The organism is Brachybacterium kimchii (genome assembly GCF_023373525.1).
Lineage (GTDB): Bacteria > Actinomycetota > Actinomycetes > Actinomycetales > Dermabacteraceae > Brachybacterium > Brachybacterium kimchii.
The window spans coordinates 2,438,454-2,669,139 of record NZ_CP097218.1 but is presented as its reverse complement, the minus strand read 5'-3'; the positions used below and the strand labels follow the sequence as shown (position 1 = coordinate 2,669,139).

The 230,686-nt window shown below is 71.3% G+C and carries 183 protein-coding genes, 2 tRNA genes, 3 rRNA genes and 1 other RNA gene (2 of these 189 only partly in view); 102 read left to right on the top strand and 87 right to left on the bottom strand.

From position 1 onward, the window contains the following. Together M4486_RS12280 and M4486_RS12275 are read left to right on the top strand one after the other, a co-directional pair. On the top strand, nt 1-200 hold the 3' end of the coding sequence (locus M4486_RS12280) for a methionine ABC transporter permease (RefSeq protein WP_249477482.1). The gene continues 496 nt to the left of window position 1, outside the view; 200 of the gene's 696 nt are visible here — the last part of the coding sequence; its start codon lies beyond the left edge, outside the window; it ends in the stop codon at nt 198-200. A gap of 79 nt (nt 201-279) precedes the next feature. Then, the gene (locus M4486_RS12275; RefSeq protein ID WP_228356446.1) at nt 280-1,131 is read left to right on the top strand and encodes a MetQ/NlpA family ABC transporter substrate-binding protein; all 852 of its coding nucleotides are present in this window, start codon (nt 280-282) and stop codon (nt 1,129-1,131) included. Nucleotides 1,132-1,367: 236 nt separating this feature from the next. On the opposite strand, the gene M4486_RS12270 is transcribed toward M4486_RS12275, so the two are convergent. Then, nucleotides 1,368-3,632 carry a S9 family peptidase gene (locus M4486_RS12270; RefSeq protein ID WP_249477480.1) on the bottom strand — a complete coding sequence of 755 codons (2,265 nt, stop codon included), beginning with the start codon at nt 3,630-3,632 and terminating at the stop codon, nt 1,368-1,370. Nucleotides 3,633-3,725: 93 nt separating this feature from the next. Here M4486_RS12270 and M4486_RS12265 point away from each other — a divergent pair. Together M4486_RS12265 and M4486_RS12260 are read left to right on the top strand one after the other, a co-directional pair. Continuing rightward, a tRNA-Ser gene (locus M4486_RS12265) sits at nt 3,726-3,811 on the top strand. A gap of 153 nt (nt 3,812-3,964) precedes the next feature. Then, entirely contained in the window at nt 3,965-5,362 is a 1,398-nt protein-coding gene (locus M4486_RS12260) for an FAD-dependent oxidoreductase (RefSeq protein WP_249477479.1), read from the top strand. A gap of 51 nt (nt 5,363-5,413) precedes the next feature. On the opposite strand, the gene M4486_RS12255 is transcribed toward M4486_RS12260, so the two are convergent. The 4 genes from M4486_RS12255 to M4486_RS12240 form a co-directional block, all read right to left on the bottom strand. Next, entirely contained in the window at nt 5,414-5,962 is a 549-nt protein-coding gene (locus tag M4486_RS12255; RefSeq protein ID WP_249477478.1) for an NYN domain-containing protein, read from the bottom strand. A 179-nt stretch (nt 5,963-6,141) separates the two neighbouring features. Further along, nucleotides 6,142-7,053, bottom strand: coding sequence for a carbohydrate ABC transporter permease (locus M4486_RS12250; protein WP_249477477.1), 912 nt, complete (start codon nt 7,051-7,053; stop codon nt 6,142-6,144). After that, nucleotides 7,050-7,952 (bottom strand): carbohydrate ABC transporter permease, encoded by a 903-nt coding sequence (locus M4486_RS12245; RefSeq protein ID WP_249477476.1) that lies wholly within the window; start codon nt 7,950-7,952, stop codon nt 7,050-7,052. The genes M4486_RS12250 and M4486_RS12245 overlap by 4 nt, the downstream gene beginning before the upstream one ends. Before the next feature lie 13 nt (nt 7,953-7,965). Beyond that, entirely contained in the window at nt 7,966-9,249 is a 1,284-nt protein-coding gene (locus tag M4486_RS12240) for an ABC transporter substrate-binding protein (RefSeq protein WP_249477475.1), read from the bottom strand. Between the two features lie 324 nt (nt 9,250-9,573). Between M4486_RS12240 and ptsP the strand changes: the two genes are divergently transcribed. Then, on the top strand, nt 9,574-11,292 hold the full coding sequence (gene ptsP, locus M4486_RS12235; RefSeq protein WP_249477474.1) for a phosphoenolpyruvate--protein phosphotransferase: 1,719 nt from the start codon (nt 9,574-9,576) through the stop codon (nt 11,290-11,292). 124 nt (nt 11,293-11,416) lie between these two features. Here ptsP and M4486_RS12230 read toward each other — a convergent pair whose 3' ends face one another. The 4 genes from M4486_RS12230 to M4486_RS12215 all read right to left on the bottom strand — a co-directional run bounded on the left by M4486_RS12230 (nt 11,417) and on the right by M4486_RS12215 (nt 15,887). After that, entirely contained in the window at nt 11,417-11,689 is a 273-nt protein-coding gene (locus M4486_RS12230; protein WP_152353681.1) for an HPr family phosphocarrier protein, read from the bottom strand. Nucleotides 11,690-11,861: 172 nt separating this feature from the next. Further along, nucleotides 11,862-13,013 (bottom strand): mannitol-1-phosphate 5-dehydrogenase, encoded by a 1,152-nt coding sequence (locus tag M4486_RS12225; protein ID WP_249477473.1) that lies wholly within the window; start codon nt 13,011-13,013, stop codon nt 11,862-11,864. A 6-nt stretch (nt 13,014-13,019) separates the two neighbouring features. After that, complete coding sequence (locus M4486_RS12220; RefSeq protein ID WP_249477472.1) at nt 13,020-15,236, bottom strand: PTS sugar transporter subunit IIA; 2,217 nt, start codon at nt 15,234-15,236, stop codon at nt 13,020-13,022. A 123-nt stretch (nt 15,237-15,359) separates the two neighbouring features. Beyond that, nucleotides 15,360-15,887: a GtrA family protein gene (locus M4486_RS12215; protein WP_249477471.1), complete on the bottom strand. Its 528-nt coding sequence runs from the start codon at nt 15,885-15,887 to the stop codon at nt 15,360-15,362. A 98-nt stretch (nt 15,888-15,985) separates the two neighbouring features. On the opposite strand from M4486_RS12215, the gene M4486_RS12210 reads away from it, so the two are divergent. Next, complete coding sequence (locus M4486_RS12210; RefSeq protein ID WP_249477470.1) at nt 15,986-16,789, top strand: hydroxymethylpyrimidine/phosphomethylpyrimidine kinase; 804 nt, start codon at nt 15,986-15,988, stop codon at nt 16,787-16,789. Between the two features lie 22 nt (nt 16,790-16,811). On the opposite strand, the gene M4486_RS12205 is transcribed toward M4486_RS12210, so the two are convergent. From M4486_RS12205 to M4486_RS12185, 5 genes are all read right to left on the bottom strand, one after another. Beyond that, on the bottom strand, nt 16,812-17,825 hold the full coding sequence (locus M4486_RS12205; protein ID WP_249477469.1) for a D-cysteine desulfhydrase family protein: 1,014 nt from the start codon (nt 17,823-17,825) through the stop codon (nt 16,812-16,814). Nucleotides 17,826-17,827: 2 nt separating this feature from the next. Continuing rightward, nucleotides 17,828-19,174, bottom strand: coding sequence for a dicarboxylate/amino acid:cation symporter (locus M4486_RS12200; protein ID WP_249477467.1), 1,347 nt, complete (start codon nt 19,172-19,174; stop codon nt 17,828-17,830). Between the two features lie 77 nt (nt 19,175-19,251). Next, nucleotides 19,252-20,778, bottom strand: coding sequence for a sulfatase family protein (locus tag M4486_RS12195; protein WP_249477465.1), 1,527 nt, complete (start codon nt 20,776-20,778; stop codon nt 19,252-19,254). Continuing rightward, nucleotides 20,775-22,223: a sugar porter family MFS transporter gene (locus M4486_RS12190; protein ID WP_249477463.1), complete on the bottom strand. Its 1,449-nt coding sequence runs from the start codon at nt 22,221-22,223 to the stop codon at nt 20,775-20,777. Before M4486_RS12190 ends, M4486_RS12195 begins: the two co-directional genes overlap by 4 nt. After that, a complete protein-coding gene (locus M4486_RS12185) occupies nt 22,220-22,837 on the bottom strand; it encodes a PadR family transcriptional regulator (protein WP_249477461.1) in 618 nt (205 codons plus the stop codon). Before M4486_RS12185 ends, M4486_RS12190 begins: the two co-directional genes overlap by 4 nt. 286 nt (nt 22,838-23,123) lie before the next feature. On the opposite strand from M4486_RS12185, the gene M4486_RS12180 reads away from it, so the two are divergent. The 9 genes from M4486_RS12180 (at nt 23,124) to M4486_RS12140 (ending at nt 30,668) form a co-directional block, all read left to right on the top strand. Next, nucleotides 23,124-23,894, top strand: a complete 771-nt coding sequence (locus M4486_RS12180; RefSeq protein WP_283257921.1) for an amino acid ABC transporter ATP-binding protein — start codon at nt 23,124-23,126, stop codon at nt 23,892-23,894. Nucleotides 23,895-23,949: 55 nt separating this feature from the next. Further along, nucleotides 23,950-24,924 (top strand): glutamate ABC transporter substrate-binding protein, encoded by a 975-nt coding sequence (locus tag M4486_RS12175; RefSeq protein ID WP_249477459.1) that lies wholly within the window; start codon nt 23,950-23,952, stop codon nt 24,922-24,924. 49 nt (nt 24,925-24,973) lie between these two features. Further along, nucleotides 24,974-25,666, top strand: coding sequence for an amino acid ABC transporter permease (locus tag M4486_RS12170; RefSeq protein WP_249477458.1), 693 nt, complete (start codon nt 24,974-24,976; stop codon nt 25,664-25,666). Further along, entirely contained in the window at nt 25,663-26,505 is an 843-nt protein-coding gene (locus M4486_RS12165) for an amino acid ABC transporter permease (protein WP_249477457.1), read from the top strand. The genes M4486_RS12170 and M4486_RS12165 overlap by 4 nt, the downstream gene beginning before the upstream one ends. 94 nt (nt 26,506-26,599) lie before the next feature. Beyond that, a complete protein-coding gene (locus M4486_RS12160; RefSeq protein ID WP_249477456.1) occupies nt 26,600-27,424 on the top strand; it encodes an ABC transporter ATP-binding protein in 825 nt (274 codons plus the stop codon). Continuing rightward, entirely contained in the window at nt 27,421-28,071 is a 651-nt protein-coding gene (locus tag M4486_RS12155; RefSeq protein WP_249477455.1) for an ABC transporter permease, read from the top strand. Before M4486_RS12160 ends, M4486_RS12155 begins: the two co-directional genes overlap by 4 nt. Further along, nucleotides 28,068-28,733, top strand: a complete 666-nt coding sequence (locus M4486_RS12150) for an ABC transporter permease (protein ID WP_249477454.1) — start codon at nt 28,068-28,070, stop codon at nt 28,731-28,733. The genes M4486_RS12155 and M4486_RS12150 overlap by 4 nt, the downstream gene beginning before the upstream one ends. A 46-nt stretch (nt 28,734-28,779) precedes the next feature. Continuing rightward, entirely contained in the window at nt 28,780-29,772 is a 993-nt protein-coding gene (locus M4486_RS12145; protein ID WP_249477453.1) for an ABC transporter substrate-binding protein, read from the top strand. Next, on the top strand, nt 29,769-30,668 hold the full coding sequence (locus tag M4486_RS12140) for an SDR family oxidoreductase (RefSeq protein ID WP_249477451.1): 900 nt from the start codon (nt 29,769-29,771) through the stop codon (nt 30,666-30,668). Before M4486_RS12145 ends, M4486_RS12140 begins: the two co-directional genes overlap by 4 nt. Nucleotides 30,669-30,699: 31 nt before the next feature. On the opposite strand, the gene M4486_RS12135 is transcribed toward M4486_RS12140, so the two are convergent. Together M4486_RS12135 and M4486_RS12130 are read right to left on the bottom strand one after the other, a co-directional pair. Further along, complete coding sequence (locus M4486_RS12135) at nt 30,700-31,644, bottom strand: SMP-30/gluconolactonase/LRE family protein (RefSeq protein WP_249477450.1); 945 nt, start codon at nt 31,642-31,644, stop codon at nt 30,700-30,702. 34 nt (nt 31,645-31,678) lie between these two features. After that, nucleotides 31,679-33,031 (bottom strand): MFS transporter, encoded by a 1,353-nt coding sequence (locus M4486_RS12130; RefSeq protein ID WP_249477448.1) that lies wholly within the window; start codon nt 33,029-33,031, stop codon nt 31,679-31,681. 640 nt (nt 33,032-33,671) lie between these two features. Here M4486_RS12130 and M4486_RS12125 point away from each other — a divergent pair. Further along, nucleotides 33,672-35,573 (top strand): HNH endonuclease signature motif containing protein, encoded by a 1,902-nt coding sequence (locus M4486_RS12125; protein ID WP_249477446.1) that lies wholly within the window; start codon nt 33,672-33,674, stop codon nt 35,571-35,573. A 229-nt stretch (nt 35,574-35,802) separates the two neighbouring features. Continuing rightward, complete coding sequence (locus M4486_RS12120; RefSeq protein ID WP_152354650.1) at nt 35,803-36,273, top strand: SRPBCC family protein; 471 nt, start codon at nt 35,803-35,805, stop codon at nt 36,271-36,273. An 86-nt stretch (nt 36,274-36,359) separates the two neighbouring features. Here the strand turns inward: M4486_RS12120 and M4486_RS12115 are convergent, their stop codons facing one another. Beyond that, on the bottom strand, nt 36,360-37,319 hold the full coding sequence (locus M4486_RS12115; protein WP_249477444.1) for a sugar-binding transcriptional regulator: 960 nt from the start codon (nt 37,317-37,319) through the stop codon (nt 36,360-36,362). Nucleotides 37,320-37,511: 192 nt separating this feature from the next. Here M4486_RS12115 and M4486_RS12110 point away from each other — a divergent pair, with 192 nt between their 5' ends. The 3 genes from M4486_RS12110 to glpK all read left to right on the top strand — a co-directional run bounded on the left by M4486_RS12110 (nt 37,512) and on the right by glpK (nt 41,688). Beyond that, nucleotides 37,512-39,248 carry a glycerol-3-phosphate dehydrogenase/oxidase gene (locus M4486_RS12110; RefSeq protein WP_249477442.1) on the top strand — a complete coding sequence of 579 codons (1,737 nt, stop codon included), beginning with the start codon at nt 37,512-37,514 and terminating at the stop codon, nt 39,246-39,248. A gap of 114 nt (nt 39,249-39,362) precedes the next feature. Beyond that, the gene (locus tag M4486_RS12105) at nt 39,363-40,085 is read left to right on the top strand and encodes an MIP/aquaporin family protein (protein ID WP_249481126.1); all 723 of its coding nucleotides are present in this window, start codon (nt 39,363-39,365) and stop codon (nt 40,083-40,085) included. A 67-nt stretch (nt 40,086-40,152) separates the two neighbouring features. Continuing rightward, complete coding sequence (gene glpK / locus M4486_RS12100) at nt 40,153-41,688, top strand: glycerol kinase GlpK (RefSeq protein ID WP_249477440.1); 1,536 nt, start codon at nt 40,153-40,155, stop codon at nt 41,686-41,688. 94 nt (nt 41,689-41,782) lie between these two features. Here the strand turns inward: glpK and M4486_RS12095 are convergent, their stop codons facing one another. Together M4486_RS12095 and M4486_RS12090 are read right to left on the bottom strand one after the other, a co-directional pair. Further along, nucleotides 41,783-43,228 carry an N-acetylmuramoyl-L-alanine amidase gene (locus M4486_RS12095; RefSeq protein ID WP_249477438.1) on the bottom strand — a complete coding sequence of 482 codons (1,446 nt, stop codon included), beginning with the start codon at nt 43,226-43,228 and terminating at the stop codon, nt 41,783-41,785. A gap of 100 nt (nt 43,229-43,328) precedes the next feature. Continuing rightward, nucleotides 43,329-44,822, bottom strand: a complete 1,494-nt coding sequence (locus M4486_RS12090) for an FGGY-family carbohydrate kinase (RefSeq protein WP_249477437.1) — start codon at nt 44,820-44,822, stop codon at nt 43,329-43,331. 163 nt (nt 44,823-44,985) lie between these two features. On the opposite strand from M4486_RS12090, the gene M4486_RS12085 reads away from it, so the two are divergent. The 13 genes from M4486_RS12085 (at nt 44,986) to putP (ending at nt 60,542) form a co-directional block, all read left to right on the top strand. After that, nucleotides 44,986-45,924 (top strand): sugar-binding transcriptional regulator, encoded by a 939-nt coding sequence (locus tag M4486_RS12085; protein WP_249477436.1) that lies wholly within the window; start codon nt 44,986-44,988, stop codon nt 45,922-45,924. Nucleotides 45,925-46,044: 120 nt separating this feature from the next. After that, nucleotides 46,045-47,133 (top strand): zinc-binding dehydrogenase, encoded by a 1,089-nt coding sequence (locus M4486_RS12080; protein ID WP_283257920.1) that lies wholly within the window; start codon nt 46,045-46,047, stop codon nt 47,131-47,133. 208 nt (nt 47,134-47,341) lie between these two features. Continuing rightward, nucleotides 47,342-48,007: a DUF2291 domain-containing protein gene (locus tag M4486_RS12075; RefSeq protein ID WP_249477433.1), complete on the top strand. Its 666-nt coding sequence runs from the start codon at nt 47,342-47,344 to the stop codon at nt 48,005-48,007. Then, a complete protein-coding gene (locus tag M4486_RS12070; protein ID WP_249477431.1) occupies nt 48,007-49,563 on the top strand; it encodes a sugar ABC transporter ATP-binding protein in 1,557 nt (518 codons plus the stop codon). Before M4486_RS12075 ends, M4486_RS12070 begins: the two co-directional genes overlap by 1 nt. 76 nt (nt 49,564-49,639) lie before the next feature. Beyond that, nucleotides 49,640-50,854 carry an ABC transporter permease gene (locus M4486_RS12065; RefSeq protein WP_249477430.1) on the top strand — a complete coding sequence of 405 codons (1,215 nt, stop codon included), beginning with the start codon at nt 49,640-49,642 and terminating at the stop codon, nt 50,852-50,854. Nucleotides 50,855-50,919: 65 nt separating this feature from the next. Beyond that, entirely contained in the window at nt 50,920-51,915 is a 996-nt protein-coding gene (locus M4486_RS12060) for a D-ribose ABC transporter substrate-binding protein (RefSeq protein WP_200503303.1), read from the top strand. A 173-nt stretch (nt 51,916-52,088) separates the two neighbouring features. Further along, entirely contained in the window at nt 52,089-53,435 is a 1,347-nt protein-coding gene (locus M4486_RS12055; RefSeq protein WP_249477429.1) for an RbtT/DalT/CsbX family MFS transporter, read from the top strand. Between the two features lie 51 nt (nt 53,436-53,486). Then, the gene (locus M4486_RS12050) at nt 53,487-54,269 is read left to right on the top strand and encodes an SDR family oxidoreductase (protein ID WP_249477428.1); all 783 of its coding nucleotides are present in this window, start codon (nt 53,487-53,489) and stop codon (nt 54,267-54,269) included. A 68-nt stretch (nt 54,270-54,337) separates the two neighbouring features. Then, nucleotides 54,338-56,053, top strand: coding sequence for a dihydroxyacetone kinase family protein (locus tag M4486_RS12045; protein WP_249477427.1), 1,716 nt, complete (start codon nt 54,338-54,340; stop codon nt 56,051-56,053). Nucleotides 56,054-56,185: 132 nt separating this feature from the next. After that, nucleotides 56,186-56,656 carry a ribose-5-phosphate isomerase gene (locus M4486_RS12040; protein ID WP_249477426.1) on the top strand — a complete coding sequence of 157 codons (471 nt, stop codon included), beginning with the start codon at nt 56,186-56,188 and terminating at the stop codon, nt 56,654-56,656. 277 nt (nt 56,657-56,933) lie between these two features. Continuing rightward, nucleotides 56,934-58,313, top strand: coding sequence for an MFS transporter (locus tag M4486_RS12035; protein WP_249477425.1), 1,380 nt, complete (start codon nt 56,934-56,936; stop codon nt 58,311-58,313). Between the two features lie 10 nt (nt 58,314-58,323). Continuing rightward, a complete protein-coding gene (locus M4486_RS12030; RefSeq protein WP_249477424.1) occupies nt 58,324-58,806 on the top strand; it encodes an NUDIX domain-containing protein in 483 nt (160 codons plus the stop codon). Nucleotides 58,807-58,973: 167 nt separating this feature from the next. Further along, nucleotides 58,974-60,542: a sodium/proline symporter PutP gene (gene putP / locus M4486_RS12025; RefSeq protein WP_249481125.1), complete on the top strand. Its 1,569-nt coding sequence runs from the start codon at nt 58,974-58,976 to the stop codon at nt 60,540-60,542. 115 nt (nt 60,543-60,657) lie between these two features. Here the strand turns inward: putP and M4486_RS12020 are convergent, their stop codons facing one another. Both M4486_RS12020 and M4486_RS12015 read right to left on the bottom strand, forming a co-directional pair. Further along, nucleotides 60,658-61,593, bottom strand: coding sequence for an alpha/beta fold hydrolase (locus tag M4486_RS12020; protein ID WP_249477423.1), 936 nt, complete (start codon nt 61,591-61,593; stop codon nt 60,658-60,660). 67 nt (nt 61,594-61,660) lie between these two features. After that, nucleotides 61,661-61,906: a hypothetical protein gene (locus M4486_RS12015; RefSeq protein ID WP_249477422.1), complete on the bottom strand. Its 246-nt coding sequence runs from the start codon at nt 61,904-61,906 to the stop codon at nt 61,661-61,663. Nucleotides 61,907-62,044: 138 nt separating this feature from the next. On the opposite strand from M4486_RS12015, the gene M4486_RS12010 reads away from it, so the two are divergent. From M4486_RS12010 to M4486_RS11950, 13 genes are all read left to right on the top strand, one after another. Further along, nucleotides 62,045-64,315 (top strand): glycosyltransferase family 39 protein, encoded by a 2,271-nt coding sequence (locus M4486_RS12010; RefSeq protein ID WP_249477421.1) that lies wholly within the window; start codon nt 62,045-62,047, stop codon nt 64,313-64,315. After that, nucleotides 64,312-65,673: a bifunctional glycosyltransferase family 2/GtrA family protein gene (locus M4486_RS12005; protein WP_249477420.1), complete on the top strand. Its 1,362-nt coding sequence runs from the start codon at nt 64,312-64,314 to the stop codon at nt 65,671-65,673. The genes M4486_RS12010 and M4486_RS12005 overlap by 4 nt, the downstream gene beginning before the upstream one ends. Nucleotides 65,674-66,152: 479 nt before the next feature. After that, nucleotides 66,153-67,673, top strand: a 16S ribosomal RNA gene (locus M4486_RS12000). A gap of 365 nt (nt 67,674-68,038) precedes the next feature. Further along, a 23S ribosomal RNA gene (locus M4486_RS11995) occupies nt 68,039-71,106 on the top strand. Between the two features lie 114 nt (nt 71,107-71,220). Beyond that, nucleotides 71,221-71,337 (top strand): 5S ribosomal RNA (gene rrf / locus M4486_RS11990). The 16S, 23S and 5S rRNA genes sit together here, the layout of an rRNA operon. Before the next feature lie 514 nt (nt 71,338-71,851). Then, nucleotides 71,852-73,156, top strand: a complete 1,305-nt coding sequence (locus M4486_RS11985; RefSeq protein ID WP_249477419.1) for an extracellular solute-binding protein — start codon at nt 71,852-71,854, stop codon at nt 73,154-73,156. A gap of 381 nt (nt 73,157-73,537) precedes the next feature. Then, the gene (locus M4486_RS11980; RefSeq protein WP_249477418.1) at nt 73,538-74,839 is read left to right on the top strand and encodes an ABC transporter substrate-binding protein; all 1,302 of its coding nucleotides are present in this window, start codon (nt 73,538-73,540) and stop codon (nt 74,837-74,839) included. A 47-nt stretch (nt 74,840-74,886) separates the two neighbouring features. Continuing rightward, nucleotides 74,887-75,825, top strand: a complete 939-nt coding sequence (locus tag M4486_RS11975) for a carbohydrate ABC transporter permease (RefSeq protein WP_249477416.1) — start codon at nt 74,887-74,889, stop codon at nt 75,823-75,825. Next, nucleotides 75,818-76,774, top strand: a complete 957-nt coding sequence (locus M4486_RS11970) for a carbohydrate ABC transporter permease (RefSeq protein WP_249477415.1) — start codon at nt 75,818-75,820, stop codon at nt 76,772-76,774. Before M4486_RS11975 ends, M4486_RS11970 begins: the two co-directional genes overlap by 8 nt. 58 nt (nt 76,775-76,832) lie before the next feature. Next, nucleotides 76,833-78,191 carry a Gfo/Idh/MocA family protein gene (locus M4486_RS11965; RefSeq protein ID WP_249477413.1) on the top strand — a complete coding sequence of 453 codons (1,359 nt, stop codon included), beginning with the start codon at nt 76,833-76,835 and terminating at the stop codon, nt 78,189-78,191. Continuing rightward, a complete protein-coding gene (locus tag M4486_RS11960) occupies nt 78,188-79,462 on the top strand; it encodes a Gfo/Idh/MocA family protein (RefSeq protein ID WP_249477412.1) in 1,275 nt (424 codons plus the stop codon). The genes M4486_RS11965 and M4486_RS11960 overlap by 4 nt, the downstream gene beginning before the upstream one ends. Next, complete coding sequence (locus tag M4486_RS11955; RefSeq protein ID WP_249477410.1) at nt 79,459-80,934, top strand: tagaturonate epimerase family protein; 1,476 nt, start codon at nt 79,459-79,461, stop codon at nt 80,932-80,934. Before M4486_RS11960 ends, M4486_RS11955 begins: the two co-directional genes overlap by 4 nt. An 11-nt stretch (nt 80,935-80,945) precedes the next feature. Continuing rightward, nucleotides 80,946-83,627 carry a glycosyl hydrolase gene (locus M4486_RS11950; RefSeq protein WP_249477409.1) on the top strand — a complete coding sequence of 894 codons (2,682 nt, stop codon included), beginning with the start codon at nt 80,946-80,948 and terminating at the stop codon, nt 83,625-83,627. Nucleotides 83,628-83,639: 12 nt separating this feature from the next. Here M4486_RS11950 and M4486_RS11945 read toward each other — a convergent pair whose 3' ends face one another. Beyond that, on the bottom strand, nt 83,640-84,962 hold the full coding sequence (locus M4486_RS11945) for a mannitol dehydrogenase family protein (RefSeq protein WP_249477407.1): 1,323 nt from the start codon (nt 84,960-84,962) through the stop codon (nt 83,640-83,642). A gap of 73 nt (nt 84,963-85,035) precedes the next feature. Further along, nucleotides 85,036-86,463 (bottom strand): glucuronate isomerase, encoded by a 1,428-nt coding sequence (gene uxaC / locus M4486_RS11940; protein ID WP_249477406.1) that lies wholly within the window; start codon nt 86,461-86,463, stop codon nt 85,036-85,038. Between the two features lie 264 nt (nt 86,464-86,727). On the opposite strand from uxaC, the gene M4486_RS11935 reads away from it, so the two are divergent. Continuing rightward, the gene (locus M4486_RS11935; protein WP_249477405.1) at nt 86,728-87,720 is read left to right on the top strand and encodes a LacI family DNA-binding transcriptional regulator; all 993 of its coding nucleotides are present in this window, start codon (nt 86,728-86,730) and stop codon (nt 87,718-87,720) included. On the opposite strand, the gene M4486_RS11930 is transcribed toward M4486_RS11935, so the two are convergent. Beyond that, nucleotides 87,708-90,023 (bottom strand): alpha-L-rhamnosidase, encoded by a 2,316-nt coding sequence (locus tag M4486_RS11930; protein WP_249477404.1) that lies wholly within the window; start codon nt 90,021-90,023, stop codon nt 87,708-87,710. The two genes, M4486_RS11935 and M4486_RS11930, sit on opposite strands and share 13 nt — an antisense overlap. A 171-nt stretch (nt 90,024-90,194) precedes the next feature. On the opposite strand from M4486_RS11930, the gene M4486_RS11925 reads away from it, so the two are divergent. Continuing rightward, nucleotides 90,195-91,238: a LacI family DNA-binding transcriptional regulator gene (locus M4486_RS11925; RefSeq protein WP_249477402.1), complete on the top strand. Its 1,044-nt coding sequence runs from the start codon at nt 90,195-90,197 to the stop codon at nt 91,236-91,238. Between the two features lie 88 nt (nt 91,239-91,326). Then, nucleotides 91,327-91,899 (top strand): hypothetical protein, encoded by a 573-nt coding sequence (locus M4486_RS11920; protein WP_249477400.1) that lies wholly within the window; start codon nt 91,327-91,329, stop codon nt 91,897-91,899. 7 nt (nt 91,900-91,906) lie between these two features. Here the strand turns inward: M4486_RS11920 and M4486_RS11915 are convergent, their stop codons facing one another. The 5 genes from M4486_RS11915 to M4486_RS11895 all read right to left on the bottom strand — a co-directional run bounded on the left by M4486_RS11915 (nt 91,907) and on the right by M4486_RS11895 (nt 99,625). Further along, a complete protein-coding gene (locus tag M4486_RS11915; RefSeq protein ID WP_249477398.1) occupies nt 91,907-93,502 on the bottom strand; it encodes a rhamnulokinase in 1,596 nt (531 codons plus the stop codon). Nucleotides 93,503-93,519: 17 nt separating this feature from the next. Beyond that, nucleotides 93,520-95,562 (bottom strand): bifunctional aldolase/short-chain dehydrogenase, encoded by a 2,043-nt coding sequence (locus M4486_RS11910; protein ID WP_249477397.1) that lies wholly within the window; start codon nt 95,560-95,562, stop codon nt 93,520-93,522. 58 nt (nt 95,563-95,620) lie between these two features. Then, complete coding sequence (gene rhaI / locus M4486_RS11905) at nt 95,621-96,799, bottom strand: L-rhamnose isomerase (protein ID WP_249477395.1); 1,179 nt, start codon at nt 96,797-96,799, stop codon at nt 95,621-95,623. 101 nt (nt 96,800-96,900) lie between these two features. Beyond that, entirely contained in the window at nt 96,901-98,241 is a 1,341-nt protein-coding gene (locus M4486_RS11900; RefSeq protein WP_249477394.1) for an MFS transporter, read from the bottom strand. A gap of 43 nt (nt 98,242-98,284) precedes the next feature. Continuing rightward, on the bottom strand, nt 98,285-99,625 hold the full coding sequence (locus M4486_RS11895) for an MFS transporter (protein WP_249477392.1): 1,341 nt from the start codon (nt 99,623-99,625) through the stop codon (nt 98,285-98,287). 206 nt (nt 99,626-99,831) lie between these two features. On the opposite strand from M4486_RS11895, the gene M4486_RS11890 reads away from it, so the two are divergent. After that, on the top strand, nt 99,832-100,761 hold the full coding sequence (locus M4486_RS11890; protein ID WP_249477391.1) for a dienelactone hydrolase family protein: 930 nt from the start codon (nt 99,832-99,834) through the stop codon (nt 100,759-100,761). Between the two features lie 201 nt (nt 100,762-100,962). After that, on the top strand, nt 100,963-101,937 hold the full coding sequence (locus M4486_RS11885) for an alpha/beta hydrolase (RefSeq protein WP_249477390.1): 975 nt from the start codon (nt 100,963-100,965) through the stop codon (nt 101,935-101,937). A 44-nt stretch (nt 101,938-101,981) separates the two neighbouring features. Here M4486_RS11885 and M4486_RS11880 read toward each other — a convergent pair whose 3' ends face one another. The 4 genes from M4486_RS11880 to M4486_RS11865 are packed head-to-tail and all read right to left on the bottom strand — an operon-like array spanning nt 101,982 to nt 105,810. After that, nucleotides 101,982-102,617, bottom strand: coding sequence for a hypothetical protein (locus M4486_RS11880; protein ID WP_249477389.1), 636 nt, complete (start codon nt 102,615-102,617; stop codon nt 101,982-101,984). Beyond that, nucleotides 102,614-103,549 (bottom strand): carbohydrate ABC transporter permease, encoded by a 936-nt coding sequence (locus tag M4486_RS11875; RefSeq protein ID WP_249477387.1) that lies wholly within the window; start codon nt 103,547-103,549, stop codon nt 102,614-102,616. The genes M4486_RS11880 and M4486_RS11875 overlap by 4 nt, the downstream gene beginning before the upstream one ends. Further along, nucleotides 103,539-104,495 (bottom strand): carbohydrate ABC transporter permease, encoded by a 957-nt coding sequence (locus M4486_RS11870; protein ID WP_249477386.1) that lies wholly within the window; start codon nt 104,493-104,495, stop codon nt 103,539-103,541. The genes M4486_RS11875 and M4486_RS11870 overlap by 11 nt, the downstream gene beginning before the upstream one ends. Before the next feature lie 10 nt (nt 104,496-104,505). Continuing rightward, on the bottom strand, nt 104,506-105,810 hold the full coding sequence (locus M4486_RS11865; protein WP_249477385.1) for an extracellular solute-binding protein: 1,305 nt from the start codon (nt 105,808-105,810) through the stop codon (nt 104,506-104,508). A gap of 289 nt (nt 105,811-106,099) precedes the next feature. Here M4486_RS11865 and M4486_RS11860 point away from each other — a divergent pair, with 289 nt between their 5' ends. After that, nucleotides 106,100-106,951 carry a sugar phosphate isomerase/epimerase family protein gene (locus tag M4486_RS11860; protein ID WP_249477384.1) on the top strand — a complete coding sequence of 284 codons (852 nt, stop codon included), beginning with the start codon at nt 106,100-106,102 and terminating at the stop codon, nt 106,949-106,951. On the opposite strand, the gene M4486_RS11855 is transcribed toward M4486_RS11860, so the two are convergent. Continuing rightward, nucleotides 106,863-108,341 (bottom strand): APC family permease, encoded by a 1,479-nt coding sequence (locus M4486_RS11855; RefSeq protein WP_249477383.1) that lies wholly within the window; start codon nt 108,339-108,341, stop codon nt 106,863-106,865. The two genes, M4486_RS11860 and M4486_RS11855, sit on opposite strands and share 89 nt — an antisense overlap. Before the next feature lie 118 nt (nt 108,342-108,459). Here M4486_RS11855 and M4486_RS11850 point away from each other — a divergent pair, with 118 nt between their 5' ends. Further along, entirely contained in the window at nt 108,460-110,808 is a 2,349-nt protein-coding gene (locus tag M4486_RS11850; protein WP_249477382.1) for a glycoside hydrolase family 3 C-terminal domain-containing protein, read from the top strand. A gap of 40 nt (nt 110,809-110,848) precedes the next feature. On the opposite strand, the gene M4486_RS11845 is transcribed toward M4486_RS11850, so the two are convergent. Further along, nucleotides 110,849-111,841 carry a hydroxyacid dehydrogenase gene (locus tag M4486_RS11845; RefSeq protein WP_249477381.1) on the bottom strand — a complete coding sequence of 331 codons (993 nt, stop codon included), beginning with the start codon at nt 111,839-111,841 and terminating at the stop codon, nt 110,849-110,851. Nucleotides 111,842-112,024: 183 nt separating this feature from the next. Between M4486_RS11845 and M4486_RS11840 the strand changes: the two genes are divergently transcribed. Continuing rightward, nucleotides 112,025-113,452 carry an MFS transporter gene (locus tag M4486_RS11840; protein WP_249477380.1) on the top strand — a complete coding sequence of 476 codons (1,428 nt, stop codon included), beginning with the start codon at nt 112,025-112,027 and terminating at the stop codon, nt 113,450-113,452. 22 nt (nt 113,453-113,474) lie between these two features. Here M4486_RS11840 and M4486_RS11835 read toward each other — a convergent pair whose 3' ends face one another. From M4486_RS11835 to M4486_RS11805, 7 genes are all read right to left on the bottom strand, one after another. Next, nucleotides 113,475-114,257, bottom strand: a complete 783-nt coding sequence (locus tag M4486_RS11835; RefSeq protein ID WP_249477379.1) for a sugar phosphate isomerase/epimerase family protein — start codon at nt 114,255-114,257, stop codon at nt 113,475-113,477. Next, nucleotides 114,254-115,285 (bottom strand): Sir2 family NAD-dependent protein deacetylase, encoded by a 1,032-nt coding sequence (locus tag M4486_RS11830; protein WP_249477378.1) that lies wholly within the window; start codon nt 115,283-115,285, stop codon nt 114,254-114,256. The genes M4486_RS11835 and M4486_RS11830 overlap by 4 nt, the downstream gene beginning before the upstream one ends. Next, entirely contained in the window at nt 115,282-116,406 is a 1,125-nt protein-coding gene (locus M4486_RS11825) for a hypothetical protein (protein ID WP_249477377.1), read from the bottom strand. Before M4486_RS11825 ends, M4486_RS11830 begins: the two co-directional genes overlap by 4 nt. Next, on the bottom strand, nt 116,399-117,262 hold the full coding sequence (locus tag M4486_RS11820; protein WP_249477376.1) for an SMP-30/gluconolactonase/LRE family protein: 864 nt from the start codon (nt 117,260-117,262) through the stop codon (nt 116,399-116,401). The genes M4486_RS11825 and M4486_RS11820 overlap by 8 nt, the downstream gene beginning before the upstream one ends. Before the next feature lie 115 nt (nt 117,263-117,377). Further along, nucleotides 117,378-118,085 (bottom strand): CE1759 family FMN reductase, encoded by a 708-nt coding sequence (locus tag M4486_RS11815; RefSeq protein WP_249477374.1) that lies wholly within the window; start codon nt 118,083-118,085, stop codon nt 117,378-117,380. 76 nt (nt 118,086-118,161) lie between these two features. Beyond that, nucleotides 118,162-119,316, bottom strand: a complete 1,155-nt coding sequence (locus M4486_RS11810) for an LLM class flavin-dependent oxidoreductase (RefSeq protein WP_249477373.1) — start codon at nt 119,314-119,316, stop codon at nt 118,162-118,164. Nucleotides 119,317-119,625: 309 nt separating this feature from the next. Then, nucleotides 119,626-120,531, bottom strand: a complete 906-nt coding sequence (locus M4486_RS11805) for a hypothetical protein (protein ID WP_249477372.1) — start codon at nt 120,529-120,531, stop codon at nt 119,626-119,628. Between the two features lie 279 nt (nt 120,532-120,810). On the opposite strand from M4486_RS11805, the gene M4486_RS11800 reads away from it, so the two are divergent. Further along, nucleotides 120,811-122,871 (top strand): S9 family peptidase, encoded by a 2,061-nt coding sequence (locus tag M4486_RS11800; RefSeq protein WP_249477371.1) that lies wholly within the window; start codon nt 120,811-120,813, stop codon nt 122,869-122,871. A gap of 311 nt (nt 122,872-123,182) precedes the next feature. After that, entirely contained in the window at nt 123,183-124,064 is an 882-nt protein-coding gene (locus tag M4486_RS11795) for a sugar phosphate isomerase/epimerase family protein (protein WP_249477370.1), read from the top strand. Nucleotides 124,065-124,115: 51 nt separating this feature from the next. Here M4486_RS11795 and M4486_RS11790 read toward each other — a convergent pair whose 3' ends face one another. Then, nucleotides 124,116-124,622 carry an OsmC family protein gene (locus M4486_RS11790; protein WP_249477368.1) on the bottom strand — a complete coding sequence of 169 codons (507 nt, stop codon included), beginning with the start codon at nt 124,620-124,622 and terminating at the stop codon, nt 124,116-124,118. Nucleotides 124,623-124,729: 107 nt separating this feature from the next. Next, entirely contained in the window at nt 124,730-126,013 is a 1,284-nt protein-coding gene (locus tag M4486_RS11785) for an acyl-CoA dehydrogenase family protein (RefSeq protein ID WP_249477367.1), read from the bottom strand. 490 nt (nt 126,014-126,503) lie between these two features. Here M4486_RS11785 and M4486_RS11780 point away from each other — a divergent pair, with 490 nt between their 5' ends. Next, complete coding sequence (locus M4486_RS11780; RefSeq protein WP_249477366.1) at nt 126,504-126,989, top strand: cysteine dioxygenase family protein; 486 nt, start codon at nt 126,504-126,506, stop codon at nt 126,987-126,989. A 98-nt stretch (nt 126,990-127,087) separates the two neighbouring features. On the opposite strand, the gene M4486_RS11775 is transcribed toward M4486_RS11780, so the two are convergent. From M4486_RS11775 to M4486_RS11760, 4 genes are all read right to left on the bottom strand, one after another. Then, nucleotides 127,088-127,513, bottom strand: coding sequence for a HEAT repeat domain-containing protein (locus M4486_RS11775; RefSeq protein ID WP_249477365.1), 426 nt, complete (start codon nt 127,511-127,513; stop codon nt 127,088-127,090). Nucleotides 127,514-127,585: 72 nt separating this feature from the next. Further along, nucleotides 127,586-127,673 (bottom strand) — tRNA-Ser (locus M4486_RS11770). A 130-nt stretch (nt 127,674-127,803) separates the two neighbouring features. After that, nucleotides 127,804-127,914, bottom strand: a complete 111-nt coding sequence (locus tag M4486_RS11765; RefSeq protein ID WP_152352549.1) for a methionine/alanine import family NSS transporter small subunit — start codon at nt 127,912-127,914, stop codon at nt 127,804-127,806. Then, complete coding sequence (locus M4486_RS11760) at nt 127,914-129,779, bottom strand: sodium-dependent transporter (RefSeq protein ID WP_249477364.1); 1,866 nt, start codon at nt 129,777-129,779, stop codon at nt 127,914-127,916. The genes M4486_RS11765 and M4486_RS11760 overlap by 1 nt, the downstream gene beginning before the upstream one ends. 255 nt (nt 129,780-130,034) lie before the next feature. Here M4486_RS11760 and M4486_RS11755 point away from each other — a divergent pair, with 255 nt between their 5' ends. The 5 genes from M4486_RS11755 (at nt 130,035) to M4486_RS11735 (ending at nt 135,166) form a co-directional block, all read left to right on the top strand. Next, on the top strand, nt 130,035-131,453 hold the full coding sequence (locus tag M4486_RS11755; RefSeq protein ID WP_249477363.1) for a M20 family metallopeptidase: 1,419 nt from the start codon (nt 130,035-130,037) through the stop codon (nt 131,451-131,453). 103 nt (nt 131,454-131,556) lie between these two features. Continuing rightward, the gene (locus M4486_RS11750) at nt 131,557-133,203 is read left to right on the top strand and encodes an AbgT family transporter (protein ID WP_249477361.1); all 1,647 of its coding nucleotides are present in this window, start codon (nt 131,557-131,559) and stop codon (nt 133,201-133,203) included. Nucleotides 133,204-133,207: 4 nt separating this feature from the next. Then, nucleotides 133,208-133,708: a CidA/LrgA family protein gene (locus M4486_RS11745; RefSeq protein WP_249477359.1), complete on the top strand. Its 501-nt coding sequence runs from the start codon at nt 133,208-133,210 to the stop codon at nt 133,706-133,708. Next, nucleotides 133,705-134,415 (top strand): LrgB family protein, encoded by a 711-nt coding sequence (locus M4486_RS11740; RefSeq protein ID WP_249477358.1) that lies wholly within the window; start codon nt 133,705-133,707, stop codon nt 134,413-134,415. Before M4486_RS11745 ends, M4486_RS11740 begins: the two co-directional genes overlap by 4 nt. An 85-nt stretch (nt 134,416-134,500) precedes the next feature. Then, nucleotides 134,501-135,166 carry a MerR family transcriptional regulator gene (locus M4486_RS11735; RefSeq protein ID WP_249477357.1) on the top strand — a complete coding sequence of 222 codons (666 nt, stop codon included), beginning with the start codon at nt 134,501-134,503 and terminating at the stop codon, nt 135,164-135,166. 76 nt (nt 135,167-135,242) lie between these two features. Here M4486_RS11735 and M4486_RS11730 read toward each other — a convergent pair whose 3' ends face one another. Next, complete coding sequence (locus M4486_RS11730; protein WP_429798299.1) at nt 135,243-135,794, bottom strand: DUF779 domain-containing protein; 552 nt, start codon at nt 135,792-135,794, stop codon at nt 135,243-135,245. 270 nt (nt 135,795-136,064) lie between these two features. After that, entirely contained in the window at nt 136,065-137,588 is a 1,524-nt protein-coding gene (gene exaC / locus M4486_RS11725; RefSeq protein ID WP_249477355.1) for an acetaldehyde dehydrogenase ExaC, read from the bottom strand. 219 nt (nt 137,589-137,807) lie between these two features. Here exaC and ffs point away from each other — a divergent pair. The 5 genes from ffs (at nt 137,808) to M4486_RS11700 (ending at nt 143,665) form a co-directional block, all read left to right on the top strand. Further along, an RNA gene (gene ffs / locus M4486_RS11720) (signal recognition particle sRNA small type) lies at nt 137,808-137,904 on the top strand. A gap of 108 nt (nt 137,905-138,012) precedes the next feature. Then, complete coding sequence (locus M4486_RS11715) at nt 138,013-139,161, top strand: FAD-dependent monooxygenase (RefSeq protein ID WP_249477354.1); 1,149 nt, start codon at nt 138,013-138,015, stop codon at nt 139,159-139,161. A 155-nt stretch (nt 139,162-139,316) separates the two neighbouring features. Next, complete coding sequence (locus M4486_RS11710; protein ID WP_249477352.1) at nt 139,317-140,867, top strand: alanine/glycine:cation symporter family protein; 1,551 nt, start codon at nt 139,317-139,319, stop codon at nt 140,865-140,867. Nucleotides 140,868-141,041: 174 nt separating this feature from the next. Beyond that, complete coding sequence (locus tag M4486_RS11705) at nt 141,042-142,508, top strand: TIGR01777 family oxidoreductase (protein ID WP_249477351.1); 1,467 nt, start codon at nt 141,042-141,044, stop codon at nt 142,506-142,508. A gap of 38 nt (nt 142,509-142,546) precedes the next feature. Further along, nucleotides 142,547-143,665, top strand: a complete 1,119-nt coding sequence (locus M4486_RS11700; RefSeq protein ID WP_249477350.1) for a hypothetical protein — start codon at nt 142,547-142,549, stop codon at nt 143,663-143,665. 51 nt (nt 143,666-143,716) lie between these two features. On the opposite strand, the gene M4486_RS11695 is transcribed toward M4486_RS11700, so the two are convergent. Together M4486_RS11695 and M4486_RS11690 are read right to left on the bottom strand one after the other, a co-directional pair. Continuing rightward, nucleotides 143,717-145,567, bottom strand: coding sequence for a Na+/H+ antiporter (locus M4486_RS11695; protein ID WP_249477349.1), 1,851 nt, complete (start codon nt 145,565-145,567; stop codon nt 143,717-143,719). 34 nt (nt 145,568-145,601) lie between these two features. Further along, nucleotides 145,602-147,071 carry an MFS transporter gene (locus tag M4486_RS11690; RefSeq protein WP_249477348.1) on the bottom strand — a complete coding sequence of 490 codons (1,470 nt, stop codon included), beginning with the start codon at nt 147,069-147,071 and terminating at the stop codon, nt 145,602-145,604. Between the two features lie 210 nt (nt 147,072-147,281). Here M4486_RS11690 and M4486_RS11685 point away from each other — a divergent pair, with 210 nt between their 5' ends. Beyond that, complete coding sequence (locus M4486_RS11685; protein ID WP_249477347.1) at nt 147,282-147,902, top strand: TetR/AcrR family transcriptional regulator; 621 nt, start codon at nt 147,282-147,284, stop codon at nt 147,900-147,902. Between the two features lie 94 nt (nt 147,903-147,996). Next, nucleotides 147,997-151,407, top strand: a complete 3,411-nt coding sequence (locus tag M4486_RS11680; protein ID WP_249477346.1) for a DNA polymerase III subunit gamma and tau — start codon at nt 147,997-147,999, stop codon at nt 151,405-151,407. A gap of 9 nt (nt 151,408-151,416) precedes the next feature. On the opposite strand, the gene M4486_RS11675 is transcribed toward M4486_RS11680, so the two are convergent. Continuing rightward, complete coding sequence (locus M4486_RS11675) at nt 151,417-151,935, bottom strand: GyrI-like domain-containing protein (protein WP_249477345.1); 519 nt, start codon at nt 151,933-151,935, stop codon at nt 151,417-151,419. 108 nt (nt 151,936-152,043) lie between these two features. On the opposite strand from M4486_RS11675, the gene recR reads away from it, so the two are divergent. Beyond that, nucleotides 152,044-152,637 (top strand): recombination mediator RecR, encoded by a 594-nt coding sequence (recR, locus tag M4486_RS11670; RefSeq protein WP_249477344.1) that lies wholly within the window; start codon nt 152,044-152,046, stop codon nt 152,635-152,637. A gap of 10 nt (nt 152,638-152,647) precedes the next feature. Continuing rightward, on the top strand, nt 152,648-154,426 hold the full coding sequence (locus tag M4486_RS11665) for a hypothetical protein (protein WP_249477343.1): 1,779 nt from the start codon (nt 152,648-152,650) through the stop codon (nt 154,424-154,426). Nucleotides 154,427-154,505: 79 nt separating this feature from the next. Here M4486_RS11665 and M4486_RS11660 read toward each other — a convergent pair whose 3' ends face one another. Further along, entirely contained in the window at nt 154,506-155,681 is a 1,176-nt protein-coding gene (locus M4486_RS11660) for an ABC transporter permease (protein ID WP_249477342.1), read from the bottom strand. Then, nucleotides 155,678-156,835 (bottom strand): ATP-binding cassette domain-containing protein, encoded by a 1,158-nt coding sequence (locus M4486_RS11655; protein ID WP_249477341.1) that lies wholly within the window; start codon nt 156,833-156,835, stop codon nt 155,678-155,680. Before M4486_RS11655 ends, M4486_RS11660 begins: the two co-directional genes overlap by 4 nt. Before the next feature lie 566 nt (nt 156,836-157,401). Between M4486_RS11655 and M4486_RS11650 the strand changes: the two genes are divergently transcribed. The 4 genes from M4486_RS11650 (at nt 157,402) to M4486_RS11635 (ending at nt 162,269) form a co-directional block, all read left to right on the top strand. Then, entirely contained in the window at nt 157,402-159,462 is a 2,061-nt protein-coding gene (locus M4486_RS11650) for an NAD(+) synthase (RefSeq protein ID WP_283257980.1), read from the top strand. 142 nt (nt 159,463-159,604) lie between these two features. Beyond that, nucleotides 159,605-160,561, top strand: a complete 957-nt coding sequence (locus tag M4486_RS11645; RefSeq protein ID WP_249477340.1) for a metal ABC transporter solute-binding protein, Zn/Mn family — start codon at nt 159,605-159,607, stop codon at nt 160,559-160,561. Further along, the gene (locus M4486_RS11640) at nt 160,558-161,421 is read left to right on the top strand and encodes a metal ABC transporter ATP-binding protein (RefSeq protein WP_249477339.1); all 864 of its coding nucleotides are present in this window, start codon (nt 160,558-160,560) and stop codon (nt 161,419-161,421) included. Before M4486_RS11645 ends, M4486_RS11640 begins: the two co-directional genes overlap by 4 nt. Further along, nucleotides 161,418-162,269 (top strand): metal ABC transporter permease, encoded by an 852-nt coding sequence (locus tag M4486_RS11635; protein WP_249477338.1) that lies wholly within the window; start codon nt 161,418-161,420, stop codon nt 162,267-162,269. Before M4486_RS11640 ends, M4486_RS11635 begins: the two co-directional genes overlap by 4 nt. A 60-nt stretch (nt 162,270-162,329) precedes the next feature. Here M4486_RS11635 and M4486_RS11630 read toward each other — a convergent pair whose 3' ends face one another. Both M4486_RS11630 and map read right to left on the bottom strand, forming a co-directional pair. Continuing rightward, a complete protein-coding gene (locus M4486_RS11630; RefSeq protein ID WP_249481122.1) occupies nt 162,330-164,852 on the bottom strand; it encodes a family 78 glycoside hydrolase catalytic domain in 2,523 nt (840 codons plus the stop codon). Nucleotides 164,853-164,927: 75 nt separating this feature from the next. Next, on the bottom strand, nt 164,928-165,713 hold the full coding sequence (gene map, locus M4486_RS11625; protein WP_249477337.1) for a type I methionyl aminopeptidase: 786 nt from the start codon (nt 165,711-165,713) through the stop codon (nt 164,928-164,930). Nucleotides 165,714-166,091: 378 nt separating this feature from the next. On the opposite strand from map, the gene M4486_RS11620 reads away from it, so the two are divergent. Further along, nucleotides 166,092-166,769, top strand: a complete 678-nt coding sequence (locus M4486_RS11620) for a DedA family protein (protein WP_249477336.1) — start codon at nt 166,092-166,094, stop codon at nt 166,767-166,769. Nucleotides 166,770-166,855: 86 nt separating this feature from the next. Here M4486_RS11620 and M4486_RS11615 read toward each other — a convergent pair whose 3' ends face one another. The 5 genes from M4486_RS11615 to M4486_RS11595 are packed head-to-tail and all read right to left on the bottom strand — an operon-like array spanning nt 166,856 to nt 173,398. Beyond that, on the bottom strand, nt 166,856-168,055 hold the full coding sequence (locus tag M4486_RS11615; RefSeq protein ID WP_249477335.1) for a glycoside hydrolase family 1 protein: 1,200 nt from the start codon (nt 168,053-168,055) through the stop codon (nt 166,856-166,858). A gap of 24 nt (nt 168,056-168,079) precedes the next feature. Continuing rightward, nucleotides 168,080-169,828, bottom strand: coding sequence for an ABC transporter ATP-binding protein (locus M4486_RS11610; protein ID WP_249477334.1), 1,749 nt, complete (start codon nt 169,826-169,828; stop codon nt 168,080-168,082). Beyond that, on the bottom strand, nt 169,825-170,751 hold the full coding sequence (locus M4486_RS11605) for an ABC transporter permease (RefSeq protein WP_249477333.1): 927 nt from the start codon (nt 170,749-170,751) through the stop codon (nt 169,825-169,827). The genes M4486_RS11610 and M4486_RS11605 overlap by 4 nt, the downstream gene beginning before the upstream one ends. Then, nucleotides 170,748-171,728: an ABC transporter permease gene (locus tag M4486_RS11600; protein ID WP_249477332.1), complete on the bottom strand. Its 981-nt coding sequence runs from the start codon at nt 171,726-171,728 to the stop codon at nt 170,748-170,750. The genes M4486_RS11605 and M4486_RS11600 overlap by 4 nt, the downstream gene beginning before the upstream one ends. Then, nucleotides 171,725-173,398: an ABC transporter substrate-binding protein gene (locus M4486_RS11595; RefSeq protein ID WP_249477331.1), complete on the bottom strand. Its 1,674-nt coding sequence runs from the start codon at nt 173,396-173,398 to the stop codon at nt 171,725-171,727. The genes M4486_RS11600 and M4486_RS11595 overlap by 4 nt, the downstream gene beginning before the upstream one ends. Nucleotides 173,399-173,757: 359 nt before the next feature. On the opposite strand from M4486_RS11595, the gene M4486_RS11590 reads away from it, so the two are divergent. Continuing rightward, a complete protein-coding gene (locus M4486_RS11590; protein ID WP_249477330.1) occupies nt 173,758-175,086 on the top strand; it encodes an Nramp family divalent metal transporter in 1,329 nt (442 codons plus the stop codon). A 49-nt stretch (nt 175,087-175,135) separates the two neighbouring features. Continuing rightward, complete coding sequence (locus M4486_RS11585) at nt 175,136-175,819, top strand: metal-dependent transcriptional regulator (protein WP_249477329.1); 684 nt, start codon at nt 175,136-175,138, stop codon at nt 175,817-175,819. 20 nt (nt 175,820-175,839) lie between these two features. On the opposite strand, the gene M4486_RS11580 is transcribed toward M4486_RS11585, so the two are convergent. After that, on the bottom strand, nt 175,840-176,925 hold the full coding sequence (locus M4486_RS11580) for a LacI family DNA-binding transcriptional regulator (protein WP_249477328.1): 1,086 nt from the start codon (nt 176,923-176,925) through the stop codon (nt 175,840-175,842). Nucleotides 176,926-177,135: 210 nt separating this feature from the next. On the opposite strand from M4486_RS11580, the gene M4486_RS11575 reads away from it, so the two are divergent. The 3 genes from M4486_RS11575 (at nt 177,136) to M4486_RS11565 (ending at nt 180,635) form a co-directional block, all read left to right on the top strand. Continuing rightward, nucleotides 177,136-177,348, top strand: coding sequence for a heavy-metal-associated domain-containing protein (locus M4486_RS11575; protein WP_249477327.1), 213 nt, complete (start codon nt 177,136-177,138; stop codon nt 177,346-177,348). 130 nt (nt 177,349-177,478) lie between these two features. Continuing rightward, nucleotides 177,479-179,884 carry a heavy metal translocating P-type ATPase gene (locus M4486_RS11570; RefSeq protein WP_283257919.1) on the top strand — a complete coding sequence of 802 codons (2,406 nt, stop codon included), beginning with the start codon at nt 177,479-177,481 and terminating at the stop codon, nt 179,882-179,884. 211 nt (nt 179,885-180,095) lie between these two features. After that, a complete protein-coding gene (locus tag M4486_RS11565) occupies nt 180,096-180,635 on the top strand; it encodes a type 1 glutamine amidotransferase domain-containing protein (RefSeq protein ID WP_249477326.1) in 540 nt (179 codons plus the stop codon). 457 nt (nt 180,636-181,092) lie between these two features. Here the strand turns inward: M4486_RS11565 and M4486_RS11560 are convergent, their stop codons facing one another. The 4 genes from M4486_RS11560 to M4486_RS11545 all read right to left on the bottom strand — a co-directional run bounded on the left by M4486_RS11560 (nt 181,093) and on the right by M4486_RS11545 (nt 185,523). Continuing rightward, entirely contained in the window at nt 181,093-182,016 is a 924-nt protein-coding gene (locus M4486_RS11560) for a hypothetical protein (protein ID WP_249477325.1), read from the bottom strand. 184 nt (nt 182,017-182,200) lie between these two features. Beyond that, nucleotides 182,201-183,127, bottom strand: a complete 927-nt coding sequence (locus M4486_RS11555; RefSeq protein WP_249477324.1) for a carbohydrate ABC transporter permease — start codon at nt 183,125-183,127, stop codon at nt 182,201-182,203. Continuing rightward, nucleotides 183,124-184,089: a carbohydrate ABC transporter permease gene (locus M4486_RS11550; protein WP_249477323.1), complete on the bottom strand. Its 966-nt coding sequence runs from the start codon at nt 184,087-184,089 to the stop codon at nt 183,124-183,126. Before M4486_RS11550 ends, M4486_RS11555 begins: the two co-directional genes overlap by 4 nt. A 3-nt stretch (nt 184,090-184,092) precedes the next feature. Then, nucleotides 184,093-185,523: an ABC transporter substrate-binding protein gene (locus M4486_RS11545; RefSeq protein WP_249477322.1), complete on the bottom strand. Its 1,431-nt coding sequence runs from the start codon at nt 185,521-185,523 to the stop codon at nt 184,093-184,095. 320 nt (nt 185,524-185,843) lie between these two features. Here M4486_RS11545 and M4486_RS11540 point away from each other — a divergent pair, with 320 nt between their 5' ends. Next, nucleotides 185,844-186,773, top strand: a complete 930-nt coding sequence (locus M4486_RS11540) for a sugar-binding transcriptional regulator (RefSeq protein WP_249477321.1) — start codon at nt 185,844-185,846, stop codon at nt 186,771-186,773. A gap of 77 nt (nt 186,774-186,850) precedes the next feature. Then, nucleotides 186,851-188,428, top strand: coding sequence for a mannitol dehydrogenase family protein (locus tag M4486_RS11535; protein ID WP_249477320.1), 1,578 nt, complete (start codon nt 186,851-186,853; stop codon nt 188,426-188,428). 63 nt (nt 188,429-188,491) lie between these two features. Here the strand turns inward: M4486_RS11535 and M4486_RS11530 are convergent, their stop codons facing one another. The 5 genes from M4486_RS11530 to M4486_RS11510 form a co-directional block, all read right to left on the bottom strand. Beyond that, the gene (locus M4486_RS11530; RefSeq protein ID WP_249477319.1) at nt 188,492-189,667 is read right to left on the bottom strand and encodes a low temperature requirement protein A; all 1,176 of its coding nucleotides are present in this window, start codon (nt 189,665-189,667) and stop codon (nt 188,492-188,494) included. 187 nt (nt 189,668-189,854) lie between these two features. Further along, complete coding sequence (locus M4486_RS11525) at nt 189,855-190,517, bottom strand: response regulator (protein WP_249477318.1); 663 nt, start codon at nt 190,515-190,517, stop codon at nt 189,855-189,857. Further along, nucleotides 190,514-191,800, bottom strand: coding sequence for a sensor histidine kinase (locus tag M4486_RS11520; protein WP_249477317.1), 1,287 nt, complete (start codon nt 191,798-191,800; stop codon nt 190,514-190,516). Before M4486_RS11520 ends, M4486_RS11525 begins: the two co-directional genes overlap by 4 nt. Then, a complete protein-coding gene (locus M4486_RS11515) occupies nt 191,797-192,708 on the bottom strand; it encodes a CPBP family intramembrane glutamic endopeptidase (protein ID WP_249477314.1) in 912 nt (303 codons plus the stop codon). Before M4486_RS11515 ends, M4486_RS11520 begins: the two co-directional genes overlap by 4 nt. Nucleotides 192,709-192,915: 207 nt before the next feature. Continuing rightward, nucleotides 192,916-193,521: a TetR/AcrR family transcriptional regulator gene (locus M4486_RS11510; protein WP_249477312.1), complete on the bottom strand. Its 606-nt coding sequence runs from the start codon at nt 193,519-193,521 to the stop codon at nt 192,916-192,918. Between the two features lie 40 nt (nt 193,522-193,561). Between M4486_RS11510 and M4486_RS11505 the strand changes: the two genes are divergently transcribed. The 3 genes from M4486_RS11505 to M4486_RS11495 all read left to right on the top strand — a co-directional run bounded on the left by M4486_RS11505 (nt 193,562) and on the right by M4486_RS11495 (nt 195,592). Next, complete coding sequence (locus M4486_RS11505; RefSeq protein WP_249477311.1) at nt 193,562-194,449, top strand: SDR family NAD(P)-dependent oxidoreductase; 888 nt, start codon at nt 193,562-193,564, stop codon at nt 194,447-194,449. After that, nucleotides 194,446-194,889, top strand: a complete 444-nt coding sequence (locus M4486_RS11500; RefSeq protein ID WP_249477310.1) for a carboxymuconolactone decarboxylase family protein — start codon at nt 194,446-194,448, stop codon at nt 194,887-194,889. Before M4486_RS11505 ends, M4486_RS11500 begins: the two co-directional genes overlap by 4 nt. Nucleotides 194,890-195,043: 154 nt before the next feature. Then, a complete protein-coding gene (locus M4486_RS11495) occupies nt 195,044-195,592 on the top strand; it encodes a transglutaminase-like domain-containing protein (protein ID WP_249477309.1) in 549 nt (182 codons plus the stop codon). 79 nt (nt 195,593-195,671) lie between these two features. Here M4486_RS11495 and M4486_RS11490 read toward each other — a convergent pair whose 3' ends face one another. After that, nucleotides 195,672-196,901 (bottom strand): MFS transporter, encoded by a 1,230-nt coding sequence (locus M4486_RS11490; RefSeq protein WP_249477308.1) that lies wholly within the window; start codon nt 196,899-196,901, stop codon nt 195,672-195,674. Nucleotides 196,902-197,059: 158 nt separating this feature from the next. After that, complete coding sequence (locus M4486_RS11485) at nt 197,060-197,476, bottom strand: hypothetical protein (protein ID WP_249477306.1); 417 nt, start codon at nt 197,474-197,476, stop codon at nt 197,060-197,062. A 537-nt stretch (nt 197,477-198,013) separates the two neighbouring features. Here M4486_RS11485 and M4486_RS11480 point away from each other — a divergent pair. Further along, nucleotides 198,014-198,919: a hypothetical protein gene (locus M4486_RS11480; protein ID WP_249477305.1), complete on the top strand. Its 906-nt coding sequence runs from the start codon at nt 198,014-198,016 to the stop codon at nt 198,917-198,919. 219 nt (nt 198,920-199,138) lie between these two features. Here the strand turns inward: M4486_RS11480 and M4486_RS11475 are convergent, their stop codons facing one another. After that, complete coding sequence (locus M4486_RS11475; RefSeq protein WP_249477304.1) at nt 199,139-200,461, bottom strand: hypothetical protein; 1,323 nt, start codon at nt 200,459-200,461, stop codon at nt 199,139-199,141. Between the two features lie 33 nt (nt 200,462-200,494). Then, nucleotides 200,495-200,752, bottom strand: a complete 258-nt coding sequence (locus M4486_RS11470; protein ID WP_249477303.1) for a hypothetical protein — start codon at nt 200,750-200,752, stop codon at nt 200,495-200,497. Between the two features lie 406 nt (nt 200,753-201,158). Here M4486_RS11470 and M4486_RS11465 point away from each other — a divergent pair, with 406 nt between their 5' ends. Together M4486_RS11465 and M4486_RS11460 are read left to right on the top strand one after the other, a co-directional pair. Beyond that, a complete protein-coding gene (locus M4486_RS11465; protein WP_249477301.1) occupies nt 201,159-201,497 on the top strand; it encodes a hypothetical protein in 339 nt (112 codons plus the stop codon). Nucleotides 201,498-201,879: 382 nt separating this feature from the next. Then, nucleotides 201,880-202,245, top strand: a complete 366-nt coding sequence (locus tag M4486_RS11460) for an IS3 family transposase (protein WP_249477300.1) — start codon at nt 201,880-201,882, stop codon at nt 202,243-202,245. A 634-nt stretch (nt 202,246-202,879) separates the two neighbouring features. Here M4486_RS11460 and M4486_RS19925 read toward each other — a convergent pair. From M4486_RS19925 to M4486_RS19915, 4 genes are all read right to left on the bottom strand, one after another. Then, entirely contained in the window at nt 202,880-203,584 is a 705-nt protein-coding gene (locus M4486_RS19925) for a phosphotransferase enzyme family protein (RefSeq protein WP_429798298.1), read from the bottom strand. 136 nt (nt 203,585-203,720) lie between these two features. Beyond that, nucleotides 203,721-204,230 carry an aspartate racemase/maleate isomerase family protein gene (locus M4486_RS19920; RefSeq protein ID WP_429798344.1) on the bottom strand — a complete coding sequence of 170 codons (510 nt, stop codon included), beginning with the start codon at nt 204,228-204,230 and terminating at the stop codon, nt 203,721-203,723. A 480-nt stretch (nt 204,231-204,710) separates the two neighbouring features. Next, entirely contained in the window at nt 204,711-205,445 is a 735-nt protein-coding gene (locus M4486_RS11455; RefSeq protein ID WP_249477299.1) for a class I SAM-dependent methyltransferase, read from the bottom strand. Nucleotides 205,446-205,996: 551 nt separating this feature from the next. Continuing rightward, a complete protein-coding gene (locus M4486_RS19915; protein ID WP_429798297.1) occupies nt 205,997-206,494 on the bottom strand; it encodes a GNAT family N-acetyltransferase in 498 nt (165 codons plus the stop codon). 264 nt (nt 206,495-206,758) lie between these two features. Between M4486_RS19915 and M4486_RS11450 the strand changes: the two genes are divergently transcribed. From M4486_RS11450 to M4486_RS11430, 5 genes are all read left to right on the top strand, one after another. Next, a complete protein-coding gene (locus M4486_RS11450; protein ID WP_249477298.1) occupies nt 206,759-207,637 on the top strand; it encodes an aminoglycoside phosphotransferase family protein in 879 nt (292 codons plus the stop codon). A gap of 174 nt (nt 207,638-207,811) precedes the next feature. Then, nucleotides 207,812-208,894: an erythromycin esterase family protein gene (locus M4486_RS11445; RefSeq protein ID WP_249477297.1), complete on the top strand. Its 1,083-nt coding sequence runs from the start codon at nt 207,812-207,814 to the stop codon at nt 208,892-208,894. A 349-nt stretch (nt 208,895-209,243) separates the two neighbouring features. Continuing rightward, nucleotides 209,244-209,747: a YdcF family protein gene (locus tag M4486_RS11440; protein ID WP_249477296.1), complete on the top strand. Its 504-nt coding sequence runs from the start codon at nt 209,244-209,246 to the stop codon at nt 209,745-209,747. Nucleotides 209,748-210,425: 678 nt separating this feature from the next. After that, nucleotides 210,426-211,790 (top strand): aspartate kinase, encoded by a 1,365-nt coding sequence (locus M4486_RS11435; RefSeq protein WP_249477294.1) that lies wholly within the window; start codon nt 210,426-210,428, stop codon nt 211,788-211,790. Further along, nucleotides 211,787-212,950, top strand: a complete 1,164-nt coding sequence (locus M4486_RS11430) for an aspartate-semialdehyde dehydrogenase (protein WP_283257918.1) — start codon at nt 211,787-211,789, stop codon at nt 212,948-212,950. The genes M4486_RS11435 and M4486_RS11430 overlap by 4 nt, the downstream gene beginning before the upstream one ends. Nucleotides 212,951-213,154: 204 nt before the next feature. Here the strand turns inward: M4486_RS11430 and M4486_RS11425 are convergent, their stop codons facing one another. Both M4486_RS11425 and M4486_RS11420 read right to left on the bottom strand, forming a co-directional pair. Continuing rightward, nucleotides 213,155-213,631 carry a pentapeptide repeat-containing protein gene (locus M4486_RS11425; RefSeq protein ID WP_249477292.1) on the bottom strand — a complete coding sequence of 159 codons (477 nt, stop codon included), beginning with the start codon at nt 213,629-213,631 and terminating at the stop codon, nt 213,155-213,157. 256 nt (nt 213,632-213,887) lie between these two features. Continuing rightward, entirely contained in the window at nt 213,888-215,000 is a 1,113-nt protein-coding gene (locus tag M4486_RS11420; protein ID WP_249477290.1) for an adenosine deaminase, read from the bottom strand. Between the two features lie 283 nt (nt 215,001-215,283). Between M4486_RS11420 and M4486_RS11415 the strand changes: the two genes are divergently transcribed. After that, entirely contained in the window at nt 215,284-216,669 is a 1,386-nt protein-coding gene (locus tag M4486_RS11415) for an arginine deiminase (RefSeq protein WP_249477288.1), read from the top strand. Between the two features lie 43 nt (nt 216,670-216,712). Here M4486_RS11415 and M4486_RS11410 read toward each other — a convergent pair whose 3' ends face one another. Further along, nucleotides 216,713-218,068: a UDP-glucose dehydrogenase family protein gene (locus M4486_RS11410; RefSeq protein WP_283257917.1), complete on the bottom strand. Its 1,356-nt coding sequence runs from the start codon at nt 218,066-218,068 to the stop codon at nt 216,713-216,715. 301 nt (nt 218,069-218,369) lie between these two features. Here M4486_RS11410 and M4486_RS11405 point away from each other — a divergent pair, with 301 nt between their 5' ends. The 3 genes from M4486_RS11405 to M4486_RS11395 are packed head-to-tail and all read left to right on the top strand — an operon-like array spanning nt 218,370 to nt 219,992. Next, complete coding sequence (locus M4486_RS11405; RefSeq protein ID WP_249477285.1) at nt 218,370-218,993, top strand: RNA polymerase sigma factor; 624 nt, start codon at nt 218,370-218,372, stop codon at nt 218,991-218,993. Then, complete coding sequence (locus M4486_RS11400; RefSeq protein ID WP_249477284.1) at nt 218,990-219,598, top strand: Asp23/Gls24 family envelope stress response protein; 609 nt, start codon at nt 218,990-218,992, stop codon at nt 219,596-219,598. Before M4486_RS11405 ends, M4486_RS11400 begins: the two co-directional genes overlap by 4 nt. Continuing rightward, complete coding sequence (locus M4486_RS11395) at nt 219,588-219,992, top strand: hypothetical protein (protein WP_249477283.1); 405 nt, start codon at nt 219,588-219,590, stop codon at nt 219,990-219,992. Before M4486_RS11400 ends, M4486_RS11395 begins: the two co-directional genes overlap by 11 nt. A gap of 359 nt (nt 219,993-220,351) precedes the next feature. Here the strand turns inward: M4486_RS11395 and M4486_RS11390 are convergent, their stop codons facing one another. Further along, nucleotides 220,352-221,740, bottom strand: coding sequence for a hypothetical protein (locus M4486_RS11390; RefSeq protein ID WP_249477282.1), 1,389 nt, complete (start codon nt 221,738-221,740; stop codon nt 220,352-220,354). A 431-nt stretch (nt 221,741-222,171) separates the two neighbouring features. On the opposite strand from M4486_RS11390, the gene M4486_RS11385 reads away from it, so the two are divergent. The 3 genes from M4486_RS11385 to M4486_RS11375 are packed head-to-tail and all read left to right on the top strand — an operon-like array spanning nt 222,172 to nt 227,289. Continuing rightward, nucleotides 222,172-223,278: an AAA family ATPase gene (locus M4486_RS11385; RefSeq protein WP_249477281.1), complete on the top strand. Its 1,107-nt coding sequence runs from the start codon at nt 222,172-222,174 to the stop codon at nt 223,276-223,278. Nucleotides 223,279-223,288: 10 nt separating this feature from the next. Further along, entirely contained in the window at nt 223,289-224,641 is a 1,353-nt protein-coding gene (locus tag M4486_RS11380) for a DUF58 domain-containing protein (protein ID WP_249477280.1), read from the top strand. Continuing rightward, on the top strand, nt 224,638-227,289 hold the full coding sequence (locus M4486_RS11375) for a transglutaminase TgpA family protein (RefSeq protein ID WP_249477279.1): 2,652 nt from the start codon (nt 224,638-224,640) through the stop codon (nt 227,287-227,289). Before M4486_RS11380 ends, M4486_RS11375 begins: the two co-directional genes overlap by 4 nt. A 29-nt stretch (nt 227,290-227,318) precedes the next feature. Here the strand turns inward: M4486_RS11375 and M4486_RS11370 are convergent, their stop codons facing one another. Next, a complete protein-coding gene (locus M4486_RS11370; protein ID WP_249477278.1) occupies nt 227,319-227,708 on the bottom strand; it encodes a nuclear transport factor 2 family protein in 390 nt (129 codons plus the stop codon). After that, a complete protein-coding gene (locus tag M4486_RS11365) occupies nt 227,705-228,433 on the bottom strand; it encodes a hypothetical protein (protein ID WP_249477277.1) in 729 nt (242 codons plus the stop codon). The genes M4486_RS11370 and M4486_RS11365 overlap by 4 nt, the downstream gene beginning before the upstream one ends. A gap of 53 nt (nt 228,434-228,486) precedes the next feature. On the opposite strand from M4486_RS11365, the gene M4486_RS11360 reads away from it, so the two are divergent. Continuing rightward, on the top strand, nt 228,487-228,945 hold the full coding sequence (locus tag M4486_RS11360) for a MarR family winged helix-turn-helix transcriptional regulator (protein WP_249477276.1): 459 nt from the start codon (nt 228,487-228,489) through the stop codon (nt 228,943-228,945). Between the two features lie 63 nt (nt 228,946-229,008). Here the strand turns inward: M4486_RS11360 and M4486_RS11355 are convergent, their stop codons facing one another. Further along, nucleotides 229,009-230,686: the 3' portion of a sulfatase family protein gene (locus M4486_RS11355; RefSeq protein ID WP_249477275.1), read on the bottom strand. The gene runs 11 nt beyond the window's last position; 1,678 of the gene's 1,689 nt are visible here — the last part of the coding sequence; the start codon falls outside the window, past its right edge; it ends in the stop codon at nt 229,009-229,011.

Here is a 230,686-nt window from a genome sequence, read left to right as displayed (position 1 = left end):
CCGTGATCGGCTACACCGCGATGGCGGGCGCCGTGGGAGGCAAGGGCCTGGGAGACCTCGCGAACCGCATGGGCTACCAGTCCTACGACAACGTCGTGATGATCTCGACCGTCGTCGTCCTGATCGTCATCGTGATCCTCGTGCAGTCGCTGGGCTCGGTGCTCGCCCGCGCGGTCGACCACCGCGCCCGCAACGTCTGAGCCCCGCCCCGAGAGCTCCCTCTCGCCCTTCCGCGTCCTTCCGCCCCACCACTCCGTTCCACTCCCCGAGGAGATCCCCATGTCGCATCTGACCCGCCGCTCCCTGTTCGCCTCCGGCGCCGGCCTCGCCGCGCTCTCGATCACCGGCTGCGGCCTGGTGGGCGGGGGCTCCGACGGCCCCGAGGAGAAGGACGGGGTGACGACGATCAAGATCGGCGCCTCACCCAAGCCCCACCAGGAGATCCTGGAGTTCGTCAGCAAGAACCTCGCCGAGGACGCGAACCTGAAGCTCGACATCACGCCCTACACGGACTACCAGATCCCGAACCAGGCGCTGAACGACGGCGACATCGACGCGAACTACTACCAGAACCAGCCGTTCCTGGACTCGCAGGAGAAGGAGAAGGGCTACGACTTCTTCGCCTTCAAGGGCGTGCACATCGAGCCCCTGGGCCTGTACTCCGAGAAGATCACGAAGCTCGACGAGCTGAAGGACGGCGACGAGATCGCGATCGCCAACGACCCCACCAACCGCGGCCGTGGCCTGGGCCTGCTCGCCGAGGCGGGGCTGATCACCCTCAAGGACGGCGTCGAGGTCACCGACGCGACCACCAAGGACGTCGCCGAGAACCCGCAGAAGCTGAAGTTCACCGAGATCGAGGCCGCCCAGATCCCGCGCACCCTGGGCGACTTCGCGGCGGGCGTCGTCAACGGCAACTACGCGATCGAGTCGGGTCTCAAGCCCTCCGAGGACTCGATCGTGCTCGAGAAGAGCGACGCGGAGAACCCCTACGCGAACTTCGTCGTGGTGCGCACCGAGGAGAAGGACAACGCGGCGCTGAAGAAGCTCGACGAGCTCCTGCACTCCGACAAGGTCAAGGACTTCATCACCACCACGTACACCGACGGCTCGGTCATCCCGGCCTTCTGACCGGGCGGGGCCCGACGGACGATCGGCGTCCGTCGGACCACGAAGTCGGCGTCGTCGGAGCCGCTCGACGGGGCACATGCTCATGGCCAGGTTCTATGACAGAAAGTCCGGCTTCCTGTCATAGAACCTGGCCATCGGCCGTTCGGGCCGCCGGGCCGCCGGGCCGCCGGGCCGCCGGGACGACGGGACGGCGGGCCGCCGGCCTGACCGGCAGGCCCGCCGGGCCGGCCGGGCCCTCAGATCCGCGCGGTCGCGCCGATCTGGTCGAGCAGCCAGGCGAGCTCGTCGGCCCGCTGCTCCCACTTCGCGTAGCGGCCCGAGCGCCCGCCGTGCCCGGCGACCATCTCGCAGCGGAACACGATCGGCCGCTCGCCCTGGTCGCTGGTCACGGTCTCGCGCAGGCGCGCCACCCACTTCGCGGGCTCGACGAAGAACACGCGGGTGTCGTTCAGCGAGGTGGAGGCGAAGATCGCCGGGTACTCGACCTCGCGCACGTTCTCGTACGGCGAGTACGACTTCATGTACGCGTAGACCTCGGGGTCGTGCAGCGGGTCGCCCCACTCCTCCCACTCGCCGACGGTGAGCGGCAGCGAGGGATCCAGGATCGTGGTGAGCGCGTCCACGAAGGGCACGCCCGCGATGATCGCCCGGAAGCGCTCGGGGGCGAGGTTCGCGATCGCGCCCATGAGCAGGCCGCCCGCGCTGCGCCCCTCCGCGGAGAGGCGGTCCGGCGCGACCCAGCCCGCGTCGACGAGGTGCGCGGCGCAGTCGACGAAGTCGGTGAAGGTGTTGCGCTTCTCGAGCAGCTTGCCGTGCTCGTACCAGGGCCTGCCCATCTCGCCGCCGCCGCGCACATGGGCCACGGCGACCACGAGACCGCGGTCCAGGAGGGACAGCCGGGTGGGCACGAACGACGGGTCCATGGACGCCTCGTAGGAGCCGTAGCCGTAGAGGTAGCCGGGATTCGTGCCGTCGGGCGCGGCCTCCCGGCGGGCCGCCAGCGAGATCGGGATCGCGGTGCCGTCGGCCGCTCGCGCCCACAGGCGCTTCTCGACGTAGAGCTTCGGGTCGTAGCCCGGGACCGGGGTGCGGCGGAGGACCTCGTGCTCGCGGGTGCGCACGTCGACCTGGGCGACCGTCGACGGGGTGAGCAGGCTCGTGAGCTGGTAGCGCAGGAGCTGCTCGTCGAACTGGTGGTTCGCCAGCAGGAACACGGTGTCGAGCTCGCCGCCGTGGGAGACGTCCCAGGCCTCCTCGACGGCCCAGGCGTGCGCCGCCGCGTCGGCGTCAGCATCCGAGCCCGAGCCCGAGCCCGCGTCGGCCTCCGCGCCCGTGCCCGCGCCCACCGTCTCGCGCCGGGGGATCACGCGCACCGCGGCGAGCCCGCCGCTGCGCAGCTCGAGGGCGGCGAAGCCCGCGAAGGCGTCCACGGACTCGAGGCGCTCGCCGTCGGCGGCCTCGAGGATCGTGGTCCAGGCTCCCGGGTCCTCGAGCGGTGCGGTCGCGAGCGCGAAACCGGGCACGCCGTCGTTGTGGACCACCAGCAGGTGGTCCCCGGCGGGCTCGAGCGAGTACTCGATCCCGGGCCGGCGCCCGCCGGCGGGCCGGGGCGCCGAGGTGGGATCGGAGAGGTCCAGGAGCCAGCCCTCGCTGGTGGTGGTCGAGGCGGCCTCGATGATCAGCGTGGAGCCGTCGCGCGAGGTCCCGAACCCGATCGTGAAGCGCTCGTCGGCCTCCTCGAGCACCAGCTGGTCCTCCTGCGCGTCGGTCCCCAGGCGGTGACGCCAGATCTGGTGCTGGCGCCAGGCGTCGTCCACCCCCGCGTAGAACAGCCACTGCTCGTCGGTCGAGAACGCGAGCCCGTAGCCGGCGCCGCGCACTGCCTCGTCGATCACCTCGCCGCCGGCGCCGCCGCGGCGAAGGTCCGTGACCACGACGTCGAAGCGCTCGTCGCCGCGCACATCGGTGCTGAAGGCGAGCAGGTCCTGGCTGGGGGAGGGGCGCATGCCGCCGAGGGAGAAGAACTCCCGACCGTCCGCGAGTGACTGCGCGTCGAGGATCACCTGCTCGCCGGGCAGCAGCACGCCGGGCTCGACGGCGGGGACGCCGCCCGCACCGCGCGGCAGCTCCGGGCCCTCGGCGACGCGCGTATGCCGCGGGTAGTCCTCGCCCTCGGTGGTGCGGGTGAGGTACCACCAGTCACCGCGGCGCACGGGGACGGACTGGTCCGTCTCCTGGGTGTGGCCGACGAACTCGGAGACGAGCTCGGTGCGCAGCGCCGACAGGTGGGCCGTGCGCGCGTCCGCATAGGCGTTCTCGGCCTCGAGGTGGGCGATGACCTCCGGGTCCTCCTTGTCGCGCAGCCACTCGAAGGGATCGCTCACGGTGTCGCCGTGGTGGGTGCGGTCCGTCGGCCGATGCGCGGGGCGGGGCGACTGGGGCGCGGACGGCGCCGGATCAGCGGGCGGCTGGGAGGGAGTCGTGGCATCGGTGCTCGTCATCCCGTCGAGGGTAGTGCCTGCGCCGGTGAACTGGATCGCACGTCGGCCCCCGCGGTTTGCCCGTCGTTCATGGCCCTGCGTAGAATCGCTGGCGGTAGCGTGTCCGAGCGGCCGAAGGTGCATCACTCGAAATGATGTGTGGTTAATAGCCACCGCGGGTTCAAATCCCGCCGCTACCGCCCTTGATCCGGAGTCCTTCCGGGTCCCGAAGGCCCCCGCCGGTCCCGGCGGGGGCCTTCGTGCTCTCCTGCACTCCCTCGATGGCACGGGAGTAGCGTCGTCGCAGGCCCCTGCGTCGGGACCGCTCGCCGCACCATCCCGGGAGGAACCCCATGACCGCACCGCGCACCCTGACTGCCGACCTGCTCGTCCTGGGCTGGGGGAAGGGAGGCAAGACGCTCGCCGCGAGCACGGCCGCCGCCGGCCGCCGCGTCGTGATGGTCGAGCAGTCCTCCCTGATGTATGGCGGGACCTGCATCAACATCGGCTGCGTGCCCACGAAGACCCTCGTGCACGCCGCCGACGAGCGTCGCGAGGGCGACGATCCCCAGGAGTACTTCGACCGGGCCGTGAGCACGCGCGATGCGCTCATCGGGAAGCTGAACGACGTCAACCTGCACATGCTCGCCGACCATGACACCGTGACGATCGTGGACGGCCGCGCCCGCTTCGTCGGGCCCCGTGAGGTCGAGGTGGCGCCCTCCGCAGGCGGCGCGGGCCTCGCCGAGCACCTGCTGATCAGCGCCGAGACCGTCATCGTGAACACCGGCGCCGAGCCCGCCCTGCCCGCAGTGCCCGGCATCGACGGGCCGCGCATCCACACCTCCACCTCGCTGCAGCACGTGGAGCCCTTCCCGCGCCGCCTCGCCGTGATCGGCGCGGGCCCGATCGGCCTCGAGTTCGCCTCGATGTTCCGCAGCTTCGGCAGCGAGGTCACCGTCATCGCCCGCGGCGAGCGGATCCTGCCCGACGAGGACGACGACGTCGCGGACGCGGTGCGCGAGGTGCTCGAGCACGAGGGCATCACGATCCTCACCGGCACCTCCGTCAGCGAGTACGTCGACGGCCCGGACGGGGTCGCGCTGCAGGGCACGGACGACGGGAACGGCGCACCTCTCGTGGCCGACGCGGTCCTGGTCGCCACCGGCAGGCGGCCCGCCACCGCGGACCTGGGCCTCGAGCAGGCGGGCATCGAGGTCGACGAGCACGGCGCCGTCGTCGTCGACGACCAGCTGCGCACGAGCGCCGAGGGCGTGTTCGCGATGGGAGACGTCCACGGGCACGGGCAGCAGACCTACCTCTCCCTCGACGACAGCCGCATCGTGGCGTCCGCGCTCACGGGCGACGGCTCGCGTCGGCTCTCGGACCGCGTCGCGGTGCCGTCGACGACCTTCCTCACGCCTCCGCTGTCGGCCGTGGGTCTGACCGAGCACGAGGCCCGCGAGGCCAGCCACGAGGTCCGCACGGTGCTCGCGCCCGTCGCGGGGATCAAGGCGATGCCCCGCCCCAAGACGCTCGGGGACGCCCGTGGCGTGATCAAGGTCGTCGTGGACGCGCAGACCGATCTCGTGCTGGGGGCGCGCCTGTTCCACGTCGACTCCCAGGAGGTCGTGAACCTCGTGGCCCTCGCGATGCGCGCGGGCATCACGGCCACGCAGCTGCGCGACGGGATCTGGACGCACCCGTCCTCGACCGAGGCGCTCAACGAGGTGCTCGGCCGGCTCTCCTGAGGCGCGGTCGTGTGAGCAGGGGGCGGCGTCGGCCGCCCGTGACGCCCGGGGTCAGATGAACTCGTACGGGTCGAACTCGTCGATCTCGATGACGCGCACGCGCGGCAGCGGGCTGGTGAACGTCCCGGCGTCGAACTCGAGGTCGAGGATCTCCACGCGCGGCACCTGCCGCAGGTCGGAGGCCATGAACTCGCGGAAGCCGACGACCGCGAGGCGCCGCTCCTCGTCCTCCGAGAGGTCGCGCATCTGGTCCACGAAGTCGCGGTCGTGGCTGACCAGGGCCACGTCGGCCGCACGGTCCTTGAGGGCGGTGAGGGTGCGCTGGATGGCGATGTCCACGACCTTGCCGTCGCCGCGCAGCGGGATCGGCGTGTAGCCCATGGCGAGCAGCGCCTGCACGAAGCTCGCGGGAAGGTCGCTCGCGACCGCCAGGAAGAACAGCCCGTGGGTGGGCTCGGCCCAGTGCTCCTGGATGAAGCTCAGCAGCGTGTTCCAGCGCGGCCTCTCCTCGGGGTGCGGGCGGCGCCCGAGGACCGAGAGGCCCAACGTGGCGTCGATGTTCTCGCCGTCGACGAGGAGGTAGGAGCTGCGTTCATCCATGGTGGCGAGCCTATCGGTCGTGGCCGGGTGGTCGGGCGCAGGTCCGACGGGGTCGACGGCGGGCGCGGGTCCGACGGGAGTCTGCGCGGCCGGATGCGGGGGAGCGGCCGGATGCTGGGCAGCGGCGGGTGCCGGCGCGGGCGGTCCCGCCGGGCTCTCCGCTCGTCGTCCCATGCCGCTCAGCCCTTCACCGAGCCGGACATGAGACCGGCGATGAAGTAGCGCGAGAGAAGCACATAGACCACGAGGGTGGGCAGCGAGGCGAGCAGCGCGCCCGCCATCGAGACCCCGTAGTCGGTGAGCAGCGCGCCGTTGGCCAGGTTGTTCAGGGCGAGGGTGACCGGCCCGTTGCGCGGGGTCGAGAAGAACACCGCGAACAGGAAGTCGTTCCAGGCGCTCGTGAACTGCCAGATCCCCACGACCACGAAGCCGGGGATCGCGATCGGCAGCGCGACCGAGGAGAAGGTGCGCAGCATGCCCGCGCCGTCCACGGTCGCGGCCTCGATGAGCTCGTGCGGGATCGTCTCGAAGTAGTTGCGGAAGATCAGGGTGGTGATGGGGATGCCGAAGACCACGTGCAGCAGGATCAGCGAGGGGATGCCGTTGGGGATCTCGGTCGCGAGCACCAGCTGCAGCAGGGGGATCATCACCGCCTGGTAGGGCAGGAACATCCCGAACAGGATGAGAGTGAAGACGATGTCGGCCCCCGGGAAGCGCCACCGCGAGAGGACGAAGCCGTTCAGACAGCCCAGCACCGAGGAGATGATCGTCGAGGGGATGACCAGCGAGAGGCTCCGGCCCAGCGCCGGGGCGAGCGCCGTCCATGCCCGTTGCCAGTTCTCGAAGGTCCAGGTGTGCGGGAGCGCCCAGGCCCGCGCGGGGCTCGCGTCACCGCCGGTCTTGAAGCTCGTGATGACCAGCACGTACACCGGGATCAGCACGAACAGCACGCCCAGCAGGATGACGAGGTAGCGCAGGGTGCGGCCGACGGGCGTGGGCCGGGTGCCCGGGGCGCCGCGGCCGCGGGAGGCGAGCGGGGAGCTCTCGCCGAGCGGCGCGGCGCTCGGCGGCGCGGACGTCGTGGTGTTCATCGGGTGCGCTCCCGGTGCTGCTGGATCAGGTAGGGGACGATGAGGATCGCGATGAACGCGAGCAGCACCGTGCCCACGGCCGCCGCGTTGGCGTAGTCGAAGCTCGACTTGAACACGTACATGTCCACCGCGGGCACCTTGGTCTGGTAGTTCGCGGGCTTCGAGATCGACATGATGAGGTCGAAGGACTTCAGCGACATGTGCGCGATGATGACGATCGCGCTCATGAGCACCGGCGTGAGCTGCGGGAAGATCACGTGGCGGTACATCTGCAGGCTGCTCGCGCCGTCCATGCGGGCGGCCTCGCGCAGATCGTCGGGCACCCCGCGGAAGCCCGCGAGGAACAGCGCCATGACGTAGCCCGAGAGCTGCCAGATCGCGGGGATCGCGATCGCGGCGATGCCGAAGGTGACCTGGTTCCACCAGGGGTTCTCGAGCACGTCGAGGCCGACCATCTGGAACAGGCGGTTCAGGCCCGTCGCACTGTCGCCCTGGTTCGAGTTCAGCAGCCATCGCCACACCACGCCCGAGGCGACGAAGGAGATCGCCATCGGGAACAGGTACACGGTCTGGAAGACGCGGCCGCCCGGCAGCGGCCGCTCCAGCAGCCACGCCCACACGAAGCCCACGATCATCGCGCCCACGAGGAACACGGCCGTGAACAGCACCAGGTTCCACAGCGAGTGCTGGAACTGCGGGCTCTTGAACAGGGCGACGTAGTTCTCGAGGAACACGAAGGAGACGTCCTTGCGGCCGTTCGCCTGCGCGGCCGTGTGGTTGTCGGTCATCGACGTCCACAGGTTCCTCGCGATGAGCACGTAGACGAAGACGCCCACCAGCACCAGCGAGGGGGAGATGAGCAGCAGCGGCGGTCCGTACCGGCGCACGCGGGATCGCATCGAGCTCCGTGCCTCAGCTCGCGTACTTGTCGGCCGCCGCGACCAGCGCCTTCTGGTAGGCCGCGAGGTCGGAGGCGCCCGTGGTGAACTGGCTGGTGGCGTCCGAGAGATCGTTGAGCCAGGCCACCGGGACCGCGGCGCCGTGGGCGATCGACGGGGAGATCGCGTCCTCGGCGAAGGACTTCAGGGCCGTCTGCGAGTAGGTGCCGAACTGGGACTCGTCGACATCGGTGCGCGCGGGGATCGAGCCCTTGGCGAGGTTGAAGGCGAGCTGGCCGTCCTTCGAGGAGAGGGTGTCGAGCCAGGCCTTCGCGCCGTCGGCGTTCGGGGCGCCGACGGGCAGGGTGAAGGAGTCGGCGAGGAAGCCGAAGATCTTCTCCTTGCCGGGCAGCGGGAAGTACGTGTAGTCCTCGCCGTCCTTGAGCTTCGCCTGCTGGAACGCGGCCTCCGCCCAGTCGCCCATCACGTTGTAGGCGGCCTTGCCGTCGATCAGCTGCTGGGTCGCGTCGGGCCAGTCCAGGGAGTCGCGGTCGCTGTTCGTGTACCCCATCATCTTCTGGAACGCCTCGAGCGAGGAGGTCACGGCGGCGTCGTCCCAGGCGGTCTTCCCGTCGAACAGCCCGTTGTACTTCTCGGAGCCGAGCTCGGACATGAGGATGGCCTCGAGCAGGTTCACCTGGCACCAGGTGGTGCCGACGGACAGCGCGGTCACGCCCGCGCCCTTCGCCTTCTCGAGGTCGGCGAGGAAGTCGTCGACGCTGCCCGGGGCCTTCTTCGTGTCGATCCCCGCCTTCTCGAGCACCTTCGCGTTCGCCCACACCACGTTCGAGCGGTGGATGTTCGAGGGGATCGAGTAGATCTTCCCCTCGACCGTCAGGCGGTCCACGAGGTCCTTCGGGAAGGCATCGGTGAGCTTGTACTCGTCGTAGAGGCCGGAGACGTCCTCGATCTGTGCGGCGTCGATGTAGTCCTGGAGCTCGGCGCCCGCGTGGGCCTGGAAGGTGTCCGGCGGGTCGCTCGCCTGGAGGCGCGACTGCAGCATGTCCTTCGCTGCGGAGCCCGCGCCGCCCGCGACCGCCCCGTTGACGAACGTGAAGTCCGAGTGCTGCTCCCCGAAGACCTTGACCAGGGCGTCGAGGCCGGCCTTCTCGGAGCCGGAGGCCCACCAGGTGAAGACCTCGACGTCGGTGCCGCCGTCGCCGCCGGAACCGGAATCGCCTCCCGAGCCGCAGGCGGCGAGCGCGCCGACACCGAGGGCGGTGGAGGAGAGGGCGAGGAAACGTCTGCGATCCAACATGTTCTTCTCCTTCGAAGACACGGGATGGGGGTGGGGAGCTGCAGCGGGAGGGGGAGTGCGCAGCGGGGTGGGGCGGGTGCCCGCTCGACGTCGAGCCGACGTCTCGACTCTAGGACAGTCCTGGTCGCGGTGGGGTCGGGACCGGCCGACCGTGACCGCTTCGTGACGGCGTCCGCCCCGGTCCTCGGGCCCGTGCCCGCCCCGCTCCACGGGCTCCCGCGGGGAGCGTCCACGGCTCCGCGCACGCCCCGCCGGGCACGTAGCATGAGGTGATCCAGCGCGCCCGATACCTCCCCCACGGGCCCATCACAGAGGGAGTCCGAGATGTCCCAGTACACAGGTGTGGCGGTCAGCCCCGGCCGCGTCGTCGGCACGGTCCGGACGATGGCGCCGCCGGTCGCGGAGCCGCCCGTCGGCGAGAAGATCCCCGAGGGCGCGGATCCGCAGGCCGAGGCCGCGCGCATCGCCGAGGCCGCTGCGAGTGTGCAGAAGGCGCTCACGCATCGCGCCGAGCACGCACCGGGCGACGGGAAGGCCGTGCTCGAGGCGACCGCGCAGATGGCGGCCGACCCCTCCCTCACCCAGACCGCGCAGGGCTTCGTGCTCGCCGGCGGAGCCTCCGCGGCGCGCGCCGTGTGGGAGGCCGGCGACCAGGTCGCCTCGATGCTCGAGGGCCTGGGCGGATACATGGCCGAGCGCGCGGCCGACGTCAAGGACGTGCGCGGCCGGATCGTCGCCGAGCTGCGCGGCGAGCAGGCCCCCGGCATCCCCGATGTCGAGGAGCCCTTCGTGCTCACGGCGACCGATCTCGCCCCGGCGGACACCGCGACCCTTGACCCCGCGCTGGTGATGGCCCTGGTGACCTCGGACGGCGGCCCCCAGTCGCACACCGCGATCCTCGCGCGTCAGCTGGGCCTGCCCGCGATCGTCGCCGCCAAGGGCGTGCTCGACATCGCCGACGGCACCGAGGTGTTCGTCGACGCCGGCTTCGGCACCATCACCGACGACGTCACCGACGAGCACCGGCGCTTCGCCGAGGCCTGGACCGAGCTGCAGAAGAACCCGCTGACCTACGAGGGCGGCGGGATCGAGCTCACCGACGGCACCCGCATGCAGCTGCTGGCCAACATCGGCGGCGCGAAGGACGCGAAGGCCGCGGCCGCGGCGCATGCCGACGGCGTGGGCCTGTTCCGCACCGAGTTCCTGTTCCTGGACCGCGAGGACGAGCCGACCGTCGAGGAGCAGACGAAGGCCTACCTCGAGGCCTTCGCGTCGTTCCCCGGCAAGAAGGTCGTGGTGCGCACGATCGACGCGGGCGCCGACAAGCCCCTGCCCTTCCTCACCGACACCGACGAGCCGAACCCCGCGCTCGGCGTGCGGGCCTATCGCACCTCGTGGGAGAAGCGCTCGGTGCTGACGAACCAGCTCGACGCCATCTCCGCCGCCGCGAAGCAGAGCGACGCGAAGGTGTGGGTGATGGCCCCGATGATCTCGACCACCGAGGACACCGAGGACTTCGTGGGCCTGTGCCGCGAGCGCGACCTCGCCCCGGCCGGGATCATGGTCGAGACGCCCTCGGCCGCGGTCACCGCGGACCGGCAGCTGGCCGCGTGCGACTTCGCCTCGATCGGCACCAACGACCTCACCCAGTACACGATGGCCGCCGACCGCATGCTCGGCACCCTCGCCCACCTGAACAACCCGTGGCAGCCGGCGGTGCTCACCCTCGTGAAGGCCACCTGCGACGGCGCCCGCGCGGCGGGCGGCGACCCCGAGGCCTTCGGCGAGAGCGCCGCGAAGCCGGTGGGCGTGTGCGGCGAGGCCGCGGGCGACCCGGGTCTCGCGGTCGTGCTCGTGGGCCTGGGCGTCAACAGCCTCTCGATGACCCCGCGCTCCCTGCCGGCGGTCGCGAAGGTGCTCTCCACGGTCTCCCTCGAGCAGGCGAAGCAGCTCGCGACCGCCGCCGTCTCCGCGCGCACCGCGGACGACGCCCGCGATGCCGTCCGCGCCGGCCTCCCCATCCTGGGAGAGCTCGGCCTCTGACGCGGACGCCCGCCCGCGCGCCCGCGGGGGCGAAGATATGAGGGCCACGAACCAGGATCGGTGAGATCCGGTTCGTGGCCCTCATATCTTGTGGGACCACGGGCCGACGGGGCCCGCCGCGGGATCACTCCTCGGCGTCGAGATCCTTCTCGAGGAGCGCGGCGAGCGCCGCGACGGACTCGTCGGCGCCGTCGCCCTCGGCGCGCAGGGTCACCTCGTCGCCGTGGCCGGCGCCGAGGGTCATGAGCATGAGGATGCTCGACGCCTGGACGGCGTTGCCGCCGGCCTTCTCGATGGTGACGGTCGCGGGCTGCTCGCCGGCGGCCTTCGAGAAGATGGCCGCCGGGCGCGCGTGGAGCCCGGAGGCGCTGGCGATGGTGACGGTGCGCTCTGCCATGGTTCAGCCTTTCGATGGACCGCCGCACGGGGCGGCGGCGCGGGGCGCGGACGGGTCTGCCCGCGCGCTGGATCGGGAGTACTCAGGGACGATATCGGACGCCGATGGGCGATGTCCTGGAGCCGGACGCCCGCCGGACGCCCACGGGATGCCCAGGGGCTCGCCCGCCTGGTCAGAGCACGGACTGCCTCTCGGCGATCCTCTCCTTGACCTGCGAGTGCAGCGGATGCTCGGGCTCGAGCCCGGTGATCTCGGCGGTCGCGCCGTCGGCGTCCTGGGTGCGCAGGATCTCCTGCAGCCGGTCCGCCTCCTCGTCGCCCTCCGGAGTGAAGGCGAGCGCGGCGGCGAAGGAGTCCAGGAGACCCTGGGCGGCCATGTCGCGCTCGGCGAGCTCGGCGGCGGGGCCGACGATGCGGTCGTGCCGGGAGAGCTTGCGCAGGGGCGCGCGGCCCACGCGCTCGACGGGATCGGGCAGGGCGCGGTTGTGGAAGCGCCCGAGCACCTTGGTCGCGTAGTCCTGCTGCGTCTGCGCGTCGAAGCCGTGCTTGGCGATGAGCAGCTCGGAGGTCTCGGCGAGCACCTCGCGGACCTTGGCCTCGACGGCCGGGTCCTCGATGGCGTCGGCGATGGTCGCGTGACCGGCCCTCCAGCCGTGCCACGCGGTGGTGGCGTGGCCGGTGTTGACCGTGAACAGCTTCCGCTCGATGTACGGGGCGAGGTCGTCCACCCAGGTCACGCCCGGGATGTCGGGCACGTTCCCGTCGAAGGGCGTGCGGTCCACGGCCCACTCGTGGAAGTCCTCGACGGTGACGTCGAGGCCCGCGGCAGGGTCCTGGACGGGCACGATCCGGTCCACGGCGGTGTTCGCGAACAGCGCCCGGGCGTCGAGGTCGTCGCCCTCGTAGTTCTTCCGGATCTCCTCCTCGAGGGCGTCCGTCGCGTTGATCGCGTTCTCGCAGGCCATCACGGCGACGCGGGGTGCGCCGGCCGGGCGCGCGGCGATACCGGCGGCGATCGCCGGCGCCACGAACCGCAGGATGTGCACGCCCACGGCCGTGGTGACCACGTCGGCGGAGGCGATCTCACCGGTGAGGGACTCGACGTCCTTCCCCGAGTTGATGGCGCGGAAGCCGTCGACGACGGTCTCCGTCGGGTGCTGGCCGACGGTCCGCACCGTGTAGGAGTCCGCGGCTTCGAGGGAATCGATGAGGGCGTCGGCGACGTCCGCGAAGACGACCTCGTACCCGGCCTCGTGGAGCAGCAGCCCCACGAAGCCGCGGCCGATGTTGCCGGCGCCGAAATGCACTGCCTTCTTGCTGGCCATACCGGATCAGTCCTTGTCCTCGGAGAAGATGTCCAGGATCTCCTGCGCGGTGGTGGCCTTCTCGAGGCGCTCCACCTGCGCGGGGTCGGAGAACGTCATGGCGACGTTCTGCAGCAGGGCGAGGTGCTCGTTGCCCACGCCCGCGATGCCCACGACGAAGGTCACGGGGTTGCCGTTCCAGTCGATCCCGTTCGGGTAGCGCACGAACGACATGGCCGAGCGGGAGATCGACTCCTTCGCCTCGTTCGTGCCGTGGGGGATCGCCAGGCCGTTGCCCATGAACGTCGAGACGGTCGCCTCGCGATCGTGCATCGCGCTCACGTACTCGGTGTCGACCGCGCCGGCGCGGACCAGCAGGCCGCCGGCCTCGTCGATCGCGGCGTCGGCCGAACCGGCGCTGCCGTCGAGCACGATCGAGGACGCCGAGAGGATCTCGGGGCCCTGATCGGCCGACGCGGCGTCGCTCGACGACGGCTCCTGGGCGGGCTCGGCGCGGTGCGTGTTCGCGGAGGCCGCTGCGGCCCCAGCGCCGGCGCCCGCGGCTGTTCCGGCCCCGGTCGCGGCGACGGCACCGCCGGTGCCAGCATCCCCGGCAGTCCCAGCGGAGGCGGCGTCGGACCCGGCCTGATCACCGGCGGAGTCGTCGGCCTCTGCGGCATCGGGGTTGTTGCGCTGCTCGACGAGCTCGACGACCTCGTCGTAGCGCGGCGAGTTCATGAACTGGTCGACGCTCACCTGGATCGCCGAGCCGGTGCGCTGGCGGGCGCGGTCGGTGAGCTCCTTCTGCGTCACCACCACGTCCCACTCGTCGTTCAGGCTCGAGATCGCCTTGTTGGTGACCTCGACGTCGTCGAAGCCGGCGGCGCGCACCTTCTTGCGCAGCACCGTCGCGCCCATCGCCGAGGAGCCCATGCCCGCATCGCAGGCGAACACGATCCGCTGGATCGGGCCGGTGTGCGACGAATCGTCGGCAGCCGCCGCTGCGCCTGCCGCGCCGCCCGCCGCGGCAGCGCCGGTGAGCGCACCGGCGACGGAGGACTTCTTGCCCTTCATCTGCTCCATCTTCGCGGTGGCCGAGGCGATGTCGCCGTCGTCCTGCTTGCCGATCTTCAGGAACAGCATGGAGAGCACGAAGCTCACCGCGGCCGCGCCCAGCACTGCCAGGGAGATGCCCAGATAGGAGTCCCGCGCGGCCACGCCGAAGATCGCGAAGATCGATCCCGGCGAGGCCGGGGCGATGAGTCCGGTGCCGAAGGCGACGTTGATCGCGACGCCGGTCATGCCGCCGCCGATCGCAGCGAGGATCAGGATCGGCTTCATGAGCACGTACGGGAAGTAGATCTCGTGGATGCCGCCGAAGAACTGGATGAGGGCGGCGCCGGGGGCCGAGGCGCGCGCAGCGCCACGACCGAAGAAGGTGTAGGCCAGCAGGATGCCGACGCCCGGGCCGGGGTTCGCCTCGAGGAGGAACAGGACCGACTTGCCGCTCTGCGATGCCTGCGAGAGCCCCAGCGGGGTCAGCACGCCGTGGTTGATCGCGTTGTTGAGGAAGAAGACCTTCGCGGGCTCGATGAGGATCGACACGAGCGGAAGGAGATGCGCGTGCACCAGGGCCTCGACGCCGCTGGAGAGCAGGCTCATCAGGCCGTTCACGAGCGGAGCCAGTCCGAAGAAGCCGATCACCAGCATGATGAAGCCGAAGATGCCGGCCGAGAACATGTTCACGAGCATCTCGAAGCCGGCGGGGATGTGGTCCTGCCACAGCCGGTCGAGCTTCTTCATGAGCCACGCGGCGAGCGGCGCCATGATCATCGCGCCGATGAACATGTGGACCTGGCCCAGCTCGGTGTAGTCGGCGGCGTCCTTGCCTGCGGCGACCCACTGCTTGAGCATCTCGGCGTTGTCCTGGGCGATCAGCCAGTCGGATCCGGCGATCACCCCCATGGTCGCGATGACGCCCACGACGGCGCCCCTGGCCTCGTAGACCATCCGCCCGCCGGTGTTCGCGATGAGCAGCGGCAGCAGATAGTGGATCATCGGCGTCGTCGCGCTCTCGAGAGCGGCGTTCGGGGTCCAGCCGTCAGCGATGAAGAACGCGGTGAGGATGCCCCAGGCGATGAGCGCCGGGATGTTCGGCATCACCATGTTCGACAGCGAGGTGCCGACCTTCTGCAGGGCCACGCGCGGACTGAAACCGCTCTTGGCCTCGGTTGTTGTAGTCATGACTGTCCTCATCGACGCCCCGGGGCGGGAAAGGTCGCAACCCGGGTGGGCGGAGCGGCGTGCCGGTGGAACGCCGAGGCCGACGCGGAGGATGTCCGCCGGTCTGCCTGGATTCTAGGACGGTCAGCGGTCCTGCAGGGAGCCGGTGCGCTCGTCCGAGGCGATGTCGGCGTCCTCGGGCGCCGTCTCGTGGTCGTGCGGGAACACGAATCGCCCATAGGTGAGATATCGGAAGGTGGTCGAGACCACCTGTCCGACGAGCGTGCCGGAGACGTTGTCGGCGAGGGCGGAGTCCAGGCCCAGCACGTACCGCGAGAAGCCGAGGCAGGCGAGCTGCAGGGCCGAGGCGAGCACGTTGAGGCCCACGAACACGAGGATCGAGCGGGCGGTGCGGGGGCTCGGCCGGTCGCGGTAGGTCCAGAGCCGATTGCCCAGGTAGGTGAGGGACGAGGCCGCGACGATCGTGAGCACCTTCGCGCTGATCGGATGCGCGTGCAGCAGTCCGTGCCCCCAGCCGGTCGCGGGGGACCAGAAGACGAGCAGGTTGTAGAGGGCGGCGTCGAACAGGAAGACGAGGCCGCCCACGGTGAGGAACTTCAGGCTCGGACCCAGATGCCGGGCCCAGAGCCCGTCCGATGCTGATCCGGGCACCCCCGCACACTATCGGCCCGGGTCGTAGAGTGGGCGATCGCCCGTTCCCCGTCGGCCGCATCGCACACCGCCGCCGACCCCAGCTCCCGGAGGTCCCCATGGTCCACGTCGCCCTCGCCATCGCCGGCTCCGAGGCCACAGGGGGCGCGGGCGCGCAGACCGACATCAAGACCTTCCACCAGCTCGGAGTCTTCGGCACTGTCACGCTGACCTGCATCGTCAGCTTCGATCCGCAGGACGGCTGGGCGCACCGCTTCGTGTCGATCGACCCGGGGACGATCGCCGACCAGATCGAGTCGAGCACCGCCGTCCACGAGATCGACGCCGTGAAGCTCGGCATGCTCGGCACCCCGGAGACGATCGACGCCGTCGCGGGGGCGCTCGCCGAGCACGACTTCCCGCACGTGGTGCTCGATCCGGTGATGATCTGCAAGGAGGGCGAGGGGGACACCCCCGCCCGCGCCACGGACGACGCGCTGATGGCGAAGATCCTCCCGCGCGCCACCTTCGTCACCCCGAACCTGGGGGAGACCCGGATCCTCGCGGGCACGGGTCCCCTCGACTCCCTCGAGGACCTCACCGCCGCCGCGCGCGCGATCCACGAGCGCTGGGGCGTGACGGTGCTCGCCAAGGGCGGCGTCGAGCTCGCCGGCGAGGACGCCGTCGACGTCTTCGTCGACGACGAGCGCGAGGTCGTCCTGCGCAGCCCGAAGATCGGGGAGCACCGCGTCTCCGGGGCCGGCTGCACGCTCGCCGCGGCCGTCACCGCCGAGCTCGCGAAGGGCGCCGACGCGCTCGACGCCGCGCGCACCGCGAAGCGCGTGGTCACCAGCGCGATCGAGCACCGCCAGCACGGCCGCGCCCCCTTCGACGCCGTCTACCAGGGCTTCTACCGGGGCTGATCCCGCGGGTGCGGCTGCCGGCTCAGGCGAAGGCAGCGGTGCGCGCGAACAGGCCCGGCACCCCGCCGGAGTGCACGAGCACGACCGTCTGCCCGGGACCGAGCTCGCCGCTGCGGATACGGGCCGCCAGCCCTGCCGCGGCCTTGCCCGTGTAGACCGGATCGAGCACCAGGCCCTCGGTGCGCGCGAACAGCCGCAGCGCCTCGACCATGCCGGGCGTGGGCAGCGCGTATCCGGGGCCGACGAAGTCGCCGAGCCCCACGACCTTCTCGCGCGGCACCTCTGGCAGGCCCAGCAGCTGCGTGACCTCCCGGGCGAGCGCTGCGATCTTCGGCTCCTGCTCCTCGCGCGAGCGGCTCACGTTGATGCCGACCACGTCGATCCCGCTGCCCGCCGCGTGCAGTCCGGCGACGAGTCCCGCCTGCATCCCGGCGGAGCCGCTCGGGGTCACGATCTCGTCGACCTCGAGTCCCGCTTCGTCGACCTGGCGCAGCAGCTCGTCGGCCGCATCCACGTACCCGAGCGCGCCCAGGGCGTTGGAGCCCCCGATCGGGATCACGTAGGGGCGGGCGCCGGCGGCCTCGAGCTCCCGGGCGATCTCCTCCATGCGGGCGCCGAGGTCGGCGCCGTGCGGGTGCACCTCCACGGTCTCCGCGCCGAGCAGGTCGAAGAGGAAGCGGTTGCCCGTGTCCTCGGGCGGATTCCCGTCCGGGACGGCCGCGCCGTCGGCCCCCAGGTCCTCCTCGAGCACGAGGTGGCAGGCGAGGCCCTCGACGCGGGAGGCGGCCAGGGTGAGCCGGCAGTGGTTGGACTGCACGCCGCCGGCCGTGACCAGGCAGTCGGCGCCGCGGGCCAGGGCGTCGGCGACGAGGAACTCGAGCTTGCGGGTCTTGTTCCCGCCCAGGGCGAGGCCCAGCAGGTCGTCGCGCTTGACCCAGATCTCCGGCCCGCCCAGCTCGGCGCTCAGGCGCTCCAGGTGCTGCAGCGGCGTGGGGCCGTCGGTGTACCGGCGGCGGGGGAGGGCGGTGAGGTCCATGGTCACTCCGTTCGTGCGCCGGCGAGGTCCGCCGCCAGGGGTTCGGCAGGGTCGTGCTCGTCGTGCTCGTCGGGCTGGTCCATCCAGTCCTTCCCGTCGAGCACCCGCGCCACGAGCATGCTGCTCGCCTGGTCGCCGACGGAGTTCACCGTGGTCGCGGGCGGATCGATGACGGTGCCGATGATCTGGATGATCGGCAGCGCCGCGGCGGGGAAGCCGTAGAGCGTGATGATCATCAGCTCGCCGATGAACCCGCCCGAGGGGATCCCGGCCATCACCATGCCCGAGAGCAGCGCGACGGCGACCGCGATGAGGATGTTCGAGGGTGTGAAGAAGTCCCGCTGGAACACCGCGAACAGGAAGGCGATCTTGAGGATCGCGCTGAGCGAGGAGCCCTCCATGTGGATCGTCGCGCCGATCGGGATGATCGTCTCGCGCACGTCCCGCGGCACGCCGATCCTCTCGCCGGCGCGCAGGTTCGCGGGGATCGCCGCGACCGACGAGGAGGTCCCGAGCGACACCGCCGTGGGCTCCAGGATGTGCGCCCAGAACCGCCTCACGCCGCGCCTGCCCCCGGCGAGGAACGAGTAGAGGGTGAAGGCGATCAGGAAGTAGAGGATCGCGACCGGGTAGTAGACGAGGAAGGCACGCAGGTAGTCGCCCACGAGCTGCGCGCCCAGCTCCCCGATGAGCGCCGCGAAGTAGGCGCCCAGCCCGATGGGGGCGTAGTACATGATGATCGAGGTGAACTTCAGGAACACCTCGGAGCCGGAGCTGAGGAACCGTGAGAACGGCGCGCCCTTCTCCCCGATGCTCGAGGTCGCGATCCCCACGAGCACCGCGAAGACGATGAGCGCGAGCATGTGCTCGGTCGAGAGGATCTTCGAGAAGTCGTCGACCACGAAGGTCTGCACGAGCTGATCGCCGATCGAGCCGACGTCCTCGGTCTTCTCGGGCTGGGTGAGCTCGACCTGCACGCCGTCGGTGGGGCGGAAGATCCCGAGCGCCGCGATCATCAGCAGCGAGGCGATGATGCCGGTCGCGGCGAAGATCGCGAGCATCGCACCGAGGATCTTCCCGAGCCGCTTGGCCGAGGACATGCCCGCGACCGCGGAGGCGATCGAGAAGAACACGAGCGGTACCACGAGCGTGAACATCATGTTCACGAACAGCGTGCCGAAGGGCTTGAGCACGCTCGCGCGCTCGCCGAGGACGAGGCCGATGACCGCGCCGATGACGACGCCGGTGAGGATGGCCAGGGGGAAGCGGTAGCTGCGCAGCAGTCGTCGGGCCCGCGAGGGCGGGGCCGACGACGGGGACGCGGCGGAGCGGGGAACGGAGGAGGGCACGCTGTCATCCTTCCGGGTCCGGCGGACCCTCTCGGCTCCCCGCACCGTATCGGACCCGCGCGCGGGTCGGTCGAGCGTCAGCCGCCCTGCACCTCGTCGAGGTCCGAGCGCGCCGTGTTCACGAGCTCGACGTCGATGTCGGTGACCGCGGCCATCCATTTCGCGAACGAGTGGTCGCCGCGCTCGCGCAGCTGCCGGTGCAGCTCGGTGCCCAGCTCCCGCCGGATGCCCGCGTACACGGGCGAGGTGTACACGTTCGTCATCTCCGAGGGATCCGTGCGCAGGTCGTAGAGCTCGTTGATCGACTCGGGGGAGACCACGAGCTTGAAGTCCCGGGTGCGCAGCATCCGCTGCTGCAGCGGGAAGTGGTGGCCGTGGAACTCGCACACGATGTCCTGGCGCCAGTCGGCGACCTCCTCGCCGCGGGTGAGGTCGACGATCGACCGGCCGTCGAGCTCGTCGGGCGCGTCGATGCCGGCGATCTCGAGGACCGTCGCGGGCAGGTCGAGCAGGGAGACGAACGCGTCGGAGCGGCCGACGGTCGAGACCCCGGGGATGTGCGCGATGAACGGGACGTTGTAGATGTCGTCGTACATCGCGGGGCCTTTGTCGTTCATCCGGTGGGCGCCGGTGAACTCCCCGTGGTCTGCCGTGAACAGCACCGCCGTGTCGTCGAGGACCCCGAGCTCCCGGGCCGCATCGAGGATGCGCCCGATCTCGTGGTCGATCATCGCCACGTACCCCCAGTACACGGCGATGAGCTTGCGCCACTGGTCCGGCGAGAAGGAGGAGGTCGACCAGTAGGTCGCGTAGTTCTGCTGGACCGGTGGCTTCCCGATGAGGGAGTCGCCGAAGCTCTCCGGCAGGGTGACGTCGTCGGGGTCGATGAGGTCGAACCACTCGTCGGGCAGGAAGTAGGGCAGGTGGGGGCCGAAGAAGTGCACGTCCAGGCTGAACGGCTTCCCGTGCTGCGTCCAGTCGGCCGCGTACTCGCGCAGCCGGGCGATGGCCCGATCCGCGAGGAAGCGCTCGAAGGTCGCCTCCTCCGGCTGGTCGAGGCGCGCGGCGAGCACGTGGCCGGGCCGGTCGCCCGGGAGGGTCCCGCGCCAGAGGTCGTGCGCGCGCACGGGCGGATGCCCGTTCTCCTCGAGCCAGGCCACGTACTCCTCGTTGCCGACGGGGTTCTCGGCGCCCCAGAAGGAGTCGTCGTCCATGCCGAAGCAGTCGGGGAGATTCGGGCCCACGTGGTACTTCCCGACCAGGCCGACGTTGTATCCGCGGTCGCGCAGCGCCTGCGTGTATGTCCAGGCGCTGGGGTCCAGGGCCGTCGAGTACGCGATGTTCCACTCGGGGTTCGCGAGCACCTGGTGGGTCACGGGATGCTTCCCGGTGAGCAGGGAGGCGCGGGCCGGGGTGCAGATCGCGGTGGGCGTGAACGCATGGGTGAAGGCGAAGCCCTCCTCGCCCAGGCGGTCCAGATGCGGCGTGCGCGCGTGGGGATTGCCCAGGCAGCCGATCGTGTCCACCCGGTGCTGATCGGTCATGATCACCAGGGCGTTGCGGACGTTCTCCGGGATGCGGCGCTCCGTTCGGGCGGTGCTCATCGGGCGACCTCCCCCATGTCCTCGAGCTGACGTCCGCCGGTCTCGTGCAGGAAGCGCGCCGTGAAGGCGACCGCGAGCACGCCGAACGCGCAGTAGATCCAGTAGGTGCCGGCGGGGGACCAGGCGACCAGGTAGGGGAACAGCAGCACGACCATGAAGTTCACGAAGAAGTCCGCTCCGGAGGCGATGGACATGGCGCCGCCGCGGATCTTGTTCGGGAACATCTCGCCCATGACGATCGAGAAGATCGGGCCCCACGAGGAGGTGAACCCGAGCAGGAAGCAGCACAGGGCGGCGACGGCGAGGAACCCGAGCACGGGGCTGCCGGAGATGTCGTGCACGCCGTCGACCACGGGGGCGACGGTGAACACGGTGGCGACCACGGCGAGGGACAGGAAGATCAGGGTGCCGCCGGCGATGAGCATGCGCTTGCGGCCCACGCGGTCGACCAGCAGGATCCCCGTGGTGACGCCGATGATCTTGAACAGAGTGAGGATCAGGGTCTGCTGGAGCGCGGAGTCCTCGGAGAAGCCGACGGCCTCGAAGAGCGTGTTGGAGTAGAAGAAGATGCCGTTGGTGCCGGTCAGCTGCTGGAAGGCGGCGATCGCGACGCCCACCATGACGAGTCCGCGCCAGTGGGAGCGCAGGATCGCGAGGATCCCCAGCTTCTCCATGCCCTCGCCGAGCGAGCGGCGGATCTCGGCGACGCGCCCCTCGGGCTCCTGGTCGCCGGTGACGCGGCGAAGGACGGCGGCCGCCTCGTCGTCGCGGCCCCGTGAGACCAGCCAGCGCGGGGACTCGGGGATGCGGGCCGTGAACACGATGTAGAAGATCGCCGGGATCAGCAGGCACAGGAACATCCACTGCCACGCCTTGAGGCCGAGGGCGAGCTCCGTCGTGGAGGAGCCTGCCGCCGAGGTCACGGCGACGTTGATGACGCCGGCCAGGAAGAGGCCGAGGATGATCGCGAGCTGTCGGAAGGCGATCAGGCGACCGCGGATCTTCGCGGGTGCGATCTCGGCGACGTAGCCGGGCGCGACGGTGGTCGCGGCGCCGAAGCCGATCCCGCCGATGATCCGGCACAGCAGCAGGAACAGGAAGCCGCCGAGCCACGGGCTGAACGCGCCCAGGATCGCCTCGAACAGCAGGCAGGGGCCGACGAGCACCAGCACCGTGCGGCGGCCGATGCGGTCGGACAGTCGGCCGGCGAAGAGGGCGCCGATGAGGCCGCCGAGGATCCCGGTCGCCCCGGCGAGGCCCTTCGCGAAGGCGCCGAGCTCGAACTCGGTGCCCACGGCGCTGATCGCGCCGTTGAGGACCATGCCCTCGAAGCCGTAGAAGAACGGGCCGAGGGTCGCGATGAGCGCGAGGGACGTCGCGTAGCGCTGGGCGCTGCGCACGGCAGGTGACAGCGGCGTCGTCGCCGCACTGTCCGTGGGGGTCATCGTGTCTCCTGGGAGGTGGGGGTCCGGTCGATGGGGGAGGGGTCGAGCCCTCGGCGCTCGCACTCGCGCACGAGCTCGCGCTCGGTGGTCTCGAGCCAGCCGATGAACAGCGAGGTGGACTGCCAGCCGCGGTCGTGCGTCAGCGCATCGATGCGGGTGAGCCAGTCGCGGTCGATCTCCGGGATCGGCTGTGCCCCCTCGCTGGGGAGCACGGGGTCCTGCTCGGCGGCGCGCTGACGGCGCCGGAAGTCGAGCTCGGTGCGGACGATCGTGAGCGCGTATCGGGGGCCGAGCTGGCCGGCGAAGCTCAGGCGCTGCGTGAACTCGGGGGACATCGGGCGCTCGTCGGGCCGGTACTCGGACGCGGCCCACTGCTCGAGCGCCTCGACGCCCGCGGGCGTCAGGCTGTAGACGGTGGCCGCGGGGGCGTTCTCGCGGGGCTCGACGCGCGTGGAGACCCAGCCGCGGGACTCGATGTCGGCGAGCGCCCGATAGACCGGGGTCATGCTCGTGCCGCGTCCCAGCCAGCGTCCGTCCGTGCGCAGCCACTTGCCGAGGTCGTATCCGCTCGCGGGGCCCCGGGCGAGCAGCCCGAGGATCGTATAGTCCGGCATCCGATGCTCCGCTCTGAGTTCCGGTTCTGGGGCTCGTTCCCCACGGTGCTATCACCAATGTGAAGAGAGACTAGAGGTAGAGCGTGGGGCAGTCAAGAGGAGATCGCGAGATTACTAGTGTCAGAGGGAATAGCGGGCCGCTCGGCTGCCGGGCTCGGTGCTGGGCCGGGAGCTGGGCCCCGTCGGCCCGCGGAGCCCGCGGACCAGGTCCCGCGGCCCCGTCTCCCGCCGTTCACGGATGTGCATCCGCGTGGACAGAATGCCCGGATCAGGGAATGCTTCCGGCATGAGCGAACACAGCCCGGGCAGCCCGTCGGGCGCCGAGCCCGTGATCTCGGTGCGTGGCGTCGACAAGCACTTCGGGGACTTCCAGGCCCTCAAGGACATCGACCTCGACATCCACCGCGGCGAGGTCGTCGCGCTCATCGGGGCCTCCGGCTCGGGCAAGTCCACGCTGTGCCGCTGCATCAACCGTCTGGAGACGATCAGCGGCGGCGAGATCCTCATCGACGGAGAGCCACTCCCAGAGGAGGGTCGGGACCTCGCGCGCCTGCGCAGCGACGTCGGCATGGTCTTCCAGTCCTTCAACCTCTTCCCCCACCTGCGCGCGGTCGACAACGTGACCCTCGGGCCGACGAAGGTCCGCGGGGTCCCCAAGGCCGAGGCCACGAAGGAGGCGATGGACCTGCTGACCCGCGTGGGCCTCGCCGGCAAGGAGCACAGCCTGCCCGCGGCGCTCTCGGGCGGCCAGCAGCAGCGCGTCGCGATCGCCCGCGCCCTCGCGATGAAGCCCAAGGCCATGCTGTTCGACGAGCCCACCTCGGCCCTGGACCCCGAGGTCATCAACGAGGTCCTCGACGTGATGACCGAGCTCGCCGAGGCCGGCATGACGATGCTCGTGGTGACCCACGAGATGGGCTTCGCCCGCCGCGTCTGCGACCGCGTCGTCTTCATGGACGCCGGCGAGATCGTCGAGCAGGGCGAGCCCGAGCAGTTCTTCACCGCCCCCGAGTCCCAGCGCGCCAAGGACTTCCTCTCGAAGATCCTGCCGCACTGATCCCTCGCGCCCGATCCCGCCATCCCCGATCCCGCTCCCGACGAAGGAGAACCCGATGACCTCCACCAGCTTCCGTCCCGCCCGCCGCTCCGTGGTCGCCGCTGCCGCCGCCCTGCCGCTCGGCGCCGCGCTCGCCGCCTGCTCCTCCGACACCGGGGACGCCCCGTCGCTCGGCGGCGGGAGCGACGACGGCGGCGCGAGCTCGGCCTACGACGGGGTCATCGCGGGCGGTCCCGTCGCCGAGGACGCCGACGTGCAGAAGAGCGCCTGGGCGAAGAAGATCAAGGACGCCGGCAAGCTCACCCGCGGCGGCACCACCGCCAACCAGGTGTTCTCCCTCATCGACCCCTCGACGAACAAGGTCACGGGCTTCGACGCGGGAATCACGCAGCTGCTCGCCCGCTACATCCTGGGCGACGGCGGCGAGGAGAAGGTCGACTACGTGGACACCACCGTCGACACCCGCGAGAAGCTCGTCCAGAACAACTCCGTGGACTGCGTGATCGCGACCTACTCGATCACCCCCGAGCGCATGGACCTCATCGACTTCGGCGGCCCCTACTACCTCTCGGGCACCGCCATCCAGGTGCGCACGGAGGACAAGGACTCCATCAAGGGACCCGAGGACCTCACCGGCAAGAAGCTCGTCACCCAGTCGAACTCCACCGGCATCCAGGCCATCGAGGAGCACGTGAAGGACCCCGACGGGAAGCCCGAGACCCTCGCGGACAACGAGTCCTGCGTCGCCGCCCTCAAGCAGAAGCGCGTGGACGCCTACGTGCTCGACCAGGGCGTGCTGCTGGGCAACTCGAAGGCGGACCCGTCGGTCACCGTCGTCGGCGAGCCCTTCACCGAGGACCCCTACGGCATCGGGCTGAACAAGGACGCAGACGGCCTCGACTTCGTCAACGCCTTCCTCCAGGCGATCGAGGACGACGGCACCTGGAAGAAGCTCTACGAGGCCACCATCGGCCAGGTCATCGAGGACGAGACGCCCGAGCCGCCGACCATCGGCGACCTGCCGTCCTGATCCGCGGGGAACCGACGGAGGGCTGACGGAGGAGCGACGGAGGGACGCCATGCAGATCATCCTCGACAACATCCCGCTGCTGCTGCAGGGGATCGGCACCACGATCGCGCTCACGGTGCTGGGGTACGCGTTCGCGCTGGTCCTCGGCACGGCGCTCGCCGTGTGCAGGGTCAGCCCGATCCCGCCGCTGCGCTGGGCGGCCACCGTCTACGTGGAGATCTTCCGCAACATCCCGCTGCTGAGCCTGCTGATCCTGCTGGCCTTCGGCCTGCCCGACGCCGGGGTGCTGCTGCCCTACTTCTGGTGCGGCGTCGCGGGGCTGTCGCTCTCCGGCGCGGCCTTCGTGTGCGAGAACATCCGCTCGGGCATCAACACCGTCCCGATCGGCCACGCCGAGGCCGCCCGCTCGATCGGGCTGGGCTTCTTCGGGGTGCTGCGCTTCGTGGTGCTCCCGCAGGCCTTCCGCACGATGGTCCAGCCGCTCGTGAACGTGTTCATCGCGACCGTCATCGGGTCCTCGTTGTGCGCGGCGATCTCGGTCGTGGAGATCACCTACGTCACCCAGCAGCTGAACATCGCCTCCGCGCAGGCCGTGCTGCTGTTCCTGGTCGCGGGCGCCCTGTACCTCGCGCTCTCGCTGGGAGTGGCCTACCTCGGACGGCGCGTCGAGAGGGCGGTCGCCCCGGGCGGCTCGCGCCCGCTGCGCACCGCCGACCGGCTGCAGGGGGCGGCGCAGGCATGAGCACCACGAGCACCTCCGCCACCCAGGTCCTGTTCGACGCCCCCGGCCCACGGGGCCGTCGGCGGATCCTGCTGATCTCGATCGTCTCCTTGCTCGCGATCCTCGCGCTGATCGCGCTGGGCCTGTGGCAGTTCCAGCGCAACGGCCAGCTCGCGGCCGAGAAGTGGCTGCCCTACCTGCGGCGCGACTACATCGCCTTCCTCGGCAAGGGGCTGCTGGGGACGCTCGAGGCGACGGCCGTCGCCGCCGTCATCGCCTTCCCCTTCGGGCTCGTCCTGGCCCTGGGGCGGATCTCGCGGGCGCGGGCCCTCAGCGCGATCTCCGCGGTGTGGATCGAGTTCTTCCGCGGCATCCCGATGCTGCTGGTGGTCTACGCGTTCCTGCTGGCACTGCCCGCCTACGGCGTGAACCTGCCGCGCTTCTGGATGCTCGTGGTGCCGATGAGCCTGGTGAGCTCCGCGAGCACCGCGGAGGTCTTCCGCGCGGGCATCGGGGCGGTGGACCGCGGCCAGGACGAGGCGTCGTCCGCGATCGGGCTCTCCCGCGGTCAGACCATGCGCTACGTGATCCTGCCGCAGGCCGTGCGCCTCGTGCTGCCGAGCCTGATCCTGGCCCTGGTCAGCCTGCTCAAGGACTCGACCCTCGGCTTCGTGGTGAGCTACAACGAGCTGCAGTTCCAGGGCAAGACGATGGTCTCCATCACCCGCTTCCTGGTGCAGACCTACCTGGTCGTCTCGGTGATCTACATCGTGCTCAACTTCCTGCTCACCAAGGCCGCCGGCCTCCTCGAGCGGCGCATGCGGCGCCGCGCGGCCGAGGGGACCGGACGATCGCGCTGACCGTGTCCCGTTCGCACCGGCCACTGCTGTGGCGTAGTGTCGGGCGCGCACGTCTCGAACATCTGTACGACGACCCCCGCGCTGGGAGGCGGCCGTGATCCGATTCGACCACGTCGGGAAGACCTATCCCGGCGGCACGACCGCCGTGGGGGACTTCTCCCTCACCATCGACTCCCACGCGAGCGTGGTGCTCGTGGGCACCAGCGGCTCCGGCAAGACCACGCTCATGCGGATGGTGAACCGCATGGTCGACCCGACCTCGGGCCGCGTCCTCATCGACGACGAGGACGTCGCGGGCATGGACCCCGTGAAGCTGCGACGCAGCATCGGGTATGTCATGCAGGCCTCCGGGCTGCTCCCGCACCGCACGGTCGCCGAGAACGTCGCGACCGTCCCCCTCCTCGAGGGCGTCTCCAGGCGGCGGTCCCGCTCCCGGGCGCTCGCCCTGCTGGAGATGGTGGGACTCGACCATCGGCTCGGCGACCGCTATCCCTCGCAGCTCTCGGGCGGGCAGCAGCAGCGCGTGGGCGTCGCCCGGGCGCTCGCCTCGGACCCGAACATCCTGCTCATGGACGAGCCCTTCGGGGCCGTCGACCCCATCGTCCGCGCCGAGCTGCAGAAGGAGCTGCTGCGGCTGCAGAGCGAGCTCGGCAAGACCATCCTCTTCGTCACCCACGACATCGACGAGGCCTTCCTCATCGGCGAGCAGGTGGTGATCCTGCGCCCCGGCGGCGAGATCGCCCAGCAGGGCACCCCGGCGGAGATCCTCGCCGACCCGGCCGACGACTTCGTCGAGTCCTTCGTGGGGAGCGGCGTCGGCAAGCGCGCCCTGCACGTGGACGAGGTCAGCGGCCGGCAGGTCGTCCTCGACGCGGGCGACCGGCCCGTCGGCGTGCTGCGCGAGGGATCCGGCTCGTGAGCTGGGTGCTCGCGAACATCCCGCTGCTGGCCGAGCGCCTGCTCGCCCACCTGGGGCAGGCGATCCCGCCGATCGTGCTGGCCTTCGTGCTCGCGATCCCGATCGCGAAGCTCGCGAACTCCCGCGGCTGGCTGCGCGGCGGCCTCACGGGCGGCGCCGGCCTGCTCTACGCGGTGCCCTCGCTGCCGCTGTTCATCGTGCTGCCGATCATCCTGGGCACCGGCATCCGCTCCACGATCAACATCATCGTCGCCCTCACCATCTACGGCCTCGCGCTCATGGTGCCCAGCGCCTCCGAGGCCCTGCGAGCGGTCAGCCGCGACACCCTGCAGTCGGCCACCGCGCAGGGCTATGCGCCGTTCGCGCGGTTCCTCCGGGTCGAGCTGCCGCTCGCCGGTCCGGCCCTGGTCGCGGGGCTGCGCGTGGTCGCGGTCAGCACGGTCTCGCTGGTCACCGTGGGCGGCGTGCTCGGCGTGCCCAGCCTGGGCATGCTGTTCATCGACGGGTTCCAGCGCAGCATCACCGCGGAGATCCTCGCGGGCATCGTGCTCACCGCAGCCCTCGCGATCGCCCTGGACCTGCTGATCATGCTCGGGGGCCGCCTCGCGATGCCCTGGTCCCGCGTGCGCGGGGAGGGGGTCCGATGAGCCAGCTCCTCGAGGCCTTCTCCTGGCTCGCCGACCCCACCCGCTGGTCGGGGACCGACGGCATCCCCACCCGCCTGCTCGAGCACCTCTGGTACACGGCGCTCGGCGTGGTCGTCGCCGCCGTCATCGCGGTGCCGATCGGGCTGTTCGTGGGCCACACGGGCCGCGGCCGCGGGCTCGTCGTCGCACTGAGCGGCGCCGCGCGCGCCCTGCCCACGCTGGGCCTCATCACCCTGTTCGGGCTGTGGCTCGGCATCGGGCTGAGGGCCCCGATCCTCGCGTTCGTGGTCCTCGCGATCCCGTCCCTGCTCGCGGGCGCCTACTCCGCGGTCGAGTCCGTCGACCCGCGCACCGTCGACGCCGCCCGCGCCCAGGGCATGACCGAATGGCAGATCCTCTCCCGCGTCGAGGCGCCCCTCGGGATGCCGCTGCTGATCTCGGGCTTCCGGCTCGCGATCGTGCAGGTCGTCGCGACCGTCATGCTCGCCTCGTACATCGGCAACGGCGGCCTCGGCCGCTTCATCTTCCTGGGTCTCCAGCTGCAGGACTATCCGCAGATGCTCGCGGGGTCCATCCTGGTGGTCGCCCTCGCGCTCGTCCTCGACGTGGCGCTGCGCCTCCTCGAACGCCTCCTCGCGCCGCGCGGAGCCGCCCGGGGCTGAGACCCCGCATCTCCCCGACCTCCGTCCCATCCACCGAGGAGTCTCCATGACCCATCGCCGCCCCCGCCCCGACCGCAGCCCGATCACCGTGACCGGCACCGTCGTCGGCCGCCGCAGCCTCGCCGCCCTCGCGGGCACGGGGATCGTCGCCCTCGGCGCCGCCGCCTGCTCGAACGACGACCCGCTGAAGAGCGACTCGGGCTCCGGCTCGGGATCGGGCGGGTCCGACGGCGGCGGCAGCGGCGAGATCATCGTCGGCTCCCAGCAGTACTACTCGAACGAGATCATCGCCGAGCTCTTCGCCCAGGCCCTCGAGGGCTCGGGCGCGACCGTGAAGCGGCAGTACCAGATCGGCCAGCGCGAGGTCTACGTGCCCGAGCTGCAGAAGGGCACGCTCGACGTGATCCCGGAGTACCTCGGGAACCTGCTGCAGTATCTCGACGAGTCCGCCGCGAAGGGCACGGCCGACGACCTCGCGAAGGGCCTCGAGAAGGCGCTCGACGACGGCCTGCGCGCCCTGCCCTATGCCGAGGCCACCGACCAGGACTCCTACACGGTCACCAAGGACTTCGCCTCGCAGAACTCGCTCAAGGACATCGGCGACCTCGCCGGCATCAGCGACCTGAAGATCGCCGCGAACCCCGAGTTCGAGGAGCGCCCCTACGGCCCCAAGGGCGCGAAGAGCGACTACGGCGTGGACATCACCGTGGTCCCCGTCTCCGACTCCGGCGGCCCGCTCACCCTGAAGTCCCTCATGGACGGCAAGGTGCAGGTCGCGGACCTCTACACCTCCGATCCCGCGATCGTGAAGAACGACCTGGTCCCGCTCGAGGACCCGAAGGTCATGGTGCTGCCCGAGAACGTCGTCCCGATCGTCTCGGACAAGGTGGACGACGACGGCGCCGCCGCCATCAAGAAGGTCACCGACGCGCTCAGCACCGACGAGCTCATCGCGCTGAACACGCGCAGCGTCGACGAGAAGGCCGATTCCGCGACCATCGCGAAGGCCTGGCTCAAGGACAAGGGGATCGCGAAGTGAACGCCCCGGAATCCGGCGTCGACGCCGGCAGCACCCGCAGGATCGGCATCACCGGGGCGAGCGGCCACATCGGCCGACGCGTCGCGCAGATCCTCGCCGAGCAGGGCCGTGCCGGGGATCTCCGGCTCATCGTGCGCGATCCGGCGCGCGCCCCGCGGTTCGCGGACGGCGAGTCGGCAGAGGTGGCCGTGGCTTCCTTCGACGACGCCGCCGCCTGCCGGGAGGCGTTCGCGGGCCTCGACACCCTGCTGCTCGTCTCCGCCGGTGAGTCCGACGACCGCGTCGCGCAGCACCGCACGGCGATCGCCGCGGCGGCCGAGGCGGGTGTGCGCCACCTCGTCTACACCTCGTTCACGGGCGCCTCCGCCGACGCCGAGTTCACGCTCGCCCGGGACCACGGCGCCACCGAGGACGCGATCCGCGAGGCCGCCGGCCGCTCGGGGCTGACGTGGACGTTCCTGCGGGACGACTTCTATCTCGACGTCCTGCAGCCCTGGGCGGGGGAGGACCGCACGCTGCGCGGGCCGGCGGGCGACGGGCGCTGCGCTTTCGTGGCCCGCGAGGACGTCGCCCAGGTCGCCGCCCGTGTGCTCGCCGATCCCGCGGCCTGGGCGGACACCGTCCTCGAGACCACCGGCGGGGAGGCCCTCACGCTGGGCGAGGCCGCCGAGCGCCTGACCGCGGCCACGGGCGAGACGTACCGCTTCGTCGACGAGACGATGGCCGAGGCGCGCGCATCCCGCGCTCCCTACGGCGCCCCGGACTGGCAGGTCGACGCCTGGATCAGCACCTACACGGCGATCGCGTCAGGCGTCCTCGCCCCGGTGAGCGGAGACGTGCAGCAGGTGCTGGGCAGGCCGCCGCTCCGCCTGGAGGACGTGTTCGGAAAGGCCTGACGACGGGCCAGCTGCCAGTGCCGGCCGCGTGTCAGCCGTGCGTCCGCGCGTGGGCGTCGCGGGCCCGCGTGCGGATCCGGTACAGGCTCGTCGAGCCGCAGATGTACAGGGTGTGCCCGTCGGCCCCGCCGAAGCAGCAGTTCGCGACCTTCTCCGGCACGGGGATCTCGCCGAGCCGCGCGCCGTCCGGTGAGAAGACCTGGATGCCCGTCGCCGAGGAGGACCACACGTTCCCGTCCTCGTCCACACGGAAGCCATCGGGAAGACCGGGGCTGACCTCGACGAACGTGCGCCCGTTCTTCGCGTGCCGCCCGCCCAGCACGTCGTAGGCGTGGATCGCGTGCCCGCCGGGGCGCTCGGGGTCCGGGTGGTCGCGGTCGGGCGGGTCGATCGAGGAGTCCGAGACGTACAGGACCGACTCGTCGGGCGAGAACGCGATGCCGTTGGGCGCCTCGACGTCGATGACGACCGGCGTGAGCGACCCGTCGGCCGGATCGAAGTGGAAGACGTACCTGTCCCCGTACTCCTCCTCGCCTGCATGCCCCTCGATCGGCCGTTTGATCCCGTACGAGGGGTCGGTGAACCAGATCGTGCCGTCGGACTTCACGACCACGTCGTTCGGGGAGTTCAGCCGCGCCCGGCCGAAGCGGTCCACGAGGACCTCGGGGGCGTAGGGGGCGGTGTCCGGGTTCTCGGTGGCGCCCGTGCGATCGATCTGCACCGCGCGGCGGCCGTGAGAGCACTCGACGATCGCCCCGTCGGGCCCGACGGTCCGGCCGTTGGTGAACTCGGCCGCGCCCGTGACCTGCCGCGTCACGCCGTCGGCCTCACAGAACTCGAGCACCTGGTTCCCGGGGATGTCGCTGAAGCGCAGCACGCCGCGCACGGCGATCCATGCGGGACCCTCGGTCCACGTGAAGCCGTCGGCGACCTTCTCGAGGTGCGCATCGGGGTCGAAGGGGTCTGAGGCGGTCATGGGGTGGTCTCCTTCAGGGGATCGGGGCGGGTGCTCATGCGGTGCGGGGCGCGTCCGGGATGTCCCGGCGCGCGACGCGGACGGTCTCGGTGATCCGCGCCAGCGGGATGAACCCGAGCAGGCAGATCGCCGCGAGGATGACGTAGTGCCAGGTGAAGCCCAGATGCGTGATGACCACACCGGACACCGCCGAGGCGAAGATCCCGGAGACGCCCAGTGCCACACCGATCATGATGCCCAGCGCCGTGCCGGCGGCCCGCGGCACCGAGTCGACCAGCAGCGCGTAGACCACGGGGAACGGCGCGTTCCGGAACAGCCCCCACGCCAGCAGGATGATCCACGCGGTCATCACGTCGTGGATCAGGATCATCGCGAGCAGCGTCCCCGTCCACCCCAGGATCAGGAAGGCGATCGAGAACTTCCTGCCCAGCCGGTCCGAGAGAGTGCCCCACACGACCTGGCCGATCCAGCCCGTCAGGCCCGAGGCGCCGGAGACCAGGATCGCCTGCGACGTCTCCATCCCGATCCCCTTGAACTGCGTGGTCAGGAACGTGACGACCCCGGCCTCGCCCCACAGGAACAGGAAGCACAGCACCACGGCCCAGCGCACGTTCGCGTGGCGCAGCGCCTCGCGCACGGGGCCCCAGAGCCCGGCCGCGCTGCGGTCCGTCAGCTCGGGCAGCGGGGGAGTCTGCCCCTTCTCCTCGATCTTCCGATAGAGGGTCGCTTGGTTCCGCCGCCTGCCCAGGAACGCCTGGCCGATGATGATCGGGATCCCGAGCAGCGGGATCACCAGGAACGCCGTCGCCCAGTTCCCGGAGCCGAGCACCATCGCGATGAGCGCACCGGCCAGGAACTGCCCGATGGGGAAGCCGGTGTGGTGCACGCCGACGGCGAATCCGCGGTGCTCCTTGGGCCACCACTCCGCGACGATCGCGACGTTCACGGGCTCCGACCCGCCGCGGCTGATGCCCATCGGGATGCGCAGCAGCAGGAAGGCCAGGAAGCTGCCGGCGAGGCCGAAGGTGAGGGCGCCGCCGATGATCGCGAGCAGCATCGCGATGTTCCAGGTCCACGTGCGCCGGTATCCGGAGCCGATGCGGTCGGAGAGGTAGCCGAACACGATGCCGCCGGCCACGAGCCCTGCGAAGTACACCGAGTTGATGAGCCCGGCCTGCTCCGGCGAGAGCCCGAACTCCTGGGAGACCTCGGGCAGAACTGCGGGAAGGATCTGATGATCGACCGAGGTCATGAGGATGGCGACCGTCGTGAGCAGCAGCATCCACCACGAGATCGCAGGTGCGCGCGGCACCAGGCGGTGGGTGCCGGGGTTGACCCCGGCGGCGTCCGCATCGGCGGGTTGGGCCGGACCGTGAGAGGCAGTCATGAGCGCTCCTTCGCACCTCAGGGCCGCGTCGTCGCGGCGTCCCTGCCATGATCGGTCGCCAGTGTGATGTGGATCCTATAGGGAGTCAAGGGTGTCTCGTTGCCGACGGGTGGCGTGGCGGTGGGCTCGGGTGGGTCGTGGGTGCGGTGGGGAGTCGGGGAGTGGGTGGTGAACGGAGGGGACATGCAGGTGACGGTGCGAGCGCGCTCCGAGGCGGGCTTGGAGGTGGGAGGCGTGCGGAGCTATAGGATCGGCCGCTTCTCGATGCGCCGCGGGGCCCGTGGCCTGGCGGGTGGGGTGGGCCTCGCTGTGCCGTGTCGCGGGAGTCGGTGAATCTGCGGGCGGGGTTCACGCATCGGTTCGTCTTCGCGCTCGGGGGCTCCTCTGTGCGGGGAGTGGTTCCTCCACACGGGGGTGTTTTCCACGGGGTTATCCACTGCGGGTGGCGGATGCAGAGGAAGCGGGGAATATCCGCTGGATTATCCACATTCTCGGTCGAGCTCTGGTTTTCGGCGGCGCGGCGGGATAGAATCGGACATATCGAGAGCGAGCGCCAGCGGTTTTATTGGTGAGGTCGACGGGTTCTGCTTTCTGGCCTCTCGAATCAGAGTTATCGCATCGCGCAGTCTCGCGTGGGTCCGTGGAATGCCGGGGAAGGGGGGTGGGTGTCATGAGTGCGGTGGAGCAGCCGGAGTCGCAGGGGCGTCTGGACCTGCCCGGGGAGCCGGCGATCGAGTCGACCTTCTCGATCCTCGATGATCTGGAGAAGATGACCGAGCGTCAGCGCGAGGACATGCATGTCCACACGCCCCGGTTCGTGGCCGCGCCCCCGGAGGGTGTGAGGCCCTTGTTCGTCGTGAAGGAATCCAAGAAGCCGGTGTGCAGGGATGTGGTGGCACGCAGGGTGAAGGCGAGGCCGGATGCGGAGCTGACCGCGCAGGTCCGTGCCCTGTGGGACGAGGGTGTCGATGAGTCCTATGAACTCTCCCGGCGTTTCGTGGCCCTGGCGCCGTTCTGGGCGGGGCGTGAGGACATGGACGCGGACCCGTACGAGGTCGAGCAGCAGGATCTGATGGTCGCTGTGGCGATGCGCTGCACCCGCGGCCAGGCCGCCAAGGCCATCACCGACGCCCACCGGGCCGTGGACCTCCTCCCTCGCTGCACGCAAGCATTGGAGGCGGGGGAGTTTCCGGCGGAATGGTTCCGGACCCTGTTGCGGCGCACCGCGGATTTCACTCCGGCGGAAATGGTGCTGGTGGATGTCACGGTCGCTTCGTGGTGTTTGGCGATCATGCCGAGAGTGTTCACGAAATGCCTCGACCTGCTGGTGACGAAGATTCAGCAGCGGCACCCGAAAGAACCCGAAGAAGTCTCCGCGACCCGCCGTCGCATGGTCCTGGACCCCGGAACTCTCGATGGGGTGGCGTCGTTGCGGATCATCGGCCCGGCCCCGGAGATCAAAGCATTGGGGGGAAAGTTCGATCAGGCGGCTCGTGCGATCCAGAACGCCCAGCGTCACGCCCTGATGGAGGGTACCGAGATCCCGCTGGATCCGGATCGTCGGGTGGAGAACGAGGGCATGCCCCTGTCGCTCAACCTGATCCGCTATCACCTCGCCCATGCCGCGCAGATCGACACCGGCGGCATCACCGTCCCGGAGGCACGGTTCCGGTTGAACGTCCTCGTTCCCTTCCTCACCCTGGTCGGCGGTGACGACGCCCCCGGTGTCCTCGAGGACGGGACGCCGATCCCCGCGCAGATGGCCCGTGAGATCGCCGGGAAGAGCGAGGAATGGTTCCGGGTCCTCACCGATCCGTCATCGGGTGAGTTCTTGCCGCGTCCTGCGGACAAGTACCGGCCCACGGGGGCGATGCTCGAACACCTCCGCCTCCGCGGCCAGTCCTGCGGCGTTCCCGGCTGCGAACGGACTGCGTCCGTGGCCTCCGAGGCGGACCACATCGTGGAGTACAACCATGCGGATCCGGTGTGTGGTGGTCGGACGGCGGTGGAGAACCTGCACTTCTTGTGCTGGTTCCACCACGCGATGAAGACCGCCGGGCGACTCGACCCCGTCCGCGTCGAGGCGGACGAGTCCCCGGGCGGGACCGCGGGCACGGTGTGGGAGATGCAGGAACGCTTCCGCGTGTTCCGCGAGGACGACACCGACCTCCTCACACCCCAGGCCGTCGCACAGCTCGACGCCGTGTGGGACTCGATGCAACGCAGGCAGGATGACTACGAGCAGCGACGCGATGCCGAGGACGGAACCAGTGCAGAGTCGCCGTCTCCCGATCCCGCTCGGTTGGACTCGCCCTGGCCGATCCGGGCCGGTGTCCCGGACCCGTGGCCACGCGTGGACATGGACCACGCCGGCGCCCCCGACCTGGAAGAAGTCCCCGTCGAGAAACCCGTCAGGCGCCGGTACCAACCACTCCCGACGTTCCATTACGACGGCGACATCCCCATCAGCGCCACCACCCGAAGGCCACGCAAACGCCAGGACCCGCCACCCAAGTTCGACCCCGGACCACCACCCTTCTGACCCCCGGCGCGGCCCGCCCTTGCAAGGCATCCAGGTCAGAACCCCATCAGCAGCTCCACCCCCACCCGTAGAGGGGCACACCACCGTGCCCCTCTACATGCGCGCCCGAAAACAGCGACGCCGCAGTTCACCCGCGCCGTCCCCAGCTTGCGCGCCTCGCGCGACCAACGTTCGCCCAGGTCGGCGCCACCCCGTGACATCTCCAGGTGATGGTGGCACGGTGGGGGACATGACCACGAACGAGACCAGCATCTCCGTCAGCCGCACCATCGACGCCCCCGCCGGGGACATCTTCGACCTGCTCTCCCTTCCTGCCCGGCACCACGAGTTCGACGGTTCCGGCTTCGTGCGCAGCGCCGAGGACACAGAGCGCATCACGAAGGTCGGCGAGCAGTTCGTCATGAACATGGAGGGCGAGCACATGGGTGGCGAGTACAAGATGTACAACCACGTCACCGCCTTCGACGACGGCAAGATGATCGGCTGGAAGCCCGCCAACGAGGACGCCAAGGACGACCCGAAGGGCTGGGAGTGGCTCTACACCCTCGAGTCCCAGGGATCCGACTCCACCCTCGTCACCCTCACCTACTCCTGGACCGACGTCACCGACAAGGACCTGCTGAAGATCTTCCCGCTCGTCTCCGAGGAGCAGCTCGAGCAGTCCCTCGCCGACCTCGCGGGCGCCGTCTCCGGGAGCTGATCGACGAGCGCTGATCGCGGAACTCTGATCGCCGAGCGCTGATCACTGCGGTCGACGAGGTCCGGTCCCGATGCGCCGGCTCCGGCTCATCCCAGATGCACGAGCCGGTTCGCCGTCACCTCGTCGACCACCACATCGGTCGCGCAGCCCGCGAGCAGCGCCGCCCTCAGCGGCGCCGCCTTGCGCGGGCCCGCCGCGACCAGCACGCGCCGGGGGATCCGGGCCAGATCCGCAGGGGTCGGCCCGGATCCTCGCGCGTTCAGCGGCACGTCGTCCCAGCTGCCGTCGGCCCGCAGGAACGTCGTGCACACGTCCCCGACCACCCCGTCGGACCGCAGATCGTGCACGTCCCGCGCCGACAGATACCCCGAGGTGTACACGTGGCTGGGGACCTCGGCGTCGAACGCGCCCACGCCGAACACCGCCAAACGGCACCGTGACTGCAGAGCGAGCACTTGGCGCACCGAGCGCTCCCGCCACAGCGCCTCGCGGGTGTCCGGGTAGTCGAAGAACGCCGGCACCGGGAACAGGTGCACGCTCGCGCCCCAGGACGACGCCGCCTGCGCGAGCACTGTCGACACATACCCCAGGCCCGAGCCCTGCGGGTTGATCGCGCCGTTCAGCTGCACGATCGCGAGCCCCGGCACCGGCCGCGCCTCGGCGGCCTCGACGAGCGCCGCGACCGTCGTCCCCCAGGCCATGCCCATCACCGAATCCGGCTGCTGGAGCGACTGCACGAGCGCCGCGCCCTCCGCCGCCACCGCGTCGAGCCGCTCGCGCTCCGTCGACTCCGCGACGGACGGCACCACGTGCACCGCCACCCCGTACGACTGGGCGATCTCCTCCTGCAGGTCGCCCGCCCGCCGCGCGCCGGGCGCGTGCAGGCTCACGCGCACGATCCCCTCGTCGCGCGCGGTCGCGAGCAGACGCGAGACCGTCGAGCGGGAGACGCCCAGGTGCGAGGCGATCGCCTCCATGGTCTGCGTCTGCTGGTAGTACATCCGTGCAGCCTCGAAGGCCGCCGCTCGTCGCGCATCCGCTCTCACCCCGGCAGTCTTGCACATCCGTGCACTCCGGTTGCTCACGGCGCACATCGTCCCGAAGATGGAGACATATCGGCCAGCGGAGCCCGTGCGGCGGCATGCCCTCCCTCCTGGAGCGCTCGCCCAGCTCCCGCCCCGTCGGCCGACGTCCCAGACGTCGTCATCCGATGACGCACAGCTGACGAAGGAGCGCACGTGCCGTCGCAGAACGCCACCACCCTGAACGCCGCGAGCCGCACCGAGAGCCTTGATCGACTCCGGGCCGCCACGGCCGAGAATCCCCTGGACGTGCTCGTCGTGGGCGGAGGCGTGAACGGCGCAGGCGCCGCCTTCGACGCCGCGACCCGCGGTCTGGACGTCGCCGTCGTCGAGGCCCACGACTGGGCCAGCGGCACCTCCTCCCGCTCCTCGAAGCTCATGCACGGCGGCCTGCGCTACCTGCAGATGCTCGACTTCAAGCTCGTCGCCGAGGCCCTGCGCGAGCGCGATCTGCTGCTCACGCGCACCGCCCCGCACCTGGTCAAGCCCATCAGCTTCGTCTTCCCGTTCTTCAAGCGCGTGGTCGAGCGCGCCTTCATCGGCTCCGGCGTCATGCTCTACGACGCCATGCAGTCGATCGGCCGCAAGCGCGCGGTGCCCTTCCACCGCCACCTCAGCCACCGCCGCATGATGAACGTGTTCCCCGCGCTCGACGGCGAGAAGATCGTCGGCGCGCTCGAGTACTACGACGCGCAGGAGGACGACGCGCGCTTCGTGATGATGCTCGTCCGCTCCGCGCTCGAGTACGGGGCGAGCGCCGCGACCTACACGCGCGTCGTCTCCTACCTGCACGAGGGCGACCGCGTGGTCGGCGCCCGTCTGCGCGACGAGGAGACGGGCGAGGAGTTCGACGCCCACGCGCGCGAGACCATCCTCGCCGCGGGCGTGTGGACCGGCGACCAGCAGCACGTCGCGGGCGCGACCACCGGCCTCGAGGTGCTCGCCTCGAAGGGCGTGCACATCACCGTGGCCCGCGACCGCATCCCCGCCGCCCCGGACACCGGGATCATCACGCAGACCGAGAAGTCCGTCCTGTTCATCATCCCGTGGGACGAGTACTGGGTCATCGGCACCACCGACACCCCGTGGAAGGAGGACCCCGCGCACGTCGCGGCGACTTCCGACGACATCGACTACATCATCGAGCACGCCAACGCGGTGCTCGACCACGACCTCACCCGCGACGACGTGGTGGGCACCTACGCCGGGCTGCGCCCCCTGCTGCAGCCCGTCAAGGACGCCGGCGGAGCCTCCACGAAGGTCTCCCGCGAGCACACGGTCATGGAGGTCGAGCCCGGCCTCACCGCGATCGCCGGCGGCAAGTACACGACCTACCGCGTGATGGCCGAGGACGTCGTCGACTTCGCGATCAAGGACGTCTTCCCCGGTCGCCCCTCGATGACGACCGTCGTCCCGCTGATCGGCGCCCAGGGCTTCGAGGGCATCCGCCGCGAGAAGGACGCGATCGCGAAGCAGTACGGCTTCGACGAGCTGCGCACCGATCGCCTGCTCATGCGCTACGGCACCCTGCTGCGCGACGTGCTCGCCCTCATCGACGAGGACTCCTCGCTCGGCGAGCCGCTGAAGGACGCTCCCCGCTACCTGCGGGCCGAGGTCCTCTACGCCGTCCGCGCCGAGGGCGCCCTGCACCTGGCCGACCTCATGCTGCGCCGCACCCGCCTCGACTACGAGGTGCGCGACCGCGGCGCCGCCGCCTCCGAGGAGATCGCCGACATCATGGCCGGCGAGCTCGGCTGGGACCGCGCGACCCGCGACGCCGAGGTCGGCGCCTACCGGGCCTTCGTCGATGCGCGCCTGGCCGGCGAGGCCACCCACTCCGACGCCGAGGCGGCCGCAGCCGTCGCCTCCGCCCAGGAGGTGCCCCGCAGCTGACACCCGGTCGCTGACCGACCACCCCGCGCGCGGTCCCGATGGCCGCGCGCGGGACACCTTCATCTGGCCGCACCGTTGCGGCATCCCACTCGACGAGGAGAATCCATGGGAACCATCGGCACGATCATGATCTACGAGATCATGGGCACCGCGATGCTGACGCTGCTGGGCTGCGGCGTCGTCGCGAACCATACGCTGGCGAAGACGGGCGGCCACGGCGGCGGCCCGCTCATGATCCACTGGGGCTGGGGCCTCGGCGTGTTCGTCGGCGTCTACGCCGCCTACAAGACCGGCGCGCACCTGAACCCCGCCGTCACCATCGGCCTGCTGGTCTCGGGCGCCGGCGAGTACGCGCCCGGCATCCCGATCACGGTGGGCACCACCCTCGCCTACTTCGCGGCGGAGATGATCGGAGCGTTCCTGGGGGCCGTGTTCGTCTGGCTCGCCTATCGCAACCACTACGACCAGACCGAGGACCAGGCGACCGTCCTCGGCACCTTCTCCACGGCCCCCGGCATCCGCAGCTACGGCTGGAACGTGCTCACCGAGATCATCGCGACCTTCGTGCTGGTCTTCATCATCCTGAACTTCGGCAACACGCCGGTCGACCTCGGCCCCCTCGCCGTCGCGCTCCTGGTCGTCGCCATCGGCGCCTCCCTCGGCGGGCCGACGGGATACGCCATCAACCCCGCGCGTGACCTCGGTCCCCGCATCGCCCACGCGCTCGTGCCCATCAAGGGCAAGGGCGGCTCCGACTGGAGCTACGCCTGGGTGCCGATCGTCGGCCCCGTGATCGGCGCGATCATCGCCGGCCTCGTCGTCCAGATGGGATTCTGAGACCGGCTCCCCATGAGCATCCGCACCACTGACACCATCACCGCAGCAAGGGACTGAAGGAGTTTCCGTGACTGACGAGAAGAAGTACATCCTGGCGATCGACCAGGGCACCACCTCGACCCGCGCGATCGTCTTCGACCACGGCGGCCAGATCGTGGCCACCGGGCAGAAGGAGCACGAGCAGATCTTCCCGAAGTCCGGGTGGGTCGAGCACGATCCGGTGGAGATCTGGCGCAACACCCGCGCGGTCGTCGCCGATGCTCTCCAGCAGGCGGAGATCAACCGTCACCAGCTCGCCGCCGTGGGCATCACCAACCAGCGCGAGACCGCGGTGGTCTGGGACAAGAACACCGGCGAGCCCGTCTACAACGCGATCGTCTGGCAGGACACCCGCACGCAGAAGATCTGCAACGAGCTCGCGGGCGACGAGGGCGCCGACAAGTACAAGGAGCGCGTGGGCCTCCCGCTCGCGACCTACTTCTCCGGCCCCAAGGTCAAGTGGATCCTCGACAACGTCGAGGGCGCGCGCGAGAAGGCCGAGGCCGGGGACCTGATCTTCGGCAACACCGACTCGTGGGTCCTGTGGAACCTCACCGGCGGCCAGAACGGCGGCGTGCACGTCACCGACGTCACCAACGCCTCCCGCACGATGCTCATGAACATCGACACCCTCGACTGGAACGAGGACATCGCGAAGGACATGGGCATCCCGCTGTCCATGCTCCCCGAGATCAAGTCCTCCTCCGAGGTCTACGGGTACGGCCGCAAGAACGACCTGCTCATCGACACCCCGATCGCCGGCATCCTCGGCGATCAGCAGGCCGCGACCTTCGGCCAGGCGTGCTTCGAGGTGGGCCAGGCCAAGAACACCTACGGCACCGGCAACTTCATGCTCATCAACACGGGCGAGGAGCTGGTGCGCAGCGAGAACGGGCTGCTCACCACCGTCGCCTACAAGATCGGCGACAGCAAGCCGGTCTACGCGCTCGAGGGCTCGATCGCCGTCACCGGCTCCCTCGTGCAGTGGGTGCGCGACAACCTGGGCCTCATCAAGAGCGCCCCGGAGATCGAGGACCTCGCCAAGAAGGTCGACGACAACGGCGGCTGCTACGTCGTCCCCGCCTTCTCCGGGCTGTTCGCGCCCTACTGGCGCGCCGACGCCCGCGGCGCGATCGTCGGCATGACGCGCTTCATCAACAAGAACCACATCGCGCGGGCGACCCTGGAGGCCACCGCCTTCCAGTCGGCCGAGGTGCTCGAGGCCATGAACGCCGACTCCGGCGTGGACCTCACCGAGCTCAAGGTCGACGGCGGCATGGTCCAGAACGAGACCCTCATGCAGTTCCAGGCCGACATCCTGGGCGTGCCCGTGGTGCGTCCGGAGGTCATCGAGACCACCGCGCTCGGCGCCGCCTACGCCGCCGGCATCGCGGTGGGCTACTGGGACGGCGAGCAGGACGTCATCGACAACTGGGCCGAGGGCAAGCGCTGGGAGCCCGACATGGATCCCGAGACCCGCGAGCGCTCGCTGCGCCTGTGGAAGAAGGCCGTTACCAAGACCTTCGACTGGGTCGACGAGGACGTGGAGGCCGCGACCGCCTGAGCATCGGGCAGTCGTTCGGCCGAGGGGCCGAGAGGTCGACGGGGCGGGGCATCGGAGCATCCGGTGCCCCGCCCTTCCTATGTCTCCGTCCGGGTCACACGTCCCGGATCTCGCTCTCGCGCACGAAGCCGAAGCGGTGGTTGATGCTCACGCGCAGCCAGCGGGTGTCGTCACCGACCCACATCCCGCCCGTGCCGTCGACGTCGGGCGCCCAGTAGTAGCTGCCGCGCACCTCGTCCTCGACCACGTACGACTGGCCGGGAGCGAGCTCGTAGGGCAGGGGATCCGTGCTCGAGGGCTCCAGTCCCGCCTCCTCGAAGGCTGCTTCCGCCGGGTAGGCGGAGCCCGTCGCCCGGACGGGCGCGGAGCCGCGGGGCGTCACCCGTCGGGCCCGACGGGGGCCCTGGGCGAGGGTGGGCCTGCCGCCCGCGTCGGTCCGGCGCACCCAGCCGATCTCGCCGCCGATCCACAGCCCCGCCCAGTCGCTCTCCTGCTCCGCGATCGCGAAGGACTGGCCGTGGGCGAGCTGCGCGCCCCAGTCGCAGATGCGGTCGCTGCCGCCGTTCGGGGTGTCGTCGGCCGCGAGAGCGGGATCGGCGAGCAGGGGCGCGTCCTCACGCGGGGCGGTGCGCACGGGAACGGCGGAGGAGCCGTGCGCAGGGAGGGTGCCGCCGTCCTCGGTGCAGCTCGTGAGGGTGAGGGTGTTCGAGCGCAGCGAGGGGGCGATGGTCGCGACCCCGCGCAGGCGGCCCGTCGTCGCCCGCGGCACGCGGATGCCCGCGGCCTCCATCAGCGAGGCCCAGTCGAAGTAGGCGCCGGGGTCCCAGTGCATCGCGGCCTGGCTCGCGGCCGAGGACCCCGGGATGTCCTCGTGCGCGACCACGTGCTCGCGGTCCCGGGGGATGTCGTAGCGGCGGCACAGATGGGCGATGAGCTTCCCGGTCGCCTCGTACTGGGCGGCGGTGAAGGACTCGGCCTTCTCCGCATAGCCGATGATCTCGATGCCGATCGAGGACTGGTTGAAGGTCCAGTTCCCGGCGTGCCAGGCCATGTCCTGGACGCGCACCATCTGCGTGATGTGGCCGTCCTCCCTGATCACGTAGTGGATCGAGGTCTGGCTCGCCGGGTCCTGGAAGATCCGGACCGTGCCCTCGTAGGTCTCCTCGGTGTCGTGGACGACGATGCTCGTGATGTCCCGGGCGGTGCGCCCGCCCAGCGTGTAGTTCGCGTAGTCCTGCGGGTCCTCGCCCGTGGACTCGTAGGCCGCCGGGCGCACGTCGCAGGAGACGCCGCGCGGGCAGTCCGGGGTGAAGGGGCCGTCGGGAGGGGAGAGGGGGCCGACGGGCCGGGTCCCGTGGCCGCCGCCGTGGTCGTGGCCATGGCCGTGATCATGCCCGTGCCGGCCTCCACGGCCGCGCAGCCTCTCGTGGTCGGGGGAGTCGGCGTCGGGCGCCGCCTGGGCGGCGACGGGGGCGGCGAGCACGCTCGCGGTGAGCGCTGCGAGCGCGGTCCGGCGGCCGATGGGGGAGGGGGATGACATGCGTGACTCCTTCGTCGGGTGCAGAGGAGTCTTCCACTCCGCGTCGTCCGCGCGGAAGTATTCTCCGGAACCCGCCGGGGCCCGCGGTGATCGACGCAGGTCAGTCGGCCGCGCGCCGTGCGAGGTCGTGGACGATGCCCTGCGTCGCCGGGTAGAGCGCGCGGAAGGAGGCGTAGAGGTCGTCGTAGGCGCCGTCGGCCGCGGGGTCGGGGCGCACCACGTGGTCGCACGGGTTCCAGCCCTCGGCCGCGGAGAGCCCGCTCAGGCGCGCCGCCATCCGGGCGACGCCGTAGGCGGCGCCCACCGTGTGCCGCGGGATCTCCTGCGCGAGGCCGGTGACGTCGGAGACGATCTGCGGCCACAGCCCGCCCTGCGTGCCGCCGCCCACGGCGACCACGCGCCGGGGGCGCACGCCCGCCGCGGCCATCTCCTCGAGGTGGTGGCGGACGCTGAAGGCCGCGGCCTCGAGGGCGGCCCGGTAGAGGTCGCCGCGGGTGTGGGAGAGGGTGAGTCCGGCGATCACGCCGCGCGCGCCGGGGTCCATGATCGGCGAGCGCTCGCCCGCGAAGTAGGGGAGCATCAGCAGGCCGCGGGCGCCGGGGCCGCTGCGCTCGGCCTCCGCGATGAGGGTCGCGTGGTCGGCGTCGCCGGTCAGGTCCCGCACCCACGAGGTGATCGCGCCCGAGGTGGAGGTGCCCCCGGTGAGCGCGTGCGTGTCCTCCCGCGTGAGCCCGGCCGAGGCCCACAGGGTGCGGCTGCGGCACGGCTCGCTCGTGGTCGCGATGAGGAACATGGTGGTGCCGTACATGACCATGAGGTCGCCCGGGGAGTCGGCGCCCACGCTCACCGCCTCGGCCCAGGCGTCGATCGTCCCGGTCGCGACCGGGGTGCCCGGGCGGATGCCCGTGAGCCGGTGCGCGGCCTCCTCGGTGACGCTCCCCGCCTGCTCGGCGGGCATGCGCAGCGCGGGCATCTCGACACCCGGCAGGAAGCGCTCGCCCAGCTCCTCGCCCCAGGCGCGGGTGCGGGGGTCGTAGAAGGGCGCGGTCTGGCTCGCGCTCGGATGGTCCAGCACGTACTCGCCGGTCAGGCGGTGGACGAGGAACGAGGAGGGCATGAAGAAGCGCCGCGTGCGACGCGCGGAGTCCGCGTGCTCCTCGAGCGCCCACATGATCTTCGGGCCCGCGGCCTGCGAGCTCAGCGTCAGCGAGCAGCGCTCGAAGATCTCCTCGGCGCCGAGCGCGTCCTCGAGCTCTCGGATCTGGGCCGACGCGCGCGAGTCGACCCCGTAGAGGATCGCGGGCCGCACGGCCTCGCCGACCGCGTCGGCCGGGACCACGGACGGGCCCATGCCGGAGACGCCGATCGCGGCGACCTCGACATCCCCCGGGGCGAGCAGCTCGTCGGTGATCGAGACCAGTTCGCGCCACCAGACCTCGGCGTCCATCTCGACGTGGCCGGGATGGGGGCGGGAGACCGCGTGCTCGCGCACCGCGCGCCGCACGACCTCGCCGTCGGCCGTGACCAGCACGCCCTTGCTCGCCGAGGTGCCCACGTCGAAGCCGAGGACGACCTCGGGATGGGGCTGGGGCATGCGTTCCTCCGGCTTCTTCGCTCTGGCGGCGGGGCGGGCGGTGTGCGGGGCCTGTTCACCTGCGCGTCACCCGCTGTTGACCCGCGCGTCACGACGCTCCATCCTGCCACGGGGGCCATGCCCCTACAATCTCGGAGAACTGCGGCGTGCGGAAGGAGTCACGGTGCTCGAGACCGACATGGATCTCCCCCTCCTGCACCGCGCAGCGACGGCCTACTACCTCGACGACCTGCGACAGGCCGAGGTGGCCGAGCGGCTCGGCATCTCCCGTCCCACGGTCAGCAAGCTGCTCACCGAGGCGCGGCGGATCGGCATGGTGCGCTTCGAGGTGCTCGACCCCTCGGCGGTCGACGTGCGCTCCCTCGCGGGCCAGGTGCGGGACCTGCTCGGCGTGCGCGAGGTGCGCGTTGCCCCGGGCGACCAGCACGAACGGGACTTCAAGGGGCTCGGCGAGCTGCTCGGCGAGGAGCTGCGCGCCCTCGATCTCGGCTCCGGCGAGGCGCTGCTGCTCTCCTCGGGGAAGACCGTCCACGCCGTCTGCGACTCTCCCGGCCTGCCGGACCTCTCGGGGGTGGTCGTCGCGCCGACCGTCGGCGGCCAGCAGGAGAGCGACCCGTGGTTCCAGACCAACGAGCTCGTGCGCCGCTTCGCCGACCGCACCGGGGCGACGCCGCGGTTCATGTTCGCCCCCGCCCTTCCCAGTGCGAGCCTGTGGGAGTCGCTGCAGGCCGATCCGAGCTACCGCGAGATCACCGACCTCTGGGACCGGGCGCGGGTCGCGGTCACCGGCGTCGGCGCGCCCTACCGCTCGCGGTCGAGCCTGACCTCGGTGGTTCCGCGCGGCGACTCGTCGCTCGCGCGCGCCGAGGGCGACATCTGCCTGCACTTCCTGGATCCCGCCGGTCGCGAGGTCGGGTTCCCCGGGGCCGACCGTCTGGTGCGCCCGAGCCTCGAGCAGCTGCGCCGGATCCCGCACCTGGTGACCGTCGCCGCGGGCGCGGAGAAGGCCCCCTCGATCCTCGCCGCGAGCCGCGCGGGGCTCGTCTCCACCCTCGTCACCGACGCTGCGACCGCCGAGGCCGTGCTGGCCGCGGCGCTCTGACCGGGGTCTGCCGACTCCGCACACACGTCGCGAACAAATGTGTTTGACGTTTGTGCTCGCGCCTCCTAGTGTGAGCCACGACATCACGCTGACCGGGCGTTTCGAAGGAGAAGATCGGTGATGAGCGAGTTCCCGAAGACCATGAAGGGCGTCGTCATGCACGCGCCGGAGGACTACCGCCTGGAGGACCTCGACGTCCCCGAGCCCGGACCCGACGAGCTGCTCATGAAGGTCGAGGCCGTGGGCGTGTGCGCGAGCGACCTCAAGTGCTACCACGGCGCCACCAAGTTCTGGGGCGACGAGAACCGCGAGCGCTGGGTCCAGCCCGGCATCACCCCGGGCCACGAGTTCGTCGGCGAGGTCGTCGCCGGCTCCGACGAGGCCCTCGCCCTGCACGGCGTGCAGGTCGGCGACCGCATCGCCTGCGAGCAGATCGTGCCCTGCGGCGAGTGCATGTACTGCCAGCGCGGCTGGTACTGGATGTGCGGCCCGCACGACATGTTCGGCTTCAAGCACTACGACGGCGCGATGGCCGAGTTTATGATCGTGCCGCCGCTCGCCCGCGCCCACAAGGTCGACAAGTCCGTCCCGCCGCACCACGCCGCGTTCTCCGAGCCGCTCTCGTGCTCCCTGCACGCCGTCGAGCGCGCGCAGCTGACCTTCGACGACGTGGTCGTCGTGGCCGGCAGCGGCCCCATCGGCCTCGGCGCGATCATCGGCGCCGTGCACAAGAACCCGAAGATGGTCATCGCCCTCGACTTCGACGACCACAAGCTCGAGCTCGCCAAGAAGTGCGGCGCCGACCTCACGCTGAACCCCTCGAAGGTCGACGTCTACGAGGAGATCCGCAACCTCACCGGCGGCTACGGCGCCGACGTCTACATCGAGTGCACCGGCCACCCGAGCGCCGTCAGCCAGGGCCTCACCCTGCTGCGCAAGCTCGGCCGCTACGTCGAGTACTCGGTGTTCAAGGACAACGTCTCGGTCGACTGGTCGATCATCTCCGACGACAAGGAGCTCGACGTCCTCGGCGCGCACCTCGGCCCGCACTGCTGGCCCGCCGCGATCAAGATGATCGAGTCCGGTGAGCTCCCGCTCGACGACATCTGCACCCACCAGTACCCGCTCGCCGAGTTCCAGGAGGCCCTCGACAAGGTCGGCGACTCCGCCGGCGCCTCGGTGAAGGTGTCCATCCTCCCCGGTCGCTGAGCCGGACCAGGCCCCTTCCGGACGGCGGCGCCGGGCGCGATCATCGCTGATCGCGCCCGGCCGCGCCGACCACCCCAACCCGTCGGCCCCGGGCCGGCGCCCCACGGCTCACCGCCGAGCCGCCCCCGAGCATCCCGCTCGCTCCTCCTCCCTCCTCCTGCGCCCCGGGTCATCGACGACCCCGGCGCCCGCACAGGAAGGCTGCTCCATGACGAGCACCGCCCCCGCCGCGCGCCCTGCCGCACGCCGCGCGACCATCCCGAAGAAGAGGCACCTCGGCCGCTGGATCGGCGTGATCATCGCCGTGCTCGCGGTGATCCTCGTCGTCGCCGGCACCAAGGTCGTGCCCGACGGCCAGGAGGTCGCCTCCGGCCCCGCCGCCTTCGACAAGGCCACCTACGGGCCCAAGACCTTCCCGACCATCCAGAAGGGCATCGCCGAGAAGGCCGTCGCCGCGCCCGACCTCGCGACGTCCATCGAGAAAGACCCCGAGGCCGCGAAGAAGGAGGGCGTCGAGTCCGCCGGCAACACGGTCTACGCGACGACCTTCACCGGGAAGGTCCACGACTGCGAATCCGGCATCTGCGAGGTCGCCGTCGACGGCATGCCGAAGGACGTCACCGTGCGCATGCAGGTGGGCCCGGCGATCAATGGCACCGATCTGAGGGACGCGACCGGGACGCTGGGCTTCGGGCAGTTCACCAACCAGATCGAGTACCAGGACGCGGGCGCGGCGCTGAATGAGGAGATGAAGAAGCAGGTCCTCGATCCCGCGGGCGACCTGGACGGGAAGACCGTCACCGTCACCGGGGCCTTCACCGCGATCAACCCGCAGGGCTGGCTCGTCACGCCCTCGGACCTGGAGGTCTCGTGATGAGCGCCGACGCGGCCGGCTCGGCCGACGAGCGCGAGGTCCGCGGGGACGTGGTCCTCGAGGCCCGCGAGGTCGTGAAGACCTACGGCGGCACCCGCGCGCTCAAGGGCGTCGACTTCACCGTGCGGCGGGGGAGCGTCACCACGCTGTTCGGGGAGAACGGCGCCGGCAAGTCCACGCTCATGAAGATCCTCTCCGGGGTCGAGCAGCCCACCTCGGGGCAGATCCTGCTCGACGGGGAGCCCGTGACCTTCGCGGACACCACCGAGGCCCGCGAGCACGGCATCGCGATCATCCACCAGGAGCTGAGCCTCGCCCCGAACCTCTCGATCCGCGACAACATCTTCCTGGGCCGCGAGATCTCCGGGCCCCGCGGCGTCGACTTCGCCGAGGAGCGCCGGCAGACCGCCGCGCTGCTGCAGGAGATGCGGCTGGACGTGGACCCGTCCACGCTGGTCGGCGACCTGCGGGTGGGTCAGCAGCAGATCGTCGAGATCGCGCGCGCCCTCTCGATCGACGCCCGCATCCTCATCATGGACGAGCCGACCTCCGCGCTCGCCGCCCGCGAGGTCGAGATCCTCTTCGAGATCATCGAGTCGCTGACCTCGCGCGGGGTGTCGATCGTCTACATCTCCCACCACCTCGAGGAGGCGCTGCAGGTCACCGACCGCGCCGTGGTGCTGCGGGACGGCTCGATGACCGCCGCGGGCGATCGCGCGGACATCGACCTGCCGTGGATCGTGCGGCACATGGTGGGCGAGCACTTCGACCTCGGCTCCCCGCCCACGGGCTACGAGCTGGGCGAACCGGTGCTGCGCATCGAGAACCTCACCGTGCGCGACCCCGAGAACCCCGAGCGGGCCGTCGTCGACGGCCTCTCGCTCGACGTGCGCCGCGGCGAGATCGTGTGCCTGTACGGGCTCATGGGCGCCGGACGCACCGAGGTGCTCGAGGCCGTCGCCGGCAGCGGCGAGGTCGCGGGCGGCCGCATCCTCCACGAGGGGCACGCCCTGGGCCAGGAGACGATCGGGGAGCGGATCGGCCGCGGCATCGGTCTGGTGCCCGAGGACCGTCAGCGCGAGGGCCTCGTGCAGACCATGGACGTGGGCCAGAACCTCACCCTCGCGAGCATCCGCCAGTTCCTGCGCCGAGGCCTGCTCTCCCGGTCGAAGGAGGGCGCGCTCGCCGAGCGCATGGTCCGCGAGGTCACCGTGAAGACCTCGAGTCCGCGCGTGGCCATCGGTGCGCTCTCGGGCGGCAACCAGCAGAAGGTCGTGATCGGGAAGATCCTCGCCACCGACCCCGAGGTGCTGCTGCTGGACGAGCCCAGCCGGGGCATCGACATCGGTGCGAAGGCCGAGGTCTTCGCCCTGCTCGCCGAGAAGGCCCGCGAGGGTCTCGCCGTGCTCTTCACGACCTCCGAGGTCGAGGAGTGCTTCAGCATCGCCCACCGCATCGTCGTGCTCCGGCGCGGTCGCATCTCCGCCGAGTTCGAGCCCGGCACCGCCGACAAGTCCGACGTCATGGCCGCCTCCGGCGAGGCCGTCGCCCTCTGACCCGCTCCCGGACCCGCACCCGCTCGGACCCGCTCCCGCCCGCCTCCCGCCTCATTCCTGCGAACGGATGACTCCCATGACCTCCACCACCGCCACGGCAGCACCCCGACGGGGCCTCGACATCTCGAAGCTGCTCGTCGAGGGACGCGCGTTCCTCGCGCTCGCCCTCATCATCGTGGTGTTCTCGCTGCTCTCCCCGAACTACCTGACCATCGACAACGTGCTGATCATGGCCTCGCACGTCGCGATCTACGCACTGCTGAGCCTGGGCATGCTGCTCGTGGTCCTCACCGGAGGCATCGACCTCTCCGTGGGCTCGACCCTCGGCTGCACCGCCGTCATCGCGGGCTTCCTGCTCAAGGGCGTGCCCCTGCACTTCCTGGGCGTGACCCTGTACCCCAGTGTGCCCGTCGCGGTGCTGGTCTCCGTCGCGCTCGGCGCGCTCATCGGACTGGTCAACGGGGTGCTCGTCGCGAAGTTCAAGGTCGCCCCGTTCGTCGCGACCCTGGGCATGCTCTACGTCGTGCGCGGCGCCGCACTGCTGATGACCAACGGACGCACCGTCAACGACCTCTCGGGCGACGAGTCGCTGGGCAACACGGGCTTCGAGTGGCTCGGCTTCAACCGCCTGCTGGGCATCCCCGTGGGCGTGCTCATCATGGTCGTGGTCGCCGCCGTCATCGCGCTCGTGCTGGGGCGCACCACCTTCGGCCGCTGGCTGTACGCGACCGGCGGCAACGAGCGCGCCGCCCAGCTCTCCGGCGTCCCCGTGCGCACGGTGACCGTGTGGGTCTACGTGGTCTCGGGCCTGTGCTCGGCCGTCGCGGGCCTCATCCTCGCCTCGACCCTGACGAGCGCGAGCCCCACCGCCGGCAACACCTACGAGCTCACAGCGATCGCCGGCGTCGTCATCGGCGGCGCGGCCCTCTCCGGCGGCCGCGGCACCGTGCGCGGCACCCTCCTGGGCGCCTTCGTCATCGGCTTCCTCTCCGACGGACTCGTCATCATCGGCGTCTCCGCCTACTGGCAGACGGTCTTCGTGGGCGCCGTCATCGTGATCGCCGTGCTGCTGAACTCCCTGCAGTACGGCCGACCGGGACGGACCGGCCGTCGCTTCGGCGCGGCACCGGGGACGGCGAAGGGCGACGAGGCGACGAAGGCCGACGGGTCGGCGAAGGTCGACGGGGCGGAGCCGTCGGTCCCTGCTGCGCGGTCGGCCCCGGATTCCCCCGACGGGCCCGATGCCTCCGCTGCTCCCGATTCCTCCGACACCCCTGACAACCGGTCGTGACCCGCGACCGGATCCCCTCTCGCGATGTCCGCGTCGGACGCGCGCCCCTGGAAAGGACACCCACCATGGAACGCAGGATCTTCCTGACCGCTCTCGGCATCGGCGCCGCGACGGCCGGACTCGCCGCCTGCTCGAGCGGCTCGGACGACGCCTCCGGCTCGGACGGCGGCAGCGGCGGCAGCGGCAAGGCCGGCGGGCTCATCACGATCATCGTCAACGACCCCTCTAACCCCTACTGGAAGACCGAGGGCGACGTCGCGGCGGCGAAGGCGAAGGAGCTCGGCTACACGACCACCGTCGGCGCCCACAAGGGCGACACCAACACCGAGAACACGCTCGTGGACACGGCGATCTCGAACAAGTCCGTGGCGCTGATCCTGGATCCGGCCAACGCCGACGGCTCGATCGGCACGATCAAGAAGGCGAACCAGGCCGGCATCCCCGTCTTCCTCGTGAACGCTGAGGTCAACGAGGCCGGCGTCGCGAAGTCCCAGCTCGTCTCCAACAACGCCCAGGGCGCCGCGATCGGCGCGCAGGAGTGGGTGAAGCGGATGAAGGAGAAGGGGAAGTACGTCGAGCTGTTCGGGCTGCCCTCGGACAACAACGCCCAGACCCGGTCCAACGGCTACGAGACCACGATCAGCCAGTACCCGGACCTCAAGAAGGTGGGTCAGGAGGTCGCCGACTGGGATCGCACCAAGGGGCACGACAAGGCGCAGTCGCTGCTGCAGGCGCACCCCGACATCGACGGCATCATCTCGGGCAACGACGAGATGGCGCTCGGGGCGATCGCCGCGCTCAAGGAGGCGAACGCCTTCGACGGGATCGTCGTGGGCGGCTTCGACGGCTCCCCTGACGCGGTGGACTCGATCAAGGCCGGGGAGCTCGCGTACACGGTGCTGCAGCCCGTCGCCCAGTTCGCCGCGAAGGCGGTCGAGATGGCCCATGCGCTCGTCGCCGACGGCACCGAGCCCGAGCAGGAGAAGCAGGCCTTCGACTGCATCCTGATCACGGAGGACAATGTCGACAAGATGACCGAGGCCTTCACCTACAGCGGCTGAGGAGGCGGTCCCTCCAGCGGTCCGGGCGCACGCGAAGGCACCCGGGCCGCTCACCCCTGCGCGACCCGAACATTTGTGCTTGACGTATGTTCGGGTGGGTCCCTAGTGTCTGTCACGGCGGCAGCGCCTCGCGCGCGCCGCCGAGCCTGTGACCCACACGAAGGAGTGTCCCCATGAGCGCAGCCGAACCGGCAGCTCCCCCCGTGACCGGCGGCGAGCGCGTGCCCTTCCTCGATCGGCTCGGGATCCCGCACCCACTGCGCTGGGGCTTCCTCGGCGTGCTCATCTTCATGACCGGCAACGGCGTCGAGTCCAACTTCGTCTCCCCGCACATCGCGAACACCTTCGGCGGCGGCGACGACAAGACCAACCTCGCCGCGACCATCATCGCGATGTACAGCCTCGCCGTGCTCATCGGCTCCTACCTCGCCGGCGCGCTCTCCGACCTCATCGGTCCGCGCCGCGTGATGGCCATCGGCTTCGGCGTCTGGGTGGTCTTCGAATTCGCCTTCCTCGGGTCGCTGCAGCTCGAGTCGGAGCTCCTGGTCGGCCTCAGCTACTTCCTGCGCGGATTCGGCTTCCCGCTGTTCGCCTTCGCGTTCCTCGTGTGGATCAACCACGTCGTCGACAAGGAGCGCAACGGCACTGCCGTGGGCTGGTTCTACGTCATGTTCACCGGCGGCCTGCCCACGCTGGGCTCCTTGGTCGCCCGGTACATGATCCCGGGCTTCGGGGGCGGCTTCCTCGGTGAGAAGTGGACGATGCTCGCCTCGACCGTGATCGTGCTGATCGGCTTCCTCATCGCCCGCTTCGGCGTCCACGAGGAGCACGGATCGCGCCGTCTCGCCCCGGCCGGCGAGTCCGCGGGCGGCGTGATCCTCTCGGGCCTGCGCCTGACCTTCACCAACGGCCGCATCGCCATGGGCTTCCTGACGCGCCTGATCAACACCGCGCCCGAGTTCGGCATGTTCATCATCCTGCCGAACGTCATCGCCGGGACCGTGAAGGACGGCGGACTGGGCTGGAGCCAGTCGCAGTGGCTCCTGATGACCACGATCGTCTACGCCGGCAACATCCTGTTCAACGCGGCCTTCGGGGCCCTCGGCGACAAGGTCGGCTGGGTGAAGACCGTGCGCTGGTTCGGCATCGTCGGCTCGGCCATCGGCCTGCTGCTGTGGTGGTACGTCCCGCACATGGTCCCGGCCGGATCCGACTGGGGCTTCGTGGTCTCCGTCGCCGCGGGCACCGTCTTCGGCATCCTGCTCGCCGGCTTCGTCCCGCTCGGCGCGATCATGCCCGCCATCGCACCCAAGGAGAAGGGCGCCGCGATGGCCATGTACACGACCGCCGCGGGCGGCGCGACCTTCCTCGGCAGCGCGGTCGTCGCGATCGTGCGCCCCTGGGGCGGCAACGTCGGCGTGGTCTGGGCGTTCGTGCTGCTCTACGCCTGCGCCTTCACCATGACCTTCTTCCTCAAGGTCCACCAGCCGCGCCTGCACGGGCCGGTCGTGGAGGACTGACCTCCGCCCACGCACCCGCACGCACCCCGGCACCCCACGGAAGGAACCCCGATGTCCACCAGCACAGACCTCTTCGATCTCAGCGGCACCGTCGCCCTCGTCACCGGAGGCGCGAAGGGCCTGGGCCTCGCCATGGCCAAGGGCCTCGCCGATCACGGCAGCGACCTCGCGCTCGCCGACATCGACGACTCGACCGGCGAGAAGGCTGCCGCAGAGCTCGCGGAGGCGACCGGCCGCACCGTCCGCTACTACCACTGCAATGTCATGGACCCCGCCGAGGTCGACGAGCTCGTGGACCGGGTCGTCGCGGACCTCGGGCAGATCGACACCCTGCTCAACAACGCGGGGCGCACGATCCACCAGCCCCTCGAGGAGGTCACCGAGGAGAATTGGCGGGCCGTCATGGGGCTGAACCTCGACGCCGTCTTCCACGTCATGCAGTCCGTGGCGCGCCACATGCTCGAGCGGGGGAGCGGCAGCATCATCAACACCGGCTCCATGAGCGGCATCATCGCGAACATCCCGCAGAAGCAGGCCTCCTACAACGCCTCGAAGGCGGCCGTCCACAACCTCACCCGCTCCGCGGCCTGCGAGTGGGCCGAGCGGGGGCTGCGCGTGAACGCGATCGCGCCGGGCTACATGCGCACGGAGCTGACCCGCGGGTTCTACGAGGAGGGCGGTCCGCAGATCGACCAGTGGAACCTCATGACGCCGATGAAGCGGCCGGGCGAGCCCCATGAGCTGGCGGGCGCCGCGGTCTTCCTCGCCTCGCAGGCCTCCACCTTCGTCACGGGCTCGGTCCTCAGCGTCGACGGCGGCTACACCGCCGCCTGAGGCCCTGACCGTCGGCCCCGAGCACACACCCCTGATCCGTTCCTCCCTCGCAGAGAGCAGACCACCTCATGACCTACCTGTTCGATGATCCGAAGAAGTTCCCGGCCGCCGCGGTCGAGGGACTGGTCGCCGCCCATCCCGAGGAGCTCACGCAGGTCCACGGCGGTGTGGTGCGCCGCGACGCGACGCCCGAGGGCCAGGTCGCGCTCGTCGTCGGCGGCGGCTCCGGCCACTACCCGGCCTTCGCCGGCTGGGTCGGCCCGGGCTTCGCCCACGGCGCCCCGTGCGGCAACATCTTCTCCTCGCCGTCCTCCGACCAGGTGTACTCGGTCGCGCGCAACGCCGAGAACGGCGGCGGCGTGATCCTCGGCTTCGGCAACTACGCGGGCGACGTCCTGCACTTCGGCGTCGCCGCGGAGAAGCTGCGCGCCGAGGGCGTGGACGTGCGCATCGTCAAGGTCAGCGACGACATCGCCTCGAACTCCGAGGAGAACCACCGGGACCGCCGCGGCATCGCCGGCGACCTCGTCGTCTTCAAGGTCGCGGGCGCCGCGATCCAGGCCGGCGCGGACATCGCCGAGGCCGAGCGCCTCGCCTGGAAGGCGAACGACGCCACGCGCTCCCTCGGCGTCGCCTTCGACGGCTGCACGATCCCCGGGGCCGACGAGGCCCTGTTCCACGTGCCCGAGGGGAAGATGGCCATCGGCCTGGGCATCCACGGCGAGCCCGGCATCGACGAGGTCGACATGCCCAGCGCCGAGGACCTCGCCCGCCGCCTGGTCGACGGCGTCCTCGCCGAGACCCCCGAGCTGGACTCGACGCGCGCCGCCGTGGTCCTCAACGGCCTGGGCACCGTGAAGTACGAGGAGCTGTTCGTCGTCTACGCGCACGTGGCGCGGATGCTCGGCGAGGCGGGGCTGACGATCGTGCGCCCCGAGGTGGGCGAGCACGTGACGAGCCTCGACATGGCCGGGCTGTCCCTGACGGTCATGCGCCTGGACGAGGAGCTCGAGGAGCTCTGGCTCGCCCCGGCCGACACCCCCGCCTTCCGCCGCGGAGTGGTCGTCGACGGGCCGGCCGGCGAGGAGCGCGGCGAGATCTACACCCCGGGCGAGGACCCCATCCCCGACGCGTCCGAGGACTCCCGCGGCAGCGCGGCGCGGATCGTCGAGATCCTCGCGGACCTGCAGGAGAAGCTCGAGGAATGGGAGCCCGAGCTCGGGAAGATGGACGCCGTCGCCGGCGACGGCGACCACGGACAGGGCATGGTGCTCGGCGTGCGCGCCGCCCGTGCTGCCGCGGAGAAGGCGGCCGACGGAGGAGCGGGCGCACGCACCGTCCTCGTCCAGGGCGGCTCCGCCTGGTCCGCCGAGGCCGGCGGCACCTCCGGCGCCCTCTGGGGAGCCGCGCTCACGAGCCTCGGCAGCGCGCTCGCGGACGACACCGCGGTCACCCCCGAGCAGCTCGTGGCCGGGATCGTGCAGGCCATCGAGGCCGTCGAGCGCCTGGGCGGCGCGAAGGTCGGCGACAAGACGATGGTCGACGCGATGGTGCCCTTCCGGGAGTCCCTCGAGTCCGCGGGCACCCCGTCGGACCTCGCGGCCGCAGGGACCGCGATCTCCACCGCGGCCGAGGCGGCCGCCGAGGCCGCCGAGGGCACCAGCGACATCGCCGCCCACCTGGGCCGCGCCCGCGTGCTCGGCGACAAGTCCGTGGGCACCCCCGACCCGGGCGCGGTCTCGTTCTCACGGATCGTCGCCCGCCTCGGCGAGCAGCTCGCCTGAGCACGGCGGGCCCGGGCCGTCGGGCGGGAGGGCCTTCGGCCCGTCGGACCTCACGGGACCATCGCCCCGCGCTGCACGGATAATCGTCCCGAACCCCATACCTCGCATCACGAGCAGGAACAGGAGCAGAACATGGCACTGAGGATCGTCGTCGGCGGAGACAACGCCGGATTCGGATACAAGGAAGAGTTCAAGAAGGTCCTCGAGGCCGATGAGCGCGTGGAGTCGGTGACCGACGTGGGCGTCACCGGCCGTGAGGACGGCACGTACTACCCGAACGTCGCGGTCGAGGCCGCCGAGCTCGTCGCCGCTGGCGACGCGGACCGTGCGCTGCTGGTGTGCGGGACCGGCCTGGGCGTCGCGATCGCGGCGAACAAGGTCAAGGGCATCCGGGCGGTGACGGCGCACGACCTGTACTCGGTGCAGCGTTCGGTGCTGTCGAACAATGCGCAGGTGCTGTGCATGGGCGAGCGCGTGATCGGGCTGGAGTCCGCGAAGGCCCTGGTCGATGTGTGGCTGGATCTGGAGTTCGACCCGAACTCGTCGTCTGCCGCGAAGGTCGACGCGATCTGCGCCTACGACGGGTCGCTCGAGGAGAACTGACCGCGGCGTCCCGCCTCGCCGCCCAGCGCCCCGGCGCCTGATCGATGGCCAGGTTCTCTGACAGGATTGTCCGATTCCTGTCAGAGAACCTGGCCATCGTCGTTCCGGGCGAGGGGGTGGGGGAGCGACGGTTCGGGTGCGTGGGTGCGCAGGGATGAGGAGCCGCCGGCCCGGGGTCTGTGGTCCACATCGCCCGGGCGTCCGCTCGCGGGGCCGACGAGCTTAGGGTGACCTGACCTGTGCTCGATCCCGGCACGGGACCCGTGAACGGAGCACCATGCCCGCAGATCCCACCCGGCCCGTCGGCGTCCCCACGACCGACGCCGCGACCGACGCCGCCACCCGGCCCGCCGCCGACGCCCCCTCGAGCGGACCCGCCGGCCCCCGCGAGGCGCGCCGGGTCACCTGGGCCTCGCTCGTCGGCACCTCCCTCGAGCAGTTCGACTTCTACCTGTTCGCGTACTTCTCGGCGTTCTTCGTCGGCCCGCTGTTCTTCGAGCCGCTGGGGCCGGCCGGGGCGACCCTCGCCTCCTTCAGCACGATCGCGGTGAGCTTCGTGATCCGGCCGCTCGGCGCAATCGTGTTCGGGCACATGGGCGACCGGCTCGGCCGGCGTGCGACCCTGCTGTGGACCGTCGGGATCATGGGCGTCGCCACCGGCCTCATCGGCCTGCTGCCGTCCTATGCGCAGGCGGGCTGGCTGGGCGCGATCGGCCTCGTGGTGCTGCGCCTCGCCCAGGGGCTCTCTCTGGGCGGGGAGTGGGGCGGCTCGGTGCTGCTGGCGGCCGAGCACGCGAAGCCCCTGCGCCGTGCGTTGTACGCCGCGATCCCGCAGCTGGGCTCGCCCGTCGGCTCGATCCTCTCGGCCGCCGTCTACCTGGTGCTGATCGCCGCGGTGCCCGAGTCCGCGATCGCCGCCTGGGCCTGGCGGGTGCCGTTCCTGCTCGCGTTCCCGCTGCTGCTGGTCTCGCTGTACCTGCGCATGCGCGTCGACGAGACGCCCGTCTTCACCCGGCTGAGGTCCGACGGCTCGCGCGACCGCGTCCCCGTGCTCGACATGCTGCGCTCGCGGCCGCTCGCCCTGGGGACCGCGGTGCTGGCCGCACTGCTGGGCATCGGGTCGTACTCCCTGATGAACACGTACACCATGAACTACGGCGCGGAGCAGCTGGGGTATCCCTTCCTGCAGCTGCTCACCGCCACCACCATCGGCTCCCTCCTGCAGCTGGTGACGATCCCGCTGTTCGGCCTGCTCGCCACGCGCATCGGCTCGGCCCGCGTGGTGGGCATCGGAGCGCTCGGCACCGCGCTCATCGCCCTGCCGATGTACGCGCTGCTGCCCTCGGCGACCTTCGGGGTGCTCGTCGCGATGATGGTGATCGGCGGGATCCTGCCCACCATGTCGTGGGCGGCGCTCGGCGGGCTGATGAACGACCTGTTCGAAGGGCGCTTCCGGTACTCGGCGCTGTCCTTCGCCTACGCGATCGCCGCGACCCTCAGCGGCTTCGTCCCCCTGCTCACCGCCGCGCTGGGCGGCGCCACCGGCCAGGCCTGGTGGCACCCCGCGCTCGTGCTCATCGCCCTCAGTCTCGCCACGCTCGTGGGGGCGCTCGGCGCACGACGGGCAGGTGCGTCCGCGGGCCGCTCGGGTCTGTGAGGATGGCGCCATGAACGAGCTGCTCCCCGATGCCGTCTACTTCGACTCGCTCCCGAAGGTCATCACGTCGGGCGCGGTGATCCTGCGCGACGAGCACGGCCGCGTGCTCATCGAGAAGCCGAACTACCGCGACCACTGGCTGCTGCCCGGCGGGGGCGTCGACCCGGGGGAGGACGCCCGCGCATGCGCCCATCGAGAGGTGCGCGAGGAGCTCGGCCTGGACCTCCCCATCGGCCGCCTGCTCGCCGTGCACTGGATGCCCTCGCGGGCACGTGTCGGGGCTCCGATGGGCGCGCATTTCCTGTTCGACGCGGGCGTCGTCCCGGCCGCGCGGCTCGAGGCCGACGTGGTCCCGCAGGCCGCGGAGCTCGACGACTGGATGCTCGCGGACGAGGAGGAGCTGGACCTGCTCGGTCCGTGGGGCGCGTCACGCGCACGGCGGGGACTCGCCGTGCTGCACGGAGACAGCGAGGTCGATCTGCTCGCTCCGTGATCACACCGCTGTGACCAGGAGGAGCCGGGCGTGATCGCGAGACGTCTCACAGGCGCCCGGGCCGTCCGGAGCGGGGGAGAACGGGGGAGTCGCGGTGACGCGCGCCTCCTTATGCCGCTACCGTGCAGGGCATCCCTGTCCCTGTCCCCGATCAGAACGGCACGGCAATGGACCTCACGTTCAAGCTGATCGCGCTCGCGATCTACTTCCTCGCGATGCTCGGCATCGGCTTCTACGCCTTCCGCAAGACGAAGGGCGGCGACGAGTACATCCTCGGCGGTCGCCAGCTGCACCCCTTCACCGCGGCCCTGTCCGCGGGCGCCTCGGATATGTCCGGATGGCTGCTCATGGGGCTGCCGGGCGCGCTCTACATGAGCGGTCTGGTCGAGGCGTGGCTCGCCGTCGGCCTCACCGTCGGCGCGGCCCTCAACTGGATCCTCGTCGCGCCGCGTCTGCGCCAGTACACCCAGATCGCCGACGACTCCCTCACGGTCCCGAGCTTCTTCGGCAACCGGCTGTTCGACCGCACGCGCGCCCTGCGCATCGTGGCCGGGCTCGTGATCCTGGTGTTCTTCACCTTCTACGTCTCCTCCGGCATGGTCTCCGGCGGCGTGTTCTTCCAGTCCTTCTTCGGCGGCCCGTACCTCGTCGGGATGCTCCTGGTCGCCGGCGTCACCGTGCTGTACACGCTGTTCGGCGGCTTCCTCGGCGCGACCTACACGGACGTCGTCCAGGGCGTCATCATGCTCATCTCGCTCATCGTGGTCCCGATCGTCGCGATGTTCTCCGTGGGCGGCCCGGTCGAGATGTTCGACTCCGTGCGTCAGGTCAACGCCGATTTCGCGTCGATGACCAGCGGCGCGACCGCCGTCGGCGTGATCTCCTCGCTCGCCTGGGGCCTGGGCTACTTCGGCCAGCCCCACATCATCGTGCGCTTCATGGCGCTGCGCTCCTCGCGCGACGCGAAGTACGGCGCGACCTTCGGCGTGGGCTGGATGATCCTGTGCGTGCTCGGCGCGATCTTCACCGCCCTCGCCGGGCTCGCGTACTTCCAGCAGAACGGCGACGCCCTGCTCACCGACAAGACCAACGGCGAGTCGGTCTTCCTCGACCTCGCGCAGATCATGTTCCACCCGCTGCTCGCGGGCATCCTGCTGGCCGCGGTGCTCGCCGCGATCATGTCGACGATGTCGAGCCAGCTCGTGGTCACGAGCTCCGCGCTCATCGAGGACATCGTGGGCGCGTTCAACCGCTCGATCGGCCCCTCGGCCAAGCTCTGGGGCGGACGCGCCGGGGTCCTCACGATCTCGGTGATCGCGGCGCTGCTCGCGCTGGACCCCTCGAGCTCGATCCTTGATCTCGTGTCCTTCGCCTGGGCCGGCTTCGGCTCGGCCTTCGGACCGGTCGTGCTGCTGTGCCTGTTCTGGCGCCGCTTCACGATGCCCGGCGCCCTCGCCGGCATGATCGTCGGTGCGGTCGTGGCCTTCTGGTGGGGCGGGGTCTTCACCGCGGAGGCGCCGGACGTCGCCTGGAACCTCTTCGGCGGCGACCACCTCTACGAGCTCCTCCCCGGCTTCGTGCTCAACCTGCTGGTGGCGATCGTGGTCTCGCTGCTCACGCCCGCACCGCCGGCCAGGGCTCGCGAACAGTTCGACGAGATGGTCGCCTCCCTCAAGACGGGCACCATCGCGCAGAAGCCGGCCGACGAGGCCCCGGAGGCCGCGCCGAGCGTCTGACGCCCGGTCCGGTCCGGTCCCGATAGGTCTCCGGGCCGACGGCCACCTGCACGAGGGCGCCGCATCCTGAACGGATGCGGCGCCCTCGTGCGTTCCCGCAGGCGGCGGAGCGTCGTCAGCCGGCGACGCGCTCCACGAAGGCGACGATCTCGTCCGCGACCTCGTCGCGGATCTCGGGCTCGTTGTGCACCTCGTGGCGGAAGCCCGTGTACACGCGGGTGGTGACATCGCGCGTCCCCGACTCGACCAGCGCGGTGGCCACGTTGTACGGGCCCTCCCCGAAGCCGCCCACGGGGTCCTGGTCTCCCGAGAGGATCAGCACGGGCAGGCCGCGGGGGATGCGCGCGGCCCATTCGGGCGCGTTCGCCTCGTCGTAGAGCCCCACGAAGTCCCGGACGAAGCGCAGGGACATGGGCGTCCCGAAGCCGTTGAGCGGGTCGGAGCCGTGGTCGCGCACCACGTCGCGGTCGCGCGCGACCCAGTCGGTCGGCCCGCGCACGTCGTCGTAGCGGTCCAGGAAGCCGTCGAAGAGGCTCGGCAGGAAGGATTCGCCGCTGCTCGCGCCGTCGCCCGCGCCGATCGCCCGGTCCAGGGCGTGGCGGTCGAACGTCCGCATCGAGCGCATCCCGGCGGCGATCCCGCCGAGCGCCAATCCGGCCAGGCCCTGCGGGTGCCGCGCGGCCTGCGCGCGGGCGATCATCGAGCCCCAGCTGTGGCCGAAGACGACGTACGGCAGCTCGGGGAGCATCGAGGTGACCTTCTCGCGGAGCGTCTCCTCGTCGGCGATGACGGTCTCCAGGCCGTCCTCGCCGGTGTCCGCCCAGACGCCCGAGGCGACGGCCGTGGCTCCGTGACCGGCATGGTCGTCGGCCGCGACCACGATCCCCGCATCCAGGAGACGCGCGATGAGCCGCTGATAGCGCCGCGAGTGCTCGCCGAGCCCGTGCTCGATCTGCACGACGGCGCGCGCGGGGACCACGGGGACGTGGATCCAGGCATGGATCTCGTCGCGTCCGTTGCGGGAGGGGAACGTGAACTCGTGCAGGGCCATCTCGTCTCCTTCGGCGGGGGTGCGGCTCAGGCGAGCGTAGCCCGCCGGGGGCGACGAGCTCCGGGACTCAGGGTTCGAGGGTGCGCCGGTGCCGGCCCGCCGCGTCCGCACGGGGCTCCTCGGAGCGCTGCTCATGGGAGACCGCGAGCGCCGCGCCGATGGCGGGCTTCGCACCCGCCCAGGCCACGGGGGTGCGCGCGGGCGAGGTCGTGGGCTCGGGGGCCGGGTCGGCGAGGGCCTGCTCGGTCGTCGTCTGCGCGGCCTCCTGCACGACGTGGACGGAGGCGGTCATCGAGGTGTCGATCATGTCCATGCCACGACGCTCGCCCGCGGGGCTATGGATCCGCTGTGACCGTGCTGTCGCCGGGCGGTGAGGTGAGGCGCCCGGCACATACGCGCACCATGCCCGGGGCACAGCAGATCCATAGGCCCGGCCGGAAGTCTTCCCGCCATGACCACCACCGATGAGAAGCGGACCGGGGACGGTTCGAGCCCCGAGTCCTCACCAGACGATCGGACGACGCCCGCCGCCGACGGGGCGGCGAGCCCGGGCCCGGCGACCGATAAGCCCCCGCACCGGCTCGAGGCCGCGCGCAGGCGCGTGCTCGACGAGTCCCCGCGAGCGAGCCTCGCCCTGCTGGGGCTGCTCGTGGCGACCGGCGTCCTGTACTTCTGGAACCTCAGCGCCAACGGGTACGCGAACTCGTTCTACTCCGCGGCCGTGCAGGCGGGGTCCCAGTCCTGGAAGGCGTTCTTCTACGGCTCCTCCGACGCGGCGAACTCGATCACCGTGGACAAGCCGCCGGCCTCGCTCTGGCTGATGGCGCTCTCCGTGCGCCTGTTCGGGCTGAACACGATCGCGATCCTGCTGCCGCAGGTTCTCATGGGCATCGGCACCGTGCTCCTCGTGGACCGCACGGTGAAGCGGTACTTCGGCGTGGGCGCGGGCCTGGTCGCCGGCGCCGCGATGGCGATCACCCCGGTCGCGGTGCTCATGTTCCGCTTCAACAATCCCGACGCGCTGCTGGTGATGCTGATGGCGCTGGGCGCCTGGGCCACCCTGCGCGCGATCGAGAAGGGCTCGATCCGCTGGATGGCCCTGGTGGGCGTGTTCATCGGCTTCGGCTTCCTCACCAAGACGCTGCAGGCGTTCCTGGTCGTGCCCTTCTTCGGGCTCGCCTTCATGCTGTTCGCGGCGACCACCTGGCGCCGACGCGTGCTGGGCCTGCTCGCCGCGGTCGGCGCGCTCGTCGTCGCCGGGGGCTGGTGGGTCGCGATCGTCGAGCTCGTGCCCGAGAGCTGGCGGCCCTTCATCGGCGGCTCCCAGAACGACTCGTTCCTCGAGCTGACCTTCGGGTACAACGGCCTGGGCCGGATCAACGGCGAGGAGACCGGATCGGTGGGCGGCGGGGGACCCTCCTCCGGGGAGACCGGGCTCGCCCGGCTGTTCTCCTCGGACCTGGGCGGCCAGATCTCCTGGCTGATCCCCGCCGCGCTGATCCTCGTGGTGCTCGCGCTGTGGATGGGCCGACGAGCTCCGCGCACCGATATGCGCCGCGCCTCCCACATGGTGTGGGGCGGGTGGTTCCTCGCCACCTTCCTGACGTTCTCCTTCATGGCCGGGATCTTCCACCAGTACTACACGGTGGCCCTGTCGCCGGCGATCGCCGTGATGGTCGGCGCCGGAGCGGGGGAGCTGTGGCAGCGCCGCAGCACCTGGCTCGCCAGGATCGGGCTCGCGCTCGCCGCGCTCGCCACCGGCGTCTGGGGCTTCGTGCTCCTCCAGCGCCAGACGGAGTACGGGCAGTGGCTCGCGATCCTCGTGCTCGCCACGGGCATCCTCGCCGCGCTCGGCGTGCTCTTCGCCCACCGCATGGGCAGGGCGCTGCTCGCTGCCCTGCTGGCTAGCGCGATCGTGAGCGCGGGCGCCGGTCAGGCCGCCTACGCGGTGAGCACGGTGACCACGGCCAAGACTGGCTCGATCATCACCGCGGGGCCGACGGTCTCCAGCGGCATGGGCGGCGGGCCCGGCGGCATGGGCGGAGGCCCGGGAGGCCAGGGCGGAGGCCAGGGCTTCCCCGGCGGCCAGGGCCAGACCGGGCAGACCGGCCAGGGCCAGACCGGCCAGGGCACGACGGGACAGAGTCAGAACGGTCAGAACCAGACCGGCCAGGGCGGAATGGGTACTCCTCCCGGCCAGTCCTCCCAGTCCCAGCAGGGCCAGTCGAGCCAGGGGCAGCAGTCCCAGCAGGGCCAGATGCCGTCGGCCGGCGGAGCCGAGGGAGCCATGGGCGGCGGTCCCGGCGGAGGCGGGGGCGGCGGCATGAGCGGACTGCTCGATGCCACCGAGCCCGACCAGGACGTCGTCGACGCCCTCACCGCCGACGCCGATCAGTACACCTGGGTCGCCGCGGCCGTCGGCAGCCAGAGCGCCGCGGGCATGCAGCTGGCGAGCGAGGAGCCGGTGATGGCCATCGGCGGGTTCAACGGATCCGACCCGAGCCCCACCCTCGAGCAGTTCCAGCAGTACGTCGAGGACGGCCAGATCCACTACCTGCTCGCCAGCAGCGGCTTCGGCCAGCAGAACGGCGGCTCGGACTCCGCGAGCGAGATCGTCGAGTGGGCGAGCGAGAACTACAAGGAGGTCACCATCGGCGACTCCACGTTCTACGACCTCACCCAGCCCGTCTCGAGCTCCACGAGCACCCAGGAGGCGTCATGACCCTGGACCTCGCACGAAGCGCGGGCGGCCTCTCCGCCGGGGCCGACGACGCGGACACCGTCCCGGGCTCCCGCGTCGGGGGCCACGACCCCTCGGCGCAGACACCCCAGGACCAGCCCCAGGCCCGTCCCCTGGTGAGCGCGGAGCCCGGGACGACGGTGCTGGACGTGGTGGTCCCGGTCCTCAACGAGCGCCACACGATCGAGGCGTGCGTGGAGCGCCTGGACCGGCACCTGCGCTCGACCTTCCCGTACCCGTTCCGGATCACGGTCGCCGACAACGGCAGCACGGACGGCACGCGGGAGATCGCCGCCGACCTCGAGGAGCGCATGCCCGATCGGGTGCGCGCCGTCCACCTGGACCGGAAGGGACGCGGGCGCGCGCTCAAGTCCACCTGGTCCGCGTCGGGCGCGCTCGTCCTCGCCTATATGGACGTCGACCTCTCGACGGACCTCGACGCCCTCTGGCCCCTCGTCGCGCCACTCATGTCGGGGCACTCGGACCTCGCCATCGGCACCCGCCTGCACCGCTCGTCACGAGTGGTGCGGGGGACCAAGCGCGAGTTCATCTCCCGCTGCTACAACGCCGGGCTGTCGGTCGCGCTCGGCGCCGGCTTCACCGATGCGCAATGCGGGTTCAAGGCGATCCGCGCCGACGTCGCCCGGGAGATCCTGCCCCTCGTCGAGGACCCCGCCTGGTTCTTCGACACGGAGCTCCTGGTGCTCGCCGAGCGCAGCGGGCTGCGCATCCACGAGGTGCCCGTCGACTGGTACGACGACCCCGACTCCCGGGTGGATGTGGTGGGGACGGCCCTCGACGACATCCGGGGCGTGCTGCGCGTCCGACGCTCGCTGCGCTCGGGGGAGCTCGGGGTCGATGGGATCCGCCGCCGGCTGGGAAGGACCATGCCCTCGGGGCAGACCGGCGGCCAGGTGATGCGCTTCGCCGCGGTAGGAGTCGCGAGCACGCTGCTGCATCTCGCGGGCTTCGCCGCCCTGCACGGACTGCTCGGCATGGGGGCCCAGGCGGCGAACGTCCTCGCGCTGCTGGTCGCGACCATCGTGAACACGAGCGCCAACCGCTCCTGGACCTTCGGGATCCGTGAGCGCGAAGGGGCCCTGTGGCATCAGCTCCAGGGCCTGGCCCTGCTCGTGCTCACCTGGGCGCTCAGCGCCGGCGCACTCCTGCTGCTCGACAGCACGTGGCCGCAGGCCCCCACCGCCGTGCAGACGGTGATCCTGGGCGGGTCGATGGTGATCGCGACGGTCACCAAGTTCGGCGTCATGCGCCGCTGGCGCAGGGAAGGCGCCACGCAGGGACACGACGCCGGCACCGGGCACGGAGGCGGTGTCCGGTAGGCACACGTGCCCAGGACCCGAGGGCACCGTGCGGGCCCTCAGGCCCGGACGGGGCCGAGCGCCCCACGTCACGTGGTGCAGAACACGCTCTGACCAGGGGCTGTGGAGTTGACGTGGGGGCTCGGGGTGCGTAAGTTATTACCTCGTGCCCGGCCGACAGGTTCGGGGGATCGGAAATGTTGTTTCTGGTTTCTCGGATGGATCGGGCGCTCCGGTTAATCTAATAGTCAGTTTCGGCGGTAGCCCAGATCACAGGGTGCCGAGTTGACATGGAGAACCGGTTGCTCCTAAGCTTTAGGGGTTGCCTCGGAGAGAAGGCCCGGAAGGGTGCGGATCGCTGAGTGCGCGTGTTGTTTGAGATCTCAATAGCGTGTCTGTTTGTTGATGCCAAATTTTTTGTTTTGGCATGACGGATGATGTAGCAGATTTATATGAATGTGCTAGTCGTTTGTTTTGTCGGGATTATAGTTTTTCATTTTTTGATGGAGAGTTTGATCCTGGCTCAGGACGAACGCTGGCGGCGTGCTTAACACATGCAAGTCGAACGATGATGGCCGTGCTTGCACGGCTGGATTAGTGGCGAACGGGTGAGTAACACGTGAGTAACCTGCCCTCCACTTCGGGATAACCTCGGGAAATCGGGGCTAATACCGGATATGAGCACCTACTGCATGGTGGGTGTTGGAAAGTTTTTCGGTGGGGGATGGACTCGCGGCCTATCAGCTTGTTGGTGAGGTAGTGGCTCACCAAGGCGTTGACGGGTAGCCGGCCTGAGAGGGCGACCGGCCACACTGGGACTGAGACACGGCCCAGACTCCTACGGGAGGCAGCAGTGGGGAATATTGCACAATGGGCGAAAGCCTGATGCAGCGACGCCGCGTGAGGGATGACGGCCTTCGGGTTGTAAACCTCTTTCAGCAGGGAAGAAGCGAGAGTGACGGTACCTGCAGAAGAAGCGCCGGCTAACTACGTGCCAGCAGCCGCGGTAATACGTAGGGCGCAAGCGTTGTCCGGAATTATTGGGCGTAAAGAGCTTGTAGGTGGCTTGTCGCGTCTGCCGTGAAAACCCGAGGCTCAACCTCGGGCGTGCGGTGGGTACGGGCAGGCTAGAGTGTGGTAGGGGAGACTGGAACTCCTGGTGTAGCGGTGAAATGCGCAGATATCAGGAAGAACACCGATGGCGAAGGCAGGTCTCTGGGCCATTACTGACACTGAGAAGCGAAAGCATGGGGAGCGAACAGGATTAGATACCCTGGTAGTCCATGCCGTAAACGTTGGGCACTAGGTGTGGGGGACATTCCACGTTTTCCGCGCCGTAGCTAACGCATTAAGTGCCCCGCCTGGGGAGTACGGCCGCAAGGCTAAAACTCAAAGGAATTGACGGGGGCCCGCACAAGCGGCGGAGCATGCGGATTAATTCGATGCAACGCGAAGAACCTTACCAAGGCTTGACATGCACCGGACAGCTGCAGAGATGTGGCCTTCTTTGGACTGGTGCACAGGTGGTGCATGGTTGTCGTCAGCTCGTGTCGTGAGATGTTGGGTTAAGTCCCGCAACGAGCGCAACCCTCGTTCCATGTTGCCAGCACGTGATGGTGGGGACTCATGGGAGACTGCCGGGGTCAACTCGGAGGAAGGTGGGGACGACGTCAAATCATCATGCCCCTTATGTCTTGGGCTTCACGCATGCTACAATGGCCGGTACAATGGGTTGCGATACTGTGAGGTGGAGCGAATCCCAAAAAGCCGGTCTCAGTTCGGATTGGGGTCTGCAACTCGACCCCATGAAGTCGGAGTCGCTAGTAATCGCAGATCAGCAACGCTGCGGTGAATACGTTCCCGGGCCTTGTACACACCGCCCGTCAAGTCACGAAAGTCGGTAACACCCGAAGCCGGTGGCCCATCCCTTGTGGGGGGAGCCGTCGAAGGTGGGATCGGTGATTGGGACTAAGTCGTAACAAGGTAGCCGTACCGGAAGGTGCGGCTGGATCACCTCCTTTCTAAGGAGCATCACCAGTATTGGTGGCCATCTGCCTGCCCGTTCGTGGTGGGGGTGGTTGCTCATGGGTGGAACATCAACGGATGGGCGCTTCGCTCGCTGGCCGCGGGATTGTCGTAGTACTCCTCCTTGGGGGGATGGAACGGATGGTCTGGCTGGTGGGTTCGAGGTGGAGGCACGCTATTGGGTTTTGAGGCTGCACGCAGCCCTGCCCCCTTTCGGGGGTTGGGGTGTGTGGCTGGTCCTCCCCGTCATGATCTGCCGTGTGGTGGGTTGTGGTGGTGTGGGGTTGTTTTTTGAGAACTGCATAGTGGACGCGAGCATCTTGTAAGCAATTTTTAGTGTCTTTGTGATATTTTTTTGTGTTGCCTAAGTCTTCAAGGGCGCACGGTGAATGCCTGGGCACGAGGAGCCGATGAAGGACGTAGGAGTCTGCGATAAGCCTCGGGGAGGTGACAACCGACCTGTGATCCGGGGATGTCCGAATGGGGAAACCCACCAGGGGTCATGCTCTGGTACCCGCCACTGAATGTATAGGTGGTGTGGAGGGAACGTGGGGAAGTGAAACATCTCAGTACCCACAGGAAGAGAAAACAATAGTGATTCCGTGAGTAGTGGCGAGCGAAAGCGGAGGTGGCTAAACCGGATCTGTGCGATACCCGGCAGGGGTTGCAGGTTCGGGGTTGTTGGGACGTGTCTGATTCTTCTGCCGGAGGGTCGACGTTTGGCATGCTGCTAGTCGAAGCCGTGGTGAGTGCGGTGGCGTAGAGGGTGTGACTCCCGTAGACGAAAGTGGTGTGTGGCGTGACGCTGTTCCCGAGTAGCACCGGGCCCGTGAAATCCGGTGTGAATCTGCCAGGACCACCTGGTAAGCCTGAATACTACCTCGTGACCGATAGCGGACAAGTACCGTGAGGGAAAGGTGAAAAGTACCCCGGGAGGGGAGTGAAATAGTACCTGAAACCGTGTGCTTACAATCCGTCGGAGCCTTACGGGGTGACGGCGTGCCTTTTGAAGAATGAGCCTGCGAGTTAGTGGTCGGTGGCGAGGTTAACCCGTGTGGGGTAGCCGTAGCGAAAGCGAGTCTGAACGGGGCGTTCAGTCGCCGGCTCTAGACCCGAAGCGAAGTGATCTATCCATGGGCAGTGTGAAGCGCGGGTAAGACCGCGTGGAGGCGCGAACCCACTTCAGTTGAAAATGGAGGGGATGACCTGTGGATAGGGGTGAAAGGCCAATCAAACTTCGTGATAGCTGGTTCTCCCCGAAATGCATTTAGGTGCAGCGTTGCGTGTTTCGTGCCGGAGGTAGAGCACTGGATAGGCGATGGGCCCCACCGGGTTACTGACCTTAACCAAACTCCGAATGCCGGTACGTGAGAGCGCAGCAGTGAGACGGTGGGGGATAAGCTTCATCGTCGAGAGGGAAACAGCCCAGAACATCAGCTAAGGCCCCTAAGCGTGTGCTAAGTGGAAAAGGATGTGGAGTTGCTGAGACAACCAGGAGGTTGGCTTAGAAGCAGCCACCCTTGAAAGAGTGCGTAATAGCTCACTGGTCAAGTGATTCTGCGCCGACAATGTAGCGGGGCTCAAGTACACCGCCGAAGCTGTGTCACTCCGGATTTGGTCCGGGGTGGGTAGGGGAGCGTCGTGCAGGCAGTGAAGCTGCGGGGTAACCCAGTGGTGGAGACTGCACGAGTGAGAATGCAGGCATGAGTAGCGAAAGACGGGTGAGAAACCCGTCCGCCGATTGATCAAGGGTTCCAGGGCCAGGTTAATCCGCCCTGGGTTAGTCGGGACCTAAGGCGAGGCCGACAGGCGTAGTCGATGGACATCGGGTTGATATTCCCGAACCGATCGTAGGAGGACCCATACCGAGGCGTGTGATGCTAACCACCCGAGTCTCCTCCATGTCCTTCGGGATGTGGGTGGGGGTGAGGCTGGGAACCAAGCATGTAGTAGGTCAGCGCATGGGATGACGCAGTGAGGTAGCTTCCGCGGACTTAATGGAATAGTCCGTCTAAGCGTGCAGCCCGCGCACCGGTAATGCGGTGCCGTATGGGGTGAGACGTGATGGGGATCCCGTATGGGCGTAGGTGAGTGATCCTGTACTGCCGAGAAAAGTTCCGGCGTGACGAATACGGTCGCCCGTACCCGAAACCGACTCAGGTGATCAGGTAGAGAATACCGAGGCGTTCGAGAGAATCGTGGTTAAGGAACTCGGCAAAATGCCCCCGTAACTTCGGGAGAAGGGGGGCCTGAGCAGTGAGAGCTGTGAGGGCCGCAGAGACCAGGGAGAAGCGACTGTTTACTAAAAACACAGGTCCGTGCGAAGTCGTAAGACGCTGTATACGGACTGACGCCTGCCCGGTGCTGGAAGGTTAAGAGGACTGGTTAGCGCCCTTGTGGTGCGAAGCTGAGAATTTAAGCCCCAGTAAACGGCGGTGGTAACTATAACCATCCTAAGGTAGCGAAATTCCTTGTCGGGTAAGTTCCGACCTGCACGAATGGCGTAACGACTTCTCCACTGTCTCAACCGCGAACTCGGCGAAATTGCATTACGAGTAAAGATGCTCGTTACGCGCAGCAGGACGGAAAGACCCCGGGACCTTTACTATAGTTTGGTATTGGTGTTCGGGACGGCTTGTGTAGGATAGGTGGGAGACTGGGAAGCATGGACGCTAGTTCGTGTGGAGTCGTTGTTGAAATACCACTCTGGTCGTTCTGGATTCCTAACCTCGGTCCGTGATCCGGATCAGGGACAGTGCCTGATGGGTAGTTTAACTGGGGCGGTTGCCTCCTAAAGAGTAACGGAGGCGCTCAAAGGTTCCCTCATCCTGGTTGGCAATCAGGTGTTGAGTGTAAGTGCACAAGGGAGCTTGACTGCGAGACAGACATGTCGGGCAGGTGCGAAAGCAGGAACTAGTGATCCGGCACCTCATTGTGGAATGGGTGTCGCTCAACGGATAAAAGGTACCCCGGGGATAACAGGCTGATCTTGCCCAAGAGCTCATATCGACGGCATGGTTTGGCACCTCGATGTCGGCTCGTCGCATCCTGGGGCTGGAGTTGGTCCCAAGGGTTAGGCTGTTCGCCTATTAAAGCGGTACGCGAGCTGGGTTTAGAACGTCGTGAGACAGTTCGGTCCCTATCCGCTGCGCGCGTTGGATATTTGAGAAGACCTGTCCCTAGTACGAGAGGACCGGGATGGACTGACCTCTGGTGTGCCAGTTGTTCTGCCAAGGGCATGGCTGGTTGGCTACGTCGGGAAGGGATAACCGCTGAAAGCATCTAAGCGGGAAGCCTGCTTCAAGATGAGATATCCGTGCACCCTTGTGGTGTGGGAGGCCCCCAGGAGATGACTGGGTTGATAGGCCAGATGTGGAAGCACAGTAATGTGTGGAGCTGACTGGTACTAATGGCCGATGACTTATCAACACAAATTTTGAGAATTGTGTGCTGTGCTCGCGTCTACTGTGTGGTTCTCGGGAAACAACCCCCGGGCCCCTTCTTTGTGTGGGGGTGTGGTGGGTTGGTGTTGTCTCGTGGTGTTACGGCGGTCATAGCGTTGGGGAAACGCCCGGTTCCATTCCGAACCCGGTAGCTAAGCCCTTCTGCGCCGATGGTACTGCACTCGGGAGGGTGTGGGAGAGTAGGACGCCGCCGGACATTTTTTGTGGAGAGGGTTGTGGCTCGTTGCCAGCTGCTCCTCGGACTCGATTGATCGGGTTCGGGTGGAGCGCGGTGACGAGCCACAACCCTTTTCCGCGTCCATAGCCCGATCCCGTGTGTTGTCGGTGGCTTGTGTGCCGCCGGCGAGCCTGGTCCGGCGAGCGGGCTCTCGAGGCTGGACGCGTGGCGGCTCTGGCGCCGGCCCCCGTCGAGCGCCCGGAAGTGCTCTGACGGCTCCCTGGTGCATCGCGTGGAGGCGGTCTGCGTGGCCGTACGGGGTGCGGTCACGATTCGGCATCGAGGGCTTTACACGTTTCAGAGTTGCGCATACGCTCGTCCTCGATTCAGTGAGCGGGGTACTCCAGGACGCGGGAGAGCGCTTCCCGCGCATGCGGCGCGGATGGCTTCACGACGCCGCGGCCTCCCGTCGCGCAGCTGTCCCGAAGATCGCCGGGCTCACGTGGATCGTCAGCTGCGCCGCACCTGGCGGCGAAGATCGAAGGAGATCGCCATGCCCTCACGTCGCACCGTCCTCGCAGCGCCCTTGGCTCTGGCGAGCCTGGGAGGCCTCGCCGCCTGCGGTCCGAACGCTCCTGGCGGTTCGTCCGGTGGATCCGGCGCCTCAGACTCCGGCACGCTGCGTTTCGCCTGGTGGGGCAACGCCGTGCGCGACAAGGCCACGCGCAAGACCATCTCGACGTATCACTCCGCGCATCCCGAGGTGAGCATCTCCGATGAGCCCACCGACTGGTCGGGCTACTGGGACAAGCTCGCCACCCAGGTGGCCGGCGGGGACGTGCCCGACCTCATCCAGATGGACGAGTCCTACCTCAGCGAGTACTCCAGTCGGGGCATCCTCCTGAACCTCAAGGACACCGACGTGGACACCTCCGAGTTCGATCCGTCGGCACTGGACGCCGGCATGGTCGACGACGGGCTCTTTGCGCTGAACGCGGGCGTGAACGCCCCGGTGCTGCTGGCCAATCCCGATGTCTTCGACGCGGCCGGCGTGGACCTCCCCGACGACGGCTCATGGACCTGGGACGAGCTCGTCGACATGTCCGCCGCGATCACGAAGGCGACTCCCGACGGCACCTTCGGCGTGCAGCAGCTCGGCGCCGCCGGCGATCCCGCACTCAGCGTCTACCTCCGCCAGCTCGGAGCGGAGAAGTTCGCTGACGAGGGCCTCGGCTTCACGGCCGCACAGCTGCAGCAGTGGATGGAGTTCGCCCTCGAGCTCCAGAACACCGGGGCGGCGCCCGGGGCCTCGGTCGCCGTCGAGGAGACGGGGAAGTCCGTCGATCAGACGCTGTTCGCCACCGGCAAGTGCGGTCTCCAGCTCGCGTGGTCGAACCAGGTGGTCAGCAACGACACGGCGCTCGGCGGCACGGTGAAGGTGCTGCGCATGCCGTCGATGACGGGGAAGTCCGCCGATGTGAAGCTCTGGTACAAGGCCTCGATGTACTTCGCGGTCGCGGCCAGGTCCGCGCAGCAGGGGGCGGCCATGGCATTCGTCGATTGGCTCGTGAACTCGACCGACGCAGGGAAGATCCTCCTCGCGGAGCGGGGCGTCCCCGCGAACCTCACGGTGCGCAGGGCCATCGAGGGCGACCTCACCGACTCCGACCTGAAGGCGGTCGACTTCATCGAGGCCATCGCCGACGAACTGGGGGATGCGCCGGTGATCACCCCTCCGGGCGGCAGCGCCGTGAACGACGCCCTCGGCAGGCACATGGAGGACGTCCTCTTCGGGCGGGCGAAGCCGTCCGACGCGAGCAGCACCGCCGTCACCGAAGCCGAGGGGCAGCTCGGATGAGCCGAATGATCGTGGTGGCCCCTGGTGCGGGTCGGATGACGGGCGGTATGTCGGCCTTGCGCCATGACCGGCTGGACAGCGCTCTCCCAGGTCAGGGTGACCGCGTCTTCCCGGCGGATGAGAACGTTTGCATTCGGACGGTCCCCTCTGCTTAGAATCTGCCGATCGCACGGTCGCCGCGGACCGTGCTGATCCTCCGCAGAACCCCCGCGCAGCCGTCGGAACCGGCCCCGCACATTCCGCGGAACGCACCACGAAGACTCCGCCCGCCGGCTCCGGCACCGTTCCCACTCAGCGGCGTCGAACGCGAACGACCCGCTCACCGGACATCCACCCATGTCACCCACCCACCGCGCAGAAGCCCTGATCGAAGGAGATCACGTGCACACCCGACGCGAAGCCCTCGCCCTCACCCTCGCCGTCCCCACGGCGCTGACCCTGGCCGCCTGCGGCCCCAACCGCTCGAGCTCGGAGACCTCGGGCGGCGACGGCTCCTCCTCCCTCCGGTTCATGTGGTGGGGGAACGCCGTGCGCGACAAGGCCACCCGTGGCGCCATCGACGCCTATGGCAAGGCGGAGCCCGATCTGAGCATCTCCGCCGAGCCGGCCGACTGGTCGGGCTACTGGGACAAGCTCGCCACGCAGGTCGCCGGCGGCGACATGCCGGACGTCGTCCAGATGGACGAGAAGTACCTCAGCGAGTACGGCAACCGCGGCGCGCTGCTCGACCTCGAGAAGGCCGGTCTTGAGACGGGCGACTTCGAGGACAGCTCCGTCGTGGCGGGCGAGGTGCCGGACAAGGGGCTTCTCGCCATCAACGCCGGCATCAACGCACCGGTGCTGCTCGCGAACGCCGCCGTGTTCGAGGACGCGGGCATCGACCTGCCCGACGACACCACCTGGACCTGGGACGACCTCGCATCCCTCGCCGCAGACATCACGAAGGCCACCGACGACGGCGTCTACGGGCTCCAGCAGATCGGCCTGGTCCAGGCGACCTTCCAGGTGTACATGCGCCAGCTAGGCAAGGACCAGTACGCGGCCGACGGCGCCGGCTTCGCCGCCGAGGATGCCGAGAAGTTCTTCGCGTACGCGAAGTCCCTGCAGGAGACGAAGGCCGCGCCCGACGCGTCCGTGTCGGTGGAGGAGGCAGGCCAGTCCGTGGACCAGTCCCTGTTCGCCACCGGCAAGTGCGCCCTCCAGGTCGCCTGGTCCAATCAGGTCGTCGCCTACGACACCGCCGCGGGCGGGAAGGTGCACGTGCTGCGCATGCCGTCGATGACCGGCAAGGCCGCCGACGCGCAGCTCTGGTACAAGGCCTCGATGTACTTCGCGGTCTCCGCGAAGACGACCGCCGAGGAGCAGGCCGTCGCCTTCGTCGACTGGCTCGTCAACAGCGAGGACGCGGGCAAGCTGCTGCTCGCCGAGCGCGGCGTGCCCGCCAACCTGACGGTCCGCGAGGCCATCGCGGACGACCTCACCGACGCCGACATCAAGGCCGTCGACTTCATCGAGTCGATCGCGGACGAGCTGGGCGACGCCCCCGTCATCACGCCGCAGGGCGGCGGCCAGTTCGAGGACATCCTCACGCGGTGCGGGGAGGACCTCCTGTTCGGCCGCACCGACACTAAGACCGCCGGGAAGGACCTGCTGGATCAGCTCACGTCGGCGATCACCGTCTGAACCGGTCCCGGACCGGACGGTGAGGACCTCTCGAGGAAGGATGAGTGATGAGTGCTATCGGTGAGCTCACGTCCATGGCGAAGGGCCGTGGACGGGGCGGGGTGCGTGAGAAGCATCCGGACAACAAACCGGCCCTGGTGTTCATGGCGCCGTGGCTGCTGGGCCTGCTCGGGATCACCCTGATCCCGATGATCGCCTCGCTGTACCTCTCGTTCACGGACTACAGCCTGCTGGCCGCCCCGAAGTGGATCGGCCTGCAGAACTTCGTGGACATGTTCCACGACGCCCGGCTGATGACCTCGCTCAAGGTCACCCTGATCTACGTGGTCGTGGGCGTGCCCCTCCAGCTCGCCCTCGCCCTGGCGCTCGCGGTCCTGCTCAACGAGGGCATCAAGGGGCTCTCGTTCTACCGCTCGATCTTCTACCTGCCCTCCCTGCTGGGCGGGTCGGTCGCGATCGCGATCCTGTGGCGCCAGATGTTCGGCACCGGCGGGCTGGTCAACCAGATCGGGGGCATGCTCGGCTTCACGAACCTGCCCGGCTGGATCTCCGACCCCTCCACCGCGCTGGGCACGATCATCCTGCTGCACGTGTGGACGTTCGGCTCCCCGATGATCATCTTCCTCGCGGGCCTGCGCCAGATCCCTCAGATGTATTACGAGGCCGCCGAGGTCGACGGCGCCGGCCGGTGGCGGCGCTTCACCGCGATCACCCTGCCCCTGCTGACCCCGATCATCTTCTTCAACCTGGTCCTGCAGGTGATCAACGCCTTCCAGTCCTTCACCCAGGCGTTCGTCGTCTCCGGGGGCACCGGCGGTCCCTCCGACTCCACCCTCTTCTACACGCTGTACCTCTACCAGAAGGGCTTCACCCAGTTCGACATGGGCTACGCCTCCGCGATGGCCTGGCTGCTCCTGGTCATCGTCGCGATCTTCACCGTCATCAACTTCTTCGTCTCCAAGTTCTGGGTGTTCTACGATGACTGATCAACTCACCACCAGCGGCCCCTCCCGTCCCGCAGGCGCCGGCGCCGGCGCCGGCACTGCCGCCGCGTCGGCCGGCCGCGGCCACCGCACAGGCGACCAGCCAGGGGCACGTCCCCGCCGCACCCGGCGCGTAGGACCGATCGTTCGCCACGCGATATTGATCATCGCCTCGCTGGTCATGATCTATCCGCTGCTGTGGATGATCGTCAGCTCCCTGCGCCCCAACACCGAGATCTTCCGCAATCCCGGTCTGCTCCCGATCAGCTTCAACACCGAGAACTACGTCAACGGATGGAACGCCCTGTCCCAGCCGTTCTCCCACTACCTCATCAACTCGACCCTGCTGGTCCTGGGCTGCGTGATCGGGAACGTCATCGCCTGCTCCCTCACCGCCTACGCCTTCGCCCGCCTCAAGTTCTGGGGCCGGAACATCGCGTTCGCGGTCATGCTGATGACGCTGATGCTCCCCATCCACGTGGTCATCGTCCCGCAATACATCATGTTCTCCCAGACGGGGTGGGTGAACACGATGCTCCCGCTCATCCTCCCGAAGTTCCTCGCGACCGATGCGTTCTTCGTGTTCCTCATGGTCCAGTTCATCCGGGGCATCCCCCGTGAGCTCGACGAGGCCGCCCGCATCGACGGCTGCGGACATTTCCGCATCTTCTTCCGCGTGATCCTGCCGCTCATGACGCCCGCGATCGCGACCACCGTGATCTTCACGTTCATGTGGATGTGGAACGACTTCTTCGGCTCCCTCATCTACCTGACGACGCCGGACAACTTCACCGTCCCCCTCGCCCTGCGCGCCTTCCTCGACTCCCAGGGCACCTCCGACTGGGGCGCCATGTTCGCGATGTCCGTCCTCTCGCTCGTCCCCCTGTTCATCGTCTTCCTCCTCGGCCAGCGATTCCTGATCCGCGGATTCGCGACGACGGGGATCAAATGAGCGGGAGCCGTCCGCCGCGCGCGGCCCATTCCGTTCCCGACGTCCCGAAGGAGCCCGCATGAGCACCCGCTACGGCCTGATCGGCACCGGCCATCGCAGCCAGATGTACATCGACGCGATCACCGGCCCCCACGCCGACGTCGCCGAGCTCGTCGCCCTGTTCGACACGAACCCCGGGCGCATGCAGTGGTACCGCGAGCACTACGAGGCGCTCGAGGGCGTCCCCGCCGTCGGTCCCGAGCACCTCGAGGACGTGATCGCCGAGCAGGGCATCGAGCGCATGATCGTGACTTCCATGGACCGCTTCCATGCCGAGCACATCGTGCGCAGCCTCGAGGCCGGGGCCGACGTCGTCGTCGAGAAGCCGCTGACGATCGACGCGGAGAAGGCGCGGATGATCGAGGAGACCGTGCGCCGCACCGGCCGCAGCGTGACCGTCACCTTCAACTACCGCTACTCGCCGCGCAACAGCGCCCTGCGCGAGGTGATCGCCGACGGTCGCATCGGCACGCCGGTCTCGATGGTCTTCGAGTGGGTGCTGGACACCGCGCACGGCGCCGATTACTTCCGGCGCTGGCACCGCGACAAGGCGAACTCGGGCGGCCTGTTCGTCCACAAGGCCTCCCACCACTTCGATCTCGCCTCCTGGTGGATCGACGCGCAGCCGCGGACCGTCTATGCGCGCGGCGGCGTGCGCTTCTACGGCGATCGGGCGGCGCAGGAGAGGGGAGAGGGGCCGGCCGCCGAGCGCGGTACGCACGACGGTCCGCACGGTCCCTTCGAGCTCGACCTGCGCAGCGATCCACGCCTGAAGGAGCTCTACCTCGACCAGGAGCAGCACGACGGATACCGCCGTGACCAGGACGTCTTCGCGCCCGGCGTCACCACCGAGGACAACCTCACGGCGATCGTCGACTTCGACAGCGGCCTCACCCTGACCTACGCGCTGAACGCCCACAGCCCCTGGGAGGGCTACCGGGTCGCCGTCAACGGCACCGAGGGGCGCGTCGAGCTCGAGGTCGTCGAGCGCACGGCCGTGCTCACGAACACCCGGGAGCGGGGCGAGAGCGACGGAGCGACCGAGGGCGACGCGGTGGTGGACCCGAGCGCCGTGCGCGTGGACGACGAGGGCGAGGGGGCTCGCCGCGCCGGCGAGAGACTCGTCCTGCAGCGACACTTCGAGACCGCCCAGGAGATCGAGATCGCGCAGGGGGAGGGGGCGCACGGCGGCGGCGACGCGCTCATGCTCGCCGAGGTCTTCCGCGGGCGCGCTCACGGTGAGGGGACCGATCCGCTGGGCCGCGCGGCCGACTGGCACGACGGTCTGCGCGCGATCTCCATCGGCATCTGCGGCAACGCCTCGATCGAGACCGGGCAGGCCGTCGACGTCGAGGAGTTCATGGGGATCGGTCGATGAGCGCGGGGGAGGCGCGGGCGGCGCTGCCACTCGCGCTGATCGGCACGCGGGGCTTCGGCGCCGTGCACCTGCGGCAGATGGCGCCGCTGCGCGAGAGCGGGCGGATCCGCCTCGTGGGCGTCGTCGACGTCGCCGAGCCCGAGCCGGGGATCGGCGCCCCGTGGTTCCCGAGCCTCGCAGCACTGCTCGAGGGGGCCGATCAGGCACCCGAGGTGCTGATCATCGCCACGCCGATCACCACCCACGCCGACCTGGCCCGTGAGGGCCTCGCCGCCGGCTGCCACCTCTACCTCGAGAAGCCGCCCGTGCCCTCCCTCGGCGATCACGAGGACCTGCTGCGCGCCGCGGGCGAGGCCGGACGCGTCGTGCAGGTCGGCTTCCAGGCCCGCGGCGGGGGAGGGGCCGCGCGGATGCGGGAGCTGCTCGCGTTCGGCGCGCTGGGCGAGGTGCGCAGCGTCGACGCCTTCGGCGCCTGGATGCGCGACCGCGCCTACTACGCGCGCAGCCCCTGGTCGGGCAGGCGCCGCATGGACGGCCGGCGAGTGGCCGACGGCGTCGCCACCAACCCCCTCGCCCACGCCGTCGACCTCGCCCTGCAGATCGCGGGCATCTCCCGCACGAGCGACATCGCGCGGATCACCACCGAGCTGCGCCGCGCCCACGACATCGAGGCCGACGACACCACCTACCTGCGCGTGGACCCCGTGGGCCCCGGTCCCTTCGTCCAGGCGGCGCTCGTGACCACCGCGCCCTCGCAGAGCGACCCCTGGATCGAGATCCGCGGGGAGAAGGGGCGCGCACGCCTCGAGTACACGTTGGATCGCCTCGAGCTCGCCGACGCCTCCGGGGTGCGCACGCAGGAGTCCCTCGATCGCAGGGATCTGCTCGTGGACCTCCTCGACCATCTCGATCGCCTCGACCATCGCGACGGCCCCGACCCTCTCGACGGCCGCGAGGACTCGTCCGCGCCGCTGCTCTCCCCGCTCGAGAGCACCGAGGCCTTCACCACCGTCCTCGAAGCCACCCAGAGCGGGCCCGACCCGCGGCCCATCGCCCCTGAGCACGTCACCTGGGTCGGCGAGGGCGAGGCGGCCCACCCCGTCGTCCGCGACGTCGAGGACTGGATGGGCCGGGCGCTCCACGCCGGCGCGCCGTTCAGCCGCATCGGCGCGCCCTTCGCCGACCCGGACGCGGTGCACGAGACCACCGCGTCGGCCCTCGCGCCCCCGCGCCACCGCGCACCCGATCCCACCGGAGGAGAATCCCGATGACCCTGCACACCGCTGCCCTGCAGGCCGATGTGGTCCGCAGCCGCGAGAAGAGCAGCCTGCTGCTGCGCGCCGCCCGCCGCGCGGACCTGACCGCGTTCGAGGGGACCGTCTCCGAGACGGCCGACGGGATGGTCCTCGAGGGGCCGGCGAGCCACGCCAACGCGCTCGCCCTGCGGGCGGCGGTGCCGGCGCTGCGCCCGCGGCTCGTGAGCGGGCACCGCACCTCGGTCGGCACCGGGGACCGCACCGGCCTCGCGACCGCCGGGCAGGCGCGCGCCTTCGCGGAGGCCGGCGGGGGAGTCCTCCCCGTGCTCGCCCAGCAGTCGATCCGCGAGATGGACCGGCTCGGGCGCAGCGCGAGGGAAGTCCTCGACGACGCGGTGTTCGGCCTGGTCGAAGCCGGATGGGAGCGCGGTTACGGGGCCGACTGCGACCACATCAAGACCACCGAGGGCATCGACCGCGGGCTCGATGCCGGGTTCCGCATGTTCACCCTCGATCCCGGCGACATGGTCCAGGACGTCACCGGCGGCATCACCGAGCAGCAGGTCGACGACCTGCCCTGGGAGGCGCTCGAGGACACCCGGACCGACCTCCTCGCCCGCTACCGCGGCCTCGACATCGAGGCCGCGGGGGAGCGGATCGCGCCGTCGGACGCGGAGATCCTCACCGCGGCCGTGAAGTACGGCGGGGCGGTCGCCGAGGCCGCGCGCCTGCACCGCCACCTGCTCGCGCACGCACCCGAGGCCGCGCGCGCCGCGCACGGCGGCGAGCCCGCCGTCGAGGTCGAGATCGCGGTCGACGAGACGGCCTGGCAGACCTCCTTCTTCGAGCACCACTACCTCGCGACCGAGCTCGAGAGGCTCGGCGTCACCTGGTTCTCCTTCGCCCCCCGCTACGTCGACGGCTTCGAGAAGGGCCTCGAGTTCCGCGGCGACCGGGAGGAGCTGCGACGCAACCTCGAGGTCCACCACGCGATCGGCGAGCTGCACGGCGGCTACAAGATCTCGCTGCACTCCGGGTCCGACAAGTTCTCGATCTACCCGCTCGCCCTCGAGGCCACCGACGGCCTCGTCCACCTGAAGACCTCCGGCACCTCCTACCTGTGCGCCCTCGAGGTCATCGCCGCGGCGGACCCCGAGCTGTTCGCCGCCGTCTGGGGCATCTCGCGGGAGGCCTACGCGCGGGCGAAGGCCTCCTACCAGGTCTCCGCGCACGAGGACCGCACCCCGACGGACCTCACGGGCCTGGGCGCGGAGGCCCTCGTCGAGCTCGTGCGGGACAGCGACGACGCCCGGCAGATCCTGCACGTGGGCTACGGCGACTCCCTCACCGCGGACCTCCCCGACGGGACCCCGCTGCGCGGGCGCTTCGCGGCGGATCTGCGCGCCCACCACGACCGGTACACGCAGGTGCTCGTCCCGCACATCTCCCGCCACCTCGCCCCCTTCGCCGCCGTGCCGGCGCGCTGAACGGGCGCGCGGTGAGCGGGGCCGGGCCGGGCACCGGAGCAGGCACGGCGGGCGCGGAAGCCGGCACCGTCTCCGCGCTGCGCAGCGGGTGGCGGGACCCGGACCCCGCCGACCGGCCGATGATGCGCTGGTGGTGGTTCGGGCCCGACCAGGAGCTCGGGGAGATCGACCGCGAGCTCGAGGCCATGGCCGCCGCCGGCCTCGGCGGCGCCGAGGTCGCCTTCGTCCACCCGCTGCGGGAGACGGCGGACCGCTTCGGCTCGCCGCGGATGCTCGCGGCCCTGCGCCACGCCGCCGAGCGGGCGCGGGAGCTCGGCCTGCGGCTGGACGTGACGCTCGGCAGCGGCTGGTCGTTCGGCGGACCCCACATCGGACCCGAGCACGCCTCGCGGCGTCTGCGCTGGGAGCGCCGCGAGATCTCCCCGGCACCGCTGGACGTCCCGGCGCGTCTCTCCTGGCCGGGCGACGGTCTCGTGGGCGCCTATGTCGGGGAGGGCACGGCGCCGACGCAGTGGGTGCACGTGCCGACGGCGACGGACGCCGAGGCGCTGCGGATCCCCGCCGGGCTCGGGCCGCGCACCGTGCTGCTGGCCTGGTCGGAGGTGACCGGGCAGCAGGTCAAACGGTCGTCGGCCGGGGCAGAGGGGCCCGTGCTCGACCACCTCAGCGCCGACGCGACCCGCCACCATCTCGACGTCGTGGGCGAGGCGCTGCTCGGCGCCGTGCCCGCCGCGCTGCTGGGCTCGGTCTTCTGCGACAGCCTCGAGGTGTACGAGGCGGGCTGGACGCCGCGGCTGCCCGAGGAGTTCGCGCGGCGCCGCGGCTACGACCCCGTGCCCGTGCTGCACCGCCTCGTCACCGAGGAGGCCGGCGGCGAGGGACCCGACACCGCGCAGCTGCGGGTCGACATGGGCCGCACCCTCGGCGAGCTCGTCGAGGAGAACTTCCTGGCCGTCTGCCGCGACTGGGCCGCGGACCACGGCGTCCCGTTCCGCGTCCAGGCCTACGGCGAGCCGCCCGTGACGCTCAGCGCGTACCGCTCGGCCGACCTCGTCGAGGGGGAGGGTGCGGGCTGGAAGGAGATCACCGCCTGCCGCTGGGCGTCCTCCGCCGCGCACCTGCTGGGGCACGGCGTGGTCTCGAGCGAGGTGTGGACGTGGGTGCACTCGCCCTCCTTCCGCGCGACGCCGCTGGACCTGCGCGCCGAGGCGCACGACCACCTGCTCTCGGGCATCACCCGGTTCGTCGGCCACGGCTGGCCGTACTCGCCGCCCGAGGCGCCGGGACTGGGCTGGCGCTTCTACGCCGCCGGGGCGCTGGACGACCGCAGTCCGTGGTGGCCCGCGATGCCGGAGCTCACCACCTCGCTCGCCCGGCTCTGCGGCGCTCTGCGGCGCGGGGAGCGGGTCGCCGACGTGGCCGTGCTGGTGCCCGCCGACGACGCCCGTACCGCCCACGCCGGCGGCTTCGACCTGTTCAAGGCCACGCGCGACCTCATCGGCCCCCGAATCCCGGCGGCGATCCGCACGGGAGGCTGGGACTTCGACCTGGTGGACGACCCCGCGCTCGAGACCCTCGCACCGAACGCCTACCCCGTGGTCGTGGTCGCCCGGTCGACCCGGATGCCGGAGACGACGCGCGCATGGCTCGACGCGGTGCGCGCGGCCGGCGGCACCGTGATCGCCGTCGAGGCGCCGGCGTGCCCCGCGCAGGAGCAGGTCGCCGAGGCGGAGTTCGGCGCGGCCCTGCGCTCCGCTCTCCCGCCCGACGTGTCCCTCCGCGGCGACGGCGGTGAGATCGGGACGGTGCATCGCAGGCTGGACGACGGGGACCTGTACCTGGTGGCGAACACCGGGGGCACGGTGCGCCGCGTCGCGATCACCCCGCGCACGCCCAGGGCGCACTGGGAGGTCCTCGATCCGGATGACGGAGGACGCCGCGCACTCGGGGATCGGTCCTCGGCCGGGGCGGAGGGCGAGGCCGGTGGCGGGGACGAGGTCGGGGGCGGCGTCGACGACGGGGCGATCACCCTCGAGCTGCACTCGTACCAGGCGCTCGTGCTGGTCGGGAGCGACGGCACGCCGGCCCGGACCGACGCGCACGGTGACGCGGCGTCGCTCGAAGGCACCGCGTCGCGGGCGGAGCCACACGCGCAGCTCGCCCTCGCGGGGCCGTGGACCTTCACGAGCGCGGAGGACGCGGAGCGCGAGGTGACCCTGCCGCACAGCTGGGAGGGGGAGCTGGCGCCCGAACGCTCATGCGGCGTCTACGAGATCGAGGTCCAGATCGGGGCGGAGCAGGTGCCGGCCGGTGCGCGCGTCGAGCTCGACCTGGGGCCGTGCGCGCCGATGCCTCGGCCGGACGGCGCGCACGGCTTCCGCGCGGAGGTGCGCCCGCCCGTGGAAGAGATCGCCGTGGTCGAGGTCGACGGCGAGCGGGCCGGGATCATCTGGCGGGCACCGCACCGCCTCGATCTCACCGATCGTCTGCGCCCCGGGACGCACCGGCTGCGGCTGACGGTCCTGACCACCGCGGCCGGGGCCTCGGCCGTCGACCCGCATGTGGGACCGATGGTCGAGGAGTCCCGGAGGCTGTACGGCGAGCGGTTCGCGCTGCAGGACCTCGATCGCGCCCTCGAAGACGTCCACCGGGGCCTGCACGAGGTGCCGGTGCTTCGGATCCTGCGAGGCTGAGGGGGAAGGGCCTCAGGCCCGGGGCAGCGTCCCCTCGGCGGCGACGACCGCGTCCACGAGATCCTGCGGAGCGCCGCCGTCGATGACGATGTCGAGCAGGGCCCGCACGCGCGCCGTCGGATCCTCGAGGCGGGCGGCCTCGGAGATCTCGTCGGCCCGCGGATCCGAGAACGAGGTGCCGGTGGCGACGCGCCAGGTGACGAAGGCGGTCCAGGCCGCGACGAGCGCGAGGGCGCCGGACGCCTGCGCGGGGCCGCCGCGGTCGGCGATCACGGGCAGGGCGCGCACCGTGAGCTTCACCGAGCCGTCGGCCGCGATGCGGTCCAGGGCGTCGGCCATGCGCGGGTTCTCGAAGCGCTCGACGAGCGCTGCCGTGTAGGCGTCGAGCTCCGCGGCGGGCAGGGGGAGGGTCGCGCGGGCGTCGGCCCAGAGGGCATCGACCAGGGCGCGCACGGCCGGGTCGGAGATCGCCTGGTCCACGCGCTCGTGACCGGCGAGCTGGCCCGCGTAGGCCATGAGGGAGTGGGCGCCGTTGAGCAGACGCAGCTTGCGCTTCTCGTGCACCTCGACGTCCTCGACGAGCTGCGCGCCCGCCGTCTCCCAGGCCGGGCGGCGCCCGCGGAACGCGTCCTGGACGACCCACTCGGTGAAGGGCTCGGTGACCACGGTCGCGCGGTCGGCGAAGCCCGTGGCCTCCTCGACGATCCGCTGGTCCTCGGCGCTCGCGGCCGGGGTGATCCGGTCGACCATCGTGGAGATGACGTCCACGTGGTCCTCGAACCAGCCGCGGGTGTCCGCGTCGGCTGCGGAGAGCACGGCCTCGCGCAGCACCTCTCCGTTGCCCGGCAGGTTGTCGCACGAGACCAGGGCGATCGGCTCCTCGACGCCGGCCTCGCGGCGTGCGCGCAGGCCGAGCGCGAGGCGCGCGGGGGCGGAGACGGCAGGGTCGTCGCCCGCCGCGTACCCCTTCTCGGTGATCGTCAGCGTCACCACGGAGACCTCGGGATCCGCGATCAGGCGCTGCAGGGCCTCGATGTCGGACGCGGGGCGGACCTCGTCGAGGACGTCCAGCAGGCGCACCTGGTCGCCGTCGGCCTCGCGGACGACGAGCCCGTAGCGGTTCCCCTGCGCCTCGAGCGTCTCGGCGATCGCGGGGGAGCGGCCGGTGAAGGCGCTGACGCGCCAGGCGTCCTCGCCCGCGCCGGCGTCCGCCGTGTACGGCAGCGTGTGGGCGCGGGAGAAGTTGCCGATGCCCAGGTGGACGAGGCGGCCGCCCGCGGACGGGGCGGCGCCGGCGGCGGATGCCGCGGCGGCGGGGGTGGACGGGGTGCTCACGGTGCTGACCTCCAGGAAGCGGTGCGGTGGCGAGGGTGCGGCGGCGCCGCGCGGGCGGCCGCGCGGCGCCGGCTCAGTGGGCGATGGGCGGGTAGGCCGCGCGGGGGAGGGTGGTCGAGAGGTCGATCGCGACGTCGGTGGCCTCGTCCTCGCCCAGGCGGTGCTCGGCGACCAGGTTCGCGAGGTAGCCGGCGTCCACGCGGCGCGAGAGGTCGTGGCGCGCGGGGATGGAGGCGAAGGCGCGGGTGTCGTCGACGAAGCCCGACAGGTTGTAGAACCCGGCGGTCTCCGTGGCGAGCTCGCGGAAGCGGCGCATGCCGTCGGGCGAGTCGAGGAACCACCACGGGGCGCCCAGGCGCACCGAGGGGTAGGTGCCCGCGATCGGGGCGAGCTCGCGCGAGTAGACGGTCTCGTCGATCGTGAACAGGATGCAGTGGAAGCGCGGGTCGCGGCCGAAGCGGTCGAGCATGGGCTGCACGCCGCGCGCGTAGTCCACGGGCACGGGGATGTCGTAGCCCTTGTCCTTGCCGTAGGTCTCCAGCACGCCCGAGTGGTGATCGCGCAGCACCCCGGGGTGGATCTGCATGACCAGGCCGTCCTCGCAGGACATCTCGGCGGTCATGAACAGCATGTGGGCCTCGAAGGCGAACGCCTCCTCGCGGCTGGGCCGCTCCCCGGCGCGCACGCGCGCATAGAGCGCCGCGGCGTCGGCCGGATCCATCGGCGTCGTGTCGGCCCGCAGGTGCCCGTGGTCCGAGGCGCGAGCGCCCGCGGCGACGAAGGCCCGGCGGCGCTCGCGGATCGCGTCGAGGAAGCCCGAGAAGTCGCCCGTGTCGATGCCGGAGACCGCGGCGAGGTCATCCACCTCGCGGGTCCATGCGGGGCCGCCGATCTGGAAGACCGCGTCGGGGCGGAAGGTCGGCACCACGCGCTCGCCGAGGCCCTGCTCCGCGATGCTCGCGTGGAAGGCGAGGTCGGAGGTCGCGGGGTCCGTGGTCGAGATGATCTCGATGTCGAAGCGGTCCAGGAGCTGCTGGGGACGGAAGTCGTCGCTCGCGACGACCGCGGCGATCTGGTCGTAGATGCGGTCCGCGGACTCGGCCGACGGCATCTCGTGGACGTCGAAGACCTCGACCAGCTCGTGCTCGATCCAGTAGCGCGACGGCGTGCCCCGGTAGAGCTTCCAGTTCTCGCAGAACGTGCGCCAGATCTTCCGGGAGTCGGTCTCGACCGCGCCGCCGTCGCTGCGCGCGAGGCCCAGCGCGTCGTAGGAGATGCCCTGGGAGGCGAGCATGCGGGTCACGTAGTGGTCGGGCACGATCAGCAGCTGGGCGGGATCGGCGAACGGTGTGTTCTCCGCGAAGGCCTGCGCCTCCACGTGCCCGTGCATCGAGATCAGCGGGAGACCCGCGACCTGCTCGTAGATCCGCACGGCGATGTCCCGCACCGCCGGGTCCGCGGGCAGCGCGCGATGGGGGTGCAGGGTGAGCGGCGTGGTCATGGGGTCTCCTCCTCGAGATGGCGACGACGGGAGCGCAGGGGCTCCGGGCTCGGATCCGGCTCCGCCTCCGGGGCGGTTCCGGACGGGTGCCCGGGCGTGCGGCCCACCGGGATGCAATCGTTTGCAACGCGGGGCTCGAACGACTATATAGTGACCGTGCGCCCACCGCCCTCGAAACGGTTGCACGGTGATGCCGCCGCCTCGACGCCGAGGCCGCGACGCTTCGAGGCGGCACGAGGACGGGCGAGCACGAAGGGGGAGCCGATGGTCGCGACGCTGCGGGAGGTCGCCGCGCGGGCGCAGGTCTCGGTCGCGACCGCCTCCCGCGCCTTCCAGCGCCCCGACATGGTGGGAGCGGCGACCCGCACGCGGATCCTCGAGGCCGCCCAGGAGCTCGGCTACGTCGCGAACTCCACCGCTCGCGCGCTGGTCACGGGCAGGCGCGACGTGGTGGGGGTGGTCGTCCCCGACCTGCTCAACCCCTTCTACCCGGCGGTGCTCAAGGGGGCGCGGGCGCGGGCCCGCGAGCGCGGCGTGCAGCTGCTGCTGGCCGACGCCGAGGAGGAGCCCGAGGGCGAGCTGCCGCTCGTGCGGACGCTCGCCCAGCAGGTCGACGGGATCGTGCTGTGCTCGAGCCGCATGGACGAGGCGAGCCTGCGCGAGGCCGCGGGCCTCACCCGCCTCGCCCTGGTCAACCGCACCGATCCGGGCCTCCCGGGGGTGCTCGCGGATCCCGAGCCCGGGGTGGGCGCGGCCGTGCGGCACCTCGCGGAGCTCGGGCACACGCGCATCGGCTACGTGGGCGGCCCCGAGGCGAGCCGCTCGGACGCCGATCGGCGTCGGGCGATCGCGCTGGCCTGCCGGGCAGGCATGGAGCAGGTGGACCTGGGGCGCTTCCCGCCGACGGCCGAGGGAGGCGCGCAGGCCGCCGAGGCCGTGCTCGGCTCGGGCGTGGGCGCGGTGCTCGTCTACAACGACGTGATGGCGCTCGGGCTCGTCGACCACCTGCGCACCCGGGGCGTCGACGTCCCGGGTGCGCTCAGCGTGATCGGCTGGGACGACATCGAGTTCGCGGGCATGCTCGCGCCCGGGCTGACCACCGTGCGCGTGCCGCGCGCCGAGATCGGCGAGGCCGCGATCGATGCGCTGCTCGACCGCGGAGCGGACGACGCCGTGGCGCCGCTGCACCGTCTCCTGCCCACCGAGCTCGTGCTGCGCGGGACCACCGCGCCGCCCGCGCCGTCTCAGAACGTGTGAGAGCCGCCCACGACCTCCTCGACCCGGCCGTCGGGCAGGACGATCTGGGCGAGGATCCCCTCGGGGATCGTGACCTCGAGTCGGAAGCCCCCGTCGGCCGCCGGACCGTCGGTCGCTGGGCCGTCGGCCCCCTCGGTGCTCCAGAAGACCTCGATGCGGCCGACCGGTGAGTCCAGGGCCCCGCGCGCCCAGTCGAGGCCCGGGCCGGGGACCGGTTGGATGCGCACGCGCCGGTAGCCGGGCTCCGCGGCGCGGATGCCGAGGACGACCTGGTAGATCCAGTCGGCGACCGCGCCCAGCGCGTAGTGGTTGAAGCTCGTCATCTCGCCGGGGTTGATGGAGCCGTCGGGGAGCATCGAGTCCCAGCGCTCCCAGATCGTCGTCGCACCCATCGAGACGGGGTAGAGCCACGAGGGGCACTCCTCCTCGAGCAGCAGGCGGTAGGCGTCCTCGACGTGCCCCGTCTCCGAGAGCGCCCAGGTGACGAAGGGGGTTCCGGCGAAGCCGGTGGAGACGCGGTACTCGGCGGCGCGCACCACCTCGGCCAGGCGCTCGCCGGCCCTCTCGCGGGTCCGGGGCGCGAGCAGATCGAAGGAGATCGCGAGCGCGTAGACGGTCGCGCAGTCCGAGGTGATCGTGCCGTCCTCGTGCACATAGGCGTCGGTGAACGCGGTGAGGACGCGATCGGCGAGGTCCTGCCAGTGGGCGGCGTCCTCCTCGCGGCCGATGAGGTGGGCTGCGCGGCTCGCGAAGCGCGCGGAGCGCACGAGGCACGCGGTCGCGACCACGCCCTTGTCGGCCTTCGCGTCGGCGGGGGCGTGCGGGGAGGCGTCCGGGTCCAGCCAGTCGCCGAACTGGAAGCCCGTGTCCCACAGGCCGCTCGGGGAGAGCGCCTTCTCGACGCTGCGCAGGTGCAGCACCATACCCGGGTACTCCTCGCGCAGGCGCTCGAGGTCGCCGTAGGCGTTCCAGAGGGCCTCGGGCACCCAGACCGCGGCGTCGCCCCAGATCGCAGTCGCCCCGGCCCATCCCGCGGCCTCGACCTCGGGGTCGTGGTGGGCGAGCTTGAGCAGGTCGGGGATCACGAACGGGACCCAGCCGTCGGGGTTGGCCTCGGTCTCCGCGGCGAGGTCCAGCAGCCAGGCGTGCAGGAAGTCGGCGACGTCGAACTGGAAGGCGGCGGTCGCGGCGAAAGCGGCGATGTCGCCGGTCCAGCCCAGGCGCTCGTCGCGCTGCGGGCAGTCCGTGGGGACGGCGAGGAAGTTCCCGCGCTGCGACCAGACGGAGTTGCTCACCAGCTGGTTCACCCCCGGATGGGAGCTCTCGAACCAGCCGGTGCGGGTGATGTCCGAGCCGACCACGACGGCCTCGATGTCCTCCGCGGCGAGCTCGCCGGGCCAGCCGGTGATCTCGGCGTACCGGAAGCCGTGGAAGGTGAGGGTGGGCTCGAAGAACTCGCCCTCGGGATCCCCGGAAAGGACGATGCGGTCGGTCGCCTCGGCGCCGCGCAGGGGACGGGTGCCGAGCTCCTCGTGCTCGAGGACCTCCGCATGGCGCAGCGTGATCTCGGTGCCGGCGGGACCGGTGACCGAGAAGCGGAGGAAGCCGACGAGGTTCTGCCCGAAGTCCAGCAGCGTCCGGCCCGACGGCGAGGTCCAGATCCGCTGCGGCGCGAGGGTCTCGTGGCGGGTGATCAGCGGCGACGCCTGCGGGATCAGGGTCGAGCGGTCGATCTCGACGACGCGCACCGGCTCGGGGGCCGAGAGGGCGAGGCGGCGGTCCTCGCGCTGTCCCTGGTAGATGTTCGCGAGCTCGATGCCCGTCAGGCGCGAGGCCCAGGACTCGTCGGTGCGCAGGCGCTGGACCGTGCCGTCCGCGAAGACGACCTCGAGGACGGCGAGCAGCGCGAGGTCGTCGCCGTAGTTCGCGTCGGCGTTCTCGAAGCCCAGGTCGCCGCGCCACCAGCCGCCCGCGAGGGTCACGTCCAGGCGCAGTGCCGGGGCGTCCGGGTCCTCGATCGGGGCCTCGTGGACGAGGTCCGTGACATCGAAGGCAGCGACCTGGAGGCGCCGCTCGTAGACCGTCCACCCCGGGTTGAGCAGCGAGTCCGTCACCGGGAGCCCGTTCAGCGTGGCCTCGTAGACGCCGTGGGAGGTCGCGTGGAGGGTGGCGCGGGTGACCTGATCGGCGTCCTGCGCGAGGGCCAGGGCGCCGCTGAGCACCGGCAGGCGGCCGGTGTCCACGGGTGCGGTGATCGCGAGGGACTCCGCGAGGATGTCGGCGGGGGAGGGGGCGGAGGACATGAGGGCTGCTCCTGCGGAGGACGACGGTGTCAGGGGTGCGGAGTGCGCGGCGCGGGCGGCGCGGAGCCGTGCGCGGCGCGGTGCGACGCAAGTCCATCACGGTTGATGAAACGTTGCAAGAGTGGGCCGGCGCGGGGGCCGACGGGCGCGCCGTGGGGTAGCGTCTGGGCCGTGGTGAACTCGCGACCGGTCGGCATGAAGGACGTGGCCCGTGCGGCCGGGGTGTCCGTGGGCACCGTCTCGAACGTGCTGAACCGGCCCGACATCGTCTCCGCGGACCGTCGGGCCCGCGTCGAGCAGGCCATCGCCGACCTCGGGTACGTGCGCAACGACGCCGCGCGCCTGCTGAAGATGGGCCGCTCGCGGACCGTCGGCGCGATCGTCCTGGACTCGACGAACCCCTTCTACGCGGACCTCGTGCACGGCATGGAGGCCGCCGCCGAGGACTCCGGGCTCGCCGTGATCGTGGGCAGCTCGGGCAACAGCGCCGAGCGCGAGAAGCTCTACCTCTCCCTCTTCGAGGAGCAGCGCGTGCGCGGCATCCTCCTCGCCTCCGCAGGCACCGACCGCGAGCTGGTCCGCTCGATCGTCGATCGCGGCACCCCCGTGGTGATGGTCGAGGACGAGGGGGAACGAGGGGCGGACGGGCGCTCGGGCGGGGGCGCCGGCGGCTCGACCGTCTCCGTGGACGACGTCGAGGGAGGGCGCCTGGCCGTCGCCCACCTCATCGAAGGCGGTGCGCGACGCCCCGCCATGGTCTTCGCCCGCGGGGACCTCCACCAGGTCTCGGCCCGCATCGAGGGCGCCGAGGCCGCCGCCACCGAGGCAGGGCTCGAGCTCGAGCTCATCGAGGCCGACGATCTCACCGTCCTGGCCGGGCGCGCCGCCGGCTCCGAGATCGCCGAACGCTCCCCCGAGGACCGGCCCGACGGCGTGTTCTGCGTGAACGACCTCGTGGCCGTCGGCATGATGCAGGCCTTCGCCTACGAGGCCGGCATCGCCGTGCCCGACGAGATCGCGATGGTCGGCTACGACGACATCGCCTTCGCCCGCAGCACCGTGGTCCCGCTGACCTCCATCGCCCAGCCCTCCGAACTCATGGGCCGCACCGCCCTCGCCCTGCTCGAGGAGAAGATCAGCGCGGGCGACGACGCCGTGGACCGGCACGTGCGCTTCAGCCCGGAGCTGGTCAGGCGCGGATCATCGCGGGGATGAGCCGGGCCGCACCTCGATGACGGTTGTCATGGGCCGGGAGTGACAGGGGGCGGATCCGGCGCGCCCGTCCGGTCGGCAGGATCGACCCATGACCACCGAACGACGCGTCTTCGCCGGCCTCACCGTCTTCATGGGACTCATGACCACCGCCTGGTCCTCCAACGCCCTGGAGACGCTCCCCATCATCGCGGTCATCGGCATGGTGCTCGGAGTGCTCGCCGTCATCATGGGCGCGGTCGGCCTGGTCCGAGGCCGACGGGCCCCGCGGAGCGCGATCGGCCGACCCCGGTCCGCGCAGCGCGACAGGGAACACGGAGGGCTCGTCTCCGGGCGCGCGGCCGGGATCTTCGCCGGCCTCGAGGTGCTCCTGATCCCGCTCGTCTGCGTGCTGCTGGGCAGGACCGGCCACGGCGCCCTGGTCGTGCCCGCGGTCGCCTTCATCGTCGCGGCGCACTTCGCGCTGTTCCGCCTGGTCCAGGACCAGATGCTGCACGTCGTCGCCGCTGTGGTCGGCTGCCTGGGAGCGGGTATGGCGATCGTGCTCGTCCTGCACGGGGACCTCGACCCGGCCGCCGGACGCGCCCTCGCCGGTCTCACCCTCGCCGCCTGCACGGCCGCCTACGCGTCGGTGTTCGCGCGTCAGGCGTGGCGGAGGGCCTGAGCGGTCCTCACCGAGCGCTCGTCCCCGACCTCTCTCCGGGCGCGAACACCTCCAGCTCCACGCTCGCGCGGACCAGCTCGCGGATCGAGCCGGGGCGGTGGGGGATCGCGCCGAGGGCCCGGGCCTGCAGCGTGAGGTTCCCCAGTGCGGTCGCCTCCATCGGACCCGCGACGACCTCGATGCCCAGGGCGTCCGCGGTGAGCTGGCTGAGCAGGCGGTTCCGGCTGCCGCCGCCCACCACGTGCAGGCGCTCCGGCAGCGGGCGGCGTGCCAGCCGGCACGCCGCGTGCAGCTCGTCCCGGTAGGTCTCGGCGAGGGATTCGAGGATGCAGCGCACCAGCTGGGCCGGGGTGCGCGGGCGCTCCTCGTCCCCGCCGATCACGCGGGCGGCATCGGCCACGCGGTCGGCCATCCGGCCCGGGGCGAGGAAGCACGGGTCCGTCGGGTCGATCCGGAACCTGTCGCCGGGGACCGCGGCCGCGGCGGCGAGCAGGTCGTCGAGGTCGATGCGCGCCCCGGATTCCTCCCACTGCGCGATCGACTCGCTGACCAGCCACATCCCCGCGACGTTCTTGAGGAAGCGGAAGGTCTCGTCGACGCCGCGCTCGTTCGTGAACCCCGCCTCGCGCGCTCTCTCGGTGAGGACGGGCGACTCGAGCTCGAGGCCGATGAGCGACCAGGTGCCCGAGGAGATGAAGGCGACGGGGCCGTCGTCCGCGGCGGGAACGGCGAGCACGGCCGAGGCCGTGTCATGGGAGCCGACGGCGATCACCGGCACCTCGCCGATTCCCAGCTCGCGCGCGAGGTCGCTGCGGACCGGGCCGACGCGCTCCCCGGGCCTGATGAGCGGGGCGAACTGCCCCTCGTCCACGCCCGCGGCCTCGAGCATCTCGGGGGACCACGCGTTCTCACCGGCTGCGAGCATCCCGGTGGTCGAGGCGTTCGTGAGCTCCGTGCGGCGCTCGCCGGTGAGCAGGAAGGTGAGCAGGTCCGGGACCAGCAATGCCGGCGTGCCGGCGGGGGCGCTGCCGAGGCGATCGTCGACCGCGAGCTGGTACAGGGTGTTGAAGGGCTGCTGGGCGATGCCGGTCAGCGCGAACTGCCGCCCGACGTCGACGCGGCGGGCGACGCTCTCCGCGGCGCCGTCGGTGCGCTCGTCGCGATACGCGATCACCTCGCCGATCCGCTCGCCGTCGGGCCCGACGAGGGCGTAGTCGACGGCCCACGAATCCACGCCGATAGACGAGATGCCGTCCGCGCCCAGCTCCCGCGCGAGATGCTCGGCGGCAGTGAGCCCCTGCCGCACCTGCTCCCACAGGGCGTCGATGTCCCAGCTCAGATGGCCGTCGCGTCGTCCGAGGCGGTTCTCGAAGCGATGCGCGGCGTGCAGTTCCAGGCGGCCGGTCGGGTCGTCGCTGTCGCCCTCCCCGCCATCGGTCGTGCCGTAGGGCGACGGGCGCAGCAGACCGACCATCACGCGTCCCGAGGTCGCGCCAAGGTCGATCGCGGCCAGGGCGAGGGGGCGGCCGTCTGCCCGGGGGCGCGGTCCGTCGGCCCCGTCTGCCCGCGGGCGCGTCCCGTCGGACTCTGCTCCCGGGCTCAACGCTCGAGCTCCCGGGCTCATCGCAGGAACGCGGCCGCGACCCCGGCGTCGACGGGGATGTGCAGACCGGTGGTGTGGGAGAGGTCGCCCGCGGTCAGCGCGAACACGGCGTTCGCGACGTTCGCGGGGAGCACTTCGCGCTTGAGCAGGGTGCGCTGGGCGTAGAACTCGCCCAGCTCCTCCTCCTTGACCCCGTAGACCTTGGCGCGGCTCGCACCCCAGCCGCCCGCGAAGATCCCCGAGCCGCGCACCACCCCGTCGGGGTTGATGCCGTTGACGCGGATCTGGTGGCCGCCGAGCTCGGCCGCGAGCAGCCGCACCTGGTGGGCCTGATCGGCCTTGGTCGCCGAGTAGGCGATGTTGTTGGGCCCCGCGAACACCGAGTTCTTCGAGGAGATGTAGATGATGTCCCCGCCCATGGCCTGCTCGATCATCACCCGGGCCGCCTCGCGGGAGACCAGGAAGCTGCCGCGCGCCATCACGTCGTGCTGGAGGTCCCAGTCCTTCGCCGTCGTCTCGAGCAGCGGCTTGGAGAGGGAGAGCCCGGCGTTGTTGACGATCAGGTCGATGCCGCCGAAGGGGAGCACCGCGTCGGCCACCATCTGCACCACGGACGCCTCGTCCGACACGTCCGCCCGCAGGGCCACGGCGCGGTCCGGACCGCCGAGCTCCTCGGCGACCGCCTGGGCGTTCTCCAGGTTCAGGTCGGCGATGACCACGCACGCGCCCTCGGCGACGAGCCGCTCGGCGGTCGCCTTCCCGATCCCGGATCCGGCGCCGGTCACGAGCGCGACGCGGGTCGCGAGCGGCTTGGGCTTCGGGCGGCGCTGCAGCTTCGCCTCCTCGAGCGCCCAGTACTCGATGCGGAACTTCTCCGCCTCGTCGATCGGCGCGTAGGTGGAGACGGACTCGGCCCCGCGCATCACCCGGATCGCGTTGACGTAGAACTCGCCGGCCACCCGTGCGGTCTGCGCGTCGGCCCCGAAGGAGAACATGCCCACGCCCGGGACCAGCACGATCGCCGGATCCGCGCCGCGCATGGCGGGGGAGTCCTGCGAGGCGTGGCGCGCGTAGTAGGCGGCGTAGTCCCCGCGGTAGGCCTCGTGCAGCTCGTGCAGGCGCGCCACCTGCTCCTCGGTCGAGGCGTCCGACGGGAGATCGAGGACCAGCGGCTTCACCTTCGTGCGCAGGAAGTGATCGGGGCACGACGTGCCGAGCTCGGCGAGGGCCGCGAGCTTCTCCCCGGCGAGGAGCTCGTGGACGTCCTCGGTGTCGGTCCAGTGCCCGATCATCGGCGCATCGGTCGAGGCGAGCCCGCGGATCACCGGGAACAGCGCCGAGGCCTTCGCGCGGCGCTCGTCCTCGGGCAGCGCCTCGCGGGCCGCGTCGTGCGCGCCGAAGGGATCGGCGGTGCCGCGCTCGTCGAGATATGCCTGGGCCTCGCGGATGATCCGCTCGGAGTTCTGCTGGGCCTCCTGCGAGCTCTCGCCCCAGGCGGTGATGCCGTGGCCGCCCAGGATGCAGCCGATGGCCTGCGGGTTCGCCTCCTTGATGGCCGCGATGTCGAGGCCCAGCTGGAAGCCGGGCCGCCGCCACGGCACCCACACCACGGCGTCGCCGAAGATCTCGCGGGTCAGGCGCTCGCCGTCCGCAGCGGTCGCGATCGCGATGCCCGCGTCGGGATGGAGGTGGTCCACGTGGGCGGCATCGACGAGGGCGTGCATCGCGGTGTCGATGCTGGGCGCGGCGCCGCCCTTCCCGAACAGGCAGTGGTCGAACGCTGCGACCATCTCGTCCTCGCGCTCCACGCCGGGGTAGACGTCGCGCAGCGCGCGCACGCGGTCCAGGCGCAGCACCGCCAGGCCCTTCTCCTGCAGGGTGCCGAGGTCGCCGCCGGAGCCCTTGACCCACAGCAGGTCGACGTCCTGGCCGGTCACGGGATCGGTGTCGGTGCCCTTGGCCGACGTGTTGCCGCCGGCGAAGTTCGTGGTGCGCGGGTCCGCGCCCAGCTGGTGGGAGCGCTCCAGGAGCGCGTCGATGGTCTCGCGAGCAGTGGTCATGAAGATTCTCCTGTCGAGGATGCGGAGGGGAGATCGGGTCCGGCCGACGGGCGAGGGGTCAGGCGCCCCAGCCCATCTGGTCGCCGCCCACGCGCTCGGCGGCGACCTTCTCCTCGTAGCCGCTCGCGCGGAACGCCGCGAAGGGGTCGGCGGGCAGGCCGCGCTCCTCGCGGAAGGTCGCGAGCGCCGGGCGGACGTCGGTCCAGAAGGCGTCCATGAGGATGCCGTTCGCCTCGAGCACGTCGTTGCGGCGCTGGGCGTCGGCGAGGGCCTCGCGGTCCACGAGCAGCGCCTTGGCCAGGGCCTCCTGCACGTTCATCACGGAGCGGATCTGGCCCTGGATCTTCGACTCCAGGTTGTGGCACTGGTCGAGCATGAAGTTCACGCCCGACTCCGGCCGGTGGGCGTCCTGCTGGACGATCTCGAAGAGGATCCGCACGAGCTGGAACGGGTCGGCGGCGCCCACGATGAGGTCGTCGTCCGCGTAGTTGCGGGAGTTGAAGTCGAAGGCGCCCAGGCGCTGCTGGCGCAGGAGCTGGGCGACGATGAACTCGATGTTGGTGCCGGGCGCGTGGTGTCCGGTGTCGAGCACGACCATCGCCTTCTCGCCGAGGGCGAGGCAGTGCAGCAGGCTCGTGCCCCAGTCCGGGACGTCCGTGTGGTAGAACGCCGGCTCGAAGAACTTGTATTCGAGCACGAGCCGCTCGTCGTCCGCGAGGCCACCGTAGACCTCGCTCAGGGACTCGGCGAGGCGGTCCTGGCGCTCCCGGATCGAGTCCTGGCCGGCGTAGTTCGTGCCGTCGGCCAGCCAGATCTTCAGCTCCTTCGAGCCCGTCGCCCGCATGACGTCGATGCACTCGAGGTGGTGGTCGATCGCCTGGCGGCGCACGGCCTTGTCGCCGTGGGTGAGGGAGCCGAACTTATAGGTGTCGTCCTGGAAGGTGTTGGAGTTGATCATGCCGATCTCGACGCCCTGCTCACGGGCGTAGTCGGCCAGCGTCCCGAAGTCCTCGACCCGGTCCCAGGGGTAGTGCAGGGAGACCCGCGGGGCGGAGCCGGTGAAGGCGTGCGTCTGGGCGGCGTCGGCGATCTTCTCGTACGGGTCGCGCGGGGTGCCGGGCGTCGTGAACACCTTGAAGCGGGTGCCGGAGTTCCCGTAACCCCAGCTGGGCACCTCGATCGAGAAGTCGGCGAGGTCGCGGGCGATCGGGTCGGGGAGGGCGGTCAGCTGCGGCATGGGGTGTCTCCTTCGCGGGTGGGGTGGTCGGGCGGGGTGAACGGGTGGATCGAGCGGGTGGGTCGGGATCGGGGATCGGGACGACGGGGGCGGAGCCGTGATCAGGGCGGTCCGGAACTGCGGCCGGCCGGCGCGGCGGCGCGGAGCCCCTGCTCCATCAGCTCCTCCTGCGCCTCGCCGAGGTCCTTCGCCTCGACGTCGAAGAGGTTCGCGCGGCGGGATCGGAACACGAGGTGGCCGACGACCACGCCGATCAGCACCACCACGGCGATCCCCGCGTAGAAGGCGCGAGGGTTCGCGTACAGCAGGGACGGGGTGAGGATGCCGGCGACGGCCGCGATCACGCGCGCCACGGCGATCGTGGTGCCCTGTGCGCTCGAGCGCATGAGCGTGGGGAAGGACTCCTGGGACCAGACCTTCATGATGGCCTCGAAGGCGAAGCCGCCGCCGAAGCCGTTGACGATCTGCATGATGATCCAGACCGGCAGGGAGAAGCCCAGCACGGCGGGCAGCAGGTAGGAGACCACCAGCGCCACGGCGCCGACCAGGAACCAGGTCATGCGGTGCGGCGTGTCCACGATCCGCATGAACAGGAACGCCCAGAGGAACCCGGCGGGGAACAGCACCAGGCTGATCAGGGAGTTCAGCTGCACCGAGACACCCACGACGTTCACCGCGATCCAGGTGCCGAACTGCCCGCCCGTGTTCGCGCCGATGTTGGTGAGCGAGTAGAACACCAGGATCGCGGCGAAGGGCACGAGATAGAGGCGCTCGGTCAGCAGGTCCCTCAGGCCGGTGCGCCGGGCGCGGACGGTGTCGGCCCCGGCGAGGCGCTCGGCGTGGGCGTCCTGCCACGAGCGGGACTCCGGGATCGTCAGCCGCAGCGCGAGGACCACGAGCGCGATCACCCCGATCATGGCGAACATGATCTGCCCGCCCAGGTGCCCCATTCCTCCCACCACCGCGGAGGTGGCCGTCGTCCCCAGGATGCCCGCGGTCCACAGGACCTGGGAGAAGCCGAGCAGCTTCCCACGGTTCGCGTCGGTCGCGGCCTCGGAGATCGTGGCGAGCGAGACGGGCAGGTCGGCGCCGGTGCCGAGCCCCACGAGCACGGTCCCCAGCAGCAGGCTGGTGAAGGTGCCCGCGAGGACGAGGAGCACGGCCCCGAGGACCACCATCGCCATCGTGGCGATGAAGACGTGCCGTCGGCCGAGCCGGTCGCCCAGTCGACCGCCCGTGATCGCGCCGATCGCGATGCAGAAGGTGAGCAGACCGGAGAGGATCCCCACCTGGCCGTTCGTCAGACCGATCGCCTGCTGGTAGATCACCAGGGCGATCCCGGAGCTCACGATCGCGGCGGCGTCGATGTAGGAGGCCATGCCGCAGACGATCGCGACGTGCCACGGGCGGGGAGCGCGCTCGGGAGCGGCGTCGACGTTCATGACCGGGCTCCCGGGATCGGGCGGAGGTCGTGGTGGAGCATCGTCAGCGCCCCTCGTCGTCGGCCCGGGGACGTCCCGCCTCGGCATCGAGCAGCCCGGCCGAGACGACCTCGCCGTAGCGCTCGATCTCGATCTCGCGCAGCTCCTTGCCCTGGGTGCGCGGGGCGAAGATCGTGCCGATCAGCGTCGAGGCGAGCAGGAAGGCGATGAGGATCAGCCCGTCGATGAGCAGACCGTTCGCACCCATCAGGATCACGGGGAAGACCAGCGAGATGATCCCCGAGGCGACGCGGACGGTGAAGAAGACCAGTCCCTGGGCCCCGGCGCGGTACGGCGTCGCGAACAGCTCGGGGGACCACACCGAGTAGAAGGCCTGGGCCGACGGGCCGGAGGAGAGCCCCCACAGGATCGCGTAGCCGAAGGCGGTGGCCGCCGCGGTGGACGGGCCGAAGACGAGGACGACCCACGAGACCACGGCCATCGCCCCGCCGACGAGGAAGAACCAGCGGTAGGACACCTTGTCGACGAACACCATGAACACGATCGTGCCGATGATGACGAACGCCCAGGTGAGCATCGAGAAGAGGTCTGAGGCGAGCGTCCCGAAGCCCATCGAGGAGAGGATCGTGGGCAGGAAGATCCCGTTCTGGCTCGCCGCCTGGTTCCAGAAGGTGTAGATCGCCACCAGGAACAGCAGGGCCGTGATGTTGGCCTTGCGGCTGAACAGGCCGCGCAGGGAGGTCCAGATCGACGGGGCCTTGGCCTGCTGTCCGCCCTTGGACTTCTGCCACGCCTCGGATTCGTAGAGGCCCTGTCGGATGTACCAGGTGACCAGGGCGATCACCACGAGGTGCGCGAAGATGATCCGACTGCCCACCAGACCCAGGGGCGAGAGCAGTGCGGCGAGGCCGAAGCCGATGAACGGGCCGACGGACCACGCGAGCTGGGTGGCGCCGATGTGGCGCCCGCGCTGGTGCGTGGGCGCGGACTCCGCGATGTACGTCCAGCCTGCGGGCACCGATGCGCCCACCGCGAGGCCGATGACGATGAAGCCGACGAAGAGCATCGGCAGGTTCATCGCGAACGTCGCGATCAGGCCGCCGACCGCGTACAGCAGCAGGTCGTAGGTGTAGATGAACTTGCGGCCGTACTTGTCGCAGAGCGGGCCGCCGATGAGCGCGCCGACGGCGGCGCCGAAGGCGTTCGAGCTGAACGCGGCGAGCAGTCCGGCGATGCGGCCGCTGTCGTCCGGGAAGTAGGCGGCTCCCCAGAACCCCAGGGACGTGGCGATCGCGATGATCGAGCCGGAGTCGATGTAGTTGGACATCGAGACGGCCGCGGTCGCCTTCCAGCCGGTCAGTGGCTTGGGTCGGCCGATGGGCATGAGCGCTGACTCCTTCGTCGTGCTGCGGGGCCGGTCGAGGGTGCGGTCCGCGGCGCGATCTCCGTGCTGCGGGCGGGGCCATGGTGGGCCGGCGATGCACACCGTAGATCTGAAACGATTCATTCGTCAAGCGGGTGCGGCCGGTCCGCACGCTTCGGCCCCGCGGCTGCCCCACGGAGGGCCGGCGGCGGGAAGATGGGGCGGTGATGACGCAGACGACGCAGGCACCGCCCTCGGATCCGGACGAGGCCGCGCGCGCCCGTCTCCGCGCCCTGCTCGGCTGCGATCGCCCGGGCGCGCTCGCCCCCGCGGCGGGCCTGGTTCCCGGCGAATCCGCGGCCGTGCAGGTGGCCCCCGAGGGCAGGGACCCGTTCCCCGCGCTCCTGCTTCGCCCCGCGCCCGGGCGCGGGAGCGGAGCTGCCGTCGTGCTCGTCCCCGGACACGGGGCGGGGATGCACGCGCTCGTCGGCGAGGGCGACGGGTACCACGGGGCGATCGCCCGGCGTCTCGTCGACCGGGGCGTCACGGTGCTCGTGCCGGAGATGATCTCCTTCGGACAGCGGCGCACGCCGCCCGCGCCGGGCGCCGCGCCGTATGGCCCCGCCGAGAGCAGCTGCGCGGTCGACGCCGCCCGGCATCTCCTGCACGGCAGCCCCGTGCTCGGTGCACGGGTCGCGGACGCCTCGGCCGCGGTCTCGGCCCTGCGGGCGCAGCCCGGCGTCGACCCGGACCGGGTCGGGGTCGTCGGCGGCTCCGGCGGGGGTGCCGTCGCGCTGCTCCTCGCGGCGCTCGACCTCCGCATCCCCGCGGCCCTGGTCGCGAACTTCTTCTCATCCTTCGCCTCGAGCATCGCCGCGATCCCGCACTGCCCCTGCAATGTCGTGCCGGGCCTGCTGCCTGCCTTGGAGATGGCGGAGATCGCCGCGCTCGTCGCGCCGCGGGCGCTGATCCTCGAAGCGGGGGAGGCGGACCCGCTGTTCCCGATCGCCGCCGCCCGGGCCTCGTTCGCGCGGCTCGAGCAGCACCGGGAGCGATCCCGCGACGCCGGCAGCGGAGCTCGGCTCGTGACCACCGATGCAGGTCATCGCCTCGTGGGGGAGGAGTCCGTCGATCTCCTCCTGGACGCGCTGGGCTGATCCCCGCACCGTCCGCAGCCTCGCCGCCGCCCCCGTGCGGAGTCCTCGATGTGAAAGGATCGAAGCTCCTCCAGGCTTCGCAGCGGTGCCCGTCCGTCGGCCTGCGCGAGCGCTTCCTCCCGACCGATCGGAGCACTGATGCCCGCCGACCTACCGTCCGAGACCCCCTCCCCGGCGTCCATCCAGTCTCCTCACGGAGAGATGGCACGGCGCATGCGCGACCTCGGCGACGCGGCCGGCTGGGAGGAGGTGGACGAGGAGGTCCGCACCGCCTGGGACGCCCCCTACGGCGAGGCGGAGGAATGGGCGGTCGGGACGCTCGATCGTGAGGTCCCGGGACCGCACGGTCCCGTGCCGGTGCGCGTCTACACCCCGCAGGGGCCGTCGTTCTCGGCGCGCCCGCTGCTGGTGTGGTGCCACGGCGGGGCCTTCATGCACGGCGACCTCGAGATGCCCGAGGCCGATCAGGTCGCGCGCGGCGTCGCCGGCAGGGCCGACGCCGTCGTGGTGTCCGTCGACTACCGCCTGTGCGACGAGCCCCCGGAGCTGGGCGGGAACCCCGCGCGCAGCGTCGGCGGATCGCGGGGCGGGGTGCATGCCCCCGTGCCCGGCGACGACGTGTGCGCCGTGGTGCACTGGGCCCGCGAGAGCGCCGACGAGCTCGGCGCCGACCCGCTGAGGATCGCCCTGGGCGGTGCGAGCGCGGGCGGCAACCTCGCGGCCGCCGCGTCCCTGCGCCTCACCGAGGAGGGCATCCCGCTCGCCGCCTCCCTGCTCATGTACCCCGTCGCCCACGCCTCGCTCCCGGAACCCACGGCCGAGGAGGAGGCGGCGCTCGCCGTCACCCCGCCCGTGCTGCGCTTCCCGCCGGAGACGATGCAGATCATGCGCGCCGCCTATGTGGGCGGGGACCCCGAGCAGGCCGGTGCCACCGTGTTCCCCGCCTTCGCCTCCGCCGAGCGCCTCGCGGCCCTTCCCCGCACGTACATCGAGTCCGACGAGTTCGACGACCTGCGGGTCAGCTCCCGCGCCTACGCCGACCAGCTCGCGCAGGCCGACGTCGACGTCGAGCACGTGGTGCGCCGCGGCGTCTGCCACGGGCATCTGAACCGCGTGGGCCTGCGCGAGGCGGGCGAGTCGATGGACCGGATGGCCCAGATCATGCGGGAGCTGTGAGCGTGTCCGGGCGTCGCTGAACCGGACTGGATCCCGAGAACTTCTCATCCTCTGACGCGAGGACGTGCAGATGATCGCGGTTCTCGGGACTCCGCACCCCATGCTCCCCACAGGGCCCCGACGACCATAGGCGGGACCGAGAAGCCGCACGCGATCGTGAGCGGCGCCAGCAGCCAGAGCGGTGACAGGGCGATGATCGCCGCGGGGGCCAGCGCCGCGCGCAGCGGACGGGAGACGCACAGTCCCATGGCCTCGCGCGCGACCTCGAACCAGCTCGCGCTCCCGGCCTCGGACGCCACCTGGACGTAGGCGGAGATCCACGCGATCGTCGCCCAGGCGGGCGGGATCAGGACCCCCACCACGAACACCCGGGATGGGCTGGGAAGGGATGCGACGAACAGCGCGTCGAAGCCGGTCGCGAGGATCACCAGCACGGCGAGCACCGACGTCGGGGCGTCCCGCCGCAGCGTGCCGAGAGCACGGGAGAGCGTCGAGCGGAAGGCGGCGTCGGGGTGCTCGCGCAGGCGGCCCGTCGTGTGCGTCGCCGCCGCGAGCGCCGGCACCAGGCCGATCACGGTGAGCGCACCGAGCAGCGCCGCCCAGTTCGTCGCGATCAGCGCGCCGGGGACCACGAAGAACCGCAGCAGTCCCCGGGCCTCGCCCGCCGGTGCCGACGTCACTTGATCCCCGACGAGGCGAAGCCCTGCACGAAGTACCTCTGGAAGATCAGGAACAGCACGATCATCGGCACCGCAGCGAGCGTCGTCCCCGCCATCAGCAGGTGCCAGTCCGTCGATGCCTCCTGCCGGAAGGAGGCGATCCCGACCTGGATGACGCGCAGCTCGTCGGAGGTCGTCACCAGCAGCGGCCACAGGAAGTTGTTCCATCCCGCCTCGAAGCTCAGCAGGGCCACGGTCAGCAGCCCGGGCCGGATCAGCGGGGTGATGATCCGCGTGAAGATCCCGAACTCGCTCACCCCGTCCAGCCGAGCGGCCTCGATGAGCTCTGACGGCGTGGAGACGTAGAACTGGCGGAAGAGGAACACCATGAACGGGGAGACGGCACCGGGGACGATGAGCGCCCACCAGGTGTCGATCCAGCCCGTCCCGCCCACGCCCATGAGGGTGTTCCCGCCGAACAGCGGCATGTGGCGCACCATGAGGAAGACCGGGATCACCGTCGCGTAGAACGGGATCATGATGCACGCGACCATCCAGCCGAACACGGCCGGCGCGAGACGGAACCTCAGCTTGGCCAGGGCGTACCCGCATGCGGACGCGAAGACCACGTTGAGCGCCGCGGCCGCGGTCGCGAGGATCAGGCTGTTGCGCGCATAGGTCGCGAACGGCGCCCGGCCCAGCGCCTCGCTGTAGTTCTCGAGCCGCAGATCCTTCGGGATCAGCGGCATCGGCACCTGGGCGAGCTCCGTGGGGTCGCGGATCGAGGAGACCGCCATCCACAGGAACGGCGCGGCCATGATCACCGAGGCGACGATGAGGAACGCCAGGACCAGCGCGTTCGACGTGCGTTTGCGGCGTCGCAGGCTGTGGTCCCGTGCGCGCGTCGCGGACGGGGCGGTGCCGGTGATGCTCGGGGCGTGATCAGTCGTCATCGGTGCCTCCGACGATGCGGCGGGACAGGAACGCGAGCACCACCAGGATCAGCAGCAGGATCACCGACTGGGCGTTGGCGAGCCCCACGCGGAACTCCTGGAATGCCGTCTGGTAGATGCGGTAGGTGACCACGGAGGTCGAGTTCGCGGGACCGCCCTCGGTGAGGATGTAGATGAGGTCGAAGGTCTGGAAGTTCGAGATCAGCGAGGTGACCAGGATGAAGAAGGTCGCCGGCTTCAGCATCGGCACGGTGATGCGGAAGAACTTCTGCACGAAGTTCGCGCCGTCCAGGTCCGCCGCCTCGTACATCTGCTCGTCCACGCCCTGCAGCGCCGCCAGGTAGATGAGCATCTTCAGCCCGATGCCCTGCCAGATCGTCACCAGGATGACGCTGCCCAGCGCCAGATCGGGATTGGTGAGGAAGGGCAGCGGCTTGATCCCGACCAGGCCCAGCACCACGTTCATCAGGCCGCTCTGCGACGGGCTGTAGATCCACAGCCAGATCATCGCGACGGCGACGGTGGCGGTGATGTGGGGCAGGAAGATCATCACCCGGAACACGCCGCGGCCCGGCAGGGCCCGGTTGAGCATCGTGGCGAACACGAGCGCGAGGAACATCGAGATGGGGATCCCGACGGCGGCGATGATCACGTTGTGCAGCACGGAGAGCCAGAACAATCCGTCGGTGAAGATCGTCGCGTAGTTCTCGAGCCCGGAGAACTCCGGGGCGTGGATGATGTCGTACGCGGTGAAGCTGAGGACGATCGCGACGACGATCGGCGCTCCGATCCAGATCAGCGTGTGCAGCGTCGCCGGTGCCGCGAGCAGCAGCCCCCAGCGCTTCTCGGCGGTGCGCACGGAGCGGCGTCGCCGCGTCTCGGGTGCAGGGGGACTCGCGGCGGGGGCCGTGCGGCCCGTGGACGCGGTGGGGGCGGTGGTCGTCATGGTCCGGTCCTCAGATCCTGCTGATCGCGCCGTCGCACAGCTTCTTCATGTCGGCCAGGGTCTGGTCGACCGTGGCCCTGCCGGTCAGGCAGGTCTCGACGATGCCGTCGAGATTTCCCCTGACCTCCATGTAGGCGGCGGAGCCGCCCTCGGTCGCCCCCGCGTAGGGGAGGTTGTCGAGGCCGAAGGTCATCAGCAGATTGCTGCGGATGCCGTCGGTCTCGGGGATGTCGGGCGTGGGCGGCACCTTGCCGGTCGCGGCGCTCGCCTTGCCGAGGATGTCGGGGTCGAGCATGTGCTTCATGAACGCGGCCGCGGCGTCCTTGTTCTTCGACAGGCTCGAGATCGAGATGAAGGTGCCGCCCTGGAACATCACCGGGTCGGCGTCGACGCCGCTGGGGAGCAGGAACGTCCCCACCGCGCCCTTCTCGCACAGGTCCGGGGTCATCGTCTGCCAGGTGGGCCAGTTCCCGGTCGAGACCAGCGACATGGCGGCCGTCTTCTGCTGGAACGGCGAGGGCTGCCCCTCCGCGGCCTGGATCGAGTAGTCGATCGCGCCGGTGTCCATGCAGTCGAGCATCCACTGCAGCGCGAGCCGTCCGGGCTCCTCGTGCAGCCGGGGCGCCATCCCGTCGTCGCTGAACATGGTGCCGCCGAAGGCGTAGAGGAGGAACACGAAGGCCTGCCGTGCGCTGCCGGCGCTTCCGGAGAGGAAGTCCAGGCCCACCACGCCGTCGCCCGTGAGCTCCTCGGCCGCCTGGGCGAGCTCGTCGAGCGACTCGGGCGGGGAGTCGATGCCCCTCTTCTCGAGCAGCTCGGGATGGAAGCCGATGAAGCGCAGGTCCAGGGCCTGCGGGAGGGAGTAGTACCGGCCGTCGTAGCGGGTGGACACGAGCACGCTCTCGTCGTACCCGAGGCCCTCGATGAAGTCGGCGGGGATCTCGGCGAAGATGCCCTTCTCGGCGAAGGGCTGGGTCCAGCCGACCCCGGTCATGATGACGTCCGCGATGATGCCGCCGGCGATGCCGGTGGAGATCTTCTCGTTGAGCTTGTTCCAGTCGACCTGGTCGACGGAGACGTCGACGCCGGTCCGCTTCGCGAAGGGAGCGATGACGTCGTCGTCGAGCACTGCGCGGTCATCGCCCACGAAATCCGGGGTGAGCAGGGCGATCGACCCGGAGAGGTCGGCGTCGGCGACGTCGATGTCCAGGGGCACGGAGGGATCCATCGCCCCGCCGGATCCGCAGGCGGCGCCGCCGACGGCGACGGCACCGGCGCCGGAGGCGGCGAGCAGGGTGCGGCGGGTGAGGGACATGAGGCTCCTCGCTGTGCGACGGTCGCGTCCTCGCGCCGTCCGGGCTGTCGTGCGGCCTGCGGGGCGGCATCGCGGTCGCCCGCTCCGGTGCGGGGTCGGCGCTCGATGCGTGCAAGTGCACTGATGTCGGACGAGTGTGAGGACGCTCACCCCTGCTGGAAAGCGGTTGCACAGTGTTGTCAGCGACGGATCGCCAGATCCTCCGAATGTCCCCGGGATGCTGGCCCTGCAGGGTTGAAACGTGTCAGGATCCCTTCATCCCGGCACGCACGATCGACGAGGAGTCCCCGTGCCCCACGGAGTCATCGCAGACATCTCCCAGCAGCCCGCGGCCCTGCGCGCCGGGGCCGACCACCTCGAGCCGACGGTCGTCGGCGGGCTCGTCGTCGAGGCCTCTCCCGGGGTCTGGCGCGCCGCGGAGGTCGCCCCCGTGGAGCCCATCGGCTCGTGCGCCGTGCTGGTGCCCTCGACCCTGCGGGTCTCCGATCCCTCGGTGCCGCTCGCAGCCGTCCGCGCATACCTCACCACGGCGCTCGACGCCGTCGCGGCGATCGCCCGACCCGGCGCGAAGGTGGTGCTGGGCAGCGGCGCCGCCCGCACGATCGGGCCCGACGTGCTGCGAGAGGAGGGCGAGGCGCGCTTCGCGGAGGTCCTCCGCCTCGCGTCGGAGCTCGCGGAGCAGCGGGACCTCGAGATCATCCTCGAGCCCCTCCGCCGGGAGGAGACCGACCTGATCCACACGATCGCCGAGGCCGCCCGCTTCCTCGACGCTCACGGCCTCGAACACATGCGCGTCGTCGCCGACCTCTTCCACGTACAGCACGAGGGCGAATCGCTGTCCACGGTCGAGGCCCACGCCTCCCGGGTGGGCCACATCCACGTCGCCGACAGCGGCCGCACCCCGCCGGGGCGGGGCGATTGGCCGATCGCCGCGTTCCTCGAGGCCCTGCGCCGCGGAGGCTGCACGGCCGACGTGACGATCGAGTGCTCGTGGGACGACCTCTCCGAGGAGCTGCCGGCCGCGCTCGCCGTGGTGCGCGCGGCCGATCCCCTCAGTCCCGCCTCGCCTGCCGAAGGGTCCCCGCGAGAGAGCCGACCATCTCGTCGAACGCCCGCTTGGGGTCCGTCGGCCGCGGGGTGAGGACGAACAGGACCGCGCCCAGCACCACCCAGGCGGCGAGGATCAGATACTCCTGCGGCCATTGCAGGGACATCTCGACGCCCGGCACGGGCACCAGGGTGAAGACGATGACGAGCACGGCGCCGAGCGCGCCGACGGCCGGGAGGAACGCGGGCCGGGCCCGGTAGGTGCGGTCGAGCCCCGGGTAGACGCGCGGCAGACGGTACTTCGCGAGCACCACGAGGAACCACACGACGCCCAGGAACACGCCGCCGGCGTCGAGGAACCAGATGATCGCGCCCGGACCCAGCAGGCCGAGCAGCACGGTGACCACGAGGATGAACAGCAGCGCCCGCCGGGGCACGCCCGAGCGCTCGTCGACCTTCGCGAGGCCGTGGGGGAGCAGACGCGAGCGGGCGAGCGCGAGCACCACGCGGCTGGAGGCGACGAACAGCCCCAGGAAGCTCGTGATCAGGCCCAGCACGGCGATGAGGAAGGCGCCGAGCCCCAGCAGCGGCAGCCCGGCCGCGGTGAAGGCGTCGATCGTCCCGAGGTCCATGCCGGCGACGTCCTCCCACGGGCCCACGTACGCCGTCGCGAGCAGCACCGCGGTGTAGAACGCGGCGGCGCAGCCGACCGTGGCGACGACCGCGCGGCCCACGCGCCGCGGGGACAGGCTCGACTCCTCGGCGAGCACGGCCACCAGGGAGAAGCCGACCACGTAGGTGATGCCGGGGACCACCATCCGCAGGGTCGAGGCGACCGGCGGCTGCTCCGAGGTCCACATCGGCCACAGGTTCGCGGGGGACCCGACCACGAGAGCGCCGATGACGAGCGCCGCGCCGATCAGCAGCATCGCCCCGAACAGCACCACCTGGATCTGCGCGCCGAGCGAGACCCCGAACCAGTTGAGCCCGAAGATCACCAGGGTCAGGGCGAGACCCGCGGCGAGCACGGGCAGCGTCACGGGCGCGCCGCCCACCGAGTACAGGGGGATCGCGTCCATCGCCGGGACGTACTTCGCCAGCAGCGTCCCGAACGCGGTGACGTAGAAGGCGAGGGAGGAGATGTAGGCGCCGATGTGGAACCAGCCGGTCGCGAAGCCCGCCGAGCGTCCGAGCGAGGTGTACCCCCACACGACCTCGCCGCCCGCGCGGGGCACGGCGCTGGTCATCTCGCCGTAGGCGAGGGCCACGCAGGCGGCGAGGGCCGCGCCGATCAGCAGGCCGATGATCATGCCGCCCGCACCGAGGTCCGCGAAGAACGAGGAGGAGGTGTAGATCCAGCTGGAGCCGACGACCCCGGCGACGCCGAGCGCGATCAGCGAGGGCAGGCCGAGGGACTTCTTCAGTTCAGCCAAGGTGGCCTCCGGGGGAGTCGGGGACGGGTCGGGGACGACGAGTCCGGCCATGCTACGAGTGCTCGGGGTCCGACGAGCCCGCAGGACGTACTGTGCGATCACCACGATCCGCAGGAGCCGCGCGCAGCGCGCCGTCGGCCCGCGTCGTCCCGCCGCAGGAAGGACCGCCATGACCCAGAGCACCCCCTCCGACCCCCAGAACACGCCCTCCGACCCCCGGAACCCCTCCGCCCGGTCTGCCGACCCGTCGGCCGATGTCTCCGCGCTCAGCCAGGAGGAGAAGATCGCCCTCACCGGCGGAGCCGACTTCTGGCACCTCCACGACGCCCCCTCCCTGGGCCTCGGGCAGATCCAGGTGAGCGACGGACCGCACGGACTGCGTCAGCAGTCCGGCGCGGCCGACAACCTGGGGCTCAACGACTCCGTCGAGGCCACCTGCTTCCCGCCCGCCGTCGGCCTCGCCTCGACCTGGAGCCGCTCGAGCGCGGCCGCCGTCGCCGGGGCGATCGCCGAGGAGGCCCTCGCCGGCGGTGTCTCCGTGGTGCTGGGCCCGGGCATGAACATCAAGCGCTCGCCGCTGTGCGGACGCAACTTCGAGTACCTCTCCGAGGATCCGCACCTGTCGGGCGAGCTCGCGACCGCCTTCGTGGACGGCATGCAGGAGCGCGGCGTCGGCACCTCGGTGAAGCACTTCGCGCTGAACAACCAGGAGACCGACCGCATGCGCGTGGACGTCGACGTGGACGAGCGCACCATGCACGAGATCTACCTGCGCGCCTTCCGCACGGTGGTCACGCGGGCCCAGCCGTGGACCGTCATGTGCTCCTACAACAGCGTGGACGGCACCCCGGTCGCCCGGAACCGCCGCCTGCTCACCGAGATCCTGCGCGAGCAGTGGGGCTTCGAGGGGCTCGTGGTCTCCGACTGGGGAGCGGTCGAGGACCGTCCCGCGTCCGTGCAGGCGGGCCTGGACCTGCAGATGCCCGCAGACCCCTTCGGCGAGCAGGACCTGCGCGAGGCCGTCGCGCGCGGTGACGTGGACCAGGAGGCCCTGGACCGCGCCGCCGGGAAGGCTGTCGCACTGCTGCGCCGCGCGCTCGCCGCGGCCGACCCCGACGCGGCCTACGACGCCGAGTCGCACCATCGCATCGCCGTCGAGGCGGCCCGCCGCGCGCTCGTGCTCCTCGAGAACGACGGCACGCTGCCCCTCGCCGAGCCGGGGGACAGCGCGGGCACGGTGGCCGGCGCAGGGGCAGGGGCCGACGCCGAGGGACTCGTGGTCATCGGCGACTTCGCGCAGACCCCGCGCTACCAGGGGGCCGGCTCCTCGCACGTGAACCCGACCCGGCTCACCGACGCGCTCGGCGCGATCCGGGCGATCGCCGGCGAGGACGTGCCGTTCGCCCGCGGCTTCGTCCCGGGCGCGGCCGACGGGGAGACGGACGCTGCCCCGAGCTCCGAATCCCTGCGCGCCGAGGCCGTCGAGCTCGCGCGCGGCGCCCGCACCGCCGTGCTCTTCCTGGGCCTCGGGGAGGACGTCGAGTCCGAGGGCTTCGACCGCACCGACATCGAGCTGCCCGCAGCCCAGCTGCAGCTCCTCGAGGAGGTCCGGGAGGTCGCCGAGCGCGTGGTCGTTGTCCTCTCGAACGGCTCCGTGGTGCGCCTGCCCGAGGCGCTGCGCGGCGTCAACGCCCTGCTCGAGGGCTGGCTGCTGGGCCAGGGCGGCGGCGAGGCCACGGCCGACATCCTCTTCGGCCGCGCGAACCCCTCGGGCCGCCTCGCCGAGACCATCCCCCTGCGCCTCCAGGACACCCCCTCGTACCTGCATTTCCCGGGCGAGGACTCGCACGTGCGCTACGGCGAGGGCCTGTTCGTGGGATACCGCGGCTTCGACGCCGTGGACGCGGAGGTCGCCTATCCCTTCGGCCACGGCCTCAGCTTCACGACCTTCGCGCAGAGCGATCTGGTGGTGACCGCCTCGGCCGGGGGCGGCATCGAGGTCGAGGTGACGGTCGAGAACACCGGCGACCGCGCGGGCCGCGAGATCGTCCAGGCCTACGTCTCCGTGCCGGACTCCCGCGTGACCCGCGCCCCGCGCGAGCTCAAGGGCTTCGCCGAGGTCGAGCTCGCGCCCGGTGAGTCCCGGCGCGTGGGGATCTCGATCCCCGCGGAGGACCTGCAGTACTGGAGTCCCGCGGCCGGCGGCTGGGTCGTCGAGAGCGGCACCTACCGCGTCGGGGTGGGGGCCTCGAGCCGGGATCTGCGTGCGGCGGCCGACGTCGAGATCGCGGGCGACGAGCCCCGCCCGGTGATGACGATGACCTCGACGCCGCTCGAGATCCGTGCGCTTCCCGGTGGAGAGAAGGCGCTCGGCTCGCTGCTCGGCGACAGCGGGCTGTTCGCGGACCCCGAGATGCTGAAGATGGCCGAGCAGATCCCCGTCGGCCGCTTCACCGGCCTCGGCGGGTTCAGCCGCGAGCAGCTCCAGGAGATGCTCGACCGCGTGAACAAGGGCTGACCACGGTCAGGGCCTGAGCATGGTCAGCGAATGAGCATGCTCAGGCGCTGACGGCGAGCCGTTGCGGATCCACGGGGAATCGCGGCGGCTCGCCCGCAGCGAGGCGGCGCACCTCCTCGAGCGCGGACTCGCCCATGCGGCGCAGCTCGTTGCCCTGCGAACCGGCGATGTGCGGGGTGATCAGCACCGTCGGCACATCCCACAGCGGGTCGTCGGCCGGGAGGTCGTCGTCGACGTCGAGCACGGAGCTGATCCGTCCGCTGAGCAGCTCGGCGCGCAGCGCGTCGCGATCCACGAGGGCGGGCCGCGCCGTGTTCAGGAACGTCGCCCCCTCGGGCATCGAGGCGAGCAGCCGTGCCGTGACCATGCCCTGGGTGGAGGGGACGTCCGGGGCGTGGAGACTCACCACGTCGCTGCGCGCGAACAGCTCGTCGAGCTCGACCTTGCGTCCGCCCAGCGCCGCGATCTCCTCGGCGCTCACGATGGGGTCGCTGATGAGCACTTCGAGGTCGAAGCGACGCAGATGCTCGGCGACGAGGCGGCCGATGCGCGAGGCGCCTACGAGGCCCACGACGGAACGGAAGTTCCCCACGCGGTCGCTCACCGGAGGCTCCCGGCGCCGATCGCGCACCTCCCGATGCCGGGCCGCCTGCGCCAGCGTGCGCTTGCCGGCCAGGAGGATCTGCGCGAGCGCGAACTCGGCGACGGGCACGGCGTTCGCCTCGGTCGCGGAGGTGACGACGATGTCGCCGTGCTCCCACACGGCCTCGGAGACGACGAGGCGGATGGTGCCGGCGGTGTGCACGATCGCGCGCAGGCGCGGCATGCGCGCGAGCGCCGCCGCGTCGACGAGCGGCGAGCCCCAGCCGGTGAGGAGCACGTCGACGGCAGCGAGCTCGGCATCGTCGAGGGCGGAGAGATCGGGCGCGGTGCGCTCGACGTCGACGTCCGCGAGCGCGGCCAGGCGCTCCAGCTGGTCGCGGTCGAACATGCGGTGCTGCAGCCCATCGGGCATCGCGAGCAGGACTTTCATGGGGTGGATGCTCGTTCCTCGAGACGTCGGGACCCGGGTCGTGGCGGCCGTTGTCCTCAGGTGGACGGCCACTGTGCCGTGGGAGTAGTGTCCCACTCCAGCGGAAAGCGCCTTCCGTCCGGTGTCTCCGTGAGATGCACGGTCTGGCGGGCGCTATGGGATGACGAGGCGATGGAGGCTCGCATGACGATCGATTCCACGGAGGGCGGGGCCGGCGGACCCGGCTCCCGCAGCGAGGACGCAGCGGGCGACACGCCATGGCGCAGTGCAGGGACGCCATCGAACGTCGCCAGCAGGCTCGAGCGCCTTCCGCTCAGCCGGTGGCAGGTCAAGATCCGTCTGCTCATCGGCACCGGAACCTTCTTCGACGCCTTCGATGCCCTGGCGATCGCACAGGTGCTGCCGGTGCTCACCCCGATGTGGGGGCTTACGGGGACGCAGATCGCGGCGCTCATCTCGATCGGGTACCTCGGCCAGCTGATCGGTGCACTGCTGATCTCGGGCGTTGCCGAGCGCTTCGGACGTACGCGCGCGATGGCCCTGGCCATCGGCGTGTTCTCGGTCTTCTCCGTGCTGTGCGCACTGTCGACGGGCTTCTGGATGCTGCTGCTCATGCGGCTCCTGCAGGGAGTCGGCCTGGGCGGGCAGGTCCCCATCGGCGCTGTCTACATCAACGAGATCACCAAGGCGAAGGGCCGCGGTCGCTTCGTGCTGCTGTTCGAGCTGATCTTCTCCGTGGGAGTCGTTCTCTGCGCCGTCGTGGGCAGGTTCGTGGTGCCGGCCTTCGGATGGCAGGGCATGTTCCTCGTCGGAGCGCTGCCTGTCCTGCTCATCCTGCCGATCCTCCGGGTGGTGCCCGAATCTCCGCGCTGGCTCGCCGCCCGCGGTCGCGAGGAGGCCGCCGACGCACAGATGCTCCGGATCGAGAGCGCCGTGGTGCGGGCCGGTCGGGCCCTGGATGACCCGGAGCCGCTGGGCATCGGCATCCGCGAGGCCCGAGGACGGATGCGCGAGCTCCTGGGACCCGACTACCGCCGTCGCACCCTGACGGTCTGGTTGATCTGGTTCGCCACCTACATCGTCTACTACGGGATCGGGACGTGGCTGCCCTCCCTGTACCGCGGGCACTTCGGGCTGCCGCTCGAGACCTCGCTGAACTACGCCCTGATCGGCAACCTCGGCGCGTTCCTGGGGGCCGCGATCTGCGCGTTCACGATCGACCTGCTGGGGCGTCGCAGGATCTTCATCCTCTCGCTCGCTGGCTCCGCCGTGATGATGGGCGTCCTCGCGCTCCTCGGCGCCCAGCAGCCGTGGCAGGTGCTCGTCTTCGGGTCGCTCGCCTATCTCGCCGCGGGGGCAGCGAGCATCGGCCTGTACCTCTACACACCGGAGATCTACCCGACGAGGATCCGTGCCGTGGGAGTCGGTGCGGCGACGTCCTGGCTGCGGATCGCCTCCATGATCGGCCCCGTCATGGTCGGATCACTGGTCACGAGTGGTCTCGGACTCGTCTGCGGGATTTTCGCCGCGATCGCGGCGATCGCCGCCGTCGTCGTGGCGAAGTGGGCGACCGAGACCAAGGACCGCGTTCTCGAGGAGATCTCGCACTGAAGGACGAATGCCCCGCCGCTACTCACCGCGCGGCGGCTCGCCCCTCCTCGATCAGTTCGCGGAGCGTCGCCGCCTCGTGGTCGAGCACCGCGGGGTCATCGTCCGGGACGAACTCCAGCAGGGCGTCGCGGTCCGAGCCCTCGGCCTGCAGGGTCGAGAACGCCGCGCGCCACAGGTCCGCGCGCTCCGCGAGCGGCAGGCGCGTGGCGCCGGGCCACCACGAGAACACGTGGATCGTCGACGTGCGCGGCAGCGCGGTGCGCAGCGTCTGCAGGGCGTCGCCGTCCGGCATGTCCTGGTGCGGCTGCCAGTACGTTCGCACGTTCTCCGCGGCGACCTCGTCGAGCAGGCGCATGGTCGACCCGATCTCATCGGTGAGCGTCCCGCCGTGGAACTCGAGGCCGAGGTCGATCCCGTGCTCGCCCGCACGCATCGCGAACTCGCGGATGCGCCGGGTGGTCAGGGCCCGCTGCGAGGCCGAGCTCTGACGGGAGCCCGTGCCGCCCGCCCACACGCGGATCCGCGGTGCACGCAGGGCGCGGGCGGAGGCGAGCACCGCGTCCGCGCTCGCGAGATGGCCGGCCTCGTCGCCGTCGAATCGAAGGTAGGAGCCGTAGGACGCGACGGAGAGCCCCGCCTGCTCGGTGACGAGCCGGACCCGCTCGGCGCTCTCCGTGTCCCCGGGCGGGACGTGCACGTCCCCGCCCCATTCGATGCAGGCGAGGCCGGCGTGCGCGGCGCGATCGGCGACCTCCTGCGGCGAGAGGTCGCGGAAGGTGATGGAGCAGAGGCCGGGACGGATCATGGATCGAGTCTCCTCGCGTGTCGGTGGTGGTTCGGCATCCCGAGCTCCAGAGCCCAGGCGCCCAGCACGTCGGCGACGCGGCCGTGGACGCGGACGGTCGCGCGGTCGTCGGCCCGGGTCGGGCCGTCGTTGACGATCACCACGGGCTTGCCGTCAGCGAGGGCCTGGCGGGCGAATCGCAGGCCGGACATGACGGTGAGGCTCGAGCCGAGCACGAGCAGGGCGCGCGAGCGCTCGAGCAGCGCGAAGGCGTCGGCGACCATCTCGCGCCGTGCGCTCTCCCCGAAGAACACGACGTCGGGCTTGAGCATCCCGCCGCACAGTGAGCACGGCGGGTAGCGGAAGCGGCTCGTGCGATCCACCTCGGCGTCGCCGTCCGGTGCCTGGGCGGCGTCCCGGGCGAGGTCCTCGAGGCGTGCGGCGATGTCGGGGTTCATCCCCAGCAGGCGCGAGTGCAGGGAGTCGCGAGAGATGGTCCTGTCGCAGTCCAGACAGCGCACCACGTCGAGGCGTCCGTGCAGGTCGACGACCGGGTCCGACCCCGCCTCCTCGTGCAGGCGGTCGACGTTCTGGGTGATCACGCCCGTGACCTCGAGGGGCGCGGCGAGCGCGGCGAGCAGGCGGTGCCCGCGGTTCGGCCGGGCGGTGCCGAACTGGGTCCAGCCGACCGTCGAGCGCGCCCAGTAGCGGCGCCGCGACAGATCGGAGCGGACGAACTCCTGGTACGTCATCGGGGTGCGCGGCACCGCGCGCGGCCCGCGATAGTCGGGAAGCCCCGACTCCGTGGACAGCCCGGCCCCGGTCAGCACGGTGACCGGACCGCGCTGCAGCACATCGAGGGCGCCGAGCACCTCCTCGGGAGTGCTCAGCAGGCCGTAGAGCGAGGGGTCCGCGGGGCCCCAGGGGCGGTCGCGGGCGTGGGTGCGGAACGAGTGGTGCCCGGAGTCGGCTCCCGTGTCCGCGCTGCGCGAGCCGGTCGAGAACCAGCGGCCGACGTCCGCGGCGGGACCGGCGCGGCCCGCGCTCACGTGCCCACCGTCCGGAAGCGGGCGGCATGTTCGGCGCGCATCCACGCCAGATCGTCGCCCCCGGCACCGGCCTCCGTGTCGACGAAGCGCCATGGCTCGGGCGCGCCGATCGGGTCCGGCGGCTCGCGGAACCAGTACGTCGCGTCCGGATGCCAGCCGGCGACCATCGTGGCGGACCGGCCGTCGACGTCGATGGCGCGCCCGGCGAGATCGAGGTAGGCGCCCAGGCCGAGGTGGACTGCGTCGTGCGTCCTCGAAATCGCAGCCCAGCTCGGCTGCACCCATGCCCCCTCGTGCCCGGACGCCGGTCCCCAGGTCTCGCGGCGCATCCGCGTGACGTCCTGCGGATGGCGGCGGCACAGCGCGACCCAGTCCTGCGCCGAGCGGATCTCGAGCACGTCGCGTCCGGCGGCAGATTCGACCGGGTCGGCGAATGCCTCTGTCCAGCCCTGCTCGTCCTCGACGAGCCAGAGATGTGTGGGCGTCCCGTCAGGCCAACGACCGGTGGTCATCGCACGGAAAGAGGTGGGCGCGGATTCCCACATGGCCACGTCGCCGCTGCGGGCAGCGTCCGCACGGAGATCCTCGACCGAAGGACGCGGCGCGCGGCCGACGAAGCTCTCGGGCGCGTCGGGGTCGATCCACAGCACGTGGACCTGATGATCGGCATCCATGTCGGACCACCAGTCCCGCACGGAGCGCTCGCTCGCCAGGCGATCGGCGACGCGGTGGAGCGCTCTGCGCACGGGGGCGGTCATCGCGACGGCATCGGATCCCGCCGGCGCCTGCCAGTAGCGGGCCTCGGTCACGGCGTCGGCGACGCAGCGAAGCATCAGGTCATGCGACGGCTCCAGCAGCAGCACCACGGAGTCGAGTGCGTCGGCGACCTCGTCCATCCCCGGATCGGGCACCTCGAGATTCGGGACCACGCGGCCCTCCTCGGTGATCATCGCGGCGAAGCTCGAGTCGTCCCGATGGTGCGCCGCGTCGTGCACCAGCACCGCGAGCGGGCCGACGTCATCGCCCATCGCCGCGTCCTCGCTGCGCAGCGCGAACTCGAGCAGGGTGCGGAGCCCGCGCGGGCCGCGGGTGAGGGCGGCGGCGACGTCGGCCTCACCCACCGAACACCAGCTCCTCATCGATGCCACGGGCTCCCGGCTCGACCGCGAACAGGGACCCCGCCGCGGGATCCTCGCCCTCGGGGAGGTTCTCCCTGCTGGTGGTGAGGTAGAGGGTCGTGAGGTTCTCGCCGCCGAAGGTGCAGGCGGTGACCTGGCGGGCACCCACCTCGATGCGCTCGGCCATGGTGCCGTCGGCCTCGAGGCACAGCGCCCGTCCGGCGCCGTTCATCGCGACCCACACGCGGCCCTCGGCATCGACGGTGAGGCCGTCGGGGTGGCCGTCCTCGTCGTCCAGGTCGCGGAAGGTGCGTCGGTCGACGAACCCCGCGGTCTCGTCCCAGTCCAGCACGTCGACGCGGCCGGTGGGGGTGTCCACGTAGTAGGCGTGCGCGTGGTCGGGGGGCATCGCCAGCCCGTTGGAGATCGTGACGTCGCCCCATGCGCGGATCGCCGCGCCGTCGGTGCCGAGCCGCCACATCGAGGCCGCTCCCTCGGCGCGGTCATAGGCCATGGAGCCGCACCAGAAGGTGCCGTCGGGCGCGACCGTCCCCTCGTTCATCCGCACGGGCTCCTCCCACAGGGCGGGCAGCGCGGTGATCGTGCCGTCGGGGTCCTGGAGTCCGAAGCCCTTCTCGAGGGCGAGCACCGCCCCGCCGCCGCGGCGCGGCCGCACGCATGCGACCACCGGGCTCGGCACCTCGGTGCGGGTGATGCCACCGCTCGCGGGATCGAGCTCGAGGAAGGACCCGGCGAGCATGTCGACGAAGCGCAGCGCGCCGCCCGCGCCCCAGCTCGCCGACCAGATCGGGCCCTCGCCGTGGTAGCAGAGGGAGTCGGTGAGGCGGGCTGCGTGCATGGTTCCTCCTGGCTGCGGCGGTCTCCGCCCACGCTACCGGGCGTGAGGAGGCCTCGCGGAGGATGCGTCGTCCCGACCTCCGCCGGGCGGGCGGAATGCCCGGAACCCGGTGCGGTCAGTGCCCGAGGAGCCGCCCCATCGGCACGAAGTCCGAGAACTCCGCGTCGAGCGCCGGAGCGCCGTCGGCGGAGCCGGCGTCGCCGTCCCCGTCGGTGCTCTCCGAGCCGTCGTCGGTCCCGCCGGGCCCGTCCGCCCGCCCGACGCCTGCGCCCAGCATCGCCGCGAGCTCCCCGCCCGCGCGGTGCGCCCTCTCGGCCAGCGGATCCTGCGAGGACTCGGCGGCCGAGGCGCCGCCGAAGTCGGCCGAGGCCGCGAACACGGCCGTCGGCACCATCTCCGCGCGCAGGTACGAGAACATCGGCCGGATCGCGAAGTCCAGTGCCAGGGAGTGGCGGGCCGTCCCGGCGGTCGCGCCGAGCAGCACGGGCTTGCCGCGCCAGAGGTCCTTGTCGAGCGCGTCGATGAGCAGCTTGAACAGGCTCGACGGGCCGACGTTGAAGATCGGGGTCACCGCGATCACCGCGTCGGCCTCCTTGATCGCCTGGACCACGGGGCGCAGGCGCTCGCCGGGGAAGTGCGAGAGCAGGGCATCGGTGAGGTCATGGGCGTGCTCGCGCAGCTCGATCGTGGAGGCCTCGACCTCGGTCCCCGAGGCCTCGAGGGCGGTGCGCGCGGCGGCGGTGAGCTGGTCGGCGAGCATGCGGGTCGAGCTCGGGGTCGACAGGCCCGCGGTGAGGGTCAGGACGCGGTAGGCGCGGGGCACGGTGGCCTCCTTCGGTGAGGTGGCGGAGCGACGGACGACGGGTGGACGGACGACGGGATGCGACGGCCGGTCCGCGTCAGCCGCGGTCCTCGGCGCGCAGACCGGTCCAGTTGTCGCCCGTCTCGAAACGGTACGACGCATCGAAGGCGCCGTTCTCGGCGTCTCGCGCCGCGACCATCGCGGCGTGCGTCGGCCCCTCGGGGACGTCGGCCGGGCGACGCGCCTCGAGCTCGCGGCGCAGGACGGGGACGACCTCGGTGCCCAGCAGCTCGATCTGCTCGAGGACGGTCTGGCGGGGGAGGCCCGCGTGGTCCATGAGGAACAGCTGGCGCTGGTAGTCGCCGACGGCGTCGGCCATGCCCAGGTAGCGCTCGACGACCTGCTCGGGCGAGCCGACGGTCAGCGGCGTCTGCTTCGTGAAGTCCTCCATCGTGGGGCCGCCGCCGTAGACCGGCGCATTGTCGAAGTAGGGGCGGAACTCCGCGATCGCGTCCTGGGAGTTCTTGCGCATGAAGGCCTGGCCGCCGAGCCCGACGATCGCCTGCGAGGCCTTGCCGTGGCCGTAGTGCTCATAGCGCTCGCGGTACAGCTGCACCATCTGCTTGGTGTGGCTCATGGGCCAGAAGATGTTGTTGTGCAGGAACCCATCGCCGTAGTAGGCGGCCTGCTCGGCGATCTGCGGGGAGCGGATCGAGCCGTGCCACACGAAGGGCGCCACGCCGTCGAGCGGGCGAGGGGTCGAGGTGAACTGCTGCAGCGGGGTGCGGAACTCGCCCTGCCAGTCCACGACGTCCTCGCGCCACAGGCGGTGCAGCAGGTCGTAGTTCTCGATCGCGAGCTCGAGGCCCTTGCGGATGTCCTTGCCGAACCACGGGTAGACGGGGCCCGTGTTGCCGCGCCCCATCACCAGGTCCACGCGGCCGTTCGTGAGGTGCTGGAGCATCGCGTAGTCCTCGGCGATCTTCACCGGGTCGTTCGTGGTGATCAGCGTGGTCGCGGTCGAGAGGATGAGGTCCTTCGTCTGCGCGCCGATGTACGCGAGGGTCGTGGTGGGGGAGGAGGTGACGAAGGGCGGGTTGTGGTGCTCGCCGATCGCGAAGACGTCCAGGCCCACCTGCTCGGCGAGCTTCGCCTCCTCGACCATGAGCTCGAGGCGCTCGTGCTCGGTGGGCACGCGCCCCGTGGTGGGGTCGGGCGTGATGTCCGCGATGGTGAAGATTCCGAACTGCATGACGGCCTCCTGGGCTCAGCGTCTGAAGATGGTTCAACATTAAACTACTTTGAAGGCGGCGGCAAGGGCGGTGGATGGTCGGACACAGCGGGGGCTCTGACCTGCGGGTTCAGGTGTACCCGGGACGCGTGCTTCGGGCCGTGGGCGTGGAGGCGGTGGGTGCGCGTGCGCTTCGATGTCTCTCCATGAGGTCTCGACCCCATATGGCCGTTGAGGTCTCACGGGGCGACATCGAAGAGTGCGCCGACGGCGGTCGGCGGCACGTGGCGGCTCCCGGCCGACGTCTGCTGCGGCGCGCGGCCGACCGGCTCAGCTCACGTCGGAGGTCTCGGCCGTCCAGGAGTTGCAGGCGCCGAGGTCGCCCTCGCTCTCCAGGCCCGCGCGGATCCAGGCGTCCTGCGAGTCCTCGGAGATCGTGGGGTCGGTGTTGTCCTTGCGCGCCGGGGCGTCGAGCACGGACTTCTGCAGGGCGGCCGACGGCCGGGCCCCGTCGGGGAGCTGCATCACGGTCGCCGCCGCCATGCACTGGTTCTGCAGGACATAGCGGCGGTGCGCCTCGTCCTGCGCCTTCTCGTCGTCGCCGACCTCGTCGTCCAGGTGCTGGTAGTAGAGGCCGATGCTGGACTGCCACATGACAGTCGTCTGCTGCACGAGGGCGAGGCCCCACAGCAGGTGGGCCGGGTAGTCCTCGGCGGGGTCCTCGGAATCGGAGGCGTCGTAGTCGGCGGGCCAGTAGATGGTGTTGTCGAGGTTGCACACGCGCGGGTAGTCGCGCTCGAAGGTGTCCTTCTCGCAGCTGGACTTCGGCACGTCGGGCCAGCTGTAGACCACGATGCTCGGCGTCGCCCACGGCATCGAGCGGTCCGAGCTCGCGGTGGACCACACCTGCGTCAGGCACGACTCGCCGGCGTTGAGGAAGGCCTCGAGCTCCTCGTCGCTGTGCTTCGCCGCGAGCTTCGGGAGGTCGCACTGGTCCGCGGTCGGCAGGGTGCCGCGCGTGAGCGGGTTCGTCTGCAGGACCTCGCGCGTCTCCTGCTCGCTCAGCGTGAGCTTCTCGTAGGGGTCGGCCGGAGTGAACGGTGGAGGCGTCTCCGGCGGCTTGGAGGAGGAGTCGGAGGAGGACGTCGCCGAGGGGTCCGCCGACGCCTCGTCATCCCCGCGCTGGCTGAGGATCACGGCGAGCGCTCCGCCGCCGATTGCGATGAGAAGCAGCACGAGGCACCCGCAGACCCCCACGATCCAGGGGCCGACAGGGCGTCGGGGCGAAGCGGGCTGGCCGGGCTGGCCCTGCTGTCCAGGCTGCCCGGGCTGGTGCGGAAGCCCGGACGGCGACGGCTGTCCGTGCGGCGATCCAGGTCCCTGCGTCATGGCTCCCCCTCGTGGCGCGTGCGGCACTCCAGCCCAGAGCGTACCCAGGCACCTCGTCAGCACAGAGCGTACTCACCAGGGCGGGCCGCGCACGCGCGCGCACCCGCTCTGGCAGGATTGCTGGCCATGACGCATCGGAGCATCACTGCACTGCTGGACGCCCGCCGCCTCGCGGGACTGGAGACGACGCCGGGCGGGAGGATCGTCGCCAAGGTCTCGGCCCCGGACGCGAAGGGCACCTCCTACCGCAGCTCGCTCGTGGAGCTCCTCGAGGACACCCTGCTTCCCCTGACCCGGGGGAACGCGTCCGTGGGCTCCGTGGCCCTCGCCGAGGACGGCGCCACACTCTTCACCGCCCAGCGCCTGGGGGAGGACGGCGAGGAGGCCGACGACGCCCAGCTCTGGGCCCTGCCCCCTCGCGGAGAGGCCCGGGAGGTCGCCTCCCGTCCCGGCGGCTTCGGGGGACTGCACCTCGCCGACGGCGTGCTCGTCGCCGAGATCGACGTCCACTCCCAGGCGTCCGACGAGGCAGAGCATGCCCGCCTCTCCCGCGAGCGCACGAAGGCAGGGGTCAGCGCCGCCCTCCACGACGGCTTCCCGACCCGCCACTGGGACCACGACCTGGGCCCCGCCCGCAGCGTGCTCGCCGTCGCGGCCCTCCCCGAGGACCTCTTCACCGCCACGGCGACCGCCCAGGCTGGTCAGGGGGCGTCATCCGACCAGCACCCGTCGGCCGTTGACGACGACGGCCCGCGCCGCCAGGTCCTCCACTTCCGGCACCTGGAGATGCCGCCCGGGCGGCTGAGCGCGTGGAGCGCGGACCGGCAGGGCCACCGCGCGCTCGCGGCGATGACCGACTCGCTCGACGACCGCCTGGGCGTCGGCCGCCTCTACCTGCTCGACCTCACGGGGACGCAGGCCCCGCAGCTGCTGCGCGACGCCACGAACGAGATCGAGTTCTGGCCCGGCGAGTTCAGCCCCGACGGGACGCGCGTGCTGATCTCGCGCGAGCGCACCTGGACGCAGACCGCCTCCGCGTGCTCGCGCACCGAGGTGCTCGACCTCGCCACCGGGGAGAGCCGCGAGATCTGGCCCGATCTGGACCGGGACCCCCATCTCACCTGGGTCGACGGGGACACCCTCGTGGGCGCGGGCGATGATGAGGGCCGCGGATCCGTGTGGATCGGCGGCCTCGGCGACGCCGCCGGGCGCCGGCTCGCCGGCGGACCGGACCAGGAGCTCTCCTTCGCGCAGCTCGCCGTCGCGGGCGGTGCGGCCGTCGCCTCGGCCTCCGGGATCGCCGTCGCCCCGCACCCCGTGCGCATCGACCTGGCGAGCGGGGAGATCACGGACCTGCCGCACCCCGCCGACGCCCTCGAGCAGCCCGGCGCCCTCACCGAGGTCTCGGCCACCGCCCAGGACGGCACGGCGCTGCGCGCCTGGCTGCGTCTGCCCGCGGGCGAGGGTCCGCACCCGCTGGTCGTCTGCGCGCACGGCGGACCCTGGGGATCCTGGAACGCCTGGACCTATCGCTGGAACCCCGGTCCCTTCGTCGACGCGGGCTATGCCGTGCTGCTGCCGGACCCGGCGATCTCCACCGGCTACGGACAGGAGATGATCGACCGCGGCCAGCACGAGCTCGGCGGCGCCCCGTTCACCGACATCATGGCGCTCGCGGACGCGACGATCGCCCGCGCGGACATCGACGCCGAGCGCACCGCCTTCGCGGGCGGCTCCTACGGCGGGTACATGGCGAACTGGGTGGCCGGGCACACCGGTGACCGCTTCCGCTGCGTCGTCACCCACGCTTCGCTGTGGGACACGGCATCGATGGGCCGCACCACCGACAACGCCGGCTGGGAGCGGCCGATGCGCGAGCAGAACCGCCGCTTCAACCCCAAGGACTCGGTCGCCGAGATCCAGGTGCCGATGCTCGTGATCCACGGCGACAAGGACTACCGCGTGCCGATCGCGCAGGGCCACGCGCTCTGGTACGACCTGCACGAGTTCTCCGCCACGCCGCGCGACGAGCACGGCCGCACCCGCCACCGGTTCCTCTACTTCCCCGACGAGGGGCACTGGATCACCGGTCGCGGCAATGCACAGGTCTGGTACGAGACGTTCCTCGGGTTCCTCGACGAGCACGTGCGCGACATCGCCTGGGACCGCCCCGCGACGCTGGGCTGAACGGCTGAACGGCTGAACGGTCCGGCCCGGTCGCAGAACCCCCGGAACAGAAAGCGCCCCGGCCCGTCCCCACGGGCCGGGGCCATCCCTTTCCCCGGTGCTGCGGGTCAGGCGGGAGCCTCTCCTCAGTGGCTCGCCGCTCCGTCAGCACCTGGGATATACCTAACCGGTCCCAGCCTGGCAGGCGCTGAACGCGAGCTGTCGGTTCCCTATGCGAGCGGCCGGGCGGTGGCGGACGCGACCTTTGTACACTCGTACGCATCCATGGCAGTGCGCATCGCAGCGCTGCCGCCGCGGAGAGGCGAGAACCCATGAGCACCCACCACGACCTGCTGGCCTCCTGCTGGACCTGGGCGGGGGACGTCGGCCCCCGTGACGAGGATCAGCGCAGCCCCGTGCCTCTCCCGGAGCGGATCGAGGCCCTCGCCGCCTCGGGCTGGCGAGGCGCGGGGATCCAGCATGCCGATCTCGTGGAGCTGCGCGACACGATCGGCCTTCCCCGACTGCGCGCACAGCTCGAGGACGCCGGCATCGAGCGCATCGAGCTCGAGTTCCTCAGCGACTGGTGGGAACAGGGCGCGGCTCGCGCGGCCTCGGACCGCCAGCTCGACGACTTCCTCGAGGCCGCGGCGCAGCTCGGAGCCCCCGCCCTGAAGATCGGCGCATGCCACCTCGGCGCCGATCGCTCCGAGGCGCCGGACCCCGCGGCCTTCGCCGCGGATCTGCACCGGGTCGCCGAGCGCGCCGACGCCTTCGGCGTCACCCTGGCGCTCGAGGCGATGGCGGACACCAACTTGCCGATGTTCGGCGACGCGGTCGACCTCGTCCGTGCCGTGGACCATCCGCGTGCCGGGCTCGCCGTGGACATCTTCCAGCTCGCGAGATCCGGCGACGACGACTTCACGCTCCTGCCCGCGCTCCTGGAGGGCGTCCCGGTCGCCATGGTCGAGCTCGGTGACGCGCCGGTGGGTGCCGACGGCGTCGCTCCGCGCTGCCTCCCGGGCCGCGGGGATCTCGACATGGCGGGCTTCGTGGTGGCGATGACCGACGCGGGCTGGACGGGCTTCTGGGGCGTCGAGATCATCGCCGACGAGCTGCGGGCGCTGCCCGTCGCGCAGGGGCTCGCCGAGGTCCGCGCGGGGGTCGACGTCGCTCTCGCGCGCGCCCAGCAGATCCTCGACGCGCGCCCCTGATCCTCCGTCGCCCCGCGGCGGTCCGCGCCCCGTCGGCCGCCGCGATGGTGATCAGCCCCGGGGCGGCGGCACGACCTCGAGAGCACCCGAATCGGCACGGCCGAGGAGTCGGGAGACGGGGCAGCGCGCGTGCGCGGCCTCCGCGAGACGGCGGGCCTCGTCCTCGCCCACGTCCTCGATGCTCACCAGGGCGCGCGGCGCGAAGCGGTAGCCGCCCGAGGGGTCGAAGTGCAGGCTGACCTCGACGTGCACATGGGTGACGGCGTCGATCCCCTGCTCGCGCAGCACCGCCTTGAGGGTCTCGCCCAGGCACGTGCTCCACGCCATCGCGAGGAACTGCTCGGGATTCGAGCCGGTGGCGTCGGCCGACGGACCGCCCGTGGGCAGCGTGGGTCCGTTCTCGACGCGGACCTCGCCCGCCGTGCCGCCGACGTTCTCCACGTGCGCGGTGTAGAGAGCGCGGGTGTACTTCTCGGGGAGGGCGTCGGGGGCCGTGGACGCGGATGCTCCCGCGGTGGTGGCCGTCTCGGTCGGGGAGTGTCCGGATGCTTCCGCCATGGCCCCAGGGTAGACGCGGCCGAAGGAGTCGCGGCCGGGGAGGCCTCGGCCGGGGGAGCCGGGGCCATGGCGGGATCCGCCCGCCGGTGCGGCGGAGGGCGCGCTGCTCACGTGTACCAGGTGGGCTCCGGGATGCGGCCGGCGAGCGCGTACTCGCCCACCTCGCGCTTCTTGTAGGGCAGCGGGTCGTGCAGCGAGTGGGTGCGGAGGTTCCGCCAGTAGATGTCCAGGCCCACGGAGTTCGAGGAGGCGCGCGCCCCGGTGAGCTCGAAGATCTTGGAGGTCACCTCGAGGCCGTCCTCGGCGATGCGCAGCTTGGAGGCGGCGACCTGCACGGCGATCTCGCCGCGCCGCTGCTCGGTGAGCTCCTCCCGCGGGGCGTGGAGGACCTCGCTGATCGTGGCGCCGGTGCGGTCGATGAGGGCCTCGTCGGCCCAGAGCTTCGAGGCCAGCTGGCCGTAGCCCTCGAGGATGTACCACTCCTCGTCGGCCGACGCCTTGTCGTCCCCTCCGAAGGGCCACGCACGGGTCTTCTCCCGCGTGTAGGCCGCGGCGCGCTCGAGGGCGCCCTGGGCGATCCCCAGGTAGAAGTTCGTGAACACCAGCTGGATCGCGGGCACGTTGAGGGTGGCGTACACCAGACCGTGGAACTGCTTGTCGACGTAGCCGAGCGCGTCGGCCCACGGGACGCGCACGTCCGTGATCCGCACGGAGCCGGACTCCGTGAGGCGCTGCCCCAGGTTGTCCCAGTCGCCGGCGAAGTCGATGCCCTCCTGGCGTGTGGGCACGGCGGTGAAGACGTGGTCCCCGGTGCCCTCCAGGACTCCCTCGAGGATCGTCACGTCGGAGACGACGCCGCCGGTGGAGAAGGACTTGCGGCCGGTGAAGACCAGCTCCTCGCCCTCGTCGGTGACCGTGAGGTCGTCATCGCGGGGGTTGACGGCCCCGCCGATCAGCCAGTTCCCCTCGGTCGCGGACCGCGCGAAGGCCGCGCGCTGCTCATCGGTCCCCACGAGCTCCGCGGTCCAGAACCACAGGAAGTGGTAGGCGAGCAGCTGGCCGATGGAGCCGTCGCCGCGCGCGACGATGCGGACCGCCGTGTACGCGGTCTCCCAGGTCTGGCCTCCGCCGCCGAACTCGCGCGGGCCCAGCAGCGTCAGCAGGCCGGCGGACTTCAGCAGCTCGACCTCCCGGAAGGGACTCCGGTTCGCGCGGTCGCGCGCGACGGCATCGGCTGCCAGGAGGTCGGAGACCTCCTGGGCCCGCTCCAGCCAGCCCTCGGTGGTGGTCGGGTGCGCTGTCCAGGTGGGGGCAGGGGAGTCCGGGTCGGCGGGCGGGGACGGGTGCGTGCCTGCGGGCGATGCTGCCGCGGGTGCTTCGGTCGTGGTCATGGGCCAGCTCCTTCGTCGTGGTGCGGGTGCGGGTGGTGCTTCCCCACGCACGCTACATAGGACAGCTAAGGCGTGAGCCTGTCAGGACTTATGGGTTCGCGCGGGTTCCCACCGCGTCGCATGCGTTCTCGCGCGAGGTCGGGCGCGCTCGCGCGCCGGAATGGCGCGGGCCGGCGTCGTCGACGGCCCCGTCGGTGCCGTCCACGCGCTCGTCACCCCCTCGACATCGGGGGTTCGCCGAGCGTGCGGTCGACGCCGGGTGCTCGATAACCTGGTCGAAGACCGCTGATGGACGTGCGCCGCCTGCCCGCAGGAGCGCACTCGGAGAAGGGACGGGCCGATGAGTACGCAGGAGACCTCGGCGGTCCGACCGGAAGGCGCGCCAGAAGATCGTGCGCCGCAGGATTGCCCGCCCTCCCTCCGGCGTCTGATCGGCGAGATCCGCGAGGCGGTCGCGCCCAGCGGCGACGCCGCCGAGACGTCACGGCGCGTGACCCGCACCCTGGAGCGGCACCTCGCCGTGCCGGACCTGCTGCCGGCGGAGGCCCGCGTCGCGGACCCCGAGCGCTACCGGCAGAACATCGTCCACGTCGAGCCCGACGGCAGCTTCTCGATCGTCGCGCTGGTATGGCTCCCCGGGCAGCAGACGCCCGTGCACGACCACATCTCCTGGTGCGTGGTCGGCGTCTACGAGGGCGAGGAGGCCGAGATCCGGTACCGGGTCGAGGACGCCGCTGGGGACGAGGTGCACCTCGCCGACGGCCAGATGCCGGACCCGGAGGACGGCCTGCGCCTCGTGCGCATCGCGGAGGTGACCAACCCGAACGGCAGCGCCGACGGCTTCGCCCCGCCCGGGGACCTCCATCGGGTCTGGAACGCGGGGGAGGGCACCGCGATCTCCATCCATGTCTACGGCGCTGACATCCGGGAGCTCGGCTCGAGCATCCGGCGGACCTACGACCTGCCGGAGCGCTGAGGCGCACCGACGCCCATCGATCTGACGGATCGGGCCCGAATGACGTTCCCGCGGGAACGTCCGGTCGGGTCGCGTGGAGCGCCGCCGCACCGAGGAGGTCAGCCGGGCTGGTCCAGCGCGCGTCGCGCCGCGGCGCGCACGCGGGGATGCTCGTCCCGCAGGAGCCGATCGAGCGCCGCCTCGGCGCCGCAGCGCGAGGTCGCCCTGGCGGCGAGCACCTTCGCGGCCATCTCCCGCGCCCGCCAGTGCGTGTCGGCGGTCGCCGCGACCACGGCCGGCTCTGCGGAAGCGGACCAGGCGTAGAGGAGGGCGCGCAGGGCCCAGGTGCGCACCCAGTACCCGCGGGGGCCGTCGGATGCGCCGGCGAGGACGGGGCCGGCGGAGTTCCCGCCGAGCACCTCGATCAGCTCCGCGTCGATCTCGCCGTCCCCGAGGATCGACAGGCATCGGCCGACGAAGGCCTCCTCGCCCTCGCGTGAGACCGCGGCGGCGATGCGCCGGCGGGGCGTGGACTCCTGTGCCATGGGGCTCATCGTGCCACCGGCGGATGCAGAACGCCCCTGATCCGCGATGTGGCGGATCAGGGGCGTTCCCTGTGGCGGAGGATGGGGGATTTGAACCCCCGAGGGCTTTCACCCAACACGCGTTCCAGGCGTGCGCACTAGGCCGCTATGCGAATCCTCCATTGCTCGTAGAGCAGGAGACACACTACCGGAGGACCCCGGGTGGTGCGAGCCGGCCCCGGCCCGGCCGGGTGCATGTCACACCCGGCCGGACCGAGGGGACCGTGCCGCGGGGGCCGCCGGCGTCGGAGTCAGTCCTCCGGCTCCTCCGGATGACGCACGATGTTCACGATCGCGGCGGCGAGGCCGCCCCAGACGGTGACGATCGCGACGCACAGCATGACGATGGCCGATGCCGACATCAGTTCCCTCCTTCCTGCGCGGCGCGATGGGTGTTGCCGGACCCCGTCGGCCCGTCGGACCTCGTCGGTGCGTCGGAGCCGGCCGGGCCCGAGGGCCCGCTGCGGCCGGTCGCGATCGCACTCGCGGCGAGCTCCTGGGCCCCGTCCGCTCCGCCGGTGCCGCGGGCGGACCCGGCTCCGGAGACCTGCGGCGGGCGCAGCTCCTGCGGGGTGCCGGGCAGTGCGCCGTCATCGATCACGACGCGGGTGCCGGGCGCGGCGAGCACGCTGTCGGTGACCACGGGCGGGGCGATCGGGTCGCCGTCGGAGTCCGGGCGGTCCTTGTTGGAGTTCGCCGGCCAGGGCGCGAGCGAGAGCACGATCGCGATCACCACGAGGGCGACCGCCATGCCCCAGCCGAACACGTTCACGAACCAGCCCGGGTACTCCGAGTAGGGCTTGTCGGCCGTCAGCAGCTGCACCGCCGAGAGCACCATCGTCACGCCCAGGACCAGCGGCGCGATCACCTTCACGCAGGTCTCCCAGCCGATGCCGAGGCGGAAGGTGCCCTTGAAGTTCAGGTGGTCGCGCAGCGTGGGCAGGCCGCGCACGATGTAGCCGAGAGCGATCGTCGAGACCAGCGCGGCGCCGACGATCCCGTAGGAGTTCACGAAGTTGTCGAGCGTGTCCAGCAGCGCGAGGCCCATCGTGGTCGGGAACAGCAGCGTCGAGCCGATCGCCATCGGCAGCAGCACCACCAGCGTGCCCGGCACGCGCGAGAGCCCGAACTTGTCCTGCACCGCGGAGACGATCACCTCGATGATCGAGACCAGCGAGGTGAAGCCCGCGAGCACCAGCGACCCGAAGAACAGCACGCCGATCAGGGCGCCGCCGGGGGCCTGGGAGATGATCGTCGGGAAGGCGATGAACGCGAGCCCGATGCCGTCGGTGACGACGTCCTGGACCTGCACTCCCTGCGCCTGCGCCATGAAGCCCAGCGCTGAGAACACGCCGATGCCGGCGAGGATCTCGAAGCTCGAGTTCGCGAAGCCCACCACGAGACCCGATCCGGTCAGGTCAGTCTTCTTCTTGAGGTACGAGGAGTAGGTGAGCATGATGCCGAACGCCACGGACAGCGAGAAGAAGATCTGCCCGTAGGCGGCGATCCACACGGCCGGATCGGCCAGCGCCGCCCAGTTCGGCTGGAACAGCGCGTTCAGGCCCGTCATCGCACCCGGCAGGAACAGGGCGCGCACCACGAGGATCACGAACATGACCACGAGCAGCGGGATGAAGATCATCGAGGTCTTCGCGATCCCGCTCTCCACGCCCAGGGCGAGGGTGATGATCACGGCGACCCACACCAGCAGGATCGTCACCAGCACCGGGCCCACGTAGTCGAAGGAGATGCCCGCGTCGGCCCCCATGAGCGAATGGGTGAACTGGCCGAAGAAGTAGCCCTCCGCGTCATCGCCCCATTTCTGGCCGACCGAGAACACCATGTAGTTCAGGGACCAGGCGATGATCAGCGCGTAGTAGGCGCCGATGATCACGCAGATCAGCACCTGCCACCAGCCGATGAACTCGGTCCAGCGCTTGAGGCGGCGCCACGCCAGCGGCGCCGAGCCGCGCCAGCGGTGGCCGATCGCGTAGTCGACGAACAGTAGCGGGATGCCGGCGGTGAGCAGGGCGATCAGGTAGGGGATCATGAACGCCCCGCCGCCGCCCTCGTAGGCGGCGGCCGGGAAGCGCCAGATGTTGCCGAGGCCGACGGCGCTGCCGATCGCCGCGAAGATGAAGGCCGAGCGGCCGCTGAACGCGCCGCGGTTCGCGCGCTCGCGCTGCGGCGCGTCGCCGCCCGCGGCGGTGGCTGGGGAGGAGGACATGGGATGCCTTCCGCATGGAGGAGTAGAGGACGACGGTGCGCGGGGCTGGTGCGCCCCGGGGCGCGCGACGGGCTCCGGAGCCGGGCGGGCAGGAGCGGATCCGCGGCGCACGTTGAGCGTGCACCTTAAGGGATATGCGGCGTTCCGGGCACGCGAGGACCACTGGTCGGGCCGAGGAGGGCAGGGCCGGCCCGACCGGACCGTGGGGCGCGAGCGGGGCGCCGCGGGACGGAGAGGTTCCATTAGGGTCTGACCATGACCGATGCCGACCTGCAGTCCCACGGCCACAGCGACGCGACCGGCGCGCCCGTCCCCGACGCCGCGGGCCTGCCCACCGAGAGTCCGGTCCCCGCGTCGGGCGCCTATCTCGAGGAGCTCGACGCGGCGCGTGAGCAGGCGATGCGCACCACGTCCCACCCCGGCTCCGCGTTCGCGGGCGCGGGGGAGGAGCTGCACGCCCGCCTCGAGGAGGCCGTCGTGGCCGACGCCGACGCCATGGTCGAGCTGCTCGTGGACCTCGCCGCGCACCCCGAGACCGCCTTCGAGGAGCACCGCTCGGCCGCCGCGATCGCCGCCGTGCTCGAGGACCGTGCCCTGGACCCCGAGGTCGGCGTGCACGGGCTCGAGACCGCGATCCGCGCGGAGATCAGCGGCGCCTCCATCCCGGAGTCGCCCACGATCGCGATCTGCGCCGAGTACGACGCCCTGCCGGGCGTGGGACACGGCTGCGGCCACAACGTGATCGCCGCGATGGGCGTGGGCGCCTTCCTCGCCCTCGCACGACTCGCGGCCACGGACCCCGCGGCCGTGCCCGGACGGGTCGTGCTGCTGGGCACCCCCGCCGAGGAGGGCCACACGGGCAAGGAGTACATGGCCCGCGAGGGCGCCTTCGACGGCCTCGACGCCGCCGTCATGGCCCACCCGTACCCCGGCTACGACCTCGCTGACCAGGCATGGCTGGGCCGGCGCACCCTCACCGTCGTCTTCCACGGCCACACGGCCCACGCCTCCGCGCAGCCGTTCATGGGGCGCAACGCCCTGGACGCCGCGAACCTCATGTACCAGGGGATCGGGCTGATGCGTCAGCAGACCCCGCCGTCGGACCGGATCCACGCGGTGATCCGCGAGGGCGGGGAGCGGGCCAGCGTCATCCCCGACACCGCCCGCCTGGACCTCTACGTGCGCTCCCTCGCCCCTTCCACGCTGCGGGACCTCTCGCGCCGTGTGGAGGACGCGGCCCGCGGTGCCGCTCTGATGACCGGCTGCGGCGTCGAGATCCGCTGGGACGAGCACCCGCCCTCGCTCCCGGTGCGCACGAACGAGGCGCTCACCGGGCGCTGGGTCGAGGCGCAGCGCCGACGCGGTCGGGACCCGCTGCCGCGCGGCGTGGTCTCCGAGACCCTCGCCGCCTCCACCGACTTCGGCAACGTGAGCTTCCGCGTGCCCGGCATGCACCCGGTCATCCACGTCGCCGGCGCCGACACCGCCCTGCACACGCGCGAGTTCGCCGAGGCTGCCACCGGGGACCTCGCCCGCGCCTCCGCGGCCGACGGCGCCTTCGGCCTCGCCGCGACCGTGCTCGACATGCTCCACGACGCCGAGCTCGCCGCCGCCGTGCGCGAGGAGTTCGAGGCCGCCGGCGGCGCGATCGACGTGCCCCACTACTTCGACTGACCGCGTACCCGGTCGAACGGCCCCCCGTCGATCGACCGATCCCGCCGGAAGCCACCGTCGGCCGACGCCCGTCGACCGACCCGTCCCGCCCCGAGGAGAGACGATGAGCAGCCCTTCCCCGCGCCCCGTCGGCCCTGCCCCCGATGGGCCCGCCCCTGACGGCTCCGCCGCGCGCCTGACCCGCACCGATCGTCTGCTGAACGTCGTCGAGCGGCTGGGCAACAGGCTGCCCGAGCCGTTCATGCTGTTCCTGATCCTCTTCGCGATCACCGGGATCGTCTCCACCGCGATGGCGCTGGCCGGGGTGAAGGTGAGCGTGCCCGGCTCCGACGAGGTCACCGTCATCAAGGGACTGTTCACCGGGGAGGGGATGGCCTGGCTGACCACGAGCCTGGGCGAGAACTATCTGGGGTTCCCGCCGCTGGTCACCGTGATGCCGATCCTGCTGGGCATCGGCATCGCCCAGCACTCCGGGCTGCTCGCCGCCGGGATCCGCGCGATGTTCGGCTCCTCCCCGGCCTGGCTCCTGCCCTACGTGGTGGGCATCGTGGGCGTGGTCGCCTCGATCATGTCCGACTCGGCCTTCGTGGTGGTCCCGCCGCTGGCCGCGCTCGTGTTCAAGGCCGCGGGCCGCCACCCCGTCGCGGGCCTGCTGGGCGGCTTCGCGGCGGCCGGCGCCGGCTACTCCACGAACCTCGTTCCCACGAGCCTGGACGCCCTGTTCGCGGGCATCACGAACTCCGTGATCGAGACCGTCTCCGGGCTCGGCGCGACCACCGTGAACCCGGTGTCGAACTGGTGGTTCAACATCGCCGCCTCGATCGTGCTCGCCCTCATCGCGGGCTTCATCATCGACCGCGTCATCGAGCCGCGCCTGGTGCGCCAGGCCATCCCGCGCGACGAGACCGTCGAGGACGACGACGCCGACGGCTCCGCCCCGGAGACCTCGGGCGAGTCCTCCGAGCAGATGCGCGCCTCGCTCACCCGGCCCGAGCGGCGGGGCCTGCTGCTCACGGTCCTCGCGGGCCTCGTGCTCACCGCGGTCGTGCTGCTCGCCGCGCTCGTGCCCGGCTCCCCGTGGCGCAACGAGGACGGCGGCTTCCTGCCGACGTCCCCGCTGCTGGACTCGATCGTCTTCCTGGTGTTCCTCTACTTCGTGGTCCTGGGCAGCGTGTACGGGATCGCGACCGGCACCCTGCGCTCCACGCGCGACGCCGTGCGGATGATGACCGAGGCGCTCAAGGAGATGCTCCCGTTCATCGTCCTCGCCTTCATCCTGGGCAACTTCATCGCCCTGTTCAACTGGTCCGGCATCGGCTCCTGGATCGCCGTGACCGGCGCCGAGGGCCTCGAGCACATCGGACTCACCGGCTTCGGCGCCGTCGTCGGCTTCATCCTGCTGGCGAGCGTGCTGAACCTGTTCATCATCTCCGGCTCGGGCATGTGGACAATCATGGCCGCCGTGTTCGTGCCGATGTTCGCCCTGCTCGGCTACGAGCCCGCGTTCACGCAGGCCGCCTTCCGGGTGGGCGACTCCGCGACCCAGGTGATCACCCCCATGAACCCGTACATGGTCGTGCTGCTGGGCATGCTGAGGAAGTACGAGCCGGCCGCCGGACTGGGCAGCCTGTTCGCCCGCATGCTCCCGTTCGTGGTCCCCTTCTGGATCGCCTGGACGCTGATCCTCGCCGTGTTCTTCGCCTTCGACCTGCCGCTGGGCCCGGGCAACGGCATCCACCTGGGACAGTGAGCCGATGAGCGCGAGGGAGCCGATCGACGAGGGGTCGACGGGAGCCGGGTCGCCGGGGGACGAGCCGGTGGAGGACGGGCGCGCGCCGCGGCCCGCGCTCGTGCCGCCCGTCCTGCTGGGCCTCGCGGTGCTGCTGGTCCTGCAGATGATCGGCCTCGCGCTCGCCGCTCTCCTGCACCTGCCGATCCCCGGAGTGGTGCTCGGGCTCGTGCTGCTGGTGATCCTGGGGCTCGTGCCGCGCACCCGCGGGATCCTGCGCGTCGCCGAGCCCGCGGGCACCCCGCTGCTCGCGCACCTGCAGCTCCTGTTCGTCCCGCCGGGCGTCGGCGTGGTCGTCGAGATGGGAGCACTCGCCCGCAACGCCCTGCCGATCGCCCTCGCCGTCGGCGGATCCTTCCTGCTCGCCCTGCTCGTCGTCGGCCGCGTCCTGCAGGCGCTGCTGCACCGGCAGGACCGTCGGCGCGGTGACGACGGCCACCGGCGGCTCGAGGGGAGCGGCGCATGAGCGACGCCGTCCGGACCGTCGTCCACCTGCCGATCTTCGGTCTCGTGCTCACCCTCGCCGTCTACCTCGGCGCCCTCTGGCTGCACCGACGGACGGGCCGGCCCGCGCTGCTCACGCCGGTCTTCGTCACCGTGGTGGTGGTCGCCGCGGTGCTCGAGCTCGTCGGCCTGCCGTACGCGGAGTACCTCGAGCAGGTCACGGTGCTCACGCTGCTGCTGGGGCCCGCGACCGTGGCGCTCGCCCTGCCGCTGCTGGCGAACGGGCGGGCCCTGGCCCGCTCGGCCGGCTCTGTGCTGCTCGCGCTGATCACGGGCGCCGTGGTGAGCCTCGGGGTCACCGTGGGAGTGCTCCGCGCCTTCGGCACCGACCCGCAGATCCTGCGCTCCGTGCTGCCGCGCTCGGTGACCAGTCCCGTCGCCCTCACCCTCGCCGAGTCGCTGCAGGCCTCCGCCCCGCTGGCCGTGGTGCTCACGATCCTCTCCGGGATCCTCGGCGCCGTGTTCGCGCCGGTGCTGCTGAGCCTCGCCCGCGTGCAGGACCCGCGGGCGCGCGGCTTCGCCATCGGCCTCACGTCCCACGGGATCGGCACCTCCCGTGCGCTCGACGAGTCCCCCGTCACCGGCGGCTGGTCGAGCGCCGCCATGGTGCTGAACGCCTTGGCGATGACGCTCGTCCTGCCCCTGCTCGCGCCGTTCGTGTCCGGGTGAACGGTCGCACGCCGATCCCTGGCGCATACCTATGGTTGCCGATGGGTAATATCCAGAGGCCCAGACCGCCGGACGAGGACGTGACATGAGGATCTCCGAGCTTGCCGACACCACCGGCGTGCCCGTGGCGACCATCAAGTTCTACCTGCGGGAGAAGCTGCTGCCTCCCGGCAGGCTCACCTCCCGCACCAGCGCCGTCTACGACGAGGGCCACGTCGACCGCGTGCGCCTGATCCGCGCGCTCACCGACGCCGGCGGACTGAACATCGCGGCCGTGCGCCGCATCGTCGACGCCCTCGACTCCCCGCACCAGGAGCAGATCGACATGCTCGGCATCGCCCAGCGCACCCTCGCGGGGGAGACCGCGGAGGACGCCGAGACGGCGACCGTCGACGAGGACGCCGCCCGCTTCGCTCCCGGGAAGATCTCGCCGCGCGTGCGGGCGCTGGCCGAGCGCCGCGGCTGGACCGTCCTGGAGCGCTCCGACCCCCTCATGACCCGTCTCGAGCAGGCCTGGGCCGCCTGCGACCAGGCGCGCGTGCCGACGGGCGACGACCACATCGACGCCTACGCGGAGGCCATGTCCCTCGTGGCCGGAGCCGACATCGCCCACATGCCCCGCAGCACCGCCGAGGCCATGCGCATGGTCGTGGTGGGCACCGTCATGAGCCGCGGCCTGCTGGACGTGCTGCGCATGATCGAGCAGCGCGAGTCCGCGATCGCGCACGCGAAGGGACGCGGGTCGGAGTAGGACCAGGGGCCCTCGGCCCGGCCGGACGGTCCCGGGCGGTCGGCGGGGCCGACGGAGCCGACGGGGCCCGCGGGGCTCAGAGCTCCAGGCGCTCCCGCACCTGCGCGTCCTCCGGGAGCATCCGGGAACGGGTGAGGAACCGCTTGCCATCGGGCGTCTCGAGGCTGAAGCCGCCGCCGCGCCCGTCGACGAGGTCGATCGTGAGGTGGGTGTGGCGCCAGTAGGCGAACTGCTCGCGGCTCATCCAGAAGTCGAGCGGGCTCGTGGTGCCGTCGGGCAGGGGCACCTCCACGTGCCCCATGCGCACGTCCGCATCGCCGGTGAGGAAGTCGCCGGCCGGATAGCACATGGGGGAGGAGCCGTCGCAGCAGCCTCCGGACTGGTGGAACATGAGCGGCCCGTTGCGGTCGATGAGCCGCTGGATCTGCGCGAGCGCCGCCTGGGTGAAGGCCACCCGGGAGAAGTCCTCGCCCTCGATCGTGGGCTCGGCCTCGAGCACGTCGTCGGCCGAGGTGGGCTCGGGCAGCGGGGGAGCGGGCGGCTGACCCGGCTGCGGTGCGGGCGCGGTGTCCGCGGCCGACGAGCCGCCGGGTGCGGGGGTCGGGTTCTCGGCGGAGGAATCCGTCATGATGCGCTCCTTCCGATGTGCGGCCCCCTGAGGAGGCCGATGCGCGGGATCCTCGACGATCCCGCGCGGTGAGTTCCGGCGTGGACAGCAGGGCCGGTGGTCGCGGTGCGCGGCAGCCGGTGACCGGCGACCGCGCCACGATCCCGCGAGAGGTGAGTTGTCGTCCTCACAAGGATGCTTTGACGACGACAACTCACCTCTCGCGAGCGATGGGGCCCCGGGTCGGGGCCTGGGCCGGGGTCCGGGGCCCGGGACGCGGGGGCGACGGGATCAGAAGAAGCCGAGCTCGTCGTCGGAGTAGGAGACCAGGAGGTTCTTGGTCTGCTGGTAGTGGTCGAGCATCATCAGGTGGTTCTCGCGGCCGATCCCGGAGGACTTGTACCCGCCGAATGCGCTGTGAGCAGGGTAGTTGTGGTAGTTGTTCACCCACACGCGGCCGGCCTGGATGGCGCGGCCGGCCCGGTAGACGGTGTTCTGGCTGCGCGTCCAGACGCCCGCGCCGAGCCCGTAGAGGGTGTCGTTGGCGATCGAGATCGCGTCGTCGTAGTCGGAGAACGACGTGAGGGCCAGCACGGGGCCGAAGATCTCCTCCTGGAAGATGCGCATCGAGTTGTCGCCCTCGAAGATCGTCGGCGTCACGTAGTAGCCGCCGGACAGGTCCCCGCCGAGGTCGGCGCGCTCGCCGCCGGTGAGGATCTTCGCGCCCTCCTGCGTGCCGATGTCGATGTAGGACAGGATCTTCTCGAGCTGGTCGTTGCTGGCCTGCGCGCCGATCTGGGTGTCCGTGTCCAGGGGGTTCCCCTGCTTCGTCGCCTTCACGCGCTCGAGACCGTCGGCCACGAACGAGTCGTAGATGCCCTTCTGCACGAGAGCGCGCGACGGGCACGTGCAGACCTCGCCCTGGTTCAGGGAGAACATCGCGAAGCCCTCGAGGGCCTTCGAGTAGTAGGCGTCCTTCTCGCTCGCGACGTCGTCGAAGAACAGGTTCGGGCTCTTGCCGCCCAGCTCGAGGGTCACGGGGATGAGGTTCTGCGAGGCGTACTGCATGATCAGGCGCCCGGTCGTGGTCTCGCCCGTGAAGGCGATCTTCGCGATCCGGCGGTTGGAGGCGAGCGGCTTGCCCGCCTCGGCGCCGAAGCCGTTGATGATGTTCAGGACGCCCTCGGGCAGCAGGTCCCCGATGAGGTCGATGAGGACCATGATCGAGGCCGGGGTCTGCTCGGCGGGCTTGAGGACGATGCAGTTGCCGGCCGCGAGGGCCGGGGCGATCTTCCACGTCGCCATGAGCAGCGGGAAGTTCCAGGGGATGATCTGGCCGACCACGCCGAGGGGCTCGTGGAAGTGGTACGCGACGGTGTCGTCGTCGATTTGGGAGAGCGTGCCCTCCTGGGCGCGGATCGCGCCCGCGAAGTAGCGGAAGTGATCCACAGCGAGCGGCAGGTCCGCGTTCAGGCACTCTCGGATGGGCTTGCCGTTGTCCCAGGTCTCGGCGACCGCGAGGGTCTCGAGGTTCTCCTCGATGCGGTCTGCGATCTTGTTGAGCACGACGGCGCGCTCGGCGACCGACGTCTTCCCCCAGGCGGGGGCGGCCTTGTGCGCCGCGTCGAGCGCGAGCTCGACGTCCTCGGCGGTCGAGCGTGCGACCTCGCAGAACACCTCGCCCGTCACCGGGGTCGGGTTCTCGAAGTACTCGCCCTTGACCGGGGGCACCCACGTGCCGCCGATGTAGTTGTCGTAGCGGGAGGCGAAGGAGACCTTCGCCCCGTCGGTCCCGGGTCGTGCATAGACGGTCATGACTCTCCTCGTCGAGATCGGTTCCATCGGTGGTCGCGCCCGGGGAGCACATCGCCCCCTCGGGACGTGACGGGCATCACCACTCTACGGCTCCGGGGGCCCTGGTGGGGAGTCGGATTCTCGCGAGACGAGAGCGGTGGGGCGCGGCCGCCGGAGGGAGCCGCGTCACGCCGTGCGGCGGCGGGTGTGCACGCGCGGCGCGGGATCGCTAGACTCGTCCGCGACCCCTCGTGCGGTGTCACCTCACTGAACTCCCCCAGGGCTTGACGGCAGCAAGGGCAGGTGGGCTCTGGCAGGTGCGCGAGGGGTCCTCTCATGCCCGGACGCCCCGTCGTCCCGTCGTCCCGTCGCCCTCGCGCCGTCGGGCCCCTCGCATGGTCCCGCCCGGCACAGGCGCCGCGCGGGCGCCGCGTAGCCTCGCCCCATGGAGATCCTGATCGTGGGCGGCGGAGTCTGCGGGCTCGCACTCGCCCACGGCCTCGCTCCCGCGCACGACGTCACGGTCCTGGAGGCCTCGCCCGGCCCGCGCGGCGGCGGCTACATGATCGACTTCTTCGGGCCCGGCGTCGCAGCCGCGGGACGACTGGGCGTGCTCGGGGAGATGCGTGCGCGCTCGCGGGTCTTCGAGGGCGTGCGCTACGTCGACGCCGCGGACCGCGAGCACGGGCGCATCGAGGTGGCGCCGCTGATCGATGCCCTGGGCAGCGACTACTTCTCGATCCTGCGGCCGCAGGTCGAGCTCGCCCTGCTCGCCGCCCTCCCCGACGCAGTCGACCTGCGCTACTCCGCTCGCGTCCGCGAGGTGCACCCGGGTGCGCGTCCGGGGGAGCGCCCGCGGGCCGTGCTCGAGAGCGGCGAGGAGCTGATCGCCGACCTCGTCGTCGGCTGCGACGGAGTGCGCTCGCGGGTGCGGGCGGCGATCTCGCCGGCGCACGCCGACGTGGTGCCGATGGGGTACCGCGCCTCGAGCTTCCTGTTCGAGGACCCACAGATCGCCGCCGAGCTCGGCGACTGGGCGATGCTCACCGATTCCCTCGAGCGCACGGCGGGGCTCTACGCGTGCGACGATCGAAGCGCCGCGCTGCTGCTGATGGAGAGAGTCGACCCCGCCGCCACCGCCCGGCCGACCCCGGACGCCGACGAGCTGCGGGCGCGGTTCTCGGGGCTCCACCCCCTCGCCGATCGCGCCCTCGAGCACGCCCCCGCCCAGTACTACGACGACCTCGTCGCCCAGTCCTCCGCCCCCGCGTGGAGCCGGGGCGGGGTGACGCTCGCCGGGGACGCCGCGCACGCGGTCTCCCTCCTCGCCGGGCAGGGGACCTCGCTCGCGATCGCCGGGGCGGAGGCGCTCGCCGTCTCCCTGCGCCACGCGGGACCGCACCGGGACGCCGGGCTCGCGGAGTACGAGCGGAGGATGCGGCCGGTGGCCGAACGCGCCCAGCGCAGCGGCCGCCGCAGCGCGGGGACCTTCATCTCCCGCAGCCCGGCCGAGCGGCTCGTCCACCGTGCAGGACGCCGACTGCTGAGCGCGGGGCCGCTGACCAGGCTGATCGCCCGACGTCTGGTCGTCTGAGGGGGCCGGGGGCGTCGCGCGCAGCGCCCCGCCGTCCGCCCGGCCGCCGAGGTCTCGATTTCGCAACATGACCCGAAACGGCCCGGAAACGGGGAGTCGTGCGTCACACTCGTGCGTGCTGCACATCCCTGCCCCCTCCTCAGGAGCCTCCTCGCATGAGTGATTTCATCTCCTGGCTGTCCGGAAACATCCAGGGCACGCCGTTCATCATCCTGTGCCTGGGTGCAGGCCTCTACTTCACCGCGAGGACCCTGCTCCTCCAGGTCGTCAACATCCCCGACATGCTCCGGCAGATCATCAGGGGCGAGAAGTCGGAGAGCGGCGTCTCCTCCTTCCAGTCGCTGATGATCTCGCTCGCCGGCCGCGTGGGCACCGGCAATATCGCGGGCGTCGCGACGGCCATCGCCTTCGGCGGGCCGGGCGCGGTGTTCTGGATGTGGGCGATGGCCTTCCTGGGGTCGGCGACCTCCTTCATCGAGTGCACGCTCGGCCAGATCTTCAAGGAGCGCGACCGCGACACCGGCGAGTACCGCGGCGGTCCCGCGTTCTACATCGAGAAGGCCTACAAGCACACCGGCGCCAAGGGCATCTCCCTGGTCTACGCGATCGTCTTCTCGCTCGTCACCGTGCTGGCCATGAGCTTCTTCCTCCCGGGGGTGCAGGCCAACGGCATCTCCGTCTCCGCCTTCGGCGCCTGGGGCCTCCCGCAGTGGATCTCGACCGTCGTGATCCTGGTGCTGCTGATGCTCATCGTGGTCGGCGGCGTCAAGCGCATCGCGACCTTCGCGGGCCTCGTGGTGCCCGTGATGGCGGTCATCTACATCCTCGCGGCGATCGTCGTGATGTTCGTGAACGCCGACCAGATCGTGCCCGTCTTCTCCGAGATCTTCTCCTCCGCCTTCGGCATGGACTCGGTCTACGGCGCGATCGTGGGCCTCGCCGTCCAGTGGGGCGTCAAGCGCGGCCTGTACTCGAACGAGGCCGGCCAGGGCACGGGCCCCCACGCCGCGGCCGCCGCGGAGGTCTCCCACCCCGCCAAGCAGGGCTTCGTGCAGGCCTTCGCCGTCTACGTCGACACCCTCTTCGTGTGCTCCGCGACCGCCTTCATGATCCTGTCCACCGGCATGTACCGCGTGTACTCCGATGCGGTCGAGGATCCCTCGCAGATCCTCACCCAGGGCCCCGGCGGCCTCGCCGACGACGTCCCCGTGGGGCCCGGCTTCGCGCAGGCGGGCTTCGACACCTTCCTGCCGGGCGTCGGCGCCTCGTTCATCGCGCTCTCGCTGTTCTTCTTCGCCTTCACCACGATCGTCGCCTACTACTACATGGCCGAGACGAACCTGACCTACCTCATGCGCTGGGTGCCCAGCCACCAGGTGCGCCGCGCGCTGGTGTGGGTGCTGCGAGTGCTCATGATCATCGCCGTGGCGATCGGCGGCCTGGCCACGACCACCGGCAACGCGTGGGCGCTCGGCGACATCGGCGTGGGCGCGATGGCCTGGCTGAACATCATCGCGATCCTGGTGCTGCAGGTGCCCGCGATGAAGGCGCTCAAGGACTACCGGCGCCAGAAGCGCGCAGGCCTGGACCCGCAGTTCGACCCGCGCCCGCTGGGCATCCGCAACGCCGAGTTCTGGGAGGAGAGGGCCGACGCCCGCGCCTCCGGCGGCGACGGCGGTCGACCCAAGGTCGACGCGCTCGACTGACCCCGCTCCCGCTGCGGGAGGTGCGACGCCCTCCGATCTCGAACGGCCCCGCCTCTCCCGGGCGGGGCCGTTCACATGCCGCCTCGCGCATGCCGCGCCGCAGGCACCGGGGAGGGAAGGCGCGTACCGTGGCGCACCACCGCGAACACTCGCGACCGACGCCGGGAGGCACCGATGCGCATCGAGGCACGCACCCCGCTGGACCATGGCGTCGACGAGGCCCTCGCCTGGCACGAACGGCCCGGCGCCCTGGTCCGGCTCACGCCGCCCGGCATGGCCAGGATCGAGGACCCGGACGCCGGTGGGCTCGAGGTCGGCAGACGGGTCGCCGTGCGGCTCGGCCCTCCGCTGCTTCCCACGGGGCTCAGCCCCCGCTGGGAGCTGCGGCACGCCTCCCGTGAGGATCGCGGAAGCGGCGGGACGGCCGTCCACTCCTTCGTCGATTCTCAGGTCACCGGGCCATTCCGCACATGGCGGCACCAGCACGAGATCGCCGGGACCGGGTCCGGCAGCTCGGAGATCCGTGACCGCATCGACCTCGAGCTGCCGGGCGGGATCGGCGAGACCGGCGGGATCGGCGCCGACGAGGCAGCCGGCATCGGCGGTCTCCCGGCGCGCGAGGCCCGGCGGACGATCGAGGGCATGCTCGCCTTCCGCGGCGAGCAGCTGCGCGACGACCTCGCCTTCCACGCCCGCCATGCCGGGTCCCCGCGCCTGGTCGTCGCGATCGCCGGTGCCTCCGGGCTCATCGGCACCCAGCTCGTCGCGCTGCTGCGCACCGGCGGCCACCGGGTGATCCGCATGGTCCGCGGGCCCGCCGAGGGCCCCGACGAGATCTCCTGGGACCCCGAGCGCGGCGAGCTCGACCCGGCCGATCTCGAGGGCGTCGACGCCGTCGTGAACCTCGCCGGCCGGCCCATCTCCACGCGCTTCACCGCGCGCGCCGAGCGCGAGATCCTCACGTCGCGCGTGCACGGCGGCGACCTCATCGCCCGCACGCTCGCGCGCATGCGGGGCGGGTCGGGCGCGCCGGACGGCCCCGGGATCCTCGTGCAGGCCAGCGCGATCGGCGCCTACGGCGCCCAGCGGCCGGGCGAGGTGCTCACCGAGGACGACGCCTTCGGCGACGACGTCCTGGCCCGTGTCTGCGAGGCCTGGGAGGCCAGCAGCGCCCCCGCGGCGCGAGCGGGCGTGCGCGTCGTGCACCTGCGCACGGGCATCGTCCTGTCCGACGGGGGAGGGGCGCTGCTCCCGCAGATCCCCATGTTCCTCGCCGGGGTCGGCGGGCGGCTCGCGGCCCCGGACGCCGTGCTCTCCTGGATCACCCTGGACGACATGACCCGTGCCTACGCCCACGCCCTGGGCGCGGACGACCTCGAGGGGCCCGTCAACGCGGTCGCGCCCGCGCCCGTCACCTCGCGGGAGCTCGCCCGCACGCTGGGACGCGTGCTGCACCGGCCCTCGCTCGTGCCGGTCCCCGGCTTCGGACCCGCCCTGCTGCTCGGGAAGGAGGGGGCGAAGGAGCTCGTGCGCGCCGACCAGGACGTCGACGCGTCGCGGCTGCTGGGAAGCGGATTCGACCCCGCCCACACCGAGCTCGAGCAGGCGCTGCGGCACGTGCTGCGTCGGCCGATGGTCTGAGGGGCCGACCGCCGCCCGCCCCGATCCCATGCTTCCGCATGATCCCGGCGCCGGGCCGGCCCGGCACGATGGAGGGCATGCAGGACGAGGGGACGCAGGAGCGGGAGCCGGACGTCGGGGGGACGGGCCCCGAGGGGACGAACCTCGAGGGCTCTGACGGCGCGGGCGGGAGCGAGGAGGGGTTCGGCGCGCACCGCGCCACGCGCTTCGGCGCCGACGTGCACTACGAGGGTCGGCGCGACGGCCACGACTACATCGCCCAGGTGCGCCACCGCTTCCTGGACACCGAGGCCATCGTCTTCCTCGACGGCGTGCGCCACGACCCGGAGAGCGAGAAGGCGCTCGCGAAGGCCGACCGCGCGGAGGACGTCACCACCGCGGACGGCCTCGCGCTGAAGCTCGAGGAGGGCTTCTTCCGCAGCACGATCACCGTGCGCAGGCCCACCGCGAACGGGAAGATGAAGGACCGGGAGAAGCTCGTCGTGCGCACCACGACGCTCGGCGGTGCCGGCGAGGTCGACGTGGTCCGCGCGGACGAGCTCGTCGGCGCGCCGCTCGTGCCCGCCGAGGGGTCGCCCTCGGCCGCGCGCGAGGCCCGCAAGGCCGATCATCCCGTGCGGTTCGGCCTGATCGCCGCCGCCGCCCAGGCTGCGCGCTTCCTGGTGCCCCTGCTGGGTCTCGGCGCGCTGCTGTCCGGGCTGCTCGATCCGGTCAAGCGCTGGATCGCACGACGCGTCGAGCCCGTCGTCACCTGGATCGACGAGGCGACCCGCGGCATCCGCACCTGGATCGGCGAGGTCACCCATCCCGTGCGGGAGCTCGTCGACGCGATCCTCGAGCCGATCCGCCGATTCCTCGGCTGGCTCTGGAACGTGCTGTTCGGGTGGATCCCGGACATCCATCTGGGCATCGACGTGCCGGACTGGATCGTCGACTACCTGGTCCCCGTCCTCGTCGTCGTGGTCGTCTTCGTGGTCACGATCGGTACGATCCGCGACCGCAGGAACCGCCTCGAGAAGGCGCGGCGCGGGGAGGATCCGACGGGGTCGGAGTCGGAGGATGCCGCCGATGACGGCGCCGGCGGGCGCGGCGACGACGAGGACGATGCCGACCGTGACGGCAGACGCGAAGGACTCGACGACGAGACTCGCCGCTGAGGGCACCTCGTCGGGACGGCTGCTGGAGCTTACCGGGCGGTCCGGCGCCGCTCAGGCCGTCGCCTGGTGCACGTAGCACCAGCGCCAGGTCTCGCCCGGCTCGGCGGACTGCATGACCGGGTGGCTCGTGTCGTGGAAGTGCGCGGTCGCGTGCTGGCCGGGGGAGCTGTCGCAGCAGCCGACCTCCCCGCACTCCAGGCACTGGCGCAGGGCGACGGTGGTGGTGCCCTCCTCGCGGCAGCGCCGGCAGAAGGCGCGCTCCGGCTCGGGGGTGCCGACCGCGGGATAGCGCTGCAGGTCCTCGCACCATCCGCCCTCGCCGCTGCCGGTCGCCACGATGTCCTCGCGGGCCTCGGCGCCGGAGTCCAACAGCGACTCCTCGAAGTCGAGCATGCCGAGCACCTCGCGCACCACGTGCGATGGCACCTTGCCCTTCGAGCGGATCTCGAGCACCCGGGCGCGCTCGGCCGCGAGCATCCGGCTGCGGATGCGGGTGAAGGCGTCGCTCGGGCTCTCCTGCCCCACCTGCGTGGACAGCCGCTCCCAGGCGGCGAAGGTGCGCTGGTCCTGCCGGTCGCGGATCATCTGCACGACCGCGGGATCGTCCTGCTCCTCGCAGGAGGCGAGCACGGTGCTGCCGGCGTCGGCCGCCTTCTGCAGCAGGGTCGCGCGGGCGAGGGCGTCGGCCGCCGGATCGTTCGGGACCACGCGCAGCACGCGCGTGAGCCACGGCAGCGTCAGGCCCTGCAGATAGAGCGTGCCCAGCACGGCCACGAGCGCGATCAGCACGAGCACGTCGTGGTGCGGCACGGACGCGGGGATCACGAACACGGCGGCGATGGTGACGACGCCGCGCATGCCGGCCCAGCCCGTCACCACCACGTTGGGCCAGGGCGGCCTGCGGTCCGCGGGCACCCACAGCGTCATCACCAGGCGGCTCGCGCACATCCACGCGAGCCGGGTGAGGATCACGACCGCGAGGGTCGCCGCGCACACGCCCAGGACGAAGCCCCAGCTCAGGGAGTGGCTGACACCCGCGATGATCTGCGAGAACTGCAGACCGATCAGCAGGAACACCGCGTGCTCGAGGAGGAACGCGATCGAGGTCCAGGTGGCGTTCTCCGTGAGGCGCGAGGTCGAGGTCTGCACGAGCGGCGCCTTGTGGCCGATGAGCAGGCCGGCCACGACCACGGCGATCACGCCGGAGGCGTGGAGCTCCTCGCCCAGCAGGTACGCGGCGAAGGGGACGACGAAGGAGATGCCCGTGTCCACGGCCGGGTCGTGCACCCAGCGACGCACGGTGAGCACCGCGAACGCGACGGCGAGGCCCACGATCACGCCGCCTCCCGCGGCGATCAGGAAGTCCAGGCCGATCGAGCCGACGGCGACGGTCCCGGCGATCGCCGCGACCGCGGCCCGCAGCGCCACCAGTGCGGTGGCGTCGTTGAGCAGGGACTCGCCCTCGAGGACGGTGACGATCTGCCGGGGGAGGCCGATGCGCCGCGCCACCGCGCTCGCCGAGACCGCGTCGGGCGGGGCGACGACGGCGCCGACGGCGAGGGCGACCGGCCAGGGGACGTCGGGCATGAGCAGGTGCACGGTCGCGCCCACCGTCACGGTCGTGACCACCACCAGGGCGATCGACAGCATGGCGACGGTGCGCAGGTTCGCCCGGATGTCCACGAGGGAGGTCTTCAGCGCCGAGGAGTAGAGCAGCGGCGGCAGCAGACCCAGCAGCACGAGCTCGGGGGTGAGGCGGACTGCGGGCACGAAGGGGAGGTAGGAGGCGATCACGCCGATGACGATGAGGACCATCGGCGCGGGCAGCCGCAGGCGGTCCGCGATCGCGGAGCCCGCCAGGACGGTCACCACCAGCAGGACGATGAACAGGACGATGTGCACGGGCGCATTCTCCTCTTCGGCGGGCCCGCCGTGCTCAGAGCTCCTCGGCGTCCTCAGCGGCGCGCTGCGGGAGGAAGCGCAGCAGCCCGATCGACAGCAGGATCAGCACCACGTTGACCGCGAGGGCGGCCTCGAGACCGTGGGCGAAGCCCAGCACAGGGGAGGCGGCGCCGGAGGCGATCGCGAAGAAGAGCGAGCCGAGCGTCGAGACGCCCAGGGCGGTGGAGATCTGCTGCACCGAGGTCAGGGCGCCGGAGGCCGAACCTGCCTCCGCATCGGAGACGCCGGTGATGATGATGGAGAACGTCGGCCCCATCGCGATGCCGATGCCGATCCCGGCGATCAGCATCATCGGGGTCAGCAGCCAGGCGTCGACCGCCGTGCCCTGGGCGGCGATGCCGAGCAGCGTGAGCAGCTGGCCGAGCGCCGCGATCACCATGCCGATCGCCATCGTGCGGCGCGTGCCGCCGAGCTTCGCCGCCGCGGCCATGCCCAGCATCATCCCGAGCGCCTCGGAGATGGTGACGATCGAGGTGAGCAGGGGGCTCATCCCGAGTCCCATCTGCAGGAACAGGGCCGTGATCATGCCGATCGCGCCCGTGCCGCCGAAGAAGACGAGCATGATCGCGAGGCCGGCGAGGAACGTGCGGTTGCGGAACAGGCTGGGCTCGACCAGGGCGTCGCGGCCGGCGCGCGAGCGCCGACGCTGCTGGACGAGGAAGACGCCGAGCAGCGCGATGCCGCCCGCGAGCACGATGAGGGTCCAGGCCGGCCATCCGAGCTCACGGCCCTCGACCAGCGGATAGACGATCGCGGCCATCCCCGCGGCGCTGAGCACGGCGCCCGTCCAGTCCAGGCTGAGGGAGCGGGTCGAGGACTCGCGCGGGAGCAGGCGGAGGCCCGCGACGATCGCGAGCACGCAGGGGATCACGTTGACCGCGAAGAGGGAGCGCCAGCTGAGGCCGAAGGGATCGAGGTCCATGAGGACGCCCGCGAGGATCGGGCCGCCGATGCCGGCGACCATCATCATCGGGCCGAACAGGCCGAAGGCCTTCGCCGCGTGGTCCCCGGGGAACAGGGTGCGGATCATGCCCATGCCCTGCGGGAGCATGAGCGCGCCGAGCAGGCCCTGGAGCACGCGACCCAGGATGAGCACCCAGGCGACGGGGGCGCAGGCCGACAGCAGCGAGCCGAGCGTGAAGCCGATCATGCCGATCAGGAACAGGCGGCGCTTGCCGAACATGTCGCCGAGGCGCCCGCCGATCAGCAGGCCGGAGGCCATGGACAGGGTGTAGGCGGCGGCCGTCCACTGCAGCAGGGCGGGGCCGCCGTCGAGGTCGGCCAGCAGCGCCGGGCCGCCGATGGATGTGATCAGGGCGTCGAGCCCGTCGAGCATCTCCGCCACCAGGATCACGACGAGGGCGAGCCAGGACGAGCGGGGGATCGGCGGAGCGGAGGAGGGCGGTGCGGCGACCGCGGAGTCGGTGAGTGGTGAGGTGGTCATGAGGGCTCCTGGAAGGGGTGAGGGCGGCCGACGGAGAACGCTGTTCCTCCGTAGCCGAACACTGTTCGGAAAAGACGAACAGTGTTCTACTCCTGAACGGTGTTCGGCGCAAGGGGTAGGGTCGGTCCCATGGATCGCCGTCAGTTCCCGCTCCCGCCCAGGACCCCCGGCCCGCCGCCGAGGCCGCCGCGTCCGCCCAGGTCGCGGCGCATGCTGGACGCCGAGCAGATCATCGATGTGACCCTGCGCATCATCGACGTGGACGGCACCGACGCGGTGACGATGCGGCGTCTCGCCTCCGACCTGGGTGTGACGGCCTCGAGCCTCTACCAGCACGTGCGCAGCAGGGAGGACCTGCTGGCCCTCGCCCACGGCCGGGTCAGCGAGGAGGTGGGCCCCGTGCCCGACACGGGCGATCTCCGCGCGGATCTCCACGAGCACTACCGGCGCATGCACCGGGTGCTCGCCGCGCACGGGGACATCGCACGCCTGGACTTCGCGGCGGTGCCCTCGGGGATCGGCGACTTCGAGGACCTCGAGGTGCTGCTGGGGCGGCTGCTCGACGCGGGGATCGGGTCCCGTCGGGCGATGTGGGCGGTGGATCGCCTGCTCCTCTACACGGCGGCCGACGTCTACGAGAACTGGCTCTTCCGCACCCGCACGGCGCCGGAGATGGCGGCCTGGACCACGCGCGTGCGCGCTCACCTGGAGAGCGGCGGCGAGAACCCGTTCCCGCGCGTCACCTCCCTGATGGGGACAATGGCGGAGGGCGACGTCGAGGAGCGCTACCTGCTGGGCCTGGACCTCCTGCTGGACGGTCTGCTGCCGTAGGGGAGGGGCCGACGGCCGGGCCCCACGAGTCCTCCCCATGGCGCCGTCGCCCACAGCGGTCCCGTCGGTCCCACCGCCCCGTTAGCCTTGTCGGGTGGTCACCGCTCTGTACCGTCGCTACCGCCCTGAGTCCTTCGCCGAGGTCATCGGCCAGGACCATGTCACCGTGCCGCTCATGCGCGCCCTGCGCAACGGCCGGGTGGGCCATGCCTACCTGTTCTCGGGGCCGCGCGGCTGCGGCAAGACGACTTCGGCCCGCATCCTCGCGCGCTGCCTGAACTGCGAGCAGGGGCCGACGGACACCCCGTGCGGCGAGTGCGACTCGTGCCGCGATCTCGCGCGCAACGGCCCCGGCAGCCTCGACGTGGTCGAGATCGACGCCGCGAGCCACGGCGGCGTGGACGATGCCCGCGAGCTGCGCGAGCGGGCGACCTTCGCGCCCGCGCGCGACCGGTTCAAGGTGTTCATCATCGACGAGGCGCACATGGTCACCTCGGCGGGGTTCAACGCGCTGCTGAAGCTCGTCGAGGAGCCTCCCGAGCACGTGAAGTTCGTGTTCGCGACCACCGAGCCGGACAAGGTCATCGGCACCATCCGCTCGCGTACCCATCACTACCCGTTCCGGCTGATCCCGCCGCAGGTCCTCACGCCGTACCTCGAGCAGGTCTGCGCTGCCGAGGGAGTGCAGGTCGGCGAGGGCGTGCTGCCGCTCGTGGTGCGTGCGGGAGGCGGCTCCGCGCGCGACACCCTGTCCGTGCTCGATCAGCTCATGGCCGGTGCCGGCGAGGACGGCGTGGACTACGAGACGGCGATCAGCCTGCTCGGCTTCACCGACACCTCCCTGCTGGACGAGTCGATCACCGCGATCGGCCAGCGCGACGCCGGAACCCTCTACCGGGCCATCGAGCGGGTCCTGGAGACCGGCCACGAGCCCCGCCGCTTCGTCGAGGACCTCCTGGAGCGACTGCGAGACCTCATCGTGCTCGCGGCGGTCCCGGAGCGCGGCCACGAGCTGCTTCCCGAGGTGCCCGACGCCGAGCTCGAGCGCATGCGCGAGCAGGTCGGCTGGTTCCCCGTCGCCGATCTGTCCCTCAGCGGCGACCTCGTGAACCAGGCGCTCAGCACCATGTCCGGGGCAACCAGCCCGCGCCTGCACCTCGAGCTGCTCGCGGCGCGGCTGCTGCTGCGCGGCCAGCAGGTCGCCGCGGCTCCCGTCGCCGGTGCCGCCCCCGGCGGTGCGCCGGGCGGAGGCGGAGCTTCCGGTGCCGGAGCCGGAGCCGCAGGTGCGGGCGCTGGTGGTGCAGGAGCTCCCGGTGGAGCGCCCGCAGGTCGCAGCGGGGCCGCCGCCGCGCGCGCCGCGCTCCCGAACGCGGGCGGGAACGCGCAGGCCGGTGAGGGGCAGAGCCGCGGCGCACAGGGCGGCGGCGCGCAGGCAGGATCCGGCCGCGACGAGGCCCGCAGGATCGCGCAGCAGCACTCCGCCTCCGGTCAGAGCCGCAGCTCGAGCGCGGCGTCGGCGGCTCCTGCGCCCGCCCCCGCTCCTGCTGCTGCGCCCGAGGCCTCGCGCCCGTCGGCGGAGGAGTCGATCCCCGCACGATCCGCGCAGACCGCGCCCTCGGCCGCGCCGAACGAGTCGGCGCCGGAGGAGCCGCAGAACGCGCCCAGCGCGTCCGCCGGCGCCCCCGTCGAGCAGCCCGCGCCCGCGGCCGACGACGACTGGGGCCCGGTCGCGGCGATCCCCGGGAGCGGGACGGCAGGCGGTCGGCCCGCCGAGGCGTCCGGGTCCGACGCCCCGACGCCCGCGGCCGCGCCCACGCAGCCCTCCGCTCCTGCCCAGGGCGCTGACGAGCCCAGCTCCGGCGGACCCAGCTCCGAGGGGCAGCCCGCCCAGGCGGCGCAGCCCGCATCCGGTGGAGGCGCGCAGGAGGTCCGCGAGCACTGGTCGGCGATCCTCGAGGCGCTGCAGCAGATCCGCCGTCCCTCATGGGCGCTCGTCTCCCAGCACGCGCACGTCGCCGACTACAGCGGCGGCAGGCTGACGATCTCCTTCCGCTCCGGCGGGCTGCTCAGCGCCTTCGGGCGCGGCACCGGTGCGGAGAACCTCGCGCAGGCCGTGCGGAAGATCATGCACCAGGACGTCACCGTGGAGGCGGTGCTCGACGAGAACCCCTCGGACGACGGCCCCGCCGGCGGCTCGGGTGGTGGCAGCGGGCCGGGAGGCTCCGGCGGCCCCGACGGGGGAGCATCGGGAGCGTCCGACGCCCCGGCTCCCCGGGGCGCGCAGGGCGAGGGGCAGAACGCTCCTCGCGGCGCAGCGGCCCCCGGCCGGCAGGATCCGCGGCCGCAGGCATCTCCCGCGCGCCCCCAGTCCATTTCCCAGTCCGCGTCCCAGCCCTCGCCGCAGGCCCCGGCGCAGAACCTCTCCGCCGCCGAAGCCGGCGGCAGGGCGCCCCGCGGCGGATCCGCCCCGTGGGGAGACGCGGCGCCACAGGACGACTTCCCGCCGGAGCCCGACGACGACCCCTACCCACCCGAACCCGAGGACTCCTACCCGCCGGACCCGCGGGACTCCTTCGCCCCCGGTCCGGCCGATCGGCCCGTGGCGCGGCCAGCCTCCGCGCGCGGGGCCGCGGCACCGGAGGCCACAGCGCCCGAGACCGCAGCGCCCGGGACCACAGGGACGTCGCCTGTCCCATCGGAAGGTTCCCCTGCTCAGCAGAGTGCCGACGCGCAGGACGCGACCGCACCCGGCGCCGGGGAGGACAGCCCCCTCGCGTCGACCGGCGAGATGCTCGAGGTCCACGACGAGGGCCGTGACGCGCTCACCGGCGACGTCCCGCGCACCCACGGGCAGGCCGCACTGAAGAAGGCGATCGAGACCGGGCGTCCCGTCCGTTCCCTCCCGCCCATCGGCGGGCAGGACGACAGCACGAGCGGTGGCAGCGACGGCGACATCAGCGCCGGCGGAGACGGCGCGCAGACCTCGGCGGCCGACGAGGCCCCCGCCCCCGGTCCCGTCCCCGCGCCGTCGCCGTCGCCGTCGGCGGAGCCCGCGGAGGGTGGCGCATCGGCACCGTCTGCACCCTCTGCATCGTCGGAAGCGGACTGGTCGTCGGCCCTGTCCTCCGTCGCCCCTCCCGCCGGATCCGCGACCTCCGCGGCCCAGGCTCCCTCGGCGGCCTCCGCCCCGTCGGCCTCCGCCCCGTCGGCTTCCGCCCCCTCGGCCTCGGCGTCCTCGGCCGCGCCCGCCCCGGCGACCCGCTCGACGGGCGCCGCGCTCGCGCGCGAGGCCGTGCTCGCCTCCCGCAGCCAGCCGGTGCAGCGGCGCGGCTCCGCCGCCGAGGCGCCGCCCGAGCCCGACCCGCAGGACGAGGACCCCACGGGCGGTGCCACCTGGTACGACGAGGACGTGGACGCCGGGCAGGTCGCCACGCGCAGCGGCCGCGAGATCGCCGAGACCGTGCTGGGCGGCAAGGTCCTGGAGATCATCGACGAATCCCGGTGAGGCCCGCCGCTACTCCTCGAGCAGCGAGAACAGGTCCGTGCGCAGTGTGGACGGGTCCTTCGTCTCCGCGGGGTTGGACACGTAGAGCTCCCAGATCGGGAAGCGCGACTGCTCGTCGGCCTCGCCGACCGCCTCCATGAACGCGCCCCACGCATCGCCCAGCGCGCCGTAGCCGCCCAGATGGCTGAGCATCGCGACGCGTCCGGCGGGCAGGCTCGAGGCCTCCGCCGTGAAGCCGCTCGGCAGCTCGAGCGGACTCTCCAGCACGCCGTCGACGGGGAAGCCGACCTCGAGGTCGGCCGTGTCCACGGGGAAGCGGTGGTGCAGGGCGAACGCCGCGCCCATCGGACGGATCCCGCTCTCCGCGAGAGCGCCCGCGAGATGCGAGAACACCCCGTCCATCAGCTGCGGCAGCTTGAACACGGGGAAGTCCTCGCGGTGGACCACCACGGTCCGCACCGCGGGCGCGTCCGCGATGCGCAGCTCGGTCACCGGGGCATCAGCGTCGTACGGGGCGGGCAGGGACATCGCGGCTCCTTCGTCGATCGTGCGCCCACCGTAGCCGCGTGATCGGCCCCTCGCGAACGCCGGGCGCGCATGCCCTGGGACGTCGGTCCCCTCGCCTAGAGTGGCAGGGTGTACGAAGGCATCGTCCAGGACCTGATCGACCAGCTCGGCAAGCTGCCCGGGATCGGTCCCAAATCCGCGCAGCGCATCGCGTTCCATCTCCTGGACGCCGACGAGCAGTCCGTGCGCGCGCTCGCCGACGTGCTCATCCGCGTCAAGGAGACCGTGCGCTTCTGCGAGATCTGCGGGAACGTCTCGGCCGAGGATCGCTGCCGCATCTGCACCGACCCCCGCCGCAGCGACGCCGTGATCTGCGTGGTCGAGGAGTCCAAGGACATCGTCGCCATCGAGCGGATCCGTGAGTTCAAGGGCCGCTACCACGTGCTCGGCGGCGCGATCGACCCGATCGGCGGCGTCGGCCCCAACGACCTGCGCATTGCCGAGCTCATGAAGCGCCTGGGCACCGGGGAGACCGAGGAGGTCATCCTCGCCCTGGACCCGAACGTGGAGGGCGAGGCCACCAGCGCCTACCTCTCGCGCCTGCTCGGCTCCATGGACATCACCGTCACCCGCCTCGCCTCCGGGCTGCCCGTCGGCGGCGACCTCGACTACGCCGACGAGCTCACCCTGGGGCGCGCCTTCCTGGGGCGCCAGAGCGTGTGAGGGCGCAGCGATGACCCAGCCGCCCTCGCACCCTCCGCACTCCTCGTACTCCCCGCCCCCATCGCACCCCGCCTCGGGCCCCGTGCCCGCCTCCCCTGACGTCCCGAGCGCCTCCTGGTCCTCCACGGCCGGCGGCCGCCCGCCGCTGCTGCGCCTGCCCGAGCCCCGCCGCGTGCCGCCCACCGACCCCGCGTCCGTGCTGCCGGAGGAGTACCTCGTGGACTCCCGGCGCGACCTGCTGCGGCGCCTGATCCGGCGCAGCTGGGCGGCGGCCCTCGTGCTCTGGCCCCTGTGGCTGTGCCTGGTCGCGCTCTACGTGCTGGGCACCTCGCCCACCTTCTGGCTGCTCTCGCTGCTCGCCGCGATCGCGGACTCCTCCGTGCTGCGCCAGACCACCGTGATGATGGGCTTCAGCGGGAGCGGGCTCCTGTTCGCCTTCCTCGGCCTGCCCCTGCTGGCGAGCGCGCTCTCCCTGCTGCTGCTCCCGGTCTCCGCGGCATGGGCGGGCAGGATCCGGCCCCGCGAGCTGCTGGACGAGAGGGCCTTCCAGCGGGCGGTCTCCCTGCGCGCCGCGCTGCCGCTGATCACCCCCTCCTACGCGGTGATCGCCCTGCTGGTCCTCGCGGTGATGGTGCAGGCGCCCCTGCAGTGGGACGGGCTCAGCGCGGGCGCCCTCAGCTCGCTGGCCATGGGGATCGGCCTGTGCATGATCGCCCAGGCCGTCCTGCGGCGGGTGCTCTCCGCGCCCCGCCTGCTGGGCGTGCCCTCACCCGGCGAGCTCGAGCGCACGGTCATGATCGGGCCGCGCGAGGAGCGGCACGAGGCCTCCGGGCGCCTGCGCGCACAGGATCGCCGCCACCTCCCGCCGCATCGCGAGGAGTTCGGTCCGGCGCCGGTGCTGCGCGCCCTGCGCGTGACGGCGCGAGGCTGGTGCCTGTGGGTGGTCCCCGCCGGGCTCGGGCTTGCGTGGATCGTCTTCGCGATCACCGACGTGGTCGTGCTGTTCTCCCGCATGAGCTCGGTCGGCAGCTGGCAGCAGCAGGCCCCCGCGCAGCTGCCCTGGCAGCTGCTCGTGATCTCCGTGCCGCTGGGCGCGCTCACCGCGCTGGGACTGGGCCTCGCCCCCTTCGCCGCGATCCGCACCAGCCGTTCCCTGCGCGGGCGCGTCACCGACCTGCGCACCCATCCGAACTGGTCGGACCGCGTGGCCGTGAACCCGTGGGAGGGCGCCGTCGCGACCCGCACGGGCATCGCGCAGGCCGGAGTGGTGCTGCTCGCGGTGGTCGTGCTGGGCATGGCGCTGGCCCTCGCGGGCGCGCTCACCGCGGTGGGATGGGTGTGGCTCGTGCTCGACGTGCTCGTGCTGGTCCCGTTCGTCGCCGCCGCGGGCACCTGGGCCATGCGCCGCCACTTGCGCTACGTGGTCTACGGGCGGGCCGGGGCGTTCATGCGCCGGCGCACCCCGTGGGCGATGGTCGCCCCGCTGTTCGGCACGCGCGCCGACCGCGCGGACGACCCCGTGGTGCTCGCCGAGATCCGTCGACGCCGGCACGCCGAGGTCGGCGAGCACGGACTCGAGCCCGTCGGCCCCGATCCGGACGGACCGACGGGATCCGCCGGATCCGCTGGCGCTGCGAGACCCGGGGGCGCGACGGGCGCACCGGGGGTGGGCGACGAGCCCGTCGGACTTCCGGACTTCGGCGCCGAGGACACGAGTCCGAGCTCCGGGGGCGGGCGGAAGCCCGGACACGCCATCCCGGGCTCGACCACCGAGCTGCGCGAGCGCTGAGCTCACGCCGGGCCCGGACGGTGATGTCGGCCCCGTCGGCCCGCCCGACGACCTGGCCTCCCGACCGCCTGACCCGAGATCAGGCGATGCGCTCGCCGCGGCCCATGCGACGCTGCGGCGTGGCCAGGCGCCGCACCGTGAAGGCGAGCCCGCCGGCGCCGGCGAGGACCCACATGCCCAGGCCCATCGGCCAGACGGGACGGTCCTGCGGGCTGCCCAGATCCGTCGGGTAGCCGGGCGCGTCCTCGTCGTAGCACTCGTTGAAGTTCGAGGGATGCGTGGGGTCGGCGGCGTAGCGGATGCCCAGCGAGATCGTGCTCAGCAGGTCGAACGACGCGGGGTCCATGCCCGAGCGGTCGAGGTCGAGCGACGGCGCCATGTCCGCCACGAGCACCATCGGGTTCGGCCACATGAGCACGAGGGGGATGTCGGTGCGGACCACCTCGCGCCCCTGCTGACGGGGGACGCACTCGCCGACCTGGTCGTTCTCGGCGTCGTAGGACTGCTCGTAGACGGTGACGTCGCGATGCTGGACGAGCAGCACAGAGCTCGCGCCCCAGATGATCGGCAGCACGAACGTGGTGCCGAGCACCACCAGATAGGCGAGGACCACGGAGCCCAGCTGCCGCGAGGCGAGCGCGGACAGGCCGATGCCGACGGCCGTGATGCACAGGGCGATCGCCGCGATCATCACGAGCACGCGCAGCACGTACAGCGGGGAGATCTGGCCGATCAGCGCCGTGGGCAGCAGGGCCGGCAGCGCGGCGGCGATGAAGGCCAGGCCCGTGACCCAGCCGGCCGCGAGCTTGCCCAGGGCGATCTCCATGGGCGTGAGCAGCGAGACCTGCAGGATCGCGAGCGTCCCGGTGCTGCGCTCGCCGTTGATCGCGCCGGCGCTCAGCGCGGGCAGCACGAGCATCATCGCGAACACGATGAACAGCACGATCAGCGAGTAGACCACCCGCGAGACCCCGGCCATGTCCCCGAAGGCCTGCGTGTTCAGCCAGAATGCGCCCAGCACCAGTGCGCTCGTGCCGGTGAGCACCACGAACCACACCGCGAGCGCGACGTACCAGCGCACGGAGCGCACCTTCTGGCGCAGCTCGAGGCCGGCCATCAGCGCGACGCCGCGCGGGGTCGCGGCCCAGGCGGAGCGGCGCGGGCGCACGGCGGGGTCGGGCGAAGGGGCCGACGACGGCTGGGATGGCGGCTGGGAGGAGGGCTGGTGCGAGGGAGGCGGGGCGGTGGTGCTCACAGGGATCCCTCCCGACGTGCGGCGTCGGTGCGCAGGTACGCGGCCTCGAGGCGGCCGGTGGTGGGGGAGAAGCCGACGACCTGCGCGTCCTGGGCGACCAGGTCCCGCAGCAGCCGCGCGGCGGTCGCCTCGTCGGGCAGGGCCATGAGCGCCTCGGCGTGGCCGCTCGTGGTCCGCTCGCCCTCGCGCACCTCGATGCCGCGGACGTCCAGGGCCGTCAGCGCCGCGCGCAGCGCACCGGCCGAGAGCCCCTCGATGCGCCAGGTGCGGGGCCGGCGGGCGAGGTCGCGCAGGCTCGAGGAGTCCACGACCTCCCCGCGGTCCATGAGCACCACGGAGTCGGCCATCTCCTCGAGCTCGGAGAGGATGTGGCTCGAGATCAGCACGCACGCCCCGGCCTCCGCGCGCGAGCGCAGCACGTCGCGCAGGCGGCGCCGGGCGGCCGGGTCGAGCCCCGAGGCCGGCTCGTCGAGGATCAGCACGCGCGGCTCGTGGATGAGCGCCCGGGCCAGTCCCAGGCGCTGCTTCTGCCCGCGGGAGAGCACATGGGCGCGCTGCTCGGCCAGGGACCGCAGGTCGAGCTCGTCCAGCAGGCGCTCGATGCGCCCGCGCGCGACCTCGCGCGGCAGGAAGTACGAGGAGGCGATGACCTCGAGGACCTCGCGCACGCGCAGCGAGTCCCAGGCGCCGAACTGGTCGGGCATCCAGCCCACCATCGCCTTCACGGCCGTCGGGTTCTGCGCCGGGTCGACGCCGCCGATGCGGATGTGTCCGGCATCGGGCGCGAGCAGCGCCGCGAGCATCAGCATGAGCGTGGACTTCCCGCACCCGTTGGGCCCGACCAGCGCGGTCACCGAACCCGCCTGCGCGGTGAAGCTCAGCCCGCGCACCGCGTGCACCGGGCCGAAGGACCGCGAGACGCCCGCCGCGATGATCGCCGGCGGCACGGCCGAGGCGTCGCTCGGGTGCTGCGGCGACGACGGGGCGGTGGGGTGCTGGGGGTCCGAGGGAAGGGGGCGGTCGTGGACCGACGGGACGGCGTCGTCGGGGCCCGACGGGATGGTGCCGGGGGCCGGCGGCTGACGCACGGAGCCGTCGGTCGGCGGCGGGGAGTCGCCGGTCGGCGGCTCGAACGAGGGCAATGAGGTGCTCACGCCTTCGATCCAAGCAGGTGGGGAGACCGCCGTCACGGGGATCCTGCGAATACGGAGGGCACGAGCAGGGGAGGAGCTGGGGAGGAAGCGTGAAGGCGGCCCGGCGGACGCGTCCGGCGGCATCGGCGGGCCGGCGGTCCGGCTGGCTGGCACTGGACAGAGGGTCGTCGTCGTCCGCCGGCGCCGCTGCGGCAGGCGATGCGGGCGGTCCGTGTCGCGCACGGGCCGATGGTGAGGAGCCATGGCGATATCGCCACGGCTCCTCACCATCGGCCCGTCCAGGACAGGCATCCCGTGGGCCGCGAGCCGCGAGCCGTGAGCCGAGCTCCGTCCGCCGTGAGCCGTGGGTGCAGGGATGGACCGAGGTGGCCGACGGTCGGACGCGCGTGAGCCGCTCGGCCGTGCAGTCCGGCCGGTCGGTGGCAGCGGCACCGCACGTGACGCCTGGGTACGCTGGGCGCGTGACCTCGCAGACCACCGCCAGCACCCCGTCGGACGCCGCCTCGACCAGCCCGGCAGGCCCGTCGCCCCGCCCGGCCGGCCCGTCGGCCGGTCCGTCGACCTCGATCTACGACCACGGCTTCGCGCGGGTGGCGGCGGTGACGCTGCCGGTCGCGCTCGCGGACCCCGCGACCAACGCCCGGCGTCATCTGGAGGCGCTCGCGGACCTCGACGAGCAGAAGGTCGCCGTGGCGGTGTTCCCCGAGCTGAGCCTCACCGGCTACTCGCTCGACGACCTGGTGCTGCAGGATCCGCTGCTGGACGCGGTCGAGGAGGCGCTCGCGACCCTCGTCGAGGGCAGTCGCGAGCTGCTGCCGCTGATGGTGGTCGGGGCGCCGCTGCGCTGGCGCTCGCGCGTCTTCAACGCGGCGGTGATGATCCATCGCGGCCGCATCCTCGGCGCCGTGCCCAAGGCGAACCTGCCCACCTACCGCGAGTTCTACGAGCGCCGCTGGTACGCCCCCGGCGACGACGTGGTCGGCGAGCGTCTCACGCTGCACGGAGCGGGCGAGGCGGGGGCCGACGTCCCCTTCGGCGTGCGCCAGCTCGTGGACGTCGCGGACGTCCCGGGCCTCGTGCTGCACGTGGAGATCTGCGAGGACATGTGGGTGCCGGTGCCGCCCTCGGCGGAGGCCGCGCTCGCCGGCGCCACGCTGCTCGTGAACCTCTCGGGCTCGCCGATCACGATCGGCCGCGCCGAGGACCGCAAGCTGCTCGCACGCAGCGCCTCGGCCCGCTGCCAGGCCGCCTATGTCTACGCGGCCGCCGGTGAGGGCGAGTCCACGACGGACCTCGCCTGGGACGGGCAGACCTTCGCCTACGAGTGCGGCGACCTGCTGGGGGAGTCCGAGCGCTTCCCGCAGGGCACGGCCGCGACGATCGTGGACGTCGACCTGGATCGGATCGTCGCCGAGCGCCGTCGCCAGGGCACCTTCGACGACAATCGCCGGACGGTCGGCACGAGCGGGCAGTTCACCACCCACCGCGAGGAGCTCGGGATCGAGGCGCCCGTCGCCACCGGCCCCGTCCGTCGGCCCCTGCACCGCTTCCCCTTCGTGCCCGACGATCCCTCGCGCCTCGCGCAGGACTGCTTTGAGGCCTACAGCATCCAGGTCGCGGGGCTCGTCCAGCGCCTGCGCGCCATCGGCGGCGACAAGGCCGGCGGCACCAAGCCGGTCATCGGCGTCTCCGGCGGCCTGGACTCCACGCACGCGCTCATCGTGTGCGCGCGGGCGATGGACCTGCTGGGACGCGACCGCTCCGAGATCCTCGCGTACACGATGCCGGGCTTCGCGACCACCGAGCGCACCCGCTCCAACGCCGAGCTGCTGGCAGAGGCCCTCGGCGCGAGCTTCGAGACGATCGACATCCGCCCCGCCTGCACCCAGATGCTCAAGGACATGGGCCATCCCGCGGGCGACGGCGAGCCCGTGTACGACGTGACCTTCGAGAACGTCCAGGCCGGCATGCGCTACGACTACCTGTTCCGCCTGGCCAACCACCACGGCGGCATCGTGGTGGGCACCGGCGACCTCTCGGAGCTCGCCCTGGGCTGGTGCACCTACGGGGTGGGGGACCAGATGAGCCACTACACGGTGAACTCGGGCGTCCCCAAGACCCTCATGCAGCACCTCATCCGCTGGGTCATCCGCGAGGGCATCTTCGACGAGCACACCGGCGAGGTCCTGCAGGCGGTGCTCGACACCGAGATCACCCCCGAGCTGATCCCGCACGCGGAGGGGCAGAAGGCGCAGTCCACCGAGGACTCCATCGGCCCCTACGCCCTGCACGACTTCACGCTCTACCACATGCTGCGCCGCGGATACGGGCCCGGGAAGATCGCCTACCTCGCCCATCAAGCCTGGGGCGACATCGAGGCGGGCGAATGGCCCGTCGGCTATCCCGAGGAGGACCGCCGCGCCTTCACGCGCGCGGAGATCAAGCACTGGCTGACGGTGTTCGTCCGCCGCTTCTTCAGCAACCAGTTCAAGCGCTCCGCGGTGCCCAACGGCCCGAAGGTCCTCGCAGGCGGCTCGCTGTCCCCGCGCGGCGACTGGCGGATGCCCTCGGACGTGAGCGGCCGCGCCTGGCTCGCCGAGCTCGAGAGGGACGTCCCCGGCGACTGACGGCGGGCGGCCCGGCCGAGCCGTCGCGTTCTGTGCGCCACATTCGGCGGTCCGTGTCGTCGACCTTTAATGCGAACGATTATCGTGAGCGTGTCAGTCGGTGCCCCGCGCGCACCGCCCTCGCCCCTGAGAAGGACACCCCATGAAGCGTCGCTCCCTGCTCCTCGCCCTGCCGTCGGCCCTCGCCGCGACCACCCTCGCCGCCTGCTCGAGCGGGAACGACTCCGGCTCGGGCTCGGGAACCGGCTCCGACTCGGGATCGGGGTCCGATGGGGGCGGCAGCGGAGCCGCCGTCGCGCTCGTCGCCTCGACGAACGTCTGGGGAGACATCGCCTCCCAGGTCGGCGGCGACCTCGTCGAGGTGACCTCCTTGATCACCGATCCCGAGGCCGACCCCCACGAGTACGAGGCCTCGACCCGCAACCAGCTCGCCCTGAAGAAGGCCCAGATCGTCCTCGAGAACGGCGGCGGCTACGACGACTTCGTCGCGCGCATGCTCTCCTCGGCCGGGAACTCGTCGGCCACCGTGCTCGACGCCGTCACGATCTCCGGATACAAGGCCGAGAAGGGCGAGGAGCTCAACGAGCACGTCTGGTACGACTTCCCGACCGTCCGCAAGGTCATCGACGAGCTCGTCAGCGCCCTCAGCAGCGTTCACCCCGAGGGCAAGGCCGACTTCGAGGCCAACGGCAAGGAGCTCGCGAGCGCGATCGAGGACCTCGAGGGCCGCGAGAAGGACCTCTCCGCGAACGCGAAGGGCAAGGGAGTCGCCATCACCGAGCCCGTCCCGCTGTACATGCTCGAGGCCGTCGGCCTCACGAACCGCACCCCGGAGGAGTTCAGCGAGGCCGTCGAGGAGGGCGACGACGTCTCCGCCTCCGTGCTCAAGGAGACCCTCGACCTGTTCGCCGACCACGAGGTCGACCTGCTCGCCTACAACGAGCAGACCGCGGGACCGCAGACCGAGCAGGTCAAGAAGGCCGCCGAGGACGCGGACGTGCCCGTTGTCGGCGTCACCGAGACCCTGCCCGACGGCAAGGACTACGTCGCCTGGATGAGCTCCAACCTCGACGCGCTCGAGGACGCGCTGGGCAAGTGACGGACGGCAACATCTCCGCCGCACCGCCCCTGCTCACCCTGCGCGGGGCGACCAAGCGCTTCGGCGACCGCGTGCTGTGGCAGGACGTCGACCTCGACGTGCGCCGCGGCGAGGTCATCGCCGTGCTCGGCGCGAACGGCTCGGGCAAGTCCACACTGCTGCGCGCGATCCTCGGCCTCGAGCCGCTGAGCGCGGGAAGCATCCGCCTGCTCGGCCGCGACGTGGGGCGCGGGAGCCGCCGCATCGGGCTCGTGCCGCAGCAGCGCCTGGCCGACGACGGGCTCCCCCTGCGCGGCCGTGACCTGGTGCGCCTGGGGCTCGACGGCGACCGCTGGGGTCTGTCCCTGCCGCGCCGTGCGGCCCGCGAGAGGGTCGACGAGCTGCTCGCCGCGGTCGGCGCGAGCCGCTACGGCGGCGCCCCCGTCTCCCGCCTCTCCGGCGGCGAGCAGCAGCGGCTGCGGATCGCGCAGGCCCTCGCGGCCGACCCCGACCTGCTGCTGTGCGACGAACCGCTGCTCTCCCTCGACCTCCCGCACCAGCGGATGGTCGCCCGCCTCGTCGACGACGCCCGCACCCGCCTCGACCTGGGCGTCCTCTTCGTCACCCACGACGTGAACCCGATCCTGGACATCGTGGACCGCGTCCTCTACATCGCCGGGTCGCGCTTCCGCATCGGCACGCCCGACGAGGTGCTGCGCTCGGACGTCCTCAGCGAGCTCTACGGCGTCCAGGTCGACGTGCTGCGCCTGCACGGCCGCGTCCTCGTCGCGGGCGTCCCCGACCACCAGCACCATGACGACGACGCCGTGCTCGCCCCGCGCGCGGCCGACGACCACGCACAGGCGGGAGGCGCCCGATGAGCGACCAGCTTCCCCGGATGCTCTCCGAGGTCGTCGACTTCTCCGACTACGCGGAGCTGCTGCCGCTGCTGCGCAACACGATCATCGCCTGCGTCGCCCTCGGGGTCGTGGGCGGGCTGATCGGCGTGTTCGTGATGATGCGAGACATGGCCTTCGCCGTGCACGGCATCAGCGAGCTGTCCTTCGCCGGCGCCTCCGTGGGGCTGCTGCTCGGTGCGGGCGTGGTGCCCGGCTCGCTCATCGGCTCGATGCTCGCGGCGCTCGTGATCGGCGTGCTGGGATCCCGGGCGCGCGACCGCAACTCCGCGACCGCGGTGCTCATGCCCTTCGGGCTGGGGCTCGGCATCCTCAGCCTGTCCCTCTACTCCGGGCGCGCCTCGAACAAGTTCGGCCTGCTCACCGGGCAGATCGTCGCGATCGACAACCCGCAGATCACCTCGCTGCTGGTGATCTGCGCGCTCGTCGCCGCAGGGCTGCTGGTGATCTGGCGGCCCCTGCTGTTCGCCTCCACGGATCCCGTCACCGCCCAGGCCCGCGGCGTGCCCACGCGCGCGCTCTCGGTCGTGTTCATGGTGCTGCTGGGAGCGGCCGTCGCCGTCTCCGTGCAGATCGTCGGCGCGCTGCTCGTGCTCTCGCTGCTGGTCACCCCGGCGGCGGCCGCGATGCGCCTGAGCGCCTCGCCCGTGCGGGTGACGCTGCTGTCGGTCGTCTTCGCGCTCGCCGCCTCCGTGGGCGGCGTGCTGCTGGCCGCGGGCAGCTCCGTGCCCATCAGCCCCTTCATCACCACGATCTCCTTCGTGATCTACGGGGTGTGCCGCCTGGTCTCCGGGGTGCGCGGCCGGGGGTGAGGGGAGGCCGGGGTGAGGGGAGGCCAGGGCGTGTGGCCGGGCCGGAGGTTCGCCTGCCGGTCAGCCTCCCAGCTCCCAGCGGTGCTCGCCCGGCCCGACCTCGAGGCGGCGACCGTCCGGCAGGTGCACGAGCGCCCGGGAGCCGTCGGGCACCGTGAGGTGCACCCTCGAACAGGGGATGTCCAGGTCGGAGGCCCCATCCGCGTCACCGCGCAGATCCCCGTCGGCCTCCTGCTCCCAGCCCGCCCGGATCCCGCGATGCTCGACCGCGAGTCGGTCGAGCCCCGGGACGAGGACGGGCCGCAGCTCGAAGGTCGCCCAGTCCGGAGCGGTCCGGTGCAGGCCCACCAGGTCACGGGCCACGAAGTCCACGCCGGCGCCCATGAAGTAGTGGGCGCGCGAGCGCACGGGCTCGACCCACATCTCCAGCAGGGTGCGATGGCCCGCGAGGCGCCAGCTCTCCCAGCTGGGCGGCGCAGGGTTGCGGGCGACCGCGAGCGCCAGGTCCGCACGACCCGCCTGCACGAGCACACCGCCCAGATGCGCCATGCCCAGGCAGCCGGCGTCGTGGTGGTCGCCGCGCGCGCGGATGTCCTCGACAAGATGCCTGCGGACCGCGTCGACGTGCCCGGCGGGGACGATCCCGGAGGCCAGGGCCTGGATCTGCGGGGTCTGGCGGAAGCCCGGGTCCGTGGGAGCACCCGGGTCCGAGTGGGCAGGCGATTCCGGCGGGGCGGAGTTCCCGGCCCCGTCACCGTCGGCGAGGTGGGGGTTCCCGTGCAGAGGCGCCGAGGCGAACACCGAGCGCTCGGCGTCGAAGAAGACGCGCAGCACGTGCGCGGCGAGCTCGTCGCGGGCGCGGGCATAGCGCTCGCGATGGATGCTGCGGCCCGCGCGCGCGATCACGTCCAGTGCCCGGTGCAGCATCAGGGAGGACTCCAGGCGCACGTCCTCGGGCGGAGGGCCGTCGGCCCCGGGGGAGAGGTAGTCGCCCAGGATCCCGACCGCGAGGCCGTCCGCGTCGAGCCGTGCCAGCTCGAAGTCCAGGTAGTCCTCGACGGCCTCGCCGTGGATCGGCCACAGGTCCAGGCCGTACTCGCCCTCGAGCGCGTCCACGAGCACCGGGTACAGCGTCGTCCACTCGGGCGCGGGCGCGCACTGTCCGTCGCCGTAGCCCCATCCGGCCGACGGCACGATCACGGGCAGCGAGCCGTCCTCGCGCTGCGCGTCGAGGAAGTCGTCGAGCCAGCTGGTGAGGAAGCGTCGCAGGTCGAAGCGGGTGAGCAGGGCCGGCAGAGCCACCTGCGCATCGCCCGTCCAGCCGTTCTTCTCGTAGGTCGGGGTGTCGGTGAGCACCCAGTGCAGGTTCGCGCGCACGGTCGCGATGAAGGCCTCCTCGAGCCACGCGAGGGTCGGGTCCGAGGTCTCCGTGCCGCCGACGAGCGGCACGTCGGCCCAGGCGGCGCGGCCCAGGATCTCCGCGTCCCGGCCCGGCACGGCGCCCCGCACCTCGACGTACCGGAACCCCTTGTAGGTGTGGTGGGACTCGAAGGGTCGGCCCTCGAGCGCCACGTCGTCGCGCTGGAAGCGGCCGGTGGGGATGAAGGCGTTCTCGGCGATCACGGAGCCGTCGTCCGCGAGGCGCTCGCCGTGGACGAGGGTGACCTCGAGGCGCTCGTCCGTGAGCGGCTCGAGACGGGTCCAGCCGGCGACGACGCGTCCCAGGTCGCCGACGAAGCGTCCGTCGCCGAGGTCCGTCCAGGTGGGCAGCAGGGTCCCCTGCACGAGGATCGGCTCTGCCATGGCCTCGCGCAGAGGCAGCCCGGTGGTCGGGATCTCGCGGGCGGCGCGCGGACGGGGCAGCGCGGCCGACGGGCCGGGATCGGGGGCGAGCACCGTGACGGGCGCCCACCGCGAGGAGGCGCGAGTGTCGTGGCCATCGGCGTCCTCGAAGCCGGGCTCCCGCCAGCCATGGGGCTCGAGGGCCTCGTCCCAGGTCTCGCCCTCGTACAGGCTGTCGAAGCGCAGCCCGCCGGTCGCGCAGCGCCACGTCTCGTCGGTGACCAGGACGTGCTCGCAGCCGTCCTCGCAGGTCACGTGGAGCTCGGCGGTCACGCGAGGGGCCTCGCGCCAGGGCGCCTCCGACCACATCCAGACCTCGGGCGAGTGCAGGTCGAAGAAGCCTCGTCCGAGTTCCGCGGCGAGGCAGACCCGCGTCGACCCCGCCGCCTGCGCGGTCACGTCCCAGCTCACCGCGCGGGCGGCGACCGAGGCGTTCGTGAGCCCCGGGGCGAGACGCTGCTCGCTCGCCGGGTGGCCGTTGACCCAGGCCAGCACGGTGCCGAGCCCGGAGACGTGCAGCGTCGCGCGGGCGACGGGGGAGGGAAGCTCCCATGCCCGGCGGAAGATCGGGGCCGCATGCGGATCCGCGGCCCACGGAGAGGCGGTGATCCAGTCGGCCCGCCAGAGGTCCGGCAGCGGGATCCGCGGGCGGAGGGTCTCGAGGTCGCGAGCGGGGCCGATGTCGCGGCTGGGACTGTGCTCGGCGGGCGTTGGGGAGAGCGGTGGGGACGGCGTCGTCATCACGCGCTTCAGCGTAGTGCGCGCCGCCGCGCAGCGGAGCCGCCGCCCTCCAGGGACGTCGGCCCCGCGAGCAGGTCAGCTGCTGGCGCCGGGCGCGAGGGTCATGATCTCGGCGCCGTCCGCGGTGATCGCGATCGTGTGCTCGATGTGGGCGGTGCGCGCGCCGGTCACGCTGCGCAGGGTCCAGCCGTCCTCGGGATCGGTGACCAGCTCGTCGGTGTCGACCATGATCCAGGGCTCGAGCGCGAGCAGCATCCCGGGGCGCAGGCGCAGCCCGCGGCCGGGGCGGCCGTCGTTGGCGACGTGCGGGTCCTGGTGCATCGTGGTGCCGATGCCGTGGCCGCCGAAGTCCATGTTGATCGGGTACCCGGCGACGGAGAGCACCTGGCCGATGGCGTGCGAGACGTCGCCCAGTCGCGCATCCGGGCCGGCGGCCTCGATGCCCGCCGCGAGGGCCCGCCGGGTGGTCTCGATGAGGGCGGTGTCCTCGGGGTCGCGCTCCTGGCCGACCACGAAGCTGATCGCGGCGTCGGACGCGATGCCGTCGAGGATCACGGCGAGATCGAGGGTGAGCAGGTCGCCGTCGGCGAGGACCTGATCGCGGGGCATCCCGTGCAGCACGGCGTCGTTGACCGAGGTGCAGATCCAGTGGCCGAAGGGGCCGTCGCCGAAGGAGGGCGCGTAGTCGACGTAGCAGGACTTCGCGCCGGCCTCGAGGATCATGTCCTTCGTCCACTCGTCGATCTCCAGCAGGTTCGTCCCCACCTGGGTGCGCTCGCGCATGGTCTGGAGGATGCGGCCGACGAGCGCCCCGGTCGCGCGGGCGCGGGTGATCTCGGAGGGGCTGAGGATCTCGATCATGGGGGCCTTCCTGGGCGGGGCGAGTGCGGTCCGGCGGCGCGGGGCGATGCCTGATGACGCGGAGCGGGAACAATCTATCCGGCGTGCGGCATGTCCATCAGGGCGCGGCCGTGCGAGCCCGGCCACGTGCGAGGGCCCGCTCGCGGAGTGCGCGCGTCCCGCCCCCACAGCTTCTGCACAGTCCTCGCATGACGCCTGCACCACGAGCGCTCGCAGAATCGGACACCGTGGCGGAAGATGGACGTGGTGTCCGCGCGCGTCCCGTCGCGCGCAACCCGCCCCGCGCGGCGCGCGACGCCCGCGCCGGGCGCACCGGCATCCCGCGCACCGCGCCCCGACATCGACACGACCACGAGACGTGACCACGGAAGAGGCCCCATGGACCTGCTGCACATGCTGATGGACCCCACGCAGCTGCTGGAGCGCTTCGGCGCCGCTTTCTGGTGGGTCGCCCACGCGATCGTCTTCATCGAGTGCGGACTGTTCTTCCCGATCCTTCCCGGCGACTCCCTGCTCTTCGCCGTCGGCATGTTCTCCCACGGCGGCGGTCTCGGCGTCCCGCTCGCGCTGTCCCTGCTGACCCTGTGCGTCGCCGCCTTCGCCGGCAACGTCGTGGGGTACGAGATCGGTCGCGGCCTGGGCGGGAAGCTCTACGAGCGCGACGGCCGCTTCCTCAAGCGCCGCTACTTCGACCGCACCATCGAGTTCTTCGACCGCTACGGCCGACGAGCCCTGGTGCTGGGCCGCTTCGTCCCGATCGTGCGCACCTTCATCACCGTCGTCGCCGGCGTCGGCCAGATGCAGCGGCGCATCTTCTACACCTGGTCCGCCGTCGGCGCCGTGCTCTGGGTCGTGCTCATCACGATGCTCGGCTACGCGCTGGGCAGCGTCACGTTCATCCGCGAGAACCTCGAGATCGCCGTGCTCGCCCTCGTGTTCGTCTCCGTGGTGCCGATGCTCATCGAGGCCCTGCGCAAGCGGGCCAAGTCTCGGAAGGCCGCCGCCTCGGCCTCGGCGCAGACGCCCGATCGCCCGGGCGAGGACCAGCTGGTCTGAGCGTCGCGGGCCGGCTGGTCCGAGGACTGAGGACTGTGGACTGAGCGCCAGCCGATCCGCGCGTCGCGCACCATCTGGTCCGATGCTCACTCCGCCGCGGAGGTCTCCGTCTCCAGCGCGCCGTGCCGCGCGATGTCGCCGAGCCACGCGAGGCTCGGCTTCGGTCGGCGCTCGAAGGTCTGCGGGTCCCAGCCCACCAGCCCGAACGTCGGCCGATACCCGCTCGCCCACTCGAAGTTGTCCAGCAGCGACCAGTGCAGGTAGCCGCGCACGTCGATGCCGTCGGCGATCGCCCGGTGCACGCCCTCGAGGGCGCCGCGCGTGTAGTCGATGCGGCGGGCGTCGTCGGCGGTCGCGATGCCGTTCTCGGTGATCATCAGCGGCACGTGGCCGCTCAGCTCCCAGGCGCTGCGCAGTCCCAGCTCCGCCGCCGGCGGGAAGTACTCCCATCCGGTCAGCGTGGTCTCGACCCCGTCGGCGACGGGGAGCGGGCCCTCCGGGCCGATGAAGGTGCGGGTGTAGGCCTGCACGCCCAGGAAGTCGTCCCCCGCGGAGTTCTCGAGGTACCAGAAGTCGCGCGGATGCCCGTACTCCAGCAGCGCCTGCTCGCTCCCCTCCTCGTCGCTCGCGTGGAAGGCCTGGGTGGCGATCGTCCAGCCCGACTGCACGCCCGGCAGCGCGGAGAGCACCTCGCGGGAGCGGCGGTGGGAGGCCAGCAGCTGATCGGCCACGTGCAGGTCGGGGAACGGCAGGCCGTGCGCGACCAGGTTCTTCGCGTCCTCGCCGCCCGCGAGCATCGCCGCGATGTTCGGCTCGTTGATCGTGCACACCACGCGCACCCCGTCGAGGATCCCGAGCACGCTCTCCGTGTAGCGGGCGAACAGCTCGGGGGCGTCGTCGGCCCGCCAGAAGCCGTCGCGCTCGAACCAGCGCGGCACCGTGAAGTGCATGAGGGTGACGATGGGCTCGACGCCGTGGTCGAGGCAGGCCTGGATCATCCGCCGGTAGTGGGCGAGCTCGGCCCGGGAGACCACGCCGCGCTCGGGCTCGATGCGCGCCCACTCGATGCTGAAGCGGTAGGCGTTCAGGCCGGCGTCCGCGAGCAGGGCGATGTCCTCGGCGAAGCGGTGGTAGCTGTCCGCCGCGTCGTTGCTGGGCTCCACGACCGGGGAGCCGGGCCGGTGCTCGAGCTCCCACCAGTTCGAGTTCACGTTGTTGCCCTCGATCTGGTGGGCGGCGGTCGCGGCGCCCCAGCGGAAGCCGTCGGGGAAGCGGAGGGTGGACATGGGGCTCCTTCGTGGTGGGTCGTCTCAGGCGCTGAGCGCCCGGCGGGGATCGGGGATCGCGTCGAGCAGACGGATCGTGTACTCGTCGCGCGGGGCCCGCATGACCTGGGCCGTCGGGCCGTCCTCGGCGATCCGGCCCTCGTGCAGCACGATGATCTCGTCGGTCACGAGACGGGCGCTGAGCAGGTCGTGCGTGATGTACAGCAGGGAGACGCCGGTGGTCTCCCGCAGCTCGCGCAGCAGTGAGAGCACCCCGGCGCGCAGCGACACGTCGAGCATCGAGACGGGCTCGTCGGCGATGATCACGCGGGGGTCGCAGGCGAGCGCCCGGGCGATCACGACCCGCTGGCGCTGCCCGCCCGAGAGCTGGTGGGGGAGTTTGGTCAGGTACTGCTCGACCGGCGTCAGCCCCACCGTCTCCAGCAGCTCGCGCACCCGGCGCCGCACGCCGTCGCGGCGCACGTCGGTGAGGTTCGCGACGGCCCGCGAGAGCGTGTACTCGACCGTGCTCAGCGGGTTCAGGGCCGTGTACGGATCCTGGAAGACCATCTGCACCGTGCGGCGGAGGTCCCGCAGCCGGCGCCTGGGCAGGTCGCCCACGGACACGTCGCCGATCTCGATGGTGCCCTCGGTGGGCCGCTCGATGCCGGTGATGAGCTTCGCGAGGGTGGACTTGCCGCTTCCGGACTGGCCGACGAGGGCCGTCGCCCCGCCCGGCGCGAGCGTGAAGGAGACGTCCTGGACGGCGCGCACGGGCGGCAGGCCGCGCCGCGGGGGCGCATAGGCCTTGCTCACGCCGCGCACGCGCAGCTCAGGTCCTGCCGATGCTGCCGACGGGACTGGTGCCGCCGACGGGACTGGCGCGCGGGTCGGCTCCGAGTCCCCATCGGCCCGATCCGCGGGCAGCACCGCGCGGTCCTCGAGACCGGGCAGGCTCACGACCTCGGCCCGCGGGTCCGCGTAGTGGGAGAGCAGCATCCGCGTGTACTCGTGCCGGGGACGGGTGAGGATGTCGGTGCTCGAGGCGTCCTCGACGATCCGGCCGTCGTGCATGACGAGCACGCGGTGCGCCGATTCGAGCACCACGCCCAGGTCGTGGCTGATGAGGATCGCCGTGAAGCCCTCGCTGGCCTGCAGCTCGCGGATGGTGTCCATGACGGCGTGCTGGACCAGCACGTCGAGCGCCGTCGTGGGCTCGTCGAACACCATCAGCTGCGGTTCCAACGAGAGCGCGAGCGCGATCGTCACGCGCTGGCGCATGCCGCCGGAGAGCTGGTCGGGATAGCGGTCCAGCACGTCGGGCCCCAGGGACACCTTGCCCACGAGCTCCGCGGCGCGGGCATCGCGCCGTGCCCGGGGCACGTGCCCGTGGGCGGCGAAGATTTCGTGGAAGTGCTTGCGGATCGTCCGCACAGGGTTCAGCGCGTTCATGCCGGACTGCAGCACCATCGCGAAGCCGCCCTGGCGCTGGGCGCGCAGCGACTCGTGGTCCATGGTGGCGATGTCGCGGCCCGCGAAGACGATGCGCCCGCCCTCGATCCGCGCGGGCGCCGAGGCGAGCCCCGTGATCGCGAAGCCGAGCGTGGACTTGCCCGATCCGGACTCGCCGACGAGCCCGACGAACTCCCCGCGGGAGACCTCGAGGCTCACCTCCCGCACCGCATGGGTGGGGGAGGCGCCGACGGGCTCGTAGACGACGGAGAGGTCCTGGACCGCGAGGATCGGACCGTCGGCCGCGGAGTCCCGCGCGGCGGAGGTCTGGGTGCTGGTCATCGTCCGGTGCTCCCTTCCCGCAGCCGCGGGTTGCTGATGCCGTCCACGCCGAAGTTGATGAGCGTGAGCGACGTGGCCATGAGGGCGATGCACAGACCGGGGGCGAACAGCAGCGCCCACTGCCCGGTGAGCAGCGCGTTGGAGTTCTGCGCCCAATAGATCATCGTTCCCCAGCTGACCACCGAGGAGTCCCCGAGGCCCAGGAACTCGAGGCCCGCCTCGGCGAGGATCGCGGCGGTCGCCGCCCCGAAGAAGGAGCCCGTGATCAGAGAGGTCATGTTGGGCAGGATCTCGCGGAAGATGATCCGGCCCGCCCGCTCGCCGGAGAACCGGGCGGACTGCACGAAGTCCCGCGAGCGCAGGGTCGCGGTCTGGCTGCGCAGCACGCGTGCGCCCCAGGCCCAGCCGGTGATCGCGATGACCACGATGATCACCGAGATGCCGCCGTTGCTGAGATAGGTCGCGACCACGATCATCAGCGGCATCCCCGGGATCACGAGGAACAGGTTGACGAGGAAGTTGATCGCGTCGGCCGCGAAGCCCGTCAGGTACCCCCAGGTGAGCCCCACGATCACGGCGATCAGGGTCGAGATGAAGCCGGCGCCGAAGCCCACCAGCACGCTGATGCGCGCGCCGAAGATCAGCTGGCTGAGCACGTCCTCCCCGGCGGCCGTGGTGCCCAGCCAGTGCTGGAGCGAGGCGTCCTGGCTGCGGTCGAAGGAGTTGTCGGTGGGGCCGTAGGGGGCGAGCAGCGGCGCGAACAGCGCCACCAGCAGCAGGATGCCGATGACGATCAGGCCGATGCGGGCCTTGCGATTGCCCCACACCGTGCGGGCCGAGGACGCCAGGGCGCGCAGCCCCGGGTGGATCCGCCGCTCGGTCGTGGGGGCTGCGCCTGGTGCGGTCTCTGGTCTGCGGTTCATCGCCTGGTCCTTGGGTCGAGGGCGCCGTAGAGGATGTCCACGAGCAGGTTCGCCACCAGCACGCTCACGGTGATCATGAGGAAGAGCGCCTGCATGAGCGGGTAGTCCTGGCCGATCACGGCGTTGAACAGCAGGAACCCGATGCCGGGGTAGCCGAAGACCTGCTCGACGAGGATCGAGCCGCCGACGACCCCGCCGAGGGCCATCCCGAAGCCCGTGAGGTTGGGCAGGATCGCGTTGCGGGCGGCGTAGCGCAGGGCGACGGTGCGCCCGCCGATCCCGTTGGCCTCGGCGAAGGTCACGTAGTCCTCGCCGAGCGTGTTGATCATGGCGTTGCGCATGCCGATGATCCAGCCGCCCAGCGACGTCACCAGCAGGGTGAGCGCCGGCAGCGCCGCGTGGTAGAGCGCGTCGACGACGAAGGAGCCGCTGAGCTGCGGGGTGGTGGTCGCCGAATACGCGCCCGAGGTCGGGAACAGGTGGGCGATGTACCCGAGGAAGAACAGCAGCAGCAGCGAGGTCCAGAAGTAGGGGAAGGTGTTGATGAAGCTGCCTCCCACGGTGGGCAGGGCGTCCATCCAGGTGCCCCGCTTCCATGCGGCCATCACGCCCAGCAGGGTGCCCAGCACGAAGGCCAGCACGGTCACCGCGCCCACCAGGATCAGCGTGTAGGGCAGGGCGCGGCCGATGAGCCCGCTCACCGGCTCCGGGTAGAACGCGTAGGACACGCCGAAGTCGAGGCGCACGACCTGCCCCAGGTACGCCCAGTACTGGGCGAGCAGGCTGCCGTCCGGCACTCCCAGCTGGGCCTCGACGGCCGCTCGGGTCTCCTCGGAGACCGGGCCGTTCTGGGCGAGCCGGGCGATCGCGGCGTCGGCCGGGGAGCCGGGCATCAGGCGCGGCAGCAGGAAGTTCAGGGTGACCGCCGCCCACAGGGTGAGGGCGAACAGGCCGAGCTTGTTCAGCACGTATCTCATGACGCGCTCTCCTTCCCCGCGCGGCGCAGCCGGGTGAGGACCTTCAGGGGGGAGGAGCCGTACGTCTGCGGCGCGGTGTACGGGTCCTCGGCGTCGGGCCAGCCGGTGAACCGGCCGTCGTTGTACAGCCCCCAGAGGCCGCCGTAGTAGAGGGAGACGATCGGGATCTTCTCGTAGAAGGCCTGCTCGAGACCGTGGATGATCTCGGTCTGCTCGTCCTCGTCGACGCTCTCGCGGTAGCGGCGCAGGAGGTCGTCGACCTCCTCGTCGCGGAAGCGGATGCGGTTGTTCTGGCTGGTCTTCCCGACGGGCTGGTAGTACTCGCTCGAGAGCAGGTTCGCGTACCCCTGGTAGGCGTCCGAGCCGTTGGAGGAGCCGACCGCGAGCGTGAAGTCGCCGTCGGAGAGGGCGGCCTCGTAGGCGGCGGCCTGGGGTGCGGAGATGGTGACCTCGATGCCGATCTTCCCGAGCTGGCGCTGGACCTCCTGGACCGCCCGCAGCCAGTCGGTGTACCCGTTGGCGGTGGTGATCGCGAGGGTGAAGGGGTCGCCGTCCTTCGTGCGCATGACGGACCCGTCGTGCGTGAAGCCGGCCTTCTCGAAGGAGGCGATGGCGGCCTTCGCGTCCTGGGCGATGATCCCCTTGTCGGGGATCGACGGATCCAGGAGGTCCTCCTGGTTGGGCAGGAGCAGGCCGGTCTGACCGGCCTCGTCCATGTAGCCCTCCGCGGCCGCCTGGCCCACGGCGTCGCCGTCGATCGCGAGCGCGAGGCCGCGGCGCACGTCGAGGTCGTCGAACGGCGCCTTGTCGTGGTTCGGGTGCAGCCCGATGATGCCGCCCGGCGGGAACCAGTGCCGGTTGTGCGCGTTGGCCGCGCCCCAGGTGGCGTCGACGTCGCTCATGAACGAGTAGCACCAGTCGTAGCCCTTGGTGACCACGTCGAGCTCGCCGGTCGCGGCGGGGAACACAATGTGCTCGACGTCCACGTCGTCGGCCGCCCAGTGGTCCGCGAAGCGGTCCATCGAGTACTGGAGCGGGGTGAAGCTCGCGAGGGTGAAGGGGCCCGAGCCGACGGGCTTCTCGTTGCGCCAGGTGGTGGGGTCCTCGACGTCGGACCAGATGTGCTCGGGCACGATGAGCGTCGCGCCGAGGATGCCGACCGCGGGGGAGTCCGAGCCCTTCAGGGTGAAGCGGATCCGCGAGCCGTCGGCCTCGAGGGAGTCGAGGTGCCCCCAGACGCCCTTGAGGTCGTTGGCCGGGAACTCCTTGAGCATGCGGAAGGTGAACAGGACGTCGTCGGCCGTGAGCGGCGTGCCGTCGGACCAGGTCACGCCCTCGCGCAGCGTCATCGTCACCGACGACGGGTCGCTCTGGTCCCAGTCCGCGGCGAGCCACGGGTCCATGGATCCGTCGAGCGGGTTGAGCAGGATCAGCGGCTCGTAGATCAGGCCGACGCTCGTGCGGGCGTTCGCCTGGAACGGGTTGAAGTTCGCGGTGAACGTCGGATTGCCCTTGTCTCCCGCGATCTGCAGGGTGTCCGCGCCGATGGTCGGGTCCGGGCGGCTGCGCACCTGCAGGCTGCAGCCCGAGGCGGCGCCCGCGAGGAGCGCGGCGGAGGCCCCGGTCAGCAGGGTGCGACGGCCGACGCGCGGGGTGTTCGTGGAAGGCACGGGACTCGATCCTGACGTCGTTGTGCAAGAGGTCTCCGGCCTGATCCGTGCGGGTCCGCTGGGGCGGTCGCTCATGGGTCTCGCCCAGGGGTCTCGCTCGGGGTCGATCGCCCGGGGGAGCGCGACGGGTGCGCAGGCTCGGGCGGCCGGAGGATTGTGAGTGTATGCGCATACATAGACGGGCGCAAGAGGTGTCCGGGCGCCGATCCGGCACGGATCTGGCGCGGGTTGGGTGCGGTTCAGGTGCGGGTGCTCGAGCGCGGTGGACTTCGGTGCCCGAGCGGGCGGACGGGGCGCAGTGATCGCGACGCGCGCCCGACGGGTGTGCACCGAGGCATGTTTTAAGGTACGTTAAATCCATGGCGGAACCCGTGGTCGATCAGCGCACCCAGGCACCCGTTCCTCGCACGGAGGAAGGGCGTCGGCCCGGTGCGCGTCCCGACGGGTCGCGCGAGCCCGGCCCCGCCCGTCGGCCCCGCGGCCCCTGGCGCACGCTGCGCCTGCTGGGCCCGGCCTTCGTCGCCGCCGTGGCCTACGTGGACCCCGGGAACATCGCCGCGAACGTCACCGCCGGCGCCCGCCACGGCTACCTGCTGCTGTGGGTGCTCGTGGTCGCGAACCTCATGGCGATGCTCGTCCAGTACCTCTCGGCGAAGCTCGGCGCGGTCACCGGCCGCACCCTCGCCGATCACCTCGGAGCGACCCTGGGGCGGCGCTCGCGCCTGCTGTTCTGGCTGCAGGCGCAGGCCATGGCGATCGCCACCGACATCGCCGAGGTCGTCGGCGGCGCGATCGCCCTGCGCATCCTCTTCGGACTCCCGCTGCTGGTCGGCGGCGTCATCGTCGGCGCCGTCTCGATGGCCCTGCTCGCCGTGCAGTCCCGCTTCGGCCAGAGGCCCTTCGAGCACGTGATCATCGGGCTGCTGGGCGTGATCACCATCGGTTTCCTCGCCGGGCTCGTCGTCGCCCCGCCCGATCCGGTGGCCCTCGCCGACGGGCTGATCCCGCGCTTCGACGGCGGCGGCACCGTGCTGCTCGCGGCCTCGATGCTGGGCGCGACCGTCATGCCCCACGCGATCTACCTGCACGCCGGACTCGTGCGCGACCGCCATGGCACCGACCGCTCGCCCGGGCGGATCACCCGCGTGGTCCGCGCCTCGCGCTGGGACGTGGTGCTCTCTCTGTGCCTCGCGGGCACCGTGAACATCGCGATGCTGGTCCTGGCCGCCGAGGCGCTCCCCGGGATCCCCGGCACCGACACCATCGAGGGCGCGCAGGCCGCGATCGCCGCCGCCTCCGGGCCCGTGGTCGGCGTGCTCTTCGGGATCGGCCTGCTCGCCTCCGGCCTCGCCTCCTCCTCCGTGGGCGCCTACGCGGGCAGCGAGATCATGCGCGGCCTGCTGCACCGGCGGATCCCGCTCGTGCTCTCCCGCCTGCTCACCCTGCTGCCCGCACTCGTCGTCCTCGCGATCGGCGCCGAGCCCACCGCGGCCCTCGTGCTCAGCCAGGTCGTGCTCAGCCTCTGCCTGCCCTTCGCCCTGGTGCCGCTCGTGACCCTCACCGGCCGGCGCGCCCTGATGGGGAGCTTCGCGAACTCGCGGCCGGTCACCGTGATCGCCTGGATCGTCGTCGCGCTCATCGTCGCCCTGAACCTCGCGCTCGTCCCGATGTCCCTCACGGGCGAGTGAGCAGGGGCGAGCCGGAGGTCGCCATCGGCCCCGGCGATACGATGCCGGGGTGAACCCCGACGAGCTCAGTCCCGTGGCCCAGGACTACCTCAAGGTGATCTGGTCGCGCACCGAATGGGGTGCCCCGCCGATCACCACGGGCGAGCTCGCCCAGCGCTTCGGCACCTCCGCCGCCAACGTCACCGAGACCCTCAAGCGCCTGGACGCCCAGGGCCTCGTGGCCCGCATCCCCTACAAGCCCGTCGAGCTCACCGAGGCGGGAGCGCAGTGCGCGATCGCGATGGTGCGCCGCCACCGTCTGCTGGAGACCTACCTGGTGGAGGCCCTCGGCTACGACTGGGACGAGGTGCGCGACGAGGCCGAGCGCCTCGAGCACGCCGTGAGCGACACCTTCATCGCCCGCATCGACGCGATCCTCGAGCATCCGACGGCGGACCCCCACGGCGACCCCATCCCCGATGCCGACCACCGCTGGGCCCACCCCGAGGACGCGCGGCGCCTCGCGAGCGTCACCGGCGCCGGCCGCTTCCGCGTCCTCGTGGTCTCCGACGCCGACCCCGAGGTGCTGCGCACCGCCCGCGAGCTGGGGCTCGTGCCGGGCGTGGAGCTCGACGTCGACGCGGGGGAGAGTGGCGCGGCGGGCGCGGGCCCGCTGGTGCGGGTGCTCGGGCGCGAGGGCGTCGAGGTGCCCGGGAGCGTCGCCGAGGGGATGCTCGTGCGGCCGATCGTCTGAGGGCGCGGGGCTCCGGGCGTTCAGCGCCCGAGCGGCCCGCAGCTCTCGCGCAGCAGCACGTCGACCGGGAGCTGCAGGTCCTGGCCGGGAGCGTCGGCATCGGCCATCCGGCGCAGCAGCGTCTGGACCGCCTGGACGCCGACGTCCGTCATCGGCTGGCGCACGGTGGTGAGCGGCGGACGGGACCAGCGCGCGTCCTCGATGCCGTCGAAGCCGGTGACCACGCAGTCGTCGGGGACGCTGATGCCGGCCTCTCGCAGTTCCGTGAGCGCCCCGAGCGCGCTCTGGTCGTTCGCCGCGATCACCGCGCCCGGGCGGACGTCCGCGAGGGCGCGGCGCATCTCCTGCGCCCCGCCCTCGGTCGTGAAGTCGGTGGACGCGATGCGCCAGGTCTCGCCGCTGCCGTCGATCTCGCGGCGGAAGCCCTCCTCGCGCTCGACCCCGTCGGGCGAATCCGCGGGCCCGCCCAGGTAGAGCACGGGGCCCTCGGGCTTGCGCGCGAGCACGTGGCGGGTCACCGCCGCCATCCCGCCCGCGTTGTCCACGCGCACCGAATCGGCGGTCCCGGCGGCGCGGCCGGCGACCACCACGAGCGGCACGCGGCGCGCCGAGCGGGCGATGAGGTCGTCGGGCACGGTGCGGGAGATGACGATGATCCCGTCGACCCGGCCCTCGAGATCGTCCAGCACCACGCTCCGGCTGAGGTCGGGGCCGGAGGCGACCAGGAGCGCATAGCCGCTGCCCCAGGCGCTGATCTCGCAACCGCGCACGAGCTGCTCGAAGTAGTGGTTGCGCTCGGGGTCCACGAAGCTGCGGTCCATGTCGTCGATGAACTCGACGACATGATCGCCCGCGGATCCCGGCTGCGGCACCGGCGGGGCGTCGTGGCCGGGGATGAGCAGGCCCAGCACGCCGGTGCGGCGGCCCGCGAGCCCCCGGGCGCTCGCATTGGGGACGTAGCCGAGCTCGTCGATCGCGGCGAGCACCCTCTCCCGCGTGGACTCGGTGACCTTCTGTGGGCTGCGCAGCACGCGCGAGACCGTTGCGATCGAGACCCCTGCGCGCGTCGCGACGTCGTAGACGGTCGGCGGTTTCCTGGGTGGCACGGGGAACCTCCAGGCGTCGGGCGGAGTGCTCGACGGGGTCGGGGACGGGATGGACGTGACGAGCCGGACGGGGACGGGTGTCCGCAGGGTACCCGAGAGCGGGGCGGCGCCGGTGCGCGGCGGCCTGCGGGACTCGTTGACAGTGATACCCCCTAGGGGTATAGATTCGGGGTGTGCCCGAGCGGGCGCCCACGAACCGAGGAGGAGTCCATGACCACGACCGAGTTCCAGGTGACCGGGATGACCTGCGGGCACTGCGAGATGTCCGTGCGTGAAGAGGTCGGTGAGGTCCCCGGCGTCGAGGGCATCGAGGTCAGCCACGAGACCGGCCGCCTGGTCGTCTCCGGCCCCGAGGCGATCGACGAGACCGCCGTGCTCGCCGCCGTCGAGGAGGCCGGGTACGAGGCGAGCCGCGTCGGCTGAGGCGGCGTCGCGGCCCGCGGAGGCCGTTCGATCTGCGCCGGTCGTCCGGCCCGCGCTGGGTGTCCGGTCCGCGCTGGCTGTCCGGCCCCGCCGCCGCCCTTCCCTCTGATCCCGCCCCGAAGGAGCTCCGATGACATCCGCCGACTCCGATGAGCGCAGCGCTACGGGCGGCGCCGTCGGCCCGCTGCGCGGGATCGACCTCGACATCGGCGGGATGACCTGCGCCTCCTGCGCGAACCGCATCGAGCGCAAGCTCAACAAGCTCGACGGCGTCGAGGCGAGCGTCAACTTCGCGACCGAGTCCGCGAGGGTCACCGCACCCGCGGATCTCGACCCCAAGGTGCTGGTGGGGACCGTGGCCAAGGCCGGATACACGGCCACGATGCCCGCGGGCGCGTCGAGCCCAGCGCCGTCGGGCGCGGACGGATCCGGCGCAGATCCATCGGACGCAGCCGGTCCGTCGAGCGCCCCGGGATCTTCGACCGGGCCCACCGTCGTGGACACCTCCGACGCCGAGCCCGTCGACCCCGAGCTGGCCTCCCTGCGCCAGCGTCTGATCGGCGCGGCCGTGCTCGGGATCCCCGTGATCGCCCTGGCCATGCTCCCGGCGCTGCAGTTCACGTACTGGCAGTGGGCCTCGCTCGCGCTCGCCGCGCCGGTGATCGTCTGGGCCGGCTGGCCGTTCCATCGTGCGGCGCTCATCAACGCCCGCCACGGCGCGGCGACGATGGACACCCTGATCTCGATGGGCACCACCGCCGCGTTCCTGTGGTCGCTGTACGCCCTGTTCCTCGGGGACGCCGGCATGCCGGGCATGCACCACGGCTTCGACCTCACCATCTCCCGGTCCGACGGCGCCTCCACGATCTACCTCGAGGTCGCCGCCGGGGTCATCCTGTTCATCCTCGCCGGCCGGTACATCGAGAAGCGCTCGAAGCGCGAGGCCGGGGCCGCCCTGCGGGCCCTCCTCCACCTGGGCGCGAAGGACGTGGCCGTGCTGCGCAGCGGCACCGAGGTGCGCATGCCGATCGGCGACCTCGCCGTGGGCGACGAGTTCGTGGTGCGGCCCGGCGAGAAGATCGCGACCGACGGCGAGGTCGTCTCCGGGCACAGCGCCGTGGACGCCTCCATGCTCACCGGCGAGTCGGTGCCCCAGGAGGTCGCTGAGGGAGACGCCGTCACCGGCGCGACCGTCAACAGCGGCGGGCGCCTCGTGGTGCGCGCGACCCGCGTGGGCGCCGACACCCAGCTCGCCCAGATGGCGCAGCGCGTGAAGGACGCCCAGTCCGGCAAGGCGCGCGTGCAGCGCCTGGCCGACCGGATCTCCGGCGTGTTCGTGCCGATCGTGCTCGGGATCGCGCTCGTCACGCTCGTGATCTGGGTGCTCACCGGGCACGGAGCGGAGGCCGCGTTCACCGCGGCCGTGGCCGTCCTCATCATCGCCTGCCCGTGCGCGCTGGGCCTCGCGACCCCCACGGCGCTGCTGGTGGGCACCGGCCGCGGCGCCCAGCTGGGCATCCTCATCAAGGGGCCCGAGGTGCTCGAGAGCACCGGCGACCTCGACACGGTGGTCCTGGACAAGACCGGCACCGTGACCACCGGGCGCATGACACTCGTCGATGTGCATCCGGCCGACGGCATCGACACCGAGACGCTGCTGCGCCGCGCGGGCGCCGTCGAGGACTCCTCCGAGCACCCGATCGCCCAGGCCATCGCCCGCGGAGCCGGCGAGCGCATCGGGAACGTGCCCGAGGCGACCGGCTTCGAGGCCCTGCCCGGCCGCGGCGCCCGCGGGACCGTCGACGGGGTGCTCGTGAGCGTGGGACGGGGGCTCGGGGACGACGGAACCCGCGGGTCCAAGGGGTCCAGCGGGGGCGACGGGGCCCGGGTGCCGGCCGAGCTCACCGAGTTCCAGGAGAGCGCGCAGGAGGCCGGCCGCACCGCCGTGCTCGTCGCCTGGGACGGGCAGGCGCGCGGCGTCCTCACCGTCGCTGACGCCGTGAGGCCCTCGAGCGCCGAGGCCATCTCGCGCCTGCGCGAGCTGGGACTGCGCCCCGTGCTGCTGACCGGCGACGGCCGCACCGTCGCCGAGCGCGTCGCCTCCGAGGTCGGCATCGACGAGGTGATCGCCGAGGTCATGCCCGAGGACAAGGTCTCCGTGATCGCCCGCCTGCAGGGAGAGGGGCGGAAGGTCGCGATGGTCGGCGACGGCGTCAACGACGCGGCCGCCCTCGCGCAGGCCGACCTGGGCCTTGCCATGGGCGGCGGCACCGACGCCGCCATCCAGGCCGCCGACATCACCCTGGTGCGCAGCGACCTGCGTTCCGCGGCCGACGCGGTCCGCCTCGCACGCCGCACCCTGCGCACGATCCGCGGGAACCTGTTCTGGGCCTTCGCCTACAACGTCGCCGCCATCCCGCTGGCCGCGCTCGGCCTGCTGAACCCCATGCTCGCCGGTGCGGCCATGGCCTTCTCCAGCGTGTTCGTGGTGCTCAACAGCCTGCGCCTGCGCACCTTCCGCGCCGACGCGCGCTGAGCGCCCGGGGCCTGCGCGGTTCCCGTGGCGCCCTGTTCGCTCCTGAGCCCGCGGCGCCCGGGACGCGCGGCACCGGCGTCACGCGCGCGGCGCAGGCGCCACGCGCGGCACCTTGTTCGCTCCTGGCGCGACCACTTCACGACCGCACCCGCCGGGCATAGCGTGGACACCGAATCCCGCTCCGCGGGAACCCCGAGCGAAGGGAAGCATCATGACCGACCTGACCGGACGCACCGTCGCACTCATCGCGAACCGCGGCGTCGAGGAGCCCGAGCTCGCCCAGCCCCTCGCCGCCCTCCAGGAGGCCGGCGCGAAGACCGTGCTGCTCTCCGCCGAGGACGGCGCCGTCGTCGCCTTGAACGGCGACTGGGACCGAGGGAAGGAGTTCCCCGTCGACGGGCCCATCAAGGGCGCGAGCGCCGACGAGTACGACGCCCTGGTCCTGCCCGGCGGCACCCTGAACGCCGATTCCCTGCGGATCGACGAGGACGCCGTGGGCCTCGTGAAGGCCTTCGCCTCCGCGGGCAAGCCCATCGCCGCGATCTGCCACGCCCCCTGGATCCTCATCGAGGCGGGACTCGTCGACGGGCTCCGGATGACCAGCTTCACCTCGGTCGCCACCGACCTGCGCAACGCGGGGGCCGACTGGGTCGACGAGCAGGTCGTCACCGACCGCGGCATCACCACGAGCCGCAACCCCGGCGACCTCGACGCCTTCAACGCCGAGGTCATCGGGCGCCTCGCGGGCTGACGCGGGCGCGCGGGTGCGCAGGGCGAGGGGCGAGGGCGCCTCGTTCCCGCGGGCGCGGGTGCACCGTTCCCACGGGGGCGGGTGCACCGTGCTCACGAGGGCGGTGCACCGGCGGGAGCGGCGCACCGTGCCTCCCGCTGCACGTTGCGTTTGAGTGCTGCGTAATGGTCGTTCTGGAGGCTCAAAACGACCGTTGCGCAGCACTGTTCGTGTGTGGCCCGCCTTCCGGCGCGGTGCCCATTCCTTGAGTGCTGCGCAGTGGTCGTTTAGGACGCTCATAGCGACCGTTGCGCAGCACTATTCGTGCGCGGCCCCTGCTTTGAGGTGCTTTGAGGTGGGGATCGGATCTTGAGTGCTGCGCAGTGGTCGTTTAGGAGGCTCAAAACGACCGTTGCGCAGCACTGTTCGTGTCGAGCCAGGAGCCAGAGCCCAGGCGCCCGCTCCCACACCCCTCAACTCAGCCCTCCCACCCGCGCGAGCGGAGGGCGCCCCGCACCTCATGCGCCGCGAGCCGTCCTCCGGCGCGGAGGTGCTCGGCGACGGTGCGGATCTCGATCCACCCGTGGGCCGCGCGCCGCTTGCCGCGACGGATGTCCTTCGCCAGCTGCTCGGGGGTGAGGTGGCTGGGGCCCTCGTGCTCGACGCACACCTTCCACTCCGGCCAGCTCAGGTCCGGTTCCCCCAGGTCGACGTCGCCCTCCCACACCCTGACGTTGAGCTGGGGATCGGGGATGCCGGCGCGCACGAGCGCCAGCCTCAGCGAGGTCTCGGCCGGGGAGTCGCTGCCGACCCGTGCCCGCGCGAGCGCGGCGCGCAGGTGCCCGCGTCCGGTTCGTCGGGAGGAGTCGATCGCGAGGCGCAGACCCTCGGGGGTCGCGTACGGAGCCGAGCGGCCCTCGAATCGGGGGCGCGGGTGGCGGATCAGATGGTCGAGGACGGAGACGAGGTCGTCGGGCGTCAGATGCTCGACGAGGTCCAACGCTGTGCGTACCCGACCGGTGAGGCGGCATCCCTGCGCGTCGACGACGTCGTCACGGGCGATCGTGAGGCGGTGCCAGATCAGCATCCTCGAGCTGCGCCGTGCATGGGCGCTCGTGAGATGGATCTGCTGGGTGTTCGCGACATCGAGGGCTGAGGGGAGCGGCATGCCGAGGACCTGCGCGGCGGTGGGGCCGCACAGCATCACGCTCGCGTCCGACCAGCGCAGTGCCCGCGCGACGTCCTCGGGAGTGAACCGGGGACCCCGCCGGTAGAGGCCGCGCTGCACCCGCCCCAGGTCCGGCGCCCGCAGCCGGCGAGCGCTCACGCCGGCCGCGAACGCCTCGGCAGCAGTGAACACGGGCCCGAGGGTGCTCGGCAGCGGTTCCGGGGTCCGGGTCATCGCCCCAGGGTGCACGCGGCGGGGCGGAGCGTCGGTCGATCATCCACATTCCCCTGGTCAGACCGGGTCGCGCCTCTGGTCCTACCTGACCGAGTCCCGCGGCCGCCCTCGCGCCGCACCCGACACGCGACGGACGTCCTCCGCGCGAGAGAGCTCCGACCGTAATGCAGACCCTCGCGACCCCTTACTTCACCGCGCCCATCGAGAGCCCGCGCACCAGCTGCTTCTGGGCGATCCAGCCGGCGAGCACCACGGGCAGGGAGGCGATGACCGAGGCGGCGGAGAGCCGCGCGAGGAACAGGCCCTCGGAGGTCATCGTGCTCATGAGGTAGATCGGCACCGTGGCGGCGTTGGCGGCGGTGAGGTTCAGGGCGAAGAAGAACTCGTTCCACGCGAAGATCACGCAGATCAGCGCGGTCGCCGCGACGCCGGGGGCCACCATCGGCAGCAGCACCGTGCGCATCGTGCGCATGAGCGAGGCGCCGTCGATCGACGCCGCCTCGAGCACCTCGCCGGGCACCTCGAGGAAGAACGAGCGCATCATCCACACCGCGATCGGCAGGTTCATCGCCGTGTAGAGCACGATCAGCGTGAGCAGGTTGTCGAGCATCCGCAGCTGCCCGGCGATCACGTAGATCGGCATGATCACCGCGACCACCGGCAGCATCTTCGTGGAGATGAAGAAGAACAGCACGTCCTGGGTCTTCTTCACCGGCCGGATGCTGAGCGCGTAGGCGGCGGGGATGGCGAGCACGAGCACCAGCAGCGTCGAGCAGGCCGTCGCGATCACCGAGTTCAGCAGGTAGCTGCCCGCGCCCGAGGCGAGCACCGCCTTGTACTGGTCGAGGGTCGGGGTGAACAGGAAGGTCGGCGGGTTCGACGCGGCCTGCGACTCCTGCTTGAAGCTCGTGAGCACCATCCACGCGACCGGCGCGAAGAAGATCAGCCCGACGATCCAGGCGAGGATGCCCAGCAGGCGTCCGGTCGTGGTGCCGCGGGCGCGCTTGGGGCGGATCGCGGGGGCGCCGGGGGCCGACGCGCGGGAAGCTGTCGAACCCGCGGACGAGGGCCGCGGCGAAGGGGCGGGGGAGGCGTCGGCGACGGTGCTCATGACTGCTCCTTGGCGTTGATGCTGCGGAAGATCAGGCGCAGCGCGAGCGTGGAGATGATGATGGTGGCGACGACGGTGACCACGCCCATCGCGGCGGACTGGCCGATGTCGAAGCCGAGGAACGCGCGCTGGTAGATGTAGAACGGCAGGTTCGCGCTCGCCGTGCCCGGTCCGCCCGCGGTCATCAGGTAGATCTGGTCGAAGGTGTTGACCACGTAGATCGCGCCCAGCAGCACCGACAGCTCGATGTAGAAGCGCAGGTGGGGGAGCGTGATGTGGCGGAACGTCTGCCACGGGGAGGCACCGTCCATCGACGCGGCCTCGAGCACGTCGCCGGTCTGCGACTGCAGGCCCGCGAGCAGCAGGAGCATCATGAACGGCGTCCACTGCCACACCAGCGCCACCACGATCGAGAACACCGGCAGCTGGCTGGTCCAGTCCACGGGGCCGACGCCCACGAGGGAGATCAGCCAGTTCACGAGTCCGTAGGTGGGGTCGAACATCGAGATCGACCAGAGCATCGCGCCGGCGACCGGCATGATGAGGAACGGCGTGATGAGCAGGGTGCGCACGATCCCGCGGCCCAGGAACTTCCGGTCCAGCAGCAGGGCCAGCCCGAGCCCCAGCAGCAGGGCGACGGCCACGCACGCGAGCGTGATGAGGATCGAGTTCAGCGCGGCGCCGCGGAACGTGGAGTCGCGGAAGATGTCGAGGAAGTTCTGCAGGCCCACGAACTCCTCGCCCTCGGGGCGCAGCAGGTTGCGCGAGCGCAGCGAGTACCAGATGGTCAGCAGGAACGGGATCTGCGTGCAGATCACCACGAACACGAAAGCGGGCAGGAGCGGCAGGCGCCGGCTCCATCCGTCGGCCCGGGACTGCGCGGTGCCGCGCGGCGGCGCGGTGCGACGGGGCTGCGAGCTCCCGCGGGACTGCGGGGTCTCGGCTGCGGCGGTGGTCGTCATCGCTCAGCCCTCCCATCCGTAGGTGCGGGCGACGGACGCGGCGAAGGTCTGCGCCTGGGAGAGGGCGTCCTCGACGCTCTGCCCGCCGGCGATCGCCGCGGAGAGCTGCTGGCCCACCCTGGTGCCCAGGTCCTGGAACTCGGGGATGCCGACGAACTGCAGTCCGGGGTAGGGGACCTCCTGGGTCATGGCCTTCTCCTGCGTCGCGTTGTCCATCGAGTCGAGGGTGGGGGTCGCGTAGTGGGCGGCGAGCTTCTTGTACTCGGGGATCTCGTAGGTCGAGCTGCGGGACCCCGGGGGCAGCGCCTCCCAGCCCACCTCCTTGCCGACCAGCTGGAAGTAGTCGGGGTGGGTCATCCAGGCGATGAAGTCCCAGGCGGCCTGCTTCTTCGTGGAGGTCTCGGGGATCGCGAGCGCCCACGAGTAGAGCCAGCCGGTGGACTCGGTCTCGACCGTCGGCCCGAGCGTGTAGTCGGTCTTGCCGACCACGGTCGAGGAGTCGGGGTTCTCGATCCCGGAGACCATCGAGGAGGCGTCGAACCACATGGCCGCGTTGCCCTGGGAGAACTGGGTGAGGCACTCGCCGAAGCCGGAGGTCGCCGCGCCCGGCTGGCCCCAGGTGCGCACGGTGTCGACGTAGGTGGAGACGGCCTCGCGGACCTCCTCGGAGTCCAGCCGCGGCGCCCAGTCCATGTCGAACCAGCAGCCGCCGAAGGTGTTGATGGCCGTGTTGATGGGCGCGAGGTTCTCGCCCCAGCCGGCGAGGCCGCGCAGGGCGATGCCGGACATGCCGTTCTCCGGGTCGTGCAGGGTCTTCGCGAAGGAGCGGATGTCGTCCCAGCTGGGGTGGCCGGGCATGGTCAGCCCGGCCTCGTCGAAGAGGTCCTTGCGGTAGACGAGGAACGCGCTCTCGCCGTAAAACGGCACCGAGTGCATCGACTTCCCGGAGGTCAGGGCCTCGCGGATCGTGGGGATGAAGTCCTCGGGGTCGTAGCCGTCGGTCTTGTCGATGAACGGCTGCAGGTCGGTCAGCCAGCCGTTCTTCGCCCACAGCGGGGTCTCGTAGTTGGAGATCATCACGACGTCGAACTCGCCGCCGCCCGAGGCGACCGACGCGGTGATCTTCGCGCGGGCCTCGTTCTCCGGGAGGGACACGAAGCGCACGTCCACGTCGGGGTGGTCCGCCCGGAAGTGGTCGACGAGCCCGATCGCGTCCTGCATCTGCGGGTTCGAGACGATCGCGACGACGATGGACTGCTTCCCGCCGCTGCTGCCCGAGCCGCATCCGGCCAGGCCCAGGGTCGCCGCGCCGGCGCCGAGCGCGCTCGCGCCCAGGACCGTGCGCCGGCTCGGGCGGGAGGCGGGGGTTCGGAGGGCCGTTGGGGCCGGGGCGGCCGACGGCGGTGGTGAGGTGCGGGATCGGAGGTGCGGCATGGGCTGTCCCCTCTGGGCGGTGTCGGCGTCGGTGTCGACGGGTCTCGCGCTGGAACGTCGGTCCGGGGCCACGGGCCGACGTCGGAGTCGGACCGCAGGTGGTCGGTGCGGTCGGTGCGGGCCGCTGCACATCTGATAAGCGGCTCCGCTCATCTGATTCGTGAGCGTAGTCATATACGCTTCGCGGAGCAACAGGCGGAACGGAATCGGGACGCGGGTGCGGCGCGCGGCGTCGGCCGGCGTCACGGGATCCTGCCGCCGCGCTGCAGCCCGACACGGCGCAGCCCTCCACGACCCCACGACCATCCACAGGAGCACCCATGCCCGCGGACGACGGCTCCCTCAAGGCGCACCTGGCGACCGAGTACTACCTCCGGAACCGCTCGAAGGTGGACATCGCCAAGGAGCACGGGCTCTCGCGCTTCCAGGTCGCGCGGATGCTCGAGGAGGCTCGCGCGCAGGGCATCGTGCGGATCCAGATCCACGACCCGGCGGAGTCGGGGCGCGACCTTGCGCCGCTCGCCGAGAAGCTCGGCATCTCCCGCGTCGTCGTCGCCTCCCCGCGCGTGGACGAGACCATGCGCGCGGCCCTCGCCCGGCAGGTCGGACGGCTGCTTCCCGACCTCCTGCACGACGGCGGGCGGCTCGGGGTCGCCTGGTCGCGCACTCTCATGCACCTGCCCGACTCGCTCGACGCCCTGCCCAGGGTCGATGTCGTCCAGCTCGTCGGCCCGCTCAGCGCTCCCGGGTACTCGAGCGCGCACTCCTCGGCCCTCATCCACACGCTCGGATCGTTCGCGGGCGGTGGCATCTGGGCCCTGCCCACTCCGCTGATCGTCGACTCGCCCGAGGTCGCGGCCTCCCTGCGCGGCATGGACGAGGTGCGCTCCGCCCTCGAGGCGGCCGACGAGATCGACGTCGCGACCGTCTCGATCGGCGCCTGGTGGCCCGGCGCCTCGACCCTGTGGAGCCGGCTGTCCGAGGACGAGCGCGGCAGGGCCCGCGAGGCGGGCGTGGTCGCCGAGTGCGCGGGCGTCCTCGTGGACGCCGAGGGCCGGGTCGCGCGGGCCGGCATCGAGGAGCGCGTGATCGGGGTCGGCGCCGAGCAGCTGAGGCGGGCCCACGTGGTCGCGGTGGCCCCGGCCGTGGGCCATCCCGAGGCCGTGGTCGCAGCCGCCCGTGCGGGACTCGTCGACGACCTCGTGCTCTCCTCCGAGCTCGCGGCCCAGGTCGCCGATCTGCTCGGCTGAGACCAGGGGCTGCTCATCTGATGCAGGCGCTGGTATCGTCGGCCCCGTCTCCATCCGCCGATGACGAAGGATGCGTCATGACCTCCCTGAACGCCGCCGCCCTGCCCGAGATCGCGGCCGCGGGCCGGATCCCGGTCCCTGATGTCCCGCTCGAGGAGAGGTCCGTCGGCATCGTCCACTTCGGCGTCGGCGGCTTCCACCGCGCCCACCAGGCGATGTTCCTGGACCGCCTCATGCGCGCCGGCCGCGACCGCGACTGGGCCCTGTGCGGCGTGGGCCTGCTGCCCGGCGATGCACGCATGCGCGACGCCCTCGCCGCGCAGGACGGGCTGTACACCCTGGTCACGAAGGCGCCCGACGGCACCCAGGACCCGCGGGTGATCGGCTCGATCGCCGACTACCTTTTCGCGCCCGACGACCCGGAGGCCGTGCTCGCGCGCATGAGCGATGCGAGCACCCGCATCGTCTCCCTCACCGTCACCGAGGGCGGCTACAACTACAACCCCTCGACCGGCGAGTTCCAGCGCGAGACGCCCGCCGTCACCGAGGACCTGCGCACCGCCTTCGGCGGCGAGGGGAGCGGGGCCGGGGATGGGGCCGGCAAAGCGGCCGACGGCGGGGACGCGCCCGTCGGCCACCCGCAGACGATGTTCGGCTTCCTCGTCGAGGCGCTGCGTCGCCGCCGCGAGGCCGGCACGCCCCCGTTCACGGTCATGTCCTGCGACAACGTGCGCGGCAACGGGGATCTCGCCAAGCGCATGATCCTCGCGTATGCGCAGTTGCGCGACGAGGCCGGCCTGCACGGCGATGCGCCCATGGCCCCGTGGATCGACGAGCACGTCGCCTTCCCCAACTGCATGGTCGACCGGATCACCCCGGTCACCGCCGAGTCCGACATCGAGATGATCTCCCGCGAGTACGACGTCCAGGACGCCTGGCCCGTGGTCAGCGAGGACTTCGTGCAGTGGGTGCTCGAGGACTCCTTCCCCCTGGGCCGCCCGGCCTGGGAGGAGGTGGGGGTGCAGATGGTCGAGGACGTCGAGCCCTACGAACTCATGAAGCTGCGCCTGCTGAACTGCTCCCACCAGGCCATCGCCTACTTCGGGCTGCTGCTCGGGCAGACCTTCGCCCACGAGGCCGCGCAGGACGAGGACCTCGCCCCCTTCACCCGCACCCTGTACATGGACCGGGAGGGCACGCCCACGGTCCCCGACGTCCCCGGCATCGACCTCGACGCCTACAAGGACGAGCTCATGGCGCGCTTCTCCAACGCGCACGTGCGCGACACCCTCGCCCGCCTCGCCGCCGAGTCCAGCGACCGCATCCCCACCTGGATGGTCCCCGTGATCCAGGAGAACCTCGAGGCCGGGCGCGACGTGAGCGCATGCGCGGCGATCGTCGCCTCCTGGGCCCGCTACGCCGAGGGCACGGGCGAGAACGGCGAGGAGTGGCCCGTCGTCGACCGCCTGCACGACCGCGTCATGGCCGCCGCCGCGAAGCACGACGAGGACCCCCTCGCGTTCCTGCGCGATGCGGAGCTCTTCGGCGACCTCGTCGAGCACGAGGCCTTCACGACCCCGTACCTCCACGCGCTCGAGGTGCTGCGCACCCGCGGCGCCCGGGCCCTCCTCCAGGAGCTGCACGCGCAGGTGTGAGCGCGGTGGGCGAGCGGCGTCGGCCGGGGTGAGAGCAGGTCCGCGGGTCCGTGGGCTGGCGGGTCAGCGGGCCGACGTCCGCGGCCTGCGCCAGACCATCACCGCGACGAGCAGCACCATGACGATCGTGGTGAGGGCGATGGGCAGGGGCACCAGCGGATCGATCAGCACCACGAGCAGCGCGAGCGCGATCGAGGCGCTCACCACGGCGTCGGCCGAGCGGCGGATCACCACGCACCACATGCCCACAAGGAAGATCGCGATCGGCAGGGAGACCGCGTACGCGGCGGCCGTCGGACCGATCTCCGACTCGCCCATGGCGACATCGACCTCGAGCTCGACGCCCACGGAGAAAGCGCCCGCGGCCGCGAAGATCACGTAGTGGCCGTAGCCGTAGAGCAGAGAGCTGCGCAGCGAGCCGATCGCCTCGTGGTGGGGCGGCCAGAAGTAGATCCACCACAGCGCGGCGGTCACGATCAGGCACATGGCACCGAGCGGGACCAGGTCCGCGAGCGGGACCTCCGCGTCGCGCGCCTCGATGATCGCGTGGGAGGACGCGAGCAGGCTCTCTCCCAGCAGGATCAGGGTGAACCCGCCGTAGCGCTCGGTGATGTGCTCGGGATGCCAAGGGGTGCGTCCGCGCTGCTCGGCGATGACGGGAACGCTGATCTCGGCGAGGATCAGGAAGATCGCCGCGGGGATCAGCAGGCCGTGCGGCAGCAGGAGCATGAGCACCCAGAGCACCTGGACGATCGCGATGCCGACGGCGTAGTGGAGGGCCGCTCGCCGCGCCTCACCCGTCGAGGACGGCGTCGCCGCCGCCCGCAGCCACTGCACGACCATCGACAGGCGCATGACGACGTACCCGGCGATCATCACGCCGAAGGAGTCGTGCTCGAAGACGGGGCCGATGCCCGCGGCGACCACCATCACGCCGCCCATCTGGGCGATGGTGAGCACCCGGTAGAGCCAGTCGTCGGTGTCGAACGAGGTGGCGAACCAGGTGAAGTTCATCCACGCCCACCAGATCGCGAACAGCGCCATCGCGTAGTGGCCCACGCCGCCGGCCACGTGCGACTCGGCGAGGGCGTGGTGGAGCTGGACGCCCGCGATGCTCACGGCGATCACGAAGACCAGGTCGAAGAACAGCTCGAGCGACGAGCCTGCCCGTCCCTCCTCGCGGGGGTCGCGGGGGCGCATCGGCAGCAGCCGCCAGCGGGAGGCGGTGGTCGTGGTCATGGGCACCTCGGTGGGGATCGGGATGGGGGCGCGTGCCTGCGCCTGTGCGCGAGCCTCGAAGAGCGTACGCGGAGCGGAGAACGATCCGCATGCCGCATGCCGCATGCCGCATGCGGGCGCTGCGGGTGCGGGCGTTGCGTCGGGCCGGACCGGTGCCCCTCGATCCGATCCATGCGCTCGCCATCGCTCACTCCCGTAGATCGACCACGCGATTCTGATACGCCCACACCACGGCCTGCAGGCGCGAGGCCACGCCGAGCTTCGGCAGCATCCGCGCGAGGTGGGACTTCACGGTCGAGGCCTCGACGTGCAGGTGCGCGGCGATGTCCGCGTTGCTCATGCCCTCCGCGAGCGCACGCAGTATCTCCAGCTCCCGCGGGGTGAGGACCTCCTCGGCACCGCTGTCCGGGCGCACGACGACCGGCTGCAGGCGTCGCCGCTCGGCGACCTCGCGGAGGATACGGCGGGTGAGCGACTGGTCGATCGTTCCGCGGCCCGCCGCCACCTGCCGCAGAGCGTGCGAAATCAGGTCCGGGTCCGCGTCCTTGAGGAGGAAGCCCGCGACTCCCGCCTCGAGAGCGCCGAAGACGTACTCGTCGAGGTCGAACGTGGTCAGCATGAGCACCTCCACCTCGAGCTCGCGGACCGCCACGGCGACCTCGATGCCGTTCATCCCGGGCATGCGGATGTCGAGGCACGCGACGTCGGGCCGCAGCCCGCGGATGAGCTCGAGCGCCTGTGGGCCGTCCTCCCCGACGCCCACCACCTCCATATCCGGCTCGGACTCCAGCAGCGAGGCGAGGCCCTTGCGCACGAGAGCGTGGTCGTCCGCCAGCACCACGCGGATCATGTCGGTTCCTCCCTCTGCTGCGGCTGCCCCGGGACGACGCCGTCACGGGGCAGGTCCAGCGTCACGGACCAGCCTCCTGCGTCGGTGGGGCCGTACTCGAGGCCGGCCCCCACCAGTTCCGCCCGCTCCCGCATGCCGATCAGACCGAACCCTCCGGTGCAGCCGGGCTGCGGACCGGGGCGCGCCGGTCGCCCGTTGACCACGACGATCCGCACCCGCTGCGCGGAACGCGCGTCGACGCGCACCTCGCAGTCCGCCGCGGGGGCGTGGACGGCCGCGTTCGCGAGGGACTCCTGGACCATGCGATAGCCCACCAGCTGCGCGAGCGCGCCGACATCGGCGCCGGGGTCCGCGCCCTGCGGCTCCACCGTCAGTCCGATCTCCGCCCCGGCGGCGCGCCGCTCGTCCACGAGCTGCGCGAGAGAGGCGAGGGACCGGTCGGCGAGCGGCGCCGCGTGCTCGTCGCGCAGCAGGCCGACGAGGCGCCGCAGGTCGCGCAGCACGGCGGTGCTCTGCATGCGGATGTCACGGGCCGATTCCTTCGCCGCCTCCGGTGCAGGGTCCACCTGGCGCTCGAGTGCGGAGGCCAGCATCGCGATGCCCGACATGTGGTGGGCGGCGATGTCGTGGAGGTCGCGGGCGACGGCGGTGCGTTCGGCGGCGATCGCCACGGCGACCTGGGCGTCCTGCTCCCGGCGCAGTGCCGTGAGCTCCCGTTCGTGGGCGGTGCGCGCCTGCCGTCGGCTGACCACGATCAGGGCGAGGAGGAGCGGCACGCCGATGACGATCACCCCCTGCCCGATCCCGGCGAGGAGAGCCTGGGCGGTGCCCGCATCTTCCGATCCGAGCGTGTTCACGGTCGTGGCCAGCACGGTGAGCGCGAGCATCGCCCCCGCCACCGGGGCGAGATGCTCGCGGCGGAGCCGCACCCCGGCGACGTAGGCGGCCCACAGCACCGCGACGGTCGTGGTGCCGAAGGCGGTGCCCGGGGCGAGGACGGCGAGCAGCAGCGGGAGCGCGCACACCACCACCGCTGCGAGGCGCGGGAGGGACCGGAGCAGGACGAGCGCCGCCGCTTGGGAGAGCAGCGTGAGCAGGACCGCCCACCATGCGGCCGAGCCTGCGGGAGGCGCCCCCATCGGCTCGCCTCCCGCCCGTTCGAGCAGCGGGATCGCGAGCAGTGTTCCGGCGGCGATCACGAGGCAGCACAGCGCCGCCACGGCGTCGCCCCTCCGTGGGGCGGGGCCTCGCCATGGCGGCGCCGGACTCGGGGTCGCCGTCATGAGCTCGACGGTAGCCCCTGGCGGCGGGGGAGTGAGGTCGACGCGGGGAGCGTCGGCTCCGGGGGACGCGTGCCGAGTCGTCCTCGCGTGGCGAGGATGATCCCTGCCGCCGCGACGACGGCCGCCACGGCCAGCAGCGGGTACACGTACTGCGCCGCGATCGACTGGAACATGGCCGACCACAGCACGGAGGCGAAGGTGTTCGCGCTGACATGCATGAGCATCGACAGCGGCAGCGATTCACCGGTCCGGTTGAACACCCAGGACATGACGATGTTGAAGCCGAGGCAGAAGACGGTGAAGGCGAGCAGGCCGGTCACGCTGCGGCCGGGCCCGTCGGCCCAGTCGGTGAGGAACAGCGGGTAGTGCCACACGGCCCACACGGGCCCCAGGATCGCGGCGGACGCGAGCGGGCTGCGCTGGTGCTGGAGGCGGCTGAGGGCGAAGTCCCGCCAGCCGGGCTCCTCCGCGAGGCCCGTGGTCAGCAGCTGCAGCACCAGCATCGGCGCGTACAGCGCGAGGAGCGCGACCGGGGGAGCGACGACACTCCCGCCGATGGCGAGAGAGGCCGCGGTGCCGACAGCGGTCAGCCCTGCGGGAACGGCGAGCAGGGCGATCGCGTACCAGCGCCAGTTCGCTCGCCACCGGAACAGGCGCCCCGCCCAGGCGCGCAGGCCGGCGCGGCCGTCCACCACGGCGGTGACGATGAGCGCGGAGCCGATGGGGCCGAGGAACGCACCCGGGATGACGCCGAGCAGCTGTGTGGAGCCGAGCACCACCGGGTAGTCCACGTCGATGATGCCGAGGCCGCTGGTGGAGAGGATGTAGTTCAGCCACCCCAGCCAGCTGAGACCGCAGGCCAGGAGGAAATAGCTGAGGACGGGACGAGAACGGATGAGGTGCACCATGGAGGGCCTCCGGTCGTAGAGGGGCGCTGACTCCTCCACGGTCCACGGTGCGAGAGCGCGCTTCGAGACCCTTTCGGGCGAATCCGGGGTCTTGCATCTTTGGATGCAGGCCGGCTCCGGAGGCCTCGGGGCGCGTGTCCGGATGGGTGGCTTCCTCTCCTGGAATCGAACGGGTTCCCATCGGCCGCGCTGGCGGTCAGCGGCGGGTCATGTCTTCCCGCCGAGGAGCTCCGGGTGCGCGGCCACCTGTGCGATGCGGCCGTATGACCGCATCACGTCCTGCTGGGATGCGGACGCCAGCGGCTCGAGGCGCAGGAGGTAGCGACCGGCGATGAGGCCGGCGACGACGGCGAGCACCGCCGTCGCCCGGCTCCGAGCCCCACGACCTCCCAGATATTCCACGAGAGGCCCGAGGAGTTCGCGATCCAAGTACTCATGGACTACGGACGTGGCGTCCTCCTCCACGAGCGCCATCCTCATCAACCCGTGCAGGTGCGGCCCTGCGATCGGGTCATCCCATGCGGACACGACGCGCGCGACGATGCGGAACCCCAGGTGCTCCGGTGGCCCGGCCAGCGCCGTCGACAACAGTCCGGCGGGCCCCAGGCCTCCGGTGGTGACCTCCTCGAACAGGCCGTGCTTGGAGCCGAAGTGGTAGGCCACGAGCGCGGGATCGCAGTCGGCCTCCTGGGCGATGCGCCGCACCGTCGTCGCCTCGTACCCGGACGCGAGGAAGAGCTCCTCGGCGGCACGGAGGATGCGGTCGCGCGCCGGAGGAGTGCCCTTCGTCGGGCGGCCTCGGCGGATATTCATCACTGTTGAAGCGTAGTTCGGGGCGGTCAACGATCTCGGCATGAACGCTCTTGATCCGACCCAGACCCGACGTCACGACCGTTCGGTGCTCGTCACGGGAGCCTCGAGCGGAATCGGAGCCGCCACCGCCATCGCTCTGAGCGCCGAAGGATGGACCGTCTTCGCGGGGGTCCGAGACCTCTCCGCGGCCCCTGAGACCTCGGGCGCCGGGCGCATCATCCCGATCCGCATGGACGTCACCGCCCCCGACACGATCGCGGCAGGGATCGCTGGCATGAGGGATCGCCTCGGCGGGGCTCCTCTGGATGCCGTCATCAACAACGCCGGCATCGGCCAGCTCGCGCCGATGAGCACTGTTCCTCCCGGGCAGATGCGCGCGATCTTCGATGTCAACGTCTTCGGCGCCGTACAGGTCACCCAAGATTGCCTTCCGCTGATGCGATCGGGGTCCCGCGTGCTCTTCGTTGGCTCCGTGGGGGACCGCGTCACCATGCCCTTCGGGGGAGCCCTCACGGCGTCCAAGTGGGCGATCGCCTCGATCGCCGAAGCCTTCCGGCTCGAGCTGGTGGCAGACGGCATCCGCGTCATCCTCATCGAACCGGGATCCATCTTTTCGCCGGCCGTCGACAAGGTCGACGCATCAGCTCGGGCCACGTCCGCCGCACTGGCGGAGGCAGCCCCTGACCTGGCACGACGATTCGCACGGGCGGCGTCACGGGCGGTCGAGAACGAGCGGTCGGGCTCCTCCCCGGACGTCGTCGCCCGCACCATCGTGAGGGCGCTGACGGCGCGCAGACCTGCCACCCGATATCTGACGGGCAAGCACGCCAGGACACTGGCCGCGCTCGGGCGCCTTCCCGACCCGGTGTTCGACCGCATCAGGCTCACCATCTTCGACCAGCCCGCAAGCCCTCAGGAGACACCATGAACGACATGCCCGGACTCGCCGCACTCGCCGCGATCAGCCCACGGTTCGCCCAGCACGCGGAAGCCCTCGGAAGGGCCGCCTGGAACAGCCCGCAGCGCAGCGTCGACGAGACGGCCGCGGTCTTCCTCGGCTGCGACCTCTCCCTGGGCCTGCTCGACTTCCCGCTGCGCACGCACATCGCGATGGCCCGTCACCTCGGAGTGCCCGATCAGGTGATGATCGACGTCATCGTCGAGCTCGCACCACTGGTCGGATACCCCCTCGCGGCGCAGGCGCTCACGTCCGTGGCGTTCATCCCGTCGGCTGGTCACGGCGCGTCGGGGTCGGCGATCGACCTCGCTCGCCGCGCGGCCGTCGCGGTCAGGAGTTTCGGTCGCGGTCCGGATGATGTGCTCGCGGACATCGTCGGCGAGTACGGGACGCTGGCCCGCGGAGTGTGACGGCGGGGCATCCATCTGGCTCTCGGCCGGGAGATTCGCGGCGGTGCAGGTGCGCATCATCCATGGGTGAGGGCTGCACCGGGCGTTCGGTCTGCGCCGGAGACGGTCGCGTGCGGGGGTTCCCACGACGGACGCGGGGCGGCACGATCTGACCATGGATTCCCGAGCTCGACGGGCGGAGACCTACCGGTGGGTGCGCGACCTTCCCTATGACACGGTGAGCGCGCACGACGCCGCAGGACTGCGCGCGCTGGGACGAGGCAACTGCGTGGCGAAGGCGCACCTGCTCTCCGAGGAGCTGCAGCGTCTGGGAGCCACGTGCCGGATGGTCTCGTGGGAGTACGAGCTGCCCGTCCTGGTCCCCGTGCTGCGCGAACTCGCCTTCAGCTCCGATGTCCACACGTCCGTCCAGGTGCTCGTGGAGGACCGCTGGTTACTGGTCGATGCGACGCACGATCCTGCCCTGGCGGACCTCGGCCTCACCGTCGGGCAATGGGACGGGGAGTCGGCGACCGAACCCGCCTATCCGGCGGTCGGTCCGGTTGCCGTTCTGGACCGACACGGAAAGTCCCCCGGGCTCGACGAGGCGACATGGCGGATCAGCCGCGAGGTCGAAGCCACTCCTCCTCACCTCATCGCCCAGTACCAGCGCGATCTCAACGCGCTCTTCGAGCAGGCCCGGTCGTCACGATTTTGTGGGTGACCGGCCGTGGAGTGGGGTGGCCGCCGCTCCGGTGAAGCCCTGCGGGTCTCAGCGTGTACAGAACCGCCTCGACGACTCATCAGCTGTCCGTCGCGGGCGGCGGGTCGGACGATGCCTCCCCGTGCCCTGTTCCGCGGTCCGGTCCGGCAGAACAGGTTCGGCGTCCGCTGCCGACCTGGATCGCCACCGCAGTGCCTGTCACGAGGACCAGGGCGGAGAACAGCAGTGCTCCCGGTACGGCAAGATCGGTGCCCAGGGCCAGACCCCAGATGATGCCGCCGATCCAGAGGCCGCCGTCGACGCCGAGGTTCCACACCACCGAGGCATGGCCGGGGTCCATGCGCAGCATCGCTGCGTGCAGGGTCACCGTCTGTATGATCCCGACTCCCAGGCCGATCAGCGCCCCGGCAACGATGATCGCCATGGGGCCGTCGATCACCACGCCAGATGCTCCGCCCACGGCGAGCAGAAGCGCACCGGAGATCGTGGTCGCGCGGGCACTGGTCCTGGCTTCCAGCTCACCGCCGAGCCCGCGCCCGAGAGCGTTCCCGCCTTGCACGGCGAACACCACCACGGCAGTGCTGCCGAACGCGGACGCGAGGACCGGAAGGCTCGACAGTCCGTGCGAGAGCAGCACCACCGAGACCAGCAGCAGCGCCAGCACGAGCCACGGTGCATCTGCGACCGCGCCTCGCAGACCCCGGGATCGTGAGGGGTCCGGTGTCGAGGACGGCTCCGATGCTGCCTCCGGTTGTGGCCTCCCGACAGCCCCGGGGAGGCCGAGCGAGAGCCCGATGGCGAGCACTCCGGCGACGAACGCGCACACCCCGAACACGGGGAGGGAGAACGTGAGCGCGAGCTGCACGCCGGCGGGTGAGCCCAGTGCCGACGCCGCCATGGTGATCAGCCCGTAGGTGCCCAGCGATCGGCCGAGTCTGTCCGGTGCGACGAGCAGCGCCACCCCGAGCGCACCGGCGACGATCAGCGTGCCGAATCCGGACCCGCTCGCCACCGCGCCGACCAGCAGCATCGACGTGTTCGCCGCCCACCCGGTGACCAGAGCCCCGACCGCAAGAAGGGCGAACGCCCCCATAAGCACGAAGCGCAGGGAGAATCGGCGCACCAGGGCTGGGGTGAACACCTGCACGCCCATCACGAACGCCATCATCGTGCCCACGAACACGCTGCTCAGCCCTGGCTCATCGGCGCGGGTGATGGGGATGAGCGAGTAGAGCGTGAAGAAGACCGCGACCCCGAGCGACACCGCCGCCGTCAGCGACACCACCGATCTACGAGCGTTCGAAGCCATCCGGCCACTCTATGGAACGGGGGAAGCGGGTCCAGGGGTGCCGGATGATGTCCTGCCGCGACGGAGGGCAGGCGAGGTGGCCGGCGTATCGGCCGCAGGGAAGATCCGTAGCGGAACTGCCGACGCGGTTCGCTGTGCGACCTCCGCCCGGAGGAAGCTCACATTGGCTCGAGCATCTCGCGAACGCTCCCGCCGCCCGGCAGGGCCCGGTCCAGTATCAGCTGCAGTGTCTCTTCAGCGGTCTGCCCGGAGGAGTCGATCCACCAGCCGCTCGTGCCGAAGGCGCGTCTCATGCCACCGACGAGATCGTCGTAGCCCTCGAAAGTGAAGGAATCCTCGCGCCGCTGGTTCCGTGCGCGGCACGCTGCATCGCCGGGATCCAGAACGATGAGCCAGAGGGGGAGCGGTGACAAGCCGTCGGCGAACTGCGCGAGCTGGTCCGCGTCGGGGACGATCCAGTCGATGATCGGTGTGAACCCCGCCTGAGCGCAGTTCTGCGCCAGTGCGACGAGGTTCTGGTTGCCCAGGCGCGTCTGACGGTCGGCTTCGTCCTTGGGGGCGCCGAGGGCCCACACGCGGCCTCCGACGATGAGTCCGTGGATCTGGTCTCCGTTGAGTCATGCAGAGCGCTCCAGGTGCTCGGCGAGACGACGAGTCAGCGTGCTCTTGCCGCTCGCAGGCGCACCGGTGATGATCACGCAGACCTTGCCGTGATCGATGCCGTTCGGCGGCAGGCTTGCGTGGGCCGATTGGCCTCCATCGAGTACGAGACCATCATGAACCCGACCGTCAGCCTGGCGGTCTACCCCCAGCTGCCACCTGAACGTGCACCAGCCCCTTCCGCTCATGTGGATCCCTGGGAGGGGTACGAGGAGGCGAGAGGGTGCGACGGGTGAGTCTTCACGGTGGGGGTGCGGTTCGTTCATTCCTCTGTCTCGTTCTCTCACGTCATCGCTTCGTCGTCTCATCGCGCGGTCGGTGTCGTCTCGGCGGCTACCGCCGGACCCGCCCGCTCGCCTTCTCGGCTCGCTCACCCTTATATGTGCCGCGCCGCGTCGTGCGGGCGCGGGCGCGGTTACGCTCGAGTCCTGCACTGGTGGAGAGGTGGGAGCGTGTACGTCGAGAGCATGGGGAGCCGGGGGAAGCCCCCGGACAAGAAGAAGGATCTGCGGGATCTGCTGCGGCTGACGTTGGCGTCAGTGGAAGTCTCAGCGACGCGCCGCGAGGTGCTCGATGAGGTGGCGCGGGTGAATCGGCTGCCGAAGGCATTGAAGGCCCGGCGGCACGCGGTGTACGAGACGAGCGTGGTCTACGAGTTCTCGCAGCTCGCGCGCTCAGACTTCGAGGCTCATGGGAACACTGCGCTGTGGGAGCGGCCGATCTTGAACCCGGCGACAGGGCGGGTACAGAACATCGATATGTCCCTGTTCCGTACGGCACCGGCGGCGTCAGTCTTCGAGGGCGCTGACACCCGTGACGGACGCCGGGACGTCGAGGTGGAGACCCGGATCGAGTTCGGGAAGTTCGACGGGACCCTGGCTCCAGGCGCCGATGAGGGTGGCGCGCGGGCGCTCATGATGAGCGGGGGCCGGAAGCTGACCTCGGATGCGAAGAAGCTGCACCTGCTGTCGGGCGTGCATGCTGCAGGGAGTGGGCAGGCGAACGCTGTGCCGGCGAGAGTCGTCGAGAACTTCGTCGTGCTCTGGAAGGAGCTGGACAGCAGGGTCGACGGGGCGTACGCCCGGCTCACGAGGGCGCGCGTGAAGTCGTCATACAGGGCTGCTGAGCTCTACGCGCGATCCGTGAGCGCACATCTGCAGGGAGTCCTGGGAGACCCGAGGTTCCAGGTGAAGTTGGAGGCGTCTGCAGGGTGCTCGCTGAGTACCTACAGGGACAGAATCCGTCGCAGCGCGCGAGCGGTCCACCGCAGTGCGTACGCGATGATCTTCTCCCTGCCGACGGACACACCGAACAACCGGACGTTCGAGCTGCCGCCGCGTGCCGAGGTGCCGCACTGAGTGTGACGCGGCGCCAGGGAGAGTAGTGGGTCGCAGTCACCGCGGCACTGGGTGCAGGGGTGGTCGTGGCTGGTGCCGGCGCGGCGCGGCGCTGCTGGCGCTGGTGTGCGTGTGGCGCTCGGGCGTCGAGAACCCGGGCCCGGAGCGGCTGCGACAGATCCGGCGGATGGTCGGCGCGCTCGCGGTGTTGGGGTGTGCGCTGGCGCTACTGCTGATGGCCTACTCGGCCTGATCCTCGCGTCCAGCATCGGACTGCCATCCGGGCAGGACCAGGTCGAGGAGGAGCGTGTCCCGTAGGGCTCGGAGCTCGGAGTTGTTCCGACACTCCGCAGGGGTCACGCCCTGGGCGCGGATGGTGCGCGCCGCCGTCAGCCGATTCGTGTTCGCTCGAGGGTTCTCGATGAACTTCCCATCGGCGAGGTGGGTCTTCAGGGAGGCGCTGTCGAGTTCCATGTCCTTGGCGATGCGTTCGCGCGGGACGCCGGCGCGGCGACGCATGCGCGCATCTCGGCAGCGGGCGATGTAGGAGACCAGGTCCGCTTTGGATGCGGCGTCCTCCTGCTTACCTCCGACGTTCAGATGGCTCTGCAGCGTCATCTCCCTCAGGATCATGCGGACCCTGCCCGTGGAGAGCTGTTCCTCGTCAGCGATCTCCGCAACGGGGGCGCCGGCGCGGTGCTGGGCGATGATGCGAGCGTTCCGCTCCTGCATCAGCCGCTCCCGTTCCTGCGTGCGAGCGCGACGATGCGCGACGCCCTGCTCGCTCAGAAACAGTTCCACGCCTCGAGGTACAGCCTGCAGTAGGGCACGGTCGGGAAGCCCGACGCTGGGGGCCAGGTGACGCAGTTCGATGAACTCGTGGAGGGTGCTCGTCGTCAGGTAGAAGTTGTCCCGGGCGATCTGCTCGATGACTCCCGGGGCGAGGGCATCCCACAGGGGCTGCAGGGCGTCCCGGGTCTGCTCCTCAGTTGGGAGATGCTGGTCGAACTGGACGAAGGTGGGCAGGGCCGCGTACCCCTCGATCTGGGGCCATTCCAGGAGGCGGTTGTGCCGGATCCGGATGCGCAGCGGGACATGGACGCGTGATCCGCGGGCGCGCAGTGTCGAGACGAGACGATGCGCGTGCTCGGCGGAGTTCGCGGACATGTAGCCCACGCGCGTCCCGTCCAGGTCGATCGCCACAGCGTGCTGGTCGGCAGGGTTCTCCGGCTCTGGTACGAGCTCGCCGGTGACGTCGTGCCAGATCTCCGGCTGGTAGTGCCACGGGGTCGGGTCGGCGAACTGGGCGCCACGGATGCCTGTCCAGTAGCAGGGCCGCTGCTCGAGTGGCTCCGTCGACTCGAGGTCGTAGGGTCGCGCTTCGTCGCACGTGACGACGTCGATGCGGCCCGATGGGTGGGTGCTCTCCTCGTCGGTGCGGACGTGGGCGTTCTTCCGCGCCTCGAGGACCTTGGTGCGGGCCTCCTGGCGCATCCGGAGGAGGATCTCGCTCGGGAGGCCCGCGGTCGGGTCCTGGTCCGGGCCCGGCGTGGGGGTGTCCATGACCGGAACTGTAGGCCCGACCCGGGGGTGGGGTCAGATGTACTCGTCGATCGAAGCTCGGTTGGCGGGGTCGCCGACGAAGCGAAGGCAGGCGCCGCGCTCGGAGTCGGTGGGGCCTGAGCGGTGGAGTGCGTGGACGGTGACGTTGGGTGTGGGGACCTGACCTGCCATCTGGGTCAGGATCAGCGCGAGGCGGGGGACGACCAGTCCGAGGTCGGGGAGTGCGGCGCCGAGGAACTCTCCGTGCGTGGCGGGGTCTGCTCGGGCTGTGTCCGTATCGCGCAGGATCACGGGGCTGAGGAGGTCCGGTTGGATGATCAGCTCCACCCAGCGGTGCGGCCAGTCGGCGCCCTCGGCGCACCGAACGCGCGAGCCGCGGGGTGCTGTGGAAGTCGAGCGCGCCCATGTAGCGCGTGTCGATCGTGAGCCCTGGGGCCAGAGAGGTCATGGTGCGCCTTCGTGTGGGTGTCACCATGACGTGTGCCGCCGACATCCGCTGCCGTACCGGATGCGCCCCTATTCATGTATTCGTTACCGGCTGAGGATTCCGCCAGCCCGCGAAAGTTTTATATCCCAAGGCGTGGACGAAGGTGTTGCAGGCCCGCTTTATGCCCGGTACGGTTTATCGCCCAAGGTTGCGCGGCGTACCTCACAGTCGAGGGGCTGCATATTCGTGAAGCAAGCAAAGAGGGGACAGATGTATTCGTTGAGCAAGGCCCGAACTCTGGGGGCGCGTGTCGCCGTCCTCGCTGGGACTGCAGTCTGTGCGGCGGGCTTCATGGTCGGCGGTGCCGGCACCGCCGATGCGGCCGGTTGCGGCGCCGCCCATCTTGACAAGATCGGCAAGCAGGACGTCGTCGTCCAGTCTTGCCCCAAGGGGAAGAAGGTCATCTACACGGTGACCTGCGGGCCATCGGGTCGGAAGGTCACCACGACTGTCTCTGCCAAGTTCACGGCCAACGAAAGCCGAGTCACCAAGGTCAACTGCGGTGGAGTCGGCTCGTGGGCGACGGGCGTTGAATGGAAGTACGCTTAACCTGCGTGGCGCTAACCGCCAAACAGTGAAGCGGCCTGGGTTTCGTTCCGAGTCTAAGCAAGGGCAATCGGAGCATTCCCAAGAAATTCAGTCCAGAGTTGCGTGACCGTGCCGTGCGCACGGTCCATGACCGCCAGGCCCGCGAGGGTAGCCCCCGTGCAGCATCGATCCGTGCCGTCGCACCGCAGCTCGGTGTCGGCATGGAGATGTTGCAGATCTGGTGCAATCGGTATGGTCTCACCGAGCCGGTCGGACCGGGAGAGCCGCCCGAGGAGGAGAATCGTCGTCTCCGGTGGGAGCTTGCTGAGTCGCGACGTGCGAACTAGATCCTGAAAGCCGCCTCAGCGTTATTCGCAGCGGAACTCGACCGCCCCACGACGAAATGATCGCGTTCATCGACATTCAGCGCGAGAAGTTCCGGGTCGAGGCCACTTGCCGCATGCTCAGTGCGACAGAATGTGGGTTCATCGCCTCCCGCGGATACCATGCCCCCAAGAGCAGGCCGACCTACGCTCGCAGCGTTCGAGACGAGATGCTGGTGGAAGAGGTGCAGCGGATTCATCAGGCGAACTACAGCGTCCACGAGGTCCGGAAGATGTGGCACGCAACGCGGCACGCAGGATGGGACGCCAGACGCGACCAGGTCGCGAGGCTGATTAAGATCGCTGGCCTCCAGGGCGTCTCCGCCGAGATCGCAAACCCATCACCACCTGCCCCGCAGGCGGAGATGACCACCGTCCCGACCTAGTGGAACTCTGGTTCCTCGCTGGTCGCCCGCACCAGCTCTGGGTCGCCGACATCGCCTACGTCCGAATGCTCACCGGATTCGGATGCGTCGCATTCATCACCGATGTCTAAAGTCATAGAATCGTGGGCTGGGCGATCGCACTCACGTTCCGCACGCAGTCGCTGCCGTTGCTCACACTAGAGCACGCGCTTCTTTCCACGGGGTCGAGCAGGAATAGGAGCGGATTGATCCACCACTCCAACAGGGGCAGTCAATACATCTCGCTAGCCAATTCGGACGCACTGATCACTGCAGGGGTGAACGCTTCGGTTGGCACGGCCGACGATAGTGGCCGAGACCGTTAATAACTTCTACAAGATGGAACTGATCTACCCCAAGCAGATCTGGAGCCTGCCAGCGAGGTTGAGGTCTCCACGATGGCCTGGGTCCACTAGTGGAACACGTCCCGACTCCACGAAGCTCTCGGCTACCGAACCCCCGCAGTCATCGAAGCAACCTACACTCACCCCACGGCGGCGGCGCCCGCGACAGTGTAACCACGGAACGAAATCCAGCGCGCTTCACACTGCTCCACAACGGCCTGATCGCGTTGCAAGCACAGACCCCAGCGGATGCGCTTTCTTTGTGGCGAGTCCTACGGCCTCACTGCCCGGAGTTCGCGCCGCCATCTGTCTGGCCACCCTTCGCGGACCCACGATGCGTGGGGCTCATGATCGTGGGAACCGAGCCACTCGACCTCGTTGATCGCCTGTCTGTGCCGGGCGATGGCTAGTTCCGCCACCTCGAAGGGCCCTTCCCAGCCATATCCTTCGAGAAGCGCCGCTGCGCGCGCATCAGCTGCGAGTTGTTCTGAAGCAGTCCTTTCGGGCATGGGGCGGATCCGTACAGGGACACTCCACAGAAGTGCGTAGGCGAGGTCGTTGACAGGTTCCGCCGGACGCGCCGCATCCCAGTCGAACAGCCCAACTGCTCGCCCATTCCTCCACGCGAAGTTCGCGGGTTTCGGGTCACCATGGCATATCGTGCCCGACGGCGTATGCGGCACGGACCAGCAGGCATCGTCTGGCGGGCTCCACTCCCGCGCCGCGTCGTGGACGCGACGGAGCAGCTGACCCATCGAATGCCCAGCCTCCGAGGTCACGTGTGCAGTCCAGGCGTCGTCACCGCCGAGTCCGTCCACCAAGCTCACGTACTCGAACTGCTCATCCAACGCAAGCGGACGCGGGACCGGCACGTCGCGTGATCGCAGGTGCTCAAGGAAGGCATGGACCGTCTCGGTCCACGGTTTTCGAGGGCGCCCAACAGTAGAACCCTCGATGAGGATCTCGCGGTTCACCATCAAGCTTCTCCCGTGCGTACGAAGCTGCATCTCGGTCAGGCTCGCACGGCAACGGATCGCCAGCACCGTAATATCCAGCAACGCCGTCTCCGGAGCGACGTCACCAGTCGGTCGTCTGCCCTGACCGCACCACTCCCTAGCTTCTGTGCTTCGCGACGAGGCCGCCGGCGGCGGTGGCGAGGGGGCTGACTCCCGCCAGGCGGTAGGCATCCCAGAGACTGACCTGAGTGGCTGTGAGTACTGGGCGCCCCGCGGCGGCGTCCAGCACGCTGCCGAGTCCAGCCGTGTGCAGTGCGGTCTCCGGGACGACCACGGCCTGCGCGTCAGGCGCCAGGGACCGCATCACCAGGTCGATGATCTGCCCGGCACCCCACGTTGCAACCTCCCGATCGGATCCCGCATCGAAGTCGTGCCGCCCGACGGTCTCCACCCCGGCTTCCGCGAGCCGGTCCACGAAGGGCTGCGACCCGTCGCGATGGTAGATGGAGGCGAGTGAGACTCGGGAGATCCCCAGGTGGCCGAGCGCGCGTTGGAATGCAGCGGTGGTGCTCGTGACGGGTGTCCCCGTGATGCCGGCGAGCGTCGCCAGCTGCTGGGCGACGCCCTCCGGGCCCTGGAGGAAGCTGGCGCTCGTGACCCCGAAGATCGTGGCGTCGGGCGGGCGTCCTTCGCGATCAGCGGTGGGACCGATGCGCGGAGATGAGTTTCGCTTCCGAGGCGACGGACGGCGTCGTAGCGCTCGCTGGTCGGAAGGTCGGCCAGGTCGTCCACGTCGTCGGGCCAGGGGAAATAGATCGGCCGCACGAGTGCGGCCGGATCCGCCCGCCGCGCCAGTTCGATGAAGTCGTCCTCGCCGCTCTCGGGAGTCGGATACAGAAGATCGAACGTCAGCATGGATCGAGTTTGCAGGGGCTGCATGGCGTGCTGCAATGCCCTGTCGTCACTCGCATCGGCTGTCCCCAGACGGTATGCCGCAGCCCGCGGATCCATCGCAGAACGGTTTCTTCGAACCCTGCGAGTCGAGGACTAAAGCGGCACGGCCTTGTACCGGGGAGTGCTCGACTCGACGGACGGGTGTCGCCGGAGAACTCCGCGTGGTGGACGGGACCGATGCGCGGTCGGCCGGTCACGACCGCTGGGCAATCACGACCCACTCCCGGCCCGGCCGGTCCGGGGCGTCGCGGACCTCGCGAATGGTGAAACCGGCCGCAGCGAGCGTCCTCTCCAGCTCGGGCATCGACCGGAATATCAGCGTCGACTCGTTCGGCACGATCGAGCCGTCGGGCAGGGTGTTGTCGGAGCGGATGGTGACGTAGGGCTCCTGCACGTCGATCACCTCGAAGACGTCTCGCACCGTTCCAACGCCTTCGACGTCGTACGTCGAGGAGCCCCGCTCCGCCCACTCCTCCCACGCGCGACGCTCAGGGATGCGGGTTTCGAAGACCAGGTACCCGAGGGGGTCGAGCGCGTCGTGGATGGCGCGCAGCGTGCCGAGCCACTGCTCATCGGTCACAAAGACCTGAGCGACGTTGCCGGTCATCATGGCCAGGTCGGCTGACGGGGCAGTGGGCAGCGCCTCGGCTGTCCCATGGAGCCATCGAACCTTCTCTGCACCCGGCTTGGTCCGGGCCACGTCGAGCATGGCCCCGGCGGGATCGACCCCGGTGACGACGATTCCGCGGTCCGCCAGCATGATCGCCAGCGTCCCGGTACCGCACCCGACGTCGATCACCGAGCCAGCGGCCAGCTCCTCGACGATCGCCGCGTAGTGGTCGAGATCCTCTCGGGAGCCCTCAGCCCGGTCGTAGATCGCGGCCGATATGGGGTTGTCGAAGTTGCTGCCCTGCTGCGCACGGGTCATGGCCACAATGCTCACAACCACCTCCGCACCGGTCAATCACTTAATCGCATGTACGCGAGTGAGTGCCTCGCCGTGCACACACCGGCCGCACCGACGCCGCTGCTGTCCCGTGGATCAGAGGTGCACGGAAGACCCTCACGGTGCAAGGCGTGGTGATGACCCCCTGACTGCAGAACTCGATCGGTGACTGGCATCAGCATCGGCTACGCCTGTGTCTCGGCCGCCGCACAAGGCTTCACAGCACAGGGCGGCGGGCTGCTTGCCCTCGGTATCGAGCCCGGCCACTTCGACGTCGCCCACGGACTGTCCGGCACCGGCCGTGTCCGCCCAGCCCTGCGGGAAGCCATGGCGCGGGTCCGCCGCGGCGCCTCCTCGAGGTCACCAAGCGCGACCGCCCGGCTCGTTCGGTGCCCGACGACTGAGACGTCGCCGACGAGCTCACCGACCAGGGCGTGGCCCTCAACCTGGGCGGCGTCCACGACCCTACAGACCCCGTGGGGCGCCTGCTGTTGAACGTGCTCAGCATTTTCGCCGAGTTCGAGGCCGAGAGGTCAGGCGCTTCGTAGTGTGCGAGCGAAAGTTTGAACCGGTCTCCCTAGCAGAGAGTGGCTAAACGAATCGCCAATCGCCACCCACCCCTCGGCTTCGTAGAGTGCAAGTGCTGCACGATTATCAAGGAGGGCATGGAGAACTGCCTGCTCATAACCGGCTATGCGCAGTTGACGGGACACCCCCTGGAGCAGGATCCGGCCGAGGCCGCGAGCCTGCCGATTCGGATCGACTGCGAGAAGTCCGACCACGGCAGCGAGGCTCGGATCTGTCGGCATCCCGCTCCCAGGCGCGGTTGCTAGGGCGAAACCGTCGACCTGCCCTGCGGCACCTGCGATCAGCCAACTGACACTTCGATCAAACTTCTTCCGCGCCCGTCCCGCGACCCCATCGAACGCTTGGCCGTCGCGCGAAGCGCACGCACTCACCCAAAGGTCGACACACGCCTCGATATCTGCCCGCGTGCCGGAACGCAGGGGCCAGTTCGTGGAATGAGACATGGATGAAGTATCCCCGTTGCGGGCTCTGGACGGCCGGCAGCGCCGTGGGGTTGTGTGCATCGTGAGGGTGTTGCCCTCTTAGGGCGTATCAGACGAGGCGGATCTGTTGCAGACCTGCCGGTTCGGACCCTGCGCAACGGGGAAAGGTACGGTCGAGCAAATGTCGCTCGAGATAGACCTCAAAGAGGCAGCTGCGCGCAGTTGGGGTGACTAGCGGTGTGTGACATTCCGTCCTGCGCCCTACCGTGGCCGTACCGTGGATTCGTGGAAGAAATCCGGGATGCCCTTGTCGACGCAGCGGTTGCCCGGTGGCCCGAACACGACTGGAGCGGAGCCGACATGCACCGCGGGGCGTTCCATCAGGTACTGACTGCCCCGGACGGCCCGACCGTGCGCGCGATCCAGGGTCAGCGAGGACGTGAGCGCAGTCGACGCGAAGCTTCCGTGCTCGTGACATTGGATGCCGGCCGATTGTCTCTCGTCGTGCCCAGGGTCATCGGTGGACCGATCTGGTCTGAGGTGCCACGCACGTGGCTCACGTTGATGACGACTGCGCCAGGAGCACCCACAGTCGATCTCCAAGCGTGCTCGTCCCAGAGGGTCGTCGCGTACGCCGAGACGCTGGATTCGCTCCGAGCGGCATCGTTACGCGTCGGCGACACCTTGCCACCGGTGCGTGCGTGGTGCGGAGGGCAACGCTGGCCGGGCATCGTTCGCCGCGTCTTGATTCCGTTGCTCCACGAATCGGTGCGAGCCCGCGCTGCAGAGCGCGTGGAGAGCCTGATCGATGCTGAAAGAGGTGCCTCGCTCACGCTCTGTCACGGCGACTTCGGCCCTCACAACATTCTGTGGACGAACGACCGAGTCGACTCAGTCATCGACTTTGACCATGCTTGTATCGGAGATCCCGCGATCGACCTCGCACCTCTGATCAGCTTCCACGGCGCGGCGAATGTTGCGGCGCTGGGCCCACAGGACGAAGTTCGAAGGGCGATGCTCCACCGAGCGACCTTGCCTCTACAGGTTGCGTCGGCCGCGCACCTCGCGGGACTTCGGTCCCTCCGCGACCACGCACTCGGGAACTTCGAGCGTCGCGCCGATGAAGGCACCCTGTTCGACCCGAACGGCGACAGGCCGGACTGACGCGTCGCACACGGTCTTGTCCCGTGCGCTGCCCTCCACGGAGCACCCCGCCGCGCGGGCGTCTGCGCGCCCGTCGTGGCCGGGTCTGCGCCAACCTTCACGTTGACGGGAGCGCGAGTGGACCAATCGCACGACGAGCGAGCTCGGTCATCGTCGCGATGAAAGACTGGAGAGGTGAACGTGCGCCTGACCGACCGAATCCTCCCTCTGGTTCAGGCGGACGGCGTGCTCGGCCTGGGCGAGCCCACCCACGGCAGTGCGAACGCCTTCTCATGGAAGTTCGATGTGATCTGCGAGCTCGCCTCGAGGGGATTGCTCGGCGCGGTCGCATTCGAGGACTCCTACATCCTCGGAACCCGAGTCGACGAGGCTCTGCGCCACGGGGGAGATCTCGCTGAGCCCTGGCGCGATGCTCTCAGCCTCTGGCGCACCACCACGATCAGCGAGGGGATCGCGCGCCTGCAGTCCATCAACGCGACCCTGCCGGCTCAGGAACGCGTTCGCTTCCTCGGTATCGATTCCAAGCCTGCTCACCATTCCGCGCTCGCGCTCCTCGACGCCGGCGCATGGGCGCCGCCTCTGCGACGGATCGCGCGACGCGAGCCACTTGTTGAGTCGGAGCTCGACGAAACACGCCGGGCCTGCAGACACTTCGCTCGACATCGCGACCCGCACACCTCGGCAGCCGCACGCCAACTGCTGCGCTACATCGACGTCTACCTTGCTGAACCCGACCTGCAAGGGCTGCACCGACGCGACACGCACATGGCCGAGACGCTGCTGGAGAGCCGTCCCCATCGAGGCATCACTGTGGTCTGGGCGCACAACGAGCACGTCGCGCGCAACCCCGACAACTTCGGTGGACCGTCAATGGGCCAGGTGCTCCACTCGCGAATCGGAACCAGGTACACGTCGATCGGAATCCTGTGTGGAGAAGGTGCCTGCCGAGCGGTCGACCCTTCCAGCGGTGACAAAGATTACCGCAGTGTCCCGCTCCCCACCGCCGGCCCGAATACAACAGAGGCGGCCTTGAAATCCCTTCGAGCGGACTTCGTCACCGCGGCCGAGTTCACACACCCCGGGCCGCGCCGATTCATCGGCTGGAAGCTCGACAGCAGCCTCACGGAACTCGCCGCCCGTCGAGAGTTCGAGCTGCACCGCCCCTCCACGGATTTCGACGCCATCGTCTATCTACCGTCCAGCGTGGCAGATGCCTCGATGGGGCACGGACCTGTCGCACGAGCAGGTGACACCTGATCTCGCATCAGCCCCTATCGGTGGCGCGACCATACATGGAGGAAGTAGCCGAGCTCGGCTGGTTCTCACTGGGGGTAATTGGCTCCCTGCCTCGCCAACCCTGGATGGATCGCGTGGTTCAGGACGCCGCGCGCCCGGTTAGGGACTGGACGCGCGCTGGGGACGGCGAACCATAATCGGTTGTTGGCGGTCAACAGCCCGGCGGTCCTGTACGCCGAGGTCGACGACGTGGTAGTGCCCTGGCATATCGCGCACTAGTGTCTGACGCATGCGTAGAGGAGTGGCGATTGCGGGCGTCGTGGCCGCGGGAATATGGGCCTGGGGCGAGTGGCAGAACCACCGATGGTCAATGACCCTTGTCAACGACCCGCCCGGAAGCTCGGAGGCGATTGTGGTGCTGGGCTTCAAGAACCCCCAGCCAGATGCCAACTTCATCAACCAGATCCGCGTTCAAGTAGCTCTACGTTCCATCGATCCGACCGCTGAGACGCGACTGATCTTCAGCGGAGGGCCGACCACGGCTACGAGGTCGGAGGCCCGAGTGATGGCCGACTACGCCGTGAACAAGCTTGGGTACCAAGGCGCGTATCTGCTTGAGGAGGAGAGTCGCTCAACCTGGGACAACATCGCGAACTTGCTTCCGATGATTGAAGATGTCGACCGTATCAAGATCGCGTCACTGCCCGCCCACGCACTCAAGGCACGGGTGTACGTCCGGAGGCAACGGCCAGACCTGGCCTCCAAGCTAGTCAAGGTTGCCGACTACAAGTTCGGCGAGTGGGCAGCGCTCAAACCGGTACTAGCCGCCTACAGCCGTCGCACCTTGCGAGCAGTGCGGGAAGACCTGCCCTGAGCGGGAGTGCACCCCACGGCCGGGCAGCGCGAGCAGATCGCGGAAACGAGGTAGCACGAACCCGTTCGCTAGTCCGCGCCAGAAACGGTCGTTTGTGGCGCAGCGTCGCTGTCGCTCTGGGGTATACCTCAACACGACGCCCCGCTCAATACGGACCGCGGTCCCCAATAGGGGCCCCGACGGCGATTGCGCGACACACTTGCCCTTCTTCGCCTGCAGGGCACCTCACTGACACACGTTCGGCGAGATCAGCGGTGCGGCCGGGCCGTTCCGCACTCCGAGCGACGACCACCGAACCCCCGGAGAGCCAGCGAGACCGGCGACATCTTCCGTGAGACCACTCCGCATTCCGCACGGTGCCAGACCCGCTCCAGATCACCACGCCGCGTCCGCACCACCCACCCTCCCCACAGTCCGCTCCCCGGGCGACCCCGTGCCTCGTCGGCCGTCGGATCGTAGAATCGTCGACGGGTCCGCGCGCCGCGGGCCCGCGTTCCGTGCCCACCGTCGGTCGCGCGCTCCCGGACCGACGGCAGCGCGCACCCGCGCACCCGCGCTGACCTGGTGGAACACGTGCGCCCCGACTTTTCAGCGGGATCGGACGGTCCGTCGGCCACCACTGGCCGGCGATCCCGACGCCGACCGACCCCGTGACCGAGATGAAGGAGCCCGCACCCGATGAGCCTCGTCGTGCAGAAGTTCGGCGGTTCCTCCGTCGCCGACGCCGCTTCGGTGATCCGGGTGGCCTCCCGCATCGCCCAGTACGCGAAGGCCGGCCACGAGGTGGTCGTCGTGGTCTCCGCGATGGGCGACACCACCGACGACCTCATCGACCTCGCCGAGCAGGTCACGCCGAACCCGCCGCCGCGCGAGCTCGACATGCTGCTGACCGCCGGCGAGCGGATCTCGATGGCCGTGCTCTCGATGGCGCTGAACAACAGCGGCGTCGCCGCCCGCGCCTACACCGGCTCGCAGGCCGGCGTCATCACCGACGAGGTGCACGGCAAGGCCCTCATCCAGAAGGTCACACCGGGCCGCATCCGCAGCGCGCTGGATGCCGGGAACGTCGCGATCGTCGCCGGGTTCCAGGGCGTCTCGCAGAGCTCGAAGGACATCACGACACTGGGCCGCGGCGGCTCCGACACGACCGCCGTCGCGCTCGCCGCGGCGCTCGACGCCGACATCTGCGAGATCTACTCCGACGTCGACGGCGTCTTCACCGCCGACCCCCGCATCGTCCCCAGCGCCAGCCGCGTCCCCGTGATCTCCTGCGAGGAGATGCTGGACCTCGCCGCCAACGGCGCGAAGATCCTCATGGGACGCAGCGTCGAGTACGCCCGCCGCTACGGCGTCCCCCTGCATGTGCGCAGCTCGTTCTCCGGACGCCTGGGCACGATCGTCTCCGACGACGCCGAGCGCGAGGTCCCCGTGGACCCCGGCGTCACCGTCCGCATCGCCGATGTGCCGCACCTGGATGCGGCCGACCCCAGCAAGGAGCTGTCCGTGGACACCACCGACCCCGGCCTCGAGGCGCCGATCATCTCCGGCGTCACCCATGACCGCAGCGAGGGCAAGATCACCGTCGTCGAGGTGCCCGACCAGCCCGGCAAGGCCGCGCTGCTGTTCGACGTCGTCGCCTCCTCCGGCGCGAACATCGACATGATCGTGCAGAACTCCTCGACGACCGACGACACCGTCGCGATCTCCCTGACGCTCCCGGAGGCCGACTCCGACGTCGCCCTCGCCGCGATCGAGCAGGCGCGTGAGACGATCGGCTACTCCGAGGTGCGCTACAACAACCAGATCGGCAAGGTCTCCGTGGTGGGCGCCGGCATGAAGTCCTCCCCGGGGGTCTCGGCCACGCTGTTCCGCTCGCTCGGCGAGGCCGGCATCAACATCGACATGATCTCGACCTCGGAGATCCGCATCTCCGTGGTCACCGACATCTCGCGGCTGGACGACGCGGTGCGCGTCGTCCACAGCGCCTTCGGCCTGGACGCCGAGCAGACCGAGGCCGTGGTCTACGGAGGGACCGGACGATGACCAGCACCGACACCACCCGCAGCAACCCCACCGACGTCACCGCTGGCGGCCCCTTCGGCGCCCCCGTCACCGACGTCGACTTCACCGGCACGCCCGGCTATGCGGCCGACGGGCCCGTGATCGGCGTCGTCGGAGCCACCGGTCAGGTGGGCCGCGTGATGCTCGCCCTCCTCGCCGAGCGCGCCCTGCCGCACTCCGCCGTGCGCGCCTTCGCCTCCGCGCGCAGCGCCGGCAGCACCGTGCACTACGTCGGGCTCGACCTGGTCGTCGAGGACGCGGAGACCGCGGACCTTGAGACCTCGCCCGTGCACATCGCGATCTTCTCCGCGGGGGGATCGACCTCGAAGGCCCTCGCGCCGCGGTTCGCCGCGGCCGGCGCGGTCGTGGTCGACAACTCCTCCGCGTGGCGCAAGGACCCCGAGGTCCCGCTGGTCGTCTCCGAGGTGAACCCCGAGGCGATCGCCGATCGCCCCCGCGGCATCATCGCGAACCCGAACTGCACCACGATGGCCGCGATGCCCGCCCTGAAGGCCCTGCATTCCGTGGCCGGCCTCGCGCGCCTCAAGGTCGCCACCTACCAGGCGGTCTCGGGCTCCGGCGTCGCGGGCGTGAAGGAGCTCGCCGCGCAGGTCCGCGCCGCCGCCGACCATCTCGAGGAGCTCGCCCTGGACGGCTCGGCGGTCGAGCTGCCCGCGCCTGAGACCTACGTGAAGCCGATCGCCTTCAACGCTCTCGCCTACGCCGGCAACCTCGTCGAGGACGGCTCGGGCGAGACCGACGAGGAGCAGAAGCTGCGCAACGAGTCGCGCCGCATCCTGAACCTCCCGGACCTGCCCGTGGCCGGGACCTGCGTGCGTGTGCCCGTGTTCACCGGCCACAGCGTCGCGATCCACGCGGAGTTCGACGAGGCGATCACCCCCGAGCAGGCCCGCGAGGCCCTCGCGGACGCGCCCGGCGTGACCCTCGAGGACGTCCCCACGCCGCTCGAGGCGGCCGGCAAGGACGGCACCTTCGTGGGCCGCATCCGCCAGGACCAGTCCGTGCCCGACGGCAAGGGCCTCGTGCTCTTCGCCGTCTCGGACAATCTGCGCAAGGGCGCGGCGCTGAACGCCATCCAGATCGCCGAGCTCGTCGCCGCGGAGCGCTCCGGCCAGGCCTGATCGGCCAAGTATCCGACGGGTCCGACGGACCTGGCTGATTCAGCCGGCCGTCGGCATGTTCGGTGACCAGGTTCTATGACGTTTTCGCGCCGAGAATGACATAGATCCTGGTCATCGAGCGTCCGCCCGGTGGGCCGCGCGATCGACCACCGATCGCCGGCCCGATGGCCCACGCGAGCAGCCATCGGGACGACCCGGCCGTCGTCACCCGCTGACGCGGATCCCCAGATGGGCGGCGAAGTCCTCCGCCCAGGCCGTCGCCTGCGCCACGGAGACGACGGCGCCGCGCATGCCGCCGATGCCCGCGAGCGCACCCGTCTCCAGGCCGCGCAGGTCCACGTCCGCGAGGCGCGCGCCGGTGAAGGTCACCGTCTCGGCGCGGCAGTTCTCGAAGCAGACGCGCGTCGCATCGGCCTCGCCGAGGTCGAGCTCCGTGAGCGTGCAGTCGCGCAGCACCACGTCGACCAGGTGCGCGCCGCGCAGGTTCAGCCAGTCCAGCTTGCAGCCCGTGAGGACGACCGAGTCGAGGTCGGTGTCGAACAGCTCGAGCGCGCCGATCCGCGAGGCCGTGATCTCGGCGCCGTGCAGCGTGGCTCGGCCTGCCTTCAGGGCGGGGGCGTTCAAGCGCTCGATGCGCACTTCGGTGAGACGGGCGTCCTGCAGGTCGGTCTCGTGCGCCATGACGTCGACCAGCTCGCACTCGTCGAGCGCGAGCCCGTGCAGGTCTCGGCCGGAGACGTCGGCCCCGTCGAACCGCAGACCCTCGAGGGACGCGTAGGAGTCGAGGGCGTCGGCGGGGAGCCCTCGAGATCCCGCAGCACGAGCGGATCGATGCGGGGCGCGGCGACGGCGTCGGAGGCCCGTGCCGCCCCGCCGGAACGTGCCGCCCCGCCGGAACGTGCGGCACCGGGGGAGCGGGAGCCGCGGCGCGCGGCCATCAGAGCGCCTGCCCGGAGTCGCCGTCGGCCCGGGATTCGGCGGCGATCCGTGCGGCCTGGTAGGCGGACACGACGACCTCCTCGCGCAGGGCGCGGCGCTGCTCGCCGGGAGCGAAGCCGTTGTCCAGGCCGATCAGCGCCGCCTGCTCGAGCTCGTCGAGGCCCCAGGAGAAGGTGTCCACGATCCGCCCGAGCTCCCGACTGGTCCAGGTCCTGCTCATGAGGCGGTTGTCGGAGCTCACCGCGACCCGCATGCCCGCGCGCCGCAGCGCGTCGACGGGATGGGAGGGCATGTCAGCGAAGGCACCGGTCTGCAGGTTCGAGCTCGGGCAGACCTCGAGCACCACGCCGTCCTCGCGGACCCGTCGGGCCGTCGGACCGACCACGCCGGCGTCGATGTCGTCGATGAGGCGCACGCCATGGCCCAGGCGCTCGGCACCGCAGTCCAGGGCGTCGGCGATCGAATCGACCCCCGCGGCCTCCCCGGCGTGGATCGTCACGTGGACGCCGGCGGCGCGGGCCCGCTCGAGCTGCGGGCGGAAGCGGGAGGCGGGGAAGCCGTCCTCGGGGCCAGCGAGATCGATGCCGACGACTCCCCGGCCCTGGCGCGCGATCGCGAGGTCCACGATCTCCTCGCGCGGGGCGTTCTGGCGCATCTGGCAGAGGATCTGGCCGACGAGGATCCGGTCGCCCGCCGCCTCGACCTGCGCGGTGCCCTCGTCGAGGCCCGCCTGCACCGCGTCGACGGCCTCCTCCATGCTCAGCCCGCTCTCGAGGTGCTGCTCGGGGGCCCAGCGGGTCTCGGCGTAGACGACGCCGTCGGCCGCCATGTCCTCCACGAACTCGCGGGCCACGCGGCGCAGGGAGTCCGGGGTCTGCATCAGCTCGAGCACCCGCGCGAACGTCTCGAGGTAGCGGGGGAGCGAGCCGGAGTCAGCCGCGTCGGCGAACCAGTCGGCGATGCCCTCGGCGGTGGGCGCGGGCGGCTCGATGCCCAGCTCGCGCGAGAGGTCGAGGACGGTCTGCGGGCGCACACCGCCGTCGAGGTGGTCGTGCAGGACCCCCTTCGGCAGGGCGCGGAGGTCGAGATCGGAGGCGTCGGAGGCGGTCATCGCTTCTCCCGTGGGTGTGGTGGCGGATCGGACGGACCGGGCGGGGCTGCGCGGCGGATCGGAGGGCGGCGGGTCCAGTATCCCCGCCGGGGCGTCGGGGCCCTGTCGGAGTCCCCGGACGCCGGAGCGCTCGACGCAGGGTCGCCTCCGGCGAAGTCCTCCCGATCCCGGCCCCGATGCGCGATCATGCCAGGAGCGCCCGACGTCCGACGCCGTCCCCGACGGCGACGCCGCCGCCATGCCGCTCGGCGCCGAGCGGCACCATCGATCCGTGGGAGGCACCATGCCCGAACGTCCCGTCGAGACCGCGCACGGCGCCGCCCCGTCGGCCGATCCCTCCCGCGGCCGTGCCCCGTCGGCCGATCCCTCCCGCGGCCGTGCCCCGTCGGCCGACCCCTCCCGCGGCGGCACCACGTCGGCCGATCCCGCGCCCGCCCGCACCGGTGTCCACTCCGAGGTGGGCCGGCTGCGGAAGGTGCTCGTGTGCCGGCCCGGGCTCGCCCACGAGAGGCTCACCCCCTCCACGAGCGACGAGCTGCTGTTCGACGACGTCATGTGGGTCGAGGCCGCTCAGCGCGACCACGCGGACTTCGTCGAGACCATGACCTCGCGCGGCGTCGAGGTGCTCGAGCTGCACGACCTGCTCGGCGAGGCCATGGACATGCCCGAGGCCCGCGCGTGGCTGCTGGACCGCAAGGTGATCGCCAACCGCGTGGGCCTGGGGCTCGTGGACGCGACCCGCAGCAGCCTCGACGCGCTCGAGGGGCCCGAGCTCGCGCGCGTCCTCATCGGCGGCATGGCCACGACGGAGCTGCCCGGCGAGCTGCGCACCGCCTACGCGAACCTCGCGCGCGAGTCCGTGGGCACCCCCGAGTACCTGCTGCCGCCGCTGCCCAACACCCTGTTCACGCGCGACACCACCTGCTGGATCGGCGACGGCCTCACCCTGAACCCGCTGTACTGGCCGGCCCGCAAGGACGAGACCCTGCTCATGCAGGCCCTCTACCGCTTCCATCCCGAGCTCTCCGGCTCGCGCGTGTGGTGGGGCGACGCCGAGCGGGACTGGGGGCAGGCGACCCTCGAGGGCGGCGACGTGATGCCCGTGGGCAACGGGACGCTGCTGATCGGCATGAGCGAGCGCAGCTCCCGGCAGGCCATCACCCAGCTCGCCTCCGCGCTCTTCGCGGCCGGCGCCGTGGAGCGGATCGTCGTCGCGGGGATGCCGCGGCTGCGGGCCGCCATGCACCTGGACACCGTGTTCACCTTCGCCGACCGCGACCTCGCGACCGTGCACCCGGCGATCGTCGACGGCATCCACGCCTTCACCATCCGCCCGGCCGACAACCCCCTGGGCATGGAGGTGCGCGACGAGGGCGAGCGCCGCTTCGTGGACGTGGTCGCCGAGGCCATGGGCCTGAAGCGGCTGCGCACCGTCGCGACGGCGGGCGATCTCTACGCCTCCGAGCGCCAGCAGTGGGACAGCGGCAACAACGCCGTCGCCCTCGAGCCGGGAGTCGTCATCACCTACGACCGCAACACCCAGACCAATGCCGCCCTGCGCGACGCCGGCGTCGAGGTGCTGACGATCCGCGGCGCCGAGCTGGGCCGCGGCCGCGGCGGCGGGCACTGCATGACCTGCCCGATCGTGCGCGACCCCGTCGACTGGTGAGGCTCGGCATCGACGGGTGAGGTTCGGCGCCGACGGGTGAGGCTCAGCGCCGACCGAGTCCGGACGCGTCCCAGCCGGCCCGTCGCCACGCCGCGAGATCGAGCACGTTGCGGCCGTCGATGAGACGCCTCGCGGCGACGAGCGTGCCGGCCCGTGCCGGGTCCAGCTCCCGGTAGAGCGGCCATTCGGTGAGCAGCAGCACGAGCTCGGCCCCCGCGAGGGCCTCCTCGACGTCCTCGATCGCGTGCAGAGAGGGGAAGCGGGCCCGCACGTTCGCGAGCGCGGCCGGGTCGGTGATGGAGACGTCGGCCCCCTCGCCGACCAGGCGCACCGCGATGTCCAGGGCGGGGGAGTCGCGCACGTCGTCCGTGTCGGGCTTGAAGGCGGCGCCGAGCACCGCGACGCGTCGGCCCTCGAGGCTGTCGCCGAGGGCGGCGCGGGCGCGGCGCAGCATGTACTCCCGCCGCCCCGTGTTGATCGCGTCGATGTCGCGCAGGAACGCGAAGGAGTCGACGGCGCCGAGCTCGCCCGCCCGGGAGATCAGGCCGCGCAGGTCCTTGGGCAGGCAGCCGCCGCCGAAGCCCACGCCGGCGCGCAGGAACTTCCGGCCGATCCGGTCGTCCATGCCGATCGCCTCGGCGACGTCGGCGACGTCCGCGCCGGTGATGTCGCACAGCTCGGAGATCGCGTTGATGAAGGAGATCTTCGTGGCCAGGAACGAGTTCGCCGAGACCTTCACGAGCTCGGCCGATTCGAGCGAGTACACCTTGCGCGGGATGCTCGTGGCCAGCATCGGCGCATACACGCGGTCCAGCAGGGCGACCTCGTGCTCGGCCTCGGCGCCCGCGGGATCGGCGAGGCCGTAGACGAGCCGGTCGGGGCGCAGGGTGTCGGAGACCGCGAAGCCCTCGCGCAGGAACTCGGGGTTCCACACCACTGTGGCCCCGGCGATCCCGGCCACGCGCGCGTGCAGGCGGCGGGCGGTGCCCACGGGGACCGTGGACTTCCCGGCGATGAGCGTCCGCGCCCCGCCGCGCGCCGCGAGCAGCGGGACCAGGGAGTCCAGCGCCGACTCGATCATGCCGAGGTCCGCGCCCAGGCCGTCGGCCCGCTGCGGGGTGCCGAGCGCCAGGAAGTGGACGTCGGCCCCGGCGAGATCCGCGTAGTCGGTGGTGAAGGTGAGACGGCCGGAGGCCACGGTGCGCGTGAGCAGCTCGGCGAAGCCCGGCTCGTGGAACGGCGGACGCGCCGCGCTCAGCGCGGCGACCCGCTGCGCGTCCACGTCGAGCCCGATCACGCGGTGCCCCAGCTCGGCCATGGCCGCCGCGTGGACGGCGCCGAGATATCCGCAGCCGATCACGGAGACCGTGAGGGGCGGGAGCGATCCGGGGGTGTTCACAGGGCAGGGGCCTCTCGCCGACGGGACGGGGACGATGCGCACGGCCAGGTTGCCCGGCCGTCATGGAGCGCAGGGGAAGCCGCCGGTGACGGTCGTCCGGCGCGCACATGAACTCTCACGTCGCGCCGTGTGGTGCACATCACCGGTTCGAGGTGTGAGGATCGGGCGTGGGGTGACGTCCTTCCTCTGGTGCCTCTCACGGCGAGCCCTCCGGGGCGGGTCGCGACGGGCGCCGGGCCGACCGGTAGGACGGCCGGAGGAACGACCGGCATGACCAGGACGAACGATGAAGGAGCGGCGGGTGAGCGAGGCCTCCCAGGAGCGGCGCATGGATGAGCGCACCCTCGTGCTGCGCGCCCAGGACGGCGACGTGGACGCCTTCGAGGTGCTCATCGACCGGCACCAGTCCGCCCTGCTGCGTCTGGCATCGGCGACGCTGCGCAACCGCGCCGACGCCGAGGACGTCGTCCAGGAGACCCTGCTGACCGCGTGGCGGCGACTGCACCTGCTGCAGGACCCGGACGCGTTCCGTTCCTGGCTGCTGCAGATCTGCGCCCGCCGGTCGACGGACGTGGTGCGGCGCAGCGCGCGGCGCGGCACCGACCCCCTCGCCCCGGAGGTCTTCCCCGAGCAGCCGGGCGTGGGCGGGAGCGTGGGCCCCGTCGGCTCCGGCAGCGGCGGGACGAACGCGGGCGGCCACGGCGACCCGTTCGACGCGGTCGTGGTCGACGCCCAGATGCGCACGCTGCGGCAGCTGCTGGACGGCCTCGAGGAGAGCCAGCGGGAGTGCTGGGTGCTGCGCGAGATCGACGGGCTGGGCTATGCGGAGATCGCCTCCGCGCTGGACCTGCCGGAGTCCACCGTGCGCGGCCGCCTGGCCCGTGCCCGCGCGCACATCATCGCGAGGATGGAGGAGTGGAGGTGAGCATGCAGACGCCTCAGGAGCACGAGGAGAACGAGCAGGGCGCGCGTTCTCCCGGGAACGGCGCGACGAACGCGCCCGTCGAGCACGAACTGCCCGTCGAGACCGCGGAGCAGTCGGCCGCATACGACAGCCTGATCCGCTCGGCCCACGAGGAATGGGCGGCTCTGGAGAAGTCCGGCGATCCCAGCGTGTCCGTGTCCTCCGGGTCGCTCGCCGCGCTCAAGCGGTCCGTGCGCGCCGAAGTGCGCCGGGGAGCGCAGGTCGAGGTCCCGCCCACCGGGCGCGGCCCGATGTCGGTCTCCGAGCTCACCCTGCACACGGTGCTGCGGCGGGCCGTGGACACGGTGCCGGACGCGCGCAGCCTGCGCGCCCTTGTCGAGTACGAGGAGGAGGACGCCGGCTCGCACGGCGGCCGATCCGGCGAGAGGGGGATGCCGCGCGCGGTGACGCTGCGGATCTCCGTCCAGCTGGGCAGCCCCGGTGCGCGCGACCTCCCGCGCCTGGCCGAGGACGTGCGCAGCGCCGCCGCGGCCGCGCTGCACCGCGACCTCGGCATCGACCCCGTCCGCATCGACGTGCACATCGAGGACCTCCATGACCAGTGACAGCACCCGCATCAGCGAAGACGCCCCCGCCGCGACAGGCGCGGCCGACGCGACCGGCCGGGCCGGAGAGCGCGCGAGCAGGAGGAGCACCGGCGTCCTCACCGACGACCTCGTGCAGGCCGTGCTCGCCGTGCCGGGCGTCGGCGGTCTCGAGCCCGGCGTGACGAGCACGCTGCGGGCGCTCGATGCCCGGCTGCGGCGCCGGCCGGAGGCCGTCGCCCGCTACGGCCTGCACCTCGAGGAGGAGCAGGCCCGGGTGGTCGTCGAGGTCGGCCTGCGCACCCAGGAGCCGCTGCGGCAGGTCGTCGAGGACCTGCAGGCGACGGTCGCCGAGGTGCTCGAGGACGCCGGCCACGGGGGCCTCGAGGTGCTGGTGCGCGTGCAGTCCGCCTGAGAAGAGCGGACACACAGGAGTCCGTCGCCGCTCGCAGGGGGTGCGAGCGGCGACGGCAGGCACGGGTCCATGCGGACGCGCGGGTGTGCGCGTCGGATCGGACCCGGCCGCTTCCGGGGGGAACGCCCGGTGCTCGGGGGAGCACCGGGCGCTCGGGGGAGCCCCGGGGACACGGGATGACCCGGAGCACGGGGACGCCCGGACCCCGGGGGAGCCCCGGGACCACGGGGAGCGAGGGGGACAGGGACCCGCGAGGGGATCGAGGGAGAACAGGGCTCTCGGCGCGCAGGTGGGCGTGCCGGGGGCCCTGAGTCATGCCCTGCCGATGGGCCGATGAGCCGACGGGCCGACGGGCCCGGTCAGCGGCGGGCGCGGCGGCCGTGACCGTCGGCGGCCGCGCTCCGTCGGCGCAGCAGGACGACGGCGACGCCCACGGCGCCCAGCAGCACGAGCCCCGCACCGCTCACGGCGAGCGCCGGGCCGATCCCGGCGCCGTCGCGGGAGGACGCCGCGCGGGCCGACGCATCCTCCGCGTCGCCCTCACGTCCGCCGGAGGAGGACACAGGATGTCCATCGGCCGAGCGGCCGTCGCCCCCGCCGCCGCCCTGATCGCTCGCAGCGCCCGCGTCCTCGCCGCGCTCCTCGTCTGCCTGCGCATCATCGGTGCTGCTGCCCGAGGAGTCCTCTGACGCCTGATCGGCCGAACCGCCCGCTCCGGAACCCTCGGCGCTTCCGTCCTCGTCCGCATCGGATCCCGCGGCTCCTGCGCCGGACGAGGCGTCGCCGTCGGAGGCATGCGAGGAACCATCGGCCCGGTCAGTGCCGGAACCGTCCTCACCCGCGTCCGCGGCGTCGTGGCCAGCGGAGCCGGCGCCGTCCTCGGACTCCTCGGCCGAGGCACCCGCACCGGAGGACGAACCTCGACCCGAGCCGGCATCGTGCGAGGCCGAGTCGTCGGAGTCGTTGGAGTCGTCGCCGGAACCGCTGTGGCCGGTGCCGCCGGAGCCGTTGGCGCCGCCGGAGCCGCCGGAGTCGTTCGACGTGCCGGAGCCGCCGGACGACGCCTCGTCGGACCCGTCGGCATCGTCCGCGGAGCCCGAGTCCCCGTCGGTCGAGCCGTCGCCGCTCGAGGAACCCGAGCCCGCGCCGGAGGCATCGTCGGAGTCGTCCGCGCCGGAGGACCCGGAGCCCGAGGAGCCGTCATCGCCGGATCCGCTGCCCGACTCCGAGCCGTCGCCCGCGTCGCCGCCGCCGTCCGACGACCCCGAGCCGCTTCCGGCGTCGTCGCCGGAGTCTCCGGCGTCGGAGCCTCCATCAGCCCCGCTCCCGGACCCGTCGGACCCGTCGGACCCGCTGTCGTCGGTCCCCGACGCGCCGTCCCCGCCCACGTGCACGCGCACCGAGCCGGACTCGCTGCTGTCGCGGCCCTCGAGCGTGATGCGCACGTCGCCGGAGTCGGGGAGCGCGACGCTCGTGCGGACCGTGCCGTCGGCCTCGACCGCGACCGGACCGGTGGTGGTCGTGCGGTCTCCCACGATGTTCACGTCGACCGAGGTCGTGGAGTCGGAGAACCCGCAGGCCTGGACCTGCACGCTGTCCCCGGGGGAGACGTCCTCCGGGTCCGCCACCACGGTGAGCGCGCTGCACACCGCGGGGAGCTGCGCGGCCTGGGCCTGGGCGGGCAGGAGCAGGCAGGGGAGCAGCACCGCGGCGCCCACGGCGCCGATGCGGCGTCGTCCCTGGGGCACGTGGTCGTCCTCCTCGCGGGCGGTCCTGGCCCTGTGCTGCTCGACTTCTGATGGCTGTGCGGCCCGTCGCCGCTGCGTCCCGGTCGGTGCCGGGCGGGTCCGCCGGTCCCGGCTCGCATCGGCCGGTTCCTGCTGTGCCGCGCCTGTGGCGCGACTGCGCGGTGCGTGTGCACCGGCCGGGAACTCTGGTCGGCCCGCGGGCCGCTCCGTAGAATCTATGAACAGGACAGCATCCGTGCGCGTCGGACCGGGCCAAGGTCTGGCAAACATGTGGTCCGGGTCCATGCATGCCTGTGCATCGGCGCACGGATGGGTGCGTGGGACGGACCGCAGTGGTCGACTGTGCGCTTCGTGCCCGCCCCGCGGGCCCCGACTCCCGTCGGGACGCGACGTCGCGCGGAGCGTCCGACGTCCGCGAACGAGGAGAGCAGATGACACAGAGCCCGATCAGGACCGCGGACAGCTCCGCGCCCGACGGCCCCGGCCCCACGGGTCGCCGTCGAGCGACCGGCGCGGCCGACGGGACCCCCGGAACGGACGGGCCCGACGGGACCGGCGCGTCCGACGCCCCGCTCTCCCCGGCGACCCTCGAGGAGATCGCCGCCACCGCGCGCGACGTCGTCGACGAGATCTCGACGGTCGTCGAGGGCAAGGCCGACGCCGCGTCGCTCGCCGTGATGGTGCTGCTCGCCGGCGGCCACGTGCTCGTCGAGGACGTCCCCGGCACCGGCAAGACCATGCTCGCGAAGTCCCTGGCCGCGGCGCTCGGCGCCGACCGCCACCGCATCCAGTTCACGCCCGACCTGCTGCCCGGCGACGTCACCGGCGCGAGCATCTTCGACCAGGCCGCGGGCCGCTTCGAGTTCCGCCCGGGCGCCGTGTTCACGCAGGTCCTGCTGGCCGACGAGATCAACCGCGCCTCCCCGAAGACCCAGTCCGCGCTGCTCGAGGCGATGGAGGAGCGGCAGGTCAGCGTCGACGGCCAGACCTACGCCCTGCCCGAGCCGTTCATGGTGGTCGCGACCGCGAACCCCGTGGAGATGGAGGGCACCTATCGCCTGCCCGAGGCGCAGCGCGACCGCTTCCTCGCCCAGATGACCATGGGGTATCCGGTGGCCTCGGCCGAGGCGCGCATGCTCTCCGCCCAGGCCGGGCCCGTGCCCGACGGCGACCGCGAGCTCGTGGACTCCGTGCGCGCCCGCACCGATCCCGCGACGATCGCGGCGTACGTGCGCGCGATCCGTCGGGTCCACGCCGCGCCCGCGCTCGTCGAGTACGCGGTGCGCCTCGCGGCCGCGACCCGGGAGCATCCGCGCAGCGTGCTCGGCGCCTCGCCGCGCGCCGGCGTGCACCTGCTGCGCGCCGCGAAGGCCCACGCCGCGATGGGCGCCCGCGGCTACGTCGAGCCCGGCGACCTGCGCGCCGTGATCAGCCCCGTGTGGCGCCACCGCCTGCACCTCAGCCCCGGCGCGCTGTCCCGCGGCGCCACGGCCGACGACGTGCTCGAGGACGTGCTCGCGCAGGTCCCGGTGGCCTGATGGGGAGCGCATGATGGCGGCCGCGACGGTCGGTGCGGCGGGTGCGGCAGGTGCGACCGGAGCGACGGCCGCGGTCGGGACCTCGGGCGGGGTCGGCGCGGCGAGCGCCCGCGCCCGGCGCACCCGGATCCGCCCGACGGCCCGCGGCGCCTGCCTGCTGGTGGTCGCCGTGCTCCTGTGGGCCGGCGGGGAGATCACCGGACTGGCCGCCGGCCGCCTGATCGGCATCGCCCTCGTGCTCGCGCTGCTGCTGTCCCTGGCCGCGGTGCTCCTGCTGCGCATCGGACTCGGGCTCTCGCGGCGCGTGCTCGACGAGGCCGTGACCGCGGGCGCTCCCGCCCGCGTGGACCTGCGCCTGCTGCCCTCCGCGTTCGCCGCCCGCGTGCCGCTGGGCACCGGGACCGTGACCGCGCAGCTGCCCGCGGGCCTCGGCGGGCCCGGCGACCTCCGGCTCGCCCCGCGCATGCCCCACCACGTGCAGGTCGGCGGGCGCGGCATCCACGAGCTCGGCCCCTGCCTGATCCGCCTGCGCGACCCCTTCGGCCTCCTGCAGCTCGGCGCGCGCGTGGAGCTGGGCGGCCGCATCGTCGGCCTGCCCGTCGTCGAGCCCGTCGACGATGCCGGCACCAGCCGGATCGGCATCGGGCGACGCGATCTCGAGAGCGCCGGCGCGGCGATCGGCAGCGGGGAGCTCGGCGTGATCCCGCGGCCCTACGCGCCGGGCGACGACATGCGCCGCATCCACTGGCGGGCGAGCGCCCGCGCGGGACGCCTGATGACCCGCGAGGAGGAGCCGCCCCGCAGCGAGGGCGCGGTGATCGTCCTGGACACGCGCCTGCCGCGCGACGCCGAGGGCGACGAGGTGGGCGCCGAGCGGCGCGACCCGGTGCAGGACAGGATCCTCGACCATGCCGCATCCCTGCTGGTCAGCCTCGCCTCCCACGGCTGGGAGACCCGCGTCGTGGACGCCGACGGCGACGAGATCACCCGCATGGCCGGACGCGCCGGCGGGGCCTCCCCGCTGGATGCGGAGGCCGGCGCGATCGGCGTGCGCGCCGCCCTCATCGACCTCGCGGGCGTGGGCTTCGGCGACGCCCAGCAGGAGAGGGAGAAGCCGGTCGCCCTCGACCACGCCTCCGGCCGGGTGGACCTCGCGATCGCGCTCGGCCCCGACCACGGCGACCCCTTCAGCGCCCTCGAGCTGGACCGCTTCGCGGCCCGCGCCCCGCAGCGCACCGCGATCGCCGTGCGCCCCGCCGCGGCCGGCGACGAGCGGGTGCGCAGCGCCCACGACGGCACCTGGTTGCGCCTGGACGCCCCGGCCGACGCCCGCCTCACCGACGTCCTCGAGGCCGGATCATGAGCGCCCCCGCGCCCGCCCCTACGGCCGGCCCCGGCAACCGCGGATCGGAGGCTCAGGCGCCCACGCGCACGCCCCTCGAGGCCCTGCGTGCAAAGCTCCTGTCGGGCCCCGTGCGGATGAGCCTCGTGCTCGCCGTCACGGTGGTGCTCGCCGCGATCCCCCTCTCGCAGCTGCTCGACGGCGCCGACTGGTTCACCCTGCCCCTCGGTGCGGCGGTCGTCGTCGGCGGCCTCGGGGCGCTCGTGCGGGCGTTCTCCCCGCGCCGGATGCGCGCGCTCCCCGTGCAGGTCGTGGGCCTGGTGCTGCTGTGCGTGGGGGTCGAGGCGGTCACCGGCGCGCTGCCCGTGGGCGGCCCGGCGGCGCTCGTGACCGGTCAGGTGGACGTGATCCGCCAGGGCGTGAGCATCCTCTTCCAGGCGCAGGCGCCGCTGGTCCTGGCGCCCTCCTCGCGCATCGTGGTGCTCGCCCTCATCGGGCTCGTGGTGCTCGCGCTGGACATCCTCTGCGTCGAGGGCGGCTGGCACATGGTCACCGCGCTGATCCTGCTCGGGTTCATGCTCGTGCCCGCCCTCATGCGGCCCGACGGCGGCGGCTTCGCGAGCATCGTCGGCCCGATCCTCGCCGCGCTCGCCGTCCTCGCCGTGAGCGGCCTCCCGGATCGGTCGGGTCCGCGCAGGCCACGCGGGAAGGGGGCCGACGGGGGCCAGACGGCCGACGGGGGCAAGAGGTCCGACGCAGGACAGACGGCCGATCGCGGCCACGGTGCGCAGTCCGGCGCGGCAGGCCCCGCGGGGTCCGGCGCCGCCGGGGACCGCATCGGCCGACGCGCCGCGCTGGGCCTGTTCGGCGCGGGCGCGGTGGCCGTCGCGACCCCGGCGGTCTCCGCCGTGCTGCCGCGCGCCCAGGACCCCGTGTTCCCGATCGACCTCGACCGCATCAACGCCTGGCAGGGGCGCGCCGGCGCGCTCGGCGGGGCCATGATCGATGACTCCGTGTCCGTGCGCCGCAACCTCATGCAGGGCCGCGAGCGCGAGATGCTGCGCATGACGACCGACGTGGCGCAGCCCGGCTACCTGCGTCTGCAGGCCCTCACCCAGTTCGACGGCCAGAGCTTCCAGGCCGGCAAGCAGCGCGGATCGACCTCCCGGACCACCTCCGAGTCGTTCTCCGACCGACGCCTCGCCTCCTCCCGGCCCGACGGCGACCCCGTCTACGACCTGCACATCACCGAGCTGATCGGCGACCGCCTGCCCACGCCGTTCCCGATCCGCTGGACCGACGCCGGGGACTCCGCCGAGCTCGCGCGCACGGGAGCCAGCAACGGCGAGCTCGTGGTCGACGGGGGAGCCCGGGACCTCTCCGGCATGCGCTACTCGGTCGCCGTGGACGGGACCACGTTCGGCCCCGACGAGCTGCGCCGGGTCTCCGACGCGGACATGCGGATCCCCTACGACAACGGGTATGTGGACGTCAGCTCGACCCCGTCGATCCACGCGCTCGCCACCGAGATCTCGCAGCAGGCCGATTCCGAGGCCGCCTACGACGTCGCCAGGGCGCTCGCCGCCTACTTCCACGAGAACTTCGAGTACTCGCTCACGGTCACCTCGAAGCCCGGCGAGAACCCGATCGACGCCTTCCTCGCCGAGCGCGTGGGCTACTGCGAGCAGTTCGCCGCCACGTTCGCGCTGGTCATGAACGACCTGAAGTTCCCCACGCGCGTGAGCATCGGCTTCACCGCGGGCGAAGTCGACGGGGACGCGCGCACGATCACCAACCACCACGCGCACGCCTGGCCCGAGACCTGGTTCGGTCCCGACCACGGCTGGGTGCGCTTCGAGCCCACGCCCGCCGCGGCCGACAACGGCGTCTCGAGCCCGACCTTCGCCTCGGACGCGCCCGACCCGGACGAGAGCGCCGAGGACACCCCCAGCAGCGAGGCCTCCCCGGCAGAGGACACCACGAGCGCCGACGAGGAGACCACCGAGGCCGAGACCACCACGGAGGACGCCTCCTCATCGAGCGAGAGCAGCTCCGCGAGCGACGACGGTGCAGGTCCGGCCGCCGTCGTCCCCTGGTGGGGATGGGGCCTGGGCGGCGTCGGCGTCGCCGGGGCCCTCGTCGGCGGGGGCGCGCTCGCCCGTTCGGGCGTGCGGCGCCGCGCGCTGGCCGCGCGCGAGCAGCGCTGGGCGCAGCTGGACGCGTCGCAGGCCGCCGAGCTCGCCTGGTCCGACGTGGTGCGCGCCGTCGACTACCGCGCGTGGGCGCTCCACCTGCTGGGCTGGAGCCGGCTCTACGGCAAGGACCCCGTGGTGCTCGAGCTCGATGCGGCCCTGCCGCCCGGTGAGGCGCTGACCAGCCTGCTGGACTATGCCGAGACGGCGGGACTGGAGGTGCCCGACGGGACCCGCGAGGCGGCCGCGCGGATCGCCGCCGCGGTCACCGCGGCGCGGTACGCCCCCACGTCGACGGCGGGGGACGCGACGTCAGGGAAGGTGGGAGCCGTGGGGCAGGGTGAGGCCGAACCCGAGGGCGAGGGCCCTCGGGCTCGACGGGAGGCGCAGGGCCTGCGCGAGGATGCGGATGCGGTGCGTGCTGTGGTGCTCTCCCGCGGCCAGCGGCGGCCCGGGAGCGACGATCATCAGGACTGATGCCTCGTCGTCGCCGGCGTCCCCGCTCCTCAGCGCGGCCCGGGGACCGGCGACCCGGGCGCTCCCGCGATGAAGCTGTGCTGGATGCCCGCGATGCGCCAGTCGCCGCCGACGCTCACCACGCTGAACGTGGTGCGCGTCGTGGGAAGGGGATGGCCCCGTGCTTCTCCGCGGACATCGAGCCGAGCGATCACGAGGGCGCAGTCGCCGTGCTCGCGGATGGTCACCTCGTTCAGCGACAGCTCGTCGTAGCGGAGGTCGCCGCTGCTGAGACGGCCGATCCAGGCGTCACGGGAGAGCTGGAATCCGACGGGGCCGATGCCCTGGAAGTCCTCCGTCAGCAGGGTCTCGGTGGTGCGGGCATCGCAGCCGCGCTCGGCGTCGGCCCACAGGGCGATGGTCTGATCGATGGTGTTCATGACGTCTCCTTCGGTGTGGTGATACGGGACCCGGTGGTGCGGGTCCCGGTGGTTCTGGACAGGGCGAAGCCGATGACGACGAGCCAGACGAGCGCGGCGAAACGGCCGAGGACGGTCAGGAATCCCAGCGGGGCGATCACCAGCGACAGGACGCTGACCTCGCAGATCGCGGCGACGAGGAGGCCCGCCCAGGGGAGCGGGGCGGGAAGCATCCGCCCGAGGAGCCCCGGGACCGCGACCCCGGCCACGAGCAGGCCGAGGCCGAGGGCGTGCGCGACACCGCCGGAGCTCTGCGCGAGGAGCTCCAACGCCCGCGCGAGCCGGGGGTCGGTGGCGATCGCCTCGTGGCTCAGCGTCCATGTGACCAGTGCGGACAGCATGAGCATCGACGAGGCGCCGATGCCGCCGAACAGTGCGATCGCCGGTCCGGGAACGCGGAACCCCTGTCCGCGCAGGTGCGAGTAGAGCGTCGCCGCGAGGATGCCGAGCGGGACCGCCGAGCCGAGCAGCAGCATGGCCGACCACTGCGTCGTGGTGCCGTACTGGTCCTGGGGCGCACCGGCGAGGCTCCCGAACGAGGGGGAACCGCCCATCGGCGCGGCCACGAGCAGGCTCGCGATCACGAGTGCGAGGGACACGGCGCCGACGATCCCCGGGTGCGGGCCCATGGGTCTGCGTCGTGCGTGGGCAGAGGGAGTCGTGCGAGGGGTGTCGCTGAAGTTCATGCCAGCGATAGTACATGCTATGAATGATGTGTCCAGTGCTCTATTCTCGTGCCATGACGTCCTCGCCCCCGCCTCGCCACCGGATCGCGTTCCTGCTCTCCCAGCTGGGGTCCGATGCCTCGGCCGGCTTCGAGCGGGCGCTCGGGGAGCTCGGGATCACCCCCGGGGACGCGGGGGTGCTGCGCCTGGTGGGGCGGAATCCCGGCGTCAGCCAGCGAGCGGTGAGCGAGCAGGTGGGAGTGGGGCCCAGCAGGATCGTCGCGGTGCTCGACCGCCTGGAGGGCAAGGGGCTGCTCGAGCGCCGCCGCAGCCCCCGGGATCGCCGCAGCCACGAGGTCAGCCTCACCGAGCAGGGCAGGGAGGTGCTGGGGAGGCTGGGCCCGATCGCGCGGGATCACGAGCGTGCGTACATCGAGCCCCTGGAGCCCGAGGAGGTCCACCAGCTCCAGTCGCTCCTGGAGAAGGTCGCCGCGGGCCGGCAGCTCTCCGCCGAGGTGCATCGCGGGACCTGAGGCGGCCACCGGCCGATGTGCCGGAACCGGTCCATGGCGATCATCTCTGACGGGGTGCGGTGCTCAACTCCGCACGGCCACGTCCGCACTGGGTTGCCAGCCGAGTCGCACGGCGCGGACCCACGCGGGGCGATCGGCGGGGATCGGTGATGCGGGGCAGTGGATGCGCCATGCGCGTCCGTCGGCGACGGGGGATCCGATCGCGTTCCTCGGCGACCCCATGCTGTCCGCGGCCGACGGCGGGACTTCGGGGTCGTGCGCCGCGGGTGGGTCATCGGTCCAGATGATGGTGGCGGAGGATTCGCTGCAGCGAGCCTCGACCGTGCCGTGCGCGACGACGACCTCGGGTTCGGGTGTGCACGGCCAGGCGCCGCCGGGGCGCCAGCGCTCCTGCAGCTCGTCCTCGGTGAGGAACCCCAGGTCGCCGATCTGCTCCTGCCAGTCCGTGAGAGCGGTCGAGAGCCGGGCCAGGGTCTCCGCGTGCGCGCTGTCCCCCGCGAGGTCGTGCTCCTCGTGCGGGTCCTCGAGCAGGTCGTACAGCTCCTCCTCGGGTTTGGTGGGGGCGACGAGGGTCCTCTGCAGCGGCGTGAGGGAGCTCGGCAGATCTCCGATCGCCCGCTGGGTGACCTCCGCGGTGGCCATGCGCCGCATCTCCGCCCAGGTGCTCAGGCTGTCGGGGTACGTGCAGTGCTGCATCGGTGAGCGGTCCGGGTGGTAGTGGCGGATGTAGCGGTAACGGGAGTCCCGGACGGTGCGGGACATGTCGTGCAGATCGCCCATCCGGTCCCTGCCGGCGAAGACGTAGTCGTTGGCGTGCTCGTCGAGGCGGCCCGAGCTGTCGAGGAAGGGTCTCGCCTGCATGTGGTCGGGAACCTCGAGACCGGCCGCAGCGAGCATGCTCGGGGCGAGATCCATGAGGTGCACGAGCGCCTCTGTTCTCGTGCCGGGGGTGATGCGGCCAGGCCAGCGGATCAGGAGCGGTTCGTGCAGGCCGGAGTCGTTCGCCCAGCGCTTGGCACGGGGCATCCCGCGGCCGTGGTCGCTCCAGAAGACGACGAGGGTGCTCTGCGCGAGACCGTCGTCCTCGAGCTGCTGGAGGATCGTACCCACCCAATGGTCCATCTCACCGATGAGGTCGAGGTAGCGGGCCCAGGCGACCCGGAACACCTGGGTGTCCGGATAGTAGGGCGGCAGCTCGACGTCCTCCGGAGCGTGGCGGTCCTCGGGGCGCACGTGCGGCACGCGCTCCTCGAACGACTCGTCGTCCAGATGGATCTGCGACTCGTGCGTGATGAGCCCATGGAAGGTCGCGAAGAACGGCTGGTCAGGGTCCGGGCGGTCCCGCCAGTGCGCGGTGTCGCTGCACTCGTCGAAGGCGCTCCAGGGCGTCGCCATCTGGAAGTCGGTGAAGGAGTTGTTGGTGACGTAGTAGCCGGCTTCCCGGAAGTGCTCGGTGAACATGCGGACACCGGCCGGCGGGACGGCCTTCGAGCGCATGTGGATCGTCCCGATGGACGCCGGGTGGCAGCCCGTGATGATCGCCGAGCGGGAGGGCGCGCAGATCGGCGCCGAGGCGAACGCATTGTCGAAGCGGAGTCCCTCGGATGCGAGATCGTCGAGGTGCGGGGTGACCGCGTGCTCCGCGCCGGGATAGGCGCCGGCGTAGCAGCCCAGGTGGGGGTTGATGTCGTGGGTCGTGATCCACAGGATGTTGGGCCGGTTCGGCGGCGACGCCGGTGTC

What these genes read in the sequence shown, in the direction of transcription:
- M4486_RS11890 (WP_249477391.1), top strand. Translation starts at nt 99,832, where the DNA reads ATGACGCAGACGACGCAGGCACCGCCCTCGGATCCGGACGAGGCCGCG.
- M4486_RS12150 (WP_249477454.1), top strand. Translation starts at nt 28,068, where the DNA reads ATGAGCCAGCTCCTCGAGGCCTTCTCCTGGCTCGCCGACCCCACCCGC.
- M4486_RS11440 (WP_249477296.1), top strand. Translation starts at nt 209,244, where the DNA reads ATGACCCTTGTCAACGACCCGCCCGGAAGCTCGGAGGCGATTGTGGTG.
- M4486_RS11575 (WP_249477327.1), top strand. Translation starts at nt 177,136, where the DNA reads ATGACCACGACCGAGTTCCAGGTGACCGGGATGACCTGCGGGCACTGC.
- M4486_RS11430 (WP_283257918.1), top strand. Translation starts at nt 211,787, where the DNA reads ATGACCAGCACCGACACCACCCGCAGCAACCCCACCGACGTCACCGCT.
- M4486_RS11600 (WP_249477332.1), bottom strand. Translation starts at nt 171,728, where the DNA reads ATGAGATACGTGCTGAACAAGCTCGGCCTGTTCGCCCTCACCCTGTGG.
- M4486_RS11975 (WP_249477416.1), top strand. Translation starts at nt 74,887, where the DNA reads ATGAGTGCTATCGGTGAGCTCACGTCCATGGCGAAGGGCCGTGGACGG.
- M4486_RS11935 (WP_249477405.1), top strand. Translation starts at nt 86,728, where the DNA reads ATGGTCGCGACGCTGCGGGAGGTCGCCGCGCGGGCGCAGGTCTCGGTC.
- M4486_RS11685 (WP_249477347.1), top strand. Translation starts at nt 147,282, where the DNA reads ATGCTGGACGCCGAGCAGATCATCGATGTGACCCTGCGCATCATCGAC.
- M4486_RS11520 (WP_249477317.1), bottom strand. Translation starts at nt 191,800, where the DNA reads ATGACGGCGACCCCGAGTCCGGCGCCGCCATGGCGAGGCCCCGCCCCA.
- M4486_RS11930 (WP_249477404.1), bottom strand. Translation starts at nt 90,023, where the DNA reads ATGTCCTCCGCCCCCTCCCCCGCCGACATCCTCGCGGAGTCCCTCGCG.
- M4486_RS12205 (WP_249477469.1), bottom strand. Translation starts at nt 17,825, where the DNA reads ATGGACCTCACCGCCCTCCCCCGCCGCCGGTACACCGACGGCCCCACG.
- M4486_RS11380 (WP_249477280.1), top strand. Translation starts at nt 223,289, where the DNA reads ATGATGGCGGCCGCGACGGTCGGTGCGGCGGGTGCGGCAGGTGCGACC.
- M4486_RS12260 (WP_249477479.1), top strand. Translation starts at nt 3,965, where the DNA reads ATGACCGCACCGCGCACCCTGACTGCCGACCTGCTCGTCCTGGGCTGG.
- M4486_RS11500 (WP_249477310.1), top strand. Translation starts at nt 194,446, where the DNA reads ATGAACGACATGCCCGGACTCGCCGCACTCGCCGCGATCAGCCCACGG.
- M4486_RS11465 (WP_249477301.1), top strand. Translation starts at nt 201,159, where the DNA reads ATGTATTCGTTGAGCAAGGCCCGAACTCTGGGGGCGCGTGTCGCCGTC.
- M4486_RS12180 (WP_283257921.1), top strand. Translation starts at nt 23,124, where the DNA reads ATGAGCGAACACAGCCCGGGCAGCCCGTCGGGCGCCGAGCCCGTGATC.
- M4486_RS11535 (WP_249477320.1), top strand. Translation starts at nt 186,851, where the DNA reads ATGACCTCCCTGAACGCCGCCGCCCTGCCCGAGATCGCGGCCGCGGGC.
- M4486_RS11875 (WP_249477387.1), bottom strand. Translation starts at nt 103,549, where the DNA reads ATGACGACTGATCACGCCCCGAGCATCACCGGCACCGCCCCGTCCGCG.
- M4486_RS12190 (WP_249477463.1), bottom strand. Translation starts at nt 22,223, where the DNA reads ATGACCCCCACGGACAGTGCGGCGACGACGCCGCTGTCACCTGCCGTG.
- M4486_RS12225 (WP_249477473.1), bottom strand. Translation starts at nt 13,013, where the DNA reads ATGGCCAGCAAGAAGGCAGTGCATTTCGGCGCCGGCAACATCGGCCGC.
- M4486_RS11675 (WP_249477345.1), bottom strand. Translation starts at nt 151,935, where the DNA reads ATGTCCCTGCCCGCCCCGTACGACGCTGATGCCCCGGTGACCGAGCTG.
- map (WP_249477337.1), bottom strand. Translation starts at nt 165,713, where the DNA reads ATGATCGAGATCCTCAGCCCCTCCGAGATCACCCGCGCCCGCGCGACC.
- M4486_RS12040 (WP_249477426.1), top strand. Translation starts at nt 56,186, where the DNA reads ATGGCACTGAGGATCGTCGTCGGCGGAGACAACGCCGGATTCGGATAC.
- M4486_RS12245 (WP_249477476.1), bottom strand. Translation starts at nt 7,952, where the DNA reads ATGCGATCCCGCGTGCGCCGGTACGGACCGCCGCTGCTGCTCATCTCC.
- M4486_RS12170 (WP_249477458.1), top strand. Translation starts at nt 24,974, where the DNA reads ATGCAGATCATCCTCGACAACATCCCGCTGCTGCTGCAGGGGATCGGC.
- M4486_RS11605 (WP_249477333.1), bottom strand. Translation starts at nt 170,751, where the DNA reads ATGAACCGCAGACCAGAGACCGCACCAGGCGCAGCCCCCACGACCGAG.
- M4486_RS11985 (WP_249477419.1), top strand. Translation starts at nt 71,852, where the DNA reads ATGCCCTCACGTCGCACCGTCCTCGCAGCGCCCTTGGCTCTGGCGAGC.
- M4486_RS11455 (WP_249477299.1), bottom strand. Translation starts at nt 205,445, where the DNA reads ATGACCCGTGCGCAGCAGGGCAGCAACTTCGACAACCCCATATCGGCC.
- exaC (WP_249477355.1), bottom strand. Translation starts at nt 137,588, where the DNA reads ATGACCGTCTATGCACGACCCGGGACCGACGGGGCGAAGGTCTCCTTC.
- M4486_RS11560 (WP_249477325.1), bottom strand. Translation starts at nt 182,016, where the DNA reads ATGACCCGGACCCCGGAACCGCTGCCGAGCACCCTCGGGCCCGTGTTC.
- M4486_RS12035 (WP_249477425.1), top strand. Translation starts at nt 56,934, where the DNA reads ATGCCCGCAGATCCCACCCGGCCCGTCGGCGTCCCCACGACCGACGCC.
- M4486_RS11555 (WP_249477324.1), bottom strand. Translation starts at nt 183,127, where the DNA reads ATGAGCACCGTCGCCGACGCCTCCCCCGCCCCTTCGCCGCGGCCCTCG.
- M4486_RS11760 (WP_249477364.1), bottom strand. Translation starts at nt 129,779, where the DNA reads ATGTCCTCCTCCCCAGCCACCGCCGCGGGCGGCGACGCGCCGCAGCGC.
- M4486_RS11590 (WP_249477330.1), top strand. Translation starts at nt 173,758, where the DNA reads ATGGCGGAACCCGTGGTCGATCAGCGCACCCAGGCACCCGTTCCTCGC.
- M4486_RS12130 (WP_249477448.1), bottom strand. Translation starts at nt 33,031, where the DNA reads ATGACTGCCTCTCACGGTCCGGCCCAACCCGCCGATGCGGACGCCGCC.
- M4486_RS12080 (WP_283257920.1), top strand. Translation starts at nt 46,045, where the DNA reads ATGAGCGAGTTCCCGAAGACCATGAAGGGCGTCGTCATGCACGCGCCG.
- M4486_RS11705 (WP_249477351.1), top strand. Translation starts at nt 141,042, where the DNA reads ATGCGCATCGAGGCACGCACCCCGCTGGACCATGGCGTCGACGAGGCC.
- M4486_RS12065 (WP_249477430.1), top strand. Translation starts at nt 49,640, where the DNA reads ATGACCTCCACCACCGCCACGGCAGCACCCCGACGGGGCCTCGACATC.
- M4486_RS11395 (WP_249477283.1), top strand. Translation starts at nt 219,588, where the DNA reads ATGACCAGTGACAGCACCCGCATCAGCGAAGACGCCCCCGCCGCGACA.
- M4486_RS11870 (WP_249477386.1), bottom strand. Translation starts at nt 104,495, where the DNA reads ATGACGACCACCGCCCCCACCGCGTCCACGGGCCGCACGGCCCCCGCC.
- M4486_RS11785 (WP_249477367.1), bottom strand. Translation starts at nt 126,013, where the DNA reads ATGACCACGACCGAAGCACCCGCGGCAGCATCGCCCGCAGGCACGCAC.
- M4486_RS11550 (WP_249477323.1), bottom strand. Translation starts at nt 184,089, where the DNA reads ATGACGACCACCGCCGCAGCCGAGACCCCGCAGTCCCGCGGGAGCTCG.
- M4486_RS11510 (WP_249477312.1), bottom strand. Translation starts at nt 193,521, where the DNA reads ATGAATATCCGCCGAGGCCGCCCGACGAAGGGCACTCCTCCGGCGCGC.
- M4486_RS12015 (WP_249477422.1), bottom strand. Translation starts at nt 61,906, where the DNA reads ATGGACATGATCGACACCTCGATGACCGCCTCCGTCCACGTCGTGCAG.
- M4486_RS11460 (WP_249477300.1), top strand. Translation starts at nt 201,880, where the DNA reads ATGATCGCGTTCATCGACATTCAGCGCGAGAAGTTCCGGGTCGAGGCC.
- M4486_RS11855 (WP_249477383.1), bottom strand. Translation starts at nt 108,341, where the DNA reads ATGGCCGGACTCGTCGTCCCCGACCCGTCCCCGACTCCCCCGGAGGCC.
- putP (WP_249481125.1), top strand. Translation starts at nt 58,974, where the DNA reads ATGGACCTCACGTTCAAGCTGATCGCGCTCGCGATCTACTTCCTCGCG.
- M4486_RS12220 (WP_249477472.1), bottom strand. Translation starts at nt 15,236, where the DNA reads ATGACTACAACAACCGAGGCCAAGAGCGGTTTCAGTCCGCGCGTGGCC.
- M4486_RS12210 (WP_249477470.1), top strand. Translation starts at nt 15,986, where the DNA reads ATGGTCCACGTCGCCCTCGCCATCGCCGGCTCCGAGGCCACAGGGGGC.
- M4486_RS11505 (WP_249477311.1), top strand. Translation starts at nt 193,562, where the DNA reads ATGAACGCTCTTGATCCGACCCAGACCCGACGTCACGACCGTTCGGTG.
- M4486_RS12120 (WP_152354650.1), top strand. Translation starts at nt 35,803, where the DNA reads ATGACCACGAACGAGACCAGCATCTCCGTCAGCCGCACCATCGACGCC.
- M4486_RS11845 (WP_249477381.1), bottom strand. Translation starts at nt 111,841, where the DNA reads ATGAAAGTCCTGCTCGCGATGCCCGATGGGCTGCAGCACCGCATGTTC.
- M4486_RS11840 (WP_249477380.1), top strand. Translation starts at nt 112,025, where the DNA reads ATGACGATCGATTCCACGGAGGGCGGGGCCGGCGGACCCGGCTCCCGC.
- M4486_RS11775 (WP_249477365.1), bottom strand. Translation starts at nt 127,513, where the DNA reads ATGGCACAGGAGTCCACGCCCCGCCGGCGCATCGCCGCCGCGGTCTCA.
- M4486_RS11790 (WP_249477368.1), bottom strand. Translation starts at nt 124,622, where the DNA reads ATGGCGGAAGCATCCGGACACTCCCCGACCGAGACGGCCACCACCGCG.
- M4486_RS11530 (WP_249477319.1), bottom strand. Translation starts at nt 189,667, where the DNA reads ATGACCACGACCACCGCCTCCCGCTGGCGGCTGCTGCCGATGCGCCCC.
- M4486_RS11865 (WP_249477385.1), bottom strand. Translation starts at nt 105,810, where the DNA reads ATGTCCCTCACCCGCCGCACCCTGCTCGCCGCCTCCGGCGCCGGTGCC.
- M4486_RS11800 (WP_249477371.1), top strand. Translation starts at nt 120,811, where the DNA reads ATGACGCATCGGAGCATCACTGCACTGCTGGACGCCCGCCGCCTCGCG.
- M4486_RS11710 (WP_249477352.1), top strand. Translation starts at nt 139,317, where the DNA reads ATGAGTGATTTCATCTCCTGGCTGTCCGGAAACATCCAGGGCACGCCG.
- M4486_RS11750 (WP_249477361.1), top strand. Translation starts at nt 131,557, where the DNA reads ATGAGCAGCCCTTCCCCGCGCCCCGTCGGCCCTGCCCCCGATGGGCCC.
- M4486_RS11635 (WP_249477338.1), top strand. Translation starts at nt 161,418, where the DNA reads ATGAGCGACCAGCTTCCCCGGATGCTCTCCGAGGTCGTCGACTTCTCC.
- M4486_RS11360 (WP_249477276.1), top strand. Translation starts at nt 228,487, where the DNA reads ATGACGTCCTCGCCCCCGCCTCGCCACCGGATCGCGTTCCTGCTCTCC.
- M4486_RS11810 (WP_249477373.1), bottom strand. Translation starts at nt 119,316, where the DNA reads ATGCAGTTCGGAATCTTCACCATCGCGGACATCACGCCCGACCCCACC.
- M4486_RS11665 (WP_249477343.1), top strand. Translation starts at nt 152,648, where the DNA reads ATGACCCAGCCGCCCTCGCACCCTCCGCACTCCTCGTACTCCCCGCCC.
- uxaC (WP_249477406.1), bottom strand. Translation starts at nt 86,463, where the DNA reads ATGACCACGCCGCTCACCCTGCACCCCCATCGCGCGCTGCCCGCGGAC.
- M4486_RS11620 (WP_249477336.1), top strand. Translation starts at nt 166,092, where the DNA reads ATGGACCTGCTGCACATGCTGATGGACCCCACGCAGCTGCTGGAGCGC.
- M4486_RS11545 (WP_249477322.1), bottom strand. Translation starts at nt 185,523, where the DNA reads ATGCCGCACCTCCGATCCCGCACCTCACCACCGCCGTCGGCCGCCCCG.
- M4486_RS11795 (WP_249477370.1), top strand. Translation starts at nt 123,183, where the DNA reads ATGAGCACCCACCACGACCTGCTGGCCTCCTGCTGGACCTGGGCGGGG.
- M4486_RS11970 (WP_249477415.1), top strand. Translation starts at nt 75,818, where the DNA reads ATGACTGATCAACTCACCACCAGCGGCCCCTCCCGTCCCGCAGGCGCC.
- M4486_RS11895 (WP_249477392.1), bottom strand. Translation starts at nt 99,625, where the DNA reads ATGCCCATCGGCCGACCCAAGCCACTGACCGGCTGGAAGGCGACCGCG.
- M4486_RS11835 (WP_249477379.1), bottom strand. Translation starts at nt 114,257, where the DNA reads ATGATCCGTCCCGGCCTCTGCTCCATCACCTTCCGCGACCTCTCGCCG.
- M4486_RS11765 (WP_152352549.1), bottom strand. Translation starts at nt 127,914, where the DNA reads ATGTCGGCATCGGCCATCGTCATGCTGTGCGTCGCGATCGTCACCGTC.
- M4486_RS11515 (WP_249477314.1), bottom strand. Translation starts at nt 192,708, where the DNA reads ATGGTGCACCTCATCCGTTCTCGTCCCGTCCTCAGCTATTTCCTCCTG.
- M4486_RS12250 (WP_249477477.1), bottom strand. Translation starts at nt 7,053, where the DNA reads ATGAACACCACGACGTCCGCGCCGCCGAGCGCCGCGCCGCTCGGCGAG.
- M4486_RS11850 (WP_249477382.1), top strand. Translation starts at nt 108,460, where the DNA reads ATGACCCAGAGCACCCCCTCCGACCCCCAGAACACGCCCTCCGACCCC.
- M4486_RS12275 (WP_228356446.1), top strand. Translation starts at nt 280, where the DNA reads ATGTCGCATCTGACCCGCCGCTCCCTGTTCGCCTCCGGCGCCGGCCTC.
- M4486_RS11755 (WP_249477363.1), top strand. Translation starts at nt 130,035, where the DNA reads ATGACCGATGCCGACCTGCAGTCCCACGGCCACAGCGACGCGACCGGC.
- M4486_RS11820 (WP_249477376.1), bottom strand. Translation starts at nt 117,262, where the DNA reads ATGCACGCAGCCCGCCTCACCGACTCCCTCTGCTACCACGGCGAGGGC.
- M4486_RS11745 (WP_249477359.1), top strand. Translation starts at nt 133,208, where the DNA reads ATGAGCGCGAGGGAGCCGATCGACGAGGGGTCGACGGGAGCCGGGTCG.
- M4486_RS11420 (WP_249477290.1), bottom strand. Translation starts at nt 215,000, where the DNA reads ATGACCGCCTCCGACGCCTCCGATCTCGACCTCCGCGCCCTGCCGAAG.
- M4486_RS12010 (WP_249477421.1), top strand. Translation starts at nt 62,045, where the DNA reads ATGACCACCACCGATGAGAAGCGGACCGGGGACGGTTCGAGCCCCGAG.
- M4486_RS11920 (WP_249477400.1), top strand. Translation starts at nt 91,327, where the DNA reads ATGACCACCGAACGACGCGTCTTCGCCGGCCTCACCGTCTTCATGGGA.
- M4486_RS11630 (WP_249481122.1), bottom strand. Translation starts at nt 164,852, where the DNA reads ATGACGACGCCGTCCCCACCGCTCTCCCCAACGCCCGCCGAGCACAGT.
- M4486_RS11540 (WP_249477321.1), top strand. Translation starts at nt 185,844, where the DNA reads ATGCCCGCGGACGACGGCTCCCTCAAGGCGCACCTGGCGACCGAGTAC.
- M4486_RS11375 (WP_249477279.1), top strand. Translation starts at nt 224,638, where the DNA reads ATGAGCGCCCCCGCGCCCGCCCCTACGGCCGGCCCCGGCAACCGCGGA.
- M4486_RS11690 (WP_249477348.1), bottom strand. Translation starts at nt 147,071, where the DNA reads ATGACCACCTCACCACTCACCGACTCCGCGGTCGCCGCACCGCCCTCC.
- M4486_RS11475 (WP_249477304.1), bottom strand. Translation starts at nt 200,461, where the DNA reads ATGGACACCCCCACGCCGGGCCCGGACCAGGACCCGACCGCGGGCCTC.
- M4486_RS12060 (WP_200503303.1), top strand. Translation starts at nt 50,920, where the DNA reads ATGGAACGCAGGATCTTCCTGACCGCTCTCGGCATCGGCGCCGCGACG.
- M4486_RS19915 (WP_429798297.1), bottom strand. Translation starts at nt 206,494, where the DNA reads ATGTCTCATTCCACGAACTGGCCCCTGCGTTCCGGCACGCGGGCAGAT.
- M4486_RS11960 (WP_249477412.1), top strand. Translation starts at nt 78,188, where the DNA reads ATGAGCGCGGGGGAGGCGCGGGCGGCGCTGCCACTCGCGCTGATCGGC.
- M4486_RS12270 (WP_249477480.1), bottom strand. Translation starts at nt 3,632, where the DNA reads ATGACGAGCACCGATGCCACGACTCCCTCCCAGCCGCCCGCTGATCCG.
- M4486_RS12175 (WP_249477459.1), top strand. Translation starts at nt 23,950, where the DNA reads ATGACCTCCACCAGCTTCCGTCCCGCCCGCCGCTCCGTGGTCGCCGCT.
- M4486_RS11700 (WP_249477350.1), top strand. Translation starts at nt 142,547, where the DNA reads ATGATCCCGGCGCCGGGCCGGCCCGGCACGATGGAGGGCATGCAGGAC.
- M4486_RS12030 (WP_249477424.1), top strand. Translation starts at nt 58,324, where the DNA reads ATGAACGAGCTGCTCCCCGATGCCGTCTACTTCGACTCGCTCCCGAAG.
- M4486_RS11885 (WP_249477390.1), top strand. Translation starts at nt 100,963, where the DNA reads ATGGCACGGCGCATGCGCGACCTCGGCGACGCGGCCGGCTGGGAGGAG.
- M4486_RS11570 (WP_283257919.1), top strand. Translation starts at nt 177,479, where the DNA reads ATGACATCCGCCGACTCCGATGAGCGCAGCGCTACGGGCGGCGCCGTC.
- M4486_RS12005 (WP_249477420.1), top strand. Translation starts at nt 64,312, where the DNA reads ATGACCCTGGACCTCGCACGAAGCGCGGGCGGCCTCTCCGCCGGGGCC.
- M4486_RS12055 (WP_249477429.1), top strand. Translation starts at nt 52,089, where the DNA reads ATGAGCGCAGCCGAACCGGCAGCTCCCCCCGTGACCGGCGGCGAGCGC.
- M4486_RS11740 (WP_249477358.1), top strand. Translation starts at nt 133,705, where the DNA reads ATGAGCGACGCCGTCCGGACCGTCGTCCACCTGCCGATCTTCGGTCTC.
- M4486_RS12255 (WP_249477478.1), bottom strand. Translation starts at nt 5,962, where the DNA reads ATGGATGAACGCAGCTCCTACCTCCTCGTCGACGGCGAGAACATCGAC.
- M4486_RS11615 (WP_249477335.1), bottom strand. Translation starts at nt 168,055, where the DNA reads ATGTCCACCCTCCGCTTCCCCGACGGCTTCCGCTGGGGCGCCGCGACC.
- ptsP (WP_249477474.1), top strand. Translation starts at nt 9,574, where the DNA reads ATGTCCCAGTACACAGGTGTGGCGGTCAGCCCCGGCCGCGTCGTCGGC.
- M4486_RS11730 (WP_429798299.1), bottom strand. Translation starts at nt 135,794, where the DNA reads ATGACGGATTCCTCCGCCGAGAACCCGACCCCCGCACCCGGCGGCTCG.
- M4486_RS11365 (WP_249477277.1), bottom strand. Translation starts at nt 228,433, where the DNA reads ATGAACTTCAGCGACACCCCTCGCACGACTCCCTCTGCCCACGCACGA.
- M4486_RS11565 (WP_249477326.1), top strand. Translation starts at nt 180,096, where the DNA reads ATGACCGACCTGACCGGACGCACCGTCGCACTCATCGCGAACCGCGGC.
- M4486_RS12020 (WP_249477423.1), bottom strand. Translation starts at nt 61,593, where the DNA reads ATGGCCCTGCACGAGTTCACGTTCCCCTCCCGCAACGGACGCGACGAG.
- M4486_RS12070 (WP_249477431.1), top strand. Translation starts at nt 48,007, where the DNA reads ATGAGCGCCGACGCGGCCGGCTCGGCCGACGAGCGCGAGGTCCGCGGG.
- M4486_RS12075 (WP_249477433.1), top strand. Translation starts at nt 47,342, where the DNA reads ATGACGAGCACCGCCCCCGCCGCGCGCCCTGCCGCACGCCGCGCGACC.
- M4486_RS11435 (WP_249477294.1), top strand. Translation starts at nt 210,426, where the DNA reads ATGAGCCTCGTCGTGCAGAAGTTCGGCGGTTCCTCCGTCGCCGACGCC.
- M4486_RS12195 (WP_249477465.1), bottom strand. Translation starts at nt 20,778, where the DNA reads ATGAGCACCGCCCGAACGGAGCGCCGCATCCCGGAGAACGTCCGCAAC.
- M4486_RS12145 (WP_249477453.1), top strand. Translation starts at nt 28,780, where the DNA reads ATGACCCATCGCCGCCCCCGCCCCGACCGCAGCCCGATCACCGTGACC.
- M4486_RS11610 (WP_249477334.1), bottom strand. Translation starts at nt 169,828, where the DNA reads ATGACCAGCACCCAGACCTCCGCCGCGCGGGACTCCGCGGCCGACGGT.
- M4486_RS12165 (WP_249477457.1), top strand. Translation starts at nt 25,663, where the DNA reads ATGAGCACCACGAGCACCTCCGCCACCCAGGTCCTGTTCGACGCCCCC.
- M4486_RS12230 (WP_152353681.1), bottom strand. Translation starts at nt 11,689, where the DNA reads ATGGCAGAGCGCACCGTCACCATCGCCAGCGCCTCCGGGCTCCACGCG.
- M4486_RS19925 (WP_429798298.1), bottom strand. Translation starts at nt 203,584, where the DNA reads ATGGTGAACCGCGAGATCCTCATCGAGGGTTCTACTGTTGGGCGCCCT.
- M4486_RS12045 (WP_249477427.1), top strand. Translation starts at nt 54,338, where the DNA reads ATGACCTACCTGTTCGATGATCCGAAGAAGTTCCCGGCCGCCGCGGTC.
- M4486_RS11415 (WP_249477288.1), top strand. Translation starts at nt 215,284, where the DNA reads ATGCCCGAACGTCCCGTCGAGACCGCGCACGGCGCCGCCCCGTCGGCC.
- M4486_RS11910 (WP_249477397.1), bottom strand. Translation starts at nt 95,562, where the DNA reads ATGACCACTGCTCGCGAGACCATCGACGCGCTCCTGGAGCGCTCCCAC.
- M4486_RS12185 (WP_249477461.1), bottom strand. Translation starts at nt 22,837, where the DNA reads ATGCCGGACTATACGATCCTCGGGCTGCTCGCCCGGGGCCCCGCGAGC.
- M4486_RS11715 (WP_249477354.1), top strand. Translation starts at nt 138,013, where the DNA reads ATGGAGATCCTGATCGTGGGCGGCGGAGTCTGCGGGCTCGCACTCGCC.
- M4486_RS11965 (WP_249477413.1), top strand. Translation starts at nt 76,833, where the DNA reads ATGAGCACCCGCTACGGCCTGATCGGCACCGGCCATCGCAGCCAGATG.
- M4486_RS11955 (WP_249477410.1), top strand. Translation starts at nt 79,459, where the DNA reads ATGACCCTGCACACCGCTGCCCTGCAGGCCGATGTGGTCCGCAGCCGC.
- M4486_RS12090 (WP_249477437.1), bottom strand. Translation starts at nt 44,822, where the DNA reads ATGCCCCAGCCCCATCCCGAGGTCGTCCTCGGCTTCGACGTGGGCACC.
- M4486_RS11385 (WP_249477281.1), top strand. Translation starts at nt 222,172, where the DNA reads ATGACACAGAGCCCGATCAGGACCGCGGACAGCTCCGCGCCCGACGGC.
- M4486_RS11495 (WP_249477309.1), top strand. Translation starts at nt 195,044, where the DNA reads ATGGATTCCCGAGCTCGACGGGCGGAGACCTACCGGTGGGTGCGCGAC.
- M4486_RS11490 (WP_249477308.1), bottom strand. Translation starts at nt 196,901, where the DNA reads ATGGCTTCGAACGCTCGTAGATCGGTGGTGTCGCTGACGGCGGCGGTG.
- M4486_RS11900 (WP_249477394.1), bottom strand. Translation starts at nt 98,241, where the DNA reads ATGAACGTCGACGCCGCTCCCGAGCGCGCTCCCCGCCCGTGGCACGTC.
- M4486_RS12095 (WP_249477438.1), bottom strand. Translation starts at nt 43,228, where the DNA reads ATGTCATCCCCCTCCCCCATCGGCCGCCGGACCGCGCTCGCAGCGCTC.
- rhaI (WP_249477395.1), bottom strand. Translation starts at nt 96,799, where the DNA reads ATGCCGCAGCTGACCGCCCTCCCCGACCCGATCGCCCGCGACCTCGCC.
- M4486_RS11735 (WP_249477357.1), top strand. Translation starts at nt 134,501, where the DNA reads ATGAGGATCTCCGAGCTTGCCGACACCACCGGCGTGCCCGTGGCGACC.
- M4486_RS11645 (WP_249477340.1), top strand. Translation starts at nt 159,605, where the DNA reads ATGAAGCGTCGCTCCCTGCTCCTCGCCCTGCCGTCGGCCCTCGCCGCG.
- M4486_RS11525 (WP_249477318.1), bottom strand. Translation starts at nt 190,517, where the DNA reads ATGATCCGCGTGGTGCTGGCGGACGACCACGCTCTCGTGCGCAAGGGC.
- M4486_RS12050 (WP_249477428.1), top strand. Translation starts at nt 53,487, where the DNA reads ATGTCCACCAGCACAGACCTCTTCGATCTCAGCGGCACCGTCGCCCTC.
- M4486_RS11425 (WP_249477292.1), bottom strand. Translation starts at nt 213,631, where the DNA reads ATGGCGCACGAGACCGACCTGCAGGACGCCCGTCTCACCGAAGTGCGC.
- M4486_RS12240 (WP_249477475.1), bottom strand. Translation starts at nt 9,249, where the DNA reads ATGTTGGATCGCAGACGTTTCCTCGCCCTCTCCTCCACCGCCCTCGGT.
- M4486_RS11370 (WP_249477278.1), bottom strand. Translation starts at nt 227,708, where the DNA reads ATGAACACCATCGATCAGACCATCGCCCTGTGGGCCGACGCCGAGCGC.
- M4486_RS12135 (WP_249477450.1), bottom strand. Translation starts at nt 31,644, where the DNA reads ATGACCGCCTCAGACCCCTTCGACCCCGATGCGCACCTCGAGAAGGTC.